This window comes from Aminobacter niigataensis, from assembly GCF_014200015.1.
In the GTDB taxonomy this organism is placed as follows: Bacteria; Pseudomonadota; Alphaproteobacteria; order Rhizobiales; family Rhizobiaceae; genus Aminobacter; species Aminobacter niigataensis.
This window is the reverse complement of sequence record NZ_JACHOT010000006.1, coordinates 1-227,279: the sequence shown is the minus strand read 5'-3', so window position 1 is coordinate 227,279 and position 227,279 is coordinate 1. Positions and strand designations below refer to the sequence as shown.

The 227,279-nt window shown below is 63.3% G+C and carries 204 protein-coding genes, 1 pseudogene and 1 riboswitch (1 of these 206 running past the window's edge); of the genes and pseudogenes, 143 read left to right on the top strand and 62 right to left on the bottom strand.

All coding sequences use genetic code 11. From position 1 onward, the window contains the following. Positions 1-2,191, top strand: the 3' portion of a protein-coding gene (locus GGQ99_RS20230; RefSeq protein WP_183263928.1) for an efflux RND transporter permease subunit. The gene continues 995 nt to the left of window position 1, outside the view; 2,191 of the gene's 3,186 nt are visible here — the last part of the coding sequence; its start codon lies beyond the left edge, outside the window; its stop codon occupies positions 2,189-2,191. Positions 2,192-2,432: 241 nt separating this feature from the next. Here GGQ99_RS20230 and GGQ99_RS20225 read toward each other — a convergent pair whose 3' ends face one another. The 16 genes from GGQ99_RS20225 to GGQ99_RS20150 all read right to left on the bottom strand — a co-directional run bounded on the left by GGQ99_RS20225 (position 2,433) and on the right by GGQ99_RS20150 (position 20,573). Beyond that, entirely contained in the window at positions 2,433-3,383 is a 951-nt protein-coding gene (locus GGQ99_RS20225; RefSeq protein WP_183263927.1) for a LysR family transcriptional regulator, read from the bottom strand. A gap of 159 nt (positions 3,384-3,542) precedes the next feature. Beyond that, the gene (locus GGQ99_RS20220) at positions 3,543-4,802 is read right to left on the bottom strand and encodes an amidohydrolase family protein (protein ID WP_183263926.1); all 1,260 of its coding nucleotides are present in this window, start codon (positions 4,800-4,802) and stop codon (positions 3,543-3,545) included. 27 nt (positions 4,803-4,829) lie between these two features. Then, positions 4,830-5,852, bottom strand: coding sequence for an NAD(P)-dependent oxidoreductase (locus GGQ99_RS20215; RefSeq protein ID WP_183263925.1), 1,023 nt, complete (start codon positions 5,850-5,852; stop codon positions 4,830-4,832). Between the two features lie 59 nt (positions 5,853-5,911). After that, positions 5,912-6,310 carry a GlcG/HbpS family heme-binding protein gene (locus GGQ99_RS20210; RefSeq protein ID WP_108610299.1) on the bottom strand — a complete coding sequence of 133 codons (399 nt, stop codon included), beginning with the start codon at positions 6,308-6,310 and terminating at the stop codon, positions 5,912-5,914. Between the two features lie 105 nt (positions 6,311-6,415). After that, the gene (locus GGQ99_RS20205; protein ID WP_183263924.1) at positions 6,416-7,582 is read right to left on the bottom strand and encodes a pyridoxal-phosphate-dependent aminotransferase family protein; all 1,167 of its coding nucleotides are present in this window, start codon (positions 7,580-7,582) and stop codon (positions 6,416-6,418) included. A gap of 92 nt (positions 7,583-7,674) precedes the next feature. Continuing rightward, positions 7,675-8,421, bottom strand: a complete 747-nt coding sequence (locus GGQ99_RS20200; protein ID WP_183263923.1) for a fumarylacetoacetate hydrolase family protein — start codon at positions 8,419-8,421, stop codon at positions 7,675-7,677. Continuing rightward, entirely contained in the window at positions 8,406-9,779 is a 1,374-nt protein-coding gene (locus tag GGQ99_RS20195) for an amidase family protein (protein WP_210307966.1), read from the bottom strand. The genes GGQ99_RS20200 and GGQ99_RS20195 overlap by 16 nt, the downstream gene beginning before the upstream one ends. A 31-nt stretch (positions 9,780-9,810) precedes the next feature. Continuing rightward, a complete protein-coding gene (locus tag GGQ99_RS20190) occupies positions 9,811-10,200 on the bottom strand; it encodes a RidA family protein (protein ID WP_183263921.1) in 390 nt (129 codons plus the stop codon). An 18-nt stretch (positions 10,201-10,218) separates the two neighbouring features. Then, entirely contained in the window at positions 10,219-11,523 is a 1,305-nt protein-coding gene (locus GGQ99_RS20185; RefSeq protein WP_183263920.1) for a leucyl aminopeptidase family protein, read from the bottom strand. Between the two features lie 170 nt (positions 11,524-11,693). Further along, a complete protein-coding gene (locus GGQ99_RS20180) occupies positions 11,694-12,629 on the bottom strand; it encodes a polysaccharide deacetylase family protein (RefSeq protein ID WP_183263919.1) in 936 nt (311 codons plus the stop codon). Positions 12,630-12,631: 2 nt separating this feature from the next. Then, a complete protein-coding gene (locus GGQ99_RS20175; protein ID WP_183263918.1) occupies positions 12,632-13,819 on the bottom strand; it encodes a urate hydroxylase PuuD in 1,188 nt (395 codons plus the stop codon). A gap of 265 nt (positions 13,820-14,084) precedes the next feature. Further along, positions 14,085-15,617 (bottom strand): ABC transporter ATP-binding protein, encoded by a 1,533-nt coding sequence (locus GGQ99_RS20170; RefSeq protein WP_183263917.1) that lies wholly within the window; start codon positions 15,615-15,617, stop codon positions 14,085-14,087. A 9-nt stretch (positions 15,618-15,626) separates the two neighbouring features. Beyond that, positions 15,627-16,634, bottom strand: coding sequence for a BMP family protein (locus GGQ99_RS20165; RefSeq protein ID WP_183263916.1), 1,008 nt, complete (start codon positions 16,632-16,634; stop codon positions 15,627-15,629). Between the two features lie 50 nt (positions 16,635-16,684). After that, entirely contained in the window at positions 16,685-17,584 is a 900-nt protein-coding gene (locus GGQ99_RS20160; protein ID WP_183263915.1) for an ABC transporter permease, read from the bottom strand. Then, positions 17,581-18,615 (bottom strand): ABC transporter permease, encoded by a 1,035-nt coding sequence (locus GGQ99_RS20155; RefSeq protein ID WP_183263914.1) that lies wholly within the window; start codon positions 18,613-18,615, stop codon positions 17,581-17,583. The genes GGQ99_RS20160 and GGQ99_RS20155 overlap by 4 nt, the downstream gene beginning before the upstream one ends. Positions 18,616-19,052: 437 nt before the next feature. Further along, positions 19,053-20,573 (bottom strand): winged helix-turn-helix domain-containing tetratricopeptide repeat protein, encoded by a 1,521-nt coding sequence (locus GGQ99_RS20150; RefSeq protein WP_183263913.1) that lies wholly within the window; start codon positions 20,571-20,573, stop codon positions 19,053-19,055. 174 nt (positions 20,574-20,747) lie between these two features. On the opposite strand from GGQ99_RS20150, the gene GGQ99_RS20145 reads away from it, so the two are divergent. Continuing rightward, on the top strand, positions 20,748-20,945 hold the full coding sequence (locus GGQ99_RS20145) for a DUF1127 domain-containing protein (RefSeq protein ID WP_183264013.1): 198 nt from the start codon (positions 20,748-20,750) through the stop codon (positions 20,943-20,945). Between the two features lie 102 nt (positions 20,946-21,047). Then, positions 21,048-22,214, top strand: a complete 1,167-nt coding sequence (locus GGQ99_RS20140; protein WP_183263912.1) for an MFS transporter — start codon at positions 21,048-21,050, stop codon at positions 22,212-22,214. Between the two features lie 51 nt (positions 22,215-22,265). On the opposite strand, the gene GGQ99_RS20135 is transcribed toward GGQ99_RS20140, so the two are convergent. Both GGQ99_RS20135 and GGQ99_RS20130 read right to left on the bottom strand, forming a co-directional pair. Then, positions 22,266-22,439 carry a hypothetical protein gene (locus GGQ99_RS20135; protein WP_183263911.1) on the bottom strand — a complete coding sequence of 58 codons (174 nt, stop codon included), beginning with the start codon at positions 22,437-22,439 and terminating at the stop codon, positions 22,266-22,268. Positions 22,440-22,754: 315 nt separating this feature from the next. Continuing rightward, on the bottom strand, positions 22,755-23,207 hold the full coding sequence (locus tag GGQ99_RS20130) for a DUF983 domain-containing protein (RefSeq protein ID WP_183263910.1): 453 nt from the start codon (positions 23,205-23,207) through the stop codon (positions 22,755-22,757). A 352-nt stretch (positions 23,208-23,559) separates the two neighbouring features. Between GGQ99_RS20130 and GGQ99_RS20125 the strand changes: the two genes are divergently transcribed. From GGQ99_RS20125 to GGQ99_RS20110, 4 genes are read left to right on the top strand one after another with little or no spacing between them, the layout of a single operon-like run. After that, positions 23,560-24,990, top strand: coding sequence for a cytochrome ubiquinol oxidase subunit I (locus GGQ99_RS20125; protein WP_108610312.1), 1,431 nt, complete (start codon positions 23,560-23,562; stop codon positions 24,988-24,990). 3 nt (positions 24,991-24,993) lie between these two features. Beyond that, entirely contained in the window at positions 24,994-26,001 is a 1,008-nt protein-coding gene (cydB, locus tag GGQ99_RS20120; RefSeq protein ID WP_183263909.1) for a cytochrome d ubiquinol oxidase subunit II, read from the top strand. Continuing rightward, the gene (locus GGQ99_RS20115) at positions 26,001-26,144 is read left to right on the top strand and encodes a DUF2474 domain-containing protein (protein ID WP_108610314.1); all 144 of its coding nucleotides are present in this window, start codon (positions 26,001-26,003) and stop codon (positions 26,142-26,144) included. The genes cydB and GGQ99_RS20115 overlap by 1 nt, the downstream gene beginning before the upstream one ends. 22 nt (positions 26,145-26,166) lie before the next feature. Then, complete coding sequence (locus GGQ99_RS20110; RefSeq protein WP_183263908.1) at positions 26,167-27,108, top strand: hypothetical protein; 942 nt, start codon at positions 26,167-26,169, stop codon at positions 27,106-27,108. Here GGQ99_RS20110 and GGQ99_RS20105 read toward each other — a convergent pair. Continuing rightward, positions 27,075-28,463 carry an aminotransferase-like domain-containing protein gene (locus GGQ99_RS20105; RefSeq protein WP_183263907.1) on the bottom strand — a complete coding sequence of 463 codons (1,389 nt, stop codon included), beginning with the start codon at positions 28,461-28,463 and terminating at the stop codon, positions 27,075-27,077. The two genes, GGQ99_RS20110 and GGQ99_RS20105, sit on opposite strands and share 34 nt — an antisense overlap. Positions 28,464-28,804: 341 nt before the next feature. Between GGQ99_RS20105 and GGQ99_RS20100 the strand changes: the two genes are divergently transcribed. From GGQ99_RS20100 to GGQ99_RS20080, 5 genes are all read left to right on the top strand, one after another. Beyond that, entirely contained in the window at positions 28,805-29,494 is a 690-nt protein-coding gene (locus GGQ99_RS20100) for an alpha/beta hydrolase (RefSeq protein ID WP_108610318.1), read from the top strand. 159 nt (positions 29,495-29,653) lie between these two features. Continuing rightward, positions 29,654-30,688, top strand: a complete 1,035-nt coding sequence (ftsZ, locus tag GGQ99_RS20095; protein ID WP_108610319.1) for a cell division protein FtsZ — start codon at positions 29,654-29,656, stop codon at positions 30,686-30,688. 175 nt (positions 30,689-30,863) lie between these two features. After that, the gene (locus GGQ99_RS20090) at positions 30,864-31,775 is read left to right on the top strand and encodes a LysR substrate-binding domain-containing protein (protein WP_183263906.1); all 912 of its coding nucleotides are present in this window, start codon (positions 30,864-30,866) and stop codon (positions 31,773-31,775) included. Between the two features lie 107 nt (positions 31,776-31,882). Beyond that, positions 31,883-32,431 (top strand): L-2-amino-thiazoline-4-carboxylic acid hydrolase, encoded by a 549-nt coding sequence (locus GGQ99_RS20085; RefSeq protein WP_425486844.1) that lies wholly within the window; start codon positions 31,883-31,885, stop codon positions 32,429-32,431. Between the two features lie 267 nt (positions 32,432-32,698). After that, complete coding sequence (locus GGQ99_RS20080) at positions 32,699-33,892, top strand: Zn-dependent hydrolase (protein WP_246389684.1); 1,194 nt, start codon at positions 32,699-32,701, stop codon at positions 33,890-33,892. Positions 33,893-33,914: 22 nt separating this feature from the next. Here the strand turns inward: GGQ99_RS20080 and GGQ99_RS20075 are convergent, their stop codons facing one another. Both GGQ99_RS20075 and GGQ99_RS20070 read right to left on the bottom strand, forming a co-directional pair. After that, positions 33,915-34,745, bottom strand: a complete 831-nt coding sequence (locus GGQ99_RS20075; protein WP_343061761.1) for an alpha/beta hydrolase — start codon at positions 34,743-34,745, stop codon at positions 33,915-33,917. A 25-nt stretch (positions 34,746-34,770) separates the two neighbouring features. Then, a complete protein-coding gene (locus tag GGQ99_RS20070) occupies positions 34,771-34,932 on the bottom strand; it encodes a hypothetical protein (protein ID WP_159091755.1) in 162 nt (53 codons plus the stop codon). A 127-nt stretch (positions 34,933-35,059) separates the two neighbouring features. Here GGQ99_RS20070 and GGQ99_RS20065 point away from each other — a divergent pair, with 127 nt between their 5' ends. The 7 genes from GGQ99_RS20065 to GGQ99_RS20035 all read left to right on the top strand — a co-directional run bounded on the left by GGQ99_RS20065 (position 35,060) and on the right by GGQ99_RS20035 (position 42,207). After that, positions 35,060-36,685, top strand: coding sequence for an AMP-binding protein (locus GGQ99_RS20065; protein ID WP_183263902.1), 1,626 nt, complete (start codon positions 35,060-35,062; stop codon positions 36,683-36,685). Further along, positions 36,682-37,518: a tryptophan 2,3-dioxygenase gene (kynA, locus tag GGQ99_RS20060; RefSeq protein WP_246389674.1), complete on the top strand. Its 837-nt coding sequence runs from the start codon at positions 36,682-36,684 to the stop codon at positions 37,516-37,518. The genes GGQ99_RS20065 and kynA overlap by 4 nt, the downstream gene beginning before the upstream one ends. A 43-nt stretch (positions 37,519-37,561) precedes the next feature. Further along, positions 37,562-38,698, top strand: a complete 1,137-nt coding sequence (locus GGQ99_RS20055) for an ABC transporter substrate-binding protein (protein WP_108610325.1) — start codon at positions 37,562-37,564, stop codon at positions 38,696-38,698. A gap of 165 nt (positions 38,699-38,863) precedes the next feature. Continuing rightward, the gene (locus tag GGQ99_RS20050) at positions 38,864-39,784 is read left to right on the top strand and encodes a branched-chain amino acid ABC transporter permease (protein WP_183263901.1); all 921 of its coding nucleotides are present in this window, start codon (positions 38,864-38,866) and stop codon (positions 39,782-39,784) included. Positions 39,785-39,810: 26 nt separating this feature from the next. Beyond that, positions 39,811-40,782, top strand: coding sequence for a branched-chain amino acid ABC transporter permease (locus tag GGQ99_RS20045; protein ID WP_183264011.1), 972 nt, complete (start codon positions 39,811-39,813; stop codon positions 40,780-40,782). Next, positions 40,775-41,524, top strand: coding sequence for an ABC transporter ATP-binding protein (locus tag GGQ99_RS20040; protein ID WP_183263900.1), 750 nt, complete (start codon positions 40,775-40,777; stop codon positions 41,522-41,524). The genes GGQ99_RS20045 and GGQ99_RS20040 overlap by 8 nt, the downstream gene beginning before the upstream one ends. Further along, positions 41,521-42,207: an ATP-binding cassette domain-containing protein gene (locus GGQ99_RS20035; RefSeq protein ID WP_183263899.1), complete on the top strand. Its 687-nt coding sequence runs from the start codon at positions 41,521-41,523 to the stop codon at positions 42,205-42,207. Before GGQ99_RS20040 ends, GGQ99_RS20035 begins: the two co-directional genes overlap by 4 nt. Before the next feature lie 49 nt (positions 42,208-42,256). Here GGQ99_RS20035 and kynU read toward each other — a convergent pair whose 3' ends face one another. The 4 genes from kynU to GGQ99_RS20015 all read right to left on the bottom strand — a co-directional run bounded on the left by kynU (position 42,257) and on the right by GGQ99_RS20015 (position 46,282). Next, complete coding sequence (gene kynU, locus GGQ99_RS20030; RefSeq protein WP_183263898.1) at positions 42,257-43,504, bottom strand: kynureninase; 1,248 nt, start codon at positions 43,502-43,504, stop codon at positions 42,257-42,259. Between the two features lie 18 nt (positions 43,505-43,522). Beyond that, positions 43,523-44,446: an ABC transporter permease gene (locus GGQ99_RS20025; RefSeq protein ID WP_183263897.1), complete on the bottom strand. Its 924-nt coding sequence runs from the start codon at positions 44,444-44,446 to the stop codon at positions 43,523-43,525. A 5-nt stretch (positions 44,447-44,451) separates the two neighbouring features. After that, positions 44,452-45,231: an ABC transporter ATP-binding protein gene (locus GGQ99_RS20020; RefSeq protein WP_108610331.1), complete on the bottom strand. Its 780-nt coding sequence runs from the start codon at positions 45,229-45,231 to the stop codon at positions 44,452-44,454. Positions 45,232-45,295: 64 nt separating this feature from the next. After that, positions 45,296-46,282, bottom strand: coding sequence for an ABC transporter substrate-binding protein (locus GGQ99_RS20015; RefSeq protein ID WP_108610332.1), 987 nt, complete (start codon positions 46,280-46,282; stop codon positions 45,296-45,298). A gap of 158 nt (positions 46,283-46,440) precedes the next feature. Here GGQ99_RS20015 and GGQ99_RS20010 point away from each other — a divergent pair, with 158 nt between their 5' ends. From GGQ99_RS20010 to GGQ99_RS19965, 10 genes are all read left to right on the top strand, one after another. Then, positions 46,441-47,220: a GntR family transcriptional regulator gene (locus tag GGQ99_RS20010; RefSeq protein WP_183263896.1), complete on the top strand. Its 780-nt coding sequence runs from the start codon at positions 46,441-46,443 to the stop codon at positions 47,218-47,220. Further along, on the top strand, positions 47,217-48,185 hold the full coding sequence (locus tag GGQ99_RS20005; protein ID WP_183263895.1) for a pyridoxal-phosphate dependent enzyme: 969 nt from the start codon (positions 47,217-47,219) through the stop codon (positions 48,183-48,185). The genes GGQ99_RS20010 and GGQ99_RS20005 overlap by 4 nt, the downstream gene beginning before the upstream one ends. 99 nt (positions 48,186-48,284) lie before the next feature. Continuing rightward, a complete protein-coding gene (locus tag GGQ99_RS20000; protein WP_183263894.1) occupies positions 48,285-48,809 on the top strand; it encodes a MarR family winged helix-turn-helix transcriptional regulator in 525 nt (174 codons plus the stop codon). Positions 48,810-48,992: 183 nt separating this feature from the next. After that, positions 48,993-51,320, top strand: a complete 2,328-nt coding sequence (locus GGQ99_RS19995) for a bifunctional salicylyl-CoA 5-hydroxylase/oxidoreductase (RefSeq protein ID WP_183263893.1) — start codon at positions 48,993-48,995, stop codon at positions 51,318-51,320. Beyond that, a complete protein-coding gene (locus tag GGQ99_RS19990) occupies positions 51,317-52,108 on the top strand; it encodes an SDR family NAD(P)-dependent oxidoreductase (protein WP_183263892.1) in 792 nt (263 codons plus the stop codon). Before GGQ99_RS19995 ends, GGQ99_RS19990 begins: the two co-directional genes overlap by 4 nt. A 2-nt stretch (positions 52,109-52,110) precedes the next feature. Further along, positions 52,111-52,953 (top strand): enoyl-CoA hydratase family protein, encoded by an 843-nt coding sequence (locus GGQ99_RS19985; RefSeq protein WP_425486836.1) that lies wholly within the window; start codon positions 52,111-52,113, stop codon positions 52,951-52,953. Positions 52,954-52,956: 3 nt separating this feature from the next. Next, the gene (locus GGQ99_RS19980; protein ID WP_183263890.1) at positions 52,957-54,150 is read left to right on the top strand and encodes an acyl-CoA dehydrogenase family protein; all 1,194 of its coding nucleotides are present in this window, start codon (positions 52,957-52,959) and stop codon (positions 54,148-54,150) included. An 11-nt stretch (positions 54,151-54,161) separates the two neighbouring features. Next, positions 54,162-54,578: an acyl-CoA thioesterase gene (locus GGQ99_RS19975; RefSeq protein WP_183263889.1), complete on the top strand. Its 417-nt coding sequence runs from the start codon at positions 54,162-54,164 to the stop codon at positions 54,576-54,578. Beyond that, the gene (locus GGQ99_RS19970) at positions 54,571-54,966 is read left to right on the top strand and encodes a RidA family protein (protein ID WP_183263888.1); all 396 of its coding nucleotides are present in this window, start codon (positions 54,571-54,573) and stop codon (positions 54,964-54,966) included. Before GGQ99_RS19975 ends, GGQ99_RS19970 begins: the two co-directional genes overlap by 8 nt. 6 nt (positions 54,967-54,972) lie before the next feature. Further along, positions 54,973-56,940 carry a 3-hydroxyacyl-CoA dehydrogenase NAD-binding domain-containing protein gene (locus GGQ99_RS19965; protein WP_183263887.1) on the top strand — a complete coding sequence of 656 codons (1,968 nt, stop codon included), beginning with the start codon at positions 54,973-54,975 and terminating at the stop codon, positions 56,938-56,940. A gap of 29 nt (positions 56,941-56,969) precedes the next feature. On the opposite strand, the gene GGQ99_RS19960 is transcribed toward GGQ99_RS19965, so the two are convergent. From GGQ99_RS19960 to GGQ99_RS19940, 5 genes are read right to left on the bottom strand one after another with little or no spacing between them, the layout of a single operon-like run. Next, entirely contained in the window at positions 56,970-58,007 is a 1,038-nt protein-coding gene (locus GGQ99_RS19960; RefSeq protein ID WP_183263886.1) for an ABC transporter ATP-binding protein, read from the bottom strand. Beyond that, positions 58,007-59,521, bottom strand: coding sequence for an argininosuccinate lyase (gene argH, locus GGQ99_RS19955; protein WP_183263885.1), 1,515 nt, complete (start codon positions 59,519-59,521; stop codon positions 58,007-58,009). Before argH ends, GGQ99_RS19960 begins: the two co-directional genes overlap by 1 nt. 3 nt (positions 59,522-59,524) lie before the next feature. Continuing rightward, the gene (locus GGQ99_RS19950) at positions 59,525-60,376 is read right to left on the bottom strand and encodes a carbohydrate ABC transporter permease (RefSeq protein WP_108610344.1); all 852 of its coding nucleotides are present in this window, start codon (positions 60,374-60,376) and stop codon (positions 59,525-59,527) included. Beyond that, positions 60,373-61,311, bottom strand: a complete 939-nt coding sequence (locus GGQ99_RS19945; RefSeq protein ID WP_183264010.1) for an ABC transporter permease subunit — start codon at positions 61,309-61,311, stop codon at positions 60,373-60,375. The genes GGQ99_RS19950 and GGQ99_RS19945 overlap by 4 nt, the downstream gene beginning before the upstream one ends. Before the next feature lie 18 nt (positions 61,312-61,329). Then, a complete protein-coding gene (locus GGQ99_RS19940) occupies positions 61,330-62,586 on the bottom strand; it encodes a sugar ABC transporter substrate-binding protein (protein ID WP_246389673.1) in 1,257 nt (418 codons plus the stop codon). Between the two features lie 298 nt (positions 62,587-62,884). Between GGQ99_RS19940 and GGQ99_RS19935 the strand changes: the two genes are divergently transcribed. From GGQ99_RS19935 to GGQ99_RS19925, 3 genes are read left to right on the top strand one after another with little or no spacing between them, the layout of a single operon-like run. Continuing rightward, positions 62,885-64,099, top strand: a complete 1,215-nt coding sequence (locus GGQ99_RS19935) for an ROK family protein (RefSeq protein ID WP_425486835.1) — start codon at positions 62,885-62,887, stop codon at positions 64,097-64,099. A gap of 30 nt (positions 64,100-64,129) precedes the next feature. Beyond that, positions 64,130-66,529, top strand: coding sequence for a PIG-L family deacetylase (locus tag GGQ99_RS19930; protein ID WP_183263882.1), 2,400 nt, complete (start codon positions 64,130-64,132; stop codon positions 66,527-66,529). Further along, positions 66,513-67,427: a DMT family transporter gene (locus GGQ99_RS19925; protein ID WP_183263881.1), complete on the top strand. Its 915-nt coding sequence runs from the start codon at positions 66,513-66,515 to the stop codon at positions 67,425-67,427. The genes GGQ99_RS19930 and GGQ99_RS19925 overlap by 17 nt, the downstream gene beginning before the upstream one ends. A gap of 6 nt (positions 67,428-67,433) precedes the next feature. Here GGQ99_RS19925 and pdxR read toward each other — a convergent pair whose 3' ends face one another. Further along, a complete protein-coding gene (pdxR, locus tag GGQ99_RS19920) occupies positions 67,434-68,912 on the bottom strand; it encodes a MocR-like pyridoxine biosynthesis transcription factor PdxR (RefSeq protein ID WP_108610349.1) in 1,479 nt (492 codons plus the stop codon). 158 nt (positions 68,913-69,070) lie between these two features. Between pdxR and tauA the strand changes: the two genes are divergently transcribed. From tauA to pta, 8 genes are all read left to right on the top strand, one after another. Then, positions 69,071-70,090: a taurine ABC transporter substrate-binding protein gene (gene tauA / locus GGQ99_RS19915; protein ID WP_183263880.1), complete on the top strand. Its 1,020-nt coding sequence runs from the start codon at positions 69,071-69,073 to the stop codon at positions 70,088-70,090. An 86-nt stretch (positions 70,091-70,176) separates the two neighbouring features. Next, positions 70,177-70,989, top strand: coding sequence for a taurine ABC transporter ATP-binding protein (locus GGQ99_RS19910; RefSeq protein ID WP_108610351.1), 813 nt, complete (start codon positions 70,177-70,179; stop codon positions 70,987-70,989). Further along, positions 70,982-71,809, top strand: a complete 828-nt coding sequence (locus GGQ99_RS19905) for an ABC transporter permease subunit (RefSeq protein ID WP_183263879.1) — start codon at positions 70,982-70,984, stop codon at positions 71,807-71,809. The genes GGQ99_RS19910 and GGQ99_RS19905 overlap by 8 nt, the downstream gene beginning before the upstream one ends. A 125-nt stretch (positions 71,810-71,934) precedes the next feature. Then, positions 71,935-72,315 carry a nuclear transport factor 2 family protein gene (locus tag GGQ99_RS19900; protein ID WP_183264009.1) on the top strand — a complete coding sequence of 127 codons (381 nt, stop codon included), beginning with the start codon at positions 71,935-71,937 and terminating at the stop codon, positions 72,313-72,315. Positions 72,316-72,338: 23 nt separating this feature from the next. Beyond that, positions 72,339-73,739 (top strand): NAD(P)/FAD-dependent oxidoreductase, encoded by a 1,401-nt coding sequence (locus GGQ99_RS19895; RefSeq protein WP_183263878.1) that lies wholly within the window; start codon positions 72,339-72,341, stop codon positions 73,737-73,739. Positions 73,740-73,782: 43 nt separating this feature from the next. Continuing rightward, complete coding sequence (xsc, locus tag GGQ99_RS19890) at positions 73,783-75,558, top strand: sulfoacetaldehyde acetyltransferase (RefSeq protein ID WP_183263877.1); 1,776 nt, start codon at positions 73,783-73,785, stop codon at positions 75,556-75,558. A 73-nt stretch (positions 75,559-75,631) separates the two neighbouring features. Then, entirely contained in the window at positions 75,632-76,666 is a 1,035-nt protein-coding gene (locus GGQ99_RS19885) for a YeiH family protein (RefSeq protein WP_183263876.1), read from the top strand. Continuing rightward, positions 76,666-77,664: a phosphate acetyltransferase gene (pta, locus tag GGQ99_RS19880; RefSeq protein WP_183263875.1), complete on the top strand. Its 999-nt coding sequence runs from the start codon at positions 76,666-76,668 to the stop codon at positions 77,662-77,664. The genes GGQ99_RS19885 and pta overlap by 1 nt, the downstream gene beginning before the upstream one ends. A 33-nt stretch (positions 77,665-77,697) precedes the next feature. Here the strand turns inward: pta and GGQ99_RS19875 are convergent, their stop codons facing one another. After that, the gene (locus GGQ99_RS19875; RefSeq protein ID WP_108610357.1) at positions 77,698-78,540 is read right to left on the bottom strand and encodes a MurR/RpiR family transcriptional regulator; all 843 of its coding nucleotides are present in this window, start codon (positions 78,538-78,540) and stop codon (positions 77,698-77,700) included. A 240-nt stretch (positions 78,541-78,780) separates the two neighbouring features. Here GGQ99_RS19875 and GGQ99_RS19870 point away from each other — a divergent pair, with 240 nt between their 5' ends. After that, on the top strand, positions 78,781-80,229 hold the full coding sequence (locus GGQ99_RS19870; RefSeq protein ID WP_183263874.1) for an MFS transporter: 1,449 nt from the start codon (positions 78,781-78,783) through the stop codon (positions 80,227-80,229). Positions 80,230-80,231: 2 nt separating this feature from the next. Continuing rightward, the gene (locus tag GGQ99_RS19865; RefSeq protein ID WP_183263873.1) at positions 80,232-80,909 is read left to right on the top strand and encodes an aspartate/glutamate racemase family protein; all 678 of its coding nucleotides are present in this window, start codon (positions 80,232-80,234) and stop codon (positions 80,907-80,909) included. Positions 80,910-81,020: 111 nt separating this feature from the next. Here GGQ99_RS19865 and GGQ99_RS19860 read toward each other — a convergent pair whose 3' ends face one another. Both GGQ99_RS19860 and GGQ99_RS19855 read right to left on the bottom strand, forming a co-directional pair. Further along, positions 81,021-81,425, bottom strand: a complete 405-nt coding sequence (locus tag GGQ99_RS19860) for a group II truncated hemoglobin (RefSeq protein ID WP_183263872.1) — start codon at positions 81,423-81,425, stop codon at positions 81,021-81,023. 175 nt (positions 81,426-81,600) lie between these two features. After that, positions 81,601-82,266, bottom strand: a complete 666-nt coding sequence (locus tag GGQ99_RS19855; protein WP_183263870.1) for a 5-formyltetrahydrofolate cyclo-ligase — start codon at positions 82,264-82,266, stop codon at positions 81,601-81,603. A gap of 127 nt (positions 82,267-82,393) precedes the next feature. On the opposite strand from GGQ99_RS19855, the gene GGQ99_RS19850 reads away from it, so the two are divergent. The 3 genes from GGQ99_RS19850 (at position 82,394) to GGQ99_RS19840 (ending at position 86,851) form a co-directional block, all read left to right on the top strand. After that, on the top strand, positions 82,394-83,239 hold the full coding sequence (locus GGQ99_RS19850; RefSeq protein WP_183263869.1) for a LysR family transcriptional regulator: 846 nt from the start codon (positions 82,394-82,396) through the stop codon (positions 83,237-83,239). A gap of 142 nt (positions 83,240-83,381) precedes the next feature. Continuing rightward, positions 83,382-84,548 carry a cystathionine gamma-synthase gene (gene metB / locus GGQ99_RS19845; RefSeq protein WP_183263867.1) on the top strand — a complete coding sequence of 389 codons (1,167 nt, stop codon included), beginning with the start codon at positions 83,382-83,384 and terminating at the stop codon, positions 84,546-84,548. Positions 84,549-84,646: 98 nt separating this feature from the next. After that, entirely contained in the window at positions 84,647-86,851 is a 2,205-nt protein-coding gene (locus GGQ99_RS19840; RefSeq protein WP_210307962.1) for an esterase-like activity of phytase family protein, read from the top strand. 63 nt (positions 86,852-86,914) lie between these two features. Here GGQ99_RS19840 and GGQ99_RS19835 read toward each other — a convergent pair whose 3' ends face one another. From GGQ99_RS19835 to GGQ99_RS19825, 3 genes are all read right to left on the bottom strand, one after another. Beyond that, the gene (locus tag GGQ99_RS19835; RefSeq protein WP_425486834.1) at positions 86,915-87,718 is read right to left on the bottom strand and encodes an amino acid ABC transporter ATP-binding protein; all 804 of its coding nucleotides are present in this window, start codon (positions 87,716-87,718) and stop codon (positions 86,915-86,917) included. Next, positions 87,715-88,635, bottom strand: a complete 921-nt coding sequence (locus tag GGQ99_RS19830; protein ID WP_183263866.1) for an amino acid ABC transporter permease — start codon at positions 88,633-88,635, stop codon at positions 87,715-87,717. The genes GGQ99_RS19835 and GGQ99_RS19830 overlap by 4 nt, the downstream gene beginning before the upstream one ends. 67 nt (positions 88,636-88,702) lie before the next feature. Next, positions 88,703-89,563 (bottom strand): ABC transporter substrate-binding protein, encoded by an 861-nt coding sequence (locus GGQ99_RS19825; protein ID WP_183263864.1) that lies wholly within the window; start codon positions 89,561-89,563, stop codon positions 88,703-88,705. On the opposite strand from GGQ99_RS19825, the gene GGQ99_RS19820 reads away from it, so the two are divergent. Further along, positions 89,562-89,834 carry a hypothetical protein gene (locus GGQ99_RS19820; protein ID WP_183263863.1) on the top strand — a complete coding sequence of 91 codons (273 nt, stop codon included), beginning with the start codon at positions 89,562-89,564 and terminating at the stop codon, positions 89,832-89,834. The genes GGQ99_RS19825 and GGQ99_RS19820 overlap by 2 nt on opposite strands. Here GGQ99_RS19820 and GGQ99_RS19815 read toward each other — a convergent pair. From GGQ99_RS19815 to GGQ99_RS19800, 4 genes are all read right to left on the bottom strand, one after another. Further along, on the bottom strand, positions 89,815-90,630 hold the full coding sequence (locus GGQ99_RS19815) for an ABC transporter permease (protein ID WP_183263862.1): 816 nt from the start codon (positions 90,628-90,630) through the stop codon (positions 89,815-89,817). The two genes, GGQ99_RS19820 and GGQ99_RS19815, sit on opposite strands and share 20 nt — an antisense overlap. Further along, positions 90,627-91,514, bottom strand: coding sequence for an ABC transporter permease (locus GGQ99_RS19810; RefSeq protein ID WP_108610084.1), 888 nt, complete (start codon positions 91,512-91,514; stop codon positions 90,627-90,629). The genes GGQ99_RS19815 and GGQ99_RS19810 overlap by 4 nt, the downstream gene beginning before the upstream one ends. Next, positions 91,511-92,614: an ABC transporter ATP-binding protein gene (locus tag GGQ99_RS19805; RefSeq protein WP_108610085.1), complete on the bottom strand. Its 1,104-nt coding sequence runs from the start codon at positions 92,612-92,614 to the stop codon at positions 91,511-91,513. The genes GGQ99_RS19810 and GGQ99_RS19805 overlap by 4 nt, the downstream gene beginning before the upstream one ends. An 83-nt stretch (positions 92,615-92,697) precedes the next feature. Beyond that, positions 92,698-93,732, bottom strand: a complete 1,035-nt coding sequence (locus GGQ99_RS19800; RefSeq protein WP_183263861.1) for an ABC transporter substrate-binding protein — start codon at positions 93,730-93,732, stop codon at positions 92,698-92,700. A gap of 170 nt (positions 93,733-93,902) precedes the next feature. Between GGQ99_RS19800 and GGQ99_RS19795 the strand changes: the two genes are divergently transcribed. Both GGQ99_RS19795 and GGQ99_RS19790 read left to right on the top strand, forming a co-directional pair. Beyond that, positions 93,903-94,661, top strand: coding sequence for a FadR/GntR family transcriptional regulator (locus tag GGQ99_RS19795; protein WP_183263860.1), 759 nt, complete (start codon positions 93,903-93,905; stop codon positions 94,659-94,661). Next, the gene (locus GGQ99_RS19790; protein ID WP_183263859.1) at positions 94,661-96,358 is read left to right on the top strand and encodes an AMP-binding protein; all 1,698 of its coding nucleotides are present in this window, start codon (positions 94,661-94,663) and stop codon (positions 96,356-96,358) included. The genes GGQ99_RS19795 and GGQ99_RS19790 overlap by 1 nt, the downstream gene beginning before the upstream one ends. Positions 96,359-96,370: 12 nt before the next feature. Here the strand turns inward: GGQ99_RS19790 and GGQ99_RS19785 are convergent, their stop codons facing one another. The 3 genes from GGQ99_RS19785 to GGQ99_RS19775 are packed head-to-tail and all read right to left on the bottom strand — an operon-like array spanning position 96,371 to position 98,980. Beyond that, a complete protein-coding gene (locus GGQ99_RS19785; RefSeq protein ID WP_108610089.1) occupies positions 96,371-97,180 on the bottom strand; it encodes an enoyl-CoA hydratase/isomerase family protein in 810 nt (269 codons plus the stop codon). A gap of 17 nt (positions 97,181-97,197) precedes the next feature. Continuing rightward, positions 97,198-98,190 (bottom strand): MDR family oxidoreductase, encoded by a 993-nt coding sequence (locus GGQ99_RS19780; protein ID WP_108610090.1) that lies wholly within the window; start codon positions 98,188-98,190, stop codon positions 97,198-97,200. 40 nt (positions 98,191-98,230) lie between these two features. Then, positions 98,231-98,980: a FadR/GntR family transcriptional regulator gene (locus tag GGQ99_RS19775; RefSeq protein WP_183263858.1), complete on the bottom strand. Its 750-nt coding sequence runs from the start codon at positions 98,978-98,980 to the stop codon at positions 98,231-98,233. Positions 98,981-99,124: 144 nt separating this feature from the next. Between GGQ99_RS19775 and GGQ99_RS19770 the strand changes: the two genes are divergently transcribed. The 8 genes from GGQ99_RS19770 to GGQ99_RS19735 all read left to right on the top strand — a co-directional run bounded on the left by GGQ99_RS19770 (position 99,125) and on the right by GGQ99_RS19735 (position 109,617). Continuing rightward, positions 99,125-100,528: an FAD-binding oxidoreductase gene (locus GGQ99_RS19770; protein WP_183263857.1), complete on the top strand. Its 1,404-nt coding sequence runs from the start codon at positions 99,125-99,127 to the stop codon at positions 100,526-100,528. 9 nt (positions 100,529-100,537) lie between these two features. Continuing rightward, positions 100,538-104,023 (top strand): indolepyruvate ferredoxin oxidoreductase family protein, encoded by a 3,486-nt coding sequence (locus GGQ99_RS19765; protein ID WP_183263856.1) that lies wholly within the window; start codon positions 100,538-100,540, stop codon positions 104,021-104,023. 144 nt (positions 104,024-104,167) lie between these two features. Next, a complete protein-coding gene (locus GGQ99_RS19760; protein WP_245439995.1) occupies positions 104,168-104,359 on the top strand; it encodes a WGR domain-containing protein in 192 nt (63 codons plus the stop codon). Positions 104,360-104,679: 320 nt separating this feature from the next. After that, complete coding sequence (gene repA / locus GGQ99_RS19755; protein ID WP_183263855.1) at positions 104,680-105,927, top strand: plasmid partitioning protein RepA; 1,248 nt, start codon at positions 104,680-104,682, stop codon at positions 105,925-105,927. 11 nt (positions 105,928-105,938) lie between these two features. Further along, entirely contained in the window at positions 105,939-106,991 is a 1,053-nt protein-coding gene (gene repB / locus GGQ99_RS19750) for a plasmid partitioning protein RepB (RefSeq protein ID WP_183263854.1), read from the top strand. A 251-nt stretch (positions 106,992-107,242) separates the two neighbouring features. Next, positions 107,243-108,451, top strand: coding sequence for a plasmid replication protein RepC (gene repC, locus GGQ99_RS19745; protein WP_183263853.1), 1,209 nt, complete (start codon positions 107,243-107,245; stop codon positions 108,449-108,451). A gap of 246 nt (positions 108,452-108,697) precedes the next feature. Then, positions 108,698-109,102 (top strand): antitoxin Xre/MbcA/ParS toxin-binding domain-containing protein, encoded by a 405-nt coding sequence (locus tag GGQ99_RS19740; protein WP_246389672.1) that lies wholly within the window; start codon positions 108,698-108,700, stop codon positions 109,100-109,102. Next, a complete protein-coding gene (locus GGQ99_RS19735) occupies positions 109,099-109,617 on the top strand; it encodes an RES family NAD+ phosphorylase (RefSeq protein ID WP_183263852.1) in 519 nt (172 codons plus the stop codon). The genes GGQ99_RS19740 and GGQ99_RS19735 overlap by 4 nt, the downstream gene beginning before the upstream one ends. A 17-nt stretch (positions 109,618-109,634) precedes the next feature. Here the strand turns inward: GGQ99_RS19735 and GGQ99_RS19730 are convergent, their stop codons facing one another. Beyond that, positions 109,635-110,813, bottom strand: coding sequence for a site-specific integrase (locus GGQ99_RS19730; RefSeq protein WP_183263851.1), 1,179 nt, complete (start codon positions 110,811-110,813; stop codon positions 109,635-109,637). 196 nt (positions 110,814-111,009) lie between these two features. Here GGQ99_RS19730 and GGQ99_RS19725 point away from each other — a divergent pair, with 196 nt between their 5' ends. Then, on the top strand, positions 111,010-111,396 hold the full coding sequence (locus GGQ99_RS19725) for a hypothetical protein (protein WP_183263850.1): 387 nt from the start codon (positions 111,010-111,012) through the stop codon (positions 111,394-111,396). On the opposite strand, the gene GGQ99_RS19720 is transcribed toward GGQ99_RS19725, so the two are convergent. Beyond that, positions 111,393-112,568 (bottom strand): aminotransferase class I/II-fold pyridoxal phosphate-dependent enzyme, encoded by a 1,176-nt coding sequence (locus GGQ99_RS19720; protein WP_183263849.1) that lies wholly within the window; start codon positions 112,566-112,568, stop codon positions 111,393-111,395. The two genes, GGQ99_RS19725 and GGQ99_RS19720, sit on opposite strands and share 4 nt — an antisense overlap. A 76-nt stretch (positions 112,569-112,644) precedes the next feature. Between GGQ99_RS19720 and GGQ99_RS26190 the strand changes: the two are divergent. Continuing rightward, positions 112,645-112,864, top strand: a pseudogene (locus GGQ99_RS26190) (transposase); the annotation flags it as partial. Between the two features lie 27 nt (positions 112,865-112,891). On the opposite strand, the gene GGQ99_RS19710 reads toward GGQ99_RS26190, so the two are convergent. Beyond that, complete coding sequence (locus GGQ99_RS19710) at positions 112,892-113,863, bottom strand: LysR family transcriptional regulator (RefSeq protein WP_108610363.1); 972 nt, start codon at positions 113,861-113,863, stop codon at positions 112,892-112,894. 315 nt (positions 113,864-114,178) lie between these two features. Between GGQ99_RS19710 and GGQ99_RS19705 the strand changes: the two genes are divergently transcribed. The 25 genes from GGQ99_RS19705 (at position 114,179) to GGQ99_RS19585 (ending at position 135,791) form a co-directional block, all read left to right on the top strand. After that, entirely contained in the window at positions 114,179-115,021 is an 843-nt protein-coding gene (locus GGQ99_RS19705; RefSeq protein WP_108610364.1) for a transporter substrate-binding domain-containing protein, read from the top strand. Between the two features lie 176 nt (positions 115,022-115,197). Next, positions 115,198-115,857, top strand: coding sequence for an amino acid ABC transporter permease (locus GGQ99_RS19700; RefSeq protein WP_183263848.1), 660 nt, complete (start codon positions 115,198-115,200; stop codon positions 115,855-115,857). A gap of 4 nt (positions 115,858-115,861) precedes the next feature. After that, positions 115,862-116,584, top strand: coding sequence for an amino acid ABC transporter permease (locus tag GGQ99_RS19695; RefSeq protein WP_108610104.1), 723 nt, complete (start codon positions 115,862-115,864; stop codon positions 116,582-116,584). Next, positions 116,581-117,405, top strand: coding sequence for an amino acid ABC transporter ATP-binding protein (locus tag GGQ99_RS19690; protein ID WP_183263847.1), 825 nt, complete (start codon positions 116,581-116,583; stop codon positions 117,403-117,405). The genes GGQ99_RS19695 and GGQ99_RS19690 overlap by 4 nt, the downstream gene beginning before the upstream one ends. A 13-nt stretch (positions 117,406-117,418) precedes the next feature. Then, a complete protein-coding gene (locus tag GGQ99_RS19685) occupies positions 117,419-118,432 on the top strand; it encodes an agmatinase (protein WP_183263846.1) in 1,014 nt (337 codons plus the stop codon). Between the two features lie 8 nt (positions 118,433-118,440). After that, positions 118,441-119,892 carry an aspartate ammonia-lyase gene (locus GGQ99_RS19680; protein WP_183263845.1) on the top strand — a complete coding sequence of 484 codons (1,452 nt, stop codon included), beginning with the start codon at positions 118,441-118,443 and terminating at the stop codon, positions 119,890-119,892. Next, the gene (locus GGQ99_RS19675) at positions 119,876-120,631 is read left to right on the top strand and encodes an amino acid ABC transporter ATP-binding protein (RefSeq protein WP_183263844.1); all 756 of its coding nucleotides are present in this window, start codon (positions 119,876-119,878) and stop codon (positions 120,629-120,631) included. The genes GGQ99_RS19680 and GGQ99_RS19675 overlap by 17 nt, the downstream gene beginning before the upstream one ends. Positions 120,632-120,640: 9 nt before the next feature. Continuing rightward, the gene (locus tag GGQ99_RS19670; RefSeq protein WP_343061760.1) at positions 120,641-121,639 is read left to right on the top strand and encodes an asparaginase; all 999 of its coding nucleotides are present in this window, start codon (positions 120,641-120,643) and stop codon (positions 121,637-121,639) included. A gap of 284 nt (positions 121,640-121,923) precedes the next feature. Further along, positions 121,924-122,178: a hypothetical protein gene (locus GGQ99_RS19665; protein ID WP_159091739.1), complete on the top strand. Its 255-nt coding sequence runs from the start codon at positions 121,924-121,926 to the stop codon at positions 122,176-122,178. Between the two features lie 41 nt (positions 122,179-122,219). After that, a complete protein-coding gene (locus GGQ99_RS19660) occupies positions 122,220-122,390 on the top strand; it encodes a hypothetical protein (protein ID WP_183263843.1) in 171 nt (56 codons plus the stop codon). A gap of 502 nt (positions 122,391-122,892) precedes the next feature. Next, positions 122,893-123,828: a 2-hydroxyacid dehydrogenase gene (locus tag GGQ99_RS19655; protein WP_183263842.1), complete on the top strand. Its 936-nt coding sequence runs from the start codon at positions 122,893-122,895 to the stop codon at positions 123,826-123,828. 105 nt (positions 123,829-123,933) lie between these two features. Then, positions 123,934-124,959: an ABC transporter substrate-binding protein gene (locus tag GGQ99_RS19650; RefSeq protein WP_108610111.1), complete on the top strand. Its 1,026-nt coding sequence runs from the start codon at positions 123,934-123,936 to the stop codon at positions 124,957-124,959. A 44-nt stretch (positions 124,960-125,003) separates the two neighbouring features. Further along, positions 125,004-125,861: an ABC transporter permease gene (locus GGQ99_RS19645; protein WP_108610112.1), complete on the top strand. Its 858-nt coding sequence runs from the start codon at positions 125,004-125,006 to the stop codon at positions 125,859-125,861. Further along, positions 125,858-126,667: an ABC transporter permease gene (locus GGQ99_RS19640; RefSeq protein ID WP_183263841.1), complete on the top strand. Its 810-nt coding sequence runs from the start codon at positions 125,858-125,860 to the stop codon at positions 126,665-126,667. Before GGQ99_RS19645 ends, GGQ99_RS19640 begins: the two co-directional genes overlap by 4 nt. A gap of 35 nt (positions 126,668-126,702) precedes the next feature. Further along, positions 126,703-127,809: an ABC transporter ATP-binding protein gene (locus GGQ99_RS19635; protein ID WP_108610365.1), complete on the top strand. Its 1,107-nt coding sequence runs from the start codon at positions 126,703-126,705 to the stop codon at positions 127,807-127,809. Between the two features lie 89 nt (positions 127,810-127,898). Further along, a complete protein-coding gene (locus tag GGQ99_RS19630; RefSeq protein WP_246389671.1) occupies positions 127,899-128,462 on the top strand; it encodes a HutD/Ves family protein in 564 nt (187 codons plus the stop codon). Between the two features lie 87 nt (positions 128,463-128,549). Further along, positions 128,550-129,524 (top strand): hypothetical protein, encoded by a 975-nt coding sequence (locus tag GGQ99_RS19625; protein WP_183263839.1) that lies wholly within the window; start codon positions 128,550-128,552, stop codon positions 129,522-129,524. Positions 129,525-129,669: 145 nt separating this feature from the next. Continuing rightward, the gene (locus GGQ99_RS19620) at positions 129,670-130,092 is read left to right on the top strand and encodes a GlcG/HbpS family heme-binding protein (protein WP_108610116.1); all 423 of its coding nucleotides are present in this window, start codon (positions 129,670-129,672) and stop codon (positions 130,090-130,092) included. Positions 130,093-130,194: 102 nt separating this feature from the next. Beyond that, positions 130,195-130,842 (top strand): glutathione S-transferase, encoded by a 648-nt coding sequence (locus tag GGQ99_RS19615; protein WP_183263838.1) that lies wholly within the window; start codon positions 130,195-130,197, stop codon positions 130,840-130,842. 13 nt (positions 130,843-130,855) lie between these two features. Then, positions 130,856-131,305, top strand: coding sequence for a type II 3-dehydroquinate dehydratase (locus GGQ99_RS19610; protein WP_183263837.1), 450 nt, complete (start codon positions 130,856-130,858; stop codon positions 131,303-131,305). A 131-nt stretch (positions 131,306-131,436) separates the two neighbouring features. Further along, positions 131,437-132,000: a flavin reductase family protein gene (locus GGQ99_RS19605; protein WP_159091741.1), complete on the top strand. Its 564-nt coding sequence runs from the start codon at positions 131,437-131,439 to the stop codon at positions 131,998-132,000. 44 nt (positions 132,001-132,044) lie between these two features. Then, the gene (locus GGQ99_RS19600; protein ID WP_108610120.1) at positions 132,045-133,517 is read left to right on the top strand and encodes a 4-hydroxyphenylacetate 3-hydroxylase family protein; all 1,473 of its coding nucleotides are present in this window, start codon (positions 132,045-132,047) and stop codon (positions 133,515-133,517) included. An 80-nt stretch (positions 133,518-133,597) separates the two neighbouring features. Then, entirely contained in the window at positions 133,598-134,017 is a 420-nt protein-coding gene (locus GGQ99_RS19595; protein ID WP_055973758.1) for a RidA family protein, read from the top strand. Between the two features lie 15 nt (positions 134,018-134,032). Next, positions 134,033-134,710, top strand: a complete 678-nt coding sequence (locus tag GGQ99_RS19590; protein WP_108610121.1) for a DUF1028 domain-containing protein — start codon at positions 134,033-134,035, stop codon at positions 134,708-134,710. 124 nt (positions 134,711-134,834) lie between these two features. Then, positions 134,835-135,791 (top strand): LysR family transcriptional regulator, encoded by a 957-nt coding sequence (locus GGQ99_RS19585; RefSeq protein ID WP_268738225.1) that lies wholly within the window; start codon positions 134,835-134,837, stop codon positions 135,789-135,791. Between the two features lie 4 nt (positions 135,792-135,795). Here GGQ99_RS19585 and argE read toward each other — a convergent pair whose 3' ends face one another. After that, positions 135,796-136,953 carry an acetylornithine deacetylase gene (gene argE, locus GGQ99_RS19580; RefSeq protein ID WP_183263836.1) on the bottom strand — a complete coding sequence of 386 codons (1,158 nt, stop codon included), beginning with the start codon at positions 136,951-136,953 and terminating at the stop codon, positions 135,796-135,798. A 239-nt stretch (positions 136,954-137,192) separates the two neighbouring features. Between argE and GGQ99_RS19575 the strand changes: the two genes are divergently transcribed. The 3 genes from GGQ99_RS19575 to GGQ99_RS19565 all read left to right on the top strand — a co-directional run bounded on the left by GGQ99_RS19575 (position 137,193) and on the right by GGQ99_RS19565 (position 141,160). Then, positions 137,193-138,590 carry an aspartate ammonia-lyase gene (locus tag GGQ99_RS19575; protein WP_183263835.1) on the top strand — a complete coding sequence of 466 codons (1,398 nt, stop codon included), beginning with the start codon at positions 137,193-137,195 and terminating at the stop codon, positions 138,588-138,590. Positions 138,591-138,772: 182 nt separating this feature from the next. Beyond that, the gene (locus tag GGQ99_RS19570) at positions 138,773-139,774 is read left to right on the top strand and encodes an NAD(P)H-quinone oxidoreductase (RefSeq protein WP_343061759.1); all 1,002 of its coding nucleotides are present in this window, start codon (positions 138,773-138,775) and stop codon (positions 139,772-139,774) included. Positions 139,775-140,026: 252 nt separating this feature from the next. Then, entirely contained in the window at positions 140,027-141,160 is a 1,134-nt protein-coding gene (locus GGQ99_RS19565) for an RHE_PE00001 family protein (protein WP_183263834.1), read from the top strand. 240 nt (positions 141,161-141,400) lie between these two features. Here the strand turns inward: GGQ99_RS19565 and GGQ99_RS19560 are convergent, their stop codons facing one another. Beyond that, complete coding sequence (locus tag GGQ99_RS19560) at positions 141,401-141,904, bottom strand: peptide deformylase (protein WP_183263833.1); 504 nt, start codon at positions 141,902-141,904, stop codon at positions 141,401-141,403. 332 nt (positions 141,905-142,236) lie between these two features. Here GGQ99_RS19560 and GGQ99_RS19555 point away from each other — a divergent pair, with 332 nt between their 5' ends. From GGQ99_RS19555 to GGQ99_RS19465, 19 genes are all read left to right on the top strand, one after another. Then, positions 142,237-143,337: an LLM class flavin-dependent oxidoreductase gene (locus GGQ99_RS19555; protein WP_183263832.1), complete on the top strand. Its 1,101-nt coding sequence runs from the start codon at positions 142,237-142,239 to the stop codon at positions 143,335-143,337. After that, on the top strand, positions 143,337-144,911 hold the full coding sequence (locus GGQ99_RS19550; RefSeq protein ID WP_183263831.1) for a gamma-glutamyltransferase: 1,575 nt from the start codon (positions 143,337-143,339) through the stop codon (positions 144,909-144,911). Before GGQ99_RS19555 ends, GGQ99_RS19550 begins: the two co-directional genes overlap by 1 nt. Positions 144,912-144,946: 35 nt before the next feature. Further along, positions 144,947-146,005 carry an ABC transporter substrate-binding protein gene (locus GGQ99_RS19545; RefSeq protein WP_183263830.1) on the top strand — a complete coding sequence of 353 codons (1,059 nt, stop codon included), beginning with the start codon at positions 144,947-144,949 and terminating at the stop codon, positions 146,003-146,005. A gap of 5 nt (positions 146,006-146,010) precedes the next feature. Beyond that, positions 146,011-146,823: an ABC transporter ATP-binding protein gene (locus tag GGQ99_RS19540; RefSeq protein ID WP_183263829.1), complete on the top strand. Its 813-nt coding sequence runs from the start codon at positions 146,011-146,013 to the stop codon at positions 146,821-146,823. Then, entirely contained in the window at positions 146,820-147,593 is a 774-nt protein-coding gene (locus GGQ99_RS19535) for an ABC transporter permease (protein ID WP_183263828.1), read from the top strand. Before GGQ99_RS19540 ends, GGQ99_RS19535 begins: the two co-directional genes overlap by 4 nt. Then, positions 147,593-148,198: an NAD(P)H-dependent oxidoreductase gene (locus GGQ99_RS19530; RefSeq protein WP_210307961.1), complete on the top strand. Its 606-nt coding sequence runs from the start codon at positions 147,593-147,595 to the stop codon at positions 148,196-148,198. The genes GGQ99_RS19535 and GGQ99_RS19530 overlap by 1 nt, the downstream gene beginning before the upstream one ends. Further along, positions 148,195-149,565, top strand: coding sequence for an aldehyde dehydrogenase family protein (locus GGQ99_RS19525; protein WP_183263827.1), 1,371 nt, complete (start codon positions 148,195-148,197; stop codon positions 149,563-149,565). Before GGQ99_RS19530 ends, GGQ99_RS19525 begins: the two co-directional genes overlap by 4 nt. 21 nt (positions 149,566-149,586) lie before the next feature. Continuing rightward, positions 149,587-150,027, top strand: a complete 441-nt coding sequence (locus GGQ99_RS19520) for a hypothetical protein (protein ID WP_183263826.1) — start codon at positions 149,587-149,589, stop codon at positions 150,025-150,027. Then, positions 150,020-150,841: an N-formylglutamate deformylase gene (hutG, locus tag GGQ99_RS19515; RefSeq protein WP_183263825.1), complete on the top strand. Its 822-nt coding sequence runs from the start codon at positions 150,020-150,022 to the stop codon at positions 150,839-150,841. The genes GGQ99_RS19520 and hutG overlap by 8 nt, the downstream gene beginning before the upstream one ends. Next, positions 150,838-151,509, top strand: coding sequence for a flavin reductase family protein (locus GGQ99_RS19510; protein WP_183263824.1), 672 nt, complete (start codon positions 150,838-150,840; stop codon positions 151,507-151,509). The genes hutG and GGQ99_RS19510 overlap by 4 nt, the downstream gene beginning before the upstream one ends. Positions 151,510-151,700: 191 nt before the next feature. Beyond that, on the top strand, positions 151,701-152,513 hold the full coding sequence (locus tag GGQ99_RS19505) for an IclR family transcriptional regulator domain-containing protein (protein WP_183263823.1): 813 nt from the start codon (positions 151,701-151,703) through the stop codon (positions 152,511-152,513). A 29-nt stretch (positions 152,514-152,542) separates the two neighbouring features. Beyond that, positions 152,543-152,641 carry a helix-turn-helix domain-containing protein gene (locus GGQ99_RS26445; protein WP_183264001.1) on the top strand — a complete coding sequence of 33 codons (99 nt, stop codon included), beginning with the start codon at positions 152,543-152,545 and terminating at the stop codon, positions 152,639-152,641. 303 nt (positions 152,642-152,944) lie between these two features. Then, on the top strand, positions 152,945-154,000 hold the full coding sequence (locus tag GGQ99_RS19495) for a LacI family DNA-binding transcriptional regulator (protein WP_183263822.1): 1,056 nt from the start codon (positions 152,945-152,947) through the stop codon (positions 153,998-154,000). Next, positions 153,997-154,833 (top strand): inositol monophosphatase family protein, encoded by an 837-nt coding sequence (locus GGQ99_RS19490; protein WP_183263821.1) that lies wholly within the window; start codon positions 153,997-153,999, stop codon positions 154,831-154,833. The genes GGQ99_RS19495 and GGQ99_RS19490 overlap by 4 nt, the downstream gene beginning before the upstream one ends. A 34-nt stretch (positions 154,834-154,867) precedes the next feature. Then, complete coding sequence (locus GGQ99_RS19485; protein ID WP_183263820.1) at positions 154,868-156,112, top strand: extracellular solute-binding protein; 1,245 nt, start codon at positions 154,868-154,870, stop codon at positions 156,110-156,112. A gap of 69 nt (positions 156,113-156,181) precedes the next feature. Then, positions 156,182-157,240, top strand: coding sequence for an ABC transporter ATP-binding protein (locus tag GGQ99_RS19480; RefSeq protein WP_183263819.1), 1,059 nt, complete (start codon positions 156,182-156,184; stop codon positions 157,238-157,240). Then, entirely contained in the window at positions 157,237-158,091 is an 855-nt protein-coding gene (locus GGQ99_RS19475) for an ABC transporter permease (protein ID WP_183263818.1), read from the top strand. The genes GGQ99_RS19480 and GGQ99_RS19475 overlap by 4 nt, the downstream gene beginning before the upstream one ends. Positions 158,092-158,094: 3 nt before the next feature. Beyond that, positions 158,095-158,934, top strand: coding sequence for an ABC transporter permease (locus GGQ99_RS19470; protein WP_183263817.1), 840 nt, complete (start codon positions 158,095-158,097; stop codon positions 158,932-158,934). Positions 158,935-158,951: 17 nt separating this feature from the next. Beyond that, complete coding sequence (locus tag GGQ99_RS19465) at positions 158,952-159,755, top strand: glycerophosphodiester phosphodiesterase (protein ID WP_183263816.1); 804 nt, start codon at positions 158,952-158,954, stop codon at positions 159,753-159,755. A gap of 73 nt (positions 159,756-159,828) precedes the next feature. Here the strand turns inward: GGQ99_RS19465 and GGQ99_RS19460 are convergent, their stop codons facing one another. Next, entirely contained in the window at positions 159,829-161,151 is a 1,323-nt protein-coding gene (locus GGQ99_RS19460) for an MATE family efflux transporter (protein WP_183263815.1), read from the bottom strand. Positions 161,152-161,676: 525 nt separating this feature from the next. Between GGQ99_RS19460 and GGQ99_RS19455 the strand changes: the two genes are divergently transcribed. From GGQ99_RS19455 to GGQ99_RS19415, 9 genes are all read left to right on the top strand, one after another. Next, complete coding sequence (locus tag GGQ99_RS19455) at positions 161,677-162,768, top strand: extracellular solute-binding protein (RefSeq protein ID WP_183263814.1); 1,092 nt, start codon at positions 161,677-161,679, stop codon at positions 162,766-162,768. 245 nt (positions 162,769-163,013) lie between these two features. Then, complete coding sequence (locus GGQ99_RS19450; protein ID WP_108610145.1) at positions 163,014-164,000, top strand: ABC transporter permease; 987 nt, start codon at positions 163,014-163,016, stop codon at positions 163,998-164,000. After that, entirely contained in the window at positions 164,000-164,794 is a 795-nt protein-coding gene (locus tag GGQ99_RS19445) for an ABC transporter permease (protein WP_108610146.1), read from the top strand. The genes GGQ99_RS19450 and GGQ99_RS19445 overlap by 1 nt, the downstream gene beginning before the upstream one ends. Then, positions 164,794-165,879, top strand: coding sequence for an ABC transporter ATP-binding protein (locus GGQ99_RS19440; protein ID WP_108610147.1), 1,086 nt, complete (start codon positions 164,794-164,796; stop codon positions 165,877-165,879). The genes GGQ99_RS19445 and GGQ99_RS19440 overlap by 1 nt, the downstream gene beginning before the upstream one ends. Positions 165,880-165,976: 97 nt before the next feature. Continuing rightward, positions 165,977-167,476 (top strand): NAD(P)-binding domain-containing protein, encoded by a 1,500-nt coding sequence (locus tag GGQ99_RS19435; RefSeq protein WP_183263813.1) that lies wholly within the window; start codon positions 165,977-165,979, stop codon positions 167,474-167,476. 9 nt (positions 167,477-167,485) lie between these two features. Then, positions 167,486-167,986, top strand: coding sequence for a CMD domain-containing protein (locus GGQ99_RS19430; protein WP_183263812.1), 501 nt, complete (start codon positions 167,486-167,488; stop codon positions 167,984-167,986). Then, positions 167,983-168,558, top strand: a complete 576-nt coding sequence (locus GGQ99_RS19425) for a peroxidase-related enzyme (protein ID WP_183263811.1) — start codon at positions 167,983-167,985, stop codon at positions 168,556-168,558. Before GGQ99_RS19430 ends, GGQ99_RS19425 begins: the two co-directional genes overlap by 4 nt. Positions 168,559-168,601: 43 nt before the next feature. Next, positions 168,602-169,216, top strand: a complete 615-nt coding sequence (locus tag GGQ99_RS19420; protein WP_183263810.1) for a helix-turn-helix domain-containing protein — start codon at positions 168,602-168,604, stop codon at positions 169,214-169,216. A gap of 52 nt (positions 169,217-169,268) precedes the next feature. Continuing rightward, entirely contained in the window at positions 169,269-170,351 is a 1,083-nt protein-coding gene (locus GGQ99_RS19415) for an NAD/NADP-dependent octopine/nopaline dehydrogenase family protein (protein ID WP_183263809.1), read from the top strand. 154 nt (positions 170,352-170,505) lie between these two features. On the opposite strand, the gene dgoD is transcribed toward GGQ99_RS19415, so the two are convergent. Together dgoD and GGQ99_RS19405 are read right to left on the bottom strand one after the other, a co-directional pair. Continuing rightward, entirely contained in the window at positions 170,506-171,654 is a 1,149-nt protein-coding gene (gene dgoD, locus GGQ99_RS19410; protein ID WP_183263808.1) for a galactonate dehydratase, read from the bottom strand. A gap of 34 nt (positions 171,655-171,688) precedes the next feature. Next, positions 171,689-172,438, bottom strand: coding sequence for a FadR/GntR family transcriptional regulator (locus GGQ99_RS19405; RefSeq protein WP_108610154.1), 750 nt, complete (start codon positions 172,436-172,438; stop codon positions 171,689-171,691). Positions 172,439-172,636: 198 nt separating this feature from the next. Here GGQ99_RS19405 and GGQ99_RS19400 point away from each other — a divergent pair, with 198 nt between their 5' ends. The 6 genes from GGQ99_RS19400 (at position 172,637) to GGQ99_RS19375 (ending at position 179,201) form a co-directional block, all read left to right on the top strand. Further along, the gene (locus GGQ99_RS19400) at positions 172,637-173,629 is read left to right on the top strand and encodes an arabinose ABC transporter substrate-binding protein (protein WP_108610371.1); all 993 of its coding nucleotides are present in this window, start codon (positions 172,637-172,639) and stop codon (positions 173,627-173,629) included. A gap of 64 nt (positions 173,630-173,693) precedes the next feature. After that, complete coding sequence (gene araG, locus GGQ99_RS19395; RefSeq protein WP_183263807.1) at positions 173,694-175,205, top strand: L-arabinose ABC transporter ATP-binding protein AraG; 1,512 nt, start codon at positions 173,694-173,696, stop codon at positions 175,203-175,205. A gap of 12 nt (positions 175,206-175,217) precedes the next feature. Then, positions 175,218-176,168, top strand: coding sequence for an L-arabinose ABC transporter permease AraH (gene araH, locus GGQ99_RS19390; RefSeq protein WP_183263806.1), 951 nt, complete (start codon positions 175,218-175,220; stop codon positions 176,166-176,168). Between the two features lie 8 nt (positions 176,169-176,176). Next, on the top strand, positions 176,177-177,055 hold the full coding sequence (locus tag GGQ99_RS19385) for an aldose 1-epimerase (protein ID WP_281380075.1): 879 nt from the start codon (positions 176,177-176,179) through the stop codon (positions 177,053-177,055). Then, positions 177,052-177,834 carry an SDR family oxidoreductase gene (locus GGQ99_RS19380; protein ID WP_183263804.1) on the top strand — a complete coding sequence of 261 codons (783 nt, stop codon included), beginning with the start codon at positions 177,052-177,054 and terminating at the stop codon, positions 177,832-177,834. The genes GGQ99_RS19385 and GGQ99_RS19380 overlap by 4 nt, the downstream gene beginning before the upstream one ends. Positions 177,835-178,016: 182 nt before the next feature. Beyond that, positions 178,017-179,201, top strand: a complete 1,185-nt coding sequence (locus GGQ99_RS19375; RefSeq protein ID WP_183263803.1) for a calcium:cation antiporter — start codon at positions 178,017-178,019, stop codon at positions 179,199-179,201. A 63-nt stretch (positions 179,202-179,264) separates the two neighbouring features. On the opposite strand, the gene GGQ99_RS19370 is transcribed toward GGQ99_RS19375, so the two are convergent. Then, positions 179,265-179,813 carry a PTS sugar transporter subunit IIA gene (locus GGQ99_RS19370; RefSeq protein ID WP_183263802.1) on the bottom strand — a complete coding sequence of 183 codons (549 nt, stop codon included), beginning with the start codon at positions 179,811-179,813 and terminating at the stop codon, positions 179,265-179,267. 675 nt (positions 179,814-180,488) lie between these two features. Here GGQ99_RS19370 and GGQ99_RS19365 point away from each other — a divergent pair. Then, positions 180,489-181,832 (top strand): TolC family protein, encoded by a 1,344-nt coding sequence (locus tag GGQ99_RS19365; protein ID WP_183263801.1) that lies wholly within the window; start codon positions 180,489-180,491, stop codon positions 181,830-181,832. Here GGQ99_RS19365 and GGQ99_RS19360 read toward each other — a convergent pair whose 3' ends face one another. Beyond that, a complete protein-coding gene (locus GGQ99_RS19360; RefSeq protein ID WP_183263800.1) occupies positions 181,833-188,327 on the bottom strand; it encodes a type I polyketide synthase in 6,495 nt (2,164 codons plus the stop codon). A gap of 307 nt (positions 188,328-188,634) precedes the next feature. On the opposite strand from GGQ99_RS19360, the gene GGQ99_RS19355 reads away from it, so the two are divergent. From GGQ99_RS19355 to GGQ99_RS19340, 4 genes are read left to right on the top strand one after another with little or no spacing between them, the layout of a single operon-like run. Next, positions 188,635-193,269 (top strand): MupA/Atu3671 family FMN-dependent luciferase-like monooxygenase, encoded by a 4,635-nt coding sequence (locus GGQ99_RS19355; protein WP_183263799.1) that lies wholly within the window; start codon positions 188,635-188,637, stop codon positions 193,267-193,269. After that, positions 193,269-193,961, top strand: a complete 693-nt coding sequence (locus GGQ99_RS19350; protein ID WP_183263798.1) for a 4'-phosphopantetheinyl transferase family protein — start codon at positions 193,269-193,271, stop codon at positions 193,959-193,961. The genes GGQ99_RS19355 and GGQ99_RS19350 overlap by 1 nt, the downstream gene beginning before the upstream one ends. Continuing rightward, positions 193,958-195,241, top strand: coding sequence for a glycosyltransferase (locus tag GGQ99_RS19345; RefSeq protein ID WP_183263797.1), 1,284 nt, complete (start codon positions 193,958-193,960; stop codon positions 195,239-195,241). The genes GGQ99_RS19350 and GGQ99_RS19345 overlap by 4 nt, the downstream gene beginning before the upstream one ends. Before the next feature lie 8 nt (positions 195,242-195,249). Continuing rightward, positions 195,250-196,320 carry a hypothetical protein gene (locus GGQ99_RS19340; protein ID WP_183263796.1) on the top strand — a complete coding sequence of 357 codons (1,071 nt, stop codon included), beginning with the start codon at positions 195,250-195,252 and terminating at the stop codon, positions 196,318-196,320. 9 nt (positions 196,321-196,329) lie between these two features. Here GGQ99_RS19340 and GGQ99_RS19335 read toward each other — a convergent pair whose 3' ends face one another. After that, positions 196,330-198,972, bottom strand: a complete 2,643-nt coding sequence (locus GGQ99_RS19335; protein WP_183263795.1) for a glycoside hydrolase family 9 protein — start codon at positions 198,970-198,972, stop codon at positions 196,330-196,332. Positions 198,973-199,141: 169 nt separating this feature from the next. Here GGQ99_RS19335 and GGQ99_RS19330 point away from each other — a divergent pair, with 169 nt between their 5' ends. The 5 genes from GGQ99_RS19330 to GGQ99_RS19310 all read left to right on the top strand — a co-directional run bounded on the left by GGQ99_RS19330 (position 199,142) and on the right by GGQ99_RS19310 (position 205,823). After that, on the top strand, positions 199,142-200,512 hold the full coding sequence (locus tag GGQ99_RS19330; RefSeq protein WP_183263794.1) for an O-antigen ligase family protein: 1,371 nt from the start codon (positions 199,142-199,144) through the stop codon (positions 200,510-200,512). A gap of 138 nt (positions 200,513-200,650) precedes the next feature. Then, entirely contained in the window at positions 200,651-201,928 is a 1,278-nt protein-coding gene (locus tag GGQ99_RS19325) for a polysaccharide biosynthesis/export family protein (RefSeq protein WP_183263793.1), read from the top strand. Between the two features lie 33 nt (positions 201,929-201,961). Next, complete coding sequence (locus tag GGQ99_RS19320; protein ID WP_183263792.1) at positions 201,962-203,452, top strand: cellulose synthase operon protein YhjQ/BcsQ; 1,491 nt, start codon at positions 201,962-201,964, stop codon at positions 203,450-203,452. A gap of 44 nt (positions 203,453-203,496) precedes the next feature. Continuing rightward, positions 203,497-204,843, top strand: a complete 1,347-nt coding sequence (locus GGQ99_RS19315; RefSeq protein ID WP_183263791.1) for an oligosaccharide flippase family protein — start codon at positions 203,497-203,499, stop codon at positions 204,841-204,843. Then, positions 204,840-205,823 (top strand): glycosyltransferase family 2 protein, encoded by a 984-nt coding sequence (locus tag GGQ99_RS19310; protein WP_183263790.1) that lies wholly within the window; start codon positions 204,840-204,842, stop codon positions 205,821-205,823. The genes GGQ99_RS19315 and GGQ99_RS19310 overlap by 4 nt, the downstream gene beginning before the upstream one ends. A 5-nt stretch (positions 205,824-205,828) precedes the next feature. On the opposite strand, the gene GGQ99_RS26395 is transcribed toward GGQ99_RS19310, so the two are convergent. Both GGQ99_RS26395 and GGQ99_RS19300 read right to left on the bottom strand, forming a co-directional pair. Beyond that, entirely contained in the window at positions 205,829-207,097 is a 1,269-nt protein-coding gene (locus tag GGQ99_RS26395; protein ID WP_183263789.1) for a glycosyltransferase, read from the bottom strand. A gap of 32 nt (positions 207,098-207,129) precedes the next feature. Beyond that, on the bottom strand, positions 207,130-207,837 hold the full coding sequence (locus GGQ99_RS19300) for a class I SAM-dependent methyltransferase (RefSeq protein ID WP_108610172.1): 708 nt from the start codon (positions 207,835-207,837) through the stop codon (positions 207,130-207,132). Positions 207,838-208,473: 636 nt separating this feature from the next. Between GGQ99_RS19300 and GGQ99_RS19295 the strand changes: the two genes are divergently transcribed. Further along, positions 208,474-209,622, top strand: coding sequence for an NAD(P)-binding domain-containing protein (locus tag GGQ99_RS19295; RefSeq protein WP_183263788.1), 1,149 nt, complete (start codon positions 208,474-208,476; stop codon positions 209,620-209,622). Positions 209,623-209,672: 50 nt separating this feature from the next. Here GGQ99_RS19295 and GGQ99_RS19290 read toward each other — a convergent pair whose 3' ends face one another. Next, positions 209,673-210,143, bottom strand: coding sequence for an Lrp/AsnC family transcriptional regulator (locus tag GGQ99_RS19290; protein WP_210307960.1), 471 nt, complete (start codon positions 210,141-210,143; stop codon positions 209,673-209,675). A gap of 128 nt (positions 210,144-210,271) precedes the next feature. Here GGQ99_RS19290 and GGQ99_RS19285 point away from each other — a divergent pair, with 128 nt between their 5' ends. From GGQ99_RS19285 to GGQ99_RS19255, 7 genes are all read left to right on the top strand, one after another. Beyond that, positions 210,272-211,729: an aminotransferase class V-fold PLP-dependent enzyme gene (locus tag GGQ99_RS19285; protein WP_183263787.1), complete on the top strand. Its 1,458-nt coding sequence runs from the start codon at positions 210,272-210,274 to the stop codon at positions 211,727-211,729. Between the two features lie 3 nt (positions 211,730-211,732). Continuing rightward, the gene (locus GGQ99_RS19280; RefSeq protein WP_183263786.1) at positions 211,733-212,611 is read left to right on the top strand and encodes an MBL fold metallo-hydrolase; all 879 of its coding nucleotides are present in this window, start codon (positions 211,733-211,735) and stop codon (positions 212,609-212,611) included. Between the two features lie 408 nt (positions 212,612-213,019). Continuing rightward, the gene (locus GGQ99_RS19275; protein WP_246389670.1) at positions 213,020-213,955 is read left to right on the top strand and encodes an ABC transporter ATP-binding protein; all 936 of its coding nucleotides are present in this window, start codon (positions 213,020-213,022) and stop codon (positions 213,953-213,955) included. 13 nt (positions 213,956-213,968) lie between these two features. Then, on the top strand, positions 213,969-214,745 hold the full coding sequence (locus GGQ99_RS19270; protein WP_183263785.1) for an ABC transporter permease: 777 nt from the start codon (positions 213,969-213,971) through the stop codon (positions 214,743-214,745). A 57-nt stretch (positions 214,746-214,802) separates the two neighbouring features. Further along, complete coding sequence (locus GGQ99_RS19265; protein ID WP_159091746.1) at positions 214,803-215,789, top strand: ABC transporter substrate-binding protein; 987 nt, start codon at positions 214,803-214,805, stop codon at positions 215,787-215,789. Between the two features lie 32 nt (positions 215,790-215,821). Continuing rightward, positions 215,822-216,898 (top strand): Rossmann-fold NAD(P)-binding domain-containing protein, encoded by a 1,077-nt coding sequence (locus GGQ99_RS19260; protein WP_183263784.1) that lies wholly within the window; start codon positions 215,822-215,824, stop codon positions 216,896-216,898. Positions 216,899-216,906: 8 nt separating this feature from the next. Then, complete coding sequence (locus GGQ99_RS19255) at positions 216,907-217,680, top strand: SDR family NAD(P)-dependent oxidoreductase (protein WP_183263783.1); 774 nt, start codon at positions 216,907-216,909, stop codon at positions 217,678-217,680. A gap of 52 nt (positions 217,681-217,732) precedes the next feature. Here GGQ99_RS19255 and GGQ99_RS19250 read toward each other — a convergent pair whose 3' ends face one another. From GGQ99_RS19250 to folE, 3 genes are all read right to left on the bottom strand, one after another. Continuing rightward, positions 217,733-218,044 carry a cupredoxin domain-containing protein gene (locus GGQ99_RS19250; protein ID WP_183263782.1) on the bottom strand — a complete coding sequence of 104 codons (312 nt, stop codon included), beginning with the start codon at positions 218,042-218,044 and terminating at the stop codon, positions 217,733-217,735. A 10-nt stretch (positions 218,045-218,054) separates the two neighbouring features. After that, entirely contained in the window at positions 218,055-218,579 is a 525-nt protein-coding gene (locus GGQ99_RS19245) for a DUF4142 domain-containing protein (RefSeq protein WP_183263781.1), read from the bottom strand. A gap of 148 nt (positions 218,580-218,727) precedes the next feature. Beyond that, a complete protein-coding gene (gene folE, locus GGQ99_RS19240) occupies positions 218,728-219,390 on the bottom strand; it encodes a GTP cyclohydrolase I FolE (RefSeq protein ID WP_183263780.1) in 663 nt (220 codons plus the stop codon). 156 nt (positions 219,391-219,546) lie between these two features. Between folE and GGQ99_RS19235 the strand changes: the two genes are divergently transcribed. Beyond that, a complete protein-coding gene (locus GGQ99_RS19235; RefSeq protein WP_183263779.1) occupies positions 219,547-221,094 on the top strand; it encodes an FAD-dependent oxidoreductase in 1,548 nt (515 codons plus the stop codon). 64 nt (positions 221,095-221,158) lie between these two features. Here GGQ99_RS19235 and GGQ99_RS19230 read toward each other — a convergent pair whose 3' ends face one another. Further along, entirely contained in the window at positions 221,159-221,455 is a 297-nt protein-coding gene (locus tag GGQ99_RS19230) for a hypothetical protein (RefSeq protein ID WP_183263778.1), read from the bottom strand. 167 nt (positions 221,456-221,622) lie between these two features. Here GGQ99_RS19230 and GGQ99_RS19225 point away from each other — a divergent pair, with 167 nt between their 5' ends. The 4 genes from GGQ99_RS19225 (at position 221,623) to GGQ99_RS19210 (ending at position 227,126) form a co-directional block, all read left to right on the top strand. Continuing rightward, on the top strand, positions 221,623-222,783 hold the full coding sequence (locus tag GGQ99_RS19225; protein WP_183263777.1) for a mandelate racemase/muconate lactonizing enzyme family protein: 1,161 nt from the start codon (positions 221,623-221,625) through the stop codon (positions 222,781-222,783). A gap of 35 nt (positions 222,784-222,818) precedes the next feature. Further along, positions 222,819-223,991: a M24 family metallopeptidase gene (locus tag GGQ99_RS19220; RefSeq protein ID WP_108610188.1), complete on the top strand. Its 1,173-nt coding sequence runs from the start codon at positions 222,819-222,821 to the stop codon at positions 223,989-223,991. Positions 223,992-224,119: 128 nt separating this feature from the next. Continuing rightward, entirely contained in the window at positions 224,120-225,559 is a 1,440-nt protein-coding gene (locus GGQ99_RS19215; RefSeq protein ID WP_108610189.1) for an amidohydrolase family protein, read from the top strand. Between the two features lie 63 nt (positions 225,560-225,622). Next, positions 225,623-225,726, top strand: a riboswitch (glycine riboswitch). 146 nt (positions 225,727-225,872) lie between these two features. Beyond that, positions 225,873-227,126 carry a D-amino acid dehydrogenase gene (locus GGQ99_RS19210; RefSeq protein ID WP_183263776.1) on the top strand — a complete coding sequence of 418 codons (1,254 nt, stop codon included), beginning with the start codon at positions 225,873-225,875 and terminating at the stop codon, positions 227,124-227,126. The last annotated feature ends 153 nt before the right edge of the window (positions 227,127-227,279 follow it).

Genomic DNA, 227,279 nt, shown 5'->3' with positions numbered 1-227,279 from the left:
CGTCTTCGTGCGTGCGTCGCTTGCCGCCGTCATGACGACGCTGCTCGAAGCGATCGTCCTGGTCGTCATCGTGGTCGTCCTGTTCCTGCAGACGTGGCGTGCGTCCATCATTCCGCTGGTGGCCGTGCCCATATCGCTCGTCGGCACGCTCGCGGTGATGTATCTCATGGGTTTCTCGCTCAACACCTTGTCGCTGTTCGGCCTGGTCCTGTCGATCGGCATCGTGGTCGACGACGCCATCGTTGTGGTCGAGAATGTCGAACGGCACATCGGCCTTGGCGAAACGCCGAAGGAAGCGGCGCGCAAGGCGATGGACGAGGTGACCGCACCGATCATTGCGATCACGTCCGTCCTGGCTGCCGTGTTCATCCCGTCCGCATTTCTGTCGGGTCTTCAGGGCGAGTTCTACCGTCAGTTCGCGGTGACGATCGCCATCTCGACGGTGCTTTCGGCGATCAACTCGCTGACGCTTTCGCCGGCATTGGCTGCGATGCTGCTGAAACCGCACCATGGCGGTGCCCGCCGCGATTGGCTGACCCGCGGCATCGACTTCCTGTTCGGCAGGTTCTTCCGGCTGTTCAACCGCTTCTTCGACAGGGCGTCGAACGCCTATGTCGGAACCGCGCGCCGCGCCATCCGCATCAGCGGCGTGGTGTTCGTCATCTATGCGGGGCTGCTGGGCGCGACGTATCTCGGGTTCCAAAGTATCCCGAGCGGCTTCGTGCCCGCGCAGGACAAGTACTACCTCGTCGGCATCGCGCAGTTGCCCTCTGGCGCCTCGCTCGATCGTACCGAAGCAGTCGTCAAGGAGATGTCCAGGATTGCGCTGGCCGAGCCCGGTGTCGAAAGCATCGTCGCCTTTCCCGGCCTCTCGGTGAACGGCTTCGTCAACCTGCCCAACGCCGCCGTGGTCTTCGCCATGCTCGACCCCTTCGATCAGCGCAAGGATCCGTCGCTTTCAGCCAACGCCATCGCCGGGCGCCTGATGGGCAAATACAGCCAGATCCCCGACGGCTTCGTCGGCATCTTCCCGCCGCCGCCGGTTCCCGGGCTAGGCACGACAGGTGGCTTCAAGCTTCAGGTCGAGGATCGCGCCGGCATGGGCCTCGAGGCCCTGGCCAAGGTGCAGGGCGAGATCATGGCCAAGGCGGCCGCGGCACCTGAACTCGCCGGCATGATGGCGAGCTTTCAGGTCAATGCCCCGCAGGTCCAGGTCGATCTCGATAGGGTCAAGGCCAAGGCACAAGGTGTTCCGCTGACGGGGATCTTCGAGACGCTGCAGGTCAATCTCGGCTCGCTCTACGCCAACGACTTCAACCGCTTCGGCCGCACCTATCGCGTCATCGTGCAGGCCGATGCGCCCTTCCGCGCCGAGGTGGATGACATCGCACGCCTGAAGGTTCGCAACGCCGCTGGCGAAATGGTGCCGCTTGCGGCGCTTGCCACCATCGCCACCAGCTCGGGCCCCGACCGTGTGATGCACTACAATGGATATCCCTCGGTCGACATCACGGGAGGTCCGGCACAGGGCTATTCGTCCGGGCAGGCGACGGCGGCAATGGAGCGGATATTGCGCGAGACGCTGCCGGCCGGCATGGCGTACGAATGGACCGACCTGGTCTTCCAGGAGAAACAGGCAGGCAACACGGCCATGATCGTGTTCCCGCTCGCGGTCTTGTTGGCGTTCCTGATCCTGGCGGCACAGTACAACAGCTGGTCCCTGCCGTTTGCTGTCCTGCTCATCGCGCCGCTGGCAGTGCTCTCGGCAATCGGAGGGGTCTGGCTCTCGAACGGCGACAACAACATCTTCACGCAGATCGCGTTTGTCGTCCTTGTCGGGCTTGCGGCCAAGAACGCGATCCTCATCGTCGAGTTCGCCCATGAGGAGGAAAAGAAAGGTAGCGATCCTCTGGCGGCGGTGCTCGAAGCCGCGCGCCTGCGCCTGAGGCCGATCCTGATGACGTCGCTCGCCTTCATTGCCGGCGTCGTGCCTCTGGTCATCGCAACCGGCGCTGGCGCCGAGATGCGCCATGCCATGGGCATCGCCGTGTTCGCCGGCATGCTTGGCGTTACGGTGTTCGGATTGATCCTGACGCCCGTCTTCTACGTGGTCATCAGACGGTTTGTGCTGCGGCGTGAACGCAACATCGGGGCGACGATGGCCGGCTCCGAAAGCGAGGTCGTTCACTAGATCCAGGCATTGACGTAGCACCGGCTGGGGTTGCCTTCGACGGCTGACACGGGGGCTTCCCGGCCGGCGGCTTGGAGCCGCTCCTTGCGTGACTGAATCGTTGGCGCGGCTTTTGTTGGAAAGCGCCGAGCGATTGCGGTGCGGTTTGGTGTGGCGTTGTCGTCGGTTCCGCAACGATGATCGCCATGATGCCGCGCCGGAGCCGATTGCTCACCCTCTTCGACATCACCACCCTTGCGCGTCAACCCGCCGACCTTGCCGTCGCCACCGTCAATGCGGGTTTTGATACCTTCGGATATTGCTTCGCTGCGCTTGCAATCAGCATGTCGAGGAAGCTGCGCACCGGCGTGCTCGGGGTCCGCTCGCGCAAGGTCAGAGTGACCACCTCCCGATCTAGTTGCGGCTCTACCAGGGGGCGCACCTCGGTAAGGGTCGAGGCCGACAGCGAGTGAGAGTTCTCTGGAGCAATGCACACCCCGAGACCCCGATCGACCAGGGACAGCATCGTCGATGAGAAATTGACGGCAAAGAGCCGGTTTACGGAAATCTCGTTCTCACCCAATACGCGATCCACCATTTTCTGGATCGGACTGTCGGGGGGAAAGCCTACGAGATCTTGCCCCTCCATGTCGATCCAGCGAACCTGCGTGCCGGATTCGAATGGATGGCCCTTTGCAAAGAACACCGCAAAACGGTCGTAGAAGAGATGGTGCTCGCGCACCTTTTCTTCGATTGGACGGCTGGTGGCGACACCGATGTCGACGGAACCGTCCGCAACGAGATCGCGAATACGATTCTCCGGCAAGTCCAGCAGCGACACCTTGACCAGCGGATGCTCTTTCTTGAAGCGGGCAATCACGTCGGGCAGGAGCGACGAGGCAAGTACGATGGCCGCAGCGATCGTAACCTTGCCGGTTCGAAGCGACGCAATGTCATCCATCGTGTTGATGGCATTGTCGACCTGTTCGATGGCCCGGCGGGCCAGCGGCAGGAATATCTCTCCCGCATAGGTCAACCCGACCATGCGCGTATGCCGATCAAACAGCATCACGCCCAATTGTGACTCAAGTTCCTTGATCAAGACGCTGATGGCGGACTGCGTCACGCCGATATGCTCGGTTGCGAGCCGAAAGCGTCCTAATTCCGCGACTGCAACGAATGCGCGCAACTGCTTGATGGTGACATTTTTCATTGAAATGCGTGTCGTCTCCCCCAAGCAATACCATTGCAGAAAGCCGCTCGAAGGTCCATCGCGCGGCCGAACTCCAGGCAGCGCATGAAGGCCCCGGCGGCAATGGCGCATGACGAGCCATCTGGCCCTTCATGCCGGCGGCAGATCGTGCCTGGTCTTCTAGGCGGGAACAGCCGTGTGGATTGCGCAAAGCGGGCCCGCGACAAATTCCCCACGATGCATGACCGAACGGTCGGCAGCGCCACCGGCGACGAGACGCCCGACATTTTCGCTGCGGCTCACGACAAGATCGGCGAAGGCGCCGGCACGGAAGCCGTAATCGGCGCCCAGTCGCATGATCTGCGCGGGTGTGTCGGTGATCATGCGAAAGGCACGGCCGGTCGCATCCTCCATCAAGTGAGCGGCAAGGATGGTCCATCGCGCGATCTCGAGCAGATCGCCGGAGCCGACGGGAACGAAGGCGTCCTGGATATTGTCGGAAGCGGTCGCCACCGGCACGCCGGCGTCGAGCATCTCCGCCACGCGGGTAAGGCCGCGCGGCACGAGTTGACGCCTGTCCCTGCCCTGGAGGAACAGATTGGCCGCGGGCAACGTGCATACGGCGACGCCGGCCTTGGCGGCGGCATCGATCGAACGTCGTGCCTCGTCGTCGGAGACCGCGGAAAGCGACGACACATGGCTGCCGACCACCCTGCCGCCCATGCCGCGCCGCATTGTCTGCTCGACAAGATAGTCGAACCAGCGTGCGCCGGGGTCGAGCGTTTCGTCGATATGCAGATCCACGCAGCGGTCATGACGTTCGGCTACGTCAAGGAGCATGTCGATATAGTTCCTGGGGTCGGGAGCGAGATTGGGCGTGCCGCCTATGCAGTCGGCACCGGCCGCAATGGCGCGTTCGAGAAGTTCGCGTGCGACAGCCAGATCGCCCCGCGCCGCACTCGACGTTGCAAAGGCCACGACCTCGAGGTGTATCCTGCCACGGCTTTTCGCCCGCAGTTCGCACATGGCCTCGACACTCTTGAGTTCCAGCTCGTAGTCGAGATTGGCATGCGTGCGGATAGCGCTCGTGCCCATCGCGACGCATGTGTCGAGCGTCGCTTCGGCGCGCTTGAGAATGTTCTCTTTTTCCAGCCCCTTGGAATAGGCGCGGAACGCCTCGATCGCGCCCATCAACGTGCCGTCACGGTTGGGCGCGTCAGCCAAGGTGAAGCTCTTGTCGAGATGCTGGTGCATGTCGACGAAGCCGGGTGTAACCAGACGTCCGCCGACGTCTATCGACATCACTTCGCTGGCGCAGATCCCCGGTGCGATATCGAGCATCCGTCCCTCGGCGGAAATCAGGATGTCGATAGGGGCCGAGCCACCCGTGCCCACGGGAGACATACCATTTCGCAGCAGTAGCCGAGGCTGTCCTGTCATGCCTTTGTCTCCCGCCTTTCAGCCTTGTCAGACAACTCGGTGACGCAGTTCCCGGCCATCCATCAGGCGCCGGATGTTCTCCCATTCGAGTTCGCGCATCGACCTGTCATTCGAGCGCACGCCGCCAGCAATGTGGGGAGTAAAGACCACATTCGCCTGCGGGTCGTCGGCAAGGCGCAGCAACGGGTTGTCACGCGGCACCGGCTCCCAGGTCCAGCCGTCCGTCGCCACGCCCGACAGGATGCCGACGCGATAGGCGGCGGCCACGTCGGCCTCGTTGAGAACCGTGCTTGCCCCCGTCGAAACGAGATAGGCGCCCGGCTTCATCCGCTCGATGAAAGCATGGTCGATCATCTCGCCAATGCCCTCGCCATGCGGCAGCAGGATGCAGAGGACGTCGCTGCGCGCGCGTATGGAATCGATATCCGCATATTCGACGCCGAACTCGGCTTCGACCGCCGCCGGCAGCCGCGACCGCTTGTTGTACAAGACCTCGCAATCGAAGGCCCGCAGCCGAACGGCAAGTTCGGCACCAATCTCGCCGAATCCGAGAATGCCGACCGTCGCGCCGGCCAGCGAGCGGATCTTGCGGCGCTCCGTCCAGTTGTAGGCAAAATGGTTCTCGTCGCATTTCTTGGGCGGCGTCCCCCAGTCTGGCGTAGCAACCAGCGCATGCTCCGCCTCGCGGCTGGCCTTGACCAAGGACAACACCTGCATCATGGCGTGCTCGGCAACCATCGAGCAGCCGCGCAGCGGCCATCGGCACACGGGTATGCCAGCCTTTCGCGCCGCGTCCGCGTCGATGTCATGTGTCATGCGACCGAGCCGCTGGACCAGGCGAAGCCTGCGGCCGGTGGCAAGCATCTCCGCATCGATCAAGCCGCTGCGCTCGCTTATGAAGACATCGGCGAGCGGCAGCTGCTCCAGGAGCTCGGCACGCGACGGCGCTTCGCACATCGTAATGTCGAGCCCCTCGGGCGCAGCCTCCATGGCTATCTTCTGATGCCGTGGGGCGCGGAAGGTAGCAAACAGGACTTTCAGATTGGACACGGCGTTGCCTTCTTGAAGCGGGTGATGCCGAGGCACCGTTGCGAGCGGGTGATGGCAAGTCAACCGAGTGCTGCGGCCCCTGCCTGCGCGATCTGCTCGTCCTGCTGCGGTGCGACGCCGGAAACGCCGATAGCGCCGACAAGCTCGCCACCTGCGACAAGCGGCAGCCCGCCACGCAGCGGTGTTGCACCCGGCAAGGTCATGACGCCTGGACGACCTGCGATGCGATCCTCCAGTGCACCTGTCGGACCGTTGAAGATTGCAGCCGTACGTGCCTTCGCCACGGCCACCTCGGCCGAAGCGGCGTTGGCGCCGTCACGCCGGATGAACCCCAATAGATGGCCACCGGGATCGACTGCGGCGACGCTGACGTTCCAGCCGTTGGAGGCTGCCTCAGCTACAGCTGCCGCCAACACCCGCTCGATGTCGCCCTGTTCGATTTTCGTCGTCGATTTCATGATGTCCTCCCAAAATTCATTTCGCGCCATTTAGATCGATCGCGAACATCGGCGAAGACGGGGATCGTGCCCAGCCTCTGCCAGTGCCGTCATGGCGACCAACCCTCAAGCCGTTTCCGCGAGGTATTTCATCGCCACGTCGACGCCACCGCGCTGATGCGGAACGCCGGCGAGGTCGAGGCTCATCTCGCAGCCGGCAAGCGTGCCGGCAAGCGTCAGTTCGTTGATGTTGCCAAGATGGCCGATGCGGAACACCTTGTCCGCAACCTTCGACAGGCCCGACCCAAGCGACATGTTGAACTTTTCCAGCGCGATCCGACGGTAGGCATCGGCGCTATGGCCCTCCGGCATCATGACGGTGGTGAGCACCGGCGAATAGTGGATCGGAGAGTTGCAGAGGTTCTCGAGTCCCCAGGCCTGGACTGCGCGGCGGGTGGCCTCGGCAAGGCGCTCGTGGCGAGCAAACACGGCCTCCAGTCCTTCGTCGAGCAGCTTGTCGAGCACGAGCGACAGGCCGAACAGCAGATTGGTGGCCGGGGTGTAGGGAAAGTAGCCGCTCTTGTTGATGGCGATCATCTCGCTCCAGTCCCAATAGGAGCGAGGCATGCCGCCAGCCTTCGACGCTTCGAGGGCCTTTGGGCCAACCGCGTTGAACGACAGGCCGGGCGGCAGCATCAACCCTTTCTGCGAACCAGACACGACGACATCGATGCCCCACTCGTCCATGCGCAGATCGGCCGACGCCAGCCCCGAGATCGTGTCCACCACGAACAGCGCCGGGTGGTTGGCCGCATCGATGGCTGCGCGGATATCGGCCAGGCGGGAGGTCGAACCGGTCGAGGTCTCGTTGTGCACGATGCACACTGCGCGGATTTCATGGTTGCGGTCCTGGCGCAGCGCGTCTTCGATCACGGCCGGATCGGCACCGGCGCGCCAGTTGGTGCCGAGCGTGGTCGGCTTGAGCCCCAGCTTGATCGCCATGCGGCTCCAGAGACTGGCAAAATGGCCAGTCTCGAAGGTGGCGATGCGATCGCCGGGCGAAAACAGGTTGGCCAGCGCAGCTTCCCACGCACCGGTGCCCGAAGCCGGGAAGATCACCACGTCATGCTGGGTCTTGAAGATCTTCTTGATGTCGCGGAGCAGCTTGGAACCCAGTTCGCCGAACTCGGGGCCGCGGTGATCGATCACCTGGCGGCCCGTGGCCGCCAGGACGTCCGCCGGCACGGGCGAAGGTCCCGGTATCTGCAGGAAGTGGGTCCCTTGGTGCATCATAGTAGTCTTCTCCCAATCGTCTCCGAGAGTATTCGGCGAACGTCTTTGATCTTACAATTGAAAAACTATCGGCTTTTATGCAGGTTATTTCATCAATGGCCGGGCGAAATGACCTGCGTCCTGACTTCGCCGAACCTGGAGAACTCAGCTTCGAACCGCTCGCCGGCACCAACCTGGGTGATGCCGGTATAACTGCCTGTGGTCAGCACCGTGCCTGTCGGCGCCCCGCCGCGCCGCGCGAGATGCCGGACCGCCCAGTGCAACAGTTCGAGCGGATCGCCGAAGGGATGCCTAGCCTCCCTCGCCTCGCCATTGACCATGACCTGAACCGAAGCCAGATCCTGCCCGGTCCAAGCGATGGGCGCCCCAAGAACAACACCGCCGCTGGCCTGAAAATCCGCCAGTTTCCAAAGCGGCGCTGCGGCGTTGGCCCCGGCAAGTCGAGTGTGCAAGATCTCAAGCAACGGAACGACATGGCTGAACAGCGCCAGGCACTCAGCCCGACCCAACGTTGCCATCTCCGGCGTGATCTCCTTGCCAAGCCGCATGCCCAGTTCCGCCTCAACACCAAGCTGGGCAGCGCCCGGGGGCAACACGCAGCGCCCGTCCGGTCGCACGATGCCGAGCTTCGGGATCGGCGCGATATAGGGCTCGGGATCGTTGGCCGCCCGTCCGATCTTCCACGCGATCGCCGAGCCGAGCTGGCGCAACACATGATCCTGGATGGCATAGGCATCGGCACGGCTCTGCGGAGCGGGCATGTCAGGCTCCACACCGACCCCGGTGCGGTGAGCCGATAGCAGCAGTTCGCCTGCCTGGGAGGTCAGATCGCCGGCCATTGATAACCTCCGTAGGCGTTGTCGTAGTGTTCGGCCAGATCGATGAGGCTGTTGTCCGACCCGAACGCGCCGACAAGCTGGAAGCCGATCGGCAGGCCGCCAGACGATGGCGAGGCGGGAATGGCTACACCGGGCAATCCACCTGCGTTGGCGAAGGCGGTGAAGACGGCGTGACCGCGGGGCCCGACCTCGATGCCATTGATCCGGGACGGATGCGTCTCCAGCTTCGGCCATGACAGGGCCGCGATACTGGGGGTCATGATGAAATTGTAGGTGGCAAAGACCTTCGCCAGTTGCGCCCTCAGCCTGCCCACCTGAGTGAGCATGTCGAAATAGGACATAGCGTTGACTTCGCCGCCCGTGCGTATCATCGGCACGAGGCTTTCGTTGACCTGGGTCGCATCCCTCGTCTGCATCAGCCAGGCCAGCCCAACCGGCCCGACCATGCCCCAGATGGCGTCCAGCATCTCCGCGTCGAACGGCGTCTCGCCCTGGTCGACGCGACAGCCGAGATCGACGAGCCGCGAGGCCGCGCGGTCAACGCTTGCCGCAATCTCGGTGTCAACTGGCGCCGAGCCGAACCGTGGCACATAGAGGATCCTGGTGGTCTTGGGCACGCGATAGCTGCCGATGCGCGCCTTGGCGGGGAAAGCGAAGGAGGCGCGGTCGTTCGGATCGTGGGCAGCCAGGACCGACGCCGCGAGACGCAGATCCCGCGCGCTTCGCGTCATTGGCCCCACGGTTTCAAAATCGAGCAGCAGGCCCGGCAGCCCGCCACTACGGCCAACGAAGCCCGGACTCGGCTTGAGCCCATAGAGGCCGGTGTGACCGCATGGCCGACGGATCGAGCCGCCCCCGTCCGTGCCGACGGCAAACACGCCCATGCCCGAAGCCGTCGCCGCAACCGCGCCGCCGCTTGACCCGCCTGGAGACAGGTTCGGGTCCCATGGATTGCCCGTCGCGCCGAAGAGCAGGTTGTCGGTAAAGCCCTGCAAGGTGAATTCAGGGACGTTCGTCTTGCCCAGAATGATGGCGCCCGCCGCCCTGAGGCGTTCGACCGGGCTCTCGTCGGCGTCGGGAACATGGTCGGCAAACAGCTTGCTGCCCCAGCTGCAGCGCAAACCGCGCACCTGCAGGTTGTCCTTGACGGTGATCGGGACGCCGTCCAGCGGCCCGAGCGGCTGGCCGGCGCGCCAGCGCATGGCGCTGGCGTGAGCGGCTTCAGCCGCCCCCTTCTCGTCCGGTGTGATGATGGCATTGAGGATCGGGTTGGCGACGCGAATCCTGGCCTGCGTTTCCGACAAGACGTCGACCGGATCGAACCTGCCAAACTTGTAGCCGGCGTTGAGCTCGGCCACATCATGCTTCCATAACGCCATGTTCAGAACCTCAGTCGTTTTCGATATGCGCGATCACATCGAATTCGACGAGCAGTTCCGGTATGCCGAAGGTGCCGGTGACGGTTGCGCGCGACGGCAGCACGTCGCCGTGGAAGAACTCCCGGTAGGCCTCGTTCATGCCCTGGAAATAACGCATGTCGGACAGGTAGATCATGACCCGTGCCACGTCCTTGAGGGTGCCACCGGCCGCTTCGAGCAAGTGCGTCAGGTTGGTCAGGGCCTGCCTGGTCTGCGCCCGGATGTCGCCGACGCCCACGACCTTGCCTTCCAGATCCAGCGCCACGGTCGCGGTGTAGAAATGATTGCCGGCCATGGTGGCCTGGGAATGCGGGTTCGGCGAAACAAGAACCTTGGGCGAGTAGATGGTACGAATTGCCATTTCAGTTAGTCCTCATGCTTAAATTGAAGAGCTGCGAGTGGGATCACGGTCGGCGAGCGCGAGCACGAATTGCGTGAGCACGCGGGTCCCGCTGCCGGTCGGTCCGGAAGGCCCGAAGACGTGCGGCTGTTCCGACCAGCAGGTGTTGTAGAGGTCGAGATGCAGCCATGGCGCGTCGCCCACAAACTGCTTCAGGAACATCGCCGCGACTGGCGTGCTGCCCATCTGCCCGGTCTTCGAGAAGTTGCGCAGGTCGGCGACCGGGCTCTCCAGGAAGGCGAGATATTCATCCCACAGCGGCATTGGCCAGATCTTCTCGCCGGCGACCCTGTCGGATTCGATGAGCAATGACAGGCAGGAAGGCGCCGTCGAGAAAGTGGCAATGCCGAGCGGGCCAAAGATGCCCATGGTCGCGCCGGTGAGCGTCGCCAGATCGATGATCAGCTGTGGTTCGAGCGACCGGGCGTATGACAATGCATCCGCCAGGATCAGCCGGCCCTCGGCGTCGGTGTTGATGACCTCGACAGTCTTGCCGGAATGGGTACGCAGCACGTCCCCTGGCCGCATCGCATTGGGGCCCGGCATATTTTCCGCGACCGCGAAAATCGCGGTCACGGCAAGATCAGGCTTCAGTCTGGCAACCGCCTGCATGGCGCCGGCGACTGCCGCTCCGCCGCCCATGTCGGCCTTCATCTGCTCCATGCCGTGGGCCTGCTTGAGCGAAATGCCGCCACTGTCGAAGGTGACGGTCTTGCCGACGAGGACGACCGGCTTCTGCGTCACCCCCTCCGGCCTGTAGTCGATGCGGATCAGCAACGGCTCGAAGGCGCTGCCCGAAGCCACGGCCAGCAGCCCGCCCATGCCCTGCTTTTCGAGTTCCGCCCGGCCCATGATCGAGATGGACAGGCCGGCCTCGATTGCGAGTTCTTTCATGCGAGCCGCAAAATGCGGCGGCGTCATCACGTTAGGCGGCTCGGTGCAAAGGTCGCGCGCCAGCGCGGCGGCATCGGCTATCGCTCGCGCCCTCTCGAGCGCGCGGTCGGCTTTGGCACTCTCCCATCCACTGCCAAAGGCAAAACCCAGCCTCAGGGCAGGTTCCCCGGAACGGGGAAAGGCCCGCGAAACAAAGTCGTGGTTTGCGAGAAAAGCGCCTTCGGCGATCGCTTGCAGCTTGAGTTCCGGATCGTCCCCCAGTTGGCAGCGAGACGGGATGACGATAGCCGCTCCCTCCACCTTCATCTTGCGCAAGGTGCCCACGGCCTGCGCCGCCTGGCGTCGACCGTCGGCAATGTCGGCGCCGAGCCGGGCAGCGACGACTGGCATATTCCGGTTTTCCAGGAAGAGCGGCCGCGGAACGGAGCCTGAAGCGAGGCGAAGTCTCGTTTCGACCGCGGCAAGCTCTGGGTGATCCGATTGATCAGCCGTCAGGCACAACACGACGGCATCGGGTCCACGCAGTATGCGATCGACCGAGGTGGAACATGACCCATCGCTCATGCCTCCGCACCTGTGGCCGGAGCAGGAAAATGTGTCTTCCAATGGCTGGCAATGTCGGCGCGTCGACAGATCCAGACGTCCTTGTGCCCGACAATGTGGTCGAGGAATCGAGCAAGGCCGCGTGCTCGGCCGGGGTGGCCGGCCATACGCGGATGCAGCCCGATATTCAGCATCCGCGGCGCTTCAGCGCCCTCTTCATAGAGCTGGTCGAAGGCATCTCTCAGCAAAGCATGGAACTCGTCGGCCGTCTGAAGACCGCGCGGCACCAGCTTGCAGTCATTGGTCACCAGCGAATAGGGCACGATGAGCTGCTGGACGCCCCTGACCTCGACCCAATAGGGGACTTCGTCGTTATAGGCGTCGGAATCGTAGCCGATCTGCGCCTCTACCAGCAGTTCGCGTGTATTCGTGCTGGGCCCGTAACGGCAGCACCAGCCTTCGGGCTTGCGTCCGACGGTTGCCTGCAGGCTGTCGATGGCGCGCTGTATGTGCTCGCGCTCCTGCTCACGCGTCAGCAGCCAGGGCTTCTCCCAGCGCCAGCCGTGACAGCAGATATCGGCTCCGTCGGCGGCAATGCGTTCGGCCAGTTCGCGGTGGCGTTCCAGCGCCAGGGCACAAGCAAAGGCGGTGTAGGGCACGTTGCGGTCGGCAAGCATGCGCAGCAGCCGCCAGACGCCCACACGGCTGCCATATTCGTACATCGACTCGGCGGCGAGATCGCGCCCTGCGATGCCGGTGTCCATCCCCTCGCCTTCGGTCAACGCGGTATCGGTCTTGGCATCGCCGTCGAGCGGCGAGTATTCGGAACCTTCCTCGATATTGAGGGCGATGTTCACCGCCAGCCTGGCACCACCGGGCCATTTCGGATTTGGTGGGGTTGCGCCGTAGCCTATGAAATCCCGCGCCGGGCCCTGGCTGTCCTGTTCGCTCATGTTCACTCCGCCTTGGCTCCGCCTTCGATCCACTGACGAAGCAGTTCGCGCTCGTCGTCGGTCATCTCGGTTACGTTTCCAGGCGGCATGACATGCGTCTGGACAGCCTGCTGGTAGACAAGTTGGGCGGCTTTCACCGCGGACGGCGCGGCGTCCAGGATCAGCCCCTTGGGCGGCGCCTCGACAAAACCCGCCTTCGACGGATCTGCCGCATGGCAAGCCACGCAGCGCTGGGTGAGGATGTCGGCAACCTGGCTGTAGGTGACGGTGGGCGTTTCACCGGACACAACGCTGCGCGGGGTCGGAGCGATCATGAACATGGTGGCCAGGATCAGCGCCGCGCCGAAGGCGATGTAGATGGGCCTGGCCTCGCCAGCGTGCATCGTATTGAAGAAGTAGCGCACCGAAACGCCGGCGGCACTGATCAGGATGAAGGCGAGCCAGCCCAGTTCATGCCCATAGACCATCGGGAAATGGGCGCCGATCATTGCGAAGACCACCGGCAGGGTCAGGTAGTTGTTGTGATAGTTGCGCTTCTTGGCTTCGGCGCCGACGTCGAACTGGGCGATCGTTCCATCCGCCATGGCTTTGAGCATGCGCTTTTGGCCCGGCAGAATGACGAACCAGACGTTGCCCGCCATGATCGTACCCATGACGATGCCGACATGCAGGAACGCCGCCTTGCCGCTGAATATCTGGAAGAACGCCCACACCGCACCGGAAAGCAGGACGCCGAGCACGGCAAACAGGATGCGCTCGTCGTTGATCTGCTTGCAGATCACGTCATAGGCGATCCAGCCGAAGACGATCGAGAAGATGCTTACGCATATCGCCAGTACCGGCGAAAGCGCATCGGCACTGCCGGATACGAGGTTCAGGCTCGCGCCATACCAATAGACCACGGCCAGGAGCAGCGCACCGGACATCCAGGTGCCCAGCGATTCCCATTTCGACCATTTCAGCTGTCCCGGAACGTAACCGGGGCCAAGCGGGTAGCGGCTGTAGTTGTAGATCGCACCGCCATGAATCGACCAGAGCTGACCGCTGACACCGTCTACCGGCGGCTCCGGCGGCCGGAACGAACGGTCAATCTTGTTGAAGTAGAACGACGAACCGACCCAGGTTATCGCGGCGACCACATGGAACCAGCGCAGTACCAGATGGAGCCATTCGGCAATGTAGTTTTCCATAATCTGGGATATGCCTTCACTAAAAATCCAGAGGCCGCTTGGTGTTCGGCCTGCGCTAAGAATGGCGAATGCCGGTGATCATTCAATCGCGAAGATCGATACTTTTGTTTCGAGAAAACGATCAATGCTTTTGCGGCACAACGATTGGGAGCGGCGGCTTGGCTTGAACCTGCACAGTGGCTGCCAGAGCGGCCCGGATGTGGATTGTGCGAATGCCGCGCAGCAGCCGGGCATTTGCCGGGCGGCTGCGCAGGACCAACTGGCGTCAAGCCGCCTCGGCACCCGCCATCAGGCTTCCGAAATGCTGCGGATCGTAGGCGTCGGCATCCACGGTGCCCACGGCGCGTCCGCAATAAAGCACCACGACACGAGTCGAGAGCTCCATCAACTCATCGAGATCGCTCGAAATCAGCAGTACGCCTGCTCCTGCTTCCGCCGCCTGCACCAGGCGCTGCCTGATATAGGCGGTGGCCGCGAAATCGAGTCCCCGCGCCGGCTCGTGCGCGATGATCAGCCTTGGATTGGCCGACAGTTCGCGGCCGATGACCACCTTCTGCTGGTTTCCGCCGGACAGGAATTCGAGTTTGGTTTCCGCCGAGCGCGTACGGACGTCGAACTCTGCGATGCAGTGCTTTGCGAACTCGGCGATGTTCTTGCGATTCAGTATTCCGCGACGGGAGAACTGCGGTTCGCCCTCGTGGCCCATGATGAAGTTGGAGGCGATGTCCATCTCGCCGACCACCGCGTGGGCGTGACGGTCCTCCGGAATGATGGCGATACCGCCCCGGCGTCGCGCCTCGACCGAGGTGGTCCCGAGTTCCTTGCCGTAGATACTGATACTGCCGGCAGTGGTGGATTGAAGGCCGATGATCGTTTCGGCCAATTCGGACTGGCCGTTCCCGGCCACGCCGGCCACGCCCAGGATTTCTCCTTCCCTGACCTGCAAGGAGATCTTGTCGAGCAAGGCAACCCCGTCGACGTCGAGCGAGACATTGTCCATGTCGAGCACGACTTCGCCCACTGCCGACCGGCTTCGCCGCTGCGCGGTGTTCACCTCCTGCGACACCATCATGCGGGCGATGTCGGCAATCGTGCCCTCGCCCTTCGCTACAGTTGCGATCTGGCGGCCGTTTCGCAGGACGGTGATGTGATCGGCAAGATCCAGCGCGTGTTCCAGCTTGTGGGTAATGATCACCACCGCATAGCCGCGGTCGCGGAACTGCAGCAGCATCTCCAGCAGACGATCGCTCTGCTGCGGGGTCAAAACTGCCGTCGGCTCGTCCAGGATCAGGATCTTTGCCCCCTGGTAGAGCATCTTCAGTATCTCGACCTGCTGGCGCTGCCCGACGGACAGTTTGCCCACCAATGTGTCAGGCGACAGTTCGAAGCCGAACTGCGCCGACAACTCGCTGAACCGCTCCCGATACTGGCCCCATTTGGGGGCCAGATCGGTCCATTTCAGTGTCGGCATGACGATGTTGTCGAGCACGGAATGTTCCATCACCAAAGAGAAATGCTGGTGGATCATGCCGATCTGGTGGGCGATCGCGTCCCGTGTCGACCAATGAGAGCCGACATCCTGTCCGCCGACGAGCATGCGACCTGCGCTTGGCTGCAGGATCCCGTACAACACGTTCATCAGCGTAGATTTGCCGGCGCCATTTTCGCCGACCAGCGCATGGATTTCGCCGTACCGAAGAGTAACGCTGACATTGTCCAGGGCCTTGAACGAGCCAAATGCCTTGGAGATACCTTCAAGCCTTACCGCTTCGCTTCCAGGACTTGCCTCGACCATCATCCGGCTCCCTTACTTGAACCTGTGCGCGACGACGGGAACCGACAATTCGCCTGCCTGATACCGGCGCACGCTGTCTTCGATCTTGGTGATTTCCTCCGTCGTCAGATGCTCTTTATTGAGCGGCATCACGGAGAAGGTCTTGGCGCCGAATTCGTTGATCTTCGGCTCGACCTTGCCCGAGGCCACGTCCTTGGCGAGAGCATCGTACCAGCCGGCGACATCCAGAATGACGCTGGAGAGCACAGTTTCGGGCGCATCTACCGCCCAGTCGGTCGCGTAGCCGACGAATCTGGTCTTGCCGCTTTGCGAAGCGTCGAGAATGCCACGGGTGCCGACGCCGGCATTGCCGAGCACGATATCGGCGCCTCGCTGGATCTGCAGCGCGGCAACTTCGCGGGCACGCGGGATGTTGGTCCAGTCGCCGGAAAACGCCGACAGGAATTCCACGTTCGGATTGACGACCTTGGCGCCCTCGATGATGCCGCTGAACATGTCCTCGACTGCCTTGACCGGCAATCCGGCGACGCCGGCGATCTTGTTGGACTTGGTGGCCTGGCCCGCGATCAGCCCATTGATGACGCCGTAGGAATAGAAGTCGGGCGCATAGGCGGCGACGTTGTTGGATTTGGGCAGGCTGCTGGTCGTCGACAGCATGGCGAACAGTGTGTTCGGATAGTTCGGTGCCACCTGATCCCAGGCCTTGACCTGGCCGCTCGAGGTGAAGATCACCACCTGGAAGCCGGATTTGGCATAGTTCTCGGCGGTGCTGGCGATCAGCGGGAACGGCACGTTTTCAGCCATGGTCACGTCCCAGCCGTGCTCGTCGATCAGCTTGCGCACACCCTGGTAATGACCGCGGTCCCATCCGTTGACGGAAGCCGGGTTGCTGACGCCGAAGATCACGGCGGCCTTGATCTTGTCTTGCGCGGAAGCTGTGCCGATCATGGCACCGCATAGTGCGACTGCCGCGAGCATTCGGCCGAAATGCCTGCCAATGGCTGCTGTAAAGGTACCCATTATTGCTCTCTCCCCAAGTTATAGTTGCAGAAATATGTTCGACGCAGCGATCAAAGCTGCTCGTAGGGCTTGCCGACCTCACGCGGCGCGCAGCCGCGCTCTGCGAAGGCAAGGACGCCGACCGTCAGAAGGTATGGGATCATCAGGTAGAAATGGGCGTTGCCGCCGAGCACCTGGGTGCGCAGGGCCAGTGCCTCGCCGAGCCCGAACAGCAGGCAGCCGAACAGCGTCCAGCGCGGATACCAGCGCCCGAAATAGACTGCCGCCAGCGCAATGAAACCACGTCCCGCGGTGATGTCGTCGGCAAAGCTGCGGACCCAGCCAACCGTCAGGGCAGCACCGCCCAGGCCGGCGAGGCCGCCGGCAAGCGCCAGGGCGACTGTGCGCACCAGCACGACGTTGATGCCGGCGGAGCGCGCCGCCTTGACGTTCTGCCCCACTGACCGGAGCAACAGCCCAGGCGCGCTGCGGAACAGCATGTACCAGACGACGAAGTAGAGGATGACCGCCAGCCACGCCAATGGCGGAACGGCGAACAGGAACGCGGCGATCGGGTTCTCGCTGAGCGCGCCCGGTGCCGACCAGCCCATGGGCGGGCTCATCTGCTGCAGGTCGTCGGCGGCGATGCGGAAGATGAAGCTGGTCAGTCCGATGGCCGCGATGTTCATCGCCAGCCCCATGACCACCTGGTCTGTCGGTAGCCAGACGGTCAACACCGCGGTGACAAGCCCCATGACCACACCGGCGCTCAGTCCCCAGACCACGCCCATCCAGGGATCGCCGACATAGACGGCGCCGAGTATGCCGAACAAGGCGCCGCACAGCATGACGCCCTCGGCGCCCAGGAACAGCACGCCTGCCCGCTCGGCGATCAGCACGCCCAGTGCGACGATCATGAGCGGCGTGGCGATACGCAGCGCGGAGAGCACAAATTCGAGATCGAAAATCAACGTCCCACTCCGCCAAAAGAGATCATTTTGAAAAGATGCGTCGATCTGACGGCAAGGAGCAGCAACACCGGCAATGCCTGCAGAAGGAAGACCAGCGCCGCCGGCACCCCGGTCATCGCCTGCATGTTTCTACCGCCCGTTTCGAGGCCGGCGAGCAGCAGGGCGGCAAACATCACGCCGACCGGACTGCGGCCGATAAGGGCAGCGAGGATGCCGAGAAAGCCCCACGGTTTCGCCCAAAGCTCGGCAACCTGGAACACGACCCCAAGCGCCTGTATGCCACCGGCAATTCCAGCGATGGCCCCCGCAGCGAGCACGGCCTTGGTCAATGTGATGTTGGTGCGCATGCCCAGCGCCTGGGCAGCACCCGGGTTGCCGCCGAGCGCCTCGAGGCGGAACCCGAAAACCGTGTGCTTGAGGATCCAGCCCGCGATCACCACGATGGCGACGGCAAGGAACACGCCGACATGCACGACGATCACCGGCAGGCGATACTCGACGGGGATCAGCGCGGATTCGGCGAAGAACGAGTCCGGCTGCTTCATCGGGCCGGTGACCATCGCGAGCACGAACTCAACGGCGACGAAGTTCAGCATCACCGTCGTCGTCACCTCGCTGGCGCCGCGTTTCGTCTTGAGCAACAAAGGTGGAACGATGAGAAGCATCCCCGCGGCCGCCGCGGCCGCAAATGCCAGAACGACCATCAAGGGAGCGGGCAGCGTGAAGGCCGTGGTGACGAAGACGGCAGCCAGCGCACCGAGCTGCAGCTGACCTTGCGCGCCGATGTTGAAGAAGCCTGCCTTGAACGGGATCAGGAACGCCAGCCCGCAAAGTGCTGTGGGTGTCGCCTCGATCACCGTTTCAACGATAGCCTGGCGGCTGCCGAGCACGCCCTCGACCATCGCGGAAAGTGCGCTGGTGGCGCTGCCTCCGATCAGTTCGACGAGACCGGCCACGACCAGCATGGTCACGATCAGTGACGAGGCGAAGATGGCAATGTTGGTGAATATTCGAAAGCGGCCGAGATTCATGGACGTCTGCAACGCGTTCAAGCGTAATCCTCAACTGTTTGCTTCCCTCGCGCCGCCATGTATCAAGGCGAATGCCAGCGTATCCGGATTGGTCTCCGGCCACTCGAGAAGCGTTCCCATAGTCAAAGGCTGCTTTCGGCGCAGCACGTATTCTTGAAATGTCAGCGGCCCGTTTAGGCAATCTGCCGACCCCTCTGTGCATTCATCTGACCGTCAATCGACTGATGGAACAATCCTTAAAATAGACACTATAATTCGCATTTCGCGATGAATGCTGCTGCGGCACTTGCCGCCGGGCGAGGCGCATATCGGCCAATCGCCGCGATGAGCGGCTCAACGATGGCTGTCGCGTGGGGGAAACAGACCTCAGGGTAGGACGCGGCTGAGGACTGTCCCGTTGCGAGTCCTGGTTAGTATCGGGAGGTGGCGCCGCCGCGTCACGCCGGAAGGCCCGCCTTGCGGTAGCCGTCGACGAAATGCTCGAGCGTGGCTGTGTCGCGGAATGGCTCCGTCGCGGCCCAGTGGCGGGTGGTGAACTGCGGGTTGCCGACAAGGAACAGTTCGACCTCGGCCTGCGCTTCTTCGAGCCGGCCGAGTTGGGCAAGGCTCGCCGCCAGGAAACGGCGTGAGCTTGTCCGATAGGTCTCGTCCCGGCGCAGTGTCTTGACAGCGGCCTCGTAGTCGCCGGCCGCATATTGCGCCTGGCCGAGCGTCAGGTAGTACCAGGCCGCCGGAAACGGGTTGAGCCGGAACGCCTTGCGAATGTGGTCCAGGCCCTCCTCGACCCGCCCGGACAGGATCGCGATGTCGGAAAGCGCCGCCCAGGTATCGGCCTCGTTGGGGTCGAGCTGGATCGCCTTGACGAATTCCGCATCTGCCTCGGCGAAGCTGCGCTCGTAGGCCAGCAGGTAGGCCAGAACCCAGCGGCAGCCGGCATCGTTGGGATCGATCGCCACCGCCTTGCGCGCCAGTTCCAAGGCAACGCTACGGGCAGCTTCAGTTGGCCCGCCGCTGTGTACCCATCCCATCCAGTGGTTCATGGCAAGCCAGCGATAGGCCTCGGCGTAGTCGGGATCGAGCGAAACCGCGCGGGTGAGCAACAGGTGTGCTTCCCGGGCAGACTGCGGGGAGTCGTCCATCAGCTTGCGCGCCCGCACGCAGAGATCGTAAGCCTCGAGACTTCTGGGCCGATTGCGCGGCGGCGGTCGCGTCTGCAGCCGGCCGAGCAATGCGTCGACGATCTTGCCGGTAACCTCATCCTGGACGGCGAAGATGTCATCCAGGCTGCGATCGAAGCGTTCCGCCCACAGATGCTCGCCGCTGGCCGCATCGACCAGTTGGGCGTTGATCCGCACGCGCCCGGCGGCGCGCCGCGCGCTCCCCTCCAGCAGGTAGCGCACGCCGAGATCCTCGGCGATCGTGCGCACGTCCGTTGCCCTGCCCTTGTACGCAAAGGCCGAGTTGCGGGCGATGACGAACAGGCCGGGGATTCTGGAAAGGTCGGTGATCAGGTCTTCGGTCAACCCATCCGCGAAAGATTCCTGCTCGGGATCGTTGCTGACATTGACGAAGGGCAGCACGGCTATCGATGGTTTGTCGGGCAGCGGCAAAGTTTTTCGCTTCGTACCGCCGAGCTCTTCGACGGTCCCAGTGAAGCGGTAGCCGACGCGTGGAACCGTCGATATCCATTCACCGTCGCCGGCTGCCGGGCCAAGCAGCTTCCTGAGCTGCGCGATCTGGACGGTGAGGTTGCCTTCCTCGACAGCCGTACCCGGCCACGCGGCGTCCATCAGCTCGGTTTTGCCGAGGATGTCGCCCGGCCGTTCGACGAGCGCTGCGAGCAGCTTGAGCCCGCGGTAGCCGACCGCAACGGGCTCATCGTTCCGGAGCAGCGTTCCCGCATCCGGATCAAGCACGAACGGACCAAAGGCAAAGCGCGACCGCTGCATGCGGCGCATCTTTAGCCCGTTTGGGAGTTTTTGGAACTATTTGGCAGGGCTTAACGACGGCGCCGTCCGTCTCCTGCACAACTCATCCTCTTTCAGGTCGAGGGCTCCGTGCCCTTGGACCGCATGGAGGTTACCATGGACGATGGTCTTGCGTCGGCCCCGCATCAGGCAGAGCGGCCGGGAATGCCTGTGGAGCCGGCAGACGTGTCGCGTCGGTATCCGGCGACCCTGCGGGGCATGTTCGAGACCTGGCGCTGGCGGATACATTTTCGCTGGGAACTTGAGCAAAAGTTGAAGGACAATCCCCATCTGGTTGACGATATCGGCCTGACGAGGCGACAGGTCGAGGCAGAGATCGCCAAGCGCTTCTGGCAAGCGTGAGGCGAATGCTGCAATGATACTTGATCGCCAGTTTCCGGGTGCCGCGATGGTTCGCCGGCACGTGCACCTGCCGGAACGTGCCGGCCCTTCTTCGAGGTCCGCATGACTGCCGAAAGCACGACATCGCCACGAGAGGATCGGATGCCATGGGCCGCGATGGCCGGTATCATCGCGACCGTCACGGTGTTCGCCGTGGCGCAGGGGCTGACCTATCCGCTGCTCAGCTTCATCCTCGAGCGGCAGGAAACGACGCCGGGCCTGATCGGCTTGTCGGCGGCGATGACGCCGCTGGGTTTCATCGTGTCCGCGCCGCTTATTCCAGCGCTGGTGCGGCGCATGGGCGCGGCGCGGCTTGCGATCCTGTGTTCGATCCTGGCAGCTGCCACCCTGGCCGCGATTGCCTGGACGCAGGACGTCTGGGCCTGGATACCGCTGCGCTTCCTGCTCGGCTTCTTCGCCAATCCGCTCTACGTGATCAGCGAAACCTGGCTGATCACGATCGCGCCGGCGTCACGCCGGGGCCGCATCATGGGCCTCTATGCATCCATTGTTTCGGGTGGCTTCGCCATCGGCCCGCTGACCCTCCGGCTCTTCGGGACTGAAGGCTGGCCACCGTTTCTGGTCGGGATTTCTGCGTTCCTCCTGTGTGGGCTGATTGTCCTGGCAGTCATCCCACGCTTGCCTGACATGCCGCATGAAGGCGAGGCGACATCGGTCGGCCGCTTCGTCGCACTGGCGCCGCTGTTATTGCTTGCGGTATTTGCAGCGGCCGCTTTTGAACAGAGTTTGCTTGCCATGCTTGCCGTTTACGGAGCTGCCTATGGCAGTCCCGAAAGCCGCATCTCCGCGCTGATCGCCTGTTTCATCCTTGGCAATGCCGCCCTGCAGATACCGCTCGGGCGCCTTGCGGAAGGGATCGGCTCGGCCCGTGCGATGCTGTTGTGCTGCTCTCTGGCGCTGCTCGGTTGTGCCCTGTTGCCACTGCTGTTTTCGTCCGCGTTGATCTGGCCGATGGTGTTCGTCTGGGGAGCGGTGACCTTCGGAATCTACACCATGGCGCTGATACAGCTCGGTGAACGGTTCTCGGGGCAACAACTCATCGCCGGCAACGCGGCGTTTGCGCTGGTCTGGGGAATCGGCGGCTTTGTCGGCTCGCCGATCACCGGTCTCGCCATGCAACTGATGGGACATCAGGGGCTGCCATTGTCCCTTGGCCTGCTGTGCGGTGTACTGGTGGTGTTTCTGATGGCGGAGAGACGGCGGGCATGATCGAGCCACTTGCTTCGGGCCGCGTCCGTGCATGCCGGTTGAGCTGCGTTCCTACGCCTGCGCTGCGTAGTCGATGCTCTCCGTGATCGCCGACTGGCCGGCAGCTGCCATCGTCTGCATGGCGCGGCGTACGCCCGGCATCTGGAGTTCGCCCGCGCAACAAAGCCGCGCCACCAGGCAGGCGGTCAGTGCAACAAACTGGAGCGTGGTCGATGCTGTTTTCATGGTCGTCGCCGGTCAAAAACGTCCTGCCTGCAGCCAGGATGGCTTCAGCGCATGTTTCGGTTGTTGTGTCCTGCGGATGCTTCGGTTGGTGCCCTGCGGCACGCGATATCCGATGTGACTAATTCATACCATGAATTGTTTTTTCACACCAGTGGATTTTTTGCCATGGCGCTCGCATCGAGCGCGGTCGTGCCGAGACCAATGATATGACACGTCTCGACGGCCGGCCGACAACTCGGCCTTGCCGGTGGTGTCGGTTGACGGCTATGCCCTGCCTTGCCGCCGATGCCCACAGTTATCGGGCCGCGGACGCGATCAGGCGCCGCCCGGCTTTTGCCCAGTCTGTTGCTTGGCCAGCTTCGCCTTGGCGTGCCAGTCGAAGTCGATCGAGCCTTCCTCGGCCTTGTGGAAGAATTGCGAACACACCAGCCAGCCCTTGAGCGGCCGCAGAAGCGCCATGCAGCTCAGCACGGTCAACGGCAAGGTGATGAAGATATGCACCCACAGCGGCAGGCCGAAGGCCATCTGGAACCAGACGCCGAACGCGAGCGCCGGCACGGCGGCGATGGTCATCGCAAAGAAGGCCGGGCCGTCGGCCGGATCGGCGAAGGAATAGTCGAGGCCGCAGACCTCGCAGCGCGGGGCGAGTTTCAGGAAGCCCGAGAACAGGTGCCCCATCTGGCAGCGCGGGCACAGCCCCCTGATGCCTGTCTTCATCGGGTTGTCGGTCGGGGTGAAGCCTTCCGCCGAAAATCTGCTCTCAGACATACTCGCCTCCATCTCGGAGCCGCTAAAGCGGCTGGCGCCACATGCCGGCGCTCCATTTGCATCCATACATAATCCTCATGGCGCTTGCGTGCAAGACACGAGATGCATATAATTAGCATACACTCCAATCAATATGGATTGATGCGGTGATTTGTATGGATTATGCCGCTTGCAACCCGGGCAAGCCTGGCGTGGGTCAAAATGTCCGTGGGGGTGCGTCGACTTTCCGCGATGCGCGGACCAGAATGCAGGTCTATTGCAGTTGTGAGCAATACCTGACGAAAGTTGGCGAGTATCGCGCTTCGACCGGCAATCGTGCGCAAGCCGATTGTTCATGCAAGAGAGGTCCCGAATGTTCGGACTGACGGCACTGGAACTGGCCCGCATACAGTTCGGCTTCACCATTTCCTTCCACATCATCTTCCCTGCGATCACCATCGGACTCGCAAGCTATCTCGCTGTGCTGGAAGGGTTGTGGTTATGGAAGCGCGATACCGTCTACCGCGACCTCTATCACTTCTGGTCGAAGATCTTTGCCGTCAACTTTGCCATGGGCGTCGTCTCGGGCCTTGTCATGGCCTACCAGTTCGGCACCAACTGGAGTTATTTTTCGGCCTTCGCCGGCAGCGTGACGGGCCCCCTGCTCGCCTATGAGGTGCTGACCGCCTTCTTCCTCGAGGCCGGCTTCCTCGGTGTCATGCTGTTCGGCTGGAACAAGGTCGGCCCGGGACTGCACTTCTTCTCGACGATCATGGTGGCCCTCGGCACGCTGATCTCGGCCACCTGGATCCTGGCCTCGAACAGCTGGATGCAGACACCCCAGGGCTTCGAGATTATCAACGGCATCGTCGTGCCGGTGAATTGGTTTGAGGTGATCTTCAATCCCTCCTTCCCCTATCGCCTGGCGCATATGACGGTGGCGGCGTTCCTGGCCACCGCACTGTTTGTCGGCGCCTCGGGCGCCTGGCATCTGCTGCGCGGCAACGACAACCGCCGCGTCCGTACCATGCTGTCGATGGCGATGTGGATGCTGCTGGCTTCGGCGCCGCTGCAGATCCTGATCGGCGACCTGCACGGCCTCAACACGCTGAAGCACCAGCCGGCCAAGATCGCAGCACTTGAAGGCCACTGGGAAAACAAGCCGGGCGAAGCCATCCCGCTCACCCTGTTCGGCTGGCCCGACATGGAGAAGGAAGAGACGCTCTACGCGCTGAAGATCCCGCGTCTCGGCAGCCTGATCCTGACGCATGAATGGAACGGCCAGTTCCCCGGCCTGAAGGAGTTCGCCAAGGAGGACAGACCGAACTCGACGGTGGTGTTCTGGAGCTTCCGCATCATGGTGGGCCTGGGCATGCTGATGCTGCTGCTCGGGGCCTGGGGGCTGTGGCTCAGGTGGCGTGACAGGTTGTTCGACACCAACCTGTTCCTGCGCTTTGCCACGGTCATGGGACCGACGGGCCTGATCGCCATCCTTGCCGGCTGGTACACCACCGAAATCGGCCGCCAGCCATGGATCGTCTATGGCGTGATGCGCACCAAGGACGCGGTGTCGAACCATTCGGCGCTCGCCATGAGCACGACGCTGGTCGCCTTCATCGTGGTCTATTTTATCGTCTTCGGCATCGGAACCCGCTACATGCTGAAGCTGGTGGCCAAGGGCCCGGAAGATCATGAGCACGAGCCGACCGACGACACCGGTGCGCGCCGACCCGCGCGCCCGCTTTCGGCCGCGCCCGACCAGATGGACATGTTCGTGCCGACGAACCAGGACAGGAAGGGCTGAAACATGGGCATCGATCTCCCCGTAGTCTGGGCCGTCATCATCGCCTTCGGCCTGATGATGTATGTCATCATGGACGGTTTCGATCTCGGGATCGGCATCCTGTTCCCCTTCGTCCGCGACCGCCAGGACCGGGATACCATGGTCAACACGGTCGCCCCGGTGTGGGACGGCAACGAGACCTGGCTGGTGCTGGGCGGCGCGGCGATGATGGCGGTGTTTCCTCTCGCCTATGCCGTCATCCTCAGCGCGCTCTATTTGCCGCTGGTGCTGATGCTGCTCGGGCTGATCTGGCGCGGCGTTGCCTTCGAGTTTCGTTTCAAGGCCGACGAACATCATAAGCCGTTCTGGGACCGGGCCTTCGCCGGCGGCTCCTATGTCGCGACCTTCTTCCAGGGCGTTTCGCTTGGCGCATTCCTCAACGGCTTCCCGATGGAAAATGGCTCTTATACCGGCGGTGCGCTCGACTGGATCACGCCCTTCAGCCTGTTCACCGGGCTTGGGCTGATCGTCGCCTACGCGCTGCTCGGCAGCACATGGCTGATCATCAAGACCGAAGGCGCCCTCTATGACCGCATGGTTGCCCTGGCGCGGCCGATCACGCTGACGCTCCTCGCAGTCATCGGCATCGTCAGCCTGTGGACGCCGTTCGCCCATCCCGACATCGCCGAGCGCTGGTTCAGCTTCCCCAACATCGTCTTCTTCTCGCCGGTGCCGGTCCTGGTGCTGGTCAGCAGTTGGCTGATCCTGCGCAGCCTGAACGGTGCGCCGCACGTCGCGCCGTTCCTGCTTGCGCTGTTCGTGCTGTTCCTCGGCTATAGCGGCCTTGGCATCAGCCTGTGGCCGAACATCATCCCGCCCGACATCACCATCCGCGAAGCGGCGGCCCCGCCGCAGAGCATGGGCTTCACGCTGGTCGGCGCGCTGTTCATCATCCCCTTCATCCTCGGCTACACCGCGTGGTCCTATTATGTGTTCCGCGGCAAGGTGAAGACCGGCGAGGGCTATCACTGATGGCCGCGCCCACCGAAGCGCCGGTTTCCTGGCCGAAGCGGATCGGCTGGCTGGTGCTGATCTGGATCGCGAGCGTGCTGGGCCTCGGCATCGTGGCCTATCTGTTCCGCTTCGTGATGGGCCTCGCCGGCCTGACCGTCTGACTTCAATAACGGATCCAAGCCCATGTACACCGACGTTGCCCGGGCGCTCGACCAGCGCGAACTCCACGACCGGATCTATGCCGGCGACGTGCTGCGCTTCGGCCATCTCAAGCCGATGCGCGAGCTCGTCGACTTCACACGCGCAATGCTCGAGGATGCGTTTGCGCCTTTCAGTCCGGTCGAGATCCACAAGCACCTGACGCATCAGCAGCAGATGGAGAGCTTTGCCCAGCGGCAGCGCGACTTTGCCCGCGCGCCAGAGGTCAAGCGCTTGTGGCGTGACCTCTTCGAGGCGGCCGGACTCGATGCCGAAGGGCTTGCGCGCGACAGCCTCTATCTTCGCTTCCAGCCGCATCAGGACCGTGGCGCCGTCGTGCCTCGCGCCCGCACCACGGCGACCATCGCGTTCCACCGCGACACGTGGGGCTCGAACCTCTATGCGCAGGCCAACTGGTGGGCGCCGATCTATGACATCGACGCCGGGCGCACCTTCGCCATCTATCCGTCGCTGTGGCAGCGTGCGGTGGCCAACACCAGTGCCGAATTCGATCTCGCGGCCTTGCTGGACCGGTCAAAGGCGGGCGGCCGCAACGCCAATGACGCCGACGCGGCCATCCCGCATTTGACCGAACAGCTGGAGGTTACCGACGCCACGCCGGTCGTCCTGGCACCGGGCGAGGTGATCGCCTTCTCCAGTGCCCACGCCCATGCCGGCGTGCCCAACTCGACCGGCCTGACGCGCATCTCGCTGGAGACCCGCACGCTCTGGATCGACGATGTCCGTACCGGGCGCGGCGCGCCGAATGTCGACGGTCATGCGCGCTGGATGTCGCCCGGCATGTTCCGGCGGGTGAGCGACGAGGTCCCGCTCAACGAGATCCTCGGCATGGGCCGGGTCGAACCGTTCACCGGCCCCTTCCCTGCCAGCCGTCACACCACCATCGAGGACATGGCCGACTGCTGAGCCAAAAGGGCGGCGACGACCTCGAGGCTGGCAGCAAGCGAGGCATGGCTGGGCGGTGCGCCCAGCCCCAGCCGCACCGCTTCGGGCGCGGGCTCCGTGACCGCAAAGGCATCGCTGGTGACCACGCCGATGCCGGCCGAACGCAGCCGCGCGGCAAAATCGCTACGGTTCCAGTGGCCGGGAAGCTTCAGCCAGACGTGGAAGCCTTCGGGGTCGGCCTGGACCAGCTTTGCAGGCAGGATCTTCGACACGATCGCCTGGCGCTGCTTGGCCTCGGTGCGGATCGCAGCCAGAACGGAATGGGCAATGCCGGTTTCGATCCAGTGCGTGGCGACAGCCGACGTCAGCGGCGAAGCCATCCCGGCGGTTGCGCGGATAGCACCGGCGAGGTGGGCGACGGTGCGTCCCTGCGGGACGACCACATAGGCCACGCGCAGCGCCGGCGCCACGCATTTGGCCAGCCCGGCAACATGATAGGTGATGTCGGGCGCGAGTGTTGCGAAGGCGGCCACCGGCTTGGCTGGCAAGGCGCCGTAGGCGTCGTCTTCGACGATCAGGACATTGTGCTGGCGGGCGATTGATACGATGCGTTCGCGCCTGGCCAGAGACAGCGTCGCCGTCGTCGGGTTGTGCAGCGTCGGCGTGCAGTACAAGATTTTGGGCGCGTGTTTGCGGCAGGCTTCCTCGAACGCCTCCGGGATGAGGCCCTGTGCGTCCATCGCAATGCCGGCGACGTGGATGCGCAGATGCTGCGCCACGGCAAGCAGGCCCGGGTAGGTCAGCGCCTCGGCGCAGATCGTTTCTTCCGGCGCGGCCAGCGCGCCGAGAAGCGCGAGCAACGCCCCTTGCGCACCGGGAGTGACCAGCAACCGGCCGGTGTCAATCTCGCCGAGCCGCGGGGCCAGCCACGCTGCTCCCGCCGCGCGATCACGCGAAGTGCCGCCGGCCTCCTGGTACCGCATCAGCAGGTCCAGTCCGTGGCTCGATTGCAGTTGGGCGACGCCCTCCCACATCGCCGCCGCCAGGTCCGGATCGTCGAAGCGCGGCGGCAGGTTCATGCTCATGTCGATGATACCCGTCACCGCCGACCCGGCGGATGCGGGACGCCGCGCCGTGACATAGGTGCCCTGCCCGACACGGCCTTCGACCAGCCCGCGCTTGCGGGCCTCGGCATAGGCGCGGCTGACCGTGGTGAAGTCGATGCCGAGTTGGTCGGCGAGCGTTCGCTGCGGCGGCAGCCTGAAACCGTCAGTCAGCCTGCCCGACGCAATGTCCGTCGCAAGCGCGTCGGCGATCGCCAGGTAAAGAGGGCCCCCAGCCTTGGAGATGGAGGGAGACCAGTTCGTTGTCGTCATTGCTCAGCAGGTTCCAACAGCGTTTTCCATATATATGCACAATGTATGGGAAATGCCACCCATCATTGCCAATCGGCGCATCGTCGCCGTGCAGGCAGAGCTGCTCGAGTGAACCGCATCACATTTGTTTGCGATGGCCGACAATGAATCGACGCCGGGTTCGCTCAGGAATAGGCTCCCCCGCGCATAGTCGTCGCCAGGCAACACCGATTGCCTGCTGCTGCTGATCCTGAAGGCGAAGCTGCCGGCCCTTGCGTGTCGGGGCGGCCGTCCAGATTTCGAAAGGCGACCTGCCGCCAGACGCAAAACGGCTCGAATTCAATCAATGAAGGAGACTGGTTATGCCATCGGTAAAGAATATCGTTCTGGTCCACGGCGCATGGGGCGATGCCTCGCACTGGCGCCACGTCATTCCGCCGCTCCACGCCAAGGGCTACAAGCTGGCAGCGGTGCAAAACCCGCTGACTTCGCTCGCAGACGATATCGAACGCACGACCAAGCTCGCCGCGGCGCAGGACGGACCGACGCTGCTGGTCGGCCATTCCTATGGCGGTGCGGTGATCACCGGCGCCGGCCATGCACCTAACGTCGTCGGGCTGGTCTACATCGCTGCCTTCGCGCCGGAAGAAGGCGACAGCCTCGGCAGCATCTTCGCCCGGCGCGAACCGCCGTCGGGCGCAGGCAGCATCCGCCCCGACAAGGAAGGCTTCCTGTGGCTCGCCCAGGACACGTTCCGCCAGAGTTTTGGCCAGGACCTCAGCGAGCCCGAGGCACTGGTCATGGCAGTGACGCAGAAGCCGATTGCCGCGCGCTGCTTCGAAGACAAGTCGGGACCGGCGGCATGGCACACCAAGCCGAGCTGGTACCAGGTATCGAGCCGCGACAACATGATCCCGCCGGAGACCGAGCAATGGATGGCCGAGCGCATCAAGGCGCGCAAGACCATCACCCTCGACGCCAGCCACGCTTCGCTGGCCTCGCATCCGCTCGAAATCGTCACCTTGATCGACGAAGCCGCCAAGTCATTCTGATGCGCCAGGGTCCGCACGGCGGCCATCGCTGCCGTGCGGACCTGTGTCGTCTGGCCGGCTAAAAGCCGCAATCCACAAGCTATCCTTGCAGCGTATGAATCTATCTGATTCCCTAGGGCTGTCCGATTCGGGCAGGGGCGCTGCGCAGGAAACGGCATCATGAGCACTTCCAAGAAATCTGAAATCTCAGAGATGAGGCCGAAGCTGACTGTCATCGGAGTCGGTGGTGGCGGCGGCAATGCCGTCAACAACATGATCGCCGAGGGCCTGGAAGGCACCGAGTTCATCGTTGCCAATACCGATGCCCAGGCGCTCACCATGTCGAAGGCGCCGAGGCTGGTCCAGCTTGGAGCGCTGGTGACCGAGGGGCTGGGCGCCGGCTCCTTGCCCGAGGTCGGGCAGGCCGCGGCCGAAGAATCGATCGACGAGATCATGGATCAGCTTTCCGGCACGCATATGTGCTTTGTCACCGCCGGAATGGGTGGTGGCACCGGAACAGGCGCCGCCCCGGTGATCGCCAAGGCTGCGCGCGACGCCGGCATCCTGACGGTGGCGATCGTCACCAAGCCTTTCACCTTCGAAGGCAAGCGCCGCATGCAGATGGCCGACCGCGGCATCGAGCTTTTGCGCCAGGCCGCCGACACGGTCATCGTCATTCCGAACCAGAACCTGTTTCGGATCGCGACCGAAAAGACGACCTTCGAGGATGCCTTCGGCATGGCCGACAAGGTGCTCTATTCGGGCGTCAGCTGCATCACCAATCTCATCGTCAAGGAAGGCCTGATCAATCTCGACTTCGCCGACGTGAAGACGGTGATGCGCGACATGGGCCGGGCGATGATGGGCACTGGCGTCGGCACCGGCGAAAACCGCGCCAGCAAGGCAGCGGAAGCTTCGATCGCCAACCCGCTGATCGACGAGAACTCGATCAAGGGTGCACGCGGTGTCCTGATCTCGATTTCGGGCGGCATGGACATGACGCTGTTCGAGGTCGACGAGGCCGCGACCCGGATCCGCGAGGAAGTCGGCGACGATGCCGACATCATCGTCGGCGCCATTTTCGACAATTCGCTCGAAGGGCAGTTCAAGGTGTCCGTCGTTGCCACAGGCCTCGAGATGTCCGCCAATCAGGGCGAGCCCGTCGTCAACATGCGTGGACAGCCGGCACCAGGATCGATGCAGCCGCTCCACTGAAGCATGCGGCCAGCGTCGTCGACGTTGGCCAGGTAGGCAGGACCGACGCTGATCGGCAAGGGGGCTGTCTTCCCGCGCCCCGCCTGCCTGAAAGCTGGCTTTCGACCCAGAGACGCGTTGCACTCCGCTTGCGTATGTCAGAAGTTGGCGACGACGTGCCTTCTGGCGGAAATCGATGAAGCTGGCTCATGAATCGGATCTGTTGCCGCTGAACGCCGCCAAGGCGTTCGAGGCCTTTGCCCGTCTGGGCAGCGTGACGGCGGCGGCCGACGAGCTCGGCTTGACAGCCTCGGCGGTCAGCCATCGCCTGGCGCAGCTGGAAGAATTCGTCGGTACCAAGCTGACCGAACGGCACGGACGCGGTCTGGCGCTGACCGCCGAGGGCCGGGAATATCTGGAATCGATCCTGCCGGCGTTCTTCCTGCTGCGCACCGCCACCAGCCAGCTGCGCTTCAGGGCGAGTGCGCACGAGATCTCGATCAGCGCCATTCCGCTGTTTGCCGTAAGCTGGCTGATCCCCCGTCTTGCCGGGTTCAGCCGCCAGAACCGCGATATCGACGTCCGCGTGACCTATGCCCAGAACCGCAACTATTCGAGCGATGCGGCCGATATATCGGTGCGGTTCGGCGCCGGCGCCTGGCTGGGCTACAAGAGCGAGCTCTTCCTCAGCGGCGCCGTCGTGCCGGTGGCGAGCCCTGCCCTGCTGCAAGGCCGCGACCGATTGCCGGGCGAGGAAACGATTGCCGGGCTGCCGCTGATCCACGACGAAAGCCGCGACCATTGGCTGAACTGGTTTCGCGCGGCCGGCGTGCGGACGGATCACCAGCATCTTTCCGGCCCCCTGTTCGAGGACGGGTTGCTGGTCCGCGCCGCTGCCGTCTCCGGCCTGGGCGCTGCGCTGTGCCGGCTGCCGCTCGTCGCCGACGACATTACGCATGGCAGGCTGGTCGTGCTTTCCGACCGCTCGCTGGACGACGGCCGGAGCTATTATCTCTGCACCAGGACCGACCGGGAGCTGCCGCAGATGTCCCGTCGCTTCGTCGCCTGGATGCGGGCCGAACGCGACAGACACCCGCCAGAGTCGTGAAATGAGCTCAGCAGTTGAGGGATCTGCGATTTTCATAGTCTGGCGCAACCTCTAGTCTCGTCTTGAGACGCCATATGGGCGCAAATGCAGAGGCTTAAATGACCGACATGCAACCCACCACGCCCGAACGGGATCCGCTCGATCCCCAGTCGAACGTGCAGGCAGCCATCGATAGCCTGGGCATCCTTGCCCGCCGCCGCATCGAGGCGGAGATCATCAAGCCGATCTACGAGGAGATGGTGGTGCGCTTCGGCCGCGAGGCGGCGCGCGAAACGCTGCGTACGGCAATCACCAATGCGGCGATCGAGGCCGGCAAGAAGTTTGCCGCGGCCGAGAAGGGGCCGGTCGACCTCAAGTCGTTCGCAGCGCTGCAGCCGAAATGGCGCCAGGACGATGCGCTGCATTTCGAAGTGCTGACCGAGACGGCCGACCAGTTCGACTACAACGTCACCCGCTGCCGCTATGCCGAGATGTATCATTCGATGGGCCTCGGCGAGATCGGCACGCTGCTGTCCTGCCAGCGCGACGGCACGTTCTGCGAAGGCTACGATCCGCGCATTTCGATGACGCGCACCCGCACCATCATGGAAGGCAACGGCAGCTGCGACTTCAGGTATCGGATGAACAGCAACGACGACGCCAACACGAGCAGCTAGACCGCTACGGCGCTGTACGCCCAACCGGACGCGCAATGGACGCTGCAGAACTTTGAACCTGTGCATGATCCTTTCGGGAAATCGCTTCCGATCTGGGGTTCATGCACTGGCTCTTTGACCTTGCGATGCGAAAGGCCAAATGCCGATGCGGTGCCCCCGCCACGGCAAGGCTGTTCCGCGCGGGCAAAACGAGGAGTTGGAAAGTTGGACAAGCCAGTGACCCGCACGAACGCCAGGATCGACCAGGACCGGCTCTGGGATTCGCTGATGGAAATGGCGAAGGTCGGACCCGGCATCGCCGGCGGCAGCAACAGGCAGACCCTGACCGACGAGGACGCCGAGGGCCGCCGCCTGTTCAAGACATGGTGCGACGAGGCCGGGCTCGAAATGGGTGTCGACGACATGGGCTCGATGTTCGCCCGGCGCGAAGGCACTGATCTCCAAGCCCTGCCGGTCTACATCGGCAGCCACCTCGACACCCAGCCGACCGGCGGAAAGTTTGACGGTGTGCTGGGCGTGCTCGGCGGCCTCGAGATCGTGCGCACGCTGAATGACCTGGGCATCCAGACCAGGCACCCCATCGTCGTTACCAACTGGACGAATGAGGAGGGTTGTCGCTTCGCGCCCGCCATGGTCGCGTCGGGCGTCTTCGCCGGGACCATCGACAAGGATTGGGCCTATTCCCGCGAGGACGCCAAGGGCAAGCGCTTCGGCGACGAACTCGAGCGGATTGGCTGGAAGGGGACGGAGAGGACCGGCGCCCGCAAGATGCAGGCCTATTTCGAGCTGCACATCGAACAGGGGCCTATCCTCGAGGACGAAGGCATCGACATCGGCGTGGTCACCCACGGCCAGGGCCTGAAGTGGCTGCAGGTGACGCTGGTCGGCAAGGAAGCGCACTCGGGCGGCACGCCCATGTACAAGCGCCGCAATGCCGCGCTCGGCATGGCCAGGGTGATCGAGCTGGTCCAGGAGGTGACGATGGACTACCAGCCCGACGCGGTGGGCAATGTGGGGCACGTCGATGTTCATCCCAACTCGCGCAGCACCGTTCCCGGCCGCACCGTTCTCACCATCGACATCCGCTCGCCCGAAAAGGACGTGCTCGATGCCATGGACCAGCGCATCCGCGAGGGCATCGCCCTGATCGCTGAGGTGCTCGACATCGGGCACGATGTCGAGCAGGTCGGCCACTTTGATCCCGTCGCCTTCGACAGCGAGTGCGTGCAGATGGTGCGCAATGCCGCCGAAAGGCTCGGCTACAGCCACCGCGACATCGTCTCGGGCGCCGGACACGACGCCTGCTGGGTCAACCGCGTGACGCCGACGGCGATGATCTTCTGCCCCTGCGTCGACGGCCTGTCGCACCACGAGGCCGAGGAGATAGACCCCGAATGGGCGGCCGCCGGCTGCGACGTGCTTTTGCACGCCGTGCTGGAGGCGGCTGTCGTAACGGGCTGATTTGCCCCGAGCCGTAAGCGTTTTATTCCGAAAGCAGGGTGCGGGTCAGCTGGTGGTTCGCATCGGCAAGGCCATCGATGATGCTGAAATGATGACGGTCGGGCTCGACCACGGCCGACGTCGTGGCACCAAGGCCGGTCCAGATATTGGCGAGCAGCGCGTTTTGGCGCAGGAATTCGGCGCGCTCGCCACCACCGACCCAGCAGGTGATGCGGGCATTTGCTATCGGCCGCAACAAGGCTGGGCTCTCGGCCAGTGCCTCGGCTTCGTCGATCCTGAGTGTCCCGTTCATACCGGTGTTGACCAGCGGTCGCAGATCGTGCAGGCCCGAAATCGACACGACATGGCGGATGCGGGCCTGGACCTTTGGCGCAAGCGGGGAGCCGGCCGCGATCATTCGGGAAACCAGATGCCCGCCGGCCGAATGCCCGGTCAGCATCAGGGGGCCATCCACCATCTCGGCGGCCTTGCTGACGGCCGCGCCAATCTCCTTGACGATGCCGGCGATGCGGATTTCGGGACACAGCGTGTAGGACGGCATCGCCATGGCATAGCCGTTGGCAACCGGGCCGGCCGCCAGATGCGACCAGAAGCTCTTGTCGAGCGCCATCCAGTAGCCGCCATGCACGAACACGACGAGCCCCTTCGGCGCGCCTTCAGGCAGGAACAGGTCGAGGCGGGTGCGCGGTTTGTCGCCGTAGGCGATGTCGAGTTTTGCCCGCCCGACCGCCGCCAGATCCTCGCGAAACGCCTGCGCCGGCTCCACCCACGCCGCCGGCCAGCGGTCGCCGCCGGGGATGTTGGCGCCATTGGTATAGGCATTGTCCCAATCGTTGATGTGATGTTCGAGCACCGGCGCACTCCCTGGCGGCATCGTTTCAGGTCGTAGCAATGGCCAGCGCCAGCGGCGGCGTCAATGCTTTGCGCGCCAAAAACTTTAGGCTTGAAATAAATTTGGACTGATGCCATTCTCCTGCCGTCCAGTCGAGAATGGGAGGTCTCGCTGCGCCGCTCGCAAGACGTGCCGAAGTTTCTTCCACGCCCGCCTTCTCTCGAAGGCACTGCGCAGCGGCCGCCGATGCGACCCCTCCCCCAGAGAATGCAGATAACAACGAAGCCGGGCACAGTCGCGCCACGGTGAGGAAGCAGATAGGGAACAGCCGCAGAATGCTTGGACCGTCAGCGCATATCGACACTTTCACGCGCGACAACCTCCCGCCCGAGGACCAATGGCCGACGTTCCTGCTCAACGGTTTCGACTATCCCGAACACCTCAATGCCGGCGTTGAGCTGACTGACCGGCTGGTCGAAAAAGGACTGGGCGACCACACGGCGCTGATCGGCAACGGCCGCCGCCGCACCTACAAGGAACTGTCCGACTGGACCAACCGGCTGGCGCATGCGCTGGTCGAGAATTACGGCGTCAAGCCGGGCAACCGGGTGCTGATCCGCTCGGCCAACAATCCGGCCATGGTCGCCTGCTGGCTGGCTGCCACCAAGGCCGGCGCCGTCGTCGTCAACACCATGCCGATGCTGCGTGCCGGCGAGCTGGCCAAGATCGTCGACAAGGCCGAGATCACTATCGCGCTCTGCGACACCCGCCTGATGGACGAGATGGTCGCCTGCGCCAAGGACAGCCCCTTCCTCAGAAAAGTCATCGGCTTCGATGGCACCGCCAATCATGATGCCGAGCTCGACCGCGTCGCCCTCGACAAGCCGGTGATCTTCGAAGCAGTGAAGACCGGCCGCGACGACGTCGCTTTGCTCGGCTTCACCTCCGGAACGACGGGAGTTCCGAAGGCGACGATGCATTTCCATCGCGACCTTCTGATCATCGCCGACGCCTATGCCAAGGAGGTCCTGTCGGTGACGTCGGACGACGTCTTCGTCGGGTCTCCGCCACTCGCCTTCACCTTCGGCCTCGGTGGCCTCGCTATCTTCCCGCTGCGCTTCGGTGCGGCCGCGACGCTGCTTGAGCAGGCGACGCCACCGAACATGGTCCACATCATCGAGACCTACAAAGCGACGATCTCGTTCACCGCGCCCACCGCCTACAGGGCGATGCTGAAGGCGATGGACGAAGGCGCCGATCTGTCGTCGCTGCGCGTCGCGGTCTCTGCGGGCGAAACGTTGCCTGGACCGGTCTTCGACGAATGGACCGCAAAGACCGGCAAGCCGATCCTCGATGGCATCGGCGCCACCGAGATGCTGCACATCTTCATTTCCAACCGCTTCGAGGACATGAAGCCCGCCTCCACCGGCAAGCCTGTCGGCGGCTACGAGGCGCGTGTCGTCGACGCGGACATGAACGAGGTGCCGCGTGGCACCGTCGGCAAGCTCGCCGTGCGCGGTCCGACCGGCTGCCGCTACATGTCCGATGCCCGCCAGCTCGAATATGTCCGCGACGGCTGGAACCTGACCGGCGACGCCTTCCTGCAGGACGAGGACGGCTTCTTCCACTTCGCCGCCCGCTCCGACGACATGATCGTCAGCGCCGGCTACAACATCGCAGGACCCGAGGTCGAGGCGGCGTTGTTCTCGCACCCGGAAGTCGCCGAATGCGCCGTGATCGGCGCCGAGGACGGCGATCGCGGCCAGATCGTCGAGGCTTATGTCGTGCTGGTGCAAGGCGTGGCGGCGGATGCTGCAACCATCAAGCGCCTGCAGGACCATGTTAAGGCAACGATCGCGCCCTACAAATATCCGCGCTCGGTGAAGTTCATCGACGCCCTGCCCAAGACCCAGACCGGCAAGATCCAGCGCTTCCGGCTCCGCGCGGAGAAGATGAATTGAGCAAGCCATACGATCCCTCGGCCGAGGGCGCGCAGATGTCGTTCAAGGACCGCATGTCCTACAGCGACTACCTGCACCTGGAAAAGGTGCTGGACGCGCAGGAGCCCCTATCCACTGCCCACGACGAGATGCTGTTCATCATCCAGCATCAGACCTCGGAGCTGTGGATGAAGCTCGCCCTGCACGAGATCAGCTCGGCGATCCGGTCCATCCGTGCCGACCGCCTCGAACCGTCCTTCAAGATGCTGACGCGCGTATCGCGCATCTTCGAGCAATTGAACAATGCCTGGGACGTGCTCAGGACGATGACGCCGAGCGAATACACCGAGTTCCGCGACTCGCTCGGCCAGTCCTCGGGCTTCCAGTCCTGGCAGTACCGGGCGATCGAGTTCATGGCTGGCAACCGCAACGTGGCTATGCTGCGCCCGCATGCGCATCAGCCGGAGCTTATCGAAAAGCTCGAGGCGGTGCTCGCCCAGCCCTCGCTCTATGACGAGGCGATCCTTTTGCTTGGCCGCAACGGCTTCGACGTTGGTGCGGATGCCAAGCGCATTGACTGGCGCGAGACCCGCACCGAGAGCGAGGAAGTGCTTGTCGCCTGGCAGGCGATCTACCGCGATCCGCAGCGCTACTGGATGTTCTACGAACTGGCCGAGAAACTGGTCGACTTCGAGGATTATTTCCGCCGCTGGCGTTTCAACCACGTCACCACGGTCGAACGCATCATCGGCATGAAACGCGGCACCGGCGGAACGTCAGGCGCATCGTATCTGAAGAAGATGCTGGAGGTTGAACTGTTCCCTGAACTCTGGAAAGTTCGTACCCGGCTCTAACGCTTTTTTGCATTACAACGAGAACACTCGGAGGGAGAACCTAATGAAGAAGATTATTGCAGCCGGCATCTTCGGCTTGTCGCTGGCGACATCCGGCCTGGCCTATGCCGAACCGGTCAAGATCGGCGTCATCACCACGCTTTCGGGTGGTGGTGCGGGCCTTGGCGTTGACATGCGCGATGCCTTTGCGCTGGCCATGAAGCAGTCCGGCAACAAGGATGTCGAACTCGTCATCGAGGACGATGCCCAGAAGCCCGAGATTGCCGTGCAGCTCGCCGAAAAGATGATCCAGAGCGACAAGGTCGACCTGCTTACCGGCATCATCTGGTCGAACCTCGCCATGGCCGTGGTGCCGAACGCGGTCGCGCAAGACGTGATCTACCTGTCGCCGAACGCGGGCCCGTCGGCCCTTGCCGGCGCCAAATGCAGCCCGAACTACTTCAACGTCGCCTACCAGAACGACAATTTCCATGAGGCGATGGGGCAGTACGCCAACAAGGACTACAAGAAGACCTTCATCCTCGCCCCGAACTATCCGGCCGGCAAGGATTCGCTGACCGGCTTCAAGCGCTACTACAAGGGTGAACTGGCCGGCGAGACCTACACCCAGGTCGGCCAGACCGACTACGCCGCCGAGATTGCCCAGATCCGCGATTCCGGCGCCGACTCGGTGTTCTTCTTCCTGCCCGGCGGCATGGGCATCTCCTTCATGAAGCAATACGCCCAGTCCGGCGTGAACATCCCGGTCATGGGCCCCGGCTTCTCCTTCGACCAGGACATCCTGCCTGCGGTCGGCGATGCGGCCCTCGGCGTCAAGAACTCGGCAAGCTGGTCCAAGGACCTCGACAACGAGGCCAACAAGGCGTTCGTCGAAGCCTTCCAGGCTGAGTACAAGCGCCTGCCCTCGGTCTATGCCGCCCAGAGCTGGGACACCGCCAACCTGATCCTGTCGGCGCTCGGCAAGGCCAGCGTCAAGGACAAGGACGCTTTCCGCGCCGCCCTCAAGGCAGCCGACTTCAAGTCGGTGCGCGGCGATTTCACCTTCAACACCAACAACCACCCGGTCCAGAACATCTACGTGCGCGAGGTGGTGAAGGAAGGCGACGTCCTGACCAACAAGATCGTCGCCACCGCCTTCGAGAAGCACGGCGACGCTTACGCCGAACAGTGCAAGATGTAGGCTTCTCTTCTCCCCGCATGCCGGAGAAGGTGCCGGCAGGCGGATGAGGGGCGGAGCGGCGCCCGCAAACCTCAACATTGCCCCTCACCCTTACCCTCTCCCCGCAAACGGGGAGAGGGAGGCGTCTTCGTCGCATCTTTAAACCCAGCCAGCGAAAGCGTCCCCTTGTCCATCGCACTGCTCATCGAGCAAATTCTCAACGGGCTGCAGCTCGGCGTAATGCTGTTTCTCATGGCCGCCGGCCTGACGCTGATCTTCGGTGTCATGGGTCTGATCAACCTCGCCCATGGCTCACTCTACATGGTTGGCGCCTTCGCCTGTGCGGCGGTGGCAGCTGCTACCGGCTCGTTCTGGATCGGACTGGTGGCAAGCCTGGTCGCCGCGGCTGCTGCCGGCGCGATCATGGAGGTGACCGTCATTCGCCGGCTCTATGACCGCGATCACCTCGACCAGGTGCTGGCGACGTTCGCGCTCATCCTGATCTTTTCGGAAGGCACGCGCTGGCTGTTCGGATCGTTCCCGCTCTATCTCGACATTCCGCCGCTGCTCCAGGGAGCCGTTCCGCTCCCCGGCGGCGGGCAATACCAGCTCTATCGCCTCGCCATCATCGGCGTCGGCATCGTGGTCGCAGTCGGGCTCTATTTCCTGATCTCGCGCACCCGTCTCGGCATGCGCATCCGCGCCGGCGAATCCGACCGCGAGATGATTGCAGCCCTCGGCGTCGATATCCGCACGCTCTACACCGTGGTCTTTGCGCTGGGTGCCGCCCTCGCTGGTCTCGCCGGAGCACTTGTCGGCGCGCTGCAGTCGGTGCAGGTCGGCATGGGCGAACCGGCGCTCATCCTCGCTTTCGTCGTCATCGTCATTGGCGGCATAGGCTCGATCAAGGGCGCGCTGTTCGGCGCCATCCTCGTCGGCGTCGTCGACACCATGGGCCGCTTCCTGCTGCCCAAGGCGCTCGCCCTGATGATACCTGCGGCGCAGGCCGGCCCGATCGGCGCCGCCCTCGCCTCGATGCTGATCTACATCGTCATGGCGCTGATCCTCGCTTTCAGGCCGAGCGGCCTGTTCGCGGCGCAGTCGTGAGGCCGGCCATGACAAACGCATCCCTGATGACACGCGAAACCATCGTCAACGTTCTCCTGGCGCTGCTGCTGCTGGCGATCCCGCTCGGCGCCTCCGCCATGGGCGAACCGTTCTACATCACGCTTGCGACGCGCATCGCTGTGCTGGCGCTGGCCGCCGTCGGCCTCAACATCGCGCTCGGCCTTGGCGGGCTGGTTTCGTTCGGCCATGCCGCATTCTTCGGCCTTGGCGGATATGCGGCGGGCGTCCTCGCGACCCATGCCTTCGACGGCGTGCCGCTCTTCGCCGGCATCCCGGGCACGGATTCGATGCCGATCATCTGGCTCGTCACGGTGGTGGTTTGCGGGCTCCTCGCCTTGCCCATAGGTGCGATCAGCCTGCGCACGACTGGCGTCTATTTCATCATGATCACGCTCGCCTTCGCGCAGATGATCTACTACTTCGCCATTTCCTGGCCGGCCTATGGCGGCGAGGACGGGCTGTCGATCTACGTCCGAAGTGCCTTCCCCGGCGCCAACGCCGCCCAGCCGCTGCCCTTCTTCCTGATCTGCTATGCCGTGCTCATGACAGCGCTGGGCCTGTTCTGGCTGCTGCGCGGATCGCGCTTTGGCGCTGCTCTGCAGGCAGCCCGGCAGAATGCAACGCGGCTGTCTGCGGTGGGCATCGCGCCGTTCAACATCAGGCTGGTCGCCTTCGCCGTCTCGGCGATGGTCACCGGTGTGGCCGGCGCGCTGTTTGCCGACCTCAACAAGTTCGTCAGCCCGTCGATGATGTCATGGCACATGTCGGGCGAACTGATCGTGCTGATCATCCTCGGCGGCAAAGGCCGGCTGTTCGGGCCGGTCGCGGGCGCCATGCTCTATGTTCTGTTTGAATTCGCGCTTGGTGGCATCACCGAACGCTGGCAGTTCTTCCTCGGCCTTATCCTGCTCGGTGTCGTGCTGTTTGCGCGCGGCGGGTTGCTCGGCCTTTTGGCAGGAAAGGCGCGTCATGGCTGAGCCGGTCCTCGAAATCCTGGAGTTGCGCAAGACCTTCGGCGCGCTGAAGGCGACTGACGGCGTCAGCCTAACGCTGATGCCGGGCGAGATCCACGCGCTGATCGGTCCCAACGGTGCGGGCAAGAGCACGCTGATCCATCAGATTTCGGGCTCGATCAGGCCTAATAGTGGCACGATCCGTTTCCTCGGCCAGGACATGGCCGGGCTCGACATGGCCGCACGCGCCCGGCTGGGGCTTGGGCGCAGTTTCCAGATATCGTCGCTGGTGCAGGAATTTTCAGCGCTGCGCAATGTCATGCTGGCGGTGCAGGCGCGGCAAGGTTCGAGCTTCCGCTTCTTCCGCCCCGTCATGGGCGATCCGACGCTGACCGAGCCGGCGATGGCGATGTTGGAACGCGTCGGCCTGGCCGGGCGTGCGCACATGCCCGCCGCCGAGCTGTCGCATGGCGAGCGCCGCCAGCTCGAAATAGCCATTGCGCTGGCGCTTGGCTCGAAAGCCTTCCTGTTCGACGAGCCTATGGCCGGCATGGGCCCGGAAGGCTCGAAAAGCCTGACAAAATTTCTCGACGGCCTACGCCACGAGGCGCCGATCCTTTTGGTGGAACACGACATGGATGCGGTGTTCGCGCTCGCCGACCGCATCTCCGTTCTCGTCTATGGCCGCGTCGTCGCTACCGGCACGGTGGACGTGATCCGCAACGACCCCGAAGTCCGCCGGGCCTATCTCGGAGAAGCCGCGTGAGCCTGCTTGAACTCAAGGGCGTCGAGACCTTCTACGGCGCTTCGCAGGCGCTGTTCGGCGTTACGCTCGACGTCAGCGAGGGCGAAGTCGTGGCGCTGATGGGCCGCAACGGCATGGGTAAGACGACGACGATCAATTCCATACTTGGCCTGGCGAAACCACGCTCGGGCACGATCAGCTTCGGCGGCCGCCAGGTCGCCGGCATGCGGCCGCACCGCATTGCGCGTCTCGGTCTCGGGCTGGTGCCCGAGGGACGGCGCTGCTTTCCCAACCTCACGGTGTTCGAAAATCTCGTCGCCGCAGCCCGCGGCAGCGAGTGGACCTACGACAAGGTGGTGGAGTTGTTCCCGCGTCTCGGCGAACGCCGCGACCAATACGCCAACACGCTGTCGGGTGGCGAGCAGCAGATGCTGGCCATCGGCCGGGCGCTGATGACTAATCCCAGCCTGCTCATCCTCGACGAGGCGACCGAGGGCCTGGCGCCGGTCATCCGCCAGCATATCTGGGCGGCGATCCGCAAGCTCAAGGCTGAAGGCCAGTCGATCCTGGTCGTCGACAAGACTTTGTCCGAATTGCTGCCGGTGGCCGACCGCTGCTTCGTCCTGGAAAAGGGCGTGGCGGTCTTTTCGGGCGCGCCCGAGGCGCTGACGCCTGAACTTCAGGACCGTTATCTCGGGGTATGAAAAAGGGCGGCCCGGCCGCCCTTTTCCTTGATCTCTTGGTTCTGGCCGTTCAGGTCACCGCCGACTTGACGGCGAAACGCGCTTCTTTCCAGGCACCGGTGCGCAGGATGTCTTCGAGGACCTCGACGGCCTGCCAGACATCCTTGAAGCCGACATAGAGTGGCGTGAAGCCAAAGCGGAGCGTGGCTGGCGCACGGAAGTCGCCGATGACGCCGCGCTCGATCAGCGCCTGCATGATCTGGTAGGCGTTATCATGCGCGAAAGAGACCTGGCTGCCGCGCCTTGTGCCGTCGCGCGGGCTTTCAAGCTCGAGACCGTAGCCGGCGCATTTCGCTTCGACGAGTTGGATGAACAGGTCAGTGAGCGCGATGCTCTTGGCCCGCAGCGCTTGCATGTCGACGTCGTTCCAGATGTCGAGCGCGCCTTTCAGCGCCCGCAGCGACAGGATCGGCTGGGTGCCGCACTGGAAGCGGCGAATGCCGGCATCGGCGGCGTAGCTCTGCTCGAAGGCAAAAGGCCTGGCATGCCCCCACCAGCCGCTGAGCGGCTGGCGCGCTTCCGCCAGATGTCGCTTGGCGACGTAGATGAAGGCCGGCGCGCCGGGACCGCCATTCAGGTACTTGTAGGTACAGCCGACGGCGAAGTCGGCGTTCGAACCGTCGAGATCGACCGGCAGTGCGCCGGCGGTGTGGCAGAGGTCCCAGACGATCAGTGCACCAGCCTCATGGGCTTTCTTCGTCAACGCCGCCATGTCGCGCAGTTCGCCCGACTTGTAATTGACGTGATTGACCAGGACGACGGCCACGCTTTCGTCGATCAGCTCTTCGATCGACGGCGCGTCGACGCCCTCGAGCCTGAGCACGGCGCCGGCTCGTGTCGAGGCGACGCCCTCGGCCATGTAGAGGTCGGTGGGGAAACTGCCGCCCTCGGCGACGATCACCGAACGCTCGGACCGGAGCCCCATCGCCGCATGCAGCGCCTTGTAGATGTTGATCGAAGTCGTGTCGCAGACGACCGTCTGGCCTGGTGCGGCGCCGACGAGGCAGCCGATCTGGTCGCCCAGTTCGACTGGCATGTCGAACCAGCCGGCCTTGTTCCAGCTGCGGATGAGGTCCTGGCCCCACTCCTGTTTGGCGGCCTCGGCAAGCTCGTTGAAAGCCGCAGGTGATGCCACGCCCAGCGAATTGCCGTCGAGATAGATCATCCCCTCGGGCAGCACGAAACGATCACGCATCGGACGCAGCACATCGGCTGCATCCATCGCCTCGATCGCGACGAAATCAGGAATTCCACTCATGATGCGGCCTATCCTCGATTATTCGCGAATGGTTTCGCGTGCGGGCGCCGACCCGCGGCTGCGCTTGAGGCTCGGCAGTGCAAGCATGGCGAGCACGAACAGGCCGGTGGCGAGCTTGAGATCGGGGGGCGGCATGCCGGCGGCAAGGCAGAACGACACCAACTGGTAATAGACGACCGCGCCGACGAACGGGGCGGCGAGTTGGCGCAGCACGGTCTGCTTGCCGACGATGGCTTCGCCGATCATCAGTGCCGCAAGGCCGTTGATCAGGATGCCGAGGCCCATATTGACGTCGGCAAAACCTTGCGACTGCACCATCAAGGCGCCGCTCGTTGCCGAGAAGGCGCTGGCGAGGCCGACGCCGCCGATGGTGGCGACCCAGACATTGATGCCCTGGGCCTCGGCCATGTCGGAGTTGGCCCCGACGGCGCGGATTGCAGTGCCCTTCTCCGTCTTGAAGAACATGTTGAGCAGGATGAAGACGGCAGCGCCGATCAGGCCCGCAATGACGATCTTGCTCGCCGGGAAACCGGGTTGCAGATATGGCGCCCAGTCGAACACGCTGGGCGAACCGAAGACCGAGAGGTTCGACTTGCCCATGATGCGCAGGTTGATGCTGTAGAGCATCGTCATCATCAGGATGCCGGCGAGCAGCGTGTGGATGCGGAAGCGCAAATGGATGAAGGCGGTGCAGCAGCCGGCGAGGAAGCCGGCGATGACGGCAACCGCAATCGCCGTCAGCGGCGAAGCGCCGCCGGCCAGCAGCACACCGCAGACGCAGCCGCCCAGCGGAAAGGCGCCCTCGCTGGTGAGGTCGGGGAAGTTGAGCGTGCGGAACGGGATCATGATGCCGAGCACGACGAATGCCAGGATCAGGCTCTGCGCCAGGGTGACGGGGACGAGCGCGACGAAGCTCGAAAAGATGTTCTGGATAAGGTCCATGATGATCAACTCGCCAGCAGCATGCGGTCGGTTTTCACGGAGAAATGGCCGATCAGGTCGACAACCGTCACCTTGGCTTTTTCCTCGCCGGAGATTTCGAGCCGGAGCTTGCCGGCGTCGAGCATGATCACGCTGTGGCCGAAATCGACGGCGTGCTGCATGTTGTGGGTCACCATCAGCGTGGTGAGCTTCAACGCATCGACGGCGCGAACGGTCGCCTGCATGACGATGTCGGCGGTGCGCGGGTCGAGCGCGGCCGTATGTTCGTCGAGCAGCAAGAGGTCGGGTGAGCCGCCGACCGCCATGATCAGTGACAGCGACTGGCGCTGGCCGCCCGAAAGCAGCTCGACGCGGGTGTCGAGGCGGTTTTCGAGGCCGAGACCGAGGAGCGAAAGACGTTCCTTGTAGGTGGCAAGGCGGGTCGCATTGAGGCCCTGGCGCAAGGTGCGCTTCTGGCTGCGCAGATCGGCGAGCAGCATGTTCTCTGCGACCGTCATCGAGGCGGCGGTGCCCTTCATCGGGTCCTGGAAGACGCGTGCAAGCCGCATGGCGCGCTTGTGGACGGGCATGGCCGTCACATCGTCGCCGTTGATGATGACCTGGCCGGAATCGAGCACCAGCGCGCCTGATATGGCGTTCAGCATGCTGCTCTTGCCGGCGCCGTTGGAGCCGATGACGACACCGAACTCGCCGGTGGCGAGCTTCAGGCTGAGGCTGTCCAGCGCGACCTTTTCGTCGGCCTGGCCCTTGTAGAAAACTTTACGTGCAGATCGGATTTCGAGCATCCGTCCCTCCCGAAAAAGGCGACGGCGCCAAGGACGCCGCCGCCTGTTTTGACGAAGTGCTATGTCAGTCGACGATGCAGCCGCAATCGGCCAGCGTCTCGGGGATCTCGATGCCGAACGCCGCCATCGCCTTCTTGGAGATCGTCGGGGCGTGGTCGGCATAGGCCGGGCGCGACGGTGCGATGGTCTTGGGATCTGCACCCTTGAGGATCTCGGCAGCGATCTTGCCGGCGTTCATGCCGACCTGGGTGTAGTTCACGGCAAAGCTTGCCGGCACCACGCCGTTGCGGACTGCGCCATCGTCGGAGTTGACGATCGGGATGCCGGCCTGGCGCGCTGCGGCCGACACGGCGGCAACCGCCGGCTGGAGCAGGTTCGATGCAGGCGTGTAGATCACGTCGGCCTTGCCGGCGAAGGAGGCGATGCGCTGCTGGATGTCGTTGACGTTGTCGACGCCGACTGCGACGACCTCGAAGCCGGCAGCGGGTGCCACTTCCTTGATCTTTTCGAGCAGGGCGACGTCGTTTGCCTCACCCGGATTGTAGGGCACGCCGAAGCGCTTGGCATTCGGCAGCAGCTTCTTGGTGAATTCCATGACGGCTGCCATGTCCTGCAGGTCGGTGGCACCGGTCATGCCTTCGTCGCCCGCATCCCACGACGGAACGAGCTTGGCGGCGACGGGGTCGGTGACGGCCGAGAAGACGACCGAAATGCCGGAGCCGGCGAGCGCCTTCTTGGCGATCTGCGAGACCGGGGTGGTGACGGTGTAGATCAGCTTCGGCTGTTCGGCCTGAAGCTTGGCGATCATCTGCGGCACCAGCGAGGCGTCGAAATTGGTGTGGCTCTCGGTGTAGACGACGTCCTTGCCTTCGACAAAGCCGTTCTCCGACAGCGCCTGCTTGAAGCCGGCGATCGAGGCGTTGAGCTGCGGATGCTCGCCGAAATTGGCGATGCCGATCTTGATCGGATCGGCAATGGCAGCACCGAGGCTGGCGGCGAGAGCGCCGGCCACGAACAGGCCCGACAGCAGGCCGGACTTCAGGTTTCTCATCTATTCCTCCCAGATTAACAAGGCGCCGCTCACTGAACGGCGGCATGGACAAGATCATGCGCAGTCGCAGCGCGCCTGTCAACATTATATATAATTCTTGCCAGCTGCTCCCATGATATATAATTTTTCGAGTCAAGCGGTCTCGCGGATGGATAGCGATGCAGGATGACGAGCACTCCACCAAGACGGAAGCGGCCTACCGGCTGCTGCGTCGCGATATCCTGACCACGCGCCTGATGCCGGGTGCGCCGCTCAAGCTAAGCGTGCTTCGCAACACCTACGGTGTCGGCTGGACGCCGCTGCGGGAGGCGCTGTCGCGGCTGGAGGCCGAGCGCCTGGTGACGGCGATTTCCAATCGCGGTTTTGCCGTTGCGCCTGTTTCGCGCGGCGAACTCGAAGACCTTGCCCGTGCCCGGATGGTGGTCGAAATTCCGCTGTTGCTCGAATCCATGGACAAGGGCGACGCCGACTGGGAAGCAGCCGTTGTCACGGCGCATTACCGGCTCTCCCGCTGCAAGATCGCACCCGACGACCCCTCCGACGAGGCGGTCGACGAATGGGACGAAAAGCACGAGGCCTTTCACACCGCATTACTGAGCGCGGCGACATCGAACTGGCTGTTGCGCTTCCGCTCGACAGTTTCGGACCAGTTGCGCCGCCACCACCGCTTCCTCGGTCTGTCGCCGACGATGAAGGCTGCTGCCGGCCAGAAGAACGGCTACGAGGCGGCGGTCGCGGCCTTGCGCGAGGCCATGGCGATCGAGCACCATACGGCACTGATGGAGGCGGCACTCGACCGCGACGTCGAGCGGGCCAAGAAGCTGATGATCGACCACATCGGCTATACGCTGCATGTCTATGTCCATACCGAAGACGGCAGCGGAGGCAAACTGGCTGCACGCACCGGCCGCGTGAAATCGCCTACGGCAGCCGAATGAGCGCGCCGCATCGCCCGACGCTGGACGAGATTGCCGCGGCGCGCTTGCGGCTGGCACCCCACATGGCGCGCACGCCCATGATGCGTCTCGATCTCGGCCTGCCGGACCGCCAGATATTCCTCAAGCTCGAAACGCTGTCGCCGATCGGCGCGTTCAAACTTCGCCCGGCGCTCAATGCTCTGCTGTCGCGCGACGCCGACGTCTTGCGCAATGGTGTCGCCACGGTCAGTTCGGGCAACATGGCCTACGGCATGGCCTGGGCGGCGAACAGACTTGGTGTGCCGATGGCCGCCTACATGTACCAAGGTGCGCCACAGACCAAGATTGACGGGGTGCGGCGGCTCGGCGGCGAGGTGCGTTTTATCTCGATGGACACCTGGTGGCAGTACATCATCGGTGCAGAACAGCCCGACTTTCCCGAATTGCTGATCAATCCGGTGACCGACCAGGCCGTGCTTTCCGGCAATGGCTCGATCGGCATGGAAATTCTGGGAGACCTGCCCGAAGTCGACGTGGTGCTCACTCCCTATGGCGGCGGCAGCATGACCTCAGGCGTCGCCAGTGCCGTCAAGGCTCTGCGGCCGCAGGCAAAAATCTTCGCCGTCGAGGACGAGAACGCGGCGCCAGTGACGGCGGCGCTTGCTGCCGGCCGCATCGTCGAGATCGAAACGCGCCCCTCCTTCATAAAGAGCATCGGCGGGCCTTCGCTGGTGCCTCAACTCTGGCCGGTGGCGCGCGAATTGATCGACGGCGCGATCACCGTCAGCCTGGAGCAGGTGACCGAGGCGATGCGCCTCCTGTTCGCCAAGGCCAAGGTCGTCGCCGAGGGCGCGGGTGCGGCCTCTCTGGCTGCCGCGCTGTCAAGCGAGCACGCCAGGGGCAATGTCGTCTGCGTCGTGTCGGGCGGCAACATCGACGCCGCGGCCTATGCCACGGTGCTCGGCGGCTATATTCCCGCGCCCTAAATCTTTCAAGCTTGTACGAACCGGCGAAACGGCACTACAAAGCCTGTTCGGACCGGCCTGCTTCCCCGGTCTGCGAGGTTGGGAAAGACCGGGCTGAAGATGGACGAGCGCAAAGAAACGACGAACGCCACCGGATGGGTCGACGGCGAGACCAAGGTTCTCGAAGCACCCGGCGACCATGGCGCCGAGTTGCGGCTGTGGCTCAGGCTGCTCACCTGTTCGACCCTGATAGAGACCGAGGTGCGGCGCCGGCTGCGTGAGGAATTCGATTCCACCCTGCCCCGCTTCGACCTGATGGCCCAGCTCGAGCGCGCCAGTGAAGGCATGGTGCTCGGTGAGGTGTCCAAGCGCATGATGGTGTCGCCCGGCAACATCACCGTGCTGGTCGAGCGGCTGGCCGAAAGCGGCCATATCAGCCGCACGACCTCGCCGACCGACCGGCGCGTCCAGATCATCGCGCTGACCCCCTTCGGCCGCGCCGAGTTTGAAAAGATGGCCTCGGCGCATGCCGACTGGATCGCCGACCTGTTTGGCGGCCTTGCCCCGAAGGACGGTGCGGTCCTGCTCGACGAACTCGCCAAGCTCAAGCGCTCCATCGTCGCGTCGCTCGGCAAGGGGAGCTGACCCCAGCTACGCGCGCTATCCCCTGTAGTCTTCACCGCACTCATCACTGACGACGGGCTGAAGTGCCCATCGCGAAAATAACTTTAAGCTTGAAGTTTCTCTGAAACGAGTCCATGGTGCCGGTACGGTCAAGGTCGGGCGAGCCCTGTCCTGGCGGCTGCATCACCTTCGGAGGAGAACGGCATGCGCATTGTCTGTATCGGTGGCGGGCCGGCCGGTCTCTATTTCGCATTGCTGATGAAGAAGCAGCACCCTGCGCACCAGGTCACCGTCGTCGAGCGCAATCGCCCCTTCGACACCTTCGGCTGGGGCGTGGTGTTCTCCGACGCCACCATGCAGTCGATGCGCCAGTGGGACCCCCAGACGGCTGAGACCATCGAGGTTGCCTTCAACCACTGGGACGACATCGAGCTGGTGTTCAAGGGTCGCAAGATCCGCACCACCGGCCACGGCTTCGTCGGCATCGGCCGCAAGAAGATGCTCAACATCCTGCAGGAGCGTTGCCTCGAACTCGGCGTGGAGCTGGTGTTCGAAACCGACGTCCAGGGCGACCAGGATTTTCCGGACGCCGACCTGATCATTTCCTCCGACGGCGTCAATTCGCGCATCCGGCACAAATATGCCGACGTCTTCAAGCCCGACATGGTGATGCGGCCCAACCGCTACATCTGGCTCGGTACCGACAAGCGCTTCGACGCCTTCACCTTCGATTTCCAGCGCACCGAGCATGGCTGGTTCCAGGCCCATATCTACCGCTTCGACGACAACACCTCGACCTTCATCGTTGAGACCACCGACGACGTGTTCCAGGCACACGGCATCGACGAGATGGACCAGGACCAGTCGATCGCCTTCTGCGAAAAGCTGTTTGCTGGCACGCTCGAAGGCCACAGGCTGATGACCAATGCGCGCCACCTGCGCGGCTCGGCCTGGCTGAATTTCGGCCGCCTGATCTGCGACAAGTGGAGCCACTTCAACGGCGCAAGCCATGTCGTGTTGATGGGCGACAGCGCGCATACGGCACACTTCGCCATCGGCTCGGGCACCAAGCTTGCCATTGACGACGCCATTGAACTGACGCGTCAGTTCGACCTCATCGGCCACGACAAGGCCAGCATCCCGGCTGTGCTCGAAGCCTATGAGGACGTGCGTCGCGTCGATGTCGCCCGCATCCAGAATGCGGCGCGCAACGCCATGGAGTGGTTCGAGGTCGTAGGCACGCGCTATGCCGACACTTTGGAACCCGAGCAGTTCATGTATTCGATGCTGACCCGCTCGCAGCGCATCAGCCATGAAAACTTGCGCCTGCGCGACAAGGACTGGCTCGAAGGTTACGAGCGCTGGTTCGCCGAGCGCGCCGGCGTCAGCCCCGCGCCCAACGGCTCGGTACCGCCACCGATGTTCACGCCCTTCAGCATTCGCGGGATGACTTTGAAGAACCGCATCGTCATGTCGCCGATGGCGATGTATTCGGCGACCGACGGCCTGCCCGACGACTTCCATCTCGTCCATATCGGCTCGCGCGCCATGGGCGGTGCGGCACTCGTCTTCCCCGAGATGACCTGTGTGTCGCCCGACGCGCGCATCACGCCCGGTTGCCTCGGCCTGTGGAACGACGAGCAGGCGCAGGCCTTCAAGCGCATGATCGATTTCGTCCACCATCAGACACCGGCCAAGATCGGCATCCAGATTGGCCATGCCGGCCGCAAGGGGGCGACAAAGGTTGCCTGGGAAGGCATCGACCAGCCGGTGACGGAAGGCGGCTGGCCGCTGATCTCGGCCTCCGCCCTGCCCTATCTCAAGCATTCCGACATGCCGCGCGAAATGACCCGCGAGGACATGGACCGGGTGACCGCCGACTTCGTCAGCGCCACGGAGCGTGCGCGCGACCTCGGCTTCGATATCCTCGAACTGCACGCCGCCCACGGCTATCTGCTGTCGTCCTTCCTGTCGCCGCTGACCAATTTGCGTGACGACGAGTATGGCGGCAGCCACGAGAACCGCGCCCGCTATCCGCTTGAGGTGTTCAACGCGATCCGCGCCGTCTGGCCGGAGGACCGGCCGATTTCGGTGCGCCTCTCCACCCACGACTGGTACGAGGGTGGCAACACGCCGGACGATGCCGCTATCTTTGCGAAGATGTTCAAGGACGTCGGCGCCGACATGATTGACTGTTCGTCGGGCCAGGTGGTGAAGGAAGAACAGCCGGTCTATGGCCGCCTGTTCCAGACGCCCTTCTCCGACAAGATCCGCAACGAGATCCAGGTGCCGACCATCGCGGTGGGCGCGATCTCGGAAGCCGACCACGCCAACTCGATCATCGCTGCCGGCCGCGCCGACCTTTGCGCCGTCGCTCGTCCGCATCTCGCCGACCCGTCATTCGTCATGCATGAGGCGGCGAAGATCGGCTACGCCGAGCAGGCCTGGCCGAAGCAGTACCGGACGGCTCGTGCGCAATACGAAAACAACCTTGCACGCGCAGCGGCTGCAGCGCCCACGGGCAAGGCATGAGCAATCAGAGCAAGAACGGGCGCCACGCCCTCGTCACCGGTGCCGGCAGCGGTATCGGCCGCGCCATCGCCTTTGCGCTGGCGAGCAACGGCCATCGCGTCAGCCTCTGCGGCCGGCGTGTTGCGCCGCTCGAGGCCCTGCGTGCCGAGATCGCCGCCGCTGGTGGCGAAGTCTTTGTACTTGATGGCTTCGACGTCACCGACGCGCAGTCGGTCGAGACAGGTATCGCCAAGGCGATTGCTCAGGCCGGCGACATCGCCGTGCTGGTCAATTCTGCCGGCGAAGCGCCGTCAGCACCATTCGACAAGACCGACCTTGCCATGTGGAGCCGGGTGATCGGCATCAACCTGACCGGCACGTTCCTCGTCACCCAGGTTGCACTCGCCTCGGTCAAGCGGGCGGGCAAGGGTCGCATCGTCAATGTCGCCAGCACCGCCGGCCTCACCGGCTACCCTTACGTCTCCGCCTACTGCGCCTCCAAGCATGGCGTGGTCGGTATGACCCGGGCGTTGGCGCTGGAACTCGCTCGCACCGACGTGACCGTGAACGCCGTCTGCCCCGGCTTCACCGACACGCCGCTGCTCGACGGCGCGGTCGAAACCATCACCGGCAAGACCGGCCGCACGGCCGACGAGGCCCGGGCAAGCCTTGCCCGTGCGAACCCGCAGGGACGCCTCGTCACGCCTGAGGAAGTAGCCGACACCGTGCTGTGGCTCGCCTCGGAAAGGGCAACGGCAATCACAGGCCAGGCGATCCCGGTCGCCGGCGGCGAAGTTCTGGGAGGATGACGATGACCAACCCGATGCAGGACAAGAAGCGTCCGTTCCAGGGGCACCAGGCGGAGCACTTCCTGTTCGAGACCGATGCCGACGGCCGCGTCGCCACCGTCACGCTCAATCGTCCCGAGAAGAAGAACCCGCTGACCTTCGAAAGCTACGAGGAACTTACCGACCTGTTTCGTGCGCTCGGTCGCGCCAGCGATGTCCGCGCCGTCGTGCTGACAGGTGCGGAAAACAACTTCTCCTCGGGCGGCGACGTCTTCGATATCATCGAGCCGCTGACCAAGATGTCGATGCCTGACCTCATCGACTTCACCCGCATGACCGGCGACCTGGTGCGCCAGATCCGCGCCTGCCCGCAGCCGGTCATCGCTGCCGTCGACGGCATCTGCGCCGGCGCCGGCGCCATCCTCGCCATGTCGTCCGACTATCGCGTCGCCACGCCCGAAGCCAAGACCGCCTTCCTGTTCAATCGCGTCGGCCTCGCCGGCGCGGACATGGGCGCCTGTGGCATCCTTCCGCGCATCATCGGCCAGGGCCGCGCTGCCGAACTCCTGTTCACCGGCCGCGTCATGACCGCCTCCGAGGGCCATGCCTGGGGCTTCTACAACGCGTTGCACGAGCGCCCTGCCTTGCTGGGCGCTGCGCAGAAATTCGCCCGCGACATCGCCGACGGCCCGTGGTTCGCCCACACCATGACCAAGAAGATGCTCGACCAGGAATGGGCGATGGGCATCGACCAGTTGATCGAATCCGAGGCTCAGGCGCAAGCGATCTGCATGGCGACGGGCGACTTCCGCCGCGCCTTCGAGGCCTTCGCCGCCAAGTCCAGACCTGAATTCAAGGGGAACTGAGCCATGGCCGCGCACCTCATGCCGGTCGGCGCGCCGGCCCGCGACCATCTCGACTGGCCGTTCTTCGCCGAGAGCCACCGCGCGCTTGCGGCCGAGCTTGACGGCTTCATCGCCCGAGGCGGGCTCGGCGAAATCGACCATGCGGACGCCGATGGCGCCTGCAAGAAGCTGGTGAAAGTGCTGGGGGATGCGGGCATCCTGCGCAACTGCGTGCCGGCGGCATTCGGCGGCGTATCCGAAGAAATCGAGAGCCGCTCGCTGTGCCTGATCCGGGAGACGCTGGCCTATGCCGACGGTCTCGCCGATTTCGCTTTCGCCATGCAGGGGCTCGGTACCGGTGCGATCAGCCTGTCCGGATCGGACGAGCTCAAGCAAGCCATCCTGCCGAAGGTCGCCCGTGGCGAGTTGATCTCGGCGTTTGCGCTGACGGAGCCGGAAGCCGGCTCCGACGTTGCGGCGATGGCTACCGCCGCCCGCCGCGACGGCGACGAGTACGTGCTCGACGGCGAGAAGATCTTCATCTCCAATGGCGGCATCGCCGATGTCTACACGGTCTTTGCCCGCACCGGCGAGGCGCCCGGCACGCGCGGCATCTCGGCCTTCGTCGTCTTTGCCGACAACCCGGGCTTCTCCATCGTAGAACGCATCGAGACGATCGCGCCGCATCCGCTGGCGCGTGTCCGTTTCGACAATTGCCGCATCCCGGCATCCCAGCTTCTGGGCGAGCCGGGCGAAGGCTTCAAGATTGCCATGCGCACGCTCGACATCTTTCGCCCGTCGGTTGCCGCCGCAGCACTCGGCTTTGCCCGCCGCGCGCTCGACGAGGCCGTGGCCCACGCCAAGTCGCGAAAGATGTTCGGGGCGACGCTCGCCGACCTGCCGACGGCACAGAGCACGCTGGGCGAGATGGCGACCGCCATCGACGCCGCCTCGCTGCTCACCGTGCGCACTGCCTGGCGCCGCGACGTGCAGAAGCTGCCGATCACGCGGGAAGCGGCCATGGCCAAGCTGACGGCGACGGAAAACGCCCAGTGGGTCATCGACCAGGCGCTGCAGATGTTCGGCGGACGCGGCGTGCGTGTCGGCGAGATCACCGAGCGGCTCTATCGCGAGATCCGCGCGCTGCGCATTTATGAAGGCGCCACTGAGGTGCAGAAACTGATCATCGGCCGCGAGCTGATGAAGGCCGCAAGATAGGGAGCGCTGCCATGCCCTTCCGCACCAGCCGGCCGTTGCGTTTCGGGGACTGCGATCCCTCCGGCATCGCTTATTTCCCGTCCTACCTGAACATCCTCGTCGGTGTTCTCGAGGAGTTCTTCGGCTCAGTTGGCGCGCCGTGGAAACAGCTCGTCGGCGAGCGCCGCATCGGCACGCCGACGGTCAGGCTCGACCTGACCTTCGTCCATCCGGGCTTCCATGGTGACACCCTCGACTTCGCGCTTTTCGTCCGCCGCGTCGGCCGTTCGTCGCTCGATCTCGAACACAGGATCACGGCCGGCGGCACCTTGCTTTGGAGCGCTCGCCACAGCGTGGTCGCGACCTCGCTCGACACCCACAAATCGCTTGCCTGGCCGGATGACCTCCGCGCCGCGCTCGAAAAATGTCTGGAGACATCAGATGCATGAGATCCTGCAGCCCGAGGGCTGGGCCAAGCCGATCGGCTACTCCAATGGCGTTGCAGCCACCGGTCGCACGGTCTTCGTCGGTGGCCAGATCGGCTGGAACGGAAATTGCGAATTCGAAACCGACGATTTCGTCGGCCAGGTGCGCCAGACGCTGGAAAACGTCGTCGCCGTGCTGAAGGCCGGCGGCGCCGAGCCGCGACACATCACCACGATGACCTGGTATTTCACCGACAAGAAGGAATACACCGAGAACCTGCGCGGTCTCGGCCAGGCCTATCGCGATGTCATCGGCCGTCATTTCCCGGCCATGGCCGCCATGCAGGTCGTGGCGCTGGTCGAGGACCGCGCCAAGATCGAGATCCAGGCCACCGCCGTCATTCCCGAGTAAGGCCCGATGAGCGCGATGCGGTTTTCGGAAAGCGTCACGGGCACGATCCAGGACGGCGTGCTTGTCGTCACCATCGACAATCCGCCGGTCAACGCCATCTCGGCGCATGTCCGCCAGGGTTTGGTCGAGGCGCTCGACCATGGCGCATTGCTGGGTCTCGTGGTCGGCATGGTCGTCACGGGCGCTGGCCGCACCTTCGTCGGCGGCGCCGACATCAAGGAGTTCGGTAAGCCTCCGGTCGAGCCGACCCTGCCGGAGGTCATCGAGCGCGTCGAAAGCTGCGACAAGCCCATCGTCGCCGCGGTCAATGGTGCCGCACTTGGCGGCGGCTGCGAGCTCGCGCTCGCCTGCCATGGCCGCATCGCCAGCGATATGGCGAGTTTCGGCATGCCCGAGGTCAAGCTGGGCATCGTGCCGGGCGCCGGCGGCACGATGCGCCTGCCCCGCCTGATCGGCACAATCGCCGCCATCGACCTGATCGGCAGCGGCCGCATGATCAAGGCCGCTGAAGCGCTTTCGCTCGGCCTCGTCGACGGTGTGGCCGCTGATCATCTCGACGCCGCCCTCAGCCTCGTCCATGACCTCGCTGGAGAGCCACTGCGGCGGACAGGCTTGCTCGACGTGCCGGCCACCGAACAGGCTGCCGTCGAAGCAGTGGCGAAAAAGGTGCTGTCCAAGTCGCGCGGGCAGACTGCGCCCGCCGAGGCCGTTCGCCTCGTCAAGACGGCCGCTCAGGTCGATCTGAAACAGGGCCTCGCCGACGAGCGCGCGACGTTCTTGCGGCTGCGCGATTCCACGGAGGCGGCAGCGCTTCGCCATGTGTTCTTCGCCGAACGGCAGGCAGGCAAGGTCGACAAGCTCGACGGCATCGCAGCCCGCAAGATGGAGACAGTCGGCATCGTCGGTACCGGCCTGATGGGCGCCGGCATCGCTGTTGCTGCACTTACCGTTGGCTATCGCGTCATCGGCGTCGAGCAGACGCATGAGGCCGCCGACAAGGGGCGCGAGCGTATCGCAGGCACCCTCGACAAGTCGGTTCAATCAGGGCGTCTGGCGGCTGCGGGCCGGGACGATTGCCTTGCCCGGCTTGCGGTCACCGCCGATGCCGGCCAACTCGCCGCGGCCGATCTCGTCATCGAGGCAGTGTTCGACGATCTCACTGTCAAGACCGAGCTGTTCCAGCGGCTCGACGGTATCGTCAGACCGGACGCCATCCTCGCCACCAACACCAGCTACCTGAACCCCGACGAGATTGCGGCTGCAACGGCGCATCCCGAACGCGTTGTCGGCCTGCACTTCTTCTCGCCGGCCAATATCATGCGGCTGGTCGAAATCGTCGACTGCAAGGCGACTTCGCCCGATGTGCTGGCCAGCGCACTCGCCTTCGCCAAGCGGCTAGGCAAGCTGCCCATCGTCTGCGGCGTGACGGAAGGCTTCATCGGCAACCGCATCTTTTCCGCCTACCGCCGCGAGGCGGAATTCATGGTCGAGGATGGCGCTGCCCCGCACGAGATCGATGCCGCGCTCGAAGCCTATGGATTTCCGATGGGCATCTTCGCCGTCTACGACATGGCAGGGTTGGAAATCGCCTGGGCGCGGCGCAAGCGCCAGGCTGCGACCCGCGATCCCAAGGCGCGGTATGTCGAGATCGCCGACAAGCTATGTGAAGCCGGGCGTTTCGGCCGCAAGGCCGGCCGCGGCTGGTACGACTATGCGAGTGGCGAGCGTATGGTCGTTCCGGAAGTTACGGCGCTTATCGAGGCCGCGCGCGCGGCCAAGGACATTGAACCACGCCACTTCTCGGCGGAGGAAATCTTCACTCGATTGCTCAAGGCGATGTCCGACGAAGGTGCGGCCCTTCTTTCGGAAGGCATCGCTACACGTTCGAGCGACATCGACCTGGTGATGATCAACGGCTACGGTTTCCCCGCCCACAAGGGCGGGCCGATGTTTGCCGCCGACGACCGCGCGTAACCGCAACCGTCGAGGCGATGCCAAGGCCGCTACCGGCGGCCGAGGCTCTTTTCGGTCTTGGCGTCGAAGAGATAGAGGCTGCCGGGCGCCGCGCGGCAGGTCAGCGTGCTGCCCGTCTCCGGGATGAACTTGCCCGGCGCGGTGGCGATGACGGCGTTTCCGTCGACATCGAGATGCACCAGCGTTTCCGGTCCGAGCGGTTCGACCGCGGTCACCGTTCCGGTGAGCTCCAGCCCGCCATCGGCCTTTTCGACGGCTGCGGTCAGCTCGTGCGGGCGCACGCCGATCAGCACGTCGCCGCCGGCGGAGGGCTCGACACCCTTGCCGTTGTTGCGGCCCGGCACCAGGTTCATCGACGGGCTGCCGATGAAGCGCGCGGTGAACACGTCGACCGGATTTTCGTAGAGGTCGGTCGGCGTGCCGACCTGCAGGATGTGGCCGTCGCGCATGACTACGATGCGGTCGGCCATGGTCATCGCCTCGACCTGGTCGTGGGTGACATAGACCGTCGTCGTCTTGAGCTTCTGGTGCAGCCGCTTGATCTCGATGCGCATCTGGGCGCGCAACTGGGCGTCGAGATTGGACAACGGCTCGTCGAACAGGAAGGCCGAGGGGTTGCGCACCATGGCGCGGCCGATGGCGACGCGCTGGCGCTGGCCGCCGGAGAGTGCGGCAGGCCGCCGGTCGAGATATTTCTCGAGGCCCAAGATGCGGCCTGCTTCTTCGATCCGCTGGTCCTTCTCCGCCTTGGACAGCTTCGAAGTGTAGAGCCCGAAGCCGATGTTTTGGCGCACGGTCAAATGCGGATAGATGGCGTAGTTCTGGAACACCATGGCGATGTTGCGCTGCTTGGGCTCGCGCTCGTTGACCACCTCGCCGCCGATCTTCAGCGTGCCGCCTGAGATGTCTTCTAGGCCGGCGATCATGCGCAAGGTCGTCGACTTGCCGCAGCCTGACGGGCCGACGAAGACGACGAATTCGCCGTCGGCGATATCAAGGTCGATGCCGCGGACGACTTCTGCCTTGCCGTAGCGCTTGACCAGCTTTTCGAGTTCGATCGTCGCCATCAGCGCGCCCCTGCCAGTGCCTTGAATTTTTCGCCGAGTTCTTTCGCGGCTTTCGCCTCGTGCCCGGCATTGTCCTTGGCCTTCGCCTCGAAGGCGGCAGCCTTGTCCCTGTAGACGCCAAGCGCCTCGGCCATCGGCGCCGGTGCCGGGCCGCCGAAGCGGTCGCGCACGGCGACGAAATGTTCCGGCGAGACGATCTCCTCGAACTTGTCGCGACCGAAAGACGGTTCGCGCCCGGTCGAATGCCTGAAGGCATCGAGGAACGGGCCATAGCCGTCCTTGGCGAGCCCGCCGCCGGCGGCCACAACCGCCTTGGCGACGGTCGCGGCGATCTCGTGCGCCTCACGGAAGGACAGGCCTTCGATGCGCACCAGCGAGTCGGCCAGCTCGGTGATGGTGATGCAGGAGCGGCGGATGTTTTCGGCGACCCGCTCCGGGTCGATCTTGATCGCAGCGACGAATGCCGCCAGCAGGTCGAGCACGCGGTCGGCGGCCGTGAATGCCTCGTAGCCCATCGACTGGGTTTCGCCCTCGCTGTCGTTCATGTCGGTGAACGGCGTGTTGTGGATGACGTTGAGCACCGTGCGGGCGCGGCCCATTGTCTGGCTGGCGAGCAGCCGCATATGCTCGATCGGCACCGGGTTGCGCTTCTGCGGCATGATCGACGAGATCTGCACGAAGGCGTTGGGCACGTAGATCTGCCCGACCTCGAAGGCGGTCCAGAACTGGAAGTCCTGGATCAGCCGGCCGAGATGCAGGAACATCAGCTCGATCGCCGAGTAGGTCGAGGTGATGTAGTCGGACGCCGCAATGCAGCTGTAGGAATTGCGCAAGGGAGCGGCGAAGCCGAGCAGTTCGGCGACGCGCTGACGGTCGATCGGGAAGCCCGAGGTGGTGATGGCCGCAGCACCCATCGGCGATAGGTCGACGATCTTTCGCGCCTCCTCGAAGCGCTCGATGTCGCGGATCAGCACTTCGATGGCTGCCGACAGGTAGTGGCCGAAGGTCGAGGGCTGCGCCGGCTGGCCGTGGGTGTAGGCAACGACCAGCGTCGCCTTCTCGCGCTCGGCGGTGTCGATCATCGCCGACAGCAGGTGTCGTGCCTTGGCCATCAGCGCGTCGATGCGCTGCTTGAGCCCGAGCTTGAACAGCGTGTGGTCGATGTCGTTGCGCGAGCGCGACGTGTGCAGGCGGCCGGCCACATCAGGGCCGAGGCGCGCCTTCAGCTCCTTTTCGATCAGGAAGAAGAAATCCTCGACCTCGCCGGTGTATTCGAGAGTCGATGGGTCGACCTCGCGGTCGATGGCTTCCAATGCCCTGGCAATCGCCGACGCCTGCTTGGTGTCGAGGATGCCGGTTTCGGTCAGCATCACCAGATGCGCCCGGTCGATGGCGCGGAAGCCCTCGACATGGTGGGTCTTGGCGCCGTCGAACAGTGGCCGCAGTACCGTCTCCTTGTAGACGGGGTCGGGGAACACGCTCTTGTCGGCGAGCTTGGGGTTCAGTTCAGGCATGTCTTATCCTTTGAGCCCTGCCAGCATGACGCCGCGGACGATGTAGCGCTGCAGGACGATGAAGACGATCAGCGTCGGCAAAGTGGCGATTGCCGCACCGGTCATGATCATTTCCCACTGGATGGACTGTTCCACTGCGAAGCTCGATAGCCCGACCGGCAGCGTGTAGAGCTCGCGGCTGGTGGTCACGATCAGCGGCCAGAAGAAGGCGGTCCAATTGCCGAGGAAGGTGAAGATGGCGAGCGCCGACAGCGCCGGCGTCACCAGCGGCATCGCCACCTTCCAGAAGATCTGGAATTCGTTCAGCCCGTCGACGCGCGCGGCTTCGAGGAAGTCGTTGGGCACGCCCTCGAAGAATTGCTTCATCAGGAAGGTGCCGAAGGCCGTCATCATGCCCGGGAACATGATGCCCCAGTAGCTGTCCAGCCAGCCGAGCTTGCTCGACATCAGGTACCACGGGATGACCAGCATCTCGGTCGGGATCATCAGCGTCGACAGGATGGCGAGGAAGATGAAGTAGCGGCCGCGGAATTCGAACTTCGCCAGCGTGTAGCCGACGAGACTGTCGAAGAAGACGTTCGACAGCGTGACCGCGACGGCGACGATCATCGAGTTCATGAACCATCGCATGAAGCGCCCGTCGGCGAGGATGGCGATGTAGTTCTGCAGCGTCGGCGCCGAGGGGATCAGCTTGAGGTCGTAGACCTGTCCCGCCGTCTTCAGCGACGTCGAAAACATGAAGGCCAGCGGCGTCACCATGATCAGGCCGCCGATGAACAAGAGCGTCCAGACGACGATGCGTCCGGGGCGGAGATTGGCGTGGGAAAGCGCCGGGGTCTGGGTAACGGCGCTCATTTCTTTTCCCTCAGGATCCACAGCTGCAGCAGCGATACGCAAAGCAGGATCGTAAACAGAACCACCGTCTGTGCCGCGGCATAGCCCATCGCGTAGGACGAAAACGCCGTCTGGTAGATCATCAGCACCAGCGGCTTGGTCGAGCCGAGCGGGCCGCCCGGATCGTTGGTGGTCATGTTGTAGACCTGGTCGAAAATGCGCAGGAAGCCGATCGACGAGAACACGACGAGGAACACGGTGGTCGGCTTGAGCAGCGGCAGCGTGATCTTGCGCAGGATCGCCCATTCGCCGAGCCCGTCGATGCGTGCGGCCTCATAGAAGGTGTTGGGGATCGAGCGCAGGCCGGCCATGAAGATGATGATCTGGAAGCCGAGGCCGGCCCAGATCGCGGTCACCATGATCGACGGCAAGGCCTGGTCGACCGAGCGGATGAAGGGTTGTTGCGGAATACCGATGGTGCCGAGGGCGTTGTTGATCACGCCGATCGGCGCCGGCTGGTAGAACCAACGCCACACCCAGGCCATGGCGGCTGCCGTGGTCAGGTAGGGCAGGAAATAGAGCCCTCGGATCAGCCCGTGCATGAAGCGCACGCGGTCGAGGTGATAGGCGATCACGAACGACAGCAGCAGGCTGATCGGCGTGCCGACGACGAGATAGGCGAAGGTGTTCTTGAACACCTTCCAGAATTGCGGGTCGGCGAACAGCTTCTCGTAGTTGGCAAGGCCGATGAACTGCGGCGGCTTGAGCAGGTCCCAGTTCGTCAACGAGAGCCAGAAGGCCTCGATTGTCGGATAGAAGCGGATGACCGAATAGAACAGGATGGGCAGGGCGAGGAAACTCCACACCCAGACCAGCCGCTTCGTCCGCATGGAACGACGATTCCAGAAGGTCCCGCCGGGGCGGCTCGGTGCCGCCCCCTGTCGATCCGCTGTCACAGACATCAAGCCCTTGCCTTACTTGGGAGCCGCAGCGTCGATGATCGCCTGCTCGGCAGCAGCGCCCTGCGCCAGCGAATCCTTCACCGACTGGCCTTCGAGCAGGATGCGGTTGGCCATGTCGATGGTGTTCTGGCGCTGGGCGGCTTCGTCCACGAACATCGTGGTGCGGGCGTATTCGAGGCCCTTGAGGAACGGACCATAGATCGGGTCTGCAAGGTTGCCTTCGGTCATTGCGGCCGTGCGGCGCGCCGGCAGTTCGCCGACGGTCTTCAGCCAGACGTCCATGGCTTCGGGCGAGGAGATGTAGGCGAGGAACTTCTTCGATGCCTCGAGCTTCTCGCCGCTGGTGGTGGCGCTGATGCCGTTGGCGAAGTAACTGGCATAGTTCGAGCGCACGCCCTCGGCATTGGCCGGCAGCTCGGTCACGCCCCATTCGAAGCCCTCGATCGACTTGAAGGCGCCGAGGCGGAAGGTGCCGTCGATGGTCATGCCTGCCATGCCGGCACGGAACGCCGCCTGGCCTTCGTCCATGAAGCCGACCTGGCCGATCTTCTTTTCGGTCTGCAGATCAGTGTAGAACTTGAGTGCCTTTTCACCGGCCTCGGTGTTGTAGGCCACCTTGCGGTCGTTGTCGGTGTAGGGCTCGCCGCCGAACTGGCGCACCAGCACTTCACGCCACCACTGGTGGTCCTGGCCGCCCATGTCGAGGGTCGAACCGGCAACGATCAGGTTGCCGCTGGCGTCGCGCTTGGTCAGCTTTTCAGCCGCAGCGACGAATTCGTCGAGCGTCTTGGGCGGGTTCGCCGGGTCGAGGCCGGCTTCGGTGAACAGCTTCTTGTTGTAGAACAGGGCCAGCGAGCGAACCGCCGTCGGCAGGCCGTAATAGTCGTCGCCGCGCTTCATGGCGCTGACGATCGGGAAGAAGTCGCTTTCGATCTTGTCGTGCGGGAAAGCGTCGGCCGGCAGCGGCTGCAACAGGCCCCCGGCGACGAACTTGTCGAGCCAGCCGTAGAACAGCTGCATCACGTCGGGGCCCTGGCCGCCCATCTTCGCTGCGATCACGCGCGTCTGGTAATCGGCATAGGGGAAAGTCGTCTGCTTGACGGTGATGTCGGGATTGGCCTTCTCGAAATTCTCGATCAGCTGGTCCATCGCCTTGACGCGGGTGTCGAACACATACTGCCAGTATTCGATCTCGACGGCCTGGGCCGCGTTGAGAGCCAGCGTGCTGAACCCGGCGATCAGTCCGGCGAACAAAGTTGCTTTGCGCATGTAAACCTCCATCTGAACCCGCCGGTAAGCCCCGGACTGCGGGTCGTGATTATCCCCTGGGACCATAAGCCTCGCACGCAGCCGAAGCCCGGACCATTCCTCATCCATGTCATCTGGCGCGGAGACGGACGACGTCCTGCAAGCCAGTGCCATGAGCTGCGGTTTCACGCCGCCTGCCACCCTATACGCTCTTCTGCCCCTGCCCTTTTGTCAATAAGATAATTTACTTGAATTAATCTGTTGCCCGGGCCCACGCTTCCACGTTATCAATTTTGCGAAACAGGTCAGGATGAGCGAAATGGCGTTTCAGCCAGGCAGCACACATCAGGTCACATTGGGCAAGAACCCCGAGCGGAGCCGCGATCACAATCGCCGCGTCGTGCTCGACGTCGTCCGTCGTCACGGCTCGCTGGGACGCATGCACATCGCCCGGCTGACGCATCTGACGGCGCAGGCGATCGCCAACATCGTCGACGAACTGGTCGGCGAAAACCTGTTGATGGAGACGGGCCGCCTGCGGTCCGGCCGCGGCCAGCCGCCGATACAGTTTGCCGTCAATCCCGACGGCGCCATGACCATGGGCATCGAGATGGCCGCGGACCACATGGTGTCGACCGTGCTCGATCTCTCGGGCCAGCCACGCTCCAAGCGCATCATGCCGGTCCGCGACACCAGCCCGAAGCAGGTCATTGCGCATATACGTGCCGAGCTCGAGACGGTTCGTGCTGCGTTCAAGTCGCCGCTGCTTGGCATCGGTGTCGTCATGCCCGGTCCGTTCGAGATCGAAGGCATGACCTCGGTCGGCCCGACGACCTTGCCGGGCTGGGCCAACATCGATGCCGCGAACCTGCTCACCGAAGCCTGCGGCGAGCCGGTGACCGTCGAGAACGATGCCAACGCCGCGGCCGTCGGCGAGCGGCTGTTCGGTGCCGGGCACTCGATTTCCGGTTTCGGCATGATCTACTTCGGTGCCGGCCTCGGCCTTGGCATGGTTCACGACGGAGCGCCCTTCCGGGGCGCCTTCGGCAATGCGGGCGAAATCGGCCATGTCGTGGTTGCACCCGGCGGCAGGGCCTGCCCGTGCGGCCAGCATGGCTGCCTGGAGCGCTATGCCTCCGTCCACGCACTGCGCGAGAAGCTGTGCGACGCGGGTATCGCCGACTGCGATTTCACCGATCTCGCCGGGCTTCACGCCGAGCGCCATCCGGTGCTGATGGAATGGCTGGACGAGGCGGCGACGTACCTCGCCCCGATGATCGCCATGATCGAAAATATCCTCGACCCCGAAACGGTGATCCTCGGCGGCATGCTGCCCGACGCGATCATCGACGAGCTCATCGCGCGGATGGGACAGCTGCCCATCTCGGTTGCGAGCCGCAGCAGGCGGGTCCTGCCCCGCGTCATGCGCGGCCAGACCGGGCAATACACGGCGGCACTGGGGGCGGCCGCCCTGCCGCTGTTCGAGGTGGTCACGCCAAAGCTGGAAACAGCCGCCACGCGGCCCACCGAATAGCCTAGCCTACTGAAATACCGGAGGACCTGAATGCTGAGCGCCCGCGAACGTATCGAGAGACAGAAATCCAGCCCGTCGCTGGTCAGGCTTCACCGCGCGCTCAGCCGCCTGAATTCCACCGTCACCATGATGAACACCGGCGCGCATCCCGACGACGAGCAGAGCGGGCTGCTCGCCTGGCTCCGTCTCGGTCTCGGCATGCGCGTCATCGTCGCCTGCTCGACGCGCGGCGAAGGCGGCCAGAATTCGCTCGGGCCGGAGCGCCTGGGCGTGCTCGGCATGATGCGCACGCGCGAGATGGAAGAGGCCGCCCGCGCACTCGACGCCGACGTCGTCTGGCTCGGCCACGGTCCTGACGATGCCGTGCACGATTTCGGCTTTTCCAAGGACGGCGACCAGACCTTTGCCCGCTGGGGCGAGATGCGAACCGTCGAGCGGCTGGTGCGGGCCTACCGCAGCGAGCGGCCCGACATCGTCATCCCGACATTCCTCGACGTTCCCGGCCAGCACGGCCACCACCGCGCCATGACGCGCGCCGCCGAAACCGCGATCAGGCTCGCGGCTGACCCGAAAGCGTTTCCGGAGCATTTTGCCGAAGGCATGAGCCCGTGGCAGGTAGCAAAATATTACCTGCCGGCCTGGTCTGGCGGTGGCGACACCTATGACGACGAAGTGCCGCCGCCCGATGCGACGGTCATCGTCGACGCACCAGGCCGCGAACCGGCGACGGCCGCCGAATACGACCGCATCGGCGAATGGTCGCGCTACTATCACGCGTCCCAGGGCATGGGCCATTGGCCCGACCGCGCCGACACACGCTGGCCGCTGCATCTGCTGCTGGCAAGCGACGGGGCCAGGGCCGAGGCTTCGGTGCTCGACGGCCTGCCGGCGACGCTCGCCGACCTCGCGGCGTCCAGGGATCTCTCCTACGAAGCCGCGCAGGCATTGAAGGCGGCGGGTTCGGCAATCGAAAAGGCGATCTCCGCCTTCCCCAATCCCGATACTATCATTGCGGCCCTCACCGATGCTGTACACCAGCTCGAGGCTGCGCGGGCGGCCGCTTCGCCCGCTTTCCTCGAGCTCCATCGTCACCGTCTCGACCGCAAGGCGCGAGAGATCGATGCCGTGCTGATCGAGGCTGCCGGCATCTTCGACCGTGCCGTACTTACGCCGTCGACCATTTCTCCGGCTGAAACCGGTACGCTGACCATCGACCTCGCGCCAGGCAGCGACGGCCGCTCCGTCAGCATCCAGCCGGTATTGCCCGGCGCCGTCACCGCCAAACCCGTCGCCGGCACGGGCAACCGACGCAGCTTCGAGGTTTCCGCTGCCGCCGACGCCGCCTATTCCAAACTCTATCCGGCGGGCTGGTCGGCGCTCGGGGGCAATGGCGAGGCGCATGTCGTCGTCTCGGCCAGCTTCGGCGGCTACACCGCCCGTGCCACCTTCGATCTCGAAGAGCCGTTTGCCGTGCTGCCGGCGAGTTCTGTTGCCATGGACCCCGAAGCCATCATCGCACCGCTCGATGGGACACGGCGCGAATGGCCGGTCTCTCCAACCGTCGCCGGCAAGGACACGCCCGTGTCCCTCACCATGGAGGGCGGCTGGTCGCTGGCGCAGGGCGGCCAGGCCATCCGCGCGCCGGACAAGCTGGTGGCCGGGCTCAGCACGATCACGCCTCTCGTCGGCGGCAGGCCGGCACTCCGGTTGACCCCGATCGTCTACCCGCATATCGGCCGCGTCACCCATCGCCAGCCGGAGGCGCTGCGCATCCTGGCCCTCGACCTCAAGCTGCCGCAAGGCGCGCGCGTCGCCTATGTCGGCGCCGGCGCCGATCGCGTCGGCCTGTGGCTTGCCCGCATGGGGCTTGATGTCACCGAACTCGACGCCAAGGCGCTCGCCGGCGACCTGTCGCAATACACCACCGTCGTCGTCGGTATTTTTGCCTTCGGCTTCCGCAAGGATCTGGCCGCTGCAACCGAGAAGCTGCACCGCTTCGTCGAAGCCGGCGGCCACCTTGTCACGCTCTACCACCGCCCGACCGACGGTTGGGATCCACTAGCGACGCCGCCGAGGAAACTCGAGGTCGGCTCGCCGTCTTTACGCTGGCGCGTAACGGATCCTGATGCCGAGGTTACGGTGCTGGTGCCGGACCATGTCCTGCTTAACGGGCCGAACCTCATCGGCCCGCAGGACTGGTCCGGTTGGAACAAGGAGCGCGGCCTCTATTTCGTCTCCCGCTGGGACGAGGCATATCAGCCGCTGCTTTCGATGCACGACGTCAACGAGCAGCCGCTGATGGGCGCGCTTGTCTCGGCGCCGATAGGCAAGGGCCGCCACACCCATACCAGTCTCGTCCTGCATCATCAGATGGACAAGCTGGTGCCGGGTGCGTTCAGGCTGATGGCAAATCTTGTCCAGCCAGCCTGACGCGGACGTGCCGCCCCAGGCGGGGGAGGAGCGGCACAAGGCCAACCGCGAGGGCATCGTCTGGGTGCTCGCCGACATGCTGCTGGTTGCTGGCGGCATGACGGCGCTCGTCAAGGCGCAGGGGCTCATCTACCCGGCTTTCCAGCTCGTCTTCATCCGGGCGATGATCGGCCTGCTGTTCATCCTGCCGCTGATCTGGCGGCACCGCCATCACATCCGCCACACCAGGCATCCATGGCAGAACATCTCGCGCGTCAGCTGCAACGCCATTGCACTGACCAGCCAGTTCATGGCCTACACCCTGCTGCCGCTGGCGGTGGTCAACGCGCTGAGCTTTTCGCGGCCGCTGATCACCATGGCCATGGCGGTCGCCTTCCTCGGCGAGACGGTTTCGCGGCTGCGCTGGGTCGGCGCCACTTTCGCCTTTGCCGGTGTGCTGGTCATGCTGGCGCCTGGTGGCGTTGAATGGAACCTCGGTCTGCTCGCGGTGTTCGGCACCGTGGTGTTCGGCTCGCTGGCGATCATCCAGACGCGCGCATTGCGTGACGAAAACACCACAGTGATGATGGTGTTCTACACGGTCGGCCTCGCCGTCATCACCGCCGCGCCCGCCATGTTCGTCTGGCAGCCGGTCGAGACGATTGACTGGATTCCCCTGCTCGGCATCGGACTTCTGGCCCAGGCCGGGCAATATTGCTTCCTGCGCGCCTACCGCCTCGCCGAGGCCAGCGTGCTCGCGCCGATCGGATATCTTTCCATCGTGGTGACGGCCGCCGCCGGCTACATCTTCTTCGGCGAAATACCCGATACCCGTATCGTCATCGGCGCGGCGGTGGTCCTTGCAGCGCTGCAGGCCACAGCCTATCTCGAACGACGCAACAACAGGCCCAAAGGCTGAGGCGCGTCATGCCAGCATGCGCTTCACGCGTGCCGCGGTTCGCGCCACACCCTCGACGATGCGGCTGCGCGGGATCGACGAATAGCCCATGCGGAAGAAACGGCAGGGTCCGTCGTCGGCAGGGAAGAACGGCGAGCCGGATTCGATCAGCACGCCATCCTGCCTGAGTTCGTTCATCAAAAGGTCGGCGTCCAATCCCTCGGGCCCCTCTATCCAGAACGATGTGCCGCCGAAAGCCGACGAGCCGGCGATGATGAAGCCCTCGCGCTGCAACGCTTCGGCCATGACGATGTGGCGCTTGTGGTATTCGGCGCGCATGCGGTGCAGCACGGCGTCATGATGGCCGAGCGCCAGGAAATAGGCAGCCGTGCGCTGCAGGTGCCCGGGCGGATGGCGCAGCATCAGCGCCCTCAGCGCGCGCGCCTCGCGGATGACGGGCGCCGGGGCGACGAGATAGCCCAGCCGCAGCCCGGGAAACAGCGACTTGGAAAAGCTGCCGATGTAGAAGACCCGGCCGCTGCGGTCGAACGACTTCAGCGCCGGTGACGGCGGCGCCAGGAAGCTCATCTCGAACTCGTAGTCGTCCTCGACAATGATGAAGTCCTCTGAAGCGGCGGCGGCCAGCAGTGCCGCGCGGCGTTCGACGGGCATGGTGGCGCCGGTCGGCGAATGGTGGCTGGGCGTGACGAAAACCGCGTCGACATGCGATGGCAGCGCCGCCGGCGGCAGGCCCTCTTTGTCGACGTCGATAGCCGACACCTCGGCACCGCTCAGCCGAAGCGATGCGCTCATGTCCGGGTGGCACGGGTTCTCGCACACCGCATGCGCGCCCGGCCGGAGCAGAAGCTGGGTGACGATCCAGAGCGCGTTCTGCGCACCCACCGTCACGAGGATCTCGTCCGGGGTGGCGCGGATGCCCCGGCTCGGCAGTGTCCGCGAGCAGATGTAGTTGACCAGTTGCACATCGTCGGCGGCAGCAAAATCGCCTGCCATGAGCTCGAAATCCTCGCGTGCCAGTGCGCGCCGGGCGCAGTCGCGCCAACCGCCGAGATCGAACAGCGAAGGGTCCATCTGGCCGTACAGGAACGGATAGGGATAGCGCCGCCAGTCGAGCGGCTTGCGCATCTGCTTGGCGACGATGAAGCTTTTGCGCAGTTTCGCCGACCAATCGATCTCGTCAGCGCCGGCATCGGATGTCGCCGCTTCCAGTCCGCTTGTCGGCGGATTGCCGGCAACACGATACGAGCTTCGGCTGGCCGTTTCGACATAACCCTGCGAGGCCAATTCCTGGTAAGCCAGGGTCACGGTGATGCGCGAGATGTTGAGATAGTCGGCCAGCTTGCGCGTCGAGGGCAGTTGCGCGCCCGGCTGCAGCCGGCCCGACAGCACCGCCGAGACCACGGTCTCGCGGATTTGCGCCTGCAGCCCGATCCGGCTGGCGCGGTCGAGGAAGAAGATCGTTTCCGAGACGGTCGCGTGCGCCATTGGCCTTGCCCGTGCATTCAATCTGGAATCATTCAACTTCCAATCTGGATATAAGGCAATTGGTGTGTTCCATTTAACCCTATGGCCAGAACCAAGACCGGCATCAAAGCCGGCAAGTTCCCGGACAACCGGTAGCTAACAAAACAAAGAGGGTAACGATGATACATTTTAAGCATTTCAAGTATTTGGCCAGCGCCGCAACCGTAGCGGCCGGCGTCTTCACGTCCTGCCTTGCCTACGCCGAGACGACGGTCGTCGTCGGCTACCAGCAGATCGTCGGTCCATTCGTGACCGCGATCGCCGACGGCCGCTTCGACGCAGCCGCCAAGGAGGCCGGCTACACCATCGACTGGCGCCAGTTCAGCTCGGGCGGCGACATCTCGACCGCGCTTGCCTCAGGCAACGTGCCGATCGGCGTCATCGGCTCTACCGGCACCACCGCCGCCGCCACCCGCGGCGTCGAGCTCGAACTGTTCTGGATCCTCGACAACATCGGCAAGTCGGAAGCGCTCGTCGTCCGCACCGGCTCGGGAATCGAGAAGCCGGAAGACCTCAAGGGCAAGAATGTCGGCGTACCGTTCGTATCGACCTCTCACTTCCACCTCCTGGTTGGTCTCGAACAGGTCTGGAAAGTGGACCCGCGCGAGGTCAACATCCTCAACATGAAGCCGCCGCAGATCATCGCCGCCTGGCAACGTGGCGACATCGACGCCGCCTATGTCTGGCCGCCGGCATTGTCTGAGCTGCTCAAGAACGGCAAGGTGATCTCGGATTCCGAAGTCATCGGTGCCGCGTCGGTGCCGACCTTCGATGGTCTCGTCGCCGACAAGAAGTGGGCTGCGGAAAACCCGAAGTTCATGACCGCCTTCACCAAGGTGCTGGCCGAAGCCTACGCCGACTACAACAAGAACAAGGCGGCCTGGACGGCTGACTCGCCGCAGGTCCAGGGTATCGTCAAGCTGATCGGCGGCGACGGTGCGGGCGCGGTCGAAGCGCTGAACCTGCTGTCGTTCCCGAATGCCGACGAACAAGCCTCGGATACCTGGCTGGGTGGTGGTGCGGTGCGCGCGCTCAACGAAAGCGCCAAGTTCCTCGTCGCCCAGAAGCAGATCGACAACGCGCTCGACGACTACGCGCCGTTCGTCAACAGCAGCTATGCCAAGGAGGCATCCAAGTAGCATCAGGCGATGCCGCCGGCCGGATCACTGCGCCGGCGGCACCTACTCCACCACACCACTGCATTTTCTTCGAAAGGCTCGGCGCGATGGAAACCCTCAATGTCAGCAATGTCAGCCTGACCTATCCAGGCCTCTACACCGACCAGGCGGTCATTGCGCTCAAGGGCGTGAACCTCGAGGTCAAAAGCGGCGATTTTGTCGTAGCGCTCGGCGCCTCGGGCTGCGGCAAGACCACGCTGCTCAACCTGATGGCCGGCTTCATGACGCCAACCGACGGCGACATCACGCTCGGCGGACGGCAGGTCGTCGGCCCCGGTGCCGATCGCGGCGTCGTCTTCCAGAAGCACGCGCTGCTGCCCTGGCTCAATGTCATCGACAACACCGAATTCGGGCTCAAGCTGCGCGGCGTCGACAAGGCGACCCGGCGCGAGCTCGCCACCAAGAACCTCGCCCTGGTCGGCCTGCAGGATTTCCACCGCCACATGATCTACCACCTCTCGGGCGGCATGCAGCAGCGCGTCGGCATTGCCCGTGCACTGACCTGCGACCCGGCGATGCTTTTGATGGACGAGCCGATGGCGGCGCTCGACGCGCTGACCCGTGAAACCATCCAGGAGCTGCTGCTCAAGGTCTGGCAGCTCACCAACAAGATGTTCTTCTTCATCACCCACAGCGTCGAAGAGGCGCTGTTCCTCGGCTCCCGGCTGATCGTCATGTCGCCGCGTCCGGGCCGCATCACCCACACCTACGAGCTCGATTTCAATCGGCGCTTCCTCGAGGAGGGCAACGCACGTGCAATCAAATCCAGCCGCGATTTCATCGACATGCGCGAGCAAATCCTCGGCATCATCTATGGCGACGAGCGTCAGTCCGGCAACCCGGAACTCCTCCATGCTTGAGCGCCTCTCCCGAGCCAAGTCCGTTCGCCCCGGCAAGATCTACGGCGCGCCCGGCGACGGCATGAGCGGCCATATCAGCCTGATCACGGCGCTGGTGCTTTTCGGCACCTGGCTGCTGATCACCGAAATGGGCTGGGTCAAGCCGCTGTTCCTGCCCTCGCCGCTCGCCGTCTGGGATAAGTTCGTCATCGCCATGACCGAGGGCGTCTCCAATTCGACGCTCATCCAGCATACGCTGGCGAGCCTTGGCCGCGTGCTTGGGGCCTTCTTCCTGGCGCTGATTACCGCCGTGCCAATCGGTATCCTGATGGGCGTCAACCGCACAGTGCGTGGCCTGTTCGACCCGATCATCGAATTCTACCGGCCGCTGCCACCGCTCGCCTACCTGCCGCTGATCATCATCTGGCTCGGCATCGGCGAGTTCCCCAAGGTGTTCCTGATCTATCTCGCCATCTTCGCGCCGATGGCCATCGCCGCCCGCGCCGGCGTGCGCTCGGTGTCGACCGAACAGATCCACGCCGCCTACGCCATGGGCGCCACCCGTGCCCAAGTCATCAGCCAGGTGATCCTCAAGGCCGCCCTGCCCGAGATATTCACCGGCATGCGCATCGGCATCGGGGTCGGCTGGACGACGCTCGTCGCGGCCGAAATGGTCGCCGCCCACCGCGGTCTTGGCTTCATGGTGCTGAATGCCGCCGAGTATCTCGCCAGCGACACGGTCATCATGGGCATCATCGTGATCGGTATCTTCGCCTTCGCATTCGACCTGATGCTGCGTTACCTGGAAAAGGCACTGATCCCCTGGAAGGGCAAGATCTGATGGCAAAGCCCGCGCACCCGGCAAATTCGCCGCCCGGCTGATCCCGGCCCAGCAACGACCAACAGTTTGCCGGGTTGCCCGGCCACGGCGAAGCCATGCCCAGAGACGAGGACCACGAAATGACGATCACCGCCGACGACCTTGCCAGCTTGTTCGACGCCTTCAACCGGCACGACATCGATGGCGTCATGCGTTTCTTCGCCGAGGGCTGCGTCTTCAACGGCGTCGCCGGGCCGGAAGTCCATGGCACCCGCTTCGAGGGGTCCGAGGCGATTGCCTCTGCCTTCAGCGGCGTGTGGAAGACGATGCCCGACGCGCACTGGGCCCATCACGGCCACTTCGTCCACGGCGATCGTGCCGTGTCCGAATGGACCTTCTCAGGCACCAATGGCGACGGCAGCCGCATCGAGGCGGAAGGCTGCGATCTGTTCACGCTCAGCGGCGGCAAGATCGTGCGCAAGCAGGCGTTCCGCAAGAACCGGCCGCTGCTTCCGGCGCAACGCTGAAGACGGCCAGGGAGGACGAGGAGATGCAACAACAGCTTGCCCGGCCGGTGGCTCAAAGGAAGCCTTTCGACCCGGCCTACGATCCCGTGCGCGCGCCCAATCCCGGCGATGGCAAGGACTACGCGCCAACCTACTGGATCGCCACCGCCGGCCCGCAGCCGGAAGACGACGGCCCCGTCACCCAGGACATCGACGTCGATGTCGCCATCATCGGCTCTGGCTACACCGGCTTGTCCTGCGCCATTCATCTGGCCAAGGAGCACGGCATCAAGGCGACGGTGCTCGAAGCCAACGGCGTTGCCTGGGGCTGCAGCACGCGCAATGGCGGCCAGGCGCAGATCTCCGCCGGGCGTCTCAAGCGTTCGCAGTGGATCGAGCGCTGGGGCGTCGACGTCGCCAAGAAGATGCATGTCGAGATCGCCGAAGCCTTCGACCTCTTCCGCGACCTGATCCGCTCGCCCGAGATCGACTGCGACCCCCAGGACGGCGGCCATCTCTACATCGCCCATCGCGACAAGGTGATGCCGTCGCTGGAAAAGGAATCGCGGCTGCTGAACGAGGTCTTCGGCTATCCGACCCGCATGATCGGGCGCGAGGAGGTCCATAGCGATTTCGTCCGCGACGCCGAAGCCAAAGGCGCGATGTACGAGCCCGACGGCATGGGCATCCATGCGGCGAAGCTCGCCTTCGGTTATCTCAGGCTCGCCCGCAAGCTCGGCGCCAGGGTGCACACGTCGAGCCCCGTGCTCGGCAGCGAGCTCAAGGGCGGCGTCCACCATCTGCGCACCCCTGGCGGAACGGTCCGCGCCCGCGCCGTTTGCATCGCCACGGCTGGCTACACCTCGCCCGGCCTGCATGACCTGACGCGGCACAGGCTGATGCCGATCCTGTCCAATTCGATCGTCACCCGGCCGCTGACCGACAGCGAGCGCGAAATGCTGAACTTCCAGACCCGCATCCCGCTGACCGACACGCGCACGCTGCGCCACTATTATCGGATGTTGCCGGACGGCCGTATGCAGATCGGCAGCCGCAGCGCCATTACCGGCCGCGACGCGGTCAACCCAAAGCACCTCGACCGCCTGCTCGAAGGGCTCTACCGCAAGTTTCCGGTCCTGCGCGGCATCGAGGTCGACTACTCCTGGTGGGGCTGGGTCGATGTCAGCCACGACATGATGCCGCGCATCTTTCGGCCCGACCCGAAGCAACAGCTGTTCTACGCCATGGGTTATGGCGGCAACGGCGTCATGTATTCGGCCCAGGCCGGCCGCCGCATGGCCCAGATGGTCGCCGGCAAGGGCGGCGAACTCGACCTCCCGATCTTCACCTCGCCGCTGCCGAGTCACGGCCTGCTGACGCCGTTTAGGCGCCTCGGCCAGTGGGGAATGTACCGCTGGTATTACCTCAAGGACGAAATCCTCTAGCCCTCCCAGGCCGCCCCCACCTGCACTTGAAAGGAACAAAACCATGAAGATGACCACCGAAGAAGCATTCGTCAAAGTTCTCCAGATGCATGGTATCGAGCATGCGTTCGGCATCATCGGCTCGGCTATGATGCCCGTGTCGGACCTGTTCCCGAAGGCCGGCATCAAGTTCTGGGACTGCGCCCATGAGACCAACGCCGGCATGATGTGCGACGGCTTCAGCCGCGCCACCGGCACCATGGCGATGGCTATCGGCCAGAACGGTCCAGGCGTGACGGGTTTCATCACCGCGATGAAGACCGCCTACTGGAACCACACGCCGATGCTGATGGTGACGCCGCAGGCGTCGAACAAGACCATCGGCCAGGGCGGCTTCCAGGAGGTCGACCAGATGGCGATGTTCGAGGAAATGGTCTGCTACCAGGAAGAGGTGCGCGACCCCTCCCGCATTCCCGAGGTGCTGAACCGCGTCATCGAAAAAGCCTGGCGCGGCTGTGCGCCGGCGCAGATCAACATCCCACGCGACTACTGGACCCATGTTATCGACGTCGACCTGCCGAGCATCGTCCGGCTCGAGCGGCCTTCGGGCGGACAGCAGGCCATCGCCGAGGCGGCCCGGCTCCTGTCCGAGGCGAAGTTCCCGGTCATCCTCAACGGCGCCGGCGTCGTGATCGGCGAAGCCATCCCGGATTCCATGGCGCTGGCCGAACGGCTCGACGCACCCGTCTGCTGTGGTTACCAGCACAACGACGCCTTCCCCGGCAGCCATCGCCTCGCCGCCGGCCCGCTCGGCTACAACGGCTCGAAGGCGGCGATGGAACTGATCGCCAAGGCCGACGTGGTGCTGGCGCTCGGCACCCGCCTCAACCCGTTCTCGACCTTGCCGGGCTACGGCATCGACTATTGGCCGAAGAATGCCGCGATCATCCAGGTCGACATCAATGCCGACCGCATCGGCTTGACCAAGAAGGTGTCCGTCGGCATCTGCGGTGACGCCAAGCAGGTGGCGCGCCAGATCCTCGAACAGCTGAGCCCGTCCGCCGGCAATGCCGGTCGCGAGGAGCGCAAGGCGGCGATCCATCAGACCCGCTCGGCCTGGCTGCAGCAGCTGTCGTCGATGGACCACGAGGAAGACGACGTCGGCACCGAGTGGAACGCTACCGCGCGTCTCCGCGAAGCCAACCGCATGTCGCCGCGCCAGGCCTGGCGGGCGATCCAAGCGGCGCTGCCGAAGGAGGCGATCATCTCGACCGACATCGGCAACAACTGCGCCATCGGCAACGCCTATCCGAGCTTCGAACAGGGCCGGAAGTACCTGGCGCCGGGTATGTTCGGCCCTTGCGGCTATGGCTTCCCGTCGATCGTCGGTGCCAAGATCGGCCGACCCGACGTTCCGGTCGTCGGCTTCGCCGGCGACGGTGCCTTCGGCATCTCGATGAACGAGATGGGAGCCATCGGCCGAGAGGGCTGGCCGGCGATCACCATGGTGATCTTCCGCAACTACCAATGGGGTGCCGAAAAGCGCAACACGACGCTCTGGTACGACAACAACTTCGTCGGCACCGAGCTCAACCCCAACCTCAGCTACGCCAAGATCGCCGATGGCTGCGGGCTGAAGGGCGTCGTTGCCGACACACCGGCGGCGCTGACGGCGGCCCTTCACAAGGCAATCGACGACCAGGCCAAGGGCGTCACCACCTTCGTCGAGGTCATCCTCAACCAGGAACTCGGCGAGCCGTTCCGCCGCGACGCGATGAAGAAGCCGGTGCCGGTTGCCGGCATCGAGCGCTCCGACATGCGCCAGCAGAAGCTCGCCTGACCTGCCGACAACCCACGCCTGCCCGGCCCGCCGGGCGGGCGAGGACTACAGCACCGTGACCGGGAATGATTTGATGAACACCGCCGCCGCAACCCAACGCTTCAATGGCCTGCCTTCGGTGGTACAGACCTATTGGCCCGGCCTCGCGGTCACCGGTGCCGTGGCGATTGCCGCGCAGTTCCTGTCCGACCACTATGGCGCGCCGGCCATGCTGATGGCGCTGCTGCTCGGCATCGCCTTCCACTTCCTGTCCGAGGAAGGACGTTGCGTCGCCGGCATCGACTTCTGCGCCAAGAAGGTGTTGCGCATCGGCGTCGCCCTGCTCGGCATGCGCATCAGCGTCGACCTGCTCGTCGGCCTCGGCGCCAGTACGATCCTTTTGCTGGTCGCTGCCATCGCAGCCACCATCGTCTTCGGCCTGATTGCGGCCAAGCTGCTCGGTCGTGGCTGGCGCCTCGCCCTCATCACCAGCGGTTCGGTCGCCATCTGCGGCGCCTCGGCTGCGATGGCGATTGCCGCGGTCCTGCCCAAGAACGAATTCTCCGAGCGCAACCTGATCTTCACCGTGCTGTCGGTGACGGTGCTGTCGACGCTGGCCATGATCGCCTATCCGATCATCGCCCAGACGATGGGGCTCGACGCCCGCGCCACCGGCATCTTTTTCGGCGGCACCATCCACGACGTCGCCCAGGTCGTCGGTGCGGGTTTCTCCGTCTCCCCCGAGGCAGGCGAGACGGCGACGCTGGTCAAGCTGATCCGGGTGACCATGCTGGCGCCGGTGGTGCTCATCTTCTCCATCGCCACGCGCAATGTCGCCCAGCCGGCCGGCGAGACGGGCAAGCGCCCGCCGCTGCTGCCCGGCTTCGTCATCGCCTTTCTCATCCTCGCCGCAGCCAACTCATTCGGCCTCGTTCCCGAAGCCGTTTCGAAGGCCGGCATGGAGGCGTCGCGCTGGGCGCTGCTCGCCGGCATCGTCGCCGTCGGCATGAAGACCGCGCTGCGCCGCGTGCTCGACGTCGGCGGCGACGCGGTCGCGCTGATCGTCGCCGAGACGATCTTCATCGGCCTCTTCATCCTCGCCGGCATCTACTATCTGGGGCACGCCTGATGAAACCGCTGGAACGCATCATCGCCACCGCGAAACAGACACCCAGGCGCATCGTGCTCGCCGAGGGCGAGGACCCGCGCATCGTCGAGGCGGCGGTCCGGGCCAGGCGCGAAGGCATCGCCGAAATCACCCTGGTCGGCAATCGCGGCGTCATCGAGCGGCGGCTGGCCGACGTTGGTGCGGACCCGCAGGAATTCCGTATCGAGGACCCGCAAGCTTCGCCCCTCGCCTCCCGGCTCGCTGCTGCCTACCACGAGCTGCGCAAGGCCAAGGGCGTCGATGCCGCTGCGGCAGCGGAAGCCCTGCGTTCCCCCCTGATCTTTGCCGCCATGATGGTGCGCGAGGGCGAGGCCGACGGCACGGTCGGCGGGGCCGTTGCCACCACCGCCGATACCGTGCGGGCGGCGTTGCAGACCATCGGCCGGGCGCCGGGCGTCGGCCTGGTGTCCAGCTTCTTCCTGATGATGCTGTGCCAGCCCCATCACGCAAAGAAGGGCGCTTTCGTCTTTGCCGATTGTGGCCTGGTCGTCGATCCCGATGCCGCCGGCCTCGCCGACATCGCGCGCATGTCCGCGCGCTCCTACCAGGCGCTGGCGGGTGGCGCTGCCAAGGTCGCGATGCTGTCGTTCTCGACCAATGGCAGCGCGGCACACGAGCGCGTGTCGAAGGTGGTCGAGGCAACGCGCCTGGCGCATGCCGCCGACCCCGAGCTGGTCATCGACGGCGAATTGCAGTTTGACACCGCCTTCGTCGAAGCCGTCAGTGCTTCCAAGGCGCCGAACTCGGCGCTGCACGGCGAAGCCAACGTCTTCGTCTTCCCCAATCTCGACGCCGCCAATATCGGCTACAAGATCGCCCAGCGCATCGGCGGGGCCGACGCCATCGGTCCGATCCTGCAAGGGCTTGCCAAGCCGGCGAACGACCTGTCGCGCGGCTGCAGCGTCGACGACGCCTACCACATGATTGCCGTGACGGTGGTTCAGGCGAACCAGGGCTAGCCCAGCAACGACATCAAGTCGGCTTGAGCGCCCCTACAGCTCTTCCAGTGCGTCGCCGAAGCTCTCGATGCCCCTGAGGCGCGTCCGGCCGGCGGCGCCAGCGCGTTCGATGGCTCGGGTCGCCAGAAGATGGCAGATCGCCATCGCCGAAACGTGGTTGAACAGAGGTCCCGGCGCCAGCGTCTGGCAGCGGAAGTGCCACGCCGCGCTCTGCCTGTGGGGCACGCCCTCGTCGGTGATGTAGAGCAGCCTGGCTCCGCTTTTCTCGATGGCCGAGAGCACCATTTCCATGCGCGCGATGCGGCGGCGCAGTCCGAACACGACCGCCACGTCGTCCTTGCCGACGCTGACCAGATGTTCGCCCAACGTCTGCCCGCCGCCCGGAATGGAAACGATGTTTTCCACCACTTGCGTCATCTGCCATTGGAAATAGTCGGCGAAGGGATGGCTGCTGCGGAAGCCGAGCACCCAGATCTTGCGGCTGGCCAGCATCGCCTCCACCGCGGCATCGATCTGGCTGTCGGTGATGGTGGCGAAGGTGCCTTCGATGTTGGCGATGCCCTGCGCCACATGGGCCGCCAGCGACTGGACCCCGGCGGTGTCGGTCGATGTCGTCAGGAACAGGCGCGAGCCGGTCTGCTTTTCCTCGCGGGCATGACGGCGGGCTTCCTCGTAGTTTTCATAGCCCAACCGTTTGACGAAACGCGACACGGTTGCGTTCGAGACATTGGCCAGGTTGGCGAGTTCCGACGCCGAGTAGCTGGCCAGCTCTCCGGGAAAGTCGCAGACGAAGTCGCCGAGCCGCCGCTCGGCCGGATGCAACTGGTCGAGTGCCTCCCGCACGCGGAAAAGAAAGGGCCGTTCCTTGGGGGTCATGCAGTCGTCCGCCACGCTTGTCGTCGTGCACATTTGCGCGCGATGCGCCCTCTCCGCAAGGGGCAGACATCGGGGAGCATCGCTTGGATCGTCCCAATCACGCAGGAATCACAACGACATAACCGCTGGCCGCGAGACATTGGGGCCCCTCCATCAGATTCAGCTGTAAAAAGCCAATTTCATATGATACTTTTGTGAAAATCAGTTTTCACATCTGGTTCAGCCAAGGGAGGAGAAACCATGGCAGCGGAAAGTATGGTGCAATCCGGCAAGACATCGCCGGTCATTCGACAACTTGAGGGAGCGCTAAGCCGCATAGGTGTCACCGGCGCCCATAAGCAGATCATCGCGCTGGTGCTCATCGGCGTGCTGTTCGACGCCTTCGAGCAGAACACGATCGGCGTTTCAGGGCCGATGCTCAAGGCAAGCTGGGGGCTGACCGGCGCCGACATCGGCCTGCTCAACACCATCACCTTCGGCAGCGCGGCCATCGGGCGGCTCCTGTCGGGCATTCTCGGCGATCGCTATGGCCGCCGCGTGATGCTGACCTTCAATCTCCTGCTCTTCACCATCGGTTCGCTTGCCTGCGCACTGGCGCCGAACTTCGCCGCGCTCGCAATTGCGCGTGGTATCGTCGGCTTCGGCATCGGCGGCGAGATCTCGACCGCGGTGACCATGCTATCAGAGTTCTGCTCGCCCAAGTTCCGCGGCACGGCCGCGGGCCTGGTCAATGTCGGCGCCGGCGGCTTCGGCAACTTCCTGGCACCTGCCTTCGGCTTGTTGATCTTCACGATTTTTCCGGGCGAGGACGGCTGGCGCTGGCTGTTTGCCGCACTCGCGCTGCCGGCGCTGCTGGTGGTGTTCTACCGCCGCTTTGTGCCCGAGACGCCGCGCTTCCTTGCCTCGCAGGGCAGGATAGCGGAGGCCAACAAGGTGCTGTCGATCCTGGAATCGGGAACGCTGCGTCCGAAGAACCTTGTCGTGCGCGAGTACCTCAAGGACGACCAAGCACAGGAAGCCCCGGCCAAGGACAGCTGGAAAGAGCTGTTCCGCGCGCCCTACCTCGGCCGCACCATCCCGGTCGCCATTGCCATCCTGATGAGCTACGGCGCGCAGCTGTCGGTGCTGACGCTGATGCCAATCATCTTCGTGTCCATGGGCTACACGCTGCAGGGCAGCCTGCTTTATTCGATGATCATCCAGAGCGGCAGCGTGCTCGGCGCCATCGCTGCGTCGATGTTCGGCTACTACTTCCCGCGCAAGAAGGTACTGACTGTCGGCGCCATCTTCGCCTGCCTCGCGGCCGTGTCGATCGCCACGCTCGGCACCAACATCTACCTGGTGCTCATGTTCGGCGCGATCTTCCAGTTCTTCGTGCTGCTCTTGAACACCTCCATCTGGATCTATGCGCCTGAACTGTTCCCGACCCGCATCCGCGCCTTCGGCGTTGCCTTCATCCTGGCGACGGGATCGGCGGCGGGCTCCTTCGTGCCCACCATCTCGGGCGCGCTGTTCGACAACTACGGCATGATCGGCGTGTTCGGGCTGGCGGCAGCGATGTATGCGGTTTTCGCCGTCTGCATCCAGATGGGTCCCGAGACCTATGGCATGTCGATGGAAGATCTTACCCAGCCGGCGGAGGTCGAAACGCCCGAAGCGTCGACCTTGCAGGCACAAGCAAGAGCGTAAACATGAACACGGCCCCACACATCCTGTTGATCAATCCAAACAGCTCGCGCGCAACCAGCGACATGATGCATGCCATTGCGCGCAAGACCGCAACAGGACGAATGGCCGTGGCGGTTGCCACGGCCAGCCGGAACCCGCCGATGATCGTTAACGGCGCACAGCTCGAAGCTGCCGCCGACCAGGTCATCGAGATCGGTGTCGGCCATGATGCGGACTGCCGCGGCATCGTGGTCAGCGCCTTCGGCGATCCCGGCCTTGCGGCACTCAGGCAACGGGTCGCCGTTCCTGTGGTCGGCATCTGCGAGGCCTCGATGATCGAGGCTTCGCGCGACGGGCGGAGGTTTGGCGTCGCCACCACGACACCAGACCTTGCCGAAGCGATTGCCGGCCGCGCCCGCGACCTGGGGCTCGCCCATCTCTATTCGGGCATCCGGTGCACGCCGGGCGATCCCATCGCTGTGGCAGGAGATGAAAAGCTGCTCGAGCGGTCGCTTGCCGAAGCGGTGCGCGAATGCATCGAACTGGATCGAGCCGAAGCCGTCATCATCGGCGGCGGGCCACTCGGCCAGGCGGCCGAGCAACTGCAGCCGATGTTCGAGACACCGATCATCGCACCCATTCCCTGTGCCATGGAGCGGGTGCTCGGCCTTGTGCCGGTCAGTGCGGAAGTGGCCTGCTGAGGCGGCTTTCGCCTAACTCCAGGGTCTGCTCCCGCAAACCAGGAACCAGGCCCTGGCAAATATCAGGCGCGAGGACATCGATAGGGCCTCATTCCGAACCGGAATGGGGTCCTATTCACGATTCCGCGTCGTCTCCGCGGCGAAGGTGAAATGGCGCATGATGAGGTCCTGCAGGCGTTCCGGCAGTTCCGCCTTGTCGACAGCCTGCCGCATGCACTTCAGCCAGAGGTCGCGCAACTCCGGACCGATGGCGACATGCTCGTGGATCTCCTTCAGCCGTGAATGTCCATGCTTCTGGACGTAGTAGCTCGGGCCGCCGAAGAAACCGCAGAGATAGTTGAACTGCTCCTCGCGAGAGTGGGCGACACCGTGGCCCCTGCGGTGGAGCAGGTGCAGTTCCGCTGCTTCTTCATCCTGCTCGACGATGTCGTAGAAAATCTCGACCAGCCGCCGGATGGCCTCCTCGCCGCCGAGTTCGTGGTAGAGCGACCGCCCCTTCTGCACAACTTCGTTCAAGATTACCTACCTCCTCCGGTCTGGTACGCTTGCGCAATGACGCCTTGGACCCCAAGCCGGCCAATGGCGTGAAGAACCGGGAATGCTCCGCTCCCGGCGTAGCCAAAACGTAACACCGGCATGCTCCGCGACAAGCGCCAAGTGCCGTCCGGACCCGCGACTTATTATCCCCTGCTCATTCGTCGGTGACGATGACGTCCATCGGAATGTCATGCGGTTGCGGATAGATCGTCGGAATCCGGCTCCCGGTGTAGCCAACCCCGATCACCAGCGGCCTTCTAGGCATTGCCGCCAGTGTCCTGTCGAAGAAGCCGCCGCCATAACCGAGGCGGTAGTTGGCATCGTCGAAGCCCACCACCGGCGCGATGACGACATCGGGTTGCACTGCCGGCCCGTGCGAAGGCACGAGGATGTTCCATACGCCGCGCTCCAGCGGGTCGCCCGGCGACCAGACGCGGAACTCCAGCGGCCAGGCCTTCTGGATGACGACGGGCAAGGCGATCCTGCCGCCGCGCATGATCACCCGCACCGCCCAGTTGCGCAGGTCCGGCTCGCCGCGGAACGGCCAGTAGACGCTGACCAGCCGGCCGGACACCTTGCCGATCGCCTCGTCGAGCGCCGCGGCGATGCGTTCCGACTTCGCCGTCCGCTCTTCGGCGCCGACAAGAAGCCGCTCGTCGATCAGGCGGGTTCGTTCGGCCTTGCGCCATCTGGTGACGTCGGGCCATCTGTCCCGCGACACCGCCTGAGCCTGATAGTCCGGTGACAGCTCGTGCATGAAGCACGGCGGCGAGGCATATTCGTGCGTTTCGGGAGGGGCACCCTTTTCGTCGGATATCATCTACCGTTTCCTTTGCCGCGATGACGACCCACGTCGTCCTTTGCGAAAAATTGCGCCGCGCCAAACAAGAACGCAAACGGAATTAAATGCTATATGAGTGCAATAATTTTGCTTTGAACTGGATGCCATGGACATAGATCGCGCCCGTACGTTCCTTGAAATCGTCCACTGCGGCAGCTTCCTCAGGGCTGCCGACCGGCTGCATGTGACCCAGACGACGGTCAGCGCGCGAATCCGCACGCTGGAGGAGGAGCTTGGGCGGCAACTCTTCACCCGCAACCGCAACGGCGCCCAGCTGACGCCCGCCGGCCGCGAGTTCGAACGCTACGCCCAGTCGTTCGTACAGATCTGGGAGCGCGCCCGGCACCAGCTCGCCATCCCTTCGGGACGCACGAGCGTTGTCGCGCTCGGTGGGGAACTCAGCCTGTGGAATCCCCTGCTGCTCGACTGGCTTGTCTGGATGAAGCAGGCCAAGCCCGAGATCGCCATCCATGCCCATGTCGGCGTTCCCGACCAGTTGCTCGACCAGTTGCGGACCGGCGTGCTCGACATCGCCATTCTCTATGCGCCCAAGCTGTTGCCCGGCTTCAAGGTCGAGATCCTGCAGGAAGAACAGCTCGTGCTGGTCAGGACGGTGGCGAAGGACGGCAAGCGGGATGCGGCCAGCACCTATGTCTATGTCGACTGGGGGCCGCTGTTCGCCGCCCAGCACGATGCCACTTCGACGGCTTTCGGCGAGCCGGGGCTGTTCGTCGGCCTTGGTCCGCTCGGCCTGAGCTACATCCTGCGTGCCGGCGGCATGGGCTATTTCCGCAAGGGTGTCGTCGCGCCGCTGATCGCTGCGGGTGAACTCGAAACGGTCGAAGGCGCGCCCGAATTCACCTATCCGGTTTATGCCGTCTACCCCGAGGCAAGCGAGGGACGCACGGACGTGCAGGAGGCACTGGACGGGCTGAAGCAGGTCGTCCGGTAGGCACAACCTGAGATCAGGGCGGTTCAAGTGCCCTTTGCAGCAATTTTCTTGCAGCCAACCAGCAATATCATTCGTTTGCCTGCTGTCGGACCCAGTGCTTAGGTCGTCTTTCCAACGGGGTGGGATGGAAGGAATGACTGGCATGGCCGAACCAAGGGAACCCAGGACTGTCGCTGCGGCCAACGGCATCGCCGGCGACCAGGGCTTCGGCGCCGTCAACCCGCCACTCTACCTCTCGAGCACCTTCGTCTTCCCCGGCTTCGAGAGACCCGGCAGCTACGAATACACGCGTGCCGCCAATCCCAGCCGCGACCTGCTTGCCGATACGCTCGCCAGGCTGGAAGGCGGCGCGGGCGCGGTGGTGACCGCCTCGGGCATGGCCGCGGTCGACCTGGTTCTGGGACTGATGGGGCGAGACGATCTCGTCGTGGCACCGCATGATTGCTACGGCGGCACCTACCGCCTGCTGTCCCTGCGACGGGACAAGGGACAGTTCGACGTGCTTTTCGTTGACCAGGGCGACGAGGCTGCATTGTTCGCAGCGCTGGCCAGGAAACCGGCGCTGGTGCTCATCGAGACCCCGAGCAATCCATTGATGCGCGTCGTAGACATCAGGACGATTGCCGCCCGGGCCAGGCGCGCCGGCGCCAAGGTCGCCGTGGACAACACCTTCCTGTCGCCGGCGCTGCAGAGGCCGATCGCGCTGGGGGCCGATTTCGTCATCCATTCGACGACGAAATATCTCAACGGCCATTCCGACGTGGTCGGCGGCGCCGTCATCGCCGCCGACAAGGCGGACGTCGAGGCGCTGTCGGACTGGGCGAAAATCACCGGCGTGACGGGAGCGCCGTTCGATTCCTATCTGACCCTGCGTGGCCTGCGTACCTTGTTTCCGCGCATCGAGCACCAGCAGGCGAATGCCGCAGCCATAGCCGAATTCCTGGAACGACAGCCGCAGGTCAGCGCGGTCCACTATCCCGGCCTGAAGTCGCATCCCGGCCATGCCATCGCCAGCGCGCAGCAGGCGGGCTTCGGCGCCATGCTGAGTTTCCAACTGGCCGGCGGCGTCGATGCGGTCCGCAGTTTCGTCGAAGCCGTGAGAGTGTTCACCCTGGCGGAATCGCTGGGCGGCGTCGAAAGCCTGGTCGCTCACCCCGCCACCATGACCCACGCGAGCATGGGCGCCGAAGCCCGGCTAGCCGCAGGCATCAGCGACGGGCTGCTGCGGCTGTCGATCGGGCTGGAGGCCGAGACGGACCTGATCTCCGACCTGGAAACGGCGCTCACCGCCATCGACAAGGCGCGATAGGAACGCCTGTCACCAAACCATCATCCAGCTGTCATCGTGCTGAAATCTCGCTGCCCCAAACGGAACCCGCAATTCCGTTCAGGCAAAGAGGTTTCACCATGTCAGGCAACATCAACCGTAAGCTCCTGCTCTTGACCACCGCGCTTGCCGCGTCGGCCGCCCTCCCCGCTCATGCAGCCGAGGTCTTCAACCGCGTCGCCACCTTCCCGGTCTCGCAGAACCTGCCGGCCGACGTAGATGCGGCCACGCCGACGTCGTCGGAAATCATCACCGCGACCGATGACGGCATGACGCTCGTCTATTCCGATAGCCCGCTCGGCGCCGTCGGCTTCATCGACCTCACCGACCCCAAGGCGCCGAAGGCTGCCGGCATCGTCAAGATCGACGGCGAGCCGACCTCGGTCACCGTGCTCAGCGGCAAGGTACTCGCCGGCGTCAACACGTCGAAGAGCAAACAGGAGCCATCCGGCAACCTGACCGTGATCGACCTGGCATCCAAGAAGATCGACGCCAGCTGCGACCTCGGCGGCCAGCCCGACTCGGTGGCGCTGAGCAAGGACGGCAAGCTGCTTGCCGTCGCCATTGAAAACGAACGCGACGAGGAACTCAACGAAGGTGCGCTGCCGCAGTTGCCAGCTGGCAACCTCAAGATCATCGCCATGAACGACGGCGCGCCCGATTGCGCCTCGATCAAGACCGTCGACCTGACCGGCATCGCCGCTGTTTCGCCTGAAGATCCGGAGCCGGAATTCGTCGCCTTCAACGATAAGGGCGAGATCGCCGTCACGCTCCAGGAAAACAACCACATCGCCATCGTCGATGCCGCCAGTGGCAAGGTCGTTTCCCACTTCCCGGCCGGCGAGGTCACGCTCGAAAACGTCGACACCAGGAAGGACGGTGCGCTGTCTTTCACCGGCAAGGTCGAGAATACGCCGCGCGAACCCGACGCGGTGAAGTGGCTCGACGATGAGCGCCTCGTCGTTGCCAATGAAGGCGACTACAAGGGCGGCGCGCGCGGCTTCACCATCTTCTCCAGGGCTGGCGCGGTGCTGTACGAATCCGGTCCGGCTTTCGAATATCAGGCGGCCGCCGCCGGCCACTATCCAGACGCCCGCAACAAGAAGGGCATCGAGCCCGAAGGCCTCGAATTCGCAAGCTTCGGCGACCAGAAGCTGATCTTCGTGGCAGCCGAACGCGCCTCGCTCGTCGGCGTCTACAAGGACACCGGTGCCGAGCCCGAATTCCTCCAACTGCTGCCTTCGGGCATCGGGCCGGAAGGCCTGGTCGCCATCCCGCAACGCAAGCTCCTGGTCACCGCCAACGAGACCGACCTCGTCGAGGACGGCCTCGCCCGCTCGCATGTCATGGTCTACGAACTTGGCGAGGGTGACGCTGCCTATCCGCAGATCGTCTCGAGCTTCAAGGACGACGGCACCCCGCTCGGCTGGGGTGCTCTCTCGGGCCTCGCTGCCGATCCCAAGGAAGCCGGCAAGCTCTATGCCGTTTCGGACTCGGTCTATCGTTCGGCGCCTGCGATCTTCACCATCGACACCACCAAGACCCCGGCCCTGATCGCCGAAAAGACCATCGTCACGCGCGACGGCCAGCCGGCGCAGAAGCTCGATCTCGAAGGCCTCGTGGCCGACGGCAAGGGCGGCTTCTGGCTGGCTTCCGAAGGCCGCAGCGACAAGCTGACCCCGCACGCTGTCTACAACGTCAACGCCAAGGGCGAGATCAAGGAAGAGATCGCCTTCCCGGCCGAGCTTCTGGCCGGCGAGACCCGTTTCGGCCTCGAAGGCATCACCATTGTCGGCGAAGGCGACGACCTGACGCTGGTCATGGCGATCCAGCGTGAATGGGCCAACGACCCGAAGGGCCAGGTCAAGCTGCTTGCCTACAAGCCCAAGGCCAAGGAGTGGTCGGCGGTGCGCTATCCGCTCGACGCCACCGAAAAGGGCTGGGTCGGCCTGTCGGAGATCACCGCCCATGACGGCAAGCTCTATATCGTCGAGCGCGACAACCTGATCGGCGCGGAAGCCAAAAACAAGCGCATCTATGCGGTGGCGCTCGACGGCTTCAAGCCGGCCAAGCTTGGCGGCGAACTGCCGGTGGTGGAAAAGGCGCTGGTGCGCGACCTGCTGCCCGATCTCAAGTCGGCCAACGGCTACGTCGTCGACAAGGTCGAGGGCTTCGCCATCGACGCATCAGGCGAAGCCTTCGTCGTCACCGACAATGATGGCGTCGACGACTCCTCGGGCGAAACCCTGTTCCTGCGCCTCGGCAACATCGCCGCCATCAACTGAGCGGCGTTCGAAAAAAGGGGCAGCGCTCGGCGCTGCCCCTTTTTATGCTTGAAGAGCCGCCTCTCACAGCACGTGAGACAGGAACTCCCGTGTCCGCGGCGATTGCGGGTTGGCGATCATTTCCCTGGGTTCGCCCCGCTCCTCGACGACGCCGCGATCCATGAAGATCAACTGGTCGCCGACCTCGCGGGCAAAGCCGATCTCGTGGGTCACCACCACCATCGTCATGCCGCTTTCGGCAAGGTCGCGCATGACCACCAGCACTTCGCCGACCAGCTCGGGGTCGAGCGCCGAGGTCGGCTCGTCGAACAGCAGGACCTTGGGGTTCATCGCCAGTGCACGAGCGATGGCCACGCGTTGTTGCTGCCCGCCGGAAAGCTGGCGCGGATAGGCGTCGGCCTTTGCCGAAAGCCCGACGCGTTCGAGCAGTGCAAAGGCCTTTTCCTTGGCTTCGGCCTTGGACATGCCCTTCACCATCATCGGCGCCTCGATTAGGTTTTCGAGCGCCGTCATGTGCGAGAACAGGTTGAACGACTGGAACACCATGCCGATGTCGGCGCGGCGCTGGCACAGCAGCTTGTTGTTGACCTCGTAGAGCTTGCCGTGGCGCAGGTCGTAGCCGACGAACTCGCCGTCGACCAGGAGCACGCCGCCGCTGACCTCCTCCAGGTGATTGATGCAGCGCAGGAAGGTGCTCTTGCCCGAACCCGAAGGGCCGATGACGCAGGCGACCGATCCTGTGGGCACATTGAGGTCGATGCCCTTCAGCACTTCCACATTGCCGAAGGATTTCCGCACGCCGCGGGCAAACACCATGGAGTTGTCGGGTACGCCGAAGCGGGCCTGGTTTTCTGCTTTCGATGTCATGCTGGCTGTGCCATCCGTCCGAACCTGAAGGCGCGTTTCAGCATCTCGCCCAACGACGCGCCCTGCTGCTGGTCGCTCCTACCGTAATATTGCTCGATATAGTGCTGCCCGATCGACAGGATGGTGACGACGAACAGGTACCAGAAAGCCACCACGATCAGCAGCGGTATGGTCTCGAAGGTGCGGGCGTAGATGCTCTGAGCGGCATATAGCAGGTCGTTGACCGCGATGATGGTGACCAGGGACGTCGTCTTCAGCAGGTTGATCGTCTCGTTGCCGGTCGGCGGCACGATGAAGCGCATCGCCTGGGGCAGCGTGATGCGGCGCAGGATCAGCCGGTGGTTCATGCCGAGGCTGCCGGCTGCCTCGGTCTGGCCTGATGCCACCGAGTTGATGCCGGCGCGCACGATCTCGGCCATGTAGCCGGCTTCATGCAGCGATAGCGCAATGACGGCCGCCACGAAGGGCGTCATGACGTCGTTGGTCTTGATCGTGAACAGCGTGCCGACGAATGGCAGCGTCAGCGAAAATTCGCGCACGATGAGCGACAGGTTGAACCAGAAGATCAGCTGGATCAGCGCCGGTGCGCCGCGGAAGAACCAGATATAGGCGCTGGCGAAGGCGTTGAGGATCCGGCTCGGCGACAGCCTCATGATGGCAACGATGGTGCCGATGATGATCGCCAGCACCATGATGGTGACCGTCAGCAGCAGCGTCTGGCCCAGGCCGCGAATGATCGAGGGGTGGAACAGGTACTTGCCGACCGTCGGCCAGTCGAAGGCCGGGTTGGTGGCGAGAGCCTTCAGGATCAGCCCGAGTATGACCAGCGTGATCGCCGTGCCGACCCAAAGGCCATAGTGGCGCAGCGGTACGACGGTCAGCGCCTCCGGCGGTGCTTGCGTTTCGGCCCGGTCCATTCAGGCGCCCTCTCAAAAAATGGTAGTGGCCCGGCGAGAGGATAAACCTCTCGCCGGGCCGGATCTATTACTTGCGGATCTTGTCGGCGGCGTCGACGACGTAGGCTTCCTCGATCATCGCGCTGGTCATGCCGTACTTGGCCATGATCGTCTTGTAGGTGCCGTTCTTGATCAGTTCGTTGACGCCGGCGGCCAGCATGTCGGCCGTCTCCTTGTCGCCCTTCGGAATGGCGATGCCGAGCGGTGCGACGTCATAGAGACCCGGCACGACCACCATCTGGCCCTTGCTGGTCACTTCGAAATAGCCCGATGCGGTGGCGTCGTCGAGACGGGCGTCGATGCGGTCGGAGAGCGCTGCCTGGATGATGTCCTTGCCTTCCGGGAAGATGCTCTTGGCGATCTCGGGCAGGCCCTTTTCCTTGCACTCGCCGCTCAGCCGGTCGGCGATGAAGTCGGACACGGCGCCGCCGATGACGCCGACGCGCTTGCCGCAGAGGTTGTTCTCACCCTGGAACTGCGATGCCTTGTCGGCGGTCGTCGAAGCGACGATGCCAGACTTGATGAACATCACGAAGTCGACCTGCTTCAGCCGGTCGTCGGTGGCGGCGAAGGTTTCCCAGGCGACCTTGAAGCGGCCGGCGGCGAGGCCCGGCACCATCGAGGGGAAGGGAATGCGGGTGACTTCGAGTTCGGCGCCGAGCAGCTTTGCGGTTTCTTGCGCGAGTTCGATGTTGATGCCGACCTGCTTGCCGTTTTCGTCGATGAATTCGAACGGCGCATATTCGAGCGTGTTGGCGATGATCAGCTTGCCGGTGTCCTTGACCTCAGGCGATTTCGGCAGCTCGGCAGCGCCCGAAACGCCGGCGCCTGCGGCGACGGCCAGTGCGGCGATAGCGGTGCCGCGCAGAAGCGAAAGATGTCGTTGCATGTCAGCCCTCTCCATTGTGATGGGTAGTATGCCGGTTGCTTGCGCCCCGGCCAGTCCCTATCGCTGCCTTCCCCTCGAACGCCGCGAGGCGTCCTTCTTGTCTGTCGGCAGTGACATCAGAACCGTCTATTCTGATATTGAAATGTATTTTTACGGCTCATCTCTTGTCAAGCGAGGGGGCCCTTCCGGCCACATAAATCGCGCCGGAAAGCAGCAGTTTTCCGGCGCGTGGCGGCATTTTGCCAGCCTGTTCAGAACCGCAGCGACCTGAGCCCGACCGTTCTATCGATGATCAGGATCGCGGCGAAGGTCATGAAGATGCTGAGCGAGGCGATAGCAGCGGCCGTCGGGTCGAAATTGAAGCGCAGGTAGTCGAACAGTTCGAGCGGCAGCGTGTTGCTGCCGAGCGACTTCAACAGCAGCGAGATGTTGAAGATGTCGAAGGAGATGACGAAGGCAAACAGGCAGCCGGTGATGATGCCGGGCTTGATCGCCGGCAGCGTCACGCGCCGGAAAGTCATCCAGCCGCCGGCCCCCAGGCTGCGCGCGGCTTCTTCCTGCGAGCGGTCGAAGTTGAACAGCGCCGAAGACACGTTGAGGAAGACATAGGGGAAGGTGACGACGATGTGGCCGATCTGGATGCCTATGGAATAGTCGGTGCCGATCCGGATCTCGTAGAAATAAAACAGCAGCGCGATCGCCGTCAGGATTTCCGGCACCAGCAGGGGCGCGGTCATGATCAGGCGGATGTAGTCGCGGGCCACCGTCGCATGGCGGGCGACGTAGATCGCCGCCAGCGTGCCGATCACGGCGTTGACGATGGTCGATGTCGCGGCGATCTGGATCGAATAGAGCGTGGCGTCGAGGAAGCGCTTGTTCGAAAACAGCGCCTCGAACCAGCGCAGCGAAAACCCCTCGAGCGGGAATGCCAGGAACTCGCCCGAATTGAACGACAGCAGCACCACCAGCACGATCGGGAACATCAGGAAGATGTAGATCGCCGCAACAAGCACGGTGAAGAGGCGGTCCCAGATGGTCTTTTCGACGCCGCTCGTTGCACCTGTCATGGCAGCCTCCGCATCGCGCGCGCCGTAAGCCGGAGATAGAGCCCGACGAAGATGACAGCCACCGCCGCCATGATGATGGCAAGTGCGGCCCCAGCCGGCCAGCGGAAATTGTCGACGAGATATTGCACCACCAGAACCGACATGGTGCGCCCGCCGGTGCCGCCGAGCATGGCTGGCGTGACATAGGCGCTGATCGACAGCACGAACACCAGGATGGTGCCGGCCTGGATGCCAGGCATGCTGAGCGGCAGCGTCACTTTCCAGAAGGTGCGCATGCGCGAGGCGCCGAGCGAGCGCGACGCCATGGCAAGGTCGGGGCTGATCGCCTGCAAATTGCCGAGCAGCGGCAGGATGACGAAGGGCAGGAAGACGTGCGTCAGCGCGATGGTCACGCCGAGCGAGTTGTTCATCAGCTGGAGCGGGAAGTCGATCAGGCCGACGGCCTGGAGCGCCTGGTTGGCGACGCCGTTGTTGGAAAGGATGATCATCCAGGCAAAGGTTCGCACCACCAGCCCGACCAGCAGCGGCGACAGCACGAAGATGTAGAGCAGGCTGGTCCAGCGCGACCGCGACTTGGCGAGATGATAGGCAACGGGATAGCCGAGCAACAGCGAGATGACCGTGACGGTGGCGCCGATCAGCAGGGTGCGGCCGAGAATGCCCCAGATGTAGAAGTCGCCAAGCGCGGTGGTGTAGTGCGCCAGCGTGAAGCCTTCGCCGTAGACGGCGCGGGTGGAGGCCTCGCGCAGGCTCATGGTGATGATCGTCAGGTAGGGAAGCGCAAAGAAGCCGATGAGCAGCACCAGCGCCGGCACCACCATCCAGGTGGTGCTGCCGCGATTGCTTCGGCCCTCGACGCGTGGAGCGGCTTCGACAGCACTCATGACGCCAGCAGCCAGGTGTCGCGTGCGGCGAAGCGCAAGGCGACCTGTTCGCCGACTTCGAGCGGATTGCGGCCATTGACGTCGACGATCACGCGATCGCCGCTGCCGAGCTTGACGGCTAGCTGGTTGGCGCTGCCCTGGTAGACCGAATTGACCACCGAGCCGGCGAGCACGTTTTCGCCGCTGCCCGCCTCCTCCGCCCCTGCCCCTTGCTGGTGGCCTGACGCGGCTTGGCTGCGGGTGCTGATGTTCTCCGGCCGGATCATGATCTTGACCTCGGCGCCTTTGGAAAGTCCTGCCGGGCCCGTCGCGCCGATGCTTCCGCAAGGCGTCTCGACCTTGTAGCCGTCCTGGCCGAGCGCTTCGGCGATCTTGCCTGATATGGTGTTGGAGCGGCCGATGAAACCGGCGACCGACTGCGAGGCGGGGCGCTCGTAGATCTCGCGCGGCGAGCCGAACTGCGAGATGGTACCGGCATTCATCACCACGATCTTGTCCGACATGACCATCGCTTCGGCCTGGTCGTGGGTGACGTAGATGCTGGTGATGCCGACGCGCTGCTGCAGGTCGCGGATGAAGAAGCGCATTTCGTCGCGCAAGGTGGCGTCGAGATTGGCCAGCGGCTCGTCGAGCAGCAGCACGGACGGCTCGATGACCAGCGCACGGGCCAGGGCCACGCGCTGCTGCTGGCCGCCGGAAAGTTCGCGCGGATAGCGCTTGTCGTAGCCTTCGAGCCGCACCATGGCGAGTACGTCGGCGATGCGCCGCTGGCGGTCCGCTGGCGCGACCTTGCGCACTTCGAGGCCGAAGCTCAGGTTTTCCGCCACCGTCATGTGGGGGAACAAGGCGTAGGACTGGAACACCATGCCGATGTCGCGCTGTTCGGGCAAGGCGCGCGTCACGTCGCGCTCGCCGAACAGAATGCGGCCGGTATCCGGCCTCTCGAAACCGGCGATGCAGCGCAGCGTCGTGGTCTTGCCGCAGCCGCTGGGGCCGAGGAGGGAAACGAATTCACCCTGGCCGATCGGGATGGAAATGTCCTTGAGGATGTGCAGGTTGCCATACCGCTTATTGATACGGTCGATGGTCAGGGCGGTCATCCAGTGTCCTCGCGCAGTTCCCGGCCGGGAGGTGGGGTGCCTCCCGGCCATGCGGTTACGTCGTTGCCGGTCGCGGTGTGGCCTTACGCCATCTCCCGGTTCCAGCGGTCGGCGATCTCCGCCGCCTTGTCGACGTAGCTGTCCCAGTCATAGCTCTTGATCTCGGCCATGCGCGGGCCGACGATCGGCGTGCGTGCCTTCAGCGCGTCGTCGACGACGGACTCGCTGTTGCTGGGCGAGGTGTAGAAGGCCTTGGCCATGTCCTGCTGGACCTTGGCGTCGAGGATGTAGTTCAGGTAGGCGTGCGCGGCGTCCTTCTCGGCGCCGGTGGCGACCAGGTTGAACGACTGCTCGAAGGCGAGCACGCCTTCCTTGGGTGCGACGATCGCCACCGGTGCGCCCTTGTCCTGCAGCGTCATGATCTCGGTCCAGTCGACCGGCGCGATGATCGCGTCGCCGCGGATCAGGGCCGTTGCCACCTCGCCGCTCCACGAAGCCTGCGTGAACGGCAGCAGTTCCTTGATCTTGGTGAAGGCGGTGTCGAAGTCGTCGGGCCCGCTGCCAAACAGCTCGGCGACCAGGCGCAGGAACAGCACGGCGCCGGTATTGCCGATCTGGTAGAGGCCGGTCTTGCCCTTGAACTCCGGGTTTTCCCAGAGGTCGTGCCACGAGGTCGGCGCGGTCTTCACCAGGTCGGTGCGGTAGGCTAGGCCGATCGGCGAAACGATGGCGCGGATGCCCTTGGCGTCCTTGTTGATGAACTGCGGGAAGGTCTTGGCCGCGTTCGGCACCTTGGCGAGGTCGAAGGGCTCGAAGAAGCCCTCGGCGCGCAGCACGGCTGCGATGTTCTCGTTGCCCATGAAGATGCTGTAGGGCGAACGGTCGCCGCCGGCGCGGATCTTGGCAACGAAGTCCTTGCCAAGCCCGACGTCGAGCTGCGGCTGGATGCCGGTGGCAGAGGTGAGGCCCGGCAAGAGGTTCTCTTCCCAGAACTTGGCCCACAGACCGCCATAGGTCGGAACGACCAGTGACGATTGCGCGGAGGCCAGCCGCGGCAGGCTCATCGAGGCAATAGCTGCCGTCATACCGACGGCGAATTCACGCCTTGTCAGCTTCATCGGAAATTATCTCCCATGTTCCCACTGAAGTTCTTATTGTGGCTGCGTCGCGGGTCGAAAACGCTGCCCTGTTGGATCGAAGGCTTGCATTTTTGGATCAGGCGGTCAACAATTTAGATATTGTAATATTGAAATAATAAGAAGCGGCAACCGAGGGAGAGAATACGCGCATGGAGGAGGCCAAGCAGGCAGTCCAGGCTACCAAGAGCCTGGCACATCAGATCGCGACGGCGCTCCAGCAGGAGATCGTGCAGGGCGCGCTCAGCGTCGAGGCCCGGTTACCCTCCGAAGCCGAGATCGCGCAGCGTTTCGGCGTTTCGCAGCCGACGGTGCGCGAGGCTCTGAAGATCCTGGCGGCGAAGAAGCTGGTGCGTTCCAAGCGCGGCCCCAATGGCGGCGTCTTCGTCAATGCACCGTCGCTCACCGCGGCCAGCCAGATGCTGCAGGAGATGACGACCTGGTTTGTCGGCCTTGGCGTCTTCGGGCTCAACGAGATCGTCGAGGCGCGCCTGTTGCTCGGCCGTACCTGCGTGCAGCTCGCCGCCGAGCGCGCCACGGCCGACGACCTGGAATCTATCGAGGCGACGCTGGAGGCCTTCGAGCGCGACGACATCTCAGACGAGGAGTTTTGCCGGCTCGATGTCGCCTTCCACCACGCCATCGCCCAGGCGACCGGCAACAACGAGCTGCGCTTCATCATGCTGGTCGTCAATGACTCGCTGATCCCGGCAACCAACATGATCTCGTTCCGCTTCCGCGAGCGCGGCCGCGTCGTGTCGCTGCACGCCGACATCCTTAAGGCGCTGCGCGCCCGCGACGCATCGGCCGCCACCGCCGCCTTCGAGGAACTCATCGCCTATCAGTCGAGCGTCTACGAAAAGGCGCTTTCGGCGCGACAGGGCGATGCCCCCCAGAGGCACGAAGCCTGATGAGCCTGCTGGTGGCCCCGGGCCAGGAGCTGATCGAAGAGCAGCTTCAGGACGGGCGCCGCGTCTATCGCAGCTCGATCGCGCTGCCGGCCGAAATGCCGGATATTCTGGCACGGCTCGCCAAATGGGCGGAAGTGCAGCCAGGCCAGGTGCTTCTGTCCGAGCCCGGCGACGGCGTCAGGCGTTCGATCAGCTACGGCGAAGCGCTTCGCCGGGCCCGCGCCATGCGAAAGCTGCTTGCCGATCACCATGGCCTCGCCAAGGGCGATTGCGTGGCGACCCTGGCCCCGGCCGGCATCGATGCGCTGGTGCTCAAGCTCGCCTGCCTTTCAGGCGGTTTCGTCCATGCGGCGCTGCCGCCCTTTCCTTTCCGCGACGGTTTCGAAAGCGAAGCGACGAAGCCGTTCCTCGATGCCGCCAAACCCAGGCTGATCGTGGCACCTTCCGGCCATCCGGCCATCGAAGGCATGAGTGCCGTTTCGCTTGGCGAACTGGCGTGCGATAGCATGGGCGGAGCCGCGCCTGGGACGGACGTGGATGCCGCGCCGGAGGACTGGGCGGCGATCTTTTTCACCTCGGGCAGCACCGGAACCCCCAAGGGCGTGCCGATCACGCGCGGCATGATCTCGTCCAACCAGAGCGCCATTGCCGCGATGTGGCCGTTCGTGGCCGAAACCCCGCCGGTGCTGGTCGACTGGCTGCCCTGGCACCACGTCTTCGGCGGTCTCGACAATATCTTCAAGGTGATCTGGAACGGCGGCGCGATGCATGTCGACGCCGCCCCCAGCCCGTCGACCTTCGAGGCGAGTGTGCGGATCATGGCGGAGGTCTCTCCGACCATGCATATCGCCGTGCCGCTGGGCCTGAAACTGCTGCTTGACCGATTGGAAAACGACCAGGCTGCGGCCGCGGCGTTCACCCGCAAGCTGCGGGCCATCTTCTTTGCCGGCGCCGGCATCGACGCCTCGCTCTGGCGCCGGCTCGCCGACTTCCGCGACAGCCATGGTGATTTCCAGATCCTGTCGGGCTATGGCGCGACCGAAGCCGCATCGACGATCACGCTGTCGCCGGCGCCACTGGAGCGCCCGGGCGAGCTTGGCCATCCCCTGCCCGGCCATCGCGTGGCCCTGGTTGACATCGATGGGCGCAGTGAGTTGCGCGTTTCGGGCCCCAACATCGCGCCCTGCTATCTCATCGAGGGCCGCACGGTCCCGCTGCCGATGGACGAGCATGGTTTCTACCGCACCGGCGACGCCGGAGTGCTGCGCCAGCGCACGGACGGCATGCCGGTGTTCGGCTTCGATGGCCGTCTTGCCGAGGATTTCAAGCTGTCAAGCGGGGTCAAGGTGCGCACCGGCCCGTTGCGCACCGGCCTGATGGCGCAATGCGCGCCGCTCGCCGACGACATCGTCATTTCGGGCGAGGACCGCGACCGGCTGGTCGCGCTGGTCTTTGCCTCGGCGGCGGGCAGGGATCGTATCGGCGAAATCAGCGCGCGCATCGCCGGCTGGAACGCCGCCAACCCCGCAGGCTCGACGGCGATTGCCCGCTTCGACCTGGCGACGACACCGGCCGACCGCAGCAGGGGCGAACTGTCGGACAAGGGGCAGATCGTGCAGTCGCGCTACCTGCGCAACCATGCCGAACTGTTCGAGGCGCTGCAGGCGGGCGGAGGCCAGGCACCCAAGGGCGCCTGACCTGTTTCGAACTCAATCAAGGTCGCGGAACGGCTTCTCGCGGATGTCGAGGAACTCCTTCAGCGAATGCTCCTTGAGCAACCGCATCCAGTAGCGCCCTTCCTCGGAACCATGCAGGATCGCCGTGGTTTCGCGGTTGTAGGTCCAGGAGCTCTCCAGGCCCGCCGTCTGCTGCTGGTGGTTGAGCGCGGCCTTGGCGAACTTGATCGCCGCACCCGGCATGCGGGCGCACTTGCGCGCCAGCTTTTCGGCCTCCGCCCGCAACTGGTCGCGCGGCACCGCCTTGTTGACGAGATGGATGCGCTCCGCCTCGCGACCGTCGATCAGGTCGCCCGTGTACATCAAATGCCGCGCATGGATCATCGGCACGGTCCAGGGCAGCATCAGCGTCGGCGGCGCCGAGACGTGGCGCACTTCCGGCTCGCCCAGCATCGCATCTTCCGCCGCGATGGTCATGTCGCAGCACATCATCAGCTCCAGCCCGCCGGCCAGCGCAAAGCCGTTGACGGCCGCGATGATCGGGATCGGCGCTTCACGGATGAATTTCATGCGGCGCATGTTGGCGCCGATGTCCTCGCGCCAGGCCTCGGTGTCCATCTCGAAGTCTTCGCCGCCAAGGTCGAAGCCGGCGGTGAAGGCGCGCCCGGCGCCGGTGATGATGACCGCGCGGATCTCGGGATCCTTGACCGCGCGTTCGATCGCCGCCTCGAGCGCGTCGCCGAGTTCCTGGTTCATGGCGTTCATCTTGTCGGGGCGGTTGAGCGTCAGGGTGACGAACGCGTCCTGCGCGTCCTTTTCCCAAAGTACGACTTCGCTGCTCATGATGGTCTCCCTTCCCCTTACGCGATTTCGATGACGACACGCCCGCGCACTGCACCCGCCAGGATGCGGTTGGCGAGTTCGGGCAGTTCGGACATCTTGTGCGTCTCGGTCATGGCCGACAGCTTGGTCCGGTCGAGGTGGTCGGCCAGCGTCTGCCAGGCCTTTTGGCGCTTGGGCAATGGCGCAAACACGGAATCGACGCCGATCAGCGCTACGCTGCGCAGGATATGCGGCATGACGGTTCCGGGCAGGTTATGGCCGCCGGCAAGACCGCAAGCCGCGACCGCGCCGCCATAGACCGTCTGCGCCAGGACATTGGCGAGCGTCGTCGAGCCGACGGAATCCACGGCGCCGCTCCAGCGTTCCTTCTGCAGCGGCTTGACCTCCGCCGAAAGCTCGGCGCGGTCGAGGAAGGACGTCGCACCGAGCGAGCGCAGGTAGTCATGCGTCTCTGCGCGGCCGGTCGAGGCAACGACCGTATAGCCCTTGGACGACAGCAGGCTGACCGCCGTCGAGCCGACGCCGCCGGCAGCGCCGGTCACCAGAACCTCGCCCTTGCCGGGCTCGATGGTGCCCCAGTTCTCCAGCGCGTCGACGCAGAGCGCCGCGGTATAGCCGGCCGTGCCGATGGCCATCGCCTGCTCCATGGAAAACGCCTCGGGCAGGCGGATCAGCCATTCCGGCTTCAGCCGCTGGAAGCGCGTGTAGCCGCCCCACTCGGTCTCCGACATGCCCCAGCCATTGGCCACGACCCTGTCGCCGGCCTTCCATGCCGGCGAACGCGACTCGACCACCGTGCCGGCGATGTCGATGCCGGCGACCATCGGCAGGCGGCGGGCGATGCGGCCCTTGCCGGAAACGGCGAGACCATCCTTGTAGTTGAGGCTCGAATAGGCGACCTCGACCAGCACGTCATGGTCGGGCAGGTCGGCTTTGGTGATCTCGCGGAAGCCGGCGCGCGGCTTGCCGTCGACGTCTTCCAGCATCAATGCTGTGAAAGTCTCGCTCATAACGTTCTCCAAGAAATCATCGGGGTCGGATGGGCGCGCGTCAGCCGCGCTTGGCCTCGCGTTCGTCGCGTCGCTTGAGAGCGGTCGCGTAGCTGTCGCGAAGATAGGTCAAAAGCTCGGAAAGCACAGCGGTGGCGGTCGCCGCGTCGCGCGCCTCGAGTGCCGCGGCTATCCGATCGTGGAAGTCGGCAACCGTGCGGCGCTCGCGCACCTGCGAAACGATCATGTTGGTGATCGGCATGAACGCCTCGACCACCGTGTACATCATCAGGCTGAGCGGGCCGTTGCCGGCGGCTTGCACGACCGCGCGATGGAAACGCACGTCCGAGGCACAGAAGTCCTCGTCGCTGAGCGCGGGGCCACGCTGTAGCGCGATCTCCGTGCGCATGGCCGCCAGGTCTGCGTCGCTGCGCCGTTCGCAGGCCAGCCTGGAGCAGATAGCCTCCGTCTCCAGCCGCGCGCCGATGATCTCGTCGATGTCGAAGGCGCCGACGCCGACAAGAAGGGTCGCTGCCCCTGTTATCGCCGACGACAGGCCTTCGGGATCGGGGCGGCTGACAAAGGTGCCGCCGGTCGGTCCGCGCTGCGAACGGATGAGGTTTTGCGCTGCGAGCCGCTTCAGGGCTTCGCGCACGGTCGGCCGCGAAATGCCGAAGCTCTTGGCAAGGTCCTCTTCGGTGGGCAGGCGTTCGTCGATCTGCAGCCGGCCGTCAAGAATGGCGGCGCGAATCTTGTCGGCGACCTGCCGGGCAACGCCGGTGCGCACCACGTCCTGATATTCGATAGGCATCCGTCCTCCGTCGGTACGGCCTGAGCAGGCCGACATCCGTCTCGACATGGAGATAAACAATATAGGTTTGACAAATATTGCAAGCGAAATAAGCTTGCTTGAGACAGCGCCCGGAAATGGCTTCCTCCGGGCCATCCAGGCATCATGGCGCGACCGACCAATCAGGTTCTTTCCATTCTCCAGACGCGGCTCGACAAGGCTGCGATTCTGGCCGGCGATGCAATCGACCCGCGCTACAGCGACGACCTTTCCGGCGGGCCGGGCGCCCGGCCCGAACTGGTGCTGCGCCCGCGCAATACGTCCGAAGTCGCCGAGATACTCAACGCCTGTAATGCCGCCCGTCTGCCTCTCGTTGTCCAGGGCGGACGCACCGGGCTGTCGGGTGGAGCGCGCGTGCTGGCCGGCGAGGCGGTTCTTTCGCTCGAACGCATGACGGCCCTGCAGGAGGTCGAGCCGACAGCGGGGACCATCGTCGCAGAAGCCGGCGTGCCGTTGCAGGTCGTGCAGGAAAGGGCCGACGCGGCGGGCCTGGTCTTCGGCGTCGACATCGGCGCGCGGGGCACCGCGACCATCGGCGGGAACATCGCCACCAATGCCGGCGGCATTCGCGTGCTTCGCTATGGCAATTTCCGGGCGCAGGTTTTGGGCGTCGAAGCCGTGCTTGCGGACGGCAGCGTGCTGTCGTCGATGAAGGGCCTTGCCAAGGATAATTCCGGCTACGACCTCAGCCAGCTTTTTGTCGGCAGCGAAGGCACGCTCGGCGTCGTCACCCGGGCCTGCCTCAGGCTTCACCCCAAACCCGTCACCCAGTCCGCGGCCTTCTGCTCGCTGCCCTCGCTCGACGCTGCCTTCGGCTTGCTCAAGTTCCTGCGCGGCCGCCTCGGCAATCTGCTGTCCGGCTTCGAGGTCATCCTGGCGCCGCTGATGGGCGACATGGTTTCGGCGCTCGGGTTCACGGCACCTGTTGCACTTACCTCGCCCGTTTATGTGCTGACCGACATCCAGGGCATGACGCCAGGCGCCGACGAAGAGGCGTTCACCGAAGCGCTGTCGCAGGCGATCGAAGACGGGTTGGTCGAGGATGTCGTGCTGTCGCAGTCGGAGCGTGAGTACCAGGGCCTGTGGACGTTGCGTGACGACTGCAACCGGTTCCTGTTTGCCGAGGGCGCGATGCTCAGCCTCGACGTCAGCCTGCCACTGCCACGCATGGGCGCCTTCCTCGATCTGGCCGAGGCTGCCCAGGCCCACGCCGACCCGGCGGCGCGCGCCTATATTTTCGGTCATCTCGGTGACGGCAACCTGCACTACGTCGTCCGCACCGACCGGCCCAACGAGGTCGCCAAGGCGGTGTTCGACTGTGTTGCCAAGTCTGGCGGATCAATCTCGGCCGAACATGGCATCGGCCTCGACAAGAAGGCCTATCTGCACCTGACGCGAACGCCGGCCGAACTGGCCGCGATGCGACGCATCAAGGCAGCGCTCGACCCCAACAACATCCTCAATCGGGGCCGCATCTTCGACATGCCGCCTGCCCTGCCCAGCGCCTGAGAATCCACAATGACCGTAGTGAAGTCCCCCGATAACAGCGCCCCGGTGGTCGAGATGCCCTCGACGCTCGACGAGCGCTACACACTGGAGCGCGGCCGCATCCTGGTGTCTGGCACGCAGGCACTGGTGCGCCTGCCGATGGTTCAGCGTCAGCGCGACCTTGCCGCGGGGCTCAACACAGCGGGTTATGTCTCGGGCTATCGCGGCTCACCCCTGGCCGGCTTCGATCGCGAGATGGGCAGTGCCAAGAAATATCTGAAGGCCAGCCACATCGTCTTCCAGCCCGGGCTTAACGAGGACATGGCGGCGACCGCCGTGTGGGGCACGCAGCAGACGGGTATGTTCCCCGGCGCGCGCTACGATGGCGTCTTCTCGATGTGGTACGGCAAGGGCCCTGGCGTCGACCGCACCATGGACGTCATCCGCCACGCCAATGCCGTCGGCACGAGCCAGCATGGCGGCGTGCTGCTGCTCGTCGGTGACGACCATGGCGCGGTGTCTTCCACCCTGCCCCACCAGAGCGAGCACAATCTGATCTCGGCCATGGTGCCGCTGCTGTCGCCGGCCGGCGTTGGCGAGTATATCGACTACGGCCTGCTCGGCTGGGCGATGAGCCGCTATTCTGGCGCCTGGGTCGGCTTCAAGTGCCAGACCGAGATCGTCGAATGCTCGGCGACCGTCGATCTTGACCCGACCCGGCTCGAGATCGTCATCCCCGACCTACCCCTGCCCGCCGACGGTCTGTCGATGCGCTGGCCCGACGCCCAGCAGGCGATGGAGCGCAGGCTCGAGACCAAGCTTGCGGCCGTGCTCGCCTTTGCTCGTGCCAATCGCCTCGACCGGCAGGTCTGGCCCTCTCCCAGGGCCAAGCTCGGCATCGTCTCGACCGGCAAATCCTGGCTCGATCTCAAGGGCGCCCTGTCGCTGCTTGGCATCGACGAAGCCAGTGCAGCCGAACTCGGCATCCGCCTCTACAAGGTCGGCATGGTCTGGCCGCTTGAGCCGGAAGGCCTGCGCGAATTCGCTGACGGGCTGGATCAGGTCTTCGTTGTGGAGGAAAAGCGCCCGGTGATCGAGGAGCAGATCAAGTCGCTGCTGTTCAACCTGCCCGGCGACCGCCGGCCACAGGTCTTCGGCAAGTCCGGTCCGGACGGCTCCCCTCTCCTGCCCTCGATCGGCGAGATCGGCGCCCTGTCGGTTGCGCGCGCCATCTTGAAATGGCTCGGCACTGAAGATGCCGGCCTTGCCGCCCGCGCGGCCGAGTTGTCGCTGGTCGGAGCCCCCTCCCCTGCCGAACCGGGCCTGCTCAACCGCGAGCCCTATTTCTGTTCCGGCTGCCCGCACTCGACCTCGACCGTGGTGCCCAAGGGCAGCCGCGCCTCGACCGGTATCGGCTGCCACATGATGGTGATCGGCATGGAGCGCGACACCTCGACCTTTACCCAGATGGGCGGTGAAGGCGGCTCGTGGATCGGCCTTTCGCCCTTCACCGACGAGAAGCACGTCTTCGTCAACATGGGCGACGGCACCTATTTCCATTCCGGCCTGCTGGCGATCCGCGCCGGCATCGCTGCCAAGGTCAACGCCACCTACAAGATCCTCTACAACGATGCGGTTGCCATGACCGGCGGCCAGCGCCATGACGGCGAGCTGTCGGTGTCATCGATCGTCGGCCAGGTGCTGGCCGAGGGTGCCAAACAGGTGATTGTCGTCTCAGAGCGTCCGCACCTGCTGGCAGGCCAGTTGCCGCGTTCGGTCAATGTGCGTCATCGCGACGAACTCGATCAGGTCCAGCGCGAACTGCGCGAGGTCGAAGGCGTCACCGTGCTGGTCTACGACCAGGTCTGCGCCGCCGAAAAGCGCCGCCGCCGCAAGCGCGGCACCTATCCGGTTTCACCCAAGCGCGCCTTCATCAACGAGCTGGTCTGCGAGGGCTGCGGCGACTGCTCGGCGGTCTCCAACTGCATCTCGATCGAACCGCGCGAGACCGAGTTCGGTCGCAAGCGCGCCATCAACCAGTCGAGCTGCAACACCGACCTCTCCTGCACCAAGGGTTTCTGCCCGAGCTTCGTCACCATCGAGGGCGGACGCCTGCGCAAGCCGCGCGCCAAGGCCGCCGGCGGGGTCGACGCCGCATTGGCAGAGCCGAACCGCCCTGCCCTCGGCACCGAGCCCTACAGCCTGCTGCTGACCGGCATCGGCGGCACCGGCGTCATCACCGTCAGCGCGATCCTGTCCCAGGCGGCCCATCTCGACGGCCTGTCGCTGGTGACGCTCGACCAGACTGGCCTGGCGCAGAAGAACGGCGCGGTCGTCTCGCATATCCGCCTGGCGCGGCAGCCCGAGCAGCTCAACGCCGCGCGCATCGGACCCGGCGAGGCCGATCTGGTACTCGGCTTCGATCTCGTGGTCGCTGCCTCGCAGAACGCCATCGCCACCTTCGGCAAGGGCCGGACCAGGACGGTGGTCGACGATCATTTCGCTCCGACCGCTTCGTTTGTGAAGGATACCACCATCGACTTCCGCGAAGGCGCCACCTTGCGCCGGCTGCGTAATGCCGGTGGCGAGGACGCGCTCACCACCCTGCCGGCCATGAAGCTCGCGACGGCCCTGTTCGGCGACGCCATTGCCGCCAACATGTTCCTGCTCGGCCACGCCTGGCAGAAGGGGTTCGTGCCGATCAGCCGCGGGGCGATTGAAAAGGCCATCGACCTCAATGGCGCCGGCGTCGCGATGAACCGTGCCGCCTTTGCCTGGGGCCGGCGCTCGGCCGAAGATCTGGACTTCGTCAGCCGCCAGGCGGGCATGTTGCCCGCCTCAGCTGCGCCCGAGGTCAAGACGCTCGACGAGATCGTCGCGCGACGCGTCGATTTTCTCAAAGGCTACCAGAACGCCGCCTATGCCGAGCGCTATCGTGCGCTGGTCGACAAGGCGCGGCAGGCCGAGACGCGGGCAGCACCTGGCCAGGAGGCATTCGCCCATGCGGTCGCCAAGGCCGCGTTCAAGCTGATGGCCTACAAGGACGAATATGAGGTTGCGCGGCTGCATCGCGATCCGGCGTTCAGGCAGAAGCTCGCCGAGCAGTTCGAAGGCGGCTTCAAGCTCCAGTACAATCTGGCGCCGCCCATGCTGACCCGCGTCGATCCGCGCACCGGCCATCCGGCCAAGATCGCCATCGGCCGCTGGATCGAGCCGGTCTTCGCCGTACTCGCCCGCCTGAAGGGCCTGCGCGGCACGTCCTTTGATCCCTTCGGCCGCACCGCCGAGCGCAAGATGGAGCGTCGCCTGATCGCGGACTATTTTGCGCTCGTCGAAGACCTCATTGCACGGCTGGCGCCGGAGAACCTTTCGGCGGCCACCGAACTCGCCTGCCTGCCGGAAGAGGTTCGCGGCTATGGCCATGTCAAGCTCGCTTCCGTCGCGCGCTTCGAGAAGCGCAAGGCCGAACTGCTCGCAGCCTTTTCGCAGTCGGCGCCAATAGGGCAGGCGGCCTAGGCCGGCCTATCAACGCCCTGAATCGATCCCGGCTGACCGATTCAGCACTTTCATTGGACGCCAGAATCCGCCCTTGCGATTCTGGCGTCCATGGAACAGCCATCCCCAGCTTTGCATCTTCAGCGTCGTGACCCGAGCCGCAACATGGCGCGGTTCTATCGGCTGTCTGTCGAGCCGTCGCTGTTCGGCGATGCGGCTCTGGTCCGCGAATGGGGCCGCATCGGCACGTCGGGCAGGCGGCGCCTCGACTTGTTCGCCGACGCCGCCCAGGCCGATGACGCTCTGCGCCGGCTGGCCGCTTCTAAGCTCAGGCGCGGGTACCGCAACGCCGGTTGACAGCTGTCAACGAGTTCCCGACGGCCCCGAAACGACCTGGCAGCACGTCGTTTCGTCCCCGTCACAATGGTTAATTTCCGTTAACTATAAATAAGTTGACTCGACTCGGGCGCTCCAGCACCCTGTTACGGTAATTTGACGTATTTCGATGTGCCCGGCGTAACCGCTTCATCGATCCGTTATCCACGCTCCAGCACGTAAAAACTGGTGAAGGCGTAACCCGGATTCGGATTCCGCAGCGAATCGGCGCATAAACCGTAGCAGGCTTGTCAGGCCGTCGTGTAGCACGCGGCCGGGCAGCCGAGAGGGGACTAAAGAACTTGGCAGGGGCTGTTCAAACACGGGCGGAAAACGCGAGCGAGGAGGCGGACGTCGTGTCGACCGACCGTGCCATTGCCCGCGATGCCGAGATGCTTTCGGCACAGCTGCAGGCGATGCGCGACCGGCTGTTTTCACCGACCTCGAAGAAAGCATTGCGCAAGTTTTCGAGCGGCGAGGCAGCGCGCCTGATCGGCGTCTCCGACGGTTATCTCAGGCAACTGTCCATCGCCGGCGAGGGTCCGCAGCCCGAGACGGGGGCAGGCGGGCGCCGCTATTATGCACTCGACGACATCAATGGGCTGCGCCGACATCTCGCCGAGCAGAACCCGTCCAAGGCGCGCCACTACCTGCCGCGCCGCGACGCCGCGCGCGGCGAGCATATGCAGGTCATTGCCGTCACCAACTTCAAGGGTGGCTCGGGCAAGACCACGACCAGCACCCATCTCGCCCAGCATTTGGCGCTTGCCGGATATCGCGTGCTCGCCATCGACCTCGATCCGCAGGCCTCGATGTCGGCGCTGTTCGGCTATCAGCCGGAACTCGACCTGAACGGCAACGACACGCTGTACGGCGCGATCCGCTATGACGAGGAGCGCCGGCCGCTCAGCGATATCATCCGCAGGACCTATTTCGACGGTCTCGATTTCGTGCCTGGCAATCTCGAGCTGCAGGAGTTCGAGCACACCACGCCGCAGATGCTGGCTGCGCGCCAGGCCGGCGACAGCAAGGCGATGTTCTTTGCGCGTGTGCAGGAGGCGCTGCAGACCGTTGCCGACAATTACGACGTCGTCGTCATGGACTGCCCGCCGCAGCTCGGCTTCCTGACCTTGTCGGCGCTGTGTGCGGCGACCTCGGTGCTGGTGACCATCCACCCGCAGATGCTGGACGTCGCCTCGATGAGCCAGTTCCTGTTCATGACGGCCGATCTGTTGTCGGTCGTGCGGGAAGCGGGTGGCGAGCTCAATTTCGACTTCATGCGCTATCTGATTACCCGCTACGAGCCCAATGACGGACCACAGACGCAGATCGTTGGCTTCTTGCGCTCGCTGTTCGGCGATCGCGTGCTGACCGCGCCGCTGGTCAAGTCGACGGCTTTTTCCGACGCCGGCCTGACCAAGCAGACGCTCTACGAAGTGGCGCGCGAAAGCTTCAGCCGGGCCACCTATGACCGCGCCATGGAGTCGTTGACAGCTGTCAACGACGAGGTCGAAGGCCTGATGGTCAAGGCCTGGAACCGGGCAGGCTGAGGGAGGCTGAGATGGCACAGAACCGCAAGGATCAGCTCAAGGCACTGTTTGGCACCGGCGAGCCCGCACCGGTGGCGGCAATTCCGGCCGACAACCCGCCGATCAAGCCGATGGAAGCCGAAAGCCCGGCACGGGCGCGCAGCGCCTCAGGTGCCGTCAAGGCGATGGGACTTTCTCTCGGCGGTCTTTCCAGGGAGATCGAGGAAGCGCGTCGGCTCAAGGAAAGTCTCGATACCGCCGAGCGCGTGGCCCCGGTGGATACCGGATTGATCGAAGCATCCTTTGTCGCCGACCGGCTCGACCATGGCGACCACGATGCCGATTTTGAAGCGCTGGTGGCGAGCATCGAGGCATCCGGCCAGCAGGTGCCGGTGCTGCTGCGTCCGCATCCCGACAAACAGGGGCGTTACCAGACGGCCTACGGCCACCGCCGCGTGCGGGCTGCCAGCCGGCTCGGCGTTCCGGTCCTGGCGATCGTGCGGCCGCTCTCCGACATCGAGCTGGTTCTTGCCCAGGGCAAGGAAAACAGCGAACGCCGTGATCTCTCTTTCATCGAACGTGCGCTGTTCGCCCACGAGCTGATCGGCCGGGGGTTCGAACGCGGCCTGGTGCAGGATGCGCTGTCGCTGCACAAGGCGGAGATGACACGCTTCCTGCAGGTGGCGGATGCGGTGCCCGAGCACATCGTGCGTGCCATCGGTGCTGCGCCCAAGGTCGGCCGTCCGCGCTGGATGGCGCTGGCCGATCTGCTCAAGAGCGAGGCGGCCCGGGTCAAGGCCAACGACGAGATATCCAGCGCGCGGTTTCGCGAAGCAACCAGTGATGAGCGTTTCAATCTGCTGTTCACGAGGTTGCAGCGCAAGGTCGCCAAGACAGACGGCGCCCGCGAAATTCGCGACGGCAAGGGCAGGGCGGTGGCACACCTGACGGTCGCCAAGGGCAAGGCCCGCATCGATTTCGTCGAAAAGATTGCCGAGGGTTTCGAGGATTTTCTCGGCGAGGAGTTGCCCAGGCTGCTGCAAAGGTTCGAACAGGAGCGCGCGGACGCGGCCCGGCAGAACTAGAATTCTCCACGTCTGGTGATCGGGCGCATGCTTGGAAGCAGCGCTCCAGCGGATGCGGAGTGTGTCAGTACCTAGTGCGTAGAGGATTGGAACCAGAAGGATAGACGCAAGAAAAAGGCCCCCGAAACGTCGCCATTCCGGAAGCCCTCATCAATGTAGCAATTGTGAGAGAATCATTTCCGGACCGACTTGTCAACCACTGGACGCGTTCCGGAACGCCTTTGGCTTGCCTCGACAAGAGGTGAACGAAGATGATCGAGCATATCTCGACGACGCCCTTTGGGCGGCGGTCGTTGTCGCTTGCCATGGTGGCAGGGCAGATGGCGGCCGACGGCTGCGCGCCCGGCGCCAGCGCCAACAAATGGCAGGTGTTTCGCGCCGTGTGCGAGGCGAAGGGCTTGCTGGGTGCCAGCGATCGCGCGCTGGCGGTGCTCAACGCACTGCTGAGCTTCCATCCGGACGCGGATCTCGCGGAAGGGGAGGGGCTGGTGGTATTTCCTTCCAACGCGCAACTGGCGCTTCGCGCGCATGGCATGGCGCCGGCGACGCTGAGGCGCCATCTCTCCGTGCTTGTCGACTGCGGCCTGGTCGTGCGTCGCGACAGCCCTAACGGCAAGCGCTACGCCCGCAAGGGTTTCGGTGGCGAGATCGAACAGGCTTTCGGCTTCGACCTGACGCCGCTTCTCGCACGTGCCGAGGAGTTCGAGCGCATGGCCGAGGCTGTTCGGGCCGAGAGGCGGGCGCTGCAGCTCCTGCGGGAGCGGATCACCATCCTGCGCCGGGACATTGCCAAGATGATCTCGTTCGGCCTGGAAGAGGGCATTGCTGCCGATTGGCAGCGCTTGCATCTCGAATATCGCGAGATCATTGCGCAGATTCCGCGCACTGCAAGCCGACTTGAGCTCGAGCCCGTAGCAACCGAACTGGCCTCGCTCGCCCAGGAGGTGCGTAACGCGCTGGAAAGTCACGTTAAATCGAAGAAAACAAGCGCCAATGAGTCTCATTTTGAGCGCCACATACAGAATTCAAATACACAACCTCATGAACTTGAACCCGGCCTCGAAGAAGACCAGGGAGCGACGGTGGCGCAAAAGCTGGAGACCAGGAGCCAGCCGCCGACGGGATATCCGCTTGGCATGGTGCTGCGGGCCTGCCCCGATATTGCCGACTACGCACGAAACGGCATTTCTGGCTGGGCCGATCTGGTGGAGACGGCGAATTTGGTGCGCGGCGCGCTCGGCGTGAGCCCGGATGCGTGGAACCAGGCCTGCGAGGCGATGGGAGCGGTGGACGCCGCGATCATGGTGGCAGCGATGCTGCAGAAGGGTGAGGCGATTGCGAGCCCTGGCGGCTACCTGCGCAGCCTGACGGCGAAGGCGCATGCCGGCGAGTTCTCCATCGGGCCGGTGCTGATGGCCTTGCTTCGGGGCAGGGGAGGGGCTCAGGCGAGGGCGGGGTGAGGAACTGGCCGGTGAACCGCGAGAATGCCTGGTCGCCGGCGGGTTGCGTCAGCAGCGGTTGTGCTGCGCGGGATTGAGCCGCTTCGTTCAGGTGCGTCGCGCCCTGCAAACCAATGGCTGTGACGGGCAACCCCGGGAATTTTCCGCCAGTCCCAAGTTCCCAGGCCAATTTCAGCTCGGCCAAGATTGCAGTCGAAAGGGGATTGCCCTATATGTTGCCATACAAACCGGTCAAGGGATAAGGCAATGGCTGCGCTGGCGAAAAAATCGGCTCAAGCTTCGGGCTCCGGCGACAAGGCCCTGGTGCTGACCTTTATGGATGGTTCGGGCCGGATTGCCATTGATCGCGTCGCCGACAGTTTCGGCATGTCCAAGACGCAGCTGGCCGAAACCGTCGGCCTGGCGCGGGAGTCGCTCTACAAGGCGGCACGCGTCGGTACCCTCAAGACGCAGGCACGGGTGCGCGAAATGCTCGAGATCATCAGCCGGGTGTCCGAATGGGCCGGCGGCAAGGAGCAGGCGATGGCCTGGTACCGGGCCCAGCCGATCCCGGCATTCGGCGGCAGGACGGCGGAAGCCCTGGTCAAGGACGGCAAGGCCGGTGCCGTGCGCGACTATCTCGACCACCTCGCTGTCGGTGGTTTTGCTTGAGGTTTTCAGGCACTTGCTACCGGGCGCACGACCCGCGCTGGTCTTTCCAGCCGATCTCTGGCGAAGGCGCGTCGATCCGCGGCGCGCGCTTCAACCCGAAGGGCACGCCGACGCTCTATCTGGCACTCGGCATCATGACCGCGGTCAAGGAAGCCAACCAGGGTTTTGCGCACCGTATTGATCCCTGCGTGCTGTGTTCCTATGAGGTCGACTGCGACGACATCGTCGATCTGCGCACACCGCAGGCCCGAGACGCTGCGTCGGTCCGCTTCGAGGATATGGCTTGTGGCTGGATGAGCTTCCTTGCCGAAGGGGAGCGGCCGCCATCCTGGACGATCCACGACCGGCTTCATTCGCAGGGCGTGGCCGGCATCCTGGTGCCGAGCTTCGCACCGGGCGCTGACGCCGACGACCACAACCTGGTCCTGTGGAGCTGGGACGGCACGCCGCCGCACAAGGTCACTGTCATCGACCCTGATGGACGACTGCCGAAAAACCAGCTGTCCTGGGGCTGAAATGCGTCTCGTGGTGTTCAGACGAGCAGTCTCGCGGCCTTTCCGAGCTTGCGTTCTGCATCGTTGTAGTAGCTCGAGGCCTGGTTGACCGAGCGGTGCTGCGACTGCTGCATGGCGTCGAGCAGCGGGATGCCGCGCCGGGCGGCCTCGGTGAGATAACCCGAACGCAGGCCGTGGGCGGAGAACTGCGCCGGATCCAGCCCAGCCTCGGCGATGCGGCGCTTGAGGATCAGATTGACCGCCTGCGGGGTCAGCGCGCGGCGCTGGAGATGGCCCCAGCGGTCGATCGCGCGGAACACCGCGCCTTCGCTGATGCCGGCCCGGGCGATCCAGCCCTGCAGCGCAGTCACGGGCCGGCCGATCAGGTAGACGCTGGCTCCGGTATCGGCGTTGCCGGTCTTGGTGCGGCCGAGACTGATCATCAGGCAGGGCAGCTTTTCCGTGCCGTCGGGATCATTTGGATCGGCCGGCACCGGGGCCTCCTCCACCAGATGTTCGACGCGAAGGGCGGCAACTTCGCTGCGGCGGCGGCCGCCGGAGGCGAAGGCAGTGGTCAGCAAGGCGCGATCGCGGCAATCGACTAGGCTGTCGCCGGCACAGGCCTTCAGCACGGCTGCCAAGACGTCTGACGTGATGGCCTTCTGGCTCTTGCGCTGGTGCGTCCGATCGGTGGCACGCACGGCGAGCTTGACCGCGCTCTTGAGCCCAGGGGCGTTGAAGTGGCCCTGCATGCCGCGCCATTTGGTCAGTGTCGACCAGCTCGACAGCTTTCGTCGGACGGTGGCCGGCGCATGCGGTCTGTTTGTCACCTTCAGGAGACCTTCGGACCGGAGAGCCGCTTCGACGGTGTCGGGCATGCCGTGGGTAAAATCGGTCTCACGCCGGGAACTGTCCCAGAGATGGTGGGCGACGAATTTCAGCAGTAGCGCCTCGGGCGCCGGCCAGGGCAGGGGCTCGCCCGTCGCCGCCCGAGCCCACGCCTCGAGGTAGAAGAGATCCGAAGACAGCGCTCGCAGCGAATTGTCGCCAAGCCCGGCCTGGACGAGATGGCGCAGCGTGGCGACGTCGTCGTCGCTGAGCACGCCGGCCAGCTGTTCGCGGCGATCGAAGGGCAAGACGGCGTCGAGTGCGTCCAGTGTCTCGGCGCGGCGGGCGACGTCGTCGGCATTGGAGAGGGCGGGCCGTTTTGGGGCCATGAGGCATCTTTCCCCGGTGGAATTTCCGGCCACGGCCGGTGGGATTGGCCCGGATTCTAGCCGTTTCACGCGCCAAAACAATCACTATCGATAAGAAGTGTTTATCAATAGCGATTTTTCAACTTCGAGGAACCATCAGTCGATAAAGCTATGCGATATATAGCTTTAGGAAAGAGAATCGATTATAGCGTTAACAATGAGTTACCGGATCGAGTCCCTGCCCACGCAACAGCTATTCGGCCCGGCCATGCAGGCAACCGAGGCGCTGGTCCGGCTCGACGAGCGCATCGCCCGATCGCCGGTGGCGAAAGGCTTTGTCGAGCGCAGCCATTTTGCCGATGCGGCGTCGTCATTGTGGCTCGATGGCGAACTGGTCCATGTCGAGGACCTCGTGCTGCACGATGCGCATATGGACCGGCGCGCCCCGACGCACGAAATGACAAGGCCTATGAAATCCTGCGCCTCAGGCTGCAGATCCTCGGCAACAGGCCGGATTGGCACGCCGATGCCGTCAGGGGGGCGACAGTATCAGAGCCCCCGGACTGCAAATCTCCCGGTTCATTCCAAAAGCAAACCGCATTAGCGTTCGGTTGCAGCCTGGAAGGCAGGAAGGCTTGCCTCGATCATGTCTGCAGTGCCCGTCAGGCTGATCCGGAAATCCGCGGGCCGGTCGAAGAGCGTTCCCGGCATCACGAAGACACCCTGATCCGCCAGTCTGCGGGTAAAGCCAATCGAGTCCCCGCCGGGCGTGCGCCCCCAGAGGTAGAATGTGCCTTCTGGCTTGGTCATGCTGTAGCCCCATTGCGTCAGCGCGCCGTGCAGCCGGTCGCGCTTGCGCTGCAGTTCGCCGATGTCAATGCTAATCCTTTCAAGATCGGCGACCGCATATTGCAGCGGTGCATCGGGAAAATTCCAGCCGCCACCGACCTGCGAAGTTAACGCCGCCGCACGCAGGGCTTCCTTGTCGGCCTCGGGCATGGACGGGCATATCGCAAGGTAGCCGATGCGCAGGCCCGGCGCGAGCAGGATCTTGCCGTAGCTGTAGTCGATGAGCGTATGGGGATAGACGGCGGCGGGGCTGGTGAAGGGCACGCCGTCGAAGCGGATGCGGCGGTAGGGTTCGTCGGACAGGATGAAGATTGGGCGGCCAAGCTCCGCCGACTTGCGGGTCAGCATGGCGGCGAGTTCGATCAGACGTTCCCGGCTGTAGATGACGCCCGTCGGATTGTGCGGTGTGTTGACAACCACGATCCGCGTGCGTGGCAAGATCGCGGCTTCGATGGCGGCCACATCGAGGTCGAATGTTCCTTCGGCGAGCGGGACCGGAACCGGCACCGCATTGCGGGCGCGCAGCGTGGTGGCGTAGCAGAACCAGCCCGGCTGCGGGATGATGCATTCGTCGCCGGGGTCAAGCAGCAGGGAAAAGGCGAGCGCGATCGCACCGAAGGCGCCCTGTGTCATGGCGATGTCCTTGGGTTGGAACGGCAGCCCGAGTTCGGCGCCAAGGGCCTCGGCGATCACCGCGCGCGGTTCCTCTTCGCTGGTCTTGTAGGCGAACCAGTTCGCGCTTTTCGGCTCCATCCGGGCCTTGATCGCCGCCACCATAGCAGGCAGCGGCATTTCGTGCGGATTGCCGAAGGTGAGATCGGCGCGCACATCCTTGTCGTCGACGCCGTCGCGATAGCTGCTGAAAAACCTGAAGACCGTGTCGATGGCGTCGGCCGACGAAATCGCACGTTCGGACAGAATGCTCATGGGGACACTCCCGATGTTTCGATAGCATGCGTTAGGGTAGCGCCAGAGTAAACGGCTTGAGGCAAGATGGACGTTCCTGAGTGATCTGGGCGATCAGCTCGAAGGGCGGATTGTGGACTTCGAGGCGTTCCGACCTGATCTGGAAAAAGGCGCTTGCCTATGCGAGCGGGCGGCACGGTGGCCGACCGCCGTATGATCCTGTGATGATGTTGAAGGTGTTGGTGATCCAGACGGCGAACAATCTGTCGGACGAGCGCACCGAGTTACTAATCGACGACCGTCTGTCATTCATGCGGCACCCTGAGGTCACCTGCCAGGCAGCCTTAGCTTTGCGCGACCGTGATCGCGTCGACCATCCATGGCGCCACCGCGACGAGCGGCGGCATGTAGCTCTTCTGCACAGCGCGCCGGCAGATTGTCGAAAGCTGCTTGGCGAAGCTGCCCATCTCGCCTTGCCTGACAACCAGATAGATGTGCCGCGAGAACCCCGCTCCGGGGAGTTGGAGAACCTGGATTGCGGGCGCCAGCGAAATGCATTTTCTGACGCACACTGGTGTCAGGATCGACCATCCGACGCCGGAGGCAACCAGGCTGACGATCGATTCAATCGTGTCGCAAGAGAACGCCTGCGGTACCTCGAGTCTCATTCGGCGAAAATGCTGTTCGACCCGTTGGGCGATTCCGGTGGTGGTGCCCGAGCGGATCATGGGGAACCGCGTGGCGAAGCTGCGAAACTCGCTTTCATCTCCAAAAGGCGGCTCGCCGCGAGATACGAGCACCACGAACTGCTCCTGAAACAGCTCAAACCGTTCGAAGCCGTCGACATCGTCGAACGGATCGGCCGAGATCACCGCATCGAGTTCACGCTTGAGCAGCCGCTGGCGTAGCGGCTCCATGAATCCTGTCGCAACCGAGATCGAGCCGACGCGGTCGCGAAGCGCCTTTATCAGTATCGGAACCAGCGGATCGGACAAGGAGTCGATCAGGCCTAGGCGCAGTTGCGGGATCATCCGGACGTCGGCGCTCTGCAACTGCGCAGGTACCGCAGATGCTTCGGCGATCAGGCGCTCGGCAACATTGACCAGCTTTTGACCGGCCAGAGTTGGCTTGAGCGGTCGCGAACCACGCTCGATCAGCGAAACACCGAGACGCCGCTCCAAATTCAATATCTGCCGCGAGACTGCCGACTGTGTCAGGTCGGCATGGGCTGCGGCGGCAGTCATGCTGCCTGTCCTGCAGACAGTGATGAAAATCTCCAAAGCCTGAAGGTCAAAGCCCAGCCGGCTGACCACCATCTGGTTGTGCGCAGTCGAATTCGTCACCATTGCACGCCGCTACTATGAGTTTGGATCATGTTATTCAGAAATGTCGGTAATCGTCAATCTCCGCTCCAACGCGAAACATTTCGCGACATCTTTTGCGAATGGTGACATAAAGCACTGTAATTGCAGTGTAATTTTGTATCCTTGCGCGCACCAATACAACGTCCAGCCAATGCCCGAGCTGGAACGTTTGCGGTTTCCAGGAGATGCGACAGATTCATTATGTTTGCGCCCAACGCCCGTCTCCAATATTCCAACGCCATCGGTTTTTTTGGAGGAATGAACCAAATGCTTACCAGACGCATGTTCGGAATTGCAGCGCTTGGCCTGGCCTGCGCAGTTTCCTATGCCGCCCCCAGCTGGGCTGAGACCACGCTCGAGAAGATCCAGCGGACAAAGAAGGTTACCGTTGGAACCGAGGCTGCCTATCCGCCCTTCGAATTCGTCAAGGACGGCCAGATCGTCGGCTTCGGCAAGGATCTGCTCGATGAGATCGCCAAGCAGTGGGGCGTAGAGGTCGAGCAACTCGACCTGCCCTTCCAGGGCATCCTGCCGGGCCTCATTGCCGGCAAGTTCGATTTCGTGGCCACCTCGGTTGGCATCAACCCGGAGCGGGCCAAGCGCTACGCCTACACCTTGCCTATTGCCGACAGCACCGCCTACGCCATGAAGAAGGTCGGCAATGCCGACATCAAGACGGTCGAAGACCTGAAGGGCAAGGTTGTGTCGACGCAGCTTGCTTCGGCGGTCGATCCGGTTGCCAAGGCCCTGGATGAGCGCCTGAAGGCCAGCGGGGAAGGCTTTGCCGATCTCAAGCTGTTCCCGACATTCAATGACTCATTCCTTGCCGTCGCAAATGGCACGTCAGACGCTGCACTTGCCGGCCTGCCGGTCTTGCAGAACCTGATGAACGAGCGCCCCGGCATCTTCGAGCTGGTCGGCAAGGCTGCGGTGGTGCCGAGCTACAATGCATGGGTCGTACGTCCCGAGGACCAGGACCTGCGCGATGCGGTCAATGCAGCGATCCTCGAACTCAAGAAGAGCGGCAAGCTGGCCGAATTGCAGCAGAAGTGGCTCGGCATGACCTACGATCTGCCCGAGAAGGGCTACCTGCCAGAGGGCGCTCGCTAACACCTCCCTGGCGGTCCCGACGCCAAGGGCCCGGGACCGGCATGACCACGAAAATCGGAAACGATCTTCGAACGGGACCATGCGCAATTTCAAGATCCTACAGCGTCCTTGTGTGCTCAACAGGACGAGCGGCGCTGTAGGCGAGCCATCCACCCCCGACATCGAAGGAAACGACGATGGACTTCAGCGTTGCCGCCCTGGGCGGCGCCTTTCCCCAGCTCCTGCCGGCCATGGGCATCAATCTGGCGATCTCTCTTGTCGCCATGGTGCTGGCGCTGATCGGCGGCACGGCACTTACGATCCTGCGCACGCTTGGCATCATGCCGCTCAACGCAGTGATCGGCGTCGTGATCAGCTTCATACGGGGAACACCGATCCTCGTGCAGATCTTCCTGTTCTACTACGGCCTGCCGGCTCTCGGCCTCGACCTGTCGCCGATCCAGGCAGGCATCCTGGCCATCGCATTCAACAGCTCGATATTTATCACCGAGATCATGCGCGGGGGATTGTCCGGCATGGATTCCGGTCCGGTCGAAGCCGCGATCGCCCTCGGCATCAAAGGCAAGGTCATCTGGACCAAGGTAATCCTGCCGCAGCTCTACATCCGCATCATGCCGCCGCTGGTCAACGAACTCACCACCATCGTCAAGGGCACAGCCCTGCTGTCGGTGATCACGGTGGTGGAAGTGTTGCGAACCGCGCAGCAGGTGGCGAACGCCTCCTTCAGGCCGCTCGAAACCCTGCTCGCCGCAGCGATCATCCTGTTTGCGGTGAACTTCGTCATCAGCCAGAGCGGCAGGATTCTGGAGACGCGCTTCGCCGCGCGCAGAGGATAAGGTCATGGCCTTCGACTTTAACGTCATTCTCGACAACTGGGCGCTTTTCGCTCGCGGCACATGGCTGACGATCATCATCGCCGTCGCTGCCGTCGCAGTGGGGTTCCTGATCTCCATACCGATCGCGCTGATGGCGCTGTCGCATCGCCGGACCTTGCGCTGGATCGCCACCGCCTATGTCGAGTGGTTCCGCAATATCCCCTTCATCGTCGTGCTCTACCTGTTCTTCTACGGGCTGCCGTTCTTCAACCTTCGCCTGCCCGAAGCCATCGTCGGCACGATCGCGCTCGCTTTCTTCGCCAGTTCGTATTTTGCCGAGATCATCCGCGGCGCGATCCTCGCTGTGCCGAAGGGGCAGATGGAGGCGGCTCGGGCGATCGGCATGTCCTACTTCCAGGGCCTGTGGGAAATCGTGGCTCCACAGACCGTGCGCCTGTTGGTGCCGCCTTCGACCAACACCAGCATCTCGATGGTCAAGGAAACCTCGGTGCTCAGCACGATTACCGTTGCCGAGCTCACCTACCAGGGGCTCGTCGTCCAGGGCGAAACCTTCGCGCCGTTCGAAGTCTTCCTGACCACTGCTGCCGTCTACTGGGTGGTCACCGCGATCTTTGCCCATTTCATGCACCGCGCGGAAAAGGCGTTTGGCGCTGCTCAAGGCGCCCATCAGGCGCGGACCAGTCTGGCGGACAAGTATCTGTTGATCGGCGCACGGAGGCCGGCATGACCAAGACCCTGCTCAAGGTTTCCAACCTGGCCAAAAGCTTCGGCGGCGCGACGGCACTTCGCGATATCAGCTTCGACGTGGCGGCAGGCGAGGTTGTCTGCATCATCGGCCCAAGCGGTTGCGGAAAGAGCACGCTACTGCGCTGCATCAACCACCTGACCGCTCCCGACAGCGGATTTGTTGAAGTTGCCGGCTCCTATATCGGCCGCGAGCGGAAGGCGGATGGAAAGCTGCGGATGCAGTCGCATCGCGAGATCGACCGCATGCGTCCGAAGATGGGCTTCGTCTTTCAGCAGTTCAATTTGTGGCCGCATCTCAGCGTTCTGGAGAACATCGTCAAGGGCCCCATCAAAGTCCAGAAACGACCACGCGCGGAAGCCGAAGAACAAGCGCTCGCGCTGTTGCAACGCTTTGGGCTGCGCGACAAGGCTCATATGTTTCCCTCTTCGCTCTCAGGTGGCCAGAAGCAGCGCGTCGCGATCGCTCGTGCGCTGGCCATGGGACCGGAGCTGATGCTGTTCGACGAGCCGACCTCGGCGCTTGATCCTGAAATCGTCAAGGAAGTCCTGTTGTTTCTTCGGGAGCTCGCCGACTCCGGCATGACGATGGTCATCGTCACCCATGAAATCGGCTTTGCGCGCCATGTCGCGGACCGGGTCGTTTTCCTTGACCGAGGCTACGTGGCCGAAGCCGGTCCGTCGAACGATGTGCTTTCCAACCCCACCAATCCTCGTCTGCGCGAATTCCTCTCGCAGATCACATCCGACCAACCAGCTGCAGGCAAAGGTTCGTCCCCTGCAGCCGAACAGCCAATCCACTAAGAAGGACAGCGAAATGACCGCACAGCTCACCTCCGCCCCCAAGCATGGCCACACGAGCATGCTCTATTCCAAGGTGCATACCGATCTCGACACGCTGGATGCTCACATCGCCTTCCTGGGCATTCCCTACGGTTCGGCCTACACGATCGACGAAGTGACCAACGACCAGACGCGGGCGCCGACCGCCGTGCGCCAGGCAACCGACCGCGCCGTCCGCAACCTCGACAGGTACGATTTCGACGTCGGGGGTCCGCTCTATGACGACCGCGCGATCAAGGCGGTGGATTGCGGCGACGTCGTCGGCGACCCCAAGGACCCCGGCGCTCACTACCGCAATGCGGAAGCTGCGGTTCGCAAGATCCTGGCCGCCGGCGCTCTGCCCCTGATCATCGGTGGCGACCACGGCATTCCGATTCCGGTCCTGCGTGCCTATGACGACCAGGGTCCGATCACGCTGATCCAGATCGACGCGCATCTCGATTGGCGCGACCAGATCAACGGCGTGCATGACGGCCTGTCGAGCCCGATCCGCCGTGCCTCCGAGATGGCGCATGTCAAAGACATCTTCCAGATCGGCATTCGCGCCCAGGGTACGGCGCGTCCGGAGGAATACGAGGCTGCCAAGGCCTACGGCTCCAACATCATCACCGCATATGAACTGCACGACGTCGGCATGGACGCCATCCTCGACCGCATCCCCGATGGTGGCCGCTATTACATCACCATCGACGCCGACGGCATCGATCCTTCGGTGATGCCGGCCGTCGCCGGTCCCGCGCTGGCCGGCGTGACCTACGCCCAGACCCGCAAGCTCCTTCACGGCCTGGTCAAGAAGGGTCGCGTCGTCGGCATGGACATCGTCGAGATCACGCCTTCCAAGGACGTCAACCAGCTCACCGCGATTTCGGCCGGGCGGTTCTTCGTCAACCTGATCGGCGCTGCGGTGCGGGCGGACTATTTCGGCACCAAGTCGGAGCTCGAAGCGAGCGCCGCAAAGGCCGGAAATCAGACTTACGCAGCGGCCTGAGATCCATCATGACCTGGCACGAAGACAATCGCTCGCGCACACGGCGCGAGCGCGATTCACTGGGCGAACGGGATGTTCCCATCGAGGCCTATTTCGGCATCCAGACGCTGCGGGCAGTCGAGAACTTCTCGCTTTCCGACATTGCGCTCAGCCATTTTCCGACGCTGGTCCGCGCTCTCGCCATGGTCAAGAAGGCAGCCGTCATTTCCAACCATGCTGCAGGGCAACTTCCCGAACCGAAATTCGGAGCCATCGTCAAGGCATGCGACGACGTCATCGATGGACTGCTGATGGAGCCGTTCGTCGTCGACGTCTTCCAGGGCGGGGCGGGCACGTCGAGCAACATGAATGCCAACGAGGTCATCGCCAATCGTGCCCTTGAGCATCTGGGGCGCCCGAAGGGCGAATACCAGACGGTTCATCCCAACGACGACGTGAACATGTCCCAGTCAACCAACGACGTCTATCCGACGGCGGTTCGGCTGGCGCTGCTGCTCTCACGTTCCGACTTGCAGACCGCACTTGCCAAGCTGATCTCGGCTTTCGAGGAAAAGGGGCGCGAGTTCTCGACCACGGTTAAGATTGGCCGCACGCAGCTGCAGGATGCGGTCCCGATCACACTGGGCCAGGAATTCGAAGCTTTCGCCGCAACGCTCAGGGAAGATACCGCGCGGCTGGAAGAGGTCGCCTCGTTTTTCCAGGAAGTGAATTTGGGCGGCACCGCCGTAGGAACCCGCATCAACGCGACGCACGCTTATGCCGAGCGTGCCATCGTCGAACTGTCGAGGATATCTGGCCTTGAGCTGAAAGCCGCCAGCAACCTTTTGGAGGCGAGCTGGGACACCGGCGCGTTTGTTACATTCTCCGGCATCCTCCGGCGGATCGCGGTCAAGCTTTCCAAGATCGCCAACGACCTTAGGCTGCTGTCCAGTGGACCGCGCAGTGGGCTGGGCGAAATCCGGTTGCCTCCGGTTCAGCCCGGATCATCGATCATGCCCGGCAAGGTCAATCCGGTCATTCCGGAATCCGTCAACCAGGTTTGCTATCAGGTGATTGGCAACGACCTGGCGGTCACCATGGCGGCGGAGGGTGGACAGCTGCAGCTCAACGCGTTCGAGCCGCTGATCGTCTACAATCTCCTGACGTCGATGCGGCTACTCGGCCGGGCCATGACCAACCTCGCCGAGCGTTGCGTGGCAGGCATCGAGGCCGATGTCGAACGTTGTCGCGCCGGCGCCGAAGGCAGCATCTCGCTGGCCACCGCACTCGTGCCTGTCGTCGGCTACACCAAGGCCGCAGATATCGCCAAGCAAGCGCTCGCATCGGGACGGACCGTCATGGAGGTCGCGGTGTCGCTGGGTTTGGATGAGCAGGCGCTGCAGGTCCTGCTCGACCCGTTGGAAATGGCAATTCCGCAGAGAACCCCAAGCAAGGAGCCGATCGATGCTCATGCCGGCTAAGACATCCGATGCTGCTGTCGTCATGCGTTCCGTCAGCAAATGGTATGGACAATTCCAGGTGCTCAAGGACATCGATTTCGATGTGGCCAAGGGCGAGCGCGTGGTCATCTGCGGGCCCTCTGGCTCCGGAAAATCGACATTGATCCGCTGCCTCAACCGCCTCGAGCAGTTTCAAAGCGGCCAGGTGACTGTCGACGGCATCGCCCTTACCGACGACACACGATCGGTGGACGAGGTGCGCCGGGAAGTCGGCATGGTGTTCCAGCACTTCAACCTGTTTCCGCATCTGACCATCCTGGAAAACTGCACCCTTGCGCCGATGTCGGTGCGGGGCATGAGCCGAAAGGCCGCCAACGAAACCGCCATGCGCTACCTGTCGCGCGTCAGGATTTCGGATCACGCGCATAAATACCCCTCGCAGATTTCCGGCGGGCAGCAGCAGCGCGCCGCGATTGCGCGATCGCTTTGCATGAACCCGAAGATCATGCTCTTCGATGAGCCGACGTCCGCGCTCGACCCGGAAATGGTGACGGAGGTGCTCGACACGATGGTGGGCTTGGCCGAAGAAGGCATGACCATGATCTGCGTCACCCACGAAATGGGTTTTGCGCGCCGCGTCGCCGATCGCGTCATCTTCATGGATCGTGGCCAGATCGTCGAAAGCGCGGAACCTTCGGCGTTCTTCGATACGCCGAAGCATGACCGGACGCGGCTCTTCCTCAGTCAGATCCTGCATTAGGCTCGCGGTGTGAACACGGATCGAATTGGTGCGAAAAAGGTCCTGGTCGTTTCGACGGGGGGCACCATCGCCTCGCGTTATGATCCGGTCGAGAAAGCTCTGATGAGCGTTGCGACCGGTGCAGAATTGCTGTCGACGCTCGGTTCGCTTGCGCCTGCCGTGGATATCGTCCTTGAGGAATTCAGCAATCTTGGCAGCAACCGCATCGACCTCGAAACTTCGTTCCGACTTGCCTGCCACATCGACGAGTTGCTCAAGGACGACACGATCTGCGGCTGTGTGGTCACCCACGGCACCGATACGCTCGAAGAGAGTGCCTTCCTGGCAAATCTCGTCATTTCATCGTCCAAGCCGGTCGTCTTCACCGGTGCTCAACGAGGAGCAGACCAGCCCGACGCGGATGGGCCGCGCAACCTTGCCGATGCCATTGCCGTTGCTGCGTCCGCCGATGCCGCCGATCTCGGCACGCTGGTTGTATTCGCCGGCAAGGTGCTGTCCGCCATAGACGCCACCAAGGTTCATACCTCGCGTCTGGCGGCATACGATTCAAGTGGCCTGGGGCCGCTGGGCGAGGTCGATCATGGCGCGGTCCTGATCACCAGTCGGCCTTCGGGGTATCCGGCCATCAAGGCACAACACATCGAGACGCGCGTCGACTTGATCACCCTTGCAATGGGGGCAGACGAGCGCCTGTATGAAGCTGCGGTAGCCTCTGGTTCCCGCGGCATCGTGCTCGAAACCTTCGGCCGCGGCAACGCGACGCCTGAGGTGGTTGCTGCAGTAACGCGGGCCACGCAAAAGGGCCTTGTCACCATCGTTACCTCGCGTTGTCCCCAAGGCCGGGTGCTTCCACTTTACGGCGACGGCGGCGGCCGGGACCTCGAGGAGGCGGGGGCGATTTTTGCCGGACGCCTCAAGGGCCCGAAGGCACGAATTCTGCTGTGCCTGGCACTTGCCAACATGCCTGAACAAGAGATCGCTGCCCTGTTCGCGCAATTTGGCAGGTAGCCTGACCTTAAACGGCGCAACGACCTTTGCGCATCCCGAAGCTATTCGGCGAGAGGCTCAACTGCTGACGGGCGCTTCTCGGTGTTTCGCGACAACCGGCAGGCACCCGGCTCGCAACTCAGCGAGATCTTCAATGATCAGTCGTCGCCCGTTGAACAATCTCGCAATCGGGACTGGATCAGAATTCTTGAGTTACTGGTTCGGAAAAGGTGTTTTGTAATTTTATTCAGGAGGTTCAGCCTCAACGTCAATCAGCCTCACCGAATGCGTTGGAGTCTCCAGAAATGGCAAAATCAGCTCTATACGAAGTGCTAGGCGTAAAAATGAATGCAACAGCTGATGAGATAGAGAATGCCTATGTCAAGAAAGTTGCAAATTTACCTAAGCATGGAATATCTGGTTTTATAGTTCGAGTGTTCGGAATGAGGTATCAATTTGATTATGCACATAGCGTAATAGGAAATGTGTCTAGGCGAAAATTATATGATGTCGAACCAGATAGATTTGATTCAGTTACGCCAAATTATCTCGGATTCTAAATTCTTACACTAGTGACCAGCACATAACTTGGAGGATGGCCATGATTTCCATGAAATCCGGTGATGACGAGATTTTGGCGTCCGCCGGCAAGCGTGCTTGCCAACAGGGCCCATCAAATCGCAACGCGATCCGGTTCGGGTGGGGTATGATTGAAGGTGTATTTCGACGCATCAGAGTCTTGTTTTCGGAAATCAAGGTTGGTTTGAAATAGTGCTGTGCTTAAATCAACAACGCTGGTGCGATGGCCATCGTTGATGATGAAGGGGCGTCGAACATCCACGCCAGTGCAACGGCGTAGGACGCCAGACCAAGTTTCGTGCACGCTTCCACAATGGCAAGCAGATCATATCTTGATTGGCTTGAACGAGTTCCGGCCCGAGGCTTTGCCGCAAGAATTAGCCCGATACGGGGGCATTTAGCCGTCCAAATTGCAGCGCATACATTCGAGCAACTGGCATTGCAGTTTTTCGCTGCAGTGAGCCTTCGATAGTGCGCTCAGGGCAAAATGCGAGCCGCTAGGCTGGCCTGCGATAGGATCGGAATATCCAATGCAAAGGAACGACTAAAAGTTCTTTTCAATGGTCCCCCGGCGTCACATCGTTAACCAGCGAACTTCCATATCTTGGTTCGAGGATCAGGTCTCGAGGGGCCTGGACAAAAGACCAATCGGCGGCGGTGGCAGGCCGCGATCAGTCTCGGCAGAAGGGTTTAGCATGAAGCGTGATGCTCTTGTCTTCTACAGTCCCGTGGATGATCCCGCGGCATGGCGGGATGCTCTCGCCAGCGAATTGCCGGATCTGGATTTTCGCGTTGACGAAGACGGTGGCGATCCTGCGGAAGTCAGTTACGCCTTGTGCTGGCTGCCTCCGAAAGGCTTCTTCCAGAGGTTCCGCAATCTCAAGCTTTTGACCAACCTTGGCGCTGGGGTGGACGCGCTGTTGAACCGCGACGACCTCGTGCCTGTTCCTATTACCCGCCTTTCGGATCCCGGGATGGTGTCGCTCATGACGAGCTATGTCATCTTTGCAGTGACCCGCTACGCCCGTGACATGCATATCTTCGAGCGCGCCAAGCGGCGAGGGGAGTGGCACTATGTCCACCCGCGCGCCCTGTCCGAAATCAAGGTCTGCGTCCTCGGTCTCGGCGAACTCGGTGCCCATGCGGCCAAATCGCTTGCCGATATGGGCTATGACGTTCGTGGATGGTCGCGTTCATTGAAGACCATTCCCGGGGTCGCATGTCACGCCGGACGTAGCTCGCTCGATGCCCTGCTCGGAGAATGCGAGATCTTTGTATCGATGCTTCCGGCGACAAACGACACGCATGCCCTCCTTGGCGCGCGTGAACTGGCGCTGATGCCGGCTGGCGCCAAGTTCATCAACGTTTCGCGTAGTGCTGTGGTCGATGAAGCAGCCCTGGTGGCGGCACTTAGATCGGGAGCCATCGGCGAAGCAACGCTTGACGTGTTCGGCGCCGAGCCGTTGCCACCGAGCCATCCATACTGGGCCTTGGACAACGTTTTCATAACGCCACATCTGGCCAGCATTACCGTGCCCGCTCTGGCGGTTCGCGATGTGGCCGAGAGCATAAGGCGCGTGCGCCGCGGTGAAGCGCCCCTTCATCAAGTCGATCCGCAAAGGGGCTACTAGGTTCAGGGAAATCCCTGAGGTTGGCGCTGTCTCGCATCGCTGGGGAACGCGATGCTTGGCAACGTTGGTGTCAATAAACAACAATGAAAAAGTGAGGAGCATGCAATGAAGAATTATTGGATTGGCATCGGCGCCATGGCGCTGGCATCGTTCGCGACGCAGTCGGGCGCACAGGAGAAGCTGATCGTCAGCACCTGGGGCGGAAACTGGAAGGACGGAACGGCCATTATCGCCAAGGAATTCACCAAGCGTACAGGGATGGAAGTCGAGTTCATCACCGGCGGCACGCTCGACCGTCTGGCCAAGGCCAAGGTCGCCAAGGGAAATCCCGAGTCCGACGTGACCTACACGACATCGCATGTGGGGGCCCTCTATCAATCGGATGGCCTTTTCGAAAAACTCGATATGAGCAAGGTTCCGAACGCCGCCGACCTCTACCCTGCCGGCGATCGCGGCGGCTACGAGATGGGCGTTTACTCCTACGTCTATTCGCCGGCCTTCCGCACCGATCTCATGCCTGAAGGCTTCAAGATCGATTCATGGAAAGTTCTGTGGGACGAATCCATGAAGAGCAGCCTGGGTCTCCCGGATTTCGATCCCAGCCATGTCGTCATCGCCGCTTCGGTCATGGAAGGCAAAAGCCCGGCGGATTGGGAAAGCATCACCGACAAGCTGACTGCGCTGAAGCCCAACATCAAGGCCTTCTATCAGTCGGATGCGACCAGCCAGGATCTCATCCGCACCGGTGAAACGCCTGTGCAGGTCCTGCTGTCGATCAATGGATACCATTTGATCGAGCAGGGCTTGCCGATCGAGATTGCCATCCCGAAGGAAGGTGCCGTGGTTGGCATCGGCGCCCTGGGCATCAACACGGGAACCAAGAAGCTCGATGCCGCGCACGAGTTCATCAACGTCGCGCTGGACCCCATCGTTCAGCAGGAGATCTGCGAATTCCACAAATGTTCGCCGATGAACCGCAAGGCCAAGATTTCGGAAGAGCTTGCGAAACTGCCAGGGATCTTCACGACCGACGAGCAGTGGAAGACCCAGGCGATCGTGCTTGACGATGCGACCTACGCCAAGCTTCTTCCGCAGTGGAAGATCTGGTTCACCGAAAACATGATGCAGTAACCAGTCGAGAGGATGGGCAGCGCCTTGTGCGCTGCCCAACGGCCATGACCAGACAGCGCCCCTTTTTCGTTCAGTTTCTCGTGCCAGCGGTACTCGTCGCGGTGATTTTCGCCGCAGCGATGTTCAATGTCCTGAAGTACAGCTTCCTCGAATTCGTTCCCGGATCGCTGAATGTCGGTGGCTTCACGCTGGAAAACTTCACCCGCATCAATCGGCCAATCTACTATTGGGTCTTGCTCGACACCTTCATCCTAAGCTTTGCGACGGCGTTCTTCGCACTGCTGCTGAGCTATCCGATTTCGTTTGCATTGGTACGCGCCGAGCGGAACTGGGTGCGCTCGGTACTTGTGGTCCTGGCGATCACGCCGCTGTTCACCGGCGAAATCGTGCGCACCTATTCCTGGATGCTGGTGCTCGGCTCGGACGGTGTCGTCAACACGGCGCTGAAGTCGCTGGGCATCATCGATCGGTCCGTGCCGATCATGTACACGCGGGTGGGCGTCGTCATCGCCCTAGTGCAATTTGCAATGCCGGTCATGATCATCCTGCTGGCGACCGCGATCAGCCAGATCAACCGCGACTGTGAAAAGGCGGCCGCCAATCTTGGCGCCACACCGAACACGGTTTTCTGGTGGGTGACCATTCCACTTACCCTGCCGGGCATTCTCTCCGGCTTCGTCGTGGTCTTCGCCTGGACGATGAGCGCCTTCTCGACACCTCAACTGATCGGCGGAGGCAAGGTGCTGATGATTTCAAATGTCGTCTATCTCCAGGGCTTCTCGTCATTCAACCTGCCCTTTGCGGCGGTGCTTAGCCTTGTCGCGCTGGTTGCCGCACTTGGAAGCCTGGCATTGATGAAACTCCTCACGGCCCGCCTCGAGCAGAACATGGCGACGTCATGAGCAAGGGTACGAACATGCGAAGCACTCTGTTCTGGACGGCCGTAGTGGCGATCCTGGTCTATATGACGCTGCCTGCCGTGGTCGTCGTCGCGACATCGTTCAACCCCACGGAAGTCATGGCGTTTCCGCCAAACGGCTTTTCGCTGCGCTGGTATGAAAAGGCGCTGACATATCCGGACTTTCAGGTGGCCTTCAAAAATAGCTTGATCGTCATGGGGGTGTCTTCGACACTCGCCATGCTGCTTGGATCAAGCTTCGCCTATCTGATCTTCCACTATAATTTCCGTGGTCGCGGTCTCCTTGAAGCCGCGCTGTGGTCGCCGCTGATCGTGCCGCATTTCACCACAGGATTTGGCTTCCTTCTGCTCGGCAGCCATCTCAACCTGACGCAGGGCTTTGCTGTCATTGTCATGGCCCATCTGTTGCTTGTGACACCATTCGTGACTCGCGCAGTTTTTGTCTCGCTGAGCAATGTCGACCCGAACTACGCCCGCGCGGCGGCCAATCTCGGCGCCACGCCCACCAGGGTGATGGTCAAGATCACGGTTCCCTTGATTTTGCCCGGTATGATAGGCGGCTGGCTCATCGCATCGATTCTGTCGCTGACCGAGTTCACGGCTTCGCTCTACGTCACCGCAAGCCGCACCCAAACGCTGCCGGTCGCGATGTACAATTACATCCGGGAATATGCGGACCCCACCATTTCGGCGATATCGGCGCTGCTGATCCTTTCGACGACAGCGATCATGATCATTGCCAATCATTTCCTCGGCCTCCGTCGAATCCTTGGAATCGACAACGGCTGAAGCGCTAGAGGTTTAGCACCATGATGCATCAAAAAATGACCGCCATCACAGCTCTCGAACACTCGGTCGAGATCAAGGCCGTAAGCAAGACGTTCGGCTCGTTCCACGCAGTCAACAACGTATCGCTGCCGATCCGTACCGGGGAATTCGTCACCCTGCTCGGGCCTAGCGGCTGCGGCAAGACCACGTTGCTCAACATGGTGGCGGGCTTCATCGACCCCAGCGCCGGAGCGATCCACATCGGTGGCGTCGACGTCACCGATGTTCCCGTTCATCTGCGCGACACCGGCATGGTTTTCCAGAGCTATGCGCTGTTTCCGCACATGAACGTCTTCGACAACGTGGCCTTCGGCCTGCGCCAGCGGAAGTTCTCCAAGAGCGAAGTTACGCACAAGGTCATGCAGACCATCGAGATGATGAAGCTGTCGGGCATGGAAGGCCGGCGCATCTCGCAACTGTCGGGAGGCCAGCAGCAGCGTGTCGCCCTGGCCCGCGCTATCGCCATCCAGCCCAAGGTTCTGCTGCTCGACGAACCCTTGTCGGCGCTCGACAAGAGCCTGCGTGCCCAGATGCAGGTCGAGTTGATCGAAATGCATCGTAATACCGGCCTGACAACGATCTTCGTGACACACGACCAGGGCGAGGCGCTGAGCCTTTCCGATCGCATCGTGGTGATGAACCGCGGTCAAATTCAGCAGGTGGCCGAGCCGATCGATCTCTACCGCAATCCGGCCAACGGTTTCGTTGCCTCCTTCATCGGTGAAATCAACGCCTTGCCGGCGGCAATCTATCAGGCATCCGACCGCGAGATCTCGCTGGCAATCGGAAATATCCGCATGACCGCGCCACGGCGTGCGGAATGGCAGTTCGGCCAGGGAGAGATGGTGCAGGCGTTCGTGCGGCCTGAGCACATCCGGATAGCGACGTCCGCCGACGCCGGCTGCAACGTCGTCACGGGTGAAGTGCTGACCCACATCTATCAGGGTTCGCACACGATCACGCGTCTGCGCGTTGACGGCCTCGGTCCGATCGAGATGCGGCTTCCTGGCGGCGACGTTGTCGGCAGGGTTCCCGTGGGAATGCCGACGCAGATCGCCTTCGATTTGTCGCAGGTCATTCTCCTCGCCGACAAGTCGAGCTGAAGCTGAACCTCGGGCGCCGGTGCAGAACGTATGACCGGCCGGCGCCGAGGCCCTGGCTGGCAGGAAGGGCAATCCTGATGTTGGAATTCTTGACCGAGCAGGACTATCGAACGACGCCCTGGAAAAATGGCCGGGGCGTCACCGAAGACGTTCTCCTGCTGCCGCAAGGTGCAACGCATGAGAACTTCGATATTCGCATCAGCCGGGCGCCGATCGTCGATGAATCACAGTTCTCTCCGTTTCCGGGCATCGACCGGACGATCACGCGCCTTGGCGAAAATCCCCTGGTCCTTCGCTTCGAGGACGGGGAGGAGGTCGCGCTAGGGCACCTGTCGCCCTATCGCTTCGACAGTGTATCGGCGCCATGTTCGCAGTTGCCAGGCGGTGCATCACAGGTCATGAACGTCATGACGCGCCGCGGACGCTGGTCTGCACGGGTCGCCGTGGTAGGCAATTCCGACGGAGGCAGCATGTCCGTTCCGCCAGGTGGGCTGCTTGTCGTGCATGCCGTGCGCGGCGAATGCATCGCATCCCCCGGCCGCATCGATGCCGGCGAAACGCTTATCGTGCGGGACGTTGCCCGGGTCGATATTGCTCCGGGCCGGGACAGCGTGTGCCTGGTTGCTGCTTTCGAACCGGAGACGCGTGCCTAGCCGTCGGCTGGTGGATCAGAATTGCTGATCCTGTTGCTTGCACTTTCATATTTTCCCGAGGCATGAAGTTGAGCTATTTTTTCGATCATGAACACGATGGTCGATACCCGAAATACACTCTTCTCGCCGTATCGCGGCCGCATTGGCGATCTTGCCCAGCGCCACCAATCCATTGCACCGCGAGATCTGCATCAGGGCATGGGCGTCCCCTTTGTTGGGCCATGCGGTAGACCGTTGCAGCTGGTGACTGACGCAGCGACGCTGCCGGCCGACTTGCAGGCAAGCGTCATGATGCTTGGAAGTTTCGATGGCTTCCATCGCGGCCACCAGGCGCTGATGGCGGCGGCCCAGGCGGCCGCGCTCGTCGGTAGCAGCCCGATCGGCGTCATGTCCGTCGAACCGCATCCGCGCCAGCTTTTTGCGCCGCAAGCCAAGGCGTTCCGTCTCGGCACGCCCGCCACCAAAGCGGAAACTTTCGGTCGGCTCGGCGTCGACTTCCTGTACAGCCCGCGTTTTGACCACGCCTTCGCCGGACAGGAGCCGGAGGATTTCATCGATGAAATCCTGGTCGACGGGTTCAAGGTCTCGCGGTTGGTTGTCGGCCACAATTTTCGTTTCGGCCGGCAGCGACGCGGCGACGTGGATCTTTTGCGACGCCTTGGACAACAGCGCGGGTTTGCGGTGACGGTGGTCGAGGACATTCACTGGGACGACGCCACCTGTTCGTCGACGCGCGTGCGCAATCTGCTCATGTCGGGTGACATCGAGGCAGCCAACTCATTGCTCGGCCATGCGTGGAGCGTCGAGCTGGGAGTAGAGCCGGCTGCGGTGTTGCGATCGGGAGAGAAGATCGTGGCTTGGCACGGCAGCGTGCTCAAACCCGCCTGCGGCGCATATGATGTTACGGTACGGCTGCCAAATGCATCTGGACCGCTGTCACACGGCTGCATCACCATCGATGCTTCGGGGGTGGCAACCCTGGCGCTGGAGTGTTGGCGTGCCATAGAGCCTGGACCGCAGGCCATATTGTTCGTCGATTTCATCCGTCGGCGCGCCGGTTAGTTCCGTCTCGCCGAAAGATCGCAAAATGTGATCCATAGGCACGAGCTATACTATTTTACAGATCCAAGACCTTGGGTGGATACCTAGCAAGGAATATGGCTTGCCAGCGAGATCGTCATGGCCGGCCTCATCCTTGGAGGTAGACATGACAACCAAGCCTGCATTGAAGCTGACGCACGCCGGGGCGCTCAAGGCCCTCGCCAGTGCAGTTGCCAAGGCCGAGTCGCTCAACGTTCCCCAAAACATCACGATCGTCGACGACGGCGGCAATTTGCTGGCGTTCGTGCGGATGGACGGGGCAAAACTCTTGTCGCGTGAAACCTCGATGTCCAAGGCGATCACCGCCGCCTCGCATCGCCAGCCGACGTCACGCCTCGATCCGAACTACGAAATCAAGCTCGCCATCGCGGGCGGCGGTCGCCTTACCAATCTAGAGGGCGGTTTGCCCATATTCATCGACGGGCACTGCGTTGGCGCGGTCGGTGTCGGTTCCGGGACAGGCGCCCAGGACGTCGAGGTGGCGCGTGCCGCACTCAGTGGCGTGGGCGCCGAAGACCAGAAGCCCTAGCCGCCGGCTCGCCCGATCGCCCCGATCGGCATTGGCGACTTGATCCGATCAAGTCGGCAGCTGTCGTCCAAATCAGAACACTTGCAATGGCGGGTTCGCGTCTTGAAACTCTTTTACGCTCCGACTTCTCCCTATGTCCGCAAGGTCATGACGGTGGCCCATGAAGTCGGGCTGGTCAGCAGGATTGAATTGATACCGAGCGGCACCACGCCGCTCGAGGGAGACCGGGACCTTCTCGCGTTCAATCCGCTCGGCAAGATCCCAGCCCTGCTGACCGATGATGGCATGTGTCTGTTCGACAGCCGGGTCATCTGCGAATACCTGGCAGAACTGGCCGGGGACACCACGATTTTCGAGCCGCGGGGTCCGCGCCGTTGGGCAGCGCTCATGCAGCAGGCGCTGGGGGACGGGCTGCTCGATGCAGCGCTGCTTGCCCGCTACGAAATGCTGATGCGGCCTGAGGGCGCGCGTTCGCCTCAATGGCGTGCCGCACAGCTGCGCAAGGTCGAAGCCGCATTGGACAAGATCGAGGCTCTGCTGCCGGACGTCGGCGGCGAGGTGACGATCGGCGCGATCAGCTTCGGCTGCGCGCTCGGTTATCTCGACTTCCGGTTTCCCGAGCTGAATTGGCGGGCGCAACGCCCGGTGGCGGAGCGATGGTTCGCCGACTTTGAGGCGCGTGCTTCGATGGTCGCGACCAAGCCCTATGACCGCCTGGCGGCGGTCGATCACACCAAGATCAAAGCATGACTGTGAGCGCGTGATGTCCGACATTTTGCATATCGAGGTCCTCAATGGACCCAACACGAACCTGTATGGTCTCGACCCCGAAGGCCCCTATGGCCGGCTGACCCTCGCCGACATCGAGGCGCGCTGCCGCCACAAGGCCGAGCTGCTCGGGGCCACGGTCCGCTTCAACCAGTCCAGTTCCGAAAGCATGCTCATCGACTGGATTCACGAGGCGCGCGGCAAGGCCGATGGCATCGTCATCAACGGTGGCAGCCTGTCTTACACCTCCATCGGACTCATGGACGCCATGGCGAGCTTCGGAGGCCCGAGCTTCCAGGTCCATGTCAGCAATGTCTTCAAGCGGGAGGCGATCCGTCATCACTCCTTCATTTCCCAGGCTGTCACCGGGTGCCTGATCGGACTCGGCCCGGCCGGCTACGAAATCGCCATCGAAGCGATCGTGCAGAAATTGCGCGGTCACTGACGCCAGCCAAGGCATGGCTGCATCAGGAATACCGAACCAAGAGATATTTAAGCTCTATTTTCAAAAAGATGCCTTCTGCGCCAATATTTACCCATCGAACAAGGCAATGAAAACTTCGAGAGACACCCAAAATGTCGACCCTCCAAGCATCGCTTAGTACAAGTCGTGAGTTCAAGGCTGTCGGCCAGGAGTTTCCGACGGTCGATCGCGGGGCATTCGTTGGCGCAATGAGCGGCGCTGTAACCGGCGTCAATGTCATCACCACGGACGGTCCTGCCGGCACATTTGGCGTCACCGTCAGTGCGATGGCGTCAGTGTCGGCTGACCCGCCAATGCTGCTCGTTTGCGTCAACCGTCGCAGTCCGGCATGCGCGGCCATCAAGGAAAACGGCGTATTCTGCGTCAATCTCCTGGCGGTTCACCAGGGCGACATTTCCGACGTCTTTGCCGGGCATCCGCGCGAAGGCGAGGCATTCGATTTCCGCTGCGCCGAATGGCAGCCGACCGTCACCGGATCGGCGCGCCTTCCGGATGCCGCAAGCACCTTCGACTGCGTTGTCGATAGCGGCCACGACGTTGGAACCCATACGATTTTTGTCGGCCGTGTGGTGGATGTAACCGCCACCGAAAGCGCCCCCCTGGCGCATTGCCGACGCGCATATTGCCATCCGTCCACCTTGCCGCTGAACAGCTAGCGGTCGGCCGGAAGCAAGAAAGTACCCAAGAGAAAGGCGTATCAATGATCAGAACCGGTAATCAATATCGGGATTCGATCCGGGATGGCCGGCGGGTTTGGATCAATGGTGAGCGTGTCAAAGACGTCACGTCGCACCCGATGTTCAAGCCTATCGTCGATATCCGGGCTCGCATCTACGATATGGCGCATGACCCGAAGCACAGCTCGGTCATGTCCTACGAAGAAGGCGGCGAGCGTTTCGCGGTCGGCCTGAAGCTGCCGTACACGCAGCAGGATTGGCACGACAAGCGCCGCTCCACCGATACCGTCCTTGATGAGGCACGGGGAATTGTCACCCGCGTCGGCGACGAGACCGTCGGTGAAATGTGGTCGCTGTTCGACGGCCGCGAAATGCTCAACGATGTGGATCCGCGCTTTGCGGTCAACATCGAGCGCCATATCAACACGGTTCTGAGGAACGACCCGTTCCACGTCTCGGCCAATACCGATCCCAAGGGCGACCGCTCGAAGCGCCCGCAGGATCAGGACCCCGACATGCTTCTGCATGTGGTCAAGGAGACGGACGCCGGCATCATTGTCCGCGGCGCGAAATACGAGACGGCCGCAGCCTATGCCAACCAGGCATTCACCAAGCCGACGATTGCGAACTGGGGCGACGAAAAGCTGTCGGACTATGCGGTAGGCTTCGTTTGCGACTTCTCCTCGCCGAATCTTCGCTTCATTGCCCGCACCGGCTTTGCCGGACGCGCGCCGGCCGAGGACTATCCTCTGTCCAACCGCGTCGACGAGGTCGACACGCTGGTCATCTACGACAACGTGCTGATCCCGTGGGAAAATGTGCTGTTCTACCAGTACACGAAAGCGGCGCAGTTCATCCGCTCGACATTGCATCGCTATTCGGCGTTCGCTTTTGTCCAGCGCAACCAGAAGCTTGCCGACCTGATGATCGGTGCGGCGTTGTGGAACGTGCGCCAGACCGGCCTTGAAAAGCAGCAGGCGGTTCAGGAAAAGCTCGCCACGCTGGCCTGCTACCGCGAGGGTATCAATGCACACCTGACGGCGGCAATTGCCACTGCCGAGCGTAGCCCTGCAGGGTTGCTTATGCCGAACCAGTCGTTGCTGATGGCTGGCCGCGTGCTCGCCTGCTCGCAACTCCACCACATGATGCACATCGCCCGCGAGCTTTGCGGCGGTCAGATCTGCATCACGCCGGACTACGCCAGCTTCCGCGATCCTGAAGCCGGCCAATGGCTCGAGAAGTTCTACACGCTAAACGACAACTGGTATGCCGAGGATCGGCGCAAGCTTCTCGCCTTCGCACGCGATTTGCTGAATTCCGACTATGCCGGTCATCGCCTGACCTTCCAGCTCTTCGCGCAGGCCCCACCCTTCGCGCACCTGGCGGCCGTCTACAATAACTTCGACTGGAAGGAGCCACTGCGCTTCACCAAGGAAGCGGCCGGATTGTCGGACCGCGTCTACGGTCCGCAGAGCTTTGCGGCGGCGGCGAAGTAGCACCGTTTCAACTCGCTTCGCGCCAGCCGGTCCCCCCGGTTGGCGCAGGCGTCCCCCGATATTGTGAAAGAACCTCAATCATGATCCATCAGCGCCTGCGTCCGTTCAATACCCGCGTCACCTATCCAGAACAGAAGCTCGACAACGATCTTTCGCAGGGCGTCGTCGCCCGCGGCACCACGGTCTTCCTTCGTGGCCAGGTTTCCCAGGACCTCGACACGCGTGAATGCCTGCATGTCGGCGATCCAGGCGCGCAAACAGCCAAGACGATGCAAAACATCAAGATGCTGCTTGAGGAAGCGGGCAGCGAGATGGCGCACATCTGCCGCATCGTCGTCTATGTCACCGACATCCGCTATCGCGAAGCGGTCTACCAGGAAATGGGCAAGTGGCTGAAGGGCGTGTTCCCCTGCTCCACCGGCATCGTCGTCCCGGCGCTCGCCCGGCCAGAATGGGTCGTTGAAATCGAGGTGACCGCAGTCATCCCCGACGCCGCCTGATCGGAGGTTGAACAGTTGACCTTCTCGATTTCGGCGCGCTGCGCAAAGACCGGAATGTTCGGCATTGCGGTTTCGTCGTCCAGCCCGTGCGTCGCCGCGCGCTGCGCCCATGCTCGGGCAGGCGTCGGTGTGGTGGCGACCCAGAACATCACCGACCCCACTCTCGGGCCACTTGGTCTCGATTTGATGGCTTCCGGACTAAGTGCCGCAGACGCGATGGAGCGCATCAAATCGCAAGCCAGTCACCTTGAGTATCGCCAGCTTGCGCTGGTCGATGGCAATGGCGGCGGTGCTGCTTTTTCCGGGCGCAACACGCTCGGCACGCATCGGACCGTGATCGAGCCCAACGTCGTGGCCGCCGGCAATTTGCTGTCGAACGCGGCGGTGCCCGAAAAAATGGTCGAAGCGTTCCTGATGGCCGAGGGCGGGTCGCTCGGCAGCCGCCTGATCAAGGCCATGCGGGCAGCACTGGCGGCCGGGGGTGAAGAAGGCCCGGTCCATTCGGTTGGCATGCTGCTGGTGCGTGAGGTTGCCTGGCCCGTTGCCGACCTGCGCGTGGATTGGCATGAAACCGATCCCATCGGTGAGCTCTCCAGGTTGTGGGAGCTGTGGGAGCCGCAACTTGACGCTTACGTGTCGCGCGGGATCAACCCGTCGGTCGCGCCGTCTTATGGAGTTCCGGGAGATCTGTAAGGCGCCAATGACGCCTTGACAGTAAAATTCGCAGCCGCCATCGTCCGCGATGGTTCCTTACGCAATCGTCCGACCGACGCCGCGAGGAATACCTAGCTTGAATACTAACCTAGCTCAGGGCCTCGTGAACGATCTCGATTTGCGTACCTTTTCAATGCGATTTACGTTGCGGCAACTCGCCTACTTCGTGGCTGCGGGCGAGGTGGGCGGGGTTACCCTTGCGTCGGAACGCATCAATGTCTCACAGCCTTCGATCTCGGCTGCCATCTCTCAGCTCGAAGCCGAGTTTGGCCTCCAGCTCTTCGTCCGCCATCATGCGCAGGGATTGTCCCTGACGCCGGCCGGTCAACGTCTGTTGCACGCAGCCAAGGCGCTTCTGCAGCAGGCGGAGGACCTTCACGGCATTGCCGACGAAGTGGCCAAATCGGTTTCTGGCCCGCTGCAGGTAGGCTCGTTCCGTACCCTGGCGCCGATGCTCATTCCCGAGTTGTGCAAGGGGTTTCTTGCGCAATACCCCGCCGTGAAGCTGCAAGTCAGCGAAGACGACGAGGCAGCGCTGATCGCCAAGCTGCGACGTGCCGAGATCAACCTGGCGCTGACCTATGCGATCCATTTGACCGACGACATCGCCTTCGAGCCCCTGGCCGAATTGCCCACCTATATTCTGCTGCCGGCCGATGATCCGCTTGCCAACGAAAAATCGATCGAGCTGTCCGTGCTGGCGGAGAAGCCTTTCATCCTGTTGGACATGCCGCTGAGCAAGGAATACTTCCTCAATCTGTTCGTGACGCATGGCATTACCCCGAACATAACCGCGCGATCGGTTTCTCCCGAAACGGTTCGCAGTTTCGTGGCATGCGGCTTTGGCTATTCGCTCATGACGGCGCGTCCCATGAACATGGCAGCCGTCAACGGAAAGCAGCTCGCCTACGTGCCACTGGCGGGAGACCATCCCCCGATGGTGCTCGGCATTGCCACGCTCAAGGGCTTGCGCAAGACGCGAGCCACCGAGAGATTCGAAGAGCATTGCCGCGAGCTCATGACCACGGTCAATCTGCCGGGGATGGCGCCGATGCGCTGAGGCGCTATGCGGCCAGGTCGTCGGCCAGCCTGCGAAGCATCGACATGCACTGGGTCATCTGATCGAGGCTGATGAATTCGTCGGGCTGGTGGGCCTGGCGAATGTCGCCGGGTCCGCAAACGACTGTCGGGATGCCAAGCCGTTCGTGAAACAGCCCGCCCTCGGTGCCGAAGGCTATTTTCCCGAGCTTGCCGCCGTTGGTGTGTTTCTGAATTTCCCGAACCACCGCGGCGTCAGGCTGGGTATCCAGGCCGGGGTAGGCGTTGACGATTTCGAGCGCGACACCGGTATGGCGAAAGCGCGACTGCGCATGGCTTGTCAGTTCCATGGCGCGCTCGGCCAAGCGGTCGAGCAGCGGCTGCGCATTGTCGGTTGGAATGTTGCGGATCTCGAAGTCGACGCTGCAATGGTTGGGCACGATGTTGAGCGCGGTTCCGCCGTTGATCATGCCGACGTGAACCGTGGTGAACGGCACGGTGAAGTCCGGGTCGCGGGCGCCACTTGCGAGCAGTTCGTCTTGCAGCGCGCGCAGCGTACCCACCATGTCGGTGGCGAGATGAATGGCGTTCAGCCCTTCCGGCGCATGGCTGGAATGGCACTCGCGCCCGGTGCAGTTGATCCGGCCCGCGACCTTGCCCTTGTGCGCGACCACGGTCTGCATGCTGGTCGGTTCACCGATCACGCACATCGAAGGGCGATAGGATCTGTTGGCCAGAAGGTCGATGAGCCGGCGCACGCCGACGCAGCCGATTTCCTCGTCATAGCTGAAGGCCAGATGCAGCGGACGGCTGAAGCTGCGGGCCGCATACTCCTCGAACAGCACCAGCACGCAGGCGATGAAACCCTTCATGTCGGCTGTTCCGCGGCCGTAAAGAAGCTCGCCCCGCTGGGCCATCCGGAACGGATCGCTGCTCCACGCCTGGCCTTCCGTAGGCACGACATCGGTATGGCCCGACAAAAGCACGCCTGCAACCTCGGCCGGTCCGAGCGTCGCATAGATGTTGGCTTTGGTTCCTTCCTGATTGTGCACGATGTCGGCCGCGATGCCGAGCCTGGCCAGGAAGTCCCTGACGAAGTGGATCAGGTCGAGATTGGAGGCTCGGCTGATGGTCGGGAAGGCAATAAGCCGGTCAAGTATTTCCGTGGCGCGCTGAATGGACATTGATCCCGAGCTGTGGCTCGTTGAAGTTGGTCCTAGCTAACCGACCAGCCCGCATCGGCGCCATTTGGTTTTTCCGAAGCAGAAGATCGTAAAGTCCACCGGCCGGGGGCTGCGGGCGGCATCTGATCGTATTCGCCGTTCTTCAGCTTAGTCTTTTGCGAATGGCACTCTCGCGGACGCCCCCTTAGCCTCATTCCAGCACCTCAAATATCGCTTCGGGGTGCGGCGAGGGGCGGGAAATGGAAATTCGGTTTCGACGTGAACATGACAGCCTTGGGCATGTAGATGTGCCTTGCGATGCCTTGTGGGGGCCTCAAACGGAACGCGCACGCGCAAATTTCCGCATCTCCGGCATGACACTCACCCGCTTTCCGCATGTCATCGTGGCGCTCGCCATGACCAAGCAGGCTGCGGCTCGTGCGAATGCCCGTCTTGGCTTTCTGTCACAGCAAAAGTGCGACGCAATCGAAAGCGCCTGCGATGAGGTCATTGCCGGCCGCCATTTCGATGCCTTTCCGCTCGATCCCATTCAGGGCGGTGCTGGCACGTCGGTGAACATGAATGCCAACGAGGTCATCGCCAATCTTGCCAATGAGAAGCTTGGCGGCGTGCGCGGCGCCAACGAGCCGGTTCACGCCAATGACGACGTCAACCGTTCGCAATCCACCAACGATGCCTATCCGACCGCTGTGCGCCTGTCGCTGCTTCTGGCTCATGGCGACCTCGAACGGGCGCTGCGCTCGCTGGTCGGCTCGTTCGAGGAGCGGTCAGCCGCTTTCGCAAAGATTGCCAAGCTGGGACGCACCCAGCTGCAAGACGCGGTGCCGATGACGCTCGGTCAGGAGTTCTCGGCGTTCGCCACGGCGTTGAACGAGGATGTCGCCCGGCTCCGCGAGATGCTGCCGCTTGTGGCGGAGGTAAACCTCGGCGGTACGGCCATTGGCACCGGCCTGAATGCGCCCAGGGGTTATTCCGAGATCGCGCTGGACGAGCTGTCGGCAATCAGTGGCCACAAGTTGACGCCGGCTGCCAATCTGGTCGAGGCCAGCTGGGACATGGGCGCCTTCGTCCTGTTCTCCGCCATGCTGAAGCGGCTGGCGACGAAGCTCTCCAAGATTTCGAACGACCTGCGCCTGCTGTCGAGCGGTCCTCGCGGCGGTCTTGGCGAAATTCGGTTGCCGGCAGTCCAGCCCGGCTCGTCGATCATGCCGGGCAAGGTCAATCCCGTCATTCCGGAAGTCGTCAATCAGGTCTGCTTCCAGATCATCGGCAACGACATCGCCGTCACCATGGCGTCTGAGGCTGGCCAGCTTCAGCTCAACGCCATGGAGCCGCTCATAACGTTCAACTTGCATTTCTCCATGCAAATGCTCGAGGCCGCGATCCGCACGCTGGACGAGCAGTGTGTGCGGGGCATCGAAGCCGACAGCGCGCGCTGCTGGACGCATCTCGAAGCGAGCGTAGGTTCAGTTACGGCCCTGGTGCCGCTGATCGGCTATCGCCGCAGCGCCGAATTGGCCAACGACGCGCTTCGGCTCGATAGAAAGGTGGCCGAGCTTGCGGTGGAGCGCGGTCTGGTGAGCAGCGAACAGGCAGCCTCGATGCTTGACCCGATGAGCCTGGCTTTTCCAGCGTGATTGGCCCTTTGGCGTGCCGTTGATCAGTTTATCCGATGCCGGGGCCCGATATTCACGAATGTACTGAAGCCAATAGCCTTGTCACAACTGCACGGCAGGAAATCGCAGGATGTGATCGTCAAGCGTCAGGATGGTGAGGCTGTCGATCCCTGCACCTAAATCAACAACAGCAGGGATTTGCAGTGACAGTTTTGCCGAAGACGATGAAAGCGGTAGTGGCGTCCCATCCCGGCGGTCCGGAGGTTCTGACGCTGGTCGAACGGCCGCTGCCTCAGCCGGGTGCGGGCGAAGTCCTGGTCCGCGTCGAGGCCGCCGGCGTCAACAGGCCAGACATCATGCAGCGCCGCGGCGCGATTCCTGTGCCGGCGGGTGTCACCGACGTTCTCGGCCTGGAAATCTCCGGTGAGATCGTTGCCGTGGGTCCCGGCGTCGCGCCGTCGATGGTGGGGACATCGGTTGCAGCACTGGTATCCGGCGGAGGCTACGCCGAATATTGCCTCGCCCAGGCGGGGCACTGCCTGCCGCTTCCAGCGGGCCTGGACCACGTCGCCAGCGCGGCCCTACCTGAGGCGGCCTTCACCGTCTGGCACAATCTTTTCGAACGCGGCGGCGTCGCTCCGGGCGACACGGTGCTCATCCACGGTGGTGCCAGTGGCATTGGAAGCTTGGCCATTCAGCTTGCGCGGGCTGCGGGAGCAACTGTCCTGGCCACTGCCGGTGGTCCGGAAAAGACGCATTTCGTGCGCGAATTGGGGGCCGACGTAGCCATAGATTATCGCAGCGAGGATTTTGTCGAGATCGGCCGAAGCATGACCGGTGGCCGCGGCGTGGATGTCGTGCTGGACATTGTCGGCGGCAGTTACATCAAGCGCAACCTCGCGGTTCTGGCGCCCGGTGGCCGTCATGTCAGTATTGCCTTCATGGAAGGCGCTGTCGTGGAGGTCGACTTGACCGCCATCATGATGAAGGGCCTCACTTTGACGTCCTCTACAATGAGACCCAAATCCGTAGACGAGAAGAGCCGGCTGGCGCGAGCGGTGGAGCGGCATGTCTGGCCGCTGGTCGCGAAGGGGAAGGTGGCGCCGCCCATCTTCAGGACCTACCCGCTACATGAGGCCGCCCAGGCGCATCGCCTGTTGGACGAAAACGCGAATATGGGCAAGATCGTGCTCAGATGCGGTTAGTGGTTTGCAGCCCTGGATGTCGGGGCGCGGACGAACGCGCGCGACCAGACGATACGCCTGGTCGCTGTCCTCGACGGTGTCCGTGAGCCCGCCGCGGCCGGCATGAAGGCGCACAATGACTGCCTCCGCGCCGGCATCGGCGATGATGCGGCGCAGGACGTTCGAGTGGTAGGTCGGCGCCGATGGGCGGTCATTCGGGTGAAGCTAGGGAGCAGATAGCTTTAGGAAAAATATTCGATTATAGCGTTGGCAATGAGTTACCGGATCGAATCCCTGGTCACGGAACAGCTGTTCGGCCCGGCCATGCGGGCGACCGAGGCGCTGGTCCGGCTCGACGAGCGCATCGCCCGCTCGCCGGTGGCCAAGGGCTTTGTCGAGCGCAGCCATTTTGCCGATGCGGCCTCGTCGCTTTGGCTCGATGGCGATCTGGTCCATGTCGAGGACCTCGTGCTGCACGATGCGCATATGGATTTGCGCGCACCGACGCACGAACTCACGCGTGCCCATGAAATCCTGCGCCTCAGGCGCCAGATCCTCAGCAACAGGCCGGACTGGGCGCTCGGCCGCGAGGGTTTTTCCGTGCTGTGCGGGCGCGGCGCCGCGCCGGCCGTGCCGAAACCGCAACGGCAGGTGGCAACACACCAAGGCGGCGATGCGGAGGAGGACGACGATGGCGACGATCGCCTGAGTGCCGAACTGGCCGCGCTCGATGCTGCGCTCGGCCGTGCCCAAGCCGTACTCGACAAGGCGTTGGCAGGTCCGCAGGCGTCGAGCGACGACGCCTCTCGCCGCAGCGAGGCCGCGGATGAGAAGAACCCGCTGATCTACGATGCCGATTGGGATGAGCCGGAGCGGCTTGCCGAGTGGCAGGCGGCGCTCGCCGCAAGCGAGGGCCTGCCGGCGCTTGTACGCGCCGCCATCGCCTATGATGCGTGGACGGCGATCGCGCCTCTGCAGCATGCGCCGTGGCTCGGGCGCCTGCTGGTTGCGGCGCTGCTGCGCCAGTCGGCGACGACGACTGCGCATCTTGCGGCCCTGCATGTCGGCGCACGGACGATTGCGCGCGAGCGGCGGTTTGCGCGCGACCGGACGACGCGGCTGGTGGCGTTCCTCGACGGGGTCTACGAGACCGCCGCGGCCGGCATGAAGGAGCATGACCGGCTGGTGCTCGCCAAGGCGCAGATGGACCGGCGGCTCAAGGGCCGGCGCTCGACATCGCGTCTGCCCGAGGTGATCGCGCTGGTGCTGTCTCGGCCGCTGGTCAGCAGCGGCATGATCGAGAAGGAACTCGGCGTGACCACCGCCGGCGCGCTCAACCTGATCGGCGAGCTCGAGCTGCGCGAGATCACCGGCCGGGGCCGGTACAGGGCCTGGGGCGTGATTTAGCTGCTGCTGGTTCAGCGTCTTCAACCTCTCAAAGAGATGACGACGAGCCGCAGCACCCCTTAGACTAGCTCCTGCTTTCGGCCGTGCCCGATGATCCTGAAAGCCGGTTCTCGGATGCCTCTTCAGGGCTCGATCCGGCAGATGCCGATACAGTGCACCGCGCCATCGAAGGAAGCGCATCGCGAGGTGCTTAGGGCCGGTGACAATCGCCTCGCGTTGGCGAGTTCAGGGTCCCCCACCTCAAGGCTGGCGAGCGCGCAGCTTTTCATAGCGCTTGATCAGGCGGTCGCGCTTCAGTCGGGAAAGGCGCTGGAGCCAGAAGGTGCCGTCGAGCTGGTCGATCTCGTGCTGATGACAGACGGCCAGCAGGCCATCCGCCTCTTCCGTTTTTTCGTTTCCGTCCAGATCCTGGTAGCTGATTTTGACGCTGGCATGGCGTTCGACCTGCTCGACGACGCCCGGCATCGAAACGCTACCTTCCTGATGCTGAATTTTGTCGGGTGAAGCCCAGGTGATCCTGGGATTGACGTAGACACGCACGCCGTTGCCCGGCGCAAGCTCGAGCACGACCACTCGCAGCGGGATGCCGATGTGCGGCGCGGTGATGCCGATGCCCGGCGCCGCGCGCATCGTGTCGAGCAAGTTATCCGCGAGCCCGCGCAGGTTCTCGTCGAAGACGGTCACCGGTGCTGCCACCGATTTCAGCAGCTGATCCGGGAATTTCACGATCGGTCGGATCGCCACCTTGTCGTTCTCCCTGGCACTTGGGGGACAGTCAGTCGGGATCTGTCGTCACCGCTGTCCCGGTTCGCCGGTGCATGACCTAGCCGCTTTGGGTGAAGCTTGCCATGTCTAAAGTGTGGCTGGAGCCCCGGCGAGGCCGGCGCGATCGCTGACCTGCGATTTGAAATGGCTGCGACGGGCGTCGTCGGCCCTGAACTTCTTCCTAGCCGACAGCGGACCGAGTCACGCCGAAAGTTCATGACGTAAACCGCCGCGCTTTGAATTCTGACCTTGACAGAATTCTCAAAAGTTCCGTATATCGAAATACAAATCCCTATATAAGGAATTTATTGATGAAGGCGATCCTGTTTCACGAGGCTATCTGTCCGGCGGGGACAAGCTGGGACCAACGCTTGGGCGAGATCAGCGACGAGGTGGTTCTCGCGGAGGAGAACGGCTTCCACGCCTATGCCCAATCCGAGCATCATTTCGCCAAGGGTGAAGCGATCATTTCAGCGCCGGAGGTCTGCCTGGCCTACGTCGCGGCGCGCACGAGCAAGATCAAGCTGCGCATTTCCTCCGTCAATTTTCTGCCATTCAACCACCCTCTGCGTGTCGTGGAGCAGGCGGCCACGCTCGATATCCTGTCGGGCGGACGCTTCGAACTTGGCGGCGCCAGGTCGAACAATCCGTACACGCTCGAGGCTTTCCGCATCGACCCGTCCCGTACGCGTGAATACCGCGATGAGTTCCTGAACATCATCGGAAAGGCGCTGACGGAGGAATGGTTTGAGTACAAATCGGATCTGTACGACATTCCCAAGCGGCGGATTTCGCCCTGGACGCCCTCGCGCCGTCCCATCCCCGTCCACCTCTCGGCAACGAGTTCCGAGTCCCATGAGCAGGCAGGTGCTGCCGGCTGTGGCGTGATGTCAGGCCTCGGCATCCTGGGCTGGGACTATGTTCGCAACTGTCTGGAGGCTTATGAGCGCGGGATGGCGAAGGCGGAGCCGGTTGTGGGTTCCATCACGTCGCGTTTCGCGACCTTCTCCGTCGGCACAAGTTGCCACGAGGATTCCAAGCGTGCCCGCGAATTGACGCGCAAGAACACGATCGACTTCTTCAAAGTGATCATCGGCTGGATGACGAAGCTCGGTCAGACCGCCGAGGGTTACGAGTATATGAGCCGCATTCAGGAGGTTAAGGAGAATGCGGAAAACATCGACTTCCTGATCGAGACGTCGCCCTACATCATGGCCGGCAGCCCGGACGAGATCCTGAAGACGGCCCGCAGGCTCTACGATATGGGCGTCGACGATCTTATCTGGCGCGTTGATGGAATGGGCCACGAAACCAACAAGGCGACCATCGAGGTGCTCGGCAAGCACGTCATTCCCGTCATGGAGACCTGGCCGGATCGTCGCCCAGAACAACGCTTCGGAGCTGGGCTCTGATGAATCGGCTCGCCGTGGCAGGTCCTTCGCTGCATCTGACGCAGAACTGGAACGTCACCAAGCCGTCTGCGTCTGGCTCGAATGGCGTCGTCGTCTCCCAATCCCGGGAGGCGAGCCTCGCTGGTTGCGCCATGCTCGAGATGGGCGGAAGCGCTGCCGACGCCGTGGTTGCCGCCGCGCTCGTTCTGGCGGTCGTGGAGCCATGGAACAGCGGGCTCGGCGGTATCGGCTATGCAGTGATACGAGAACCCGACGATGCCGCCTGGTCGCTCGACTTTGGGCCGGTTGCCCCGGTCGCGGTGGATATCGCCGACTACCCCCTGAGCGGGGGCTCGTCTCCGGAGATTTTCGGCTGGCCAAAAGTCGAGGGCGACCGGAATGTTCACGGTCCACTGAGCTTTTGCGTGCCGAAGGCCGTTGCCGGCCTGGGACGGCTTCATGATCGCTTCGGGCGTCTGCCTTGGGCGGAGGTCGTCGCTCCAGCCGTCGCCTGCGCCAAAAGGGGCATGCCGAAGGATTGGTTCTCGACGGTCAAGATCGCCCAGATGGGACATCTGTTGCGGCAGTACGAGGAGGCCGCACGGATCTATCTTCCGAACGGCTTGCCGCCTGTCGGCGCTGAAAAGGGCAACCCGTCGTTTCTCCCGCAAGGCGCTCTTTCCAGCACCTTGGAGATGCTTGCGCGAGACGGGTGGCGCAGCTTCTACGAGGGGGAACTGGCCTCTCTTCTCGTTGACGACCTGGCAGCCGTGAGATCACGGATGTCGTTCGCAGATATGCAGGCGGCCGACGCTTCGTTTGACACTGCCGAACACATGGACTGGGGAGGCCATCGCCTGTTCCTGCCATCGTCCGATTGCGGCGGCGGCATGTTGCGTGAGGTTCTACCGGAATTGACGGTTCCCTCGGCCCGGAATGCCGAATGGTTTTCCGATCTGGCTGGTGTCCTCACGCAGGCTTCACGCCGGCGGATCGAGGGGATCAAGGCGGAAAACGAGCGTCAAACCTGCACGACGCACCTGAACGCGTGCGATTCAGACGGGCTGACGATCGCCTTCACGACTTCCTTGCTCGGTTTGATGGGCAGCGCAGTTGTCCTGCCCAAGACTGGCGTCCTCATGAACAACGGCATGATGTGGTTCGATCCGGTACCTGGCAAACCGAATTCGATCGGTGCCGGCGTTCGCCCCCAATCGAACATGTTGCCAGTGATCTGTCGAACCGCCGCGGGCGACATTCTCAGCCTCGGTGCCTCGGGTGGGCGGCGGATTCTGCCGGCCGTGCTGAGCCACCTGGCGGATCTCGCGGTTTTCTCCCTTACCCCGGAGGAAGCGGCGCACCTTCCGCGGATCGACGTTTCCGCGACCGAACAGATTGTCGTCGACCGACGCATCGCCGAGGATGTCAAACGAAGGCTTGCGGAGATCAACAACGTCACGGTTTGCGAACACGCCGCGGCGCCGCTCAACTTTGGATGCCCATCCGTCCTGAAGATCACAAATCATGTCGCGACAGGCCAGCCGGATGTAATGACGCCCTGGAGCGCGGCGTGTGCTGCAAGAGACATGAACTGAACCACAGCACGACCGATACAAACTGAGGAGGAAAAATGACGATCTCACGTGTGCTATCGACCAGTTTGATGGCGGCCACATTCTTTGGCTTCGCATCAGCCGCAAGCGCCGAGCCGGTGCGCTTTGCTTGGCCGTCGGCTATCAATTCCGGCGTCGCGCCGCTCGTCTTCGCCGAAAAGCTTGGTCTTTTCGAGCGAGAGAAGCTGGAGCTGGACATTGTCGTCTTGACGGGTTCGGGCGTGATCGTCCCGCAACTCCATGCCGGAGCCATCGACGCCGCCTATTCCGGGCTTGAACCCGCCATCCTGTCCCATCAGCCGAACGCAGCCGATCTCGGTGTCTTCTTCATCTACAACTACATTCCGAACTCGATCTGGGAGCTGGCGGTTCGTGAGGATTCGGACATCAAGTCGCTCGCCGATCTGAAGGGGAAAACGATCGGTGTTCTTGCGCTAGGCTCGTCCAACGTGCTGACCACAAAGGCAATCTTGCAAGGGGCGGGGATTTCTCCCGACGACGTCAGCTTTCAGGCCGTGGGTGTCGGCGCCGCGGCATACGAGGCTTTGAAGAGCGGCCAGATCGACGTTCTGAACCTTTTCGACACCGCCCATAAGCGGCTCGAGCTTGCAGGAACGCCGATCCGCTTGCTGGAAATGCCTGGAAACTTCGCCGGGTCCAGCCATGGGATTTCCATCCTGAAGTCCGGCTATGCCGAGCACAAGGACTACTGGACGCGTTTCGGCCGCGTGTTGGCGGAGTCGAACATTGCCTGCCAGGCAAACATCGAGGGCTGCATTCGCGCTTACTGGGAGGCTTATCCCGAACTGGCGCCGACTGCGGACAAGGAAAGCGCGGCCCTCGATACCGAGAAGAAGGTTCTCGAAGCGCGCCTGGCCAAGCTGCTCGATATCCCGGGTCAGTACGGTGAATTCTCGAAGGGCGACTGGACGAGTCTGGTTGAGGCTCTTGAACTGGGCCGTCTCGTGACGGACCCCAACGTATCGCTGGATCTCTACTATACCAACGAACTGGTTCCCGCCTTCAACGACTTCAACAAGGACGACATCGTCAAGCTCGCCAAAGAGGTAAAGTAGTGCCAATGGCCTTGACCGAAAACCCCAACCTTGCCGGCTCGTTTCTTAGCCTTTCCAACGTCGGCGTCACCTATTCCACGAGGCGCGGGGAAACCCGCGCCATCGACAACCTCACCCTGGAGGTCGAGGACGGGCAGTTTGTCGCCGTGCTGGGTCCTTCCGGTTGCGGCAAGTCGACGATGCTTCGGCTCATAGCAGGCTTGCTGAAGCCGACCCTTGGCCAGCTCCTTTTCAAGGGGCAGGAACTGGACGGTCCGAACAAGGAGGTCGGGATCGTGTTCCAGAACCCGACGCTCCTGCCTTGGAAGACGGTTCGGGACAATGTGATGATGCCGATCCGGGCGCTGAAGCTGCCCGCGGAGAAGTACAAGGACTGGTGCGACGAACTCCTGGAGATCGCAGGCCTGACCGACTTCGCGTTGGCCTATCCGCATGAACTGTCGGGCGGCATGCAACAGCGCGTAGGCATCTGCCGCGGCCTGATACACAAGCCGAAGCTGCTGCTCATGGACGAGCCTTTCGCGGCGCTGGACGCCATGACGCGTGAGCATATGGGTGCTGAGCTCCAGCGGATCTGGATGAACACGCGCAAATCGGTGTTCTTCATCACCCATTCGATCCAGGAGGCGATCTTCCTCGCCGACCGCATCGTCGTTCTCTCCGCCCGTCCGGCCCGGGTGGTCGAGATTATCGACGTGAACCTGCCTCGTCCTCGCAACGCCGACACCCAGTCCCTGCCGGAGTTCGGGCAGCTCAGCAGCCATCTGCGCGCGCACTTTCTCGGGGATCACAAGAACCAGACGGACGCAAGGCCATGAGCGCAATCAGACGATACCTTCCGCCTCTGGTGACGTTCATATTGATCATCGCCGCCTGGGAGTTCGCTTCCCGGGGGCCGGACGCGGCATTCATCCTTCCCAGGCCCTGGGCAGTGGTGCAGTCGCTGATCGACGGTTACATCGTTCGCGGCACACTCTGGGAGCATCTCTTCACGACGCTTTTCCAGACGATTTTCGGCTTCATCATTGGCTGCGTGGTCGCGGTGGTCCTGGCCGCCCTGGTCGTCGAGTTCGAGATCGTCGATCGCAGCATCTACCCCTACATCATCGCGCTGCAGTCGATGCCCAAGGTCGCGCTCGCCCCGCTGCTGATTGTCTGGTTCGGCTTCGGCATGGCGAGCAAGGTCGTGCTGGTGGCGCTGATCTGCTTCTTTCCGATGTTCGTCAACGCGGTGACCGGACTGCGAAGCGTGCCGATCGAACTTGTCGACCTCTACCGTGCCTTCTCCGCAAGCCGCTGGCGGATGTTCTTCGAGATCAAGATCCCGACGGCTCTACCCTCGTTCTTCGCCGGATTGCAGATCGCGGTGGTCTTTGCACTGCTGGGCGCGGTCGTGGGCGAGTTCATCGCGTCCCAAAAGGGCCTGGGAAGCGTCATCCAGGCAGCCTCGGTGTCATTCAACCTACCGATCGTCTTTGCCTGCATCATCTCGCTGTCCTGCCTGGGTGCCGTGATGACCGCCCTGGTCCGTTTCACATACAGGCGCGTCGTCTTCTGGCAGCGCACCGCAACCAAGGGAGACAGCTAATGGACATGCCTCTCCGCGTCGTCGCCCTGGTCGGAAGTCCTTCGCGACCATCTTCCACTGCCGCGGTCGTCTCGCAGATCCTCAACGAACTCCCCGACAACATCGGCAGGACGCTGGTTTCTCTGAACGACATCCCCGCCGAAGCGCTCTTGTCGGGGGACTTGAACGAACCGACCCTGCAGGCGGCCATCGAGGCTGTCGAGGCCGCCGATGGCGTCGTCATCGGAACCCCGATCTACAAGGCTTCGCTGTCTGGTCTGATGAAGTCGTTCATCGACACGCTTCCCCAGTACGGCATGGCCGACAAGGTCGTCTGGCCCGTCGGAACGGGGGGATCGCTGGCCCACGCGCTGGCGCTCGACTACGGCGTGCGTCCCATCCTGCAGTCGATGGGCGCCCGCCACATCATCCAAAGCGCCTTCTTCAATCCCGCCGACCTGACCGTGCCGGAGGGGGGGACGCTGAAGCAGCATCTCGCCGGCAATCCACGATATGTCGAGGCGCTGCGTCACTTCGTGATTGCCGTCTCGGCAGACCGACCGCTTCCGTTCCTGGGCCATCCCCAGCCGGACCGCGCCGGAACGGTGCCGAGGAACTCGGCATGACGGTCGCCCTGTCCTCAGTGCCAACGGGTGCCAACCTGCAGACCGATCCGGCGAGCTTCGACCGTATCATCGAGAACGGCCGCAAGGCGCGGCCCGAATGGCGCGGCATGCCTGTCGAGGCCCGCGCCAGGATACTCATGCGTCTCGCCGAACTGATTAGCGTCGAGAAGGAGCGTTTCGCCCAGTTGCTGATCCGCGAGGTCGGCAAACCTCTTGGGGAAGCCCGAGCGGAAGTCGACGCTTCGGTGCGGATGCTGGAATACTTTGCGGGCTGGCCTCTTTGGGGTCGGACCGCTCAAGTCGGTGCAGTTTCAAGCCTTCCTGAAGGGGGAGTCCTCTTGAAGCCGCAGGGGCTGGTCGGGCTGATCACCCCTTGGAACTACCCGCTGTCCAGTCCGGTCCAGAAGATCGCGGGTGCCCTGGTGACTGGCAACGTCGTCATATGGCGTCCGTCGCCGCTCTGCCAGGAGACGTCGGCTCTGGTCACCGATCTCGCGGTGCGGGCTGGCCTTCCCGACCACGTCCTGACGCCGCTCTACGAGCAAGGCTCGGACTTGGCACGCCGCCTCGTGGCCGACCCCCGTGTCCAGGCGGTCAGCTTCACCGGTTCGACCGCCGTCGGACAGCAGATCCGCCAAACGGTGCTGCAGCGGCAAGGCGCGATCCAGTGCGAAATGGGCGGCAAGAACGCAGCTGTCGTAGCGGCGGACGCGGATCTTCGGCACGCTGCCCGGCGGATCGCTTATGGCGCCTTCGGTTTCGCGGGGCAGAAGTGCACGGCGGTTTCGCGCGTCTATGTCGAGCGTGAGGTCGCCGACGCGTTCCTGGGTCTGTTGTCTGAGGCAGTGTCCGCCCTCGGGTTCGGCGATCCCCAGAGCGAACGGACAGTCGCCGGTCCGGTGATCTCCAGTGACAAAAGTCGGGAGCTCGACGGCGTTCGCGAGGCTGCGCTGGCACGTGGCATCCCTCAGCTCCGTTTGGAACTGACGACGGTCGGCGACAGCACGGGCGGCGCCTTCTTCGCGCCGACTGTGTTTTACGACGTCCCGCGCGACGACGACCTGATGCGTGAGGAATTCTTCGGCCCCATCCTCGCCGTGACGCAAGTGTCCGATCTGACGGATGCGATCGCCTGCGTCAACGACAGCGACTATGGGCTGGCTGCGTGCGTCTTTACCACCGACCGGGCCAAGGCCCGCCGCTTCGCAGCAGAGGCAGAGGTCGGCACCGTCAAGATAAACGACTCGACCCCCGGTCTGTCCGTCGGCCTGCCCGCGGGTGGCTGGAAGGGCTCCGGCGCCGGCGTCGGTGAACTCGGCGACGAAAGCATTCGATTCTTCACACGTTCGACCGCCGTCATCGGTTGAAGCAAACTGCGAGCGAAAGCAATGGCATACGATCCGATCGAAACCTGGAAGACAATGCAGGTCAAAGTCTGGCCGGAAGAGTACTATCTCGTTGACCTTCCCGTCGAACACCTCGCCGTGGCCGTTTCGGCCCTCGAGAAGTCGACCGCGAAATATTGCACCGTGACGCGCGACCAGTTCGGCTTCTCGCTGGTAATCGACGTCGAGACATGGCACGCGCTCGGCATTGCGTCGCTCGAACGCAAGCATTTTGGCCCGCTCAAGGTGCTTTCGACGAATTCCGAGCTGCCGTTCGACGTGCCCGGCTTCATCCGCACGGCGCTCGAGCCGGTCAACGCTCGCAGACTGAAGGCCGCGCCCGTGTGCGGCCTGCGCGCCGACCACTTCTTCACCGGCGCCGATCAACTCGACGAAGTGGTGGCGATCTTCGAAACCTTCAGCGGCGGCGTTACCCATGGGTGAGGCCTCCTTGCGCGGAGGAGGGGACTGGCTGGAGGTCGTCGAAGGCAATCTCCCTTTCATCGTCAGCCTGCCTCATACCGGAACTACGGTTCCTGACGAGTTTGCGGCAGGGTTCGCCAACACAAAGCTCACGACACGCGACGCGGACTGGCATCTGCATCAGGTCTTCCGGCCGATCCTGCCCGCCGGCACCACGGTGGTCCGGACAGATATCTCCCGAAGCATCATCGATGTGAACCGTCCCCCGGACGGGCAATCCCTTTATCCAGGTCAGGCCACCACGGGGCTATGCCCGACCACGGACTTCGACGGGACGCCACTTTACCGACCCGGCTCCGAACCTGCGCCCAACGAGATCGAGTGCCGTCGTCGCCTGTTCCATGAGCCCTATGCCCGAGCGTTGGGCGAGCAGATCGAACGCCTGCGCGCAAGGCACGGGCGGGTCGCGGTGCTGGATTGCCATTCGATCCGACCGCGCATTCCGCGCCTTTTTGACGGCACGTTGCCAGGCCTTAACATCGGCACCGATGACGGCCGATCCTGTTTGCCGCGGGTGCAGGCGAAGCTCGAGGCTGTTGCCGAACAGTCGCCCTTCACCTGGGTATCGAACGGCCGCTTCAAAGGGGGATGGATCACGCGTCATTTCGGCAACCCAAAGGCCGGAATTGATTCCGTTCAGATCGAAATCGCCATGAACGCTTACCTTCTCGTCCGCGACGAGAACGACTATGGCGCGCCGGAATACGAGGCTGACGGCGCGCGCCTTCTGCAGCAAACGCTATCCCCATTCATCGAGGCGCTTCTTCAACCATGAGTGACATGTCTTCCGCATTCGGCGAAGCCGCTTTCGAGCAGGTGAATCTCAATCCGTTGACGCCGCTTAACCGCTACAAGTTCCTGACCGCGTCGGTCGTGCCGCGGCCCATCGCCTTGGTGTCGACAATAGGACCGACGGGTCTAGTCAACGTCGCCCCGTTCAGCCAGTTCATCATCCTGTCGGCGACGCCCCCGATCCTCGGCATCGTGTCGGGCCAGTACAGCGACGGTATCAAGGATACCCATGCGCACATTCTTCGCACGCAGCAATTCGTGATTAACGTGGTGGACGAGGATCTCGCGCAGGCGACGCAGGCGTGTGCATTTCCGTTCCGCTCAGACCAGAGCGAAGCCGAGATCGTCGGTCTGGACACGCTGGATTGCACGACGATCGACGGACGACGCCTTGCTGCCTCGCCGATGTCGTTCGAGTGCCGGTTGCAGCGCACGGAAAGGTTCGGGGAAACGGCTACCCTGATTGCCGGCGAGGTGGTGGCGGTGCATGCGCGAGCCGGTCTGGTATCCGGGCATCGGGTCGATCATCGGAAGCTCAAGCCGCTCGGGCGCATCGCCGGCCGCAGCTACTGTCGCACGCGCGAAGTGGTCGAGATGCCCGACGGTTTGGACGATCCGTATCGTCAGTACGGACGCGAGCTCCGGTCCTGACGGCGGCGGTGGCGGGTACGGCGTGCCCGGCGTCGCTATTGCCGGCGCACACGGCGCGCGAGATAGTCATTTCCGAATCTGCTCTGAATGGCGCTCAAAAAGATATTTGTTTCCGAGACTTGTCGTTCAGGCGCGACCATGATCTTTGGCCGCCGGACTCTCCGCATGACGCATGAACAGGCAAGGTCAAAGTGTCGAAGGACAGCGAAAGCGAAACATTTCTGCAAGAGACCGGTCCCGCCGAGCGCAAGCAGGACACCAGCACCAGTCTTGTTCTCGCGAACGGGCTGGATGTCCTGTCGCTCGTGGCCAAGACGAACGGTGAGCTGAGCCTGCGCGAGATCGGGCATATTCTCGGCCTCAGCTCGACGGTTACGCACAGGCTCGTAGCCACCCTTCGCCATCGCAACTTTCTCGAAAAGAACCCCGCGACCGGCAAGTACATCATCGGAATCGAAAGCTACCGTGTCGGCCAGAGCTACACCGAAACAATGAAGACCGAGGCCGTGGCCAAGCCGATCCTGCAGGAGGCTGGTCAACGGCTAGGCGTCAACTGCTTCCTGGGCGTCCGCAAGGATACGAGCATCGTTTACCTCTACGACTTCTCCGCGGCGCGCCGGAGCAGCATCAGGTTGGCACCCGGTACGGAGGTGCCTCTGGTCGCTACGGCGATGGGGCTGTCGATTCTGGCGGACTTGTCCGAAGCACGTCTCAAAGAGTTCAAGGATCGCGTATTTCAAGACAATGCCGTGGGGGAAACCTTTCTTGCTGAATTCGATGCTCAGATAGAGTTCGCGCGAAAGAATGGTTACGCATTGATCAGGAGCGAACTCTTTCCGGGAGTTGTCACTGTCGGCGCGAAGATAGCGCAGGGTCATAGCGACATTGAAGCAGCCATCAGCTTTGGATTGCCCTCGGACGCTGCGTCTGAAGCGCATTTGGCCAAGCTGGGCGAGAGTATACTGGCTACGGCGCGCCGCATAGAACAGGCTCTCACGAGCTGACACAGACTGGGTAAGCCGGTTCGCCAAGGCTGGTCGACGAACTCGAACGGCGCGAGAGTACCGGCCGGGGCAGGTGCCGCGCCTGGGGCGTGGTGCAGCAAAATTTGACTGGCCTGACGATCCAATAACTGGTGCGGTTGGAACGCTCGGTCGCGCCCGGTGGCGCGCCAACGCTCGCCTGCGAAAATCCTGATCTCGTGGCGACTATCATCAACGGATGGACTTTTCCAGCGTTGCGCACTTCATTCGCAGTATCGCACCGGGCGGGTCGCGCCCAACGCAACGGCGTCCACGTTTTCCTCGGACGTAATCTGCCTGTCACAATGGCCGGCTAGGAGTCGCGCATCCAAACAGTTGGCAAGCGCAATGGTCACCGACGAAATCACAGCAAGGCTGGTAATACGTATTACCCGGATAGGGGAGCTGGGGCCATGACCCGACCTCGTTCCGACAAGCTCAACACCATCACGTCGCGCGATGTTGCCCGGGCGGCCAACGTGTCCCAAGCGCTGGTCAGCCGCGCGTTCAGCGGCAATGGCCGGATTGCGGCAGACACGCGGGAAAGAATCTTCAAGGCAGCCGCAGAGATCGGATGGCAGCCCAATGCGCTGGCGGCGAGCATGGTGACAGGCGATGCACCGCTTGTCGCTGTGATCACCACCCGACTGAGCTTCGACTGGCGCGCCCAGGTGCTCTCTCACCTGTTGAAGGCGTTCGAGGAGCGCCACCTGCAGCCACTGCTTTTTCACGCCGAACGCGACGAGGAGGTCGATCGCCTGCTTGCCGAGACCATCAGCTGGCGCACACGAGGCGTCGTCGTGACGGCCGGCGTGGTGCAGAAGGCGCGGGCCGAGGCGATCCTGTCGCGCGGCCAGTTCCTGGCAGCGCTCAACCGCCCGGCAAATCACGAGCGGGCCTTTGCCATCGCAACAGACAACAGGCTCGGCGGCCGTCATGCGGCGACGGTGCTGGCCGACGAGGGACGGCAACGCCTTCTCGTCCTCGCCGGACCCGCCGACAGCTGGGCCAGCCGCAGCCGCACCGAGGGTTTTGTCGCCGCGGCACGCGATCGCGGTATCGAGCCAGAGATCTGGTGCAACGACGCGATGTCCACCGACGCAGGAGGTGCCTGCGCGCGGCGGCTGCTCGAATTGTCTGCAGCCGGGCGTCCCGACGCGGTGTTTGCGACAAACGACGCGCTGGGGCTGGGGTTTATCGACGGACTCAGGTCGAGCGCGCTTGGAATTCCCTCGGACCTGTCGCTGGTCGGCTTCGACAATCTGCCGGCGTCGGCCTGGGCGCCTTATCGGCTGACCACGTTCGAGCAGCCGCTCGATACGATGGTGGCCGCCGTTGTCGGCCATATCGAAAATCACCGGCAATCCGAGCTGCATATGGCGAGCCCGGTGCCGACCCCGAGCGCCGACGGCGTCATCTACTGCCCACCACAGCTGATTGTCCGCAACACCACAAGGGGGCAGAAATGAACCTCGAACAACGTCTTTCGCTGGCTAACACTCTTGTAGCCGAAGCCGGCAGGCTGGCCCTTGCCGCCTATGCAGCTCCGTCTATCGAAGTGTCGAGCAAATCTCCCGGCGACCTCGTCAGCGAAACCGACTTCGCCATCGAACGCATGATCCGGACGGAAGTTGGCAATGCCTTTCCGCACGACAACATCATCGGCGAAGAGCTGGGCGGCGGAGCGTCGTCGGCCGGCTACACATGGTTGATCGATCCCATCGACGGCACGGTCAATTTCGCTCGAAAGCTTGGCTATTTCTGCATCTCGCTGGCGCTGTTGTCGGATGGCCGGCCTGTTGCAGCGTGGATCCTCGATCCGGTTCAGAACGAGCTGTTTCACGCCGGCCCGGATGGCGTCGTCCGCGTCAATGAGGCCGAGGTCTCATGTTCGCAGGAAACCGATCTCCTCGAAGCCGTGATCGGCCTTGGCTTCTCGTCACGCCATGGCTCGGAAGTTGCCGCCAATGTCATCGCAGGCCTCACGGCAGTGGGGACCGAGCATCGCCGCCTGGGAGCTGGTGCGCTTTGCCTCGCTCATGTCGCAGCCGGCCGGCTCGAGGGCTACCTCGAACCGCACATGAACCCCTGGGACGCGGTGGGCGGGCTTTATCTCGCCGCCTGTGCCGGCGCGGTGACCGGCCACTATCTCGAAGCCAACGGGCTTGCCGCCGGTGCCCCGGTCTATGCCGTGGCACCACTGCTGTCCAAGCAATTGCTGGCCGCGCTGCCAGCTCCGTTTTCCGGCACTCCGCTTCATCGGGAAAATGAGCCGCGGAGCACCGGAAAGGTTGCGAACTGATCGCAATGCCTCACCCCAACGTGGAGACTAGACAATGAAAGCCTTGGTGACGGCGTCCATCGCCATCCTGCTGAGCACTGCCGCCTACGCGGTCGAACCCACAGGCTCGGACAAGTTCAACACCGATCCGGGTTTCGATCTCGGCACGCTGAGTGCAGACAATTTCTATGATGTCATCGTTCCGCTGGCGAAAAAAGAGGGAACGGTCACGTTCTACGACTTCACCGACTCGTTCGGCCCGCTGTTCAACGACCGTTTCATCCCCGAATTCGAGGCCAAGTACGGCATCAAGGTCGAGTATGTCCGGGGCGAGGACAAGGCTGCCAACCAGCAGCTGATCGCCGCCCACAATTCGGGTGCCAAGGCTCCTGCCGATGCCTATTTCGTGAGCTCGGGCAGCCTGCCGCTGCTCGGGGGCGAAGGCGTGGTTGCCAACGTGCCGCTGCACAAGCTGCTGCCGAGCGGAGCTGCCCTCGATCCGGCTATCGCCACCGTTACCAGCGGCATCGACCACGGCGGCACCTTCCTGCCGTTCCACCGCAACCAGACCGGCATCATCTTCGATACCCGCACGGTGCCGGCGGATACGGTACCGACCAATCTCGATTCGCTTGCCGCCTGGGCCAAGGCCAATCCGGGAAAGTTCGTCGTCACTTCGCCGGCTGGAGGTGGTTCGGGTAGCGGCCTGATGCAGGCGATTGCCTTTGCCAAGGTAACCGACGCCGCCTGCCGCGAAACTTTCGTCCAGTGGAACATCACCAAGACGGAAGCCGATGCCTTCGCCGCCGGTGACTGCATGGCGCCGGTCTGGGATTACTACAAGGACATCCTGTCCTCGATCGAAGTGACCAACGGCAATTCCGATACGCTCAACCTTATCGCCAACGGCGCCGGCGCCATCGGCACCGCCTGGGAAGATATGGCCTATGATTTCACCGGTCGGGGCCTGCTGCCGCCAACAGTGCGCCAGCAACTGCTGGAGGAGGGCCAGGTTGGCGGCGGTGACGGCCTGTTCCTGCCGGTCAACGGAAGCAACCCGGCGGCCGGGCTCCTGATGCTCGATTTCCTGATGAGCAAGGAGGTTCAGCTCGAGAAGTTGTCGGCGGTTGGATCGCGCTCCGCTCGCACCGACATCGACCCCGCCCAGAGCTTTACGCCAGAGCAGGTCGCACGGCTGATCCCCACCGAGCAGTTCAAGGAGCGGGCTCTGGCGCGCATGCCGGCGGTCCTCAATGACCAGTTGGCTGCCTACTTCACCGCCAACGTCCTGCGCAAGTAACTCTCCCCCTCCCCAAAGACAGCGGCGGTGGTGCCTTCGGGTGCCGCCGCCAATGGAAACGGATTGAAGATGAAACCCTCGCTCTCCATCCGACAGCTCACGAAGCAGTTCGACTCCAACCTGGTGCTGAAGGGCATCGATCTCGAAGTTGCGGCCGGACGCTTCGTCGTGCTGCTTGGCCCATCCGGCTGCGGCAAGAGCACGCTGCTCCGCACGATAGCCGGAATATCCGACCCGAGTTCTGGCGGCATCTGGCTGAAGGATCGCCGCATCGACGCCATGCCGCCGGAGCAGCGCAATTTCGGCCTGGTGTTCCAGACCTATGCGCTTTTCCCCCACATGAGCGTCGAGAAGAATGTCGCCTTCGGCCTGGAAATGCGGCGCGTAAACAAGCGCGACATCGCGCACCGTGTCGCGGCAGCCTTGGAACTCGTCGGCCTCGCCGACTATGCCAAGCGCCTGCCCAAGCAATTGTCTGGCGGACAACAACAGCGTGTCGCGCTCGCTCGCGCAATCGTCATCGAGCCGGATGTGCTGCTCTTCGACGAGCCGCTCTCCAATCTCGACGCCAAGCTGCGCGACACATTGCGCGACGACCTGCGCGCGTTGCAGCAGAAGCTCGGCGTCACTTCGATCTATGTCACCCACGACCAATCCGAGGCAATGGCGCTGGGAGACGAGATCGTGGTCATGAAGAATGGCGAGATCGTCGAGCGCGGAACGCCGATCGACCTCTACCGTCGCCCGGCCTACCGTTTCACGGCCGAGTTCCTCGGCATGACCAATGTCATCGAAGCCAAGCTTCGCGACCGTGCCTGCCAGTTGCCCTGGGGCGACGTGCGCGAGTTGGAGAATCCATCAGAGCGCGATGTCGAGGGTGTCGCGATACGGCCCGAAGACCTCGCTATCGAGGCCGTCGAGACGGATCATCATGGCGTGGTCGAGCAGGCAATGTTCATGGGTGCGGCGACACATTACTGGATCAGAGCGGCCGGCAAGACCTTGAGGGCGATCACATCGGGCGGACGCACTGCAATCCTGCCCGTCGGCCAGAAGGTCCGACTGGTGCCGCCGCCGATGCTGCATTTGTTGCGGGCGCACCATCCCCTGCAAGAGGTGGCGGCATGAGCGGGAGCAAGGTCAAGACCGCGACGCTGCTGCTTTGCCTGCTTCCCGGCGTCGGCTATCTGCTGGCGCTGTTTGGCCTGCCTCTGGTGCGGGTCCTGTCCGGCAGCTTCACCGAGCGCGGCTCCGAGGGGCCGACGCTCGCGACCTGGGCCGAGCTGTTCGGCAATCCCGTCTACATGGACGGGCTTTGGTTCTCGCTCTGGCTGGGCATCGCGCCGACGATCGTCAGCTTGTGCATCAGCCTGCCCCTGTCGGCGCTGATGCAGGCCAACGAGACGAGCCGTAAGCTGTTCGGCACGCTCTACAAGATCCCGCTGGTGGTGCCGGGGATCGTTGCCGGTTTTCTTGTCCTCGTCATCCTCGATCGCGGCGGGATGGCCGGGCGCTTGCTGGCACCGCTTGGCGTGACCATGCCCCGCCTGGTGCGCGATGATTGGGGAGCAGGCGCAATCATCGCATTGTCGTGGAAGACGGTGCCGTTCATGACGCTGATCATCGCGGGCTCGATGGCAGCGATCAGCAAGGATGTGCTGTCGGCCGCCCGGACGCTGGGCGCGAACCACCTTACCGTGCTGCGGCGTATCCAGCTGCCGCTGGCGCAACCCGGCGTCACCGCAGCCGTCCTGCTGAGCTTCATCGGCTCGCTTGGCTCCTACGTCATCCCGAGCCTGCTTGGCCCCAGCTACCCGCTGCCGCTCAGCGTCCACATGTTCTCCGAAGGCTTCCAGCAAGGGAATTGGCCGATGGTCTACGCCATGGGCACGCTGCTTAGTGCCATGGCGATCGCCGTGCTGCTCGCCTACTACGCCATCATCGGCTCGTTGAGCCGCAACGACACCGCGAGGGGCTAGGCTATGAGCGGATCTCCTCGTGCCAGGCGCAACCAGGCGCTGATCGGCTTCGGCCTGTATGCCTACCTGGCGCTGACCCTGGCCTTCCCTGTAGCCATCGTTGCTCTTTGGGCCTTTTACGACCCCGCGGTCGGTTGGTTTCCACCCGACATCATTCCGCGCTCGTTCTCGCTTTCGGCCTGGCGAGAGGTGCTGGCTGACCGCAACGTGCTGCCCGCAGCAGCGCTCAGCCTGTTTGTTTCGGTGGTCGTCACGGTGCTGACCGGGTCCCTGGCCTTCCCGACCGCCTGGGCGCTGGCGCAGTTTCCGTTCCGGCTCAAGCGACTGGTCGAGATTTTCGTGCTGGCGCCAGTGATCGTCCCCGGCATCGTCGTCGCGGTCAGCCTTGGCGAGATATTCTTCCGCTTCGGCCTGGCCGGGACGGTGCTCGGAGTCATCCTGGTGCAGATCGTCGGCACGCTGCCGTTCATGATCCGCATCCTGACCGCCACCATCGAAGGGATTCCGCGCGAGTTGATCTACGCCGCGCGTACGCTCGGAGCGTCGCCTTTCGTTGCGGTCACCCGCATCGCCTTGCCGCTTGCTTGGCCGGGTTTCGCCGCCGGAGGCCTTCTGACCTTCATCGCCTCGTTCGAGGAGTTCGAAAAGAGCTTCATGGTCGGGGCGCCGAAAGTGCGCACGCTTGCCGTCCAGCTCTGGAGCTATCTCGGCGGCGAGGTGCTGGTGCTGCCGACCGCAGCCGTCGTCACCCTTATCCTTCTCACCCCGATGCTGGTCATCTTCGTGCTCGCCGAACGTATCGGCAAGGACGACGTCATGGCCGCCGGCCTCGGAAAACTTTAGTCCCCCAGGAGTCTATAATGCCCAATCCCTTCCTTGCCCGCGAAACCGGGTTCATTCGCCTCTGTGGCCACCGCGGCCACAACATGACGGCGCCCGAAAACACATTCGCCGCCTTCCGAGCAGCGCATGAACTCGGCGCCACCAGCATCGAGATCGATACCGTGCTGACGGCCGATCGCCAGATCATCGTCCTGCACGACCTGCTCGTCGACCGCACCAGCAACGGCAGCGGTGCCGCCCGGGAAATGACGGCGGCCGAGATCGCAGCACTGGACGCCGGTTCGTGGTTCGACCCGCGTTTCGCCGGGGAGAAGATACCCACGCTGGCCGAGACGATCGCCCTGGCGCACGAGCTCGACCTGGTGCTCGAGGTCGAGATCAAGGAGAAGGTGAATCTCGACGCCTATTACGAGGCGCTGGAAGCCGTGGTTGCAAATCCGGCAGATCGCGACCGAGTGATGATGATCTCGTTCGACCACGCCAGCCTCAAGGCCGTCAAGGCTCGTATTCCGGGGCTGCGAACCGGCGGTATCGCACATGAGCGCTACTCGGACCCGGTCGCCGTGGCACGGATGTCCGACCTCGATGAACTCTGCATCGATCTCGACGTCTTCGATCCCGCCGATGCCGCAGCGCTCCACGATGCCGGCATTGCCATCCGCTGCCATGCCTACAAGCCAAGCGCGTGGGAGGAGGCCCGGCGCGCCGGTCTTGGTTGGGATGAGAACCTGGCGGCCTGGCTGAAGGGCGGTCTCATAGACACCCTGTCGGGCGACGATATCGGCTGGCTCAAGAACTTTGTAGATTCCGCGCTCAAATAGCCTTCTCGGGTTCCGCTGATGGCGTCGCGAGGACCGCATCGAAAACGCGGTCCTCGCGACGAATTCGCATGGCTCAGAGCGCGGCGAATATCCGTCGGAGGTAAAGTCCGAGCGTCAGGGTTCTGGCAAGCATCAGCACGATCATCGCCAGCCACAAACCGTGGTTGCCCCAGAAGTGCTGGAGGGCGTAGGCCGCGACCAGGAAGACCACCGTGGACACGAACATGCTGTTGCGCAGTTCGCGCGTCCGGATCGCGCCGATGAAGACGCCGTCGAGCATGTAGCTGCTCACCGAGATCAGTGGCAGGGCGATGACGTAGGGCAGGAACGTTTCGGCCGCCAGGCGGACATCCTGCTGGTTGGTCAGGAGCGAGACGATGGTTGGACCGCCCAGCCAGTAACAGACCGAAAACAGTGCTGCGACCAATCCCGACCAGATGAACGCTGCCTTGATGACACGGTAGAGCGCGTCCTTGCGGCGCGCCCCGATGACCGAGCCGACGAGCGTTTCTGTGGCATGGGCAAAACCGTCCAGCCCGTAGGACATGATGCCGTGCAGGTTGAGCAGGACGGCGTTGGCAGCGAGGATCGCGTCGCCCTCGACGGCGCCGCTGCGGGCGAACCAGCCGAAGCAGACCAGCAGGAACAGGCTGCGCAGGAATATGTCGCGGTTGACCGCAAACAGCTGGCGCAGCGCTGCCCCATCCAGGATGTCGCGCCAGGGCAGCGGGCCGACGGCGCTGAACGGCCGGACGATCATCAGGCCGGCGCCGAATGCAATCCATTCGGCTAGCGCCGTGCCGGCGCCGATGCCGGCAACGCCCCAGTCGAAGACGAAGACGAGCGTCAGCGTCGCGGCCAGGTTGATCACGTTGAGCGCGACTTGCAGCGCCAGCGACACCATTACCCGCTGGCGGCCGAGCAGGTAGCCAAGCAGGACGAAATTGCCCAATGCAGCCGGCGCCGACCAGATCCTCGCCGAGGAATAGGCGACAGCACTCTCATAGACTGCTTCGCTGCCGCCAAGGAGGGAGAGGCCGATTTCGATGATCGGCTTTTGCAATATGACGATGATCATGCCGCCGGTGGCCGCAACAAGAAGCGCCCTTAGCAGGTGCTTGCGCATCAGGACGGCATCGTCGGCACCCCAGGCCTGGGCGACGAGACCGGTGGTGGCCATGCGCAGGAAGCTGAAGCTCCAGAACAGGAAATTGAACAGCACGCCGCTGAGAGCGACGCCGCCGAGGTACCACGAGCCGGGCAGGTGTCCGGCGACCATGGTGTCGACCAGGGACAGTACCGGCTGGGCCAGGTTGGCCAGGATGATCGGAAACGCCAGCATGATCATCCGGCGGTTCCAGTTTTCCTGGAGTTCGAGAGGGGCGGAAATGTTCATTGTGTGCAAATGTCCGTGCAAGTGGGCAGCGAAGTTGAGTATTGATGTCCCGATAGCCTCAGGTGTCTGGCCCGTGGTTGTCGGTTGAATTGCCGGCGCCTGTCCGAGTACTTTCCATCCTTGCTCATGCCCGGCGTCGCGAAGTGAAATGACGGCGCCGCAGCGTCTCTCTGTGCGACGGGAAGCGGTATCGCGGTAGTGGCTATTCGGACAAATCGAATGCCGGAAGGGCCGCTGATCCCAATCATCCCTGCGGATCAATTGTCATTTTTCCAAGAGGCAGCTTGACATTCGTCCGGTTTAGAGAAAAGTTCCAGTTTATTGGAAATTTATAGCGGCATACTGGATGATCGCAAGGCGGTTGTTCAACAAGCCAGCGGATTTCCAGGTGGGAGGCGCCACAATTTCTTCAGTTTTGAACCGGCAAGCAACAATGCTGCCGGAGCGGGAAGTATTGTGCGCTGATTTGCTTGCTCGGTTAGTGGGTAATTACAAAGAAGGGGAATGACAGTGAGTAAAATTCTTATGACGAACCGGAGAAACGCGCTGAAGCTGCTGGGCGGTGGCGTGGGCGCGCTTGCCGTTCCGTACATCATCAGTCCGCGTCCGGCTGCCGCCGCAGGCGTGCTGAACATCACCACCTACGACAAGTTCCTGCCACAGGAATTCCTGGACAAGTTCCAGAAGGACACCGGCATTCAGGTCAACATCCGCCTGACCGACGACCAGGGCAAGCAGTACAACCTGCTCACCGCCGAAGGCGCCAATCCCTCGACCGACATCGTCACCGTTGCCGGCCACCGCTATTCGCAGTTCATCAGCTCGAAGCTGCTGCAGCCGCTCGACACCGGCAAGATCGCAAACTGGAAGAACCTCAACACCGCTTACCAGGATGCGCCCTGGGCGCGTGTCGACAACAACCTCTGGGGCCTGCCGATCCTCGCCGGCTACGAGGGCCTCGCCCGCAACGTCGACTACGTGAAGGACGCGCCCAGCTGGGAGATCATGTTCGACCCACAGTACAAGGGTCAGACCTCCTATATCGTCAGCGATTTCATGACCATCGTCATGCAGTATCTCGGCCATGACGGCGACTTCGTCAGCTATGTCGACAAGGCCGACGTGGCGCAGAAGGCGACCAACGAAGCGCGCGACTTCCTGATCAAGAACAAGGACATGGTGCGTAAGTACTATGACGCGGGCTCGGAAGTGCAGCAGATGTTCATCAACGAGGACATCTACCTCGCCCATTCGTGGTCTGGCCCTGCCGCCAAGCTGATCATGGATGGTCATCCGATCCAGCTGTCGGTGCCGAAGGAAGGCACGTTCGGCTTCTGCTACACGCTCAACGTAGTCAACAATGCGCCGAACGCTGAGAACGCCTACAAGCTGCTCGACGCTGTGCTGGCAAGCCCGGAAGTGGGCGCTGCGATGACCCGCCAGTCGGGCTACAGCTCGACCATCAACGGCGTCGGCGACCTGCTCAACGATCGCGAAAAGCTCGCCGCGACGCTGCCGCAGGAAGAGCTGGAGCGCGTCGTCTTCTTCTCGTCGGTCAACCGCGACATGAAGAACGAGATGATCGACCGCGCCACCGCAGAGGTCAAAGCGGCCTGACGAGGCAACGAAGCCTCTCGACCTGTCCCGGAGCGCTGCGACGATCTCCGGGGCAGGCAGCCCGCTTTCGCAGGCCTGTTCAGTGCATGACCCGAGCTACCAAAGGGCATGCACCGTTCACAGTTTTACTGCGTCCCATTGCGCATCCGGGGGCGGATGCGGCGCTGTAATCCAACAACGCGCAATGACCGACGGCCGATCATGTCATGCGGCACCGGTCGGGTTGCGCCAACCGAGATTGTTTGATGGTGAGTAGCAACACGACAGCCGGCTATGCGGGAGGGCGCGACGCGTCCGTGCCCAAATATTCGACCGGCATTGCCAAGGTGGTAAACTCCGCGCTCTACCGGCATACGCTGGGGGCTGCGGTGGAGTCGCGCATCGGCCGGGTCATGCTTCTGACTGGTGTGCCGCTGATCTGGCTGGTCATGATGCATGTCGGGCCGATCTATCAGATGCTGAAGATCAGCCTGTTGTCCCACTACCCGGTCCAGCCGGGCGTGGAGTCGCGTTTCACCCTCGATAACTACGCGATCTTCTTCAAAGAATCGCTCTATTTCACGCCGCTGATCAAGAGCTTCATCTTCGCCACGACAGCGACCGCGGTCACCCTGGTGGTCGTCTATCCGGTCGCCTACTACGTCGCCAAGATCGTCAAGCCGGAGGGGCGTTCCAAGGCGCTGCTGCTGCTGCTGGTGCCGTTCTGGGCCGGCGAACTGATCCGCACCTTCTCGGTCATCATGCTTCTGGCCAACCGCGGCGCGGTCAACGTGCTGCTGCGCGAAATCGGGCTGATCGACCGCCCGATCCCGATGCTCTACACCTCCTTCTCGCTCGGCTTCGGCCTTGTCTATCTCATATGCCTCTACATGCTGCTGCCGCTCTATTCGGCGATTGAGAAGATTCCTTCCCAGTATCTCGACGCGGCGGCCGATCTCGGCGCCGGTCCGTTCACGCGCTTCCGCAGGATCATCCTGCCGCTGTCCAAGGACGGGATCGTGTCAGGCTGCTCGCTGGTGTTCCTGACCTGCATCGGCGTCTTCGCTACGCCCATGCTGCTCGGCGGCCCGACCACCGTGCTGTTCCCCGAGACGATCAGCGGCTTCTTCCACGGCGCCAGCGACAAGTGGCCCGTCGGTGCCGCCTTCGCACTGATCATGCTGGTCACGGCCCTGATCACGGCCGGCATCTTCATGCGCCTCGTGGGCGGCAAAAAAAGGAGTGCATTCTGATGCGCAACATGTTTGCGGACGCTCCGCGCACGACGCTGACCGCGTTCTACTGGGCCTTCCTGCTCTATCTGCTCCTGCCGCTGACGCTGATGATGGCGATGAGCTTCAAGGACGCCAACTTCGTCGCCTTCCCGATCGGCGACTGGACGCTCGACTGGTACGCCAAGGTGATGCAGGACAAGCAGTTCCTGGAGGCCTGCCTGTATTCGGTGATGATCGCCGCCGCTTCGACGCTGGCCGCGACGACGCTCGGCACCTGGATCGCCATGCTGATCGTTGCCGAAGGCATCAAGGGCCAGGTTATCATCTTCGCGCTCGCCTGCCTGCCTGCCGTCGTGCCCGGCATGATCTCGGCGATCTCGCTGCGCATCTTCATCTCGACCATCGACATGCCGACGGGAACGGCCGCCATCATCCTTGGCCACACGGTGCACGCGGTGCCCTTCGTGGTGGTGATGGCGCTGACGCGGCTGCGCTCGATGCCGGGCAATCTGGTCGACGCGGCGCGTGACCTCGGCGCCGACAGCGTCGTTGCCTTCTTCCGCGTGACGCTGCCCTACCTGAAGCCGGCGCTGGTCGGCGGCATGATCTTCTGTGTGCTGTTGTCGATCGACGACTTTGTCCGCACCTTCTTCCTGGGCGGCTACCGCCCGACGCTGCCGATGCTGATCTTCGCCAAGGTGCAGGGCGGCATGTCTCCCGAAATCAACGCAATGGCGACACTCGTCCTGGTGGTTACCGCCGCCGTCGGACTTTACGCCGAATACCTGACCCGCCGCGCGAGGACCCGCTGATGCAACCCGTCGTCCAGTTCGACAACGTTACCAAGAGCTATGGCAAGCACGTTGCCGTCGAAAACCTGAACCTCAGCATCGAGGCGGGCAAGTTCGTCACCCTGCTCGGCCCCTCCGGCTGCGGCAAGTCGACCTCGCTGCGCATGCTCGGTGGTTTCGAAATGCCGAATTCCGGGCGCATCCTGCTCGGCGGCAAGGACGTGACGCGCGTTCCGCCCAACAAGCGCAACGTCAACATCGTGTTCCAGGACTATGCGCTGTTCCCGCATATGAGCGTCGCCAAGAACATCGCCTTCGGCCTTGAGCTCAAGGGGCTCGACAACCAGCAGATCCACCGCCGCGTATCGGAACTGCTCGAACTCGTCCAGTTGCAGGACTACGCCAAGCGCCTCCCGTCGGAACTGTCCGGCGGCCAGCGCCAGCGCGTCGCACTGATGCGTGCGCTTGCGCCCGATCCGGACGTGCTGCTGCTCGACGAGCCGCTGTCGGCGCTCGATGCCAAGCTGCGCCAGCAGATGCAGATCGAACTCAAGTCGATCCAGGAAAAGACCGGCAAGACCTTCATGTTCGTGACCCACGACCAGGAAGAGGCGCTGACCATGTCGGACACGATCGTGGTCATGAACAAGGGCAAGATCGAGCAGATGGGCGATCCGAACACGCTCTATGGCCGTCCGGGCAGCGTCTTCGTCGCCAACTTCATCGGCGAGACCAACCTCCTGCGCAGCACCGTTGTCGGCACCGAAGGCGATACGACGGCGCTGAACTGGAACGGTGTCACCATCAAGGCGGCACAGGGCGGGCTCGCGCCCAAGGCCGGCGATCACCTTTATGTCGTGCTGCGCCCAGAGGCGATCCATTGCTCGGCCGACGAACCGACAAGCGGCAATCGCATCAAGGGCAAGGTCCGCCAGCGCGTGTTCAAGGGTAATCACACCTCGCTTTCGGTCGAGGTTGCCGACGGTGCGGTTCTCAATGCGCTGGTCCACCCTTCCGACGTTGCCCAGCTCAATGGCGAAGACATCTGGGTCGGCTGGAAGCCCGAGACCACGACGGTCATCCCCGACCGCCACGCACACAACTGAGACGACAAACGGCCCGCGCCGGTGACGGATGCGGGCCGACAGCAGGCAGGGCAGGACATGCGAAATGACGATTTCGAGCGGACAGCGGGGGCGACCCATGGCGTATGACGTACAGGCGCCGCTTCAATCGGCCGCCGGCGGCCTGGCCGAACTCGAGCAGCGTGTTCACGACGATCTCGCATGCCTGTGCTACCCGCCGTCAAACTGGGTGGTGCCGACTGCAGTCGAGGGGGAGGAACAGGTCCACGACGTCGTCGTCATCGGCGGCGGCATGTGCGGCCTGGTTGCCAGCTTCGCGCTGATCGGCGCCGGCATCCAGAACATCCGCATCTTCGACCGCAGCCCGGTGGGCTTCGAGGGCCCGTGGCTGACCTATGCGCGCATGGAAACGCTGCGCTCGCCCAAGCAATTGACCGGCCCGGCCTATGGCATGGCGTCGCTGACCTTCCGCGCCTGGTATGTCGCGCAGTTCGGCAGCGAGACCTGGGCTGAACTCGACAAGATCCCACGCCCGATGTGGATGGAATACCTGCGCTGGTACCGCAAGGTGCTCGACCTGCCGGTCGAGAATGGCGTCGAGGTCAAGACCATCTTGCCGGAAGGCGAGCTGATGCGGCTGACGCTCAGCGGCGATGGCGCGCGCGAAAAATCGGTGCTGGCCCGCAAGGTGGTGATGGCGACCGGCCGCGACGGCATGGGGCATCCCAGCATTCCTGGTTTCGTCGACGGCCTGCCGGCGAAATACTGGGCGCATTCGTCCCATGACATCGACTTCGCTGCCCTGCGCGGCAAGCGTGTCGTAGTGGTAGGGGTCGGCGCATCTGCCGTCGACAATGCGGCCGAGGCGCTGGAGGCAGGTGCCGCGGAAGTCCGCCACCTCATCCGACGCAAGGAGATGCCCTGCATCAACAAGCTGATGGGCATCGGCTCGTTCGGCTTCACCGCTGCCTTCCCGCAACTGGGCGATGCCAGGCGCTGGCAGATCATGAACTACTCGCTGCGCACCCAGACCCCGGCACCGCGTGGCTCGACGATGCGCGTCAGCCGGCATCCGAATGCCTGGTTCCATTTCGATGCAGCCGTCGAAAAGACCGAGCTCGATGGCGACGAGATCGTCATTTCGACATCGCAGGGCAAGACGGTGCGCGCCGACTTCCTGATCCTCGGCACCGGCTTCGGCGTCGATCCGCTGGCGCGCAAGGAACTCGACGGCTACGCCGACAAGATCCTTCTGTGGCAGGACCGCTTCACGCCGCCCGAAGGCCAGGAAAACACCGAACTCGGCAATTACCCTTACCTCGCCAACGACTTCACCTTCCTGGAGCGCGAGCCGGGGCAGGCGCCGTGGCTTGCCAACATCCACAGCTTCAACTCCGGTGCTGCCGCCAGCCTCGGCAAGATGAGCGGCGACATACCGGGCATCAGCGAAGGTGCGGCATGGCTAGCGCGCGAGATCGCCGCCAAACTCTACACCGAGAATTTCGGCCAGTACTGGCAGCGCCTGCTCGACTACGACACGCCCGAACTGCGTGGCGACGAGTGGACGGCATCGCCCTTGCCGGACGAGGCGCGGACGGCCGTCCGCCAGCAGGCATAGGAGGACGGCATGGCCGACAACAAGGACGTGATCGCCGCAATCGTCGGCATCGAACCCGGTAGCGCGCTGGCCGAGGTGGTGGTGGGACGTGCCGACATCATGGCACTGACCCAGCAGACCCATGACGGGGCGTTGACGCCGGTCGAACCAGGCGGGCTGTCGCACGCCGAGCGTGCAGCACTTGCCTGCCGAATCGCCAAGATCAACGACGACAAGGATTTCGAGGAGCACTTCGAGGCGCTGCTCGACAAGGCCGGCGCTTCCGGCGCCACCGCACGCATTGCCGACATCTGGTTTGACGGCGGCAGCGACGCCCGCATCAAGGCACTGATCCGGCATGTCGACCTTGTGGCGCATGCGCCCAAGGATGCGACGCGGCGTGACATCGAGCTGCTGCAGGAAGCCGGGCTCACCGATGCCGACATCGTACGGCTGTCGGAACTCGTCGCCTTCGTCAGCTATCAGATCAGGGTTGCCGCCGGGCTGCGGCTGATGCGGGGGCTGGCATGAGCAAGGTCGTTCACGAATTCACCACCACCATTCCCGAGTGGAAGCCCTATGTGAAGCCGCTCGATCTGGCGGAGGCCAGCGCCGAGCAACTCGAAGCGCTCAAGGTCACGCCTTCCAACACCAAGGTGTCGGACTACGTGCTGGTGCTGGCGCATGACGTCGAGACGCTGACGCACCGCTCGCCGCTGTTCAACGGCGTGATGTACAACCGTGGCGGCCTTTCGCGCGCCGAGCGTGAGATTGGTGCTGTCGGCGCCTCGATCGTCAATCGCTGCATTTACTGCGCTGCGGTGCACGCCGGGCGCTACAACCAGATCACCAAGGACGAAACCGTCATTGCGGCGATCTTCGCCGATGGCGTCGATGCCGAGATGGAGCCCCGTCTCAAGGCGATCTTCGATTTCGCGGTCAAGCTGTCGAAATGTCCCTCCGATGCGGATGCTTCGGACATGCAGTCGCTTGTCGATGCCGGCTTGGGCAAAGACGAGATTCTCGACCTGATCCTGTCCTCGTCGCTGTTCGGCTGGGCCAACCGGCTCATGCACACGCTCGGCGAGCCGGTCGGAGAATGACCGGCCGGCACGCAAAGTAGATCGGTCAAGCGGGAGGAGAAGCATGAATTCGATCAATCCGCCCGAAATTGGGCCGCGCCTGCAGGCACACCGCAAGGAGCTGAAGCTCACGCTCAACGATCTGGCGACAATGTCGGGCGTGTCGCGCTCCATGTTGTCGGAGATCGAACGTGGCAACGCAAACCCGACCTACGGCACTCTCTGGCATTTGACGCGCGCGCTCAACATCGACCTCAACAGCCTGGTCAGCGGCGCCAGCGAAGAGCGCAGCGACCGTATCGACCTGCAGCCCGGCAACATGACGCCCACCATCCGAAGTGCGGATGGCAGCTGCACGATGCAGATATTGTCGCCCGCCGGCATGGTGTCGATGATCGAATGGTATCTCCTGAGCTTCGAGCGTGAGGGCAAGCTGGTTAGCGATCCGCATGGCGCCGGGACCATCGAGCACCTGCATTGCACGCAAGGCGAGATTGTTGTGCGCAGTGCCGGCAATGAAATGATCGTGCGGGCGGGAGAGACGGCGCGCTACGCAGCCGATGTGCCGCACTCCCTGACCAGCGTGGGCGCCGGCTCGGTCGGGGCGAGGGCGTTCCTGGTCGTGGCTTCGGCCGAAGTGGGAACCAACACACCCAGGGCGTTGATACGCCCGAAATGACGACCGGCCTCTCGGGGCCGGGATGATGATTTACCAGAAAGGAATTAGTGAAATGCAGGTAGGTATTGTCGGCGCGGGTTCGATCGCCTTTGGAACGGCGGCGTTTCTCGAACAGCAGGGCCACCACGCGACGTTGTGGTCGCCGTCGGGCGAGCGCACCAAGGCGCTGGCCAAGGGTGAGTCACTGGTCGCGCTGGGCGCGGTCGAAGGCACCTTCCATCCATCGGCAGCGGCCAGCGCCGAAGCGCTTGTCGCCGGTTCGGAGGCGATCGTGATCGCGTTGCCTGCCTATGGCCACAAGACCGTGCTCGACGCCATCGCACCCTACATCACGCCGGCCCAGACGATCATCATCAGCTCGCACGCGTCCTTCGGCGCGCTCTACCTGTCGCGCCTGCTCGCGGCTCGCGGCGTCGTTGCGCCTATCGTCGGCTGGGGCACCACCGTGGTGTCGGGACGACAGCTCAGCCCGACGCTGGTCAACGTCAACACCGTGCGCAAGAAGGTCGACCTCGCCACGGTGCCGGCTTCGCGCAGCGCCGACGGCTTCGCCGTCTGCCAGGCGCTGTTCGGCGACCGCTTCGTCGACCGCGGCAGCCTGATGGCGATCGCGCTTTCCAACCTCAACCCGCAGAACCACATGGGCATCGCGCTCGGCAACATGACGCGCATGGAGCGCGGCGAGAACTGGAGCCAGGGCCAGAACGTGACGCCGAATGTCGGGCGGCTGCTCGAGCGGCTCGACGAGGAGCGTATCGCCATCGCCACCAAGCTCGGCCTCGAAGTGCGCAATATCTTCCAGCACTTCCATCTGTCGTTCCACGTGCCGATGAACTCGATCTCGCAGATGAACCAGGAAATGCACGAAGCCGGTAACGGCGGCACGGGCCCGACCACCGCCGACAGCCGCTATGTCACCGAGGACGTGCCGTTCGGCCTGGTCATGACCGCCAAGATCGGCCAGCTTGCCGGCCAGCCCGCCGAGCTGCACGAAGCCGGCGTGCGTATCTTCTCGGCCATGTATGGCCGAGACTTCAACGCCGAGAACGACCTTCTCACCGCGCTCGATCTCGACACGATGTCGCTCGATCAGCTCAACGGGCTGTGCCGCGACGGGTTTGCAGCGGCCGCCTGACGGCCATCGCGGTTCGGATCTGAACCCGCGCGCGGGCTAAATCGCAAAGAGCCAGACATCGACGATGTCTGGCTCTTTTTTTGAGCAGCGCGGCGGAGGCAGCACCGACGAAACGCCTTGCGGGCGGGCGCAACGCTACCCAACCCGCCGGCAGTCACCACTCGGCGAAGGACCCGTCGGCATGGCGCCAGACGGGGTTGCGCCAGCGGTGGCCTTCCTTGGCGCGTTCCTTGACATAGTCCTCGTCGACATCGACGCCGAGGCCGGGGCCATCGGGGATGGTGACGTAACCGTCCTCGTAGCGGAACACGTCCTTGTTCTTGGCGTAGTCGATCAGGTCGTTGGACTTGTTGTAGTGGATGCCGAGGCTCTGTTCCTGGATGAAGGCATTGTAGCTGACCGCATCGAGTTGCAGGCAGGCGGCGAGCGCGATCGGCCCGAGAGGGCAGTGGGGCGCCACGGCCACGTCGTAGGCTTCGGCCATCGCCGCAATCTTGCGGCATTCGGTGATGCCGCCGGCATGCGACAGATCGGGCTGGATGATGTCGACCACGCCTTCCTGCAGCACGCTCTTGAAGTCCCAGCGGCTGTAGAGCCGTTCGCCGAGCGCGATCGGCGCCGACGACATTGCGGCGATCTCCTTGAGCGCCTCGCGGTTCTCGCTGAGCACCGGCTCCTCGATGAACATCAGCCGGTAGGGCTCGAGCTCCTTGACCAGCATGCGCGCCATGGGCCGGTGGACGCGGCCATGGAAGTCGACGGCGATGCCGACATGCGGGCCGACGGCCTCGCGCACCATGGCGACGCGCTCGACCGCGGCGTCGATCTTGTCGTGGCTGTCGACGATCTGCAGCTCCTCTGTGCCGTTCATCTTGAGCGCGGTGAAGCCGCGCGCCACCACGTCCCGGGCGCCGTCGGCGACGTCGGAGGGCCGGTCGCCGCCGATCCAGGAATAGACCTTGATGCGGTCGCGGCACTTGCCGCCGAGCAGTTCGTGCACCGGTACGCCGAGCGCCCGGCCCTTGATGTCCCATAACGCCTGGTCGATGCCGGCGATGGCGCTCATCAGGATTGGGCCGCCGCGATAGAATCCGCCGCGATACATGACGTTCCAGTGATCCTCGATGAGCCTGGGATCCTTGCCGATCAGATAGTCGGAAAGTTCGTGCACCGCCGCTTCGACGGTGTGGGCGCGGCCCTCCACGACCGGCTCGCCCCAGCCGCAGACGCCCTCGTCGGTCTCGATCTTGAGGAACATCCAGCGGGGCGGAACGATGTAGGTCTTGAACGCGGTGATCTTCATGGCTCGACGCTTCTTTCCAAATGCTCGCGCGGTGTCAGCTCTGGTTCTTCTGGGCCTTGGCCCGCGCGAGGTCGCGCGCGGCGAGGTCCAGGATCTCGTTGGCGGCCTTGCGCGCTGCCGGGCCGTCGCGCATTCGCAGTGCCTCGACGACGCCGTAGTGGACCTTGACGGCTTCATCGCGCCGGTCGACGGAGTTCGCCGTCGCCTCGAGGGCGAAGTTCAGCGCGGTCTCGATCAGGCCGCCGATCTGCCGGAAGATCGGATTGTGGCAGGCGCCATAGAGAACCTGGTGAAAGGCGGCGTCCGAGCGGGCAAAACTTGCAACGTCGCTGCCGGCCGCCTCCATGCCTTTCCAGGCCAATTCCAGATCGGCGATCTCGTGCAGCGAAGCGCGCTCCGCAGCGAGCTCTGCGACCAGCGGCTCGATGGCGCGCCGTGTCTCGAGGATGGAATCGAACAGCTTGGGATCGAGCGTATTCGGCCGGTGCCACTCCAGGACCTGGGGGTCGATGATGTTCCAGTTTTCCTTTTCGCAGACGACGGTGCCGATCCGCGAGCGGCTGAGCACAAGACCCTTGGCGGCCAATATCTTCAGGGCTTCGCGAATGACCGTGCGGCTGACGCCGTGTTCGACGCCAAGGTCGTTTTCGCTCGGCAGGTTGGCGCCGGAGGGATAGCGGCCGGCCAGGATGTCGGAGGCAATTGCCCGCACCACGTCCGGCATCACACGCGGACGGCGCGCCTTTGAAGCGGTGTCCATCGTACCAGCCCTGGCACTGTCCATGCATTCCTCCCCTGCCGTCAGTCTCGTCGTTCTTATGTGTGCCCCGTATGCCGGACAATCCTCCGTAACGGCATGCAGCACATCTCCTCCGGAAAGAAACTATCTCATTCATCATACCAAGGCAATTGACTGGTATGATGAATGACGCTAGCTTTTGTCATCCGGGCTGCTTGCCCGGCGCGTTTTTGGGAGGAAACCATGCGATTTTTGAAGAAGGCGCTCCTTGCGGGCGCCCTTGCCGTCCTGTCCGCCACCACCATTACTTCTGCCTATGCGCAGGAGACCAAGATCGGCTTCATCGTGAAGCAGCCCGAGGAACCCTGGTTCCAGGACGAGTGGAAGTTTGCCGATCAGGCAGCCAAGGAAAAAGGCTTCACGCTGGTGAAGATCGGCGCCGAGGACGGCGAAAAGCTGATGTCGGCCATCGACAATCTCGGCGCGCAAGGCGCCCAGGGCTTCATCGTCTGCACGCCTGACGTCAAGCTCGGACCTGGCATCGTCGCCAAGGCTGCCGCCAACAACCTCAAGCTGATGACCGTGGACGACCGACTGGTCAGCGCCGACGGCAAGCCGCTCGAAGACGTGCCTCACATGGGCATTTCGGCGACCAAGATCGGCGAGGCGGTCGGCCAGGCCATCGTCGACGAGATGAAGGCGCGTGGCTGGAAGGCCGAGGAGGTCGGTGCCATCCGCGTCTCCTACGACCAGCTTCCGACTGCCGTCGACCGTGTCGAGGGTGCGATCTCGGTGCTGAAGGCGAATGGCTTCAAGGCCGAGAACATCTTCGACGCCCCGCAGGCCAAGACCGACACGGAAGCCGCGCTCAATGCCGCGACCGTCGTCCTCAACAAGAACGCCGGCATCAAGAAGTGGGTTGCCTTCGGCCTCAACGACGAGGCGGTCCTGGGTGCCGTGCGTGCGTCCGAAAGCGTCGGCATCCCGGCTGACGGCGTGATCGGCGTCGGCATCGGCGGTGCGGACTCGGCGATCAACGAGTTCAAGAAGCCGGCGGCCACCGGGTTCATCGGCTCGGTGATCATCTCGCCGAAGCGGCACGGCTACGAGACGGCCCTCAACATGTTTGACTGGGTCGCCAACAACAAGGAGCCGGAAAAGCTCATCCTGACCGCTGGCGCCCTTGCCAAGCGTGACGACTTCGAGAAGGTTCGTGCGGAACTCGGCATCGAGTAAATCGCATCATTGAACGGTGTCCGGCGGCGGGCTCACTGCCGCCGGACATGCTGGAGGACCGTCGATGTCGTTTCTCGAATTTTCGCATATCTCGAAATCCTATCCCGGCGTCCAGGCCCTGTCGGACGTGTCGTTCGGTGTCGCAAAGGGCGCCGTGCACGGCCTGATGGGGGAGAATGGCGCCGGCAAGTCGACCCTGATCCGCATCCTGTCGGGCGACCAGCACTCCGACACTGGCGAGATCAACATCGATGGCCAGGTCCAGAAATACGCATCGACGCGCGATGCCTTTCACGCCGGTGTCATCGTCATCCACCAGGAACTGCAACTCGTCCCGGAACTGACGGTGGCCGAGAATTTGCGGCTTGGCCGCTTTCCTGCCAATGCCGGTGTCATCCAGGCCAGGCAGATGTTCGCCGAAGTCGGCGAGAAGCTGAAATCGGCCGGCATCGACATCGACCCGCGTCGCAAGGTCAAGACTTTGTCGATCGGCGAACGCCAGATGGTCGAGATCGCCAAGGCGATCATGCTCGACGCCAGGGTGATCGCGCTCGACGAGCCGACCTCGTCGCTGTCGTCGCGCGAAAGCGAAATCCTGTTTGCCCTGATCGAGCGCCTGCGCGCCGAGGGCAAGGTCATCCTCTATATCTCTCACCGGCTCGACGAGGTGTTCCGCCTTTGCGATAGCCTGACCGTGCTGCGCGACGGCAAGCTTGCCGCACATCACCCGAGCCTCAAGGACGTCACCCGCGAACAGGTGGTGGCCGAGATGGTCGGCCGCGAGATCTCCAACGTCTGGGGCTGGCGGCCGCGCGAGCTTGGCAAGGTGCGCCTGAAGGTCGAGGACATGTCGGGCGAGAAGCTGCCCGTGCCGGCCAGTTTCGAAGCGCACGCCGGCGAGATCCTCGGTTTCTTTGGCCTGATCGGGGCCGGGCGCTCGGAACTGATGCGCTTGGTCTATGGCGCTGATGCCCGTCGTGGCGGCTCGATGACGATAGATGGCGAGCGAGCCGAGATAGCCGACCCGCGCCAGGCGATCCGCGCCGGGGTCGTGCTGTGCTCGGAAGACCGCAAGCACGACGGCATTGTCCAGGGCCGTTCGCTGGAGGAGAACATCAATATCTCCTCGCGCCGACATCATTCGAGGTTCGGCATCCTCGACCTGCGCAAGGAAGTCGAGATCGCCGAAACCTTCATCAAGAAGCTCAAGGTGCGGACGCCTTCGCGCAAGCAGGATATCGTCAACCTGTCGGGCGGCAACCAGCAGAAGGTCATTCTTGGCCGCTGGCTTTCCGAGCAGGGCGTGCGCGTCCTGATCATCGACGAGCCGACCCGTGGCATCGACGTCGGCGCCAAGTCCGAGATCTACGAGATCCTTTACCGGCTTGCGGAAGACGGCATGGCGATCGTCGTCGTCTCGAGCGAACTGCCCGAGGTGATGGGCATCTGCGACCGCATCCTGGTGATGTGCGGCGGTCGCATCTCGGCGCATATCGACCGCGAGCAGTTCAGCGAGCGGGCCATTCTGGCCGCCGCTCTGCCCGACAAGAAAACGCCAGACGCAATCGCATCCTAGAGGGACCGCGGCATGACAAATTCCTTCAAGAAGATCTTGCTCGGCGACCAGGGGCTGGTCGTCATCTTCGTGCTCGCCTTCGCTCTGGTGTCGATCTTCGTCCCCAACTTCCTGACCGAACGCAACATGCTGGGCCTGCTGCAGTCGGTCGTCACCGTCGGCATCGTCGCCTGCACCATGATGTTCTGCCTGGCGGCACGCGACTTCGACCTGTCGGTGGGCTCGATCGTCGCTTTCGCGGGCATGGTCGCTGTGATGGCGTCGAACGCGACAGGATCGATCACCATAGGCATCCTGGCCGCGATCCTTTGCGGCGCCACCGTCGGACTGATCAACGGCGTTGTCATCGCCAAATTCCGCATCAATGCGCTGATCACCACGCTTGCGACCATGCAGATCGTTCGAGGTCTGGCGCTGATCTCGTCGGACGGTCGCGCTGTCGGTATCAACGATCCCAACTTCTATCAGCTCGCACTGTCGAAGCTGTTCGGCGTGCCGACGCCGATCTGGGTATTGCTGGTCCTGTTCGTGGTTTTCGGCTTCGTGCTCAATCGCACTGTCTTCGGCAAGAACACGCTCGCCATCGGCGGCAATCCCGAGGCTTCGCGTCTCGCCGGCGTCAATGTCGATCGCACGCGCATCTGGATATTCACGCTGCAGGGCGCCGTCTGTGCCATCGCCGGTATCTTGCTTGCCTCGCGCATCACCTCCGGCCAGCCCAATGCGGCCGTCGGCCTCGAATTGTCGGTCATCTCGGCCTGCGTGCTCGGCGGCGTGTCGCTGGCCGGCGGCCGGGCGGCGATTGCCGGCGTCATCGTCGGCGTGATGATCATGGGTATCGCCGAGAATGTCATGAACCTGCTCAACATTCCGGCCTTCTACCAGTACATCGTCCGCGGCGTGATCCTGCTGCTGGCAGTGCTGCTCGACAACCTACGCTCGAATGCGCTCGGACGGCGTTAAGTTGATCGATGCCCGGCTTCATCACACTCGAAAATGAGCGCTTGTCCTTGCGTCTCAGTGCGCGAGGCGGCGCGATCATCGACGGCGTGACGCAAGACGGCCGTCCGTTTCTGCGGCCCCACGGGGATGGTGCGTTCGACGTGCTGCGCTCGGCCTGCTTTCCGCTGGTGCCGATTGGCAACCGTGTCGAAGGCAACGGGTTCGAACTTCGCGGCAAGCACTATCGCTTCGAGCCCAACACCGCCGAGCCAAACTACATCCATGGCGACGGCTGGCTGGTGGGCTGGAACGTCGAGGAGGTGTCGACTGCGCATGTGAAGCTCGCCTTCGAGCAATTGCGGCCGGCCAGCTCGCCTCATGCCTATCGTGCGGTCCAAACCGTCGCCATCGATGGGGCGACGGTGCGGCTGGAGCTTTCGGTGACAAACCGGGGCCAGGAGGCGCTGCCCTTCGGCATCGGCTTCCATCCTTATTTTCCACGCACCGAGGGCACGAGGCTCATGGCTCCGGCGCAGACATGGTGGACCGAGCGCGACGGCTGCCTGCCCGGCGTGCGCACGCCGATCCCCGACAGTGCCGACTTCTCGGCCTCGCGCCGCCTTCCTCGCCGCAGGCTGAACAATTGCTTCGAAGGCTGGAGCGGCTTGGCCAGGATCGTCTGGCCGGAGGCTGGCCTTGCTGCCGATATTGCGGCCGATCCGGTCTTTTCCAGATACATGCTCTACGCGCCGGAGGAAGATCGCGGCTTCTTCTGTCTGGAGCCGATGACCCACGCTCCCAATGCGCTGATGCTCGCCGGACCGGCGGCGCTGCACATGCTTGCCTCCGGTGAAACGCTATCCGGAGGCTTCTCGATCACAGTTTCGAACCTAGAGGACATCCCATGAGCGAACGTCTCGCCGGCAAGCGCATCTTTCTTACCGGCGCGGCGCAAGGCATCGGCCTTGCCATCGCCGAGGAGTGCCTGAAGGAAGGCGCGAGACTTTTCGTGGTCGACCGCGATGGCGCCCTGTTGCGCGAGGCCATGGCTCGGCTCGGCGCAGGCGAGGGCACGCTGGCCCATGCGGAGGCGGATATTGCGGATGCCGGGGCAATCGCAGCCGCCATGGCCGCGGCCGGAAATACGATCGGGCCGGTCAATGCGCTGATCAACAATGCCGGCATCAATGTCTTCAACACGCCGTTGGAAACCACCGACGACGAATGGCAGCGCTGCTTCGACATCAACCTCAAGGGCGCGTGGAACTGTTGCAAGGCGGCTCTGCCGGGCATGATTGCGGCTGGCGGAGGGGCGATCCTCAACATAGCCTCGACGCACGCTTTCACCATCATCCCGCATACCTTCCCCTATCCGCTGGCCAAGCATGCGCTGCTTGGGCTGACCAAGTCGCTGGCGCTGGAATATGCGGCTGCGGGCATACGGGTAAATGCGCTGGCGCCTGGCTATGTCGAGACGCAGAAGAACGTCGACTACTGGAACAGTTTCCCCGATCCCGCCAAGGCAAAGGCCGAGACGCTGGCGCTGCATCCGGGCAAGCGCATCGCTTCCACGACCGAGATCGCCAAGGCCGCCGTGTTCATGATCTCCGACGAGTGCCCGTTCATGAACGCCGCCAGCCTTGTCATCGATGGTGGCTTGAGCGTGCTTCAGCACGCTGCGCAATGACGGCAGGCGGAAGGCAGTTTCGATATTGGAGAACCGGTCCGGCGGTGGCAAGCCCGTGGCTGGACACTGCGAGAGCCCGGTGCTATCTCCCTGCGCAGCAGCCGGGTGTCGGTTGCTGACGCAGCAGGGACGACCCGTTGCGACCTAGTATTGAGGGGACGACCCCACCAGGGGTCAACGTGATGTCTTCTCCTGCAATATCCAACACCGCGCCTTCGACCGCTTCACTCGGAGAGCTGTTTCCCAAGGTCACCGTAGCGCGGCTTGTGGTTGCCTGGGCGGTCGTGGTCGCATTTCAGCTCGGCGGCAGTTCCTGGCTCTCCGAGCCCATCTCGCCGGTCACAGCCATCGTCTGTTTCGTGGTGCTGTTTGCCACGATCCTGACAGCGGCTTTCGGTGTCGTGCGCGAGGCCGATCACCTCGCCCATCAGCTTGGCGAGCCCTATGGCACGTTGATCCTGACCTTGTCGATCGTGTCGATCGAAGTGATCCTGATCGCAGCCGTCATGCTGGGGCCAGGCGAGGCTCCCACGATCGGCCGGGATTCGATCTTCGCCGTGATGATGATCATCCTGAACCTGGTGACGGGCATCTGCCTGCTCGTCGGCGGGATGCGCTATGGCGAGCAGGAATACAACGCCCAGGGTGCGCTGGCCTATATCTCGATGACGGTCTTGCTGACCGGAACCGCGCTCGTGCTGCCGAATACGTTGAGCACTGGCAACGGCACTTTTTGGCCGGCGCAGGCAATCGCCTTCGCGGCGTTCACAGTCGTGCTCTATGGGGCATTCCTGCTGATGCAGATGCGCGGCTATCGCCGGCTCTTCATGCAGCCCGAGCCAGGGTCGCTTTCGATTCCGGCCCGGGCGGCCCCGGATGGCGATACAACGCATCCAAAGGCAAGTCTGGACACCAGAGGTAACACAATCCGCTCGATCACCCTGGTCGGCATGATGCTTCCGATCATCCTGCTGGCCCATGATCTGGCGATTCTGATCGACCATGGAATCGAGCTTGCTGGTGCCCCGGTTGCCCTGGGCGGGGTGTTGATTGCGATCATCGTCTTCACGCCCGAGTCGATCACCGCGGTCAAGGCTGCACTGCGCAACGAGATGCAGCGTGCGGTCAATCTTTGCCTCGGCGCGTTCGTCTCGACCGTCGGCCTTACGGTTCCGGCAGTGCTGGTGGTCGGGCTTGTCACCGGAAAGACCGTCGTACTGGGAATTACACCGACCGAGACGGTGTTGCTGCTTCTGACGATCGGCCTGACCGCCCTTACATTCCTGGGGCAGCGGACTTCTGCGGTGCAGGGCTTGATGCACCTCATGCTGTTCGCAGTGTTCAGCGTCCTGCTGTTCAGTTCCTGAGCCATGAGATGACGGCAGCCTCTTGCCGAGGCTGCCGTTGTCACGCGAGGAGCCGGTGCGCCGTCACGTGCCGCCGGCTCGGTCCGGGCTGCCTGGCTCCCTGGAGTGCTGCAACTCGCTGTCCGGTATCAGAGAAGGCCAGTCGTGCGCGGCGACAGGCAATTCTTCGCAATGATCGAGACAGCTCAGAACGGCGGCGGGCGTTGTCGCCTGCCGGATCAGGTGTCGCGTTGTCTGGTTGCGGAACGTGCGAGCCAGGTAGGACAGGGCCGGCAGGAAGGTACCCACCTTGCTGCGCGGCCAAAGCAAGCCGAACAGAATGTCCACGGGAGCGTCGTCGATCGCGCCAAAGTCGATGGGCTCTTTCAGGCGCGCCATACACGCGACTGGCTTGGTAAGCTCATCCATCAATGCGTGTGGAATTGCGATTCCCCACCCGACTCCCGTTGCGCCCAGGCGTTCGCGTGCGAGGAGTTCGCGGCGAATGATCTTGTCGTCGATGCCGGCCTGGGTTGCGAGCATAGCCGCAAGCTTGGCCAATGCAGAGTGCTTTTCCTTGGCGATAAAGTTCAAGTCGATGCCGTCTTCTGCAAGGACCTCGTGGAGTTGCATGGCTGCCTCCGTGCGTGCCTGCCGGTGTCGCACGCAGCAAGCGATCTGCAGCGCGGACGTACTCAAAGGAACAGGTTGGGGAGCCTGGCTCTCCCGGACGCCCGGCCAGGGCTTCGTCGACGTCCGGGCTAGATTCCTGTTTTGAGCCTCCTCGGCTCACTGCGGACAACAAGCACGAATTCCATGTCTTATTGGTAGCTGTTTAAATTCAATAATCAAGGCGCGGGGTTCATCGGGGTTTTCGATAAAGAAGAATTGAAGAGAAGATCGATAAAAATGACGCCCATGCGATCCGAAGGATTTCAGATTTATCGCCCGTTTCCTGGTGATGTTAGGATGGACACTTCAGGTATGCCTCGGTCAGTCCCTTCCTCAACCCTATTTCCTGCAACGGGCAAGCCGAACACCGGGCGTTTGCACGCGAAACTGGTTCCTTGCATGCTGCGTGGGGGACGAACAATAGAGGTGCGCCGTTCTTGCGGCCCTGAAACTACCTCAAGAAGTTGTCAACTCCCGGTGTGCAGCCAAAGGATTAATGCAAGCTGTCGTTGACGCTGGGCATCAAGTGTTTACCATGCCTTAACCGTGTTTGTTTACCACCTGGTTATTATTACGGCGTGGTCCTGCGACCCGCCACGCATAAACTGGTCTAAGAAAACGGGTTGGCGATCGCTGATGTCTTACTGCAGAACGGCTGTAGCGGTGTTGAGTGCCTGCGTTGCGCTTGCAGGGTGCGCCAACGGCGCTGTCCGCCAGGTTTCCGCTCCCGCGACCGGCAAGGTCGTGACTGGCAGCGTCGGCAGCAACCTTGCATCGATCAATACCCATCCGGAAATACTGGCAGCTGATGCACGGCGCGATGCGGCCGGCGAGGAGATTGCGCGCGCGCGGTCGACCCTGCTGCCAAGTGCCGGCATCGAGGCGAGCGCGGGTGTTGCAGCCGGCGACGGCGACGAATTCGACAGCCGCACGACCGGCAATGCCTATTCCTATGCGCTGACGGTCGACATCCCGCTCTACCAGGGTGGCAGGGGACAGTCCGCCGTGGCTGCTGCCAAGGCGGACTACCGCGCCAGCGGCGAGGTGGCCAATGACAGGCGTGTTTCCGCCGCCTATGAACTGGCGCTGGCGCTGATAGAAGTCCACCGCCAGAAGGGCGCCGTTGTCATCCTGAGCAAGCAGGCAGCCATTCTCGCCAGCCTGAAAGGCGGCCTAGAGACTGAATTGAAGGCAGGCGCAGCAAGTCGCGTCGACGTCGACGACGTCGGGCGCCAGTTGTCGCGCTTGTCGGTCGAGCGTGAGCGCGCCAGGCTGTTGATTGCCCAGGCGAGCCGCACGGCGCTGCGGCTCGGGATCACACCCGAGACGAAACTGCCGGAGGTCTCTAAGCTCTATCTGCCGAGCGAAGAACAGGACCTCATCGAACTGGCTGTGAAAAACAATCCGCGCGTCAAGGAACGCGATGCCCGCGCCGATGCGGCAAAGGCCCGGGTCAATCAGGCAAAGGGCGATCTGCTGCCGACCGTGTCCGCGGGGCTGAGCGTGCGGGGCGGCGAGGATACGCTTCCCGGCGTCGATCGCCATGTCGCAGGTCGTGGTGAGGTGCGGTTCTCGATGCCGATCTACACGGGTGGCCGTGTCAGTGCCGGTATCAGACAGCGCAACGATGAAAACCGCGCCGCGGTGTTCGAAGCCGATGCCGCGCGAATTGGCGTGACTGCCGCGATTCGGTCCGCATTCGACCGCCGCGTGCTGGCAAGGCGCATGCAGACTCTGGCCCAGGCGGAACGGCGCAACGCCGCCTCGGCCCTCGAGGGCGTACGCGCCGAACGCAAGGTCGGCGAGCGCTCGACCTTTGACGAGATAAGGGCGATTGCCGACCTCGCCAATTCGGAAATCAATCTCAACAATGCGCGCTACGACCTGATCGCCGCCGAGTATACGATCGCGGCGGAAACGGGCCTGATCGGCGAACTCTTCGGCGTACCAGGCGTCCAGCAGACTGCGGTTGCCGAATAGCTATTCCGCCGCCATGCCGTAGGCGAGCCCGCGCGCCGGTTCCTTGAGCCGCTTGCGGATACGGTCGGCGAGAATGCGCACGAAAGGCTCCAGCACCATGCTGTCGTGGTCGCCGGGCACTTCCTGCACGGTCAAGCCGGCGGCAAAGGGCGTCCAGCCATTGTCTTCCATCGCAACGTTGCGGCCGTCCTGCAACATGCGCCCGCCGCTCAAACGATAGATGACGTTGAGCTTCGGCCGGAGTAGCAGCACGCTGCCCGCGTAGGGCTTGAGCTCGTAGCGTGGCAATGCGGCGCGGAAGGCGTTTTCAATCGCCAAATCGTGGAACTGCTCGGAAGACTGCTCGGCCTGTTCGGCATCCGCGCGGCCTGCGACTCTTTCTTTCCACCGGCGGCGATCGTCGATCCATCTGGCGACGAAATTATGCCGCTCCCGGCGCAGATCCTGAAGCTTCATCGAGAGCCGGTCGAGCAATGACAACGGCGGCTGTGTCGGCAGCGGCGTGTCCAGCAGGATCACTTGCGCGACTTCCTCGCCTCCGGCGAGCAGCTGCTGCGCCATCTCGTAGGCAACGAGGCCGCCACCGGAGAACCCGCCCAGCAGATAGGGTCCGTGCGGCTGGACGGCGCGAACCTCCTTGAGATTGTCGCGTGCCATCTCGACGAAGTTGTCGTGGGGCTCCTGGTCGCCATAGAGACCGCGCGCCTGGAGCCCGTAGACCGGGCGGTCGGTGCCGAGCTGCATGGCCAACTGGCGCAGATTGAGTACATTGCCGAACATGCCGGCGCAGAGGAAGAACGGTGTTCCTCCGCCCGAGCGTCCCGCGCTCATCGTGACCAGGTGAGTGGCCTTCTCGATCTTATTGTCCTTCGGAGCGGCGGCTTCTTCCGTCTTGGCTGACAGCGGCGCGGCCTGCTCGCCGATCAGCGCCGCGCACTCGGCGATTGTCGGCGCCTCAAACAGCACGGAGATCGGCAGGTCGATTGCGAATTGCTTCCGGATCATCCGAAACAGGCGCACCGCGATCAGCGAATGGCCGCCAATGTCGAAGAAGCTGTCGTGGACGCCGATCTTCTCGACGCCGAGCAATTCGCTCCAGAATCCGGCAAGCGTGCGCTCGATGTCGTCTCGCGGCGCGACATAGTCATTGTCGAGATCGGGACGTTCGAAGACCTCGCCCGCGCCCTGCGCTTCGGCGCGCGGTTGGGACGCACGTTTGCGCAGCGATCCGAGATCCATCGAGCTCACGATCGGCTGCGGCTGGCCGGTGCCGAGCGCACGCATCATGGCTTCGAAGCCCTCGGCCGGCAGGATGCCCTGGCTGACCTGCGCAGCAAGCTGCAGTGCCGCCGGCGACAGCGGTTCCTTGTCATCGCCCGCAGGCTTGCGTGCGCGATCAACGCGCTGCGTTGCAGCCAAGGCGAGGTCGTCGTCCAGCCGCTTCATGACGAAACGCTCGATTTCCACGACGATGCTGCCGTCTGGTGTGGCGATTGTGATGTCGAAGGTCGCGAATCCGTCACCGAGATCCGATGCCTCGCTCAGCCGCGCCCAGCTGACGATCGCCTCGGGCAACTTCATGTAGAGCGCGATGCTGCCGTAGGACATCGGCGCCCACAGGGCGTGGGATGTCGCATGGCCGGGCGCCAAGTCGAGTGCAAATCCGGTGGCGATGTCGAGCAGCGCTGGATGGGCGATGAAGCCGGTGGCGATGTCGCCGCGATAGGCCTCATCGAGCCTGAGCTCGGCAAAGGCTTCCCGATCCCCGCGGGCAAGGGAGCGCAACACCTTCCAGCGTGACCCGAAGTGGATATGATCTTCCTGTACCGAGCGCAGCGCAGCTTCGCCTTCGGCGCGCTGGCCCACGGTCAGGCGCGCCGAAGCGGCAGCGACATCGGAGGCAGCGTGTGGCTTGGCGAGGCGTTTGCGCAGCGTCGCTTCGGCGTGGAGGGTGAAGCCTTCCGACATGAGTTCGGCATCGGCGGCGGTGACAAGCACCCGTTGTCGATCGCCGTCGGCGGCAAGCCGCACGCGCAGGATCTTGTCGCGCCCGTCATCGACTTCGAGCGGGCGCAGGAAGAAGAGATCAGCAAGCTCCCCGCCCTGATCGACGCCGTACTCCTTCATCGCCTGGGCGATGATTTCAATCGTGCCGGTACCCGGCAGGATGGCCTGTCCCGAGACCAGGCGATGCTCGTCGAGCATCCAGTGGCTGCGCGGTGAAATGCGCGTCTCGAGCCAAACATCGCCCGACGTGTCCTCCACCCAGTCGGTGAAGAACGGTCCTTGTGCCTTGCCACGATGCGGGTTTGGCGCGTCGGCTTGCCCCGCTTGCCCCGCTTGCCCCGCCTGGCCGGTGGCACGCGCCGCCAGTCCGACAGCGTTCCAGACGCCCCAGTGGAGCGCGACGGTCTTGCGTGAGCTGTCTGCGAAACGGCTGTCGGCATAGGCGTTGAGATAGGCATTGGCGGCGACGTAGTCGACCTGTCCGGCGGGAGCCGTGTCGGTGCTGGTCGACGAAAACAGCACAAAGAGATCGAGTGGGCTGTCACGGAAGACCTGGTCGAGAACCACGGTGCCACGCAGCTTCGGCGACAGCACAGCCTCCATCCCCTCCAGCGACTTCAGCTGGATCAGGTTGTCGTCGACGAGACCGGCGGCGTGGAACACGCCATTGATGTCGCCGAAAGTGGCGCGCGCCTCGTCGGCAACCGCTGTCATGTCTTCGACGTTGCTTACGTCGGCGGTGACGTAGAGCACCTCGGCCCCCTTGGCCTCCAGGCTCTGGATTGCCTCGATGGCGCGGCGTATCCGGTCGTTGCGCGAGAGCGGAATGGCCAGTTTTTCCCATTCCTCCCGAGGCGGCAGTGCGTGCCGTCCGGTCAGGACCAGCTTTGCCTGGAAACGTGATGCAAGTTCGCCGGCGACGACCTGAGCGAGATCGCCAAGGCCGCCGGTGATCAGATAGACTCCGCCTGTGCGCAGCAAGCCGTTATCGGCATTGGCTTCGGCAAGCGCCAGCTTCTCGTAGCTGCGAATCCAGCGTTTGCCCTTGCGGTGGGCAACGGTTTCCGACGCGGGCGCAGCGAAGATGTCGTCCCACAATTGGTCGAGCTGCTGGCCACGCAATGATGCCGCAAAGTCGCTCGCTGCCGTGCGCGTCCGTAAGAAGCCGCCCTTGTCCGGCCGAGACGGCACCGAAAATTCAAGGTCGACGAGGCGAACCGTGACGCCCGGCATTTCCTTCGGCATGACGAGCGCGGGGCCGAGGATGGTTGCCTTTTCCGGATAGGGCAGGGCTTCGCTGCCGACCCGCTGCATGCCGTTGGTCACGACGGTGATCTGCGGCTCGAGGCCCTCGATGTCGCCAAGCGCCTGGGCGATGAAGAACAGGCTCTGGAAGCCGCGTTCCTGGTTGCGGTTGAAGAAGTTGGAACCCGGGCGGAAGGTTTCCTCGGCCGTCACCAGCCAGAGATGCACGATGCGCTCGGGGACGCCGCCGTCGCCGGCGAGCCCTGAAAACAGCGCGTCATAGCCTGGCCGTTCCTGTTCGGCGCACAGGGTGTAGTCGCCGCTGTCGTGCCTTACGAAGCCGTCGCCGGCCTTGACCGTGGCAACGCGATGGCCCTTGGCGCGAAGCCGTTCGACCAGTGCTGCACTCAGGCCCGTATCGTCCATGAAGACCAGCCAGGATGCCGGCTGGGCATCGGCGTCGATCGTCACATCGGCCAATGCCTGTTTCCAGCTTGGCCGGAAACCCCAGTCTGCCATCTCGGGAAGCTTGCCGATGAAGTCCTGCTCGTTCTCGTTGGCTACCGCCGCGACGCTGCGCTCGATGAAGTAGCGCTGGTGCTGGAACGGATAGGTTGGCAATGACACGCGCCGCGCGCCGCTTCCCTCCCACAGCTTGGCGATGCTCACGTCGAGACCGGTCGCCCAGGCGCGGCCCATCGCGGCGAGGAAATGCACGCGGTCGTCGGTAGCCTCGTCGGGATGCGGCAGGCTGTTAATGACCTGGTTTGCCTCGATGCCCGGCTGAAGCTTGACCAGTGACGACAGAGCCCGGCTCGGGCCCACTTCGACATAGACCCGCCCCGGCTGCGCCGAAACCGCGGCGAGACCCTTGGCGAAGTGGACGGTCGAGCGGAGATGCCGGACCCAGTAGAGCGGGTCGCGTGCCTGAGCTTCGCTGAGCCATTCGCCAGTGAGGTTGGAAACGATCGGGATGGTCGGCGCCCGCAGGTCGATGCCGCGCAGGAACGCTTCGAACTGTCCGAGGATCGGGTCCAGCATCTGCGAATGCGCAGCGATATCGATGGCGATGCGCGATGCATCGATGCCGCGCTCGGCTAGCCTGAGGCGCAGCGCCTCGAGATCCCCATTGCGGCCCGAAACCACGCAGAGCTCGGGCGCATTCACCGAGGCGAGGTCGAGCGCCGGGTTCATATGCTCGGAAAGGGCTTCGGGCGACAGCGGGACGGACAGCATGCCGCCGGCCTCGACCGTGTCGAACAGTTCGCCGCGCAGGCGGACGAGATTGACGACGTCGCGGAAGCTCATCACGCCTGCGATGCAGGCGGCGGCATTCTCGCCCATGGAGTGGCCGATCAGCGCCGAGGGCTTGATGCCCCAGCGCATCCAAAGCCGTGCGATGGCGATTTCGACGATCAGGATGGCGGGAAGCTGCACCGAAGGCCGGAGGAAATCGCTCGCCGCAAGGGACGGGTCGGTATCGGCCGCCAGCCATACGCGGCGGATCTCGGTTGCGGCTTCCGGCTTGAGATAGTTCAAGCCCTCATCGACGGTCGCACGGAATCCGACATCCTCGGCATACAGGCTGCGGGTCATGCCAACATGCTGTGCGCCGCCGCCCGGAAACAGAAACACGGCGTTGGCGGCCTCGATCGTGCTGTGGGTGTGGACGCGCCTCGGTTCGGAACCGGAAAGCAGGGCGATGGCCTCGTCGCGCCCGCGTGCAGCGATGGCGCGGCGGTGCTCGAAGTGCTTTCGCCCGGCAAACAAGGTGTGGGAGACATCGGCGAGCGGCAGCGCCGGCTGCCGGACAATTTCCTCGCCGATCTGCTCCATGGCGCGGTCCAGCGCCTTGCGGCTCTTGGTGGCAAACAGGAAAAGCTGCGGCTCCCGGTCGCCCGTGCCTGCAGCGCCGACTATCGGCTTGGGCGCAACCTCGAGGATCGCATGGGCGTTGGTTCCGCCGACGCCCAGCGAGTTCACCGCCGCGCGTCGCGGTCCTGCAGCTGCCGGCCAAGGGGTCAGCTTGTCGTTGACGATGAACGGACTGCGGGCGAAGTCGATGGCAGGATTGGGCTTCTCGAAATTCAGCGTCGGCGGCATCTCGCCATGCTTGAGCGCCAAGGTCGTCTTGATCAGGCTGACCACGCCGGCAGCGGTGTCGAGGTGGCCGATGTTCGACTTCACAGAACCGACGCGGCAGAAGCCGGTGCGCGCGGTGCTTTGCCGGAAGGCCTGCGTCAGCGCCTCGATCTCGATCGGATCGCCGAGATAGGTGCCGGTTCCGTGGCACTCGACATACTGGATGTCGTCGGCGGAAACACCTGCGAGACCTTGCGCCTCGATGATGGCCTCGGCCTGGCCGGTGACGCTCGGCGCGAGATAGCCGGCCTTGCTGCTGCCGTCATTGTTGACGGCGGTCGCCTTGATGACGGCGTGGATGATGTCGCCATCGGCGATCGCGTCGGACAGGCGGCGCAACACGACCACGCCGGCACCGCTGCCGAACACCGTGCCGTCGGCACGATGGTCGAAGGCGCGGCAATGGCCGTCGGTCGAGAGAATCTCGCCGTCCTGGAACAGATAGCCGCGCCGGTGCGGCAATTCGATGGTGACGCCTCCGGCCAGCGCCATTTCGCATTCGCCGGCAAGTAGGCTCTGGCAGGCGGTGTGGATCGCGACGAGCGAGGTCGAGCATGCCGTCTGGATGTTGACGCTCGGACCACGCAGGTCGAAGGCGAACGAGGCGCGCGTTGCGAGGAAGTCCTTGTCGTTGCCGGTGTGACGCAAAAGGAACATGCCGACTTGGTCGACAAGCTGGCGATTGCTGCAGACGTTGAAGTAGAAATAGGAGCCCATGCCGCAGCCGGCGAAGACGCCGACGGGACCGGCGCTCGAATCGGGCGTGCGTCCGGCGTCCTCCATCGCCTCCCAGGCACATTCCAGGAAATGGCGGTGCTGCGGGTCCATGATCGCCGCTTCCTTGGGACTCAGCCCGAAGAAGTCGGCATCGAACATCTCCATGCCGGGAAGCTCTGAGGTGCGGCGCACATAGTTGGGCAGATGCATGCGCGCGGCGGACTCGCCCGCGGCAAGCAGCTCTTCTTCCGTCAAATCGCGGATCGACTCCACGCCGCCGCGCAGGTTGTCCCAGAATTCGCGGACATTGCGCGCACCCGGCACGCGAAGCGCCATGCCGACAATGGCGATGTCGTTCGGAGACACCTGATCGGTTTCATACATCGCGTAATGCCCCGAGAGCCTATTATTCCTTTGGCAAGCCAAGCCTGGATACGGGTAACACAGTAGCCGATATCCAATCGTCCTGCCGATAGGCTCATTCTAAGAAACATCTAGAATGAAAACGGCGTTAAGCTTTCCGCTGTCAGGTCAGACCCGCAGCCCCTGCGACGATATTGATGCCACTGTCGCGCTACAGCCTTAACCAAACATTGAAGTCCTGATGGAAAACAAGGAGGGTATTCTCATTCTTGTTTAGATCAATTCGTATATAGATACGGCAGCAATCGCAGTTCATGGGGTCGGGCACATGCCATCAGGGCAATTGGAATGCGTTCTGATCGGGGACGAGTCGCTTCTGGTGCAATGCGCCGAGATCGTGCGGGCCCATGGCCATGCCGTCGCGATGATCGTCACGGACAATGCGTCGATCCGGAATTGGGCTGAAGGCCTTGGCCTCCCGGTTTGCGCGTTCGACAGCGACGTCGAGGTGCGGCTCGCAACGGTCGCCTATGACTGGCTTTTCAGTGCGGCCAACCTGCGCATCATCCCGGATGCACTCTGGCGCAACGCACGACAGGGTGCGGCGAATTTCCATGACGGTCCATTGCCGCGCTATGCCGGCCTCAATGCGCCGGCTTGGGCGATCATGGAAGGCGAGGCAGGCCACGGTGTCACCTGGCATGCGCTGACGGCGCGGGTCGACGAGGGCGAGATCTATACGCAGCGCATGGTCGAGATCGGCCCCGACGAGACAGCGCTCACCCTCAACACCAGATGCTTCGAAGCGGGCATCGCGACCTTCGAGGAAATGCTGACCGCCATCGAAACAGGCGCGTTAGCGCCGCAGGCGCAGGATCTGTCGCAGCGCACCTACTACGCCAGGGACCGCCGCCCGGCGGCCGCTGGAACGCTGCGTTTCGACCGCGATGCGCAGACATTGTCGCGCGTGGCGCGCGGGCTCGATTTCGGCTCCGGCTATGCCAACCCGCTGGCCCGGGCGAAGGTGCGCACCGAAGCCGGCCTGTTCGCGGTCACGAAGTTCGAGGCAATCGGGCACGCCGACGGCCAGCCCGCCGGCACGGTGATTTCGGTTTCGGATGACGGCGCCGTCATTGCAGCGGCAGACCAGCATGTGCTGGTGCAGGGGATTGGCCTTGGGCGCAATGCAGGCAAGACGCTGAGTTCCTGCCTCAGCCAGGGGATGCGCCTGCCGCTGATGAACGACGCCGAAGCACAGGCGCTGGACGAGGCAGTTGCTCGGGCCGCCAGCCATGAGGGGCGCTTCCGCAAGGCGCTTGCCGCCGCGCGCGATGTCGATTTGCCCGACGTGAGGGCATGGTCGCCGGACAGCGAGGCGCGGGTGATCGCGCAGCCGTTGCAATTGCCGGTTCCGTCAGGAGCCCGCGCCGCCGCCATTGGCGCTTTCCTGGCTCGTTTCTCCGGCCAGGATTCCCTCGACATCGCCTATGCGACGGATGCCGTCGCAGCGCTGGACAGCCAGTTCCCAGGGTATTTCGCCAAGTCAGTTCCGTTCCGCATCGAGTCTCCGGATGAAACGGTCGAGGCTTTCGCAGCCCGGACCAATGAAGCCCTGGGCAAGCAGCGCGAGCGCGGCACCCACGTGTCCGACCTCGTGGAGCGCGTTCCCGGACTGGTAGTTCCGCCCCTGGCCGTCGGGCTGGTGGAAGCGGCGTCGCCCTCCCAGGATCGCCTTGTCGAGGGGTCGGCCCTGACATTCGTGCTCGGTACGGACGAGACCCTGGTCTTGGCCGATCAGGCGCGGATTGGCGCGCGCGACCTTGCCGACATGCTGTCCCGGCTGGGCACATTCGCCGCTGCATTTGCCGTCGGCGACAAGGCGGTTTCCGAGCTGCCGCTGATGTCCCAGGAAGAGCGCCAGCGCGTCCTCTATGGCTGGAACGAGACCGCGCGCGACCATGATCGTACGGCTTGCGTACATACGTTGATCGAGCGACAGGCCGAACTGACGCCGGACGCCATCGCGGTCGCCTTCCGCGAGCGGTCGCTGAGCTATCGCGAACTCGACGAGAAGGCCAACCGCGTCGCCCACCGGCTGATCGAACTCGGCGTGAAGCCGGACACGCTGGTCGGCCTCCATGTCTCACGTTCGCCGGAGCTCGTCATCGGGGCGCTGGCAATCCAGAAGGCCGGCGGTGCTTATGTGCCGCTCGACCCGATGTTCCCGGCCGACCGGCTTGCCCTGATGGTCGAAGACAGCGGCGCGCCGGTGGTGCTCAGCGAGCGTTCGCTCGATGGATCGCTTGCCGTGGACGGCGCCCGGCGTGTGAATGTCGAAGACATCCTCGCGGCCTCCGGCAGTGCCGAGCGGCCGCGCAGCGGCGTCACCCCGGCCAACCTTGCCTACATGATCTACACGTCGGGCTCGACAGGCCGCCCCAAGGGCGTGATGGTCGAGCATCGCAATGTCGCGAATTTCTTCGTTGGCATGGACGACCGGATCACGGTCGATGAAGCCGGACAGCCGGTATGGCTCGCCGTCACCAGCCTGTCCTTCGACATCTCCGTGCTGGAGCTGTTCTGGACGCTGGCGCGGGGCTTCAAGGTGGTGATCCATGCAAGCGACGTGCATGACCACAAGAACGCGGCTCCGGCAGTGCCGCGCCGCCGCGCAAGCGGCAAGGCGCCGATGGATTTCGGTCTGTTCTACTGGGGCAATGACGACGGCGCCGGGCCAGCAAAGTACCGGCTGCTGCTGGAAGGGGCGAAGTTCGCCGACGAGCATGGCTTCCAGGCGCTGTGGACGCCGGAGCGGCATTTCCATGCCTTCGGCGGTCCCTATCCGAACCCCGCGGTGACAGGAGCTGCGGTCGCTGCCGTGACGAAGAACCTGGCGATCCGCGCGGGCTCCTGCGTCCTGCCGCTGCACCATCCCGCGCGCGTAGCCGAGGAGTGGGCCATCCTCGACAACATCAGCAACGGCCGCGTCGGCTTGGCCTTCGCGTCGGGGTGGATGCCCGAAGATTTCGTACTGCGGCCGGAGAACGCGCCGCCGCACAACAAGGCGGCTATGCTGCGTGACATCGAGACCGTGCGCCGCCTATGGCGCGGCGAAAAGGTCGAGTTCGATTTCGGCGATGGCAAGCTGGGTGTCGTGACCCAGCCGCGGCCGGTGCAAAAGGAGCTGCCGGTCTGGATCACCACGGCCGGCAATACCGACACCTACCGCGAAGCCGGTCGCCTGGGCGCGAATGTGTTGACCCATCTGCTCGGCCAGTCGATCGACGAGCTGGCCGGCAAGATCCGCGTCTATCGCGAGGCGCTGGCCGAGGCTGGCCACGACCCGAGCGCGCACAAGGTCACGCTGATGCTGCACACGCTGCTCGGTGCGGATCGCGAGGAGGTGCGGGAGCGTGCGCGCGGCCCGATGAAGGACTATCTGCGCAGCGCTGCGGCACTGATCAAGCAATATGCCTGGGCCTTCCCAGCCTTCAAGAAGCCGCAGGGCGTGGTCCAGCCGATGGACATCGACCTGCAGTCGCTGCAGCCGGACGAACTCGATGCCATCCTGGAATTCGCCTTCCTGCGCTATTTCGAAGACAGCGGCCTGTTCGGCACCGTCGACGATGCGCTCGACCGCGTCGACCAGATCGCGACCATCGGCGTCGACGAGGTCGCCTGCCTGATCGACTATGGCATTCCGAGCGACATCGTGCTGGAGCGTCTGAAGCCGCTGGCCGAGGTGGTTGCACGGTCGCGTGGGGCCGAAGCGGACGAGGCCATGCCACAAAGCGCGCTTGCAGCCGACATCGCAGCTCATGGAGCGACGCACCTGCAGTGCACGCCGTCGATGGCGCGCATGTTCCTTGTCAACGAGGAGGACCGCAAGGCCCTCAAGCAGGTCCGTCATCTGCTCATCGGCGGCGAGGCGCTGCCGGCGTCCCTCCTGGCCGAACTGCGCAAGGTGACCTCGGCGCCGGTCGAAAACATGTATGGCCCGACAGAGACGACCATCTGGTCCTCGACGATGACGGCCGACATCGGCGAGGGCGTCGTGCCTCTCGGCAAGCCGATCGCCAACACGCAGCTCTATGTGCTCGATGCGTCGCTTCGTCCTGTCGCGCCTGGTATGGCCGGCGAACTCGTCATCGGCGGCGAGGGCGTGGCGCGCGGCTATTTCGGCCGCGACGACCTGACCCGCGAGCGCTTCGTGGCCAATCCCTTTGCCGACGGCAGGATGTATCGCACCGGCGATCTGGTGCGCTACACCACCGACGGCGTCCTGCAGTTCCTCGGCCGCACCGACCATCAGGTTAAGGTGCGGGGTTATCGCATCGAGCTTGGCGAGATCGAATCGCGGATCGCCGAGTTCCCCGGTATCGCCGAGAGCGTCGTGATGGCCCGCGAGGATCGCGCCGACGACGTGCGCATCGTCGCCTATCTGCGCCTCAAGGAGAAGAAATTCGACGAGAGTGCCTTGCGCGCCCATTTGGCGAAGTCGCTGCCGGAATACATGGTGCCGGCGCATTTCGTAACGCTCAACGCCTTCCCGCTGACGCCAAATGCCAAGGTCGACCGCAAGGCCCTGCCGAAGCCTGAGGCCAAGCGCGAGGCGGAAGCCGAGATCTACGTCGCACCGGTCGACAACGTGCAGAGGGAAATCGCTGAAACCTTCCGCCGGATCCTCGGCGTCGAGCGTGTCGGGCTCAACGACAGCTTCTTTGCGCTCGGAGGTCATTCGCTGCTGGCCGTGCAGGCGCACCGGGAACTGAAGGCATCGGTCGCGCCCGACATCGCCATCACCGATCTGTTCCGCTTCCCGACGGTGGCGGCGCTGTCTGCGCATCTTGCCGACCGCGGCAAGTCCGACGAGCGGCTCAGCCAGGTTGCAGACCGCGCCGCCATGCGCCGAGCCGCGCTCGGCGACCGGCGCGCCGCGATGCAGCGCCTGCGAGAAAGCTGATGGGTCTGCTCGCCGAGCTATTCGATGGGCATGTGGCGACAGCGCAGGGGGATCCCCGCTCGCTGGCCGCAGTGATGTATCCCATCGAGCAGTCCTATGTGTCGCGAGCGACGGAATCCCGTCGCCGCGAGTTTGCAGCAGGCCGATCGCTGGCACGCCAGGCGATGGCGTCGCTGGGCGTGCCACAGGCTGCGATCCCTGCAGCGTCGGATCGGGCGCCGGTCTGGCCGGCCGGCATCGTTGGAAGCATCAGCCATTGCTCCGGCTTGTGCGTTGCGGCCGTGGCGCGCGAAAGCCAGGATTGCAGTTCGATCGGCATAGATGTCGAACCGGCGACACCGCTAGACGAAGACCTCCTCGACACGATATGCGATGACGACGAGCTACGGTGGCTGGCGAGGCAGGCTGAGCCTGGGCGAGGGCTCCTAGCGAAGGCCATCTTTTCCGCCAAGGAAAGCGTCTACAAGGCTCAATACCCGCTATCGCGACAAATCATCGGTTTCCATGCCGTTTCGGTAGCGTTGGATATGGCCAGCGGCAGCTTCCTTGCCAGGTTTCGCGTAGACGCCGAGCCGTTCCTGTCCGGCTACCAAGCCAGTGGCCGCATCGCGATTACATCCGAATTCATTGCCACTAGTGTTGCGCTGAAAAACGTCAAGGAAAAAGCCGCGCAAAGGGAACTGTCGGCATGAGCCTGGTGCAATACGACGAACAAAGGCACATGGGCGCGGCCATGGAAGCTACCGCGCGCGGCCAAACGTTGCTCCTGGTCACCATGGTGCGTCTGCGTCGGGGACCACGCGGTCTGCAACTGGATGACCAGACATGTGCGGGGCTAGTACGCTGGACCGAGCATTTCGAGCGTGTCGTCTATTGCGGTCTGTTGCAGGAGAGCGATGACTGCGACGACGCGTCCGTGACCTGGGTCGACATAGATAGCCTGCCCAATCGGGACCGCATGCGCATCGTGCCGCTGCCCTTTGCCTACAAGATCGGAGCATTTGCCCGTGCATATCGGGCAACGCGTCGGCAACTGGCGGAGGAGATCGGGAAAGCCGACAAGCTGTGCTTCACGCTCGGGTACGTCTTTGGTGATTGGGGTGGTGTTGCTGCCCTCGAAGCGATCAAACAAGGGCGCCGTTTCGCGACATGGTTTGACCGCGTCGAACATGACGTCCTGCGCAACACGTTGCATGCTTTGCGGTTTCGACGGCGTGTCAAGGAAAGAATGACGCTGCCGGTGATGATAGCCTATCATCGACATTTGGTGCGCAAGTCCTCGCTTGGCCTTTTCCAAGGCATGGATACTTTCAAAGCCTACGAGAAGTATTCGTCCAATCCTGCCTGCGTCTATGACGTCCACACGCAGCCGGAGGATTTCATCAATGCCGAACAGATCGAGCAAAAACTGGCAGGGATTGAGGCGGCTGCACCCCTGCGCATCGTCTATGTTGGGCGTGCGGTTGCAATGAAAGGGCCGGAAGACTGGCTGCGCGTCATACACGGCGTCGTACAGGCTGGCGTCGATGTTCGGGCGACCTGGCTCGGTGACGGCCCGCTGCTGGACCAGATGCAGTTGACGGTAAAACAGCTTGGCCTTGGAAACCATGTCGAACTGGCCGGCTATGTAGGCGACCGCGACAAGGTGCTAGATGCCTTACGCGAAAGCCATCTCTTCCTGTTCTGCCACAAGACGCCTGAATCGCCCCGCTGCCTGATCGAGGCATTGGTCTCGGGGTGTCCGATCGTGGGATATGGTACCCACTATCCGGTGGGCCTGGTCGAAGGTGCCGGCGGTGGGATGTTCAGCGCCATGGATGATTTCGCTGGCCTGGCAAAGCTCATTACCGAACTGGATCGGGATCGCGGCCGCCTCGTCAAACTGGTGCGTGATGCTGCCTCTTGCGGTCGTCGTTTCGATGAGGCGACGGTCTATCGTCAACGCGCCGAACTGATTGCATCCTACGCGTGATGTGGGGCATGCGACGACTGGTGCTGTGCGCGGCGGGATTGTTCATTGCTCCGGCGGCAATCGCCCTTTCGGCCGCGGAGCAAACCCTGGAGTGGGTTGCGCCGATGAGATTGTTTGTTTCCGGCCATAGCCTCACGGACCGGCCGATGCTCGACAAGCTGGCGGAAATGGCCGCGGGCGCGGGCCGGCCCGTTGTCTGGAACATGCAGAACATCGGCGGCTCGTCGCTCGAACAGCGCTCCATGGGATCCGATCCCGAGCGCCCTTGGTCGGGCTTCAAAGCTGGCATGAATCGCAATGGCGGCTCCGTCGACGTCCTCGCCGAATTTCGCCAACCGTCCGTTGGGGGCGCGACCTATGACGTTCTGCTCGTGACGGAACTGCACTCCCTGCTCGATACGATCATGCGGCAAGGCACGGTGCGTTATCTCGCCGAATACCAGGGCCGATTCCTCGAGACCAATCCCTTGGGGGCGATTTGGTTCATGGCGCCGTGGCTGGACGTGTCAGACAAGGAGGATCCGCGGGACTGGATCGCCTATGAACGGCTTGCCTTGCCGGTCTGGCGATGCGCGGTGCAAGCCGCCAGTGGTGCCGCGGCGTCTGGCAAGAGCACGTCAGGCATCGGCTTCATCCCGGCGAGCCTCGCCCTGGCCGAACTGGTCGACCATCTCACCAGCGCTCCCCGCGCTGGCTTTGAAGATATGTCACCTGAAGACATCGTACGGGCGCTGTTTACCGACACCGTCCATTCGACGGAACTTGGCGAGGCCTATATCGCGCTGATCGTCCTGGCGACGATCGAGGGGCTGGACGCGCAGACGGTGCGCATGCCGGCGGGAGTAAGCGACGCGCAAGCGCAGACGCTGAAGAGCTTCGCGGCGGATTTCCTCAGCCGGTACCGTGCCGAGCCTCTTGATCAATGCTCCGGCGGTATTTCACTCTCGTTTGCCTGGGCTTATTCCGGCTATGTCGGCAAGACCTATCGCGCCGACTTCTCCTGGCCGCGCGTGGCGATTCAGCGCCTGCGGGATACGGCACGGTTCGGCTGGAACCTGCGCAATGCCTACAGCGATTGACCTGCCGCGTTACTGCCGGCCGTGCAGGTAGAGCGCCAGCGCGGCCATGGTTCCGATGGACTGATGCACCGTGTATTCCTGCTGCATGATGACCGCGGGGTGCTCGACCAGATATTCGTGATAGGGCAGGGAAAAGCGTGGCGGTTCGATTCGGCGCTGCGGCGCGTTTTCGGTCGTGCCCGACTCTGCCAGCGGCGACCATGCCGGGCCGAACACCCAGCTGTAGGCGGTCGCGTTCTGTGAAGCGAAGCCAAAGATGGTGATGCCGCTCGGCGCGGCGACGCCCATGGCACGGTGATCCTCGTGCAATGGATGCAGGATCTGTCGAGCCCCGATCCCGGTCACGAAACTCAGGCCTACCTGATTGACCCCGACCATGGCCTGAAATCCCTGTTCCATGACCTGCAGGATCTGTGGGTCGCCCGCCAGAAGATGCGCGCGGATCAGCGTCTGCGTCTGGTTGTAGTCGGGCGCGCCGCCTTCTCCCCACCCGGCAGGGGCATAAGGATGCTTCATGTTTGGGTAGGCGGCATGTTGCTGCGCGTCGGTGATGATTGCAGCTTCCGCGGCGAAACGCGCCACAATCTCCTCGCCTATCCCCGCATCCGAGCCGGCTGTCTTGAGATAGTCCCAGGCAGCATCGCCCTTGTGTGCAAAAAGTCCCTGGTCATCGCGCCAGGACGCTTCGAAGATATCGCGATGTTTGGTGCTGCCGAGGAGCCGGTAGAGTGCTGCCGCCGCGGCGCCGCGATATTCGCGAGCGATACCTTGCAACTGCTCGCGTCGTGCAGGCCAGCCGCCCGGTCCGAACGCGCCGGTCTCCGTGGCGACGACAATCGCGTCGCGATAAAAGGTGTCTGGGTCGGCGAAGCCGCGTTCCGCGGCAGCCCACGCTGCGCGGGCGCTGTCTTCGAAAAGCATGGCGGCGCCCGCTTTGCCCCGCGTTTTCAGAATGCGCGCAAGTTTTGCGGCAACAGCGGCGTATTTGTAGGTCGAGATATGGTCGGGCGCGTAGGCATAGACCTCCTGCCGCTCGAGATAGCTGGGTTCGCCCAGCATGGGATGCGCTGCGCTCTCGATCCCGCCGCGAATGCCTCCGTCGTCGGTCTGCAGCCTGCGGAAGAAATCCATGACCCAGATCGCTTCATGGAGAAGGTCCGGCAGATCGTCGGTATCGCGATAGGTGGGGTTGGTGAGCAGGGCGCTCGACTTCGGCAGATCGAAGCTGGTCCCGCGCTGTGCCTCAGGCAGGGCCTCGAAGGCTTCGAGCAGAAGGGCCGCGACCTCGACATGCTGGATGCGACGGTCCCAGTCGCCTGCATCCATATAGCCGCCCCAATAGCTGTCCGGCGCTTTTCTTTCGGTGCGCCAGCGCGGCTTCACACCTTCCTCGAAGGCAATGAAACCCGTGTCGAAATTGGACGACCAGGCCAGTGGCAGCCTGCTTTCGACGATGGACATGTCGGGGCCGGGCCGGAAGGCGACAGGTCGGCTGTAGCCGAAGCGCCCGTCAATCTCGATGCCGCTGCGCTGGTGGTAGAGTCCCGTCATGGAAACCCGCGCTGCGCTCAGCCAGATATCCGGTTCGACCTGAAATGGGTCCGAAACGCCGAGGCCCGGAACACGCAGTCGGAATGGTCCGCCTGACTGCGGCATCCAGGCGGAGTAGTCGAGCTCGAAGACGAAGGTTCCGGCGCGGTTGGCGCTGTATGCTGGGGTGGCTGTTGCCTGGGGGGAGAGGGTTGCCGGAAGCTGCTCGTTTGGATCGTCCAGCGTGAATGCGTTGGCCGTGGACTCGGCCACAGTGCCGAAGACCGCACTGGGATCCTGTTCGCCGCCCAGTCGTTCGAGACCTACACGCTGACCATCGGTCAAGCCGTGTGGCGCAACCGTCGTCACGCGCCGGGCATTCGTGTCGAGTGACCGGATCACGATGCGCGGTGCGGTTGCCGTGGTGTAGTCGATCAGCGGCTTGGGCAGGCCATTACCCGGTTCGGCGTCACCAGGATCTTTGCGCAGGTTGATGGCGCCAGCGAAGACCGTCTTGCCTTCGGGATCGATGATGTCGAAGGCGGTAGTGCCGTAGTCCCTGAAATCGACCGCGCCGTCGTCCTTGCCGCCCGGCAGCCAGAGCGCAAGAAAACCGGCCTTCGCCGTGTCCTTTGTCGCATGTCCAAGTTGCGTCGAACGGATCGCCACCGCGCGGGTCGTCCGGTCGTCGAAGGTGAAGCTTCGGTCGGCCAGCATGCCGTTCGGCCAGCGGATGACATGTGTGCCCTGCGGCAGGGGACCGTCGAGCTTGAGATAGACCTGGTGCTTGAAGGCGGCGCCTGTCCGCGTGTCGCCATTCGGGCCGGGATAGAGCCCGGAATCGTAGGGCATGGATTTGCGATGAACCGAGATGACGCGACGTCCGCCAATCGTACCGTAGAGGCCGGCAGCATCGACGCTGGCTCGGTCGAGGAATGTGCCGGGTGGCGTGTCCGAGAGCCGGACATGGTCGGCTTTCGGCCCGATGACCAGGCCTGGCACCCCATCGACGGCAGTCCACCGCCCGCGCATCGCCGGCATCGGCTCGGGCAAGGTCACGATCCGCCCACGCACGAACGACGGATCGCGCAGTTCGACAGCGATGATATCAGGCGCAGCCATGGCGATCTCCGCGATTTCGATCGCGGGTGGATTGGCGCGAGCACTCGCCGGCAAGACCAGCAACGCCATGAGAAACACACGAAATGCGAAGACCACGTTGTCGTTAACCTTCCGTCGGGTTGTTCTCGGACGTTAACCCGGAGTTCCCAGGCGCCATGTTATTGCACCCATGTCGAGCCATAAGGGTTATCGTTCTTTGAAGTTCGGGGTGCTTTTTCTCGCTTTGCTTGCGATTTTTCCGCTCGGCTTGCTGTTAAGAAGCACGCCCGCGCTGCGCAAGCCATTCTGGATAGTTTTCGGCGCCCTGCCATTTTTTGCCGCCGCCATCCCGATGTTCGACATCGGATTGCTTTCCTGGTCCGGCTATTGGATTGGCTTCGTATACGGCCTGCAGGTGACGATCATCGACTTGCTCGCTGCTGCGGTTCTCTTCACCTTGCCCCGCGGCAGGCTGCCCATGTGGTGCAAGCTGCCGTTCCTTCTCTACATTTTCGCTGCCGCGCTTTCGCTGTTGCAAGCCGATGAGCCGGTCGCCGCGAGTTTCGGCCTGCTGCAATTCGTCCGCATCTTCTTCGTCATGGTGGTGGTGGCTCGTGCCAGCGCTGATCCGGATGTGCCCTTCCTGATCTTGAAAGGAATGGCGATTGGCATGGCGGCGCATTTCGTTGCCGTCCTGTACCAGCGATTCCAGCTTCAATTGCCGCAGACGATGGGTCTCTTCATCCATCAGAACACGCTCGGCATGGCGGCCCACTTCGTCCTCTTCCCGCACCTTGCCCTGCTTCTGGCCGGCTATCGCCACGTCCGTTATCTGGTCGGCATGGTTGTGGCGACGATCGTCGTGGTCGTCTTCACGGCATCGCGTGCGACGGTCGGGTTTTCGGTGATCGGATTGGGGACGCTGTTCGTGACGCAGGCGCTTGCCGGCTTGACGCAGCGCAAGATGGCCGTCGGCTTTGCCGCGCTCGCCTCGCTTCTCATCGTGGCACCCCTGGCAATTTCCACATTCTCCAACCGCTTCGAACTCAATCCGCTGGGAGAAAGCCAATATGACGAGCGCGCGGCCTTCAATCGTGCGGCATCGCTCATCCTCGATGACTATCCGCTCGGCGTCGGCATCAACCACTACGTTCATATGGCCCGGGACTTTGGCTATTCGGAGCGAGCTGGCGTCATCGGCTTCGAGGGTAACCGCAATAACATTGTCCACAACGCTTATTGGCTGACCGCCGCCGAGGCCGGATATCCGGGTGTGATCGCGTTCTGCATCATGCTGATCGTGCCCATGTTCGTCGCGTGGTGGACCGGCTGGCGCTCGCGGGGCACATTGGAGGGCAATTTGCTTCTCGGCTTCGGCGTGACCCTTCTGATCGCTTATCTCCATTCCTTCTACGAGTGGGTGATCTTCATCAAGGAAATCCAATATCTGCTGGCCATGACGATGGGCATGGTCTTCGGCATCGCCTTGCGCCTGAAGGCGCCGGGTACCAACGCACGGCAAGCGGCGCCAACGAAGGTGATGCCGATCAATGCAGTATGAGGACAGTATTAACCATGAACAACGAAAGTGGCGCCGATACGGCCATTTCGTCCGGCATCATCGAACATCTTCAGCATATGTCAGGGGTTGCACGATAGCAGCTTTGGGTTGTTGCCAGATATTGTCGGGAGCGATTCGATGAAGTTGCTTGATGGACGGAGAAAGCTGTACGCGGCACGCGACGCCATCGTCGCCAGCCTGGCGCTGCTGAGCTTGCTTGGCTTGCCCGGCAATGCCCTAGCCGAGACGGTCGAGTACGAGCTTGGTCCCCAGGACCGATTGCGCATCCATGTTTCCGAATGGCCGGCGTTGACCGGCGAGCTGACTGTTGGTGCCGGTGGCGACATATTGATGCCGATGCTCGGTCAGATTCCGGCACAGGGGCTGAGCACGCCTGAACTTGCGGCCTCGATCGCGGCGCGCCTCCAGGAGAAGGCCAATCTCCAGCAGATGCCAGACGCGACGGTCGATATCGTTGCGTATCGTCCCTTCTATATCCTCGGCAGCGTGACCACCCCTGGCGAGTATGCCTATCGGCCCGGCATGATGATTCTCAATGCCCTGAGCCTCGGTGGCGGCGCTTATCGGCCGGAGCAAGGCTCGCAATGGGACCTCGAACGCGTGGCGATTTCGAGCCGGGGCGAGCTGAAACTCAACGAAGCGCGGCGCTGGGATCTGCTGGCCGAGCAGCAACGCTGGCAGGCACAGCTCGATGGTGCCGAGGACATAGGCGCAGCACCCGGCGGTGCAACTCCCGAACATGCAAAAGCTGTCGAGGAGCAGCGTCGTATTTTCGCTACGGAACTTGGGCGCCATCGTGCCGAACGACGCAGCCTTGAAGCGTCGATTGCCATGCGACAACAGGAAATCGGGGCGCTTGACCAGCAGCTTGCCGACGTCGCCGTGAAGTTGGGTTCAACGAAAGGCGAACTTGAGACGATACGTCGACTGGCCAAGCAGGATCTCGCCGTTCATCGCCTTGGGCCGCTGGAGCGCAGCCTGAGCGACGTTCAGCGCGAGCAGCAGGATCTGGAGATCGGCAAACTGCGGGCGCGCCAGGAAATCAACATCGCGACGCGCGAGATCGCCACACTGGACGAGCATCGCCGGGCCGCGGCTCTGTCTGGCGTCCAGCGCATTGCCATCGACCTGCGCGCCATCGCCGAGCAGAACGACACCTCGACCCGGATCCTGGACAGCGCTGCGTACTATTCATCGAACCTCTCCCGCTTGGCCGAGTCCGAGACTGCCCCGCAGTTGCGCTTCAGGATTGTGCGGACCGATGACAACGGAACGTCCGAGTTCGACGCCACCGAAACGACGCGCGTGCAGCCCGGAGACATCGTCAAGGTCTTCCGCGTGGCAACGGAGATGACCGGTGCGCTGCAGGTCGAAACGCCGACGACCCGGCCCTGACCACCGCAGCACTGGCTTACTGTAGGCACCACCATGCTTGAATCGCGACACCCGAAGGAATTGCCAATCCAGCAGGGCGTGGCGTCGGACGCCAGTCTCTATGACTGGCGCTGGATGATAAGATCGGCCCTGAAGGGGTTCTGGCTTATCCTTGCGGGTGGCGTGCTGTGCGGAGCACTTGCGGTTGCCTATGTCTCGCTTCGTCCAGCGCTGTATACGGCGTCGGCCGTGCTCAACATCACCAATCTGCGGCTGACCACCAGCGGCGAGGACGCGTTCTTCACCGAGTCGCAGTTCGATCCGACCTTCCTCGAGACGCAGATCGAGACCATCGGCTCCACGCCGGTTCTTTCCAACGTTATTCAGACGCTGAAGCTCGGCCAGCCTGACGCCTTGGATCAGCAAGGTGCCCTCAAGGCGTTGCGCGGTGGCCTCGCTATCCAGCGCCTCGGCCAGAGCAATCTGGTCGAGATCCGCTATACATCAGGGACCCCCCAGCATGCCGCGACCGTCGCCAACGAGGTGGCGCGTGCCTACATGGCAAAGCAGGAATCGGACCGTGCGGAAGCCGTTCAATCGGCCAGCGGGTGGCTGCGGGACCGGCTTCGCGAGGCAGGTCCGAAGGCGCAGGTGATGTCTGCTGCCACGCCGCCGGTCGACAAGAGCAATCCGCGTGGCCTGGTCATCATAGCCCTGGCGGGGATTGTCGGTGGCGCGGCTGGCTTCGTGGCTGCACTGACGTTGGCGTTTCTCGATCGCAGTTTCCGCCGAACAGACCAACTAACCTCCACCGTGGGCGTAGAGTGCTTCGGTGTGATTCCGAATGTGCAGCACGATCACGCTTCTTCGAAGCAGGGCAGTCCTGCGCTTTTGTCGGAGATTGCCCGCCGCCCCGGAACGCCGGAATGGCAGACGCTGCGGCTGGCTAGCGTAGCAATTCTTCCCTTGGCCGCCACTCCGCATATGCGGTCACTTGGCGTGACCTCGGCACTCCCGGGTGAGGGCAAGACCGTGCTCGCCGCCAATCTTGCGCTTCATATTGCCCAGATGGGCAAACGCGCTCTGCTCGTCGATGCTCAATCCTATCGGCCGGAACTGTCGAAATCTATGGAGTATGCCAATCGCCGCGGCCTCGTCGACTATATCGAGGGACGCGAGAGCGACCTGAAAGCCCTGATCGTCCAGGATACGAGAACGGGGCTGGACACCTTGCCCTACGGCCAGGCCGGCAAGGCGCCGGGGATGTTGTGGGCAGGCCGCATGGAGCACCTCCTGAACCAGGCAGCGGCCTATGATCTGGTGGTTTTCGACCTGCCTGCGCTCGACGCCGCCGGTGATCTTCGCGCATCGGCTCGCTTCATCGATTCCTTCGTCCTGGTCGTCGAAGCCGGTCGTGTTTCGGACGAGGCGCTGTCTGTGGCATTGTCGGCAACGCCGCCCGTTTGGGAAAAACTAGTTGGGTCGATCCTCAATCGCTGCGATCCCCAACCGGTATTCAAGTGGCTGCCGACTTTCGGGCGCTAGATACAATTTCAGCTCTCAGGCAAACAGGACAGGGCACGGGCCTGATGGCTATTTCTGCGAAACGCCTCCTTCACGGGGCAATCTGGACCACCGGCGTCTATTTCGTCTCGGTCGCGCTGCGGTTCGGGTCGAACGTAATCCTGTCACGACTGGTCATGCCGGAAGTCTTTGGCGCGCTGCTGATCATCGGCACCTTGCGCAACGGTATCGAACTGATCTCTGACGTTGGCATTGGCCAGAATATTGTCCACAACAGCAAGGGCGAGGAACTCAGGTTCCGGGACACGGCCTGGACCATCCAACTCATCCGAGGCTTCCTTCTTTCCAGCCTGATGTTCCTTCTGGCTGCACCGCTGGGCCAGCTCTATTCCCTTCCGTCTTCGGCGATTCAGCTGTCTGCGGTTGTCCTCTTGCTTGGGGGAGGCACCTCGGTCTCGATCTACATGCTGCAGCGCCAGCTTCAGTTCGTGAAGCTGAACCTGTTCGATCTCATGGTCGAGTTTGTGAATGTCGGCCTAGTGATTGCGCTGGCGCTCTACAGTCCGACGATCTGGTCGCTTCTCGCTGCCAATATCTTGGCGATGGGCGTGCGAACGCTCGCAAGTTATTTCTTGCCCTATGGCCGCGCGTGGTTCGCATGGCAGGCATCCTATGCCCGCGAGATCATGTCGTTCGGCAAGTGGATATTCCTGTCTTCCCTGCTCTCCTTCCTCTGCGCCAGTTTCGACAAGCTCTATCTCGGCCATGCGGTGCCGCTTGCCGTGCTTGGCGTCTACGGCATAGCGCGGACGATTGCCGACCTTCCCTCGGTACTGGTGGGCCGGCTAAGCCATTCCTTGATCTTTCCAGTGGTTTCCTCGCGCAGGGGCCAAGAGATGGGCGTGCTCCGCGCCGAGATGCGGCCGCTGCGACTGCGGCTCCTGCTTGCTTTCGCCGCGTGCATCGGCTTTGTGGTTTCGGTTTCGGATTTTGCGGTCTGGCTCGTCTACGACCCACGCTATCAGGATGCAGGCTGGATCCTGCCGGTTCTCCTTCTCGGCGTCTGGTGCTCTCTCCTTTGCACCATATCGGAATATTCGCTGCTGGGGCTTGGACGTCCCGTGTACGGTGCGGCGGGCAACATGACGAAGCTGCTGTTCATGGTCGTCGCGATCCCACTCGGCTTGCAATTTTATGGCATTGCCGGCGCCGTCTTGATGATCACCGCCAGCGAACTTTGCCGTTATTTTCCCATCCTGATCGGCCAGTATCGCGAGCGGATCGCCTTCTTCCGGCAAGATGTGGCAACGACCGCATTGCTCGTGCTGTTCATCCTGATGTTTTCCTTCGTTCGTTATGAGGCCGGCTACGGGACGGCATTCGACGGCGCGCTGGAGGCGTTCCGCTCATGAATGCTGCAGTCCCGACCGTTGGCGTGGTGGTCATAGGCCGCAACGAGGGGCCCCGCCTGGTTGCCTGCCTGGAAAGCCTCGGCGAGCTGATCGTCAACACGGCCTACGTCGATTCCGGCTCGACCGACGGCAGCGCGGAGGTCGCGGAAAGGATGGGGGCGGCGGTCGTGAGGCTCGACATGACTGTTGCCTTCACTGCGGCGCGGGCCCGCAATGCCGGACTTGCCCAACTCCGGCGACTGGTCCCGACTGTCGAATTGGTGCAGTTCGTCGATGGCGACTGTCGGATCGACGCGGGCTGGCTGGCTGAAGCTGCCGGATTTCTCGCCGAAAACCGAGCCTACGCGATCGTCTGCGGCCGCCGTCGGGAACGCTTTCCGGATGCGACCATCTACAATGCCCTGTGTGATCGCGAATGGGACACGCCGATTGGCGACGCGCTCGCCTGTGGCGGCGATTGCCTGGCGCGTGTCGATGCACTTGCCTCAATCGGTGCCTATGCGGCAGACCTGATTGCCGGCGAGGAACCGGAAATGTGCGTGCGCCTGCGTGCAGCGGGCTGGAAGATCTATCGGCTGGAAGCGGAGATGACGCTGCACGATGCGAACATCACGCGTCTTGGCCAATGGTGGAGCAGGTCGAAACGCGCCGGCCATGCCTTCGCGGAGGTTGCACATCGTCACCTAGGATCGCCCCACGAAATCTGGCGGCGCAACGTGTTGCGTGCCGTGTTCTGGGGCTGCGTGCTGCCGCTGGGAGCAGTGCTGGGCGCGGTGATATTGCACCCCGCGTTCCTGCTTCTGCTTGCCGCATATCCGCTGCAGATCGCCCGCATCGCGTTGCGCGAGGGCGGGGACCGGCTCGCCTGGCTCTACGCGGCCTTCGCGTTGCTGGCAAAGTTCCCCGAGATGCAGGGCGTTGCGCAATATGCGCTGAACCGCCTGATGGGCCGACGCCAGGGGTTGATAGAATACAAGTAAGTATTCTACTCGGCGGCGGGCTGGAAGTTCGCTCCGCCTTGAAGCGGGCTCTGTGCCGAATTGCTGTTGTGGCCAGTGCTGGTAGCTTCCGTGAAAAGCCGCTGCAACTCGAGCGCCAGACGTTTCCGGTCATGAAGGCGTTCGACACGTTCGCGCCCGACCTTGCCCATGCGAGCCAGGACGTCTGCCGGTGCTGCCAGGGCTGACCGCATAGCGTCGACCAGTTGCTGGTGGTTGCCTGATTCGACCAGCCATCCGCACTCTTCATCCACGAGTTCAGGGATGCCGGCGATCGTCGTGGAGATGACAGGGCGAGACAGTGCCAGCGATTCCATGATCGCCACCGGCAGGCCTTCGGCGTAGCTCGGCAGCAGCATGGCGCGGCTCTCCTTCAGGATTTTCCGAACCTCATCGTTGGATGCCCATCCCGGCAGGATGACCTGTGCGCCGACATCGTGACGCTCGATTTCGGCCTCGATTTCTGCCCGGCTTTCACCGTCGCCGACCAGAACGACCTTCATATCGGGAAATTCCGCCCGCAATGCCGCGACAGCAGCGGGAATGTGGACCTGGCCCTTCTGGGGGCAGAGCCTGCCGATGCACACCAGTGTGCGGCTCCCGCCTGGGATAGGGGTCGGTTCGAAGTCCTCTATCTTGAGGCCGCATCGGGAAATGACGATTTTGTGTGCGTCCCCGTGATTGGCGAGCGATGCGAGCAGGCCGCTGCAATAATCGGAAATCGCCACGACAAAAGCGGCATGCTTGATCTTGAGGTCGAAGCTCATATGCGCAGCGTCAGTGAATTCATCGGGACCGTGCGCGGTGAAGCTGTAGCTCGGCCCGCCAAGCAGTTTCGACAGCATCGCGACGGCGGCAGGATTCGTGCCGAAATGCGCATGGACATGAGCAATGCCCTGTCTGCGGGCTTCCTGGCGCAGATAGCATGCCTGCATCAGGTAGGCGATGTGATGCACAAGCCCGGCATAGGCTTTGCGGCGCATCTGCTGGAACACAGGGAGGGCATGAATCAGACCGCGCGGGTTTGTCAGGATTTCCCGCCCAAAGGCGACGATGAGCCCCGCAGCATTGCCGGTGAGGAGGTAGCGCGTCGACACCATCTCTGCCTGATCGGACCGGTCAACAAGCGTCCCGCCAAAACGGCGAACGGAAAGCCTCCCAATCTTGAGGCCGAGTTCTTCCAAGGCTTCGATTTCACCTCGGATGAAGGTCGTGCTCGGTATCGGGTAGGTGTTGAGAAGATATGAGATCTTCACCGGTTGGCTCCATGTCTTGCTTGCAAGCACGACTATCGGAAAGCAATTATAGATTTATTGAAAAGAAGGAATTTCTCAAATCTTATTTCAGAATCCGGAAACAGGCGCCTCATTTCTGCTGTGGAGAGCAGGCGGCTGCCACGCACCAGCGAAGCCGCGTTGTTTCGGTCGTCCTGACGGCTGAAGAAACCGAGCGCAAACCGGTGTAGCAACTCGACGCGCAGTCGTTCCGGCAGGTACTGGAAGCCGATAAACCGGAAGTGCGGCTCGTAGGGAAACCAGTAGTTTGGCGTCTGGACGTAGTGACGTTCGCCCAGGCGTCGTACATTCTCGGCGAACAACTGCATGTCGGGGATCTGGCCGACGTGTTCGATCACCGAATTTGAGTGTACGAAGTCGAACTTCTGGCCCCGGAGCAGGGCCTCGTCGGTGGCGCTGCCTTCAATCGCGGCAAAGAGACGGGTATTCTTGACATCGACGGGGTCGGTGTTGACCAGCGTGATATGCAGAACGCCGGCATGGTCCTGAATGAATTCTGCGCCGATATCCCAATATTTTTCGGTGCCGCCCAAATCGAGAATTCTGCAACTCCCCTTGGCACGCAATATGGACTGTATGATCTCCTGGACAAGCTTGAACCGGTTGGCCCGGAACTGGCTCTCCCGACTGTTCCGGTTGGCGTATGGGTCCGCGCGCCCCGAGCTTTTCCGTTCGGTCACGTCCACATCCGTATCAGCCATCTCCTGCGTCCCGTAGCTTGAGCCAGTACATTTCAGGTCACGTGTAGCAAATGCTGATGGAAGATGTAGGCAATTGTTAACAATTGGTTAATTGGCAGCTTAGGTTGAGTCCAAGTCGTCGATATGCTCGAACCTGGGGCCTTCAAGCCCCTTGATCCACACGGTTGCGCGAGGGAGCGGGATAAAATTGTTTGGATGAGACGCGAACAGGACTTGCGGCGCTTTTGTGCTTTTCTAGACTCTGCGGGACCCTAGGTCAGATGCAGGACTTAGGGGTCAGTTTTACGCGCCCTAGTGTCGCTCTTGGCACCCTATGCAGGCCGCATGTCCAAGCTGGTCGGAGTGACTTTTTGGACTTCGTGCTTTCCGGCATGCGGACTCCGCCCCATGGATATGTGTTCGCCTCGCGTGAGTTTGCTCGAAGCGGACCAATATGGGCCCGGCCCTCGATGACTGATGCAATGCGCGACGCCAAGGCCGGAAACGGTCGGCTATGCCGACCAGTTGGGCCTCCCGCATGCGCTGCCAGTAGCACCGTCTTGGATCATCGCGGCGCGTCGCCTTGGCTTTTCGAACTTGCATCGCGGGAGCGACGACACGACTTGAATTCAGCAGTTTGATATTTCAGGCTTGGAAATGACCGCTGAAAACACGTCCCCTGACTCGCCTGCTTCGCAGGCCGAAAATCACACCGGCCGGAGCGATGTCCGCGCGGCATTCAAGGTCGACATCGTGGTGATCGGCGGCGGCCAGGCGGGGCTTTCTTCGGCCTATCATCTGCACAAACTCGGCCTGACACCCGGCAGGAACTATCTCGTGCTCGACAAGAACACGGGAGCAGGGGGCGCATGGCAACATCGGTGGCCGTCCCTGACATTGAGCACGGTCAATCGTATCCACGACCTTCCCGGCATGCAGTTTGCCGACGCGGTCGATACCAGAGCTACGGAAGTGAGAGCGTCGTCGGCTGTGCCGCAATATTATGCGGCCTACGAGCAGAAGTTCGGTTTGCCTGTCTACCGTCCGGTGACGGTCAAGGTCGTCTGCGCGCGCAACGAGAGGTTCCGCATAGAGACCGACAGGGAAACTTTTTCCGCCCGCGGCCTCATCAACGCGACGGGAACTTGGGAAACGCCTTTTGTGCCCGAATATCCCGGCGCTGGGCGGTTCGAGGGCCGGCAGCTGCATACGCGTGACTATCGCACGGCCGACGAATTCACGGGCAAGCATGTCATCGTCGTCGGTGGCGGCGTCTCCGCCCTGCAACTGCTCGACGAGGTCTCGAAGGTCACCTCCACGACCTGGGTGACGCGCCGTGAGCCGCAGTTCCGCGAAGGCCCGTTCACGCCTGAGGACGGGCGCGCCGCGGTTGCCCTCGTCGAGGATAGGGTCAGGCGCGGACTCATCCCGGGGTCTGTGGTCTCGGTCACGGGCATTCCGATGGCCCCCGCGCTCGAGGCCGCACGCGCACGCGGCGTGCTCAATCGCCTGCCGATGTTCAGCGAGATCACCGAGCATGGCGTCCGTTGGGCTGATGGGACGGAACAAAAGGCCGATGTCATCTTGTGGTGCACCGGCTTTCGCAGTTCGCTCGACCACTTGGCGCCGCTGCAAATCCGCGAGGACAATGGCGGCATCGTCATGTCCGGCAAGCTGGCGACGCAAGTTGCCAAGGACCCGCGCATCCACCTCGTCGGCTACGGCCCTTCCGCCTCCACGGTGGGAGCCAACCGGGCCGGCGGGGCGGCGGCAAGGGAACTTGCCGGCTATCTCGGCCTGGCGTGAAGGATTGCCACCGGGTCGCCAGGGCGGCGAAAGCCCCTTTGGTCAACTGGTCAACGCAGGCGGCTTAGATCCGCGGCCCTGTTGTCGATGATCGCCTCCATGGAGAAGAAGCCGGTCACCGTCGCCAGGTCGAAATTGGTGATGAGCTTCTGGTAGAAGGCGTCGTAGCCCGACATGCCCCTGGTCACCACCTTGATCAGGTAGTCCCAGTCGCCGCCGATGCGGTAGAAGTCGATGACCTCGGGCAGGCGATCGACATGCTTGCGGAAATCGTCGGCCCATTCCTTGGAGTGGTGGCGGGTGCGGATCATCACGAAGACGGTGAGGTCGTAGCCAAGGGCTGCCACGTCGATGTCGGCGTGGGTGCCACGGATCAGGCCGGTGGTGTTCAGCCGTTGCAGCCTGCGCCAGCAGGCGTTCTGCGACAGCCCGACACGTTCGGCCAAATCACGCTGCGAGATCGAGCCGTCCTTCTGAAGGCATGCCAGGATCTTGCGATCAATTTCGTCGATCTTTTCCATGATCGGGATCATATGACCCAATTTGGCGCTGCTGTCGCGAGAAAACGATGAGGTTTCTCCACCGAAACGCGATTAGACTCTTCGCCTATTCCGATCTGGAAAAGTTTTGCTGTCAGAGGAGCGTGAAGATGTCCGCCAACGCCGGTTTGCTGCAGGGTTTCAGGCGGGGCCTCGCCGGCGACACGGTCGCTGCGCTGCAGGCCGGGCTGGTCGGCCAGAACGCCAGGATCGAGGGCCCGTTCGGCAGCAAGGCTCTGGTCTATGCCGACTATGTCGCTTCGGGCCGCGCGCTGATGCAGATCGAGCGCTTCATCCTCGAGGAAGTCCTGCCTTACTACGCCAACAGCCACACCGAGGCGTCCTACTGCGGCGGCTTCATGACCCGGCTGCGCCGCGAGGCGCGCGCCGCAATCGCCACTTGTTGCGGTGCCACCGGGGACCATGCGGTGATCTTCGCCGGGTCGGGCGCCACCGCCGGCCTCAACCGGCTGGTCAAGCTGCTCGGCGTCACCGACGCAGTGGCCGCCGGCAAGCGCGTCCGCGTCATCATCGGCCCCTACGAGCATCATTCCAACATCCTGCCCTGGCGCGAGAGCGGCGCCGAGATGGTCGAGATCGCCGAATGTGCAGCAGGCGGTCCCGATCTCGCAGCGCTCGATGCGGCGCTCGCGGTTCCGGCCGACCTCACCGTCTGCGCCTTCTCGGCGGCCTCCAACGTCACCGGCATTGTCACTGACGTCGCCACCGTCACCCGCCGCATCAACTCTGCGGGCGCCAAGGCCGTCTGGGACTATGCCGGCGCCGGTCCGTATCTTCCCATCGCCATGACGCCGGCGGAAGGCGTCGAGATCGACGCGCTGGTGGTGTCGCCGCACAAGTTCATTGGCGGTCCGGGCGCCTCGGGCGTGCTGATCGTTCGCCGCGATGCCGTGGTCACGACCAAGCCGTCATGGCCGGGCGGCGGCACGGTCAAGTTCGTCTCTCCGACCGGTCACGACTACAGCGACAACATCGAGGCGCGGGAGGAGGCAGGTACACCCAACGTCGTCGGCGATATTCGTGCGGCGCTCGCCTTCCTGGTCAAGGATGCGCTGGGTGCCGAGGCCATGCAGGCGCGGAATGCCGAACTCACACTTCGGGCGATGGCTGCCTGGCGCGGTGTCGACCGGCTGGAGCTCCTGGGTTCGCTCGACGCGCAGCGGCTGCCGATCTTCTCGTTCCGGGTCCGCGACGGCAAGGGCGGCCATGTGCATCAGCAACTCGTCACGCGCATGCTGAGCGACCGTTTCGGCATCCAGGCGCGCGGCGGCTGTGCCTGCGCCGGGCCTTATGTCCACCGGCTTCTCGGCATCGGCGCGGAGGAATCCGAGCAGATGCGCGCGGCGATCAAGGCCGGCGAGGAAATGAAGAAGCCAGGCTTCATCAGGCTCAATTTCAGCGTCCTGCTGCCCGAGGAGAAGGTGAACTTCATCCTGGATTCGGTTGCACGGATCGCCGCCGATGCGGCCCAATACGCGCCGCAGTATGATTTCGACGCCAGCCGCGCGATCTTCTATCCGCGCATTGCCGAACTGGCCGAGGCGTAACTCATGGCAAGGCCCGACGTCGCCGCCTTCTTCGATCCCCGCACCTGGTCGGTGCAATATGTGGTCAGCGATCCGCAGACGAAGCTGTGCGCCATCATCGATCCGGTTCTTGATTTCGACGAAAAGTCGGGTGCCACGGCGACGGGCAATGCCGACCGGCTGCTCGACTTCGTCCGCGACCAGAACCTTGAGGTGCAGTGGATCCTCGACACGCACCCGCATGCCGACCATTTCTCGGCGGCCTCCTATCTGAAGGCCAGGACCGGCGCACCGACCGCCATCGGCGCGCGCATCGTCGATGTGCAGAAACTCTGGGCCTGCATCTACAACTGGCCGAGCCTGCGTACCGATGGCTCGCAATGGGACAGGCTGTTCGAGCAAGGCGACAGCTTCGACATCGGTGGCATCAAGTCCGGCGTGATGTTCTCGCCCGGCCATACGCTGGCCTCGATCACCTATGTCGTCGGTGACGCCGCCTTCGTGCATGACACCGTCTTCATGCCGGATGGCGGCACCGCGCGGGCGGATTTTCCCGGCGGCAGCGCCAGGGCACTGTGGTCGACGATCCAGGACATCGTCGCTCTGCCCGGCGACACGCGCATCTTCGTCGGCCACGACTACCAGCCGGGCGGCCGCGAACCGCGCTGGGAAACCAATGTCGCCCGGCAGAAAGCCGAGAACATTCACCTGACGCGCTATGGCCGGGAAGATGAATTCGTGGCTTTCCGCAACGAGCGCGACAGCACCTTACCGATGCCGAAGCTGATCCTGCATGCGCTGCAGATCAACATCAATGGCGGACGGCTTCCGGAGCCGGAAGCCAACGGCATGCGTTATCTGAAATTCCCCCTCGGCGCCCTTGACGGTGCCGCCTGGGGTTGAAGGCCTCCACCTGGAACCGGTTTGATATTCGGCGCGTGGTGGGTTCGGCTTCAGGTCGATAAGCGTGCCGGTCCGGTCGAAGAGCGCTCGACGAGATGACAGGCGAGTTCGACGCGGCGCGGCGGCATCGGAAGCCCCGAGAGATTGTCGCGTGACGAGGCCTTCGCGCAAACCAGCGCCGGCAGCATCTTTAGGGGCGGCGTTTCGCGGGCTCAGCGCGAATAGCTGCTTCCCGGGTCATGCTTGTGAGCTCCGCCGGAGCAGGTCCCGCCAAGATGTTTGTAGTCGCTTCGCCATTTGACGCGGCGTGGCCTCAGTTCGCTCGAAGGTTGGGGCGGGCGGTGCGTACATCTAGATTTGCCGATCGCCTGGTGTGCATCTCCCGCTGGTTCTCAAGCTGACTTTCGCTTGGCTCAATTGACACAGATCACAGTACGTGATCACATATTGTTGTCACAAAGTGGGGGAGTGAATGCGAAGAGTTGTCGTCGCCAGTGCGGAGCTTTTGTCGGAACGTTCGGATCGCAGCCAGACAGGTCGGTTCGACCAGTCATGAGCAAGGCCCCCGGCATTTCGATCAAGAATCTCTCGGTTTCATTCAGGACAAAGACCAGCACAGTCACGGCTCTCGATGATGTTTCGTTCGACATTGCACCGGGATCGTTCCTGAGCATCGTCGGGCCTTCGGGCTGCGGCAAGACCACGCTGCTCAAGATTCTCTCAGGTGTCCTTCAGCCCACGAGTGGCACGGTGCTGTTTGATGGCGAGCCGCTCAGCCGGCTCAAGACCCAGGGCCAGGTCGGCTACGTCTTTCAGCGACCGCTGTTGCTTCCATGGCGAACCACTCTCGACAACGTCATGCTGACGATGGAAGTGGCCCGCCGCGGCATGAGCCGCGCCGAGCGTGAGGCCGAGGCACGGCGCTGGCTCAAGATCGCCGGCCTTCAAGGCTTCGAGGAGCGTTTTCCGCACGAATTGTCGGGTGGCATGCAGCAGCGAGTCTCGATCTGCCGCGCCCTGGCGTTTCAGCCGCGAATTCTCCTGATGGATGAACCTTTCGCCGCTCTCGATGAGATCACGCGGGAGACGTTGCAGGAAGAGCTGCTGCTGCTGTGGGCGCAGACCGAAACCACTGTGGTTTTCATCACGCATTCGATTCCCGAAGCCGTGCTGTTGTCGGAACAGATCGTGGTCATGTCGGCCCGTCCCGGCCGTGTTCTTGAACGCATTCCGGTGCCGTTCGAGCGGCCGCGTACCGAAGAGACCCGCGAGCGACCCGAGTTCCTGGCGCTCGCCAGCCATATCCGCGGTCTCCTGCGTCACCGCGATCCAGTAACCGCTTGATAGGGGACCACACATGTACCGCCTCAGTGTCGCCGCCGGCCAAGCTATGGTCTTCATCGTGTTTTTCGCCGCTTGGGAGGTGCTCGTGCACCTCCTCCAGATCAAGCCGGTGATCTTGCCGCCCCCAAGCCGCATCGCTGTATCGGCATGGGAAAACCGCGAGTTGCTGCTGGTCAACACATGGCCGACCTTCGTCGCCATCACGCTTGGCTTCCTCTATGCGGTCGCAACGGGCTTCGTCATTGCGATTGGCATCGCCTATTCGAGGATCATCCGTGAACTGACCTATCCGTTCCTCGTCGCCGCGCAAATTCTGCCGAAGATCGCGTTTGCGCCGCTGTTCCTCATCTGGTTCGGCTTCGGTTTGACGCCGAAGATCGTCATTGCCGCACTGATCGCCTTCTTTCCGGTCGTGATCAACACGGCCAAGGGCCTGACTTCGGTCGACAAGGAACTGCTGCAGTACATGGATTCGCTCGGCGCCAGTGGCTGGGAGAAATTCACCAAGATCAGCCTGCCATGGGCCATGCCCTACTTCTTCGCAGCGCTCAAGATTTCCATCACCCTGGCCATCGTCGGTGCCGTGGTCGGCGAGTTCGTCGCTGCCGGTGAAGGCCTCGGCTACATCATCAATGCCTCGAACATCTCGCTCGATACCGAACTCATGTTTGCGGCCATCGTCTGCATGAGCGTGCTCGGTATCCTGCTCTTTCTCGTCATCGTTGCAGCCGAGCGGTTGATCGTGGTCAACGCTCAGGACGACGCCTCAGGGGCATCAGCGACCATGTAAGGAGACGGGTGAGCGATGACTGCTTTTGGAATGGGTTACGCAAAAAGGGAGATGAAGATGTCAAACAGTTTTGGGTCGTGGATTTGTCGTACTGCGATCGCGGCGTTGGGCTTCGTGGCTATCGGCACCTCGGCCGATGCGGCGGATTCGGTCAAGCTGCGCCTCGACTGGGTGTTCGGATCGGAACATGCGCCTATTTTCCTGGCGCTTGAGAAGGGGTTCTTCAAGGAAGAGGGCATCGAGGTCGAACTCCTCCCGGGCGAGGGTTCGTCGGTCACCACGAAACTGGTCGGCAACCGGGATGCCGACTTCGGCTACGCGTCGGCCGATCAGGTGCTGCTCGGAGCCTCGCGCGACCTGCCCGTCGTTGCGACGGCGGTGCTGCTCCAGCAGAACCCGACGGCGTTCATTTTCAAGACGTCGCAGAACATCAAGAACGTGGAGACGGATCTCTACGGCAAGACGCTCGGCATCCAGCTCAAGAGCAGCACCGGCCGCCAGTGGGACGCGATCAAGAAGACGCTTAATCTCGATCCAGCCAAGCTGACCGAGGTGCCGGCGGATGGCGCGTTGGTGTCCCTTATCGCTGCCGATCGCATCGATGTCGGCGTTGGCTTCTATTTCAACGACGCGCTGAAGCTGAAGGCCACCGGCGAGGATGTCAGCTGGATCCTCCTCGAAGAACTCGGCATGAAAATGTACTCCACGACGCTGCTGACCAATGCCGAGCTGATTGCGGAGAATCCCGATCTGGTGGCGCGCTTTACCAAGGCATTTGTGCGCGGCTGGGAATACTCCGTTGCGAACCCCGACGAGGCCTACGAAGCCTTCGTGAAGGCCAATCCCAGCACGGACAAGGTCTATGCCAAGCTGAAGCTGCCGGAAGTGCTGAAGCTCACCCAGTCGCCGGACGTCAGTGCCAACGGATTGGGCTCGTCTACGCTCGCAGGTTGGGACGAACTCCAAAAGCAGCTCGTCGAGATGGGGCTTCTGAAGACCAGCATCGACGTGTCCAAGGCGTTCACAAATCAGTTCCTGAAATAGTGGCCTCCCGGGCCGTTGATGTGGGGTCAGACATGACTACAGCCGACATTTTCATCATTGGCACCGGCTACTACGCCGAGGTCATGATCGGTGACCTGGCTTCCACCGCAACAGGACGGCTTCGTGTCGCGATCGGGGGCCGCAATGAAGAGCGGCTTCAGTGGCTGGCCGAGGCTGGCCGTGCCCGGGCAGCCATCTTCGGGAGGCCCGTGACGTTCGAGATCGTGAAGGTTGATTTCACTTCGTCTTCGGGAATCGCCGAAAGTCTCGATGCGATACGTCCACGGGTTGTCGTCCATTCCGCGTCATTGCAGTCGCCCTGGAAAGTCGACCGCGCGGACTCGCAATGGTCGTGTCTCGTCGCGGAGGGTGGATTCGGCCTGACACTCGCCCTCCATTCCGTACTTCCGAGGCGAACAGCCGCTGCAATCCGGCAGGTGGACAGCGGCATTTCCTTCGTCAACACGTGCTACCCCGACGGTGTGAACCAGGTCCTGCATGCGGCCGGCTTGCCGATCACGACGGGCGTGGGCAACGTCGGTATCTTCTCTGCCGTGATTGCCGGCATGCTGGAGCCTGAACAGCGCGCGTCGGTGCGCGTTCTGGCGCATCATCAGCATCTCGTGCAGTGGCGAAAAATAGGCAACGAGCGCTCAGGCGCTCCGGTCCGTGCCTGGATCGGGGATGACGAAATGGCGGATGTCGACGAGCGGACACGTCATATCGTGCTTCCCTACAGGGACCTCAACGTCATCTCCGGCGCATCTGCCGTGCCGGTGCTTCTCGCCTTGGCCGGACTTGGAGATATCCGGGCGCATGTGCCGGGTCCGGGCGGATTGCCGGGCGGATACCCCGTGCGGGTGGTGGAAGGCCAGGTATCCCTTGACCTTCCCAAGAGCGTGTCTCGTGACGAAGCAATTCTCTGGAACCGAGGGTTCGAAAACGCCGACGGCGTCAGCATTTCCGAAACAGGGCGCGTGAGCTATTCCGAACCAGCTCGCAAGGCACTCGCCACCTACAGCCGTACTCTCGCGGAAGGTTTTGATGTCGTCGAGGTCGAGGATGCCGCAACGGCCCTTGGCCAGCTCCGCGACAAGCTCGGGGGCTGAAGCTCACGATGAGTGCGTTCGCGCTTCCTTCGACGCCGTCATTTCGTCTCGACGGACGCCGCGCCCTGGTCACCGGTGCCGGACGCGGCATCGGCCTTGCTGCCGCGGCTTGCCTGGCGGAAGCCGGCGCCAGTGTCACCTTGTGTGCACGAACGGCATCGGAGGTCGAGGCAGCGGCAGAAGCCATCCGAACGGCGGGAGGGAAAGCCGAAGCCTTGGTGTTGGATGTCGCCGATCTTGACGCTGTCCGTCGGGCTTTGGACGGCAGGGAGCCATACGACATCCTCGTCAGCAATGCCGGGGCCAATCGTCCTGCTGCGTTCGCCGATGTCAGTGCCGACGATTTCGATGCCGTTTTCGGCGTCAATGTCAGGGCTGCCTTCTTCCTGGCGCAGACGGTCACGAATGCACTCGTCTCTGCAGGTCGCAAGGGTTCCATCATCCATATTTCTTCGCAGCTGGGGCACGTCGGTGCGCCAAATCGGTCGATCTATGTCGCATCGAAATTTGCGATCGAAGGCTTGACCAAGGCGCTTGCCACCGAGCTCGGCCCGAAGGGCATTCGATTCAATACGATTGCGCCCACTTTCACCGACACGCCGATGACGCGCTCCTATGGTCTCGATTCTGACGCGCTGGCTGCTGTCACGGCAAAGATCAAGCTGGGCAGGATCGGTCAGGTGGAAGACCTCATGGGCGCAATACTGTTCCTGGCATCGGACGCGTCGTCGCTGGTGACTGGCTCGTCGCTGTTGGTTGATGGCGGCTGGACTGCCGACTGAAAAGTCCGAGGCCGCGGAATTGGCGTTCCGCGGCCCCGAGTTCTGAGGGCTGTCAGGGCGAGACCGTCAGGCGGCCTTTCATGTTGGGGTGAAAGCGGCAGTAATATTCAACAGGTCCCGCCTTCTCCACGACCATGCTTGCTGACTTCTTCGCCGGGATCATCACCTCCCAGCCGCCCTTCACGGTCGCGGTGTGAACGAAGACGTCCTTGTTGATCCATTCGATCGTGTCGCCGACCTTTGCATTGACCTCGACTGGGGAGAATACCAGCTTCTCGATCGTGACCTGGATGGTTTCCGCTTGTGCGGGAAACGCCGCCACAAAAAGTGCTGCAGCGATCCACAAACGCCTTTTCGACACCATCTGTTGACCCTTACTTGACGGTAGCCGCGACGTGTTCGGCATGCTGCTGGTGGCCCTGGAAGATCTTCAGGCCGGTTTCGAGCAAGGCCTTGAGGTCGGCGTTGCTCGCAGACGGGATCAGCAGGCTCTCAAGCGCGCCGTTGACCTGCTTGTGGTAGGCCACTTCGTTGTCGACATAAGCCTTGTCGAAGGCCGGACCATCCAGTTTCTCGAGCTTGGCCCGCTCGTCGGCTGCAGCCTTGGTCAAGGCGCGGCTGGTGTCGTTGTCCTCCGGCGTCACATTGAGCTTCTTGACGAGGTCCAGCGCCTGGGTGTTCACGGCCTCGTGGTCGCGCACCATGTCCTCGGCGAAGGCCACGACATCCTTGTTCTTGGATTTCGAGATGGCAAGCTTTGCCGCTTCGACGTCGATCACGCCGGCCGTGTAGGCGATGTGAGCGATCTGAGGGTCGGTCGGCTTGTCGGCGGCGCTGGCCAGGGGGGCGGCAAGCAGCAGGGAAAGCGCAGCCAGGGCGGCAGTCGAGCGAATACGCATGGGAAACCTCCTGCCCGGGACGCCAATGGTGCCGGGGCTTGATTGAGTTGACGATCATTGGATGCGGCGCCGGGAAAAACGTTCCCGAGACATTGACTGCGTTCAGCTGCGCTCGATGGCTTTCGCCGTGGTTGCGCGCCGACAATCGTCACATGCCGAGCGAGGAGAGGAATTCGCGCCTGAGGTCTGCGTCCGTCTCGAAAACACCCAGCATGCGTTTGGTGACCATGCGCGTACCGTGGGCATGGACACCGCGTGAGGTCATGCAGCCGTGTTCCGCCTCGATGATCACGGCGACACCAGCCGGCTGCAGGGCGTCCTCGATCGCGATGGCGATGTCGTCGGTCAGGCGTTCCTGGATCTGCAGGCGACGCGCGCAGGCGTCGACCACCCTTGCCAGCTTGGAGATGCCGACCACCCGGTTGACGGGCATGTAGGCGATATGCGCCTTGCCGCGAATGGCCGCCATGTGGTGTTCGCAGAACGAATCGAACGGGATATCGCGAAGTTCGACTGCGTGATTGTATCCGCCGATTTCATCGAATGTTCGTTCGAGCAGGGCGACGGGATCCTGATCGTAACCGCCGAACCATTCCTCGTAGGCGCGTGCGACGCGTGCGGGTGTATCCAGGAGGCCGGGCCGAGCGGGATTGTCGCCGGCCCAGCGGATCAGCGTTCGAACCGCGGCCTCGGCTTCCAGCCGGGTGGGGCGGCCGGCAAGCAGCAACCCGGACAGGCATTGCCCAGATGCCGTATGCGTTGCGTCGGTGGGGGTGTATTCTCTGGTCGGCAATTCCGCACGCGTGTCCATGGGTCTCTCCTGGCGTTCGTATGAGATCCATTGGATGCGGCAGGAATGAAATGGTTCCGGCAGTCGACGGCGCACGACCCTGGGAACCTTTGGAGGGGTGACACATCTATTCTGCATCCGACGCCTGATCGGGCAAGGTCGTGAAGGAGAGCCAAGATGGCTGCGCAGAAAAATCCTGTTACAGGCCCCGATTTCGAAGTTGGCGTGCCGATGGCCACGTTTGACGGCAAAGGGCTGCTTCAGGGGCATGTCGGCGACGAGGCGGTACTCCTGGCGCGTGTCGGCGACGAGGTGCTGGCCGTCGGCGGGTTGTGCACGCACTATGGCGCAGAACTGGCCCACGGGATCGTCGTCGGCGATACTGTTCGATGCCCTTGGCACCATGCCTGCTTCAGTCTCCGCACCGGCGAGGCGCTCGGCGCGCCCGCCTTCGACTCGCTGCAGAGGTGGAGAGTGGAGCGCCGAGGGGACCGGATGTTCGTGACCGGCAAGATGGCCGCCGACGAACAGCCTGCAACCGCCCCGCAGCACGACGCGTCCGGCCAGCAAGGCCGCATTGTCATTGTTGGTGGCGGTGCCGCTGGCTTTGCTGCGGCTGAAATGCTCCGCCGCCGCCAGTTTGCCGGCGAAATCACCATGGTGAGCGCGGACCAGGATGGGCCCTGCGACCGCCCCAACCTGTCCAAGGACTATCTCGCCGGAAACGCTCCGGAGGCGTGGATTCCGCTACGCGGCCCTAAATTCTATGCCAGGAACAAGATCGATCTCCAACTGCGGACGACAGTCGAACGTATCGACGTCGATGGTCGCGCAGTGATAGCAGCCGACGGAAGGGTATTCCCATTCGACCGGCTTCTTGTGGCGACGGGAGCAGAACCGGTCCGCCTGCCGATCGCCGGTGCCGATGGCGAGCATGTGTTCACATTGAGATCGCTGGCCGACAGCCGCGCCATCATCGAGCGTGCCCGGAACTCCCAGACCGCCGTCGTGCTGGGAGCAGGTTTCATCGGATTGGAAGTTGCTGCTGCACTGCGCAGCCGTGGCCTCGCGGTTCATGTCGTGGCGCCCGAGGCCTATCCGCTCGGCGCGGTTCTCGGGTCCGAACTCGGCGCGTTCATCCGCTCGCTGCATGAACAACACGGTGTCGTCTTTCACATGGGCGCGACGGTTGTAGGCATTGCCGCGCAGACGGTTACGCTGAACAACGGCCAGGTGCTCGATGCCGATCTTGTCGTCGTCGGGGTTGGAGTGAAGCCGCGCATCTCGCTGGCAGCGGACGCCGGAATTGCCGTTGATCGCGGCGTATTGGTGAACGAATTCCTGGAAAGCAGCGTGGCCGGCATCTTTGCGGCCGGCGATATCGCGCAATGGCATGACCTCGACACAGCCGAAGCACGGCGCGTCGAGCACTGGGTCGTGGCGCAACGGCAGGGTCAGATCGCGGCGGAAAACATGCTCGGCCGGCGACAGCCATTCCTGAGCGTTCCGTTCTTCTGGAGCGAGCACTACGACGTGTCGATCCGCTATGTCGGCTATGCCAGGACGTGGGACGCCATCGAAATCGACGGGAGCATTGCCGACCGCGACTGTCTGGTCGGCTACAGGAAGGACGGCAAGATCGTCGCCGTTGCTGCCATCGGCCGCGACGCCCAGGCGCTTGACTGCGAGGCTTCCATGGCAACCCACTCCCGGCACGGGGTGTAGGTGCGGCATGGCAAGATCGAGGACCTCCCTGCCGCGCTTCTGGACGAGAGGCAACTGACGGGCGTCAGCCTCCTGTCTGGTAGATATGGCGCTCGAAGCGTTCGAGCAGCGTGTGCATGGCCTTGCGGGCGTCGGCGAAGGCCTGCGAGCCGCCCCTGGCCTTCATGTCGGCGTCATATGCCTCACGCGAGGCGAAGCTGCATTCCCAGCGTACATCAGGCCCGTCTCCCTCGATCCTGACGAGGATGCGCCCGGGATCGAGCCCTAGCTGCTTCCTGATCTCGGTCGCCTTGCGGCGCTGTTCGAGAACGGCGCCAGCGTGCCCGTCCTTGGCGAAGTAGTTGGTCGCTTCGACGATCATTTTTTCTCCTCTCCTGCGACGATTTCCGATGCAGCCGACGGGCCCGGAAAATTCGATGTGGCAGGGTGCTTGACGCTCCAAAAATATGATCATAAAGTGTGATCACACTAGATGATCGCAAATGTAGCGCGACGCATCGCCGGTGACAATGAAGAAGGTGAAAAACGTTGCCTACGATCAAGTCCATTGAAACGCTGATTGTCCAACTGCCGACGCGGCGCGAGCACAAGTGGGCCGGCCTCACTGAGGTTATCGGCCGCTATGTCATGGTCAAGATGACCGACAGCGACGGCCGGGTCGGCTGGGGCGAGGCGCCGGCACTCAAGGACTGGGGCGGCGAGTTCGGCCGCTACTTTGGCGAGTCCGCCATGATTACCCGCAGCGTCATCGAAACCTATCTGGCGCCCGCAGTCATAGGCCTCGAACTCGGCAATTTCGCCGAGCTGCATGCTCGCATGGATGCCATCATCCGCGGCTATCCCTATTCCAAGGCGGCCGTCGAATTCGCGGCCTACGATCTCACGGGCCGCTGGCTCAACGTTCCGGTTCACACCCTGCTGGGCGGCAAGGCGCGCGACAAGGTCGGCATCACCCATTCGATCGGCCTGATTTCGATCGACGAGGCTAAGGTCGAGGCGGCCAAGCTCGCTGCGGAAGGCATCAAGACGATCAAGGTCAAGATCGGTGTCGATCCCGCACGCGACATCAAGATGGTCGCTGCCGTCCGCGAGGCCGCCGGCGAAGCGATGGAAATCTGCGTCGACGCCAACGAAGGCTACAAGACGCCAGGCGAGGCTGTGCAGACGGTTCGCCAGATGGAAAAGTACCGGCTCAAGTATGTTGAGCAGCCGGTGATGGGCATCGAGCGCATCTCCGAGGTGGCGCGCCGTATCGATGCGCCTGTCATGGCCGACGAGTCGGCCTGGAACGCCCATGATGCGATCCAGATCATTGCTGCCGGCCAGGTGCAGATCGTGTCGATCTACACCACCAAGGCAGGCGGCCTCTACAAGGCGATGGAGGTCGGCGCGGTCTGCCGCGCGGCCGGCATCATCTGCAACGTCAACGGTTCGATCGAGACCGGCATCGGCAACCTCGCAAACGTCCAGGTCGCGGCGGCTTCGCCAGCGGTGACGCTGTCCTGCGTCATTCCGATCTCGACGCCGGCCGAAGCGCAGCACGGCCAGGTCGGCGGCATCTACTACAAGGACGACCTTTTGGTCGAGCCGATGCGCTTCTCCGAAGGCGCCATCGCCGTTCCGACCGGGCCCGGCATGGGCATTGATGTCGACCTCGCAAAGATCGAAAAATACCGCGTCCGCGATTGAGCCTGACGCGAGCCATCTAGGGGAGAACTACAAGAATGCGGACTGAAATCGTCGCAAAGCAGGTCAAGGCAATGGCCCAGCACGGGCTCGATGCCATCATCTGCTCGTCGCCAGAAAACTTCGCCTACACCACCGGCTTCGTGGTGCCGTCGCAGCCGCTGATCCGTCATCGCCATGCGATGACCATCGTCACCGCTGACGGTCGCACCGCGATCTTCGGCGTCGACATGGAGGCGTCGACCATCAAGCGGAAGCAGCCAAACGTGGCGACGCGCATCTGGGCCGAATTCTCCGACGATCCGATGCTGGTGCTTGCCGACCAGCTTTCCGAACTCGGCCTTGCCGGAGCTCGCATCGGCCTCGAAATGGACTATTTGCCGGCTGGCGATCTTGCCCGCCTGATCGCGGCGATGCCTGGTGCGCGCTTCGAGCATGCCGAGCCGATCCTGGCGCGGCTGCGCCAGATCAAGACGGCCGAAGAAGTGGCCCTGCTGCGCAAGCTGTCGCGCATCGCTGACCAGGCGATCACCGACACGCTGGCCATTGTCGATGCCGGCGATTCGGAGATGGACATTGCCGGCCACCTGACCCGCAACGTCTATTCGCTCGGCGCCGAGCACTTCAAGCTTCTGATCGTCGCCACCGGCGAGCGTTCGGTGCTGCCAAATGTCGGCCCGTCCGAACGCGTTCTGAAGCGCGGCGACGTCTGCCGTGTCGAGATATTCTCGGTCATCAACGGCTACCAGGCCGGTGTTTGCCGCACCGCCATCGTCGGCGAGGCGCCGCCCATGGCCGACAAGATCTGGGCGCACCTGGTCGAATGCAAGTATGAGATCATGGAGAAGGTGAAGCCGGGCGCCAGCTGCCGCGAAATCTACGATGCCTTCATCGCCAAGCTCGCCAAGCTGAACCTGCCGCCGATCTCGTTCGTTGGCCACGGCATCGGCCTGCACCTGCACGAGGATCCGTATCTCGGCCTGACGCCGGTGCTCGGCAAGCCGGGCAGCGACGCGCCGCTGGAAGAGAACATGGTGCTCGGCTTCGAGCCGCTCTGCTATGACACCGGCTACGGCTACGGCATGCAGAACAAGGACATGCTGCTGGTGACGTCGAACGGCTCGGAACTGTTGTCTGACTATGCCGACACCGACAAGCTGATCCTCTGCGGTACCGCAAAGCAGGGCGGCAAGGTCAAGGCCGTCGCCTGAGCGAACTTGACTTGTGAAATGGCAGCCGGGGTGCTTTGTGGCCCGGCTGCACAGCGAGATATCGCCCGCCGCCACGGACCGGCGGGACGAGATTGAAGGTCCGTGAGTGAAGTATGGGGTGGAGACACATGCGCACGCTGATCGAGAATTTGAATTTCGCCTTTACGGTCGACAAGAACGACACGGTGCTGCGCAACGCCAGCATGGTGGTGGAAAACGACCGCATTGCCGACATCGGCACGGCGAGCGAGGTGGCGGCGCGCCACAATGGCAAGAGCTTCGACAGGGTGATCGATGGCACGATGCTGGGCATCTGCCCTGGCTTCGTCGACAGCCACGTGCATCTGTCGGAGACGCTGTCGCGTGCGGTCTTCCCGGATAACCTCAACACCCGCGCCTGGGTGTTCCACTGGGCCAAGCCCTTCTATGCCCACATCACCGAGGAAGACGAGTATTGGGGCGCGCTGCTCGGCATCACCGAGATGCTGCGCTGCGGCACCACCTGCTTCCTCGACATGGGCTCGCAATACGATCCCGGCATCGTCATCCGGGCGATGGACAAGACCGGCATCCGCGGCATCACCGGCCGTCACGCCGCCGACAACCGGCCGGCGGAGCTGCCGCGCGGCTGGACCGAGGAGATGGCCGATCACCACTTCTTCCCCGATGCGCAGTCGGCGCTGAAGGTGCTTGAGGAAAACGTTCTCCGCTACAACAACACGCTCGACGGCCGCGCCCGCTGCTGGGTCAACATCGAGGGCAAGGAACCCTGCAGCCTCGAGCTGCATGTCGGTGCGGTTAAGCTGGCCGAAAAGCTCGGTGTTGGTACCACCTACCACCTTGCAACCTCGATCGAGGAAGCCAAGGTCTGCGAAAGCAAATATGGCTGCTGGCCGATCACCAGGATCGACCGCGCCGGCGGCATCGGCAAGAACCTGGTCATCGCTCATGGTGCAGCGGTGTCGGACGAGGAGGTCAAGCTTTTGGCCGAGCGTGGCGCCAGCGTCGCCTTCTGCCCATGCTCGTCGTTCAAGCTCGGCAAGGGTGCGACGGCCATCGGCAAGTACCCTGAGATGGTCAAGGCAGGCGTCAAGGTCGGCCTCGGCACCGACGGTGTGTCGGCTGCAGGCAACATGAACCTGATGCGCCAGATGCTGGTCGTTGCCGGCATGTTCAAGGACGCCCGCATGCAGCCCGACATCTTCACCGCGCGCCAGGCGTTGCGCGCCGCCACCATCGAAGGCGCGCGCGCCTTGATGTGGGACGACGAGATCGGTTCGCTGGAGATCGGCAAGAAGGCCGACTTCATCCTGTTCGACCTCGACCATGTCGAATGGACGCCGTTCTACGATCCGCTGCAGGCGCTGGTGTTCTCGGCGTCGACCGCGTCCATCACCCAGACCTGGGTGGACGGCAAGGTGCTTTATGCCGACGGCAAGGTGCAGGGCGTCGACGAGCCGGGCATCCGCCGCAAGGCACGCGAGCTGGCCGCAGCTGCGGTCGTGCGCGCCGGCCTGCACGAACACGGCGTCGAGACGACGACTACGCTCTACGACGAAGGAAACTGACGCGCAGTGCTTCCGCATCTAACGTTGCGGAAGCACTGGCCAGCCTGTAGAAGAAATGCGTTCAGAGGCTGCATGGGAGAGATCGGCCGTATCCTTGAAGGCACCGGCCGGCGCCGACGGAGCAACCCCCCAGGAAACTCTCAGGCAAAAGTGACCATGCAGCTGAACGATCTGGAGAGAGGCACCTCGAGTGCCCACCGAAGGGGAAAGCCGCGCCGGCAAGGCCGTCGCGGTTAAGCTCTCAGGTACAGCGACAGATTGGGGAAAAACAGCGGGTTTAGGCCCGCCCCCAACTTTGATCGCGGAGAGTGAAATGCCCCATATTGCCGTTATCGGCGCCGGTATCACCGGCGTCACCACTGCCTATGCGCTTCTGGAGCGCGGCTATTCCGTCACCGTCATCGACCGCCAGCGCTATGCCGGCATGGAAACGTCGTTTGCCAATGGCGGCCAGCTTTCGGCCAGCAATGCCGAGGTCTGGAACCACTGGTCGACCGTGCTCAAGGGCATGAAGTGGATGCTCAGGCGCGACGCGCCGCTGCTGATGAACCCGGCGCCGACCTGGCACAAATACGCCTGGCTGGCGGAGTTCGTCTCCAACATCATGAACTATCGCGACAATACGGTGGAGACGACGCGGCTGGCGATTGCCGCGCGCAAGCACCTGTTTGCCATTGCCGAGCGCGAGAACATCGATTTCGACCATGTCCAGCGCGGCATCTTGCATGTCTATTGGGACAAGCCGAGCTTCCAGCATGCGCTGAAGGTCAATTCGATGCTGGTCGAAGGCGGCCTCGACCGCCGCCCGGTGACGGCTGCAGAAGTGAAGTCCATCGAACCGGCCTTGCATGGCGATTTCCACGCCGGTTTCTACACCCCGTCGGATTCGACCGGCGACATCCACAAATTCACCTATGGCCTCGCCCAGGCCTGCGAAAGGCGCGGGGCGCGTTTCGTCTTCGACGCCACGGTCAACCGCATTGCCCGCGATGGCGTGTTCTGCATCGGCTATTCCCACGGCGGGTCCGTGGCGGAGGCAGCTCAAGAGATCGTCGAGGCCGATGGCGTCGTCGTCTGCGCCGGTGCCGCCAGTCGCCACTTCGCGGCGATGCTAGGCGACCGCGTCAACGTCTATCCGGTCAAGGGTTATTCGATCACCGTGCATCTCGATGACGAGCGCAGCCAGAAGGCGGCACCCTGGGTCAGCCTGCTCGACGACCGCGCCAAGATTGTCACCAGCCGTCTGGGCGCCGGGCGCTTCCGGGTCGCCGGCACGGCCGAGTTCAACGGCATGAACCGCGACATTCGCGACGACCGCGTCAGGCCGCTGGTCGACTGGACGCGGATGTTGTTCCCCGATGTCGACACCAACCGCGTCGTGCCCTGGGCCGGTCTCAGGCCGATGATGCCCAACATGATGCCACGGGTCGGCAAGGGCCGGCAGCCGGGCGTCTTCTACAACACCGGCCACGGCCACCTTGGCTGGACCCTGTCCGCCGCGACCGCCCAGATGGTCGCCGAGACCATTTCGGGCGAGTTCCGCACCGATGCCGCGATTGCGGCCTGACCCTTGGAGTTGAGACAATGAACATGATGAGCCGGGTCACAGATACCGTTTCCCTTCATGGCCTTTCGATATCGCGTGAGTTGCACGACTTCGTGGTGTCGGAAGCGATGGTCGGCACGGGTGTCGAGGCGGATGCGTTCTGGGAGGGGTTTG

What these genes read in the sequence shown, in the direction of transcription:
- GGQ99_RS20225 (WP_183263927.1), bottom strand. Translation starts at nt 3,383, where the DNA reads ATGAAAAATGTCACCATCAAGCAGTTGCGCGCATTCGTTGCAGTCGCG.
- GGQ99_RS20220 (WP_183263926.1), bottom strand. Translation starts at nt 4,802, where the DNA reads ATGACAGGACAGCCTCGGCTACTGCTGCGAAATGGTATGTCTCCCGTG.
- GGQ99_RS20210 (WP_108610299.1), bottom strand. Translation starts at nt 6,310, where the DNA reads ATGAAATCGACGACGAAAATCGAACAGGGCGACATCGAGCGGGTGTTG.
- GGQ99_RS20205 (WP_183263924.1), bottom strand. Translation starts at nt 7,582, where the DNA reads ATGATGCACCAAGGGACCCACTTCCTGCAGATACCGGGACCTTCGCCC.
- GGQ99_RS20200 (WP_183263923.1), bottom strand. Translation starts at nt 8,421, where the DNA reads ATGGCCGGCGATCTGACCTCCCAGGCAGGCGAACTGCTGCTATCGGCT.
- GGQ99_RS20190 (WP_183263921.1), bottom strand. Translation starts at nt 10,200, where the DNA reads ATGGCAATTCGTACCATCTACTCGCCCAAGGTTCTTGTTTCGCCGAAC.
- GGQ99_RS20185 (WP_183263920.1), bottom strand. Translation starts at nt 11,523, where the DNA reads ATGCCAGTCGTCGCTGCCCGGCTCGGCGCCGACATTGCCGACGGTCGA.
- GGQ99_RS20180 (WP_183263919.1), bottom strand. Translation starts at nt 12,629, where the DNA reads ATGAGCGAACAGGACAGCCAGGGCCCGGCGCGGGATTTCATAGGCTAC.
- GGQ99_RS20175 (WP_183263918.1), bottom strand. Translation starts at nt 13,819, where the DNA reads ATGGAAAACTACATTGCCGAATGGCTCCATCTGGTACTGCGCTGGTTC.
- GGQ99_RS20170 (WP_183263917.1), bottom strand. Translation starts at nt 15,617, where the DNA reads ATGATGGTCGAGGCAAGTCCTGGAAGCGAAGCGGTAAGGCTTGAAGGT.
- GGQ99_RS20165 (WP_183263916.1), bottom strand. Translation starts at nt 16,634, where the DNA reads ATGGGTACCTTTACAGCAGCCATTGGCAGGCATTTCGGCCGAATGCTC.
- GGQ99_RS20155 (WP_183263914.1), bottom strand. Translation starts at nt 18,615, where the DNA reads ATGAATCTCGGCCGCTTTCGAATATTCACCAACATTGCCATCTTCGCC.
- GGQ99_RS20150 (WP_183263913.1), bottom strand. Translation starts at nt 20,573, where the DNA reads ATGCGCCGCATGCAGCGGTCGCGCTTTGCCTTTGGTCCGTTCGTGCTT.
- GGQ99_RS20145 (WP_183264013.1), top strand. Translation starts at nt 20,748, where the DNA reads ATGCCTGTGGAGCCGGCAGACGTGTCGCGTCGGTATCCGGCGACCCTG.
- GGQ99_RS20140 (WP_183263912.1), top strand. Translation starts at nt 21,048, where the DNA reads ATGACTGCCGAAAGCACGACATCGCCACGAGAGGATCGGATGCCATGG.
- GGQ99_RS20135 (WP_183263911.1), bottom strand. Translation starts at nt 22,439, where the DNA reads ATGAAAACAGCATCGACCACGCTCCAGTTTGTTGCACTGACCGCCTGC.
- GGQ99_RS20130 (WP_183263910.1), bottom strand. Translation starts at nt 23,207, where the DNA reads ATGTCTGAGAGCAGATTTTCGGCGGAAGGCTTCACCCCGACCGACAAC.
- GGQ99_RS20125 (WP_108610312.1), top strand. Translation starts at nt 23,560, where the DNA reads ATGTTCGGACTGACGGCACTGGAACTGGCCCGCATACAGTTCGGCTTC.
- cydB (WP_183263909.1), top strand. Translation starts at nt 24,994, where the DNA reads ATGGGCATCGATCTCCCCGTAGTCTGGGCCGTCATCATCGCCTTCGGC.
- GGQ99_RS20115 (WP_108610314.1), top strand. Translation starts at nt 26,001, where the DNA reads ATGGCCGCGCCCACCGAAGCGCCGGTTTCCTGGCCGAAGCGGATCGGC.
- GGQ99_RS20110 (WP_183263908.1), top strand. Translation starts at nt 26,167, where the DNA reads ATGTACACCGACGTTGCCCGGGCGCTCGACCAGCGCGAACTCCACGAC.
- GGQ99_RS20105 (WP_183263907.1), bottom strand. Translation starts at nt 28,463, where the DNA reads ATGACGACAACGAACTGGTCTCCCTCCATCTCCAAGGCTGGGGGCCCT.
- GGQ99_RS20100 (WP_108610318.1), top strand. Translation starts at nt 28,805, where the DNA reads ATGCCATCGGTAAAGAATATCGTTCTGGTCCACGGCGCATGGGGCGAT.
- ftsZ (WP_108610319.1), top strand. Translation starts at nt 29,654, where the DNA reads ATGAGCACTTCCAAGAAATCTGAAATCTCAGAGATGAGGCCGAAGCTG.
- GGQ99_RS20090 (WP_183263906.1), top strand. Translation starts at nt 30,864, where the DNA reads ATGAAGCTGGCTCATGAATCGGATCTGTTGCCGCTGAACGCCGCCAAG.
- GGQ99_RS20085 (WP_425486844.1), top strand. Translation starts at nt 31,883, where the DNA reads ATGCAACCCACCACGCCCGAACGGGATCCGCTCGATCCCCAGTCGAAC.
- GGQ99_RS20080 (WP_246389684.1), top strand. Translation starts at nt 32,699, where the DNA reads ATGGAAATGGCGAAGGTCGGACCCGGCATCGCCGGCGGCAGCAACAGG.
- GGQ99_RS20065 (WP_183263902.1), top strand. Translation starts at nt 35,060, where the DNA reads ATGCTTGGACCGTCAGCGCATATCGACACTTTCACGCGCGACAACCTC.
- GGQ99_RS20055 (WP_108610325.1), top strand. Translation starts at nt 37,562, where the DNA reads ATGAAGAAGATTATTGCAGCCGGCATCTTCGGCTTGTCGCTGGCGACA.
- GGQ99_RS20045 (WP_183264011.1), top strand. Translation starts at nt 39,811, where the DNA reads ATGACACGCGAAACCATCGTCAACGTTCTCCTGGCGCTGCTGCTGCTG.
- GGQ99_RS20040 (WP_183263900.1), top strand. Translation starts at nt 40,775, where the DNA reads ATGGCTGAGCCGGTCCTCGAAATCCTGGAGTTGCGCAAGACCTTCGGC.
- kynU (WP_183263898.1), bottom strand. Translation starts at nt 43,504, where the DNA reads ATGAGTGGAATTCCTGATTTCGTCGCGATCGAGGCGATGGATGCAGCC.
- GGQ99_RS20025 (WP_183263897.1), bottom strand. Translation starts at nt 44,446, where the DNA reads ATGGACCTTATCCAGAACATCTTTTCGAGCTTCGTCGCGCTCGTCCCC.
- GGQ99_RS20020 (WP_108610331.1), bottom strand. Translation starts at nt 45,231, where the DNA reads ATGCTCGAAATCCGATCTGCACGTAAAGTTTTCTACAAGGGCCAGGCC.
- GGQ99_RS20015 (WP_108610332.1), bottom strand. Translation starts at nt 46,282, where the DNA reads ATGAGAAACCTGAAGTCCGGCCTGCTGTCGGGCCTGTTCGTGGCCGGC.
- GGQ99_RS20010 (WP_183263896.1), top strand. Translation starts at nt 46,441, where the DNA reads ATGCAGGATGACGAGCACTCCACCAAGACGGAAGCGGCCTACCGGCTG.
- GGQ99_RS20005 (WP_183263895.1), top strand. Translation starts at nt 47,217, where the DNA reads ATGAGCGCGCCGCATCGCCCGACGCTGGACGAGATTGCCGCGGCGCGC.
- GGQ99_RS20000 (WP_183263894.1), top strand. Translation starts at nt 48,285, where the DNA reads ATGGACGAGCGCAAAGAAACGACGAACGCCACCGGATGGGTCGACGGC.
- GGQ99_RS19995 (WP_183263893.1), top strand. Translation starts at nt 48,993, where the DNA reads ATGCGCATTGTCTGTATCGGTGGCGGGCCGGCCGGTCTCTATTTCGCA.
- GGQ99_RS19990 (WP_183263892.1), top strand. Translation starts at nt 51,317, where the DNA reads ATGAGCAATCAGAGCAAGAACGGGCGCCACGCCCTCGTCACCGGTGCC.
- GGQ99_RS19985 (WP_425486836.1), top strand. Translation starts at nt 52,111, where the DNA reads ATGACCAACCCGATGCAGGACAAGAAGCGTCCGTTCCAGGGGCACCAG.
- GGQ99_RS19980 (WP_183263890.1), top strand. Translation starts at nt 52,957, where the DNA reads ATGGCCGCGCACCTCATGCCGGTCGGCGCGCCGGCCCGCGACCATCTC.
- GGQ99_RS19975 (WP_183263889.1), top strand. Translation starts at nt 54,162, where the DNA reads ATGCCCTTCCGCACCAGCCGGCCGTTGCGTTTCGGGGACTGCGATCCC.
- GGQ99_RS19970 (WP_183263888.1), top strand. Translation starts at nt 54,571, where the DNA reads ATGCATGAGATCCTGCAGCCCGAGGGCTGGGCCAAGCCGATCGGCTAC.
- GGQ99_RS19965 (WP_183263887.1), top strand. Translation starts at nt 54,973, where the DNA reads ATGAGCGCGATGCGGTTTTCGGAAAGCGTCACGGGCACGATCCAGGAC.
- GGQ99_RS19960 (WP_183263886.1), bottom strand. Translation starts at nt 58,007, where the DNA reads ATGGCGACGATCGAACTCGAAAAGCTGGTCAAGCGCTACGGCAAGGCA.
- argH (WP_183263885.1), bottom strand. Translation starts at nt 59,521, where the DNA reads ATGCCTGAACTGAACCCCAAGCTCGCCGACAAGAGCGTGTTCCCCGAC.
- GGQ99_RS19950 (WP_108610344.1), bottom strand. Translation starts at nt 60,376, where the DNA reads ATGAGCGCCGTTACCCAGACCCCGGCGCTTTCCCACGCCAATCTCCGC.
- GGQ99_RS19940 (WP_246389673.1), bottom strand. Translation starts at nt 62,586, where the DNA reads ATGCGCAAAGCAACTTTGTTCGCCGGACTGATCGCCGGGTTCAGCACG.
- GGQ99_RS19935 (WP_425486835.1), top strand. Translation starts at nt 62,885, where the DNA reads ATGGCGTTTCAGCCAGGCAGCACACATCAGGTCACATTGGGCAAGAAC.
- GGQ99_RS19930 (WP_183263882.1), top strand. Translation starts at nt 64,130, where the DNA reads ATGCTGAGCGCCCGCGAACGTATCGAGAGACAGAAATCCAGCCCGTCG.
- pdxR (WP_108610349.1), bottom strand. Translation starts at nt 68,912, where the DNA reads ATGGCGCACGCGACCGTCTCGGAAACGATCTTCTTCCTCGACCGCGCC.
- tauA (WP_183263880.1), top strand. Translation starts at nt 69,071, where the DNA reads ATGATACATTTTAAGCATTTCAAGTATTTGGCCAGCGCCGCAACCGTA.
- GGQ99_RS19910 (WP_108610351.1), top strand. Translation starts at nt 70,177, where the DNA reads ATGGAAACCCTCAATGTCAGCAATGTCAGCCTGACCTATCCAGGCCTC.
- GGQ99_RS19905 (WP_183263879.1), top strand. Translation starts at nt 70,982, where the DNA reads ATGCTTGAGCGCCTCTCCCGAGCCAAGTCCGTTCGCCCCGGCAAGATC.
- GGQ99_RS19895 (WP_183263878.1), top strand. Translation starts at nt 72,339, where the DNA reads ATGCAACAACAGCTTGCCCGGCCGGTGGCTCAAAGGAAGCCTTTCGAC.
- xsc (WP_183263877.1), top strand. Translation starts at nt 73,783, where the DNA reads ATGAAGATGACCACCGAAGAAGCATTCGTCAAAGTTCTCCAGATGCAT.
- GGQ99_RS19885 (WP_183263876.1), top strand. Translation starts at nt 75,632, where the DNA reads ATGAACACCGCCGCCGCAACCCAACGCTTCAATGGCCTGCCTTCGGTG.
- pta (WP_183263875.1), top strand. Translation starts at nt 76,666, where the DNA reads ATGAAACCGCTGGAACGCATCATCGCCACCGCGAAACAGACACCCAGG.
- GGQ99_RS19875 (WP_108610357.1), bottom strand. Translation starts at nt 78,540, where the DNA reads ATGACCCCCAAGGAACGGCCCTTTCTTTTCCGCGTGCGGGAGGCACTC.
- GGQ99_RS19870 (WP_183263874.1), top strand. Translation starts at nt 78,781, where the DNA reads ATGGCAGCGGAAAGTATGGTGCAATCCGGCAAGACATCGCCGGTCATT.
- GGQ99_RS19865 (WP_183263873.1), top strand. Translation starts at nt 80,232, where the DNA reads ATGAACACGGCCCCACACATCCTGTTGATCAATCCAAACAGCTCGCGC.
- GGQ99_RS19855 (WP_183263870.1), bottom strand. Translation starts at nt 82,266, where the DNA reads ATGATATCCGACGAAAAGGGTGCCCCTCCCGAAACGCACGAATATGCC.
- GGQ99_RS19850 (WP_183263869.1), top strand. Translation starts at nt 82,394, where the DNA reads ATGGACATAGATCGCGCCCGTACGTTCCTTGAAATCGTCCACTGCGGC.
- metB (WP_183263867.1), top strand. Translation starts at nt 83,382, where the DNA reads ATGGCCGAACCAAGGGAACCCAGGACTGTCGCTGCGGCCAACGGCATC.
- GGQ99_RS19840 (WP_210307962.1), top strand. Translation starts at nt 84,647, where the DNA reads ATGTCAGGCAACATCAACCGTAAGCTCCTGCTCTTGACCACCGCGCTT.
- GGQ99_RS19835 (WP_425486834.1), bottom strand. Translation starts at nt 87,718, where the DNA reads ATGACATCGAAAGCAGAAAACCAGGCCCGCTTCGGCGTACCCGACAAC.
- GGQ99_RS19830 (WP_183263866.1), bottom strand. Translation starts at nt 88,635, where the DNA reads ATGGACCGGGCCGAAACGCAAGCACCGCCGGAGGCGCTGACCGTCGTA.
- GGQ99_RS19820 (WP_183263863.1), top strand. Translation starts at nt 89,562, where the DNA reads ATGTCAGCCCTCTCCATTGTGATGGGTAGTATGCCGGTTGCTTGCGCC.
- GGQ99_RS19825 (WP_183263864.1), bottom strand. Translation starts at nt 89,563, where the DNA reads ATGCAACGACATCTTTCGCTTCTGCGCGGCACCGCTATCGCCGCACTG.
- GGQ99_RS19815 (WP_183263862.1), bottom strand. Translation starts at nt 90,630, where the DNA reads ATGACAGGTGCAACGAGCGGCGTCGAAAAGACCATCTGGGACCGCCTC.
- GGQ99_RS19810 (WP_108610084.1), bottom strand. Translation starts at nt 91,514, where the DNA reads ATGAGTGCTGTCGAAGCCGCTCCACGCGTCGAGGGCCGAAGCAATCGC.
- GGQ99_RS19805 (WP_108610085.1), bottom strand. Translation starts at nt 92,614, where the DNA reads ATGACCGCCCTGACCATCGACCGTATCAATAAGCGGTATGGCAACCTG.
- GGQ99_RS19800 (WP_183263861.1), bottom strand. Translation starts at nt 93,732, where the DNA reads ATGAAGCTGACAAGGCGTGAATTCGCCGTCGGTATGACGGCAGCTATT.
- GGQ99_RS19795 (WP_183263860.1), top strand. Translation starts at nt 93,903, where the DNA reads ATGGAGGAGGCCAAGCAGGCAGTCCAGGCTACCAAGAGCCTGGCACAT.
- GGQ99_RS19790 (WP_183263859.1), top strand. Translation starts at nt 94,661, where the DNA reads ATGAGCCTGCTGGTGGCCCCGGGCCAGGAGCTGATCGAAGAGCAGCTT.
- GGQ99_RS19785 (WP_108610089.1), bottom strand. Translation starts at nt 97,180, where the DNA reads ATGAGCAGCGAAGTCGTACTTTGGGAAAAGGACGCGCAGGACGCGTTC.
- GGQ99_RS19780 (WP_108610090.1), bottom strand. Translation starts at nt 98,190, where the DNA reads ATGAGCGAGACTTTCACAGCATTGATGCTGGAAGACGTCGACGGCAAG.
- GGQ99_RS19775 (WP_183263858.1), bottom strand. Translation starts at nt 98,980, where the DNA reads ATGCCTATCGAATATCAGGACGTGGTGCGCACCGGCGTTGCCCGGCAG.
- GGQ99_RS19770 (WP_183263857.1), top strand. Translation starts at nt 99,125, where the DNA reads ATGGCGCGACCGACCAATCAGGTTCTTTCCATTCTCCAGACGCGGCTC.
- GGQ99_RS19765 (WP_183263856.1), top strand. Translation starts at nt 100,538, where the DNA reads ATGACCGTAGTGAAGTCCCCCGATAACAGCGCCCCGGTGGTCGAGATG.
- GGQ99_RS19760 (WP_245439995.1), top strand. Translation starts at nt 104,168, where the DNA reads ATGGCGCGGTTCTATCGGCTGTCTGTCGAGCCGTCGCTGTTCGGCGAT.
- repB (WP_183263854.1), top strand. Translation starts at nt 105,939, where the DNA reads ATGGCACAGAACCGCAAGGATCAGCTCAAGGCACTGTTTGGCACCGGC.
- repC (WP_183263853.1), top strand. Translation starts at nt 107,243, where the DNA reads ATGATCGAGCATATCTCGACGACGCCCTTTGGGCGGCGGTCGTTGTCG.
- GGQ99_RS19740 (WP_246389672.1), top strand. Translation starts at nt 108,698, where the DNA reads ATGGCTGCGCTGGCGAAAAAATCGGCTCAAGCTTCGGGCTCCGGCGAC.
- GGQ99_RS19730 (WP_183263851.1), bottom strand. Translation starts at nt 110,813, where the DNA reads ATGGCCCCAAAACGGCCCGCCCTCTCCAATGCCGACGACGTCGCCCGC.
- GGQ99_RS19725 (WP_183263850.1), top strand. Translation starts at nt 111,010, where the DNA reads ATGAGTTACCGGATCGAGTCCCTGCCCACGCAACAGCTATTCGGCCCG.
- GGQ99_RS19720 (WP_183263849.1), bottom strand. Translation starts at nt 112,568, where the DNA reads ATGAGCATTCTGTCCGAACGTGCGATTTCGTCGGCCGACGCCATCGAC.
- GGQ99_RS19710 (WP_108610363.1), bottom strand. Translation starts at nt 113,863, where the DNA reads ATGGTGGTCAGCCGGCTGGGCTTTGACCTTCAGGCTTTGGAGATTTTC.
- GGQ99_RS19705 (WP_108610364.1), top strand. Translation starts at nt 114,179, where the DNA reads ATGCTTACCAGACGCATGTTCGGAATTGCAGCGCTTGGCCTGGCCTGC.
- GGQ99_RS19700 (WP_183263848.1), top strand. Translation starts at nt 115,198, where the DNA reads ATGGACTTCAGCGTTGCCGCCCTGGGCGGCGCCTTTCCCCAGCTCCTG.
- GGQ99_RS19695 (WP_108610104.1), top strand. Translation starts at nt 115,862, where the DNA reads ATGGCCTTCGACTTTAACGTCATTCTCGACAACTGGGCGCTTTTCGCT.
- GGQ99_RS19690 (WP_183263847.1), top strand. Translation starts at nt 116,581, where the DNA reads ATGACCAAGACCCTGCTCAAGGTTTCCAACCTGGCCAAAAGCTTCGGC.
- GGQ99_RS19685 (WP_183263846.1), top strand. Translation starts at nt 117,419, where the DNA reads ATGACCGCACAGCTCACCTCCGCCCCCAAGCATGGCCACACGAGCATG.
- GGQ99_RS19680 (WP_183263845.1), top strand. Translation starts at nt 118,441, where the DNA reads ATGACCTGGCACGAAGACAATCGCTCGCGCACACGGCGCGAGCGCGAT.
- GGQ99_RS19675 (WP_183263844.1), top strand. Translation starts at nt 119,876, where the DNA reads ATGCTCATGCCGGCTAAGACATCCGATGCTGCTGTCGTCATGCGTTCC.
- GGQ99_RS19665 (WP_159091739.1), top strand. Translation starts at nt 121,924, where the DNA reads ATGGCAAAATCAGCTCTATACGAAGTGCTAGGCGTAAAAATGAATGCA.
- GGQ99_RS19660 (WP_183263843.1), top strand. Translation starts at nt 122,220, where the DNA reads ATGATTTCCATGAAATCCGGTGATGACGAGATTTTGGCGTCCGCCGGC.
- GGQ99_RS19655 (WP_183263842.1), top strand. Translation starts at nt 122,893, where the DNA reads ATGAAGCGTGATGCTCTTGTCTTCTACAGTCCCGTGGATGATCCCGCG.
- GGQ99_RS19650 (WP_108610111.1), top strand. Translation starts at nt 123,934, where the DNA reads ATGAAGAATTATTGGATTGGCATCGGCGCCATGGCGCTGGCATCGTTC.
- GGQ99_RS19645 (WP_108610112.1), top strand. Translation starts at nt 125,004, where the DNA reads ATGACCAGACAGCGCCCCTTTTTCGTTCAGTTTCTCGTGCCAGCGGTA.
- GGQ99_RS19640 (WP_183263841.1), top strand. Translation starts at nt 125,858, where the DNA reads ATGAGCAAGGGTACGAACATGCGAAGCACTCTGTTCTGGACGGCCGTA.
- GGQ99_RS19635 (WP_108610365.1), top strand. Translation starts at nt 126,703, where the DNA reads ATGACCGCCATCACAGCTCTCGAACACTCGGTCGAGATCAAGGCCGTA.
- GGQ99_RS19625 (WP_183263839.1), top strand. Translation starts at nt 128,550, where the DNA reads ATGAACACGATGGTCGATACCCGAAATACACTCTTCTCGCCGTATCGC.
- GGQ99_RS19620 (WP_108610116.1), top strand. Translation starts at nt 129,670, where the DNA reads ATGACAACCAAGCCTGCATTGAAGCTGACGCACGCCGGGGCGCTCAAG.
- GGQ99_RS19610 (WP_183263837.1), top strand. Translation starts at nt 130,856, where the DNA reads ATGTCCGACATTTTGCATATCGAGGTCCTCAATGGACCCAACACGAAC.
- GGQ99_RS19605 (WP_159091741.1), top strand. Translation starts at nt 131,437, where the DNA reads ATGTCGACCCTCCAAGCATCGCTTAGTACAAGTCGTGAGTTCAAGGCT.
- GGQ99_RS19600 (WP_108610120.1), top strand. Translation starts at nt 132,045, where the DNA reads ATGATCAGAACCGGTAATCAATATCGGGATTCGATCCGGGATGGCCGG.
- GGQ99_RS19595 (WP_055973758.1), top strand. Translation starts at nt 133,598, where the DNA reads ATGATCCATCAGCGCCTGCGTCCGTTCAATACCCGCGTCACCTATCCA.
- argE (WP_183263836.1), bottom strand. Translation starts at nt 136,953, where the DNA reads ATGTCCATTCAGCGCGCCACGGAAATACTTGACCGGCTTATTGCCTTC.
- GGQ99_RS19575 (WP_183263835.1), top strand. Translation starts at nt 137,193, where the DNA reads ATGGAAATTCGGTTTCGACGTGAACATGACAGCCTTGGGCATGTAGAT.
- GGQ99_RS19565 (WP_183263834.1), top strand. Translation starts at nt 140,027, where the DNA reads ATGAGTTACCGGATCGAATCCCTGGTCACGGAACAGCTGTTCGGCCCG.
- GGQ99_RS19555 (WP_183263832.1), top strand. Translation starts at nt 142,237, where the DNA reads ATGAAGGCGATCCTGTTTCACGAGGCTATCTGTCCGGCGGGGACAAGC.
- GGQ99_RS19550 (WP_183263831.1), top strand. Translation starts at nt 143,337, where the DNA reads ATGAATCGGCTCGCCGTGGCAGGTCCTTCGCTGCATCTGACGCAGAAC.
- GGQ99_RS19545 (WP_183263830.1), top strand. Translation starts at nt 144,947, where the DNA reads ATGACGATCTCACGTGTGCTATCGACCAGTTTGATGGCGGCCACATTC.
- GGQ99_RS19540 (WP_183263829.1), top strand. Translation starts at nt 146,011, where the DNA reads ATGGCCTTGACCGAAAACCCCAACCTTGCCGGCTCGTTTCTTAGCCTT.
- GGQ99_RS19535 (WP_183263828.1), top strand. Translation starts at nt 146,820, where the DNA reads ATGAGCGCAATCAGACGATACCTTCCGCCTCTGGTGACGTTCATATTG.
- GGQ99_RS19530 (WP_210307961.1), top strand. Translation starts at nt 147,593, where the DNA reads ATGGACATGCCTCTCCGCGTCGTCGCCCTGGTCGGAAGTCCTTCGCGA.
- GGQ99_RS19525 (WP_183263827.1), top strand. Translation starts at nt 148,195, where the DNA reads ATGACGGTCGCCCTGTCCTCAGTGCCAACGGGTGCCAACCTGCAGACC.
- GGQ99_RS19520 (WP_183263826.1), top strand. Translation starts at nt 149,587, where the DNA reads ATGGCATACGATCCGATCGAAACCTGGAAGACAATGCAGGTCAAAGTC.
- hutG (WP_183263825.1), top strand. Translation starts at nt 150,020, where the DNA reads ATGGGTGAGGCCTCCTTGCGCGGAGGAGGGGACTGGCTGGAGGTCGTC.
- GGQ99_RS19510 (WP_183263824.1), top strand. Translation starts at nt 150,838, where the DNA reads ATGAGTGACATGTCTTCCGCATTCGGCGAAGCCGCTTTCGAGCAGGTG.
- GGQ99_RS19495 (WP_183263822.1), top strand. Translation starts at nt 152,945, where the DNA reads ATGACCCGACCTCGTTCCGACAAGCTCAACACCATCACGTCGCGCGAT.
- GGQ99_RS19490 (WP_183263821.1), top strand. Translation starts at nt 153,997, where the DNA reads ATGAACCTCGAACAACGTCTTTCGCTGGCTAACACTCTTGTAGCCGAA.
- GGQ99_RS19485 (WP_183263820.1), top strand. Translation starts at nt 154,868, where the DNA reads ATGAAAGCCTTGGTGACGGCGTCCATCGCCATCCTGCTGAGCACTGCC.
- GGQ99_RS19480 (WP_183263819.1), top strand. Translation starts at nt 156,182, where the DNA reads ATGAAACCCTCGCTCTCCATCCGACAGCTCACGAAGCAGTTCGACTCC.
- GGQ99_RS19475 (WP_183263818.1), top strand. Translation starts at nt 157,237, where the DNA reads ATGAGCGGGAGCAAGGTCAAGACCGCGACGCTGCTGCTTTGCCTGCTT.
- GGQ99_RS19470 (WP_183263817.1), top strand. Translation starts at nt 158,095, where the DNA reads ATGAGCGGATCTCCTCGTGCCAGGCGCAACCAGGCGCTGATCGGCTTC.
- GGQ99_RS19465 (WP_183263816.1), top strand. Translation starts at nt 158,952, where the DNA reads ATGCCCAATCCCTTCCTTGCCCGCGAAACCGGGTTCATTCGCCTCTGT.
- GGQ99_RS19460 (WP_183263815.1), bottom strand. Translation starts at nt 161,151, where the DNA reads ATGAACATTTCCGCCCCTCTCGAACTCCAGGAAAACTGGAACCGCCGG.
- GGQ99_RS19455 (WP_183263814.1), top strand. Translation starts at nt 161,677, where the DNA reads ATGACGAACCGGAGAAACGCGCTGAAGCTGCTGGGCGGTGGCGTGGGC.
- GGQ99_RS19450 (WP_108610145.1), top strand. Translation starts at nt 163,014, where the DNA reads ATGGTGAGTAGCAACACGACAGCCGGCTATGCGGGAGGGCGCGACGCG.
- GGQ99_RS19445 (WP_108610146.1), top strand. Translation starts at nt 164,000, where the DNA reads ATGCGCAACATGTTTGCGGACGCTCCGCGCACGACGCTGACCGCGTTC.
- GGQ99_RS19440 (WP_108610147.1), top strand. Translation starts at nt 164,794, where the DNA reads ATGCAACCCGTCGTCCAGTTCGACAACGTTACCAAGAGCTATGGCAAG.
- GGQ99_RS19435 (WP_183263813.1), top strand. Translation starts at nt 165,977, where the DNA reads ATGGCGTATGACGTACAGGCGCCGCTTCAATCGGCCGCCGGCGGCCTG.
- GGQ99_RS19430 (WP_183263812.1), top strand. Translation starts at nt 167,486, where the DNA reads ATGGCCGACAACAAGGACGTGATCGCCGCAATCGTCGGCATCGAACCC.
- GGQ99_RS19425 (WP_183263811.1), top strand. Translation starts at nt 167,983, where the DNA reads ATGAGCAAGGTCGTTCACGAATTCACCACCACCATTCCCGAGTGGAAG.
- GGQ99_RS19420 (WP_183263810.1), top strand. Translation starts at nt 168,602, where the DNA reads ATGAATTCGATCAATCCGCCCGAAATTGGGCCGCGCCTGCAGGCACAC.
- GGQ99_RS19415 (WP_183263809.1), top strand. Translation starts at nt 169,269, where the DNA reads ATGCAGGTAGGTATTGTCGGCGCGGGTTCGATCGCCTTTGGAACGGCG.
- dgoD (WP_183263808.1), bottom strand. Translation starts at nt 171,654, where the DNA reads ATGAAGATCACCGCGTTCAAGACCTACATCGTTCCGCCCCGCTGGATG.
- GGQ99_RS19405 (WP_108610154.1), bottom strand. Translation starts at nt 172,438, where the DNA reads ATGGACAGTGCCAGGGCTGGTACGATGGACACCGCTTCAAAGGCGCGC.
- GGQ99_RS19400 (WP_108610371.1), top strand. Translation starts at nt 172,637, where the DNA reads ATGCGATTTTTGAAGAAGGCGCTCCTTGCGGGCGCCCTTGCCGTCCTG.
- araG (WP_183263807.1), top strand. Translation starts at nt 173,694, where the DNA reads ATGTCGTTTCTCGAATTTTCGCATATCTCGAAATCCTATCCCGGCGTC.
- araH (WP_183263806.1), top strand. Translation starts at nt 175,218, where the DNA reads ATGACAAATTCCTTCAAGAAGATCTTGCTCGGCGACCAGGGGCTGGTC.
- GGQ99_RS19385 (WP_281380075.1), top strand. Translation starts at nt 176,177, where the DNA reads ATGCCCGGCTTCATCACACTCGAAAATGAGCGCTTGTCCTTGCGTCTC.
- GGQ99_RS19380 (WP_183263804.1), top strand. Translation starts at nt 177,052, where the DNA reads ATGAGCGAACGTCTCGCCGGCAAGCGCATCTTTCTTACCGGCGCGGCG.
- GGQ99_RS19375 (WP_183263803.1), top strand. Translation starts at nt 178,017, where the DNA reads ATGTCTTCTCCTGCAATATCCAACACCGCGCCTTCGACCGCTTCACTC.
- GGQ99_RS19370 (WP_183263802.1), bottom strand. Translation starts at nt 179,813, where the DNA reads ATGCAACTCCACGAGGTCCTTGCAGAAGACGGCATCGACTTGAACTTT.
- GGQ99_RS19365 (WP_183263801.1), top strand. Translation starts at nt 180,489, where the DNA reads ATGTCTTACTGCAGAACGGCTGTAGCGGTGTTGAGTGCCTGCGTTGCG.
- GGQ99_RS19360 (WP_183263800.1), bottom strand. Translation starts at nt 188,327, where the DNA reads ATGTATGAAACCGATCAGGTGTCTCCGAACGACATCGCCATTGTCGGC.
- GGQ99_RS19355 (WP_183263799.1), top strand. Translation starts at nt 188,635, where the DNA reads ATGCCATCAGGGCAATTGGAATGCGTTCTGATCGGGGACGAGTCGCTT.
- GGQ99_RS19350 (WP_183263798.1), top strand. Translation starts at nt 193,269, where the DNA reads ATGGGTCTGCTCGCCGAGCTATTCGATGGGCATGTGGCGACAGCGCAG.
- GGQ99_RS19345 (WP_183263797.1), top strand. Translation starts at nt 193,958, where the DNA reads ATGAGCCTGGTGCAATACGACGAACAAAGGCACATGGGCGCGGCCATG.
- GGQ99_RS19340 (WP_183263796.1), top strand. Translation starts at nt 195,250, where the DNA reads ATGCGACGACTGGTGCTGTGCGCGGCGGGATTGTTCATTGCTCCGGCG.
- GGQ99_RS19335 (WP_183263795.1), bottom strand. Translation starts at nt 198,972, where the DNA reads ATGGCTGCGCCTGATATCATCGCTGTCGAACTGCGCGATCCGTCGTTC.
- GGQ99_RS19330 (WP_183263794.1), top strand. Translation starts at nt 199,142, where the DNA reads ATGTCGAGCCATAAGGGTTATCGTTCTTTGAAGTTCGGGGTGCTTTTT.
- GGQ99_RS19325 (WP_183263793.1), top strand. Translation starts at nt 200,651, where the DNA reads ATGAAGTTGCTTGATGGACGGAGAAAGCTGTACGCGGCACGCGACGCC.
- GGQ99_RS19320 (WP_183263792.1), top strand. Translation starts at nt 201,962, where the DNA reads ATGCTTGAATCGCGACACCCGAAGGAATTGCCAATCCAGCAGGGCGTG.
- GGQ99_RS19315 (WP_183263791.1), top strand. Translation starts at nt 203,497, where the DNA reads ATGGCTATTTCTGCGAAACGCCTCCTTCACGGGGCAATCTGGACCACC.
- GGQ99_RS19310 (WP_183263790.1), top strand. Translation starts at nt 204,840, where the DNA reads ATGAATGCTGCAGTCCCGACCGTTGGCGTGGTGGTCATAGGCCGCAAC.
- GGQ99_RS19300 (WP_108610172.1), bottom strand. Translation starts at nt 207,837, where the DNA reads ATGGCTGATACGGATGTGGACGTGACCGAACGGAAAAGCTCGGGGCGC.
- GGQ99_RS19295 (WP_183263788.1), top strand. Translation starts at nt 208,474, where the DNA reads ATGACCGCTGAAAACACGTCCCCTGACTCGCCTGCTTCGCAGGCCGAA.
- GGQ99_RS19290 (WP_210307960.1), bottom strand. Translation starts at nt 210,143, where the DNA reads ATGGAAAAGATCGACGAAATTGATCGCAAGATCCTGGCATGCCTTCAG.
- GGQ99_RS19285 (WP_183263787.1), top strand. Translation starts at nt 210,272, where the DNA reads ATGTCCGCCAACGCCGGTTTGCTGCAGGGTTTCAGGCGGGGCCTCGCC.
- GGQ99_RS19280 (WP_183263786.1), top strand. Translation starts at nt 211,733, where the DNA reads ATGGCAAGGCCCGACGTCGCCGCCTTCTTCGATCCCCGCACCTGGTCG.
- GGQ99_RS19270 (WP_183263785.1), top strand. Translation starts at nt 213,969, where the DNA reads ATGTACCGCCTCAGTGTCGCCGCCGGCCAAGCTATGGTCTTCATCGTG.
- GGQ99_RS19265 (WP_159091746.1), top strand. Translation starts at nt 214,803, where the DNA reads ATGTCAAACAGTTTTGGGTCGTGGATTTGTCGTACTGCGATCGCGGCG.
- GGQ99_RS19260 (WP_183263784.1), top strand. Translation starts at nt 215,822, where the DNA reads ATGACTACAGCCGACATTTTCATCATTGGCACCGGCTACTACGCCGAG.
- GGQ99_RS19255 (WP_183263783.1), top strand. Translation starts at nt 216,907, where the DNA reads ATGAGTGCGTTCGCGCTTCCTTCGACGCCGTCATTTCGTCTCGACGGA.
- GGQ99_RS19250 (WP_183263782.1), bottom strand. Translation starts at nt 218,044, where the DNA reads ATGGTGTCGAAAAGGCGTTTGTGGATCGCTGCAGCACTTTTTGTGGCG.
- GGQ99_RS19245 (WP_183263781.1), bottom strand. Translation starts at nt 218,579, where the DNA reads ATGCGTATTCGCTCGACTGCCGCCCTGGCTGCGCTTTCCCTGCTGCTT.
- folE (WP_183263780.1), bottom strand. Translation starts at nt 219,390, where the DNA reads ATGGACACGCGTGCGGAATTGCCGACCAGAGAATACACCCCCACCGAC.
- GGQ99_RS19235 (WP_183263779.1), top strand. Translation starts at nt 219,547, where the DNA reads ATGGCTGCGCAGAAAAATCCTGTTACAGGCCCCGATTTCGAAGTTGGC.
- GGQ99_RS19230 (WP_183263778.1), bottom strand. Translation starts at nt 221,455, where the DNA reads ATGATCGTCGAAGCGACCAACTACTTCGCCAAGGACGGGCACGCTGGC.
- GGQ99_RS19220 (WP_108610188.1), top strand. Translation starts at nt 222,819, where the DNA reads ATGCGGACTGAAATCGTCGCAAAGCAGGTCAAGGCAATGGCCCAGCAC.
- GGQ99_RS19215 (WP_108610189.1), top strand. Translation starts at nt 224,120, where the DNA reads ATGCGCACGCTGATCGAGAATTTGAATTTCGCCTTTACGGTCGACAAG.
- GGQ99_RS19210 (WP_183263776.1), top strand. Translation starts at nt 225,873, where the DNA reads ATGCCCCATATTGCCGTTATCGGCGCCGGTATCACCGGCGTCACCACT.